The organism is Actinomycetospora sp. 2LY8.5 (assembly GCF_057180585.1).
In genome coordinates this window covers 340,861-504,108 of record NZ_JBXUHE010000001.1, presented here as the reverse complement: position 1 = coordinate 504,108, position 163,248 = coordinate 340,861, and the positions used below count along the sequence as shown (strand labels likewise).

Annotated in this window: 136 protein-coding genes, 1 tRNA gene and 4 pseudogenes (1 of these 141 only partly in view); 81 read left to right on the top strand and 60 right to left on the bottom strand. The window is 73.8% G+C overall.

The annotated features are described in order from the left end of the window. The coding region (locus AC2A1K_RS02290; RefSeq protein ID WP_483894670.1) for an IS110 family transposase at positions 1–221 on the bottom strand (221 nt) is incomplete at its 3' end. A gap of 628 nt (positions 222–849) precedes the next feature. On the opposite strand from AC2A1K_RS02290, the gene AC2A1K_RS02285 reads away from it, so the two are divergent. Continuing rightward, positions 850–1,902: a phenylacetaldoxime dehydratase family protein gene (locus tag AC2A1K_RS02285; protein ID WP_483894669.1), complete on the top strand. Its 1,053-nt coding sequence runs from the start codon at positions 850–852 to the stop codon at positions 1,900–1,902. Between the two features lie 22 nt (positions 1,903–1,924). Here the strand turns inward: AC2A1K_RS02285 and cynS are convergent, their stop codons facing one another. Next, the gene (gene cynS / locus AC2A1K_RS02280) at positions 1,925–2,377 is read right to left on the bottom strand and encodes a cyanase (protein ID WP_483894668.1); all 453 of its coding nucleotides are present in this window, start codon (positions 2,375–2,377) and stop codon (positions 1,925–1,927) included. An 11-nt stretch (positions 2,378–2,388) separates the two neighbouring features. Beyond that, entirely contained in the window at positions 2,389–3,546 is a 1,158-nt protein-coding gene (locus AC2A1K_RS02275) for an NAD-dependent formate dehydrogenase (protein WP_483894667.1), read from the bottom strand. 133 nt (positions 3,547–3,679) lie between these two features. Between AC2A1K_RS02275 and AC2A1K_RS02270 the strand changes: the two genes are divergently transcribed. Continuing rightward, a complete protein-coding gene (locus AC2A1K_RS02270; protein WP_483894666.1) occupies positions 3,680–4,567 on the top strand; it encodes a LysR family transcriptional regulator in 888 nt (295 codons plus the stop codon). Here AC2A1K_RS02270 and AC2A1K_RS02265 read toward each other — a convergent pair. Continuing rightward, positions 4,555–6,015, bottom strand: coding sequence for a benzaldehyde dehydrogenase (locus AC2A1K_RS02265; RefSeq protein ID WP_483894665.1), 1,461 nt, complete (start codon positions 6,013–6,015; stop codon positions 4,555–4,557). The genes AC2A1K_RS02270 and AC2A1K_RS02265 overlap by 13 nt on opposite strands. Positions 6,016–6,282: 267 nt before the next feature. Between AC2A1K_RS02265 and AC2A1K_RS02260 the strand changes: the two genes are divergently transcribed. Together AC2A1K_RS02260 and AC2A1K_RS02255 are read left to right on the top strand one after the other, a co-directional pair. After that, a complete protein-coding gene (locus AC2A1K_RS02260; RefSeq protein WP_483894664.1) occupies positions 6,283–7,773 on the top strand; it encodes an aldehyde dehydrogenase in 1,491 nt (496 codons plus the stop codon). Between the two features lie 17 nt (positions 7,774–7,790). Beyond that, positions 7,791–9,278, top strand: a complete 1,488-nt coding sequence (locus AC2A1K_RS02255; RefSeq protein WP_483894663.1) for an aldehyde dehydrogenase family protein — start codon at positions 7,791–7,793, stop codon at positions 9,276–9,278. Here the strand turns inward: AC2A1K_RS02255 and AC2A1K_RS02250 are convergent. The 3 genes from AC2A1K_RS02250 to AC2A1K_RS02240 form a co-directional block, all read right to left on the bottom strand. Further along, a complete protein-coding gene (locus AC2A1K_RS02250; RefSeq protein ID WP_483894662.1) occupies positions 9,262–10,290 on the bottom strand; it encodes a methyltransferase in 1,029 nt (342 codons plus the stop codon). The genes AC2A1K_RS02255 and AC2A1K_RS02250 overlap by 17 nt on opposite strands. Positions 10,291–10,352: 62 nt before the next feature. Beyond that, the gene (locus tag AC2A1K_RS02245; RefSeq protein ID WP_483894661.1) at positions 10,353–11,501 is read right to left on the bottom strand and encodes an LLM class flavin-dependent oxidoreductase; all 1,149 of its coding nucleotides are present in this window, start codon (positions 11,499–11,501) and stop codon (positions 10,353–10,355) included. 138 nt (positions 11,502–11,639) lie between these two features. Further along, entirely contained in the window at positions 11,640–12,641 is a 1,002-nt protein-coding gene (locus tag AC2A1K_RS02240; protein ID WP_483894660.1) for an AraC family transcriptional regulator, read from the bottom strand. A gap of 42 nt (positions 12,642–12,683) precedes the next feature. Between AC2A1K_RS02240 and AC2A1K_RS02235 the strand changes: the two genes are divergently transcribed. Beyond that, complete coding sequence (locus tag AC2A1K_RS02235; RefSeq protein ID WP_483894702.1) at positions 12,684–13,049, top strand: hypothetical protein; 366 nt, start codon at positions 12,684–12,686, stop codon at positions 13,047–13,049. After that, positions 13,007–13,345 (top strand): annotated as a pseudogene (locus tag AC2A1K_RS02230) (aldehyde dehydrogenase family protein); the annotation flags it as partial. The gene AC2A1K_RS02235 and the pseudogene AC2A1K_RS02230, both read left to right, overlap by 43 nt. A 104-nt stretch (positions 13,346–13,449) precedes the next feature. On the opposite strand, the gene AC2A1K_RS02225 reads toward AC2A1K_RS02230, so the two are convergent. The 8 genes and pseudogenes from AC2A1K_RS02225 to AC2A1K_RS02190 all read right to left on the bottom strand — a co-directional run bounded on the left by AC2A1K_RS02225 (position 13,450) and on the right by AC2A1K_RS02190 (position 19,008). After that, a complete protein-coding gene (locus tag AC2A1K_RS02225) occupies positions 13,450–14,142 on the bottom strand; it encodes an ankyrin repeat domain-containing protein (RefSeq protein WP_483894659.1) in 693 nt (230 codons plus the stop codon). 156 nt (positions 14,143–14,298) lie between these two features. Beyond that, a complete protein-coding gene (locus tag AC2A1K_RS02220; RefSeq protein ID WP_483894658.1) occupies positions 14,299–15,504 on the bottom strand; it encodes an MFS transporter in 1,206 nt (401 codons plus the stop codon). A 407-nt stretch (positions 15,505–15,911) separates the two neighbouring features. Further along, entirely contained in the window at positions 15,912–16,388 is a 477-nt protein-coding gene (locus AC2A1K_RS02215; protein ID WP_483894657.1) for a hypothetical protein, read from the bottom strand. Positions 16,389–16,517: 129 nt separating this feature from the next. Continuing rightward, entirely contained in the window at positions 16,518–16,802 is a 285-nt protein-coding gene (locus AC2A1K_RS02210) for a hypothetical protein (protein ID WP_483894656.1), read from the bottom strand. Positions 16,803–16,848: 46 nt separating this feature from the next. Continuing rightward, on the bottom strand, positions 16,849–17,241 hold the full coding sequence (locus AC2A1K_RS02205; RefSeq protein WP_483894655.1) for a MerR family transcriptional regulator: 393 nt from the start codon (positions 17,239–17,241) through the stop codon (positions 16,849–16,851). Positions 17,242–17,551: 310 nt separating this feature from the next. After that, positions 17,552–18,127 carry a zinc-binding dehydrogenase gene (locus tag AC2A1K_RS02200; RefSeq protein WP_483894701.1) on the bottom strand — a complete coding sequence of 192 codons (576 nt, stop codon included), beginning with the start codon at positions 18,125–18,127 and terminating at the stop codon, positions 17,552–17,554. 66 nt (positions 18,128–18,193) lie between these two features. Next, positions 18,194–18,466: pseudogene (locus tag AC2A1K_RS02195) on the bottom strand (alcohol dehydrogenase catalytic domain-containing protein); the annotation flags it as partial. Positions 18,467–18,612: 146 nt separating this feature from the next. Next, positions 18,613–19,008, bottom strand: coding sequence for a nuclear transport factor 2 family protein (locus AC2A1K_RS02190; protein WP_483894654.1), 396 nt, complete (start codon positions 19,006–19,008; stop codon positions 18,613–18,615). 87 nt (positions 19,009–19,095) lie between these two features. Here AC2A1K_RS02190 and AC2A1K_RS02185 point away from each other — a divergent pair, with 87 nt between their 5' ends. After that, positions 19,096–19,881, top strand: a complete 786-nt coding sequence (locus AC2A1K_RS02185) for a helix-turn-helix domain-containing protein (protein ID WP_483894653.1) — start codon at positions 19,096–19,098, stop codon at positions 19,879–19,881. Positions 19,882–19,965: 84 nt separating this feature from the next. On the opposite strand, the pseudogene AC2A1K_RS02180 reads toward AC2A1K_RS02185, so the two are convergent. The 5 genes and pseudogenes from AC2A1K_RS02180 to AC2A1K_RS02160 all read right to left on the bottom strand — a co-directional run. Further along, positions 19,966–20,420, bottom strand: a pseudogene (locus AC2A1K_RS02180) (transposase); the annotation flags it as partial. A gap of 592 nt (positions 20,421–21,012) precedes the next feature. Continuing rightward, the gene (locus AC2A1K_RS02175; protein WP_483894652.1) at positions 21,013–21,387 is read right to left on the bottom strand and encodes an EthD domain-containing protein; all 375 of its coding nucleotides are present in this window, start codon (positions 21,385–21,387) and stop codon (positions 21,013–21,015) included. A gap of 31 nt (positions 21,388–21,418) precedes the next feature. After that, positions 21,419–23,080: an FAD-dependent oxidoreductase gene (locus AC2A1K_RS02170; RefSeq protein ID WP_483894651.1), complete on the bottom strand. Its 1,662-nt coding sequence runs from the start codon at positions 23,078–23,080 to the stop codon at positions 21,419–21,421. 58 nt (positions 23,081–23,138) lie between these two features. Further along, positions 23,139–23,507: a nuclear transport factor 2 family protein gene (locus tag AC2A1K_RS02165; RefSeq protein ID WP_483894650.1), complete on the bottom strand. Its 369-nt coding sequence runs from the start codon at positions 23,505–23,507 to the stop codon at positions 23,139–23,141. A 204-nt stretch (positions 23,508–23,711) separates the two neighbouring features. Then, a complete protein-coding gene (locus tag AC2A1K_RS02160; RefSeq protein WP_483894649.1) occupies positions 23,712–25,475 on the bottom strand; it encodes an FAD-dependent monooxygenase in 1,764 nt (587 codons plus the stop codon). Between the two features lie 523 nt (positions 25,476–25,998). Between AC2A1K_RS02160 and AC2A1K_RS02155 the strand changes: the two genes are divergently transcribed. From AC2A1K_RS02155 to AC2A1K_RS02130, 6 genes are all read left to right on the top strand, one after another. Further along, positions 25,999–26,613: a VOC family protein gene (locus AC2A1K_RS02155; protein WP_483894648.1), complete on the top strand. Its 615-nt coding sequence runs from the start codon at positions 25,999–26,001 to the stop codon at positions 26,611–26,613. A gap of 3 nt (positions 26,614–26,616) precedes the next feature. Beyond that, the gene (locus AC2A1K_RS02150) at positions 26,617–28,668 is read left to right on the top strand and encodes an acetoacetate--CoA ligase (protein ID WP_483894647.1); all 2,052 of its coding nucleotides are present in this window, start codon (positions 26,617–26,619) and stop codon (positions 28,666–28,668) included. After that, the gene (locus AC2A1K_RS02145) at positions 28,665–29,534 is read left to right on the top strand and encodes an NmrA family NAD(P)-binding protein (protein WP_483894646.1); all 870 of its coding nucleotides are present in this window, start codon (positions 28,665–28,667) and stop codon (positions 29,532–29,534) included. Before AC2A1K_RS02150 ends, AC2A1K_RS02145 begins: the two co-directional genes overlap by 4 nt. 60 nt (positions 29,535–29,594) lie before the next feature. Further along, positions 29,595–30,440: a fumarylacetoacetate hydrolase family protein gene (locus AC2A1K_RS02140; RefSeq protein WP_483894645.1), complete on the top strand. Its 846-nt coding sequence runs from the start codon at positions 29,595–29,597 to the stop codon at positions 30,438–30,440. Between the two features lie 91 nt (positions 30,441–30,531). Further along, on the top strand, positions 30,532–31,212 hold the full coding sequence (locus tag AC2A1K_RS02135) for a GntR family transcriptional regulator (protein ID WP_483894644.1): 681 nt from the start codon (positions 30,532–30,534) through the stop codon (positions 31,210–31,212). Between the two features lie 440 nt (positions 31,213–31,652). Beyond that, entirely contained in the window at positions 31,653–32,042 is a 390-nt protein-coding gene (locus AC2A1K_RS02130; RefSeq protein WP_483894700.1) for a tyrosine-type recombinase/integrase, read from the top strand. A 5-nt stretch (positions 32,043–32,047) separates the two neighbouring features. Here AC2A1K_RS02130 and AC2A1K_RS02125 read toward each other — a convergent pair. After that, a tRNA-Arg gene (locus AC2A1K_RS02125) sits at positions 32,048–32,122 on the bottom strand. 51 nt (positions 32,123–32,173) lie between these two features. Here AC2A1K_RS02125 and AC2A1K_RS02120 point away from each other — a divergent pair. Further along, positions 32,174–32,386 (top strand): annotated as a pseudogene (locus AC2A1K_RS02120) (hypothetical protein); the annotation flags it as partial. Between the two features lie 71 nt (positions 32,387–32,457). After that, on the top strand, positions 32,458–32,739 hold the full coding sequence (locus AC2A1K_RS02115) for a hypothetical protein (protein WP_483894643.1): 282 nt from the start codon (positions 32,458–32,460) through the stop codon (positions 32,737–32,739). A 175-nt stretch (positions 32,740–32,914) separates the two neighbouring features. Here the strand turns inward: AC2A1K_RS02115 and AC2A1K_RS02110 are convergent, their stop codons facing one another. Further along, a complete protein-coding gene (locus AC2A1K_RS02110) occupies positions 32,915–33,673 on the bottom strand; it encodes a DUF305 domain-containing protein (protein ID WP_483894642.1) in 759 nt (252 codons plus the stop codon). A 26-nt stretch (positions 33,674–33,699) separates the two neighbouring features. Beyond that, a complete protein-coding gene (locus tag AC2A1K_RS02105; RefSeq protein ID WP_483894641.1) occupies positions 33,700–34,587 on the bottom strand; it encodes a DUF3105 domain-containing protein in 888 nt (295 codons plus the stop codon). Positions 34,588–34,728: 141 nt separating this feature from the next. On the opposite strand from AC2A1K_RS02105, the gene argS reads away from it, so the two are divergent. The 25 genes from argS (at position 34,729) to AC2A1K_RS01980 (ending at position 61,319) form a co-directional block, all read left to right on the top strand. Next, a complete protein-coding gene (gene argS / locus AC2A1K_RS02100; RefSeq protein WP_483894640.1) occupies positions 34,729–36,381 on the top strand; it encodes an arginine--tRNA ligase in 1,653 nt (550 codons plus the stop codon). 91 nt (positions 36,382–36,472) lie between these two features. Then, positions 36,473–37,918: a diaminopimelate decarboxylase gene (lysA, locus tag AC2A1K_RS02095; RefSeq protein WP_483894639.1), complete on the top strand. Its 1,446-nt coding sequence runs from the start codon at positions 36,473–36,475 to the stop codon at positions 37,916–37,918. A 2-nt stretch (positions 37,919–37,920) separates the two neighbouring features. Continuing rightward, the gene (locus AC2A1K_RS02090) at positions 37,921–39,384 is read left to right on the top strand and encodes a homoserine dehydrogenase (protein ID WP_483894638.1); all 1,464 of its coding nucleotides are present in this window, start codon (positions 37,921–37,923) and stop codon (positions 39,382–39,384) included. Continuing rightward, a complete protein-coding gene (gene thrC, locus AC2A1K_RS02085; protein ID WP_483894637.1) occupies positions 39,381–40,472 on the top strand; it encodes a threonine synthase in 1,092 nt (363 codons plus the stop codon). Before AC2A1K_RS02090 ends, thrC begins: the two co-directional genes overlap by 4 nt. Positions 40,473–40,486: 14 nt before the next feature. Continuing rightward, positions 40,487–41,410, top strand: coding sequence for a homoserine kinase (gene thrB / locus AC2A1K_RS02080; protein ID WP_483894636.1), 924 nt, complete (start codon positions 40,487–40,489; stop codon positions 41,408–41,410). Positions 41,411–41,834: 424 nt separating this feature from the next. Continuing rightward, entirely contained in the window at positions 41,835–43,991 is a 2,157-nt protein-coding gene (gene rho / locus AC2A1K_RS02075) for a transcription termination factor Rho (protein WP_483894699.1), read from the top strand. 98 nt (positions 43,992–44,089) lie between these two features. Continuing rightward, positions 44,090–45,217: a nitroreductase family protein gene (locus tag AC2A1K_RS02070; RefSeq protein ID WP_483894635.1), complete on the top strand. Its 1,128-nt coding sequence runs from the start codon at positions 44,090–44,092 to the stop codon at positions 45,215–45,217. After that, entirely contained in the window at positions 45,214–46,746 is a 1,533-nt protein-coding gene (locus AC2A1K_RS02065) for a phenylacetate--CoA ligase family protein (protein ID WP_483894634.1), read from the top strand. The genes AC2A1K_RS02070 and AC2A1K_RS02065 overlap by 4 nt, the downstream gene beginning before the upstream one ends. Before the next feature lie 241 nt (positions 46,747–46,987). Next, on the top strand, positions 46,988–47,209 hold the full coding sequence (rpmE, locus tag AC2A1K_RS02060) for a 50S ribosomal protein L31 (RefSeq protein WP_483894633.1): 222 nt from the start codon (positions 46,988–46,990) through the stop codon (positions 47,207–47,209). Positions 47,210–47,317: 108 nt separating this feature from the next. Continuing rightward, positions 47,318–48,424 carry a peptide chain release factor 1 gene (gene prfA / locus AC2A1K_RS02055; RefSeq protein ID WP_483894698.1) on the top strand — a complete coding sequence of 369 codons (1,107 nt, stop codon included), beginning with the start codon at positions 47,318–47,320 and terminating at the stop codon, positions 48,422–48,424. An 11-nt stretch (positions 48,425–48,435) separates the two neighbouring features. Then, on the top strand, positions 48,436–49,368 hold the full coding sequence (gene prmC, locus AC2A1K_RS02050) for a peptide chain release factor N(5)-glutamine methyltransferase (RefSeq protein WP_483894697.1): 933 nt from the start codon (positions 48,436–48,438) through the stop codon (positions 49,366–49,368). An 11-nt stretch (positions 49,369–49,379) separates the two neighbouring features. After that, entirely contained in the window at positions 49,380–50,024 is a 645-nt protein-coding gene (locus tag AC2A1K_RS02045; protein WP_483894632.1) for an L-threonylcarbamoyladenylate synthase, read from the top strand. A 103-nt stretch (positions 50,025–50,127) separates the two neighbouring features. Next, on the top strand, positions 50,128–51,414 hold the full coding sequence (locus AC2A1K_RS02040; RefSeq protein ID WP_483894631.1) for a serine hydroxymethyltransferase: 1,287 nt from the start codon (positions 50,128–50,130) through the stop codon (positions 51,412–51,414). Between the two features lie 209 nt (positions 51,415–51,623). Then, entirely contained in the window at positions 51,624–52,757 is a 1,134-nt protein-coding gene (locus AC2A1K_RS02035) for a glycosyltransferase family 4 protein (protein WP_483894696.1), read from the top strand. Between the two features lie 29 nt (positions 52,758–52,786). Then, on the top strand, positions 52,787–53,269 hold the full coding sequence (locus AC2A1K_RS02030; RefSeq protein WP_483894630.1) for a Cg1360 family ATP-synthase-associated protein: 483 nt from the start codon (positions 52,787–52,789) through the stop codon (positions 53,267–53,269). A gap of 88 nt (positions 53,270–53,357) precedes the next feature. Next, positions 53,358–53,657 carry an AtpZ/AtpI family protein gene (locus AC2A1K_RS02025; protein ID WP_483894629.1) on the top strand — a complete coding sequence of 100 codons (300 nt, stop codon included), beginning with the start codon at positions 53,358–53,360 and terminating at the stop codon, positions 53,655–53,657. Further along, a complete protein-coding gene (gene atpB / locus AC2A1K_RS02020; RefSeq protein WP_483894628.1) occupies positions 53,654–54,484 on the top strand; it encodes a F0F1 ATP synthase subunit A in 831 nt (276 codons plus the stop codon). Before AC2A1K_RS02025 ends, atpB begins: the two co-directional genes overlap by 4 nt. Positions 54,485–54,571: 87 nt before the next feature. Continuing rightward, positions 54,572–54,778 carry an ATP synthase F0 subunit C gene (gene atpE / locus AC2A1K_RS02015; protein ID WP_116706531.1) on the top strand — a complete coding sequence of 69 codons (207 nt, stop codon included), beginning with the start codon at positions 54,572–54,574 and terminating at the stop codon, positions 54,776–54,778. 41 nt (positions 54,779–54,819) lie between these two features. After that, positions 54,820–55,410: a F0F1 ATP synthase subunit B gene (gene atpF, locus AC2A1K_RS02010; protein ID WP_483894627.1), complete on the top strand. Its 591-nt coding sequence runs from the start codon at positions 54,820–54,822 to the stop codon at positions 55,408–55,410. 14 nt (positions 55,411–55,424) lie between these two features. Beyond that, positions 55,425–56,252, top strand: coding sequence for a F0F1 ATP synthase subunit delta (locus AC2A1K_RS02005; protein ID WP_483894695.1), 828 nt, complete (start codon positions 55,425–55,427; stop codon positions 56,250–56,252). Between the two features lie 59 nt (positions 56,253–56,311). Further along, positions 56,312–57,985, top strand: coding sequence for a F0F1 ATP synthase subunit alpha (atpA, locus tag AC2A1K_RS02000; protein WP_483894626.1), 1,674 nt, complete (start codon positions 56,312–56,314; stop codon positions 57,983–57,985). Positions 57,986–57,990: 5 nt separating this feature from the next. Beyond that, positions 57,991–58,989, top strand: coding sequence for a F0F1 ATP synthase subunit gamma (locus tag AC2A1K_RS01995; protein ID WP_483894625.1), 999 nt, complete (start codon positions 57,991–57,993; stop codon positions 58,987–58,989). 11 nt (positions 58,990–59,000) lie between these two features. Further along, complete coding sequence (atpD, locus tag AC2A1K_RS01990; protein ID WP_483894624.1) at positions 59,001–60,461, top strand: F0F1 ATP synthase subunit beta; 1,461 nt, start codon at positions 59,001–59,003, stop codon at positions 60,459–60,461. After that, the gene (locus tag AC2A1K_RS01985; RefSeq protein ID WP_483894623.1) at positions 60,461–60,856 is read left to right on the top strand and encodes a F0F1 ATP synthase subunit epsilon; all 396 of its coding nucleotides are present in this window, start codon (positions 60,461–60,463) and stop codon (positions 60,854–60,856) included. The genes atpD and AC2A1K_RS01985 overlap by 1 nt, the downstream gene beginning before the upstream one ends. A 31-nt stretch (positions 60,857–60,887) precedes the next feature. Further along, on the top strand, positions 60,888–61,319 hold the full coding sequence (locus AC2A1K_RS01980; protein WP_483894622.1) for a DUF2550 domain-containing protein: 432 nt from the start codon (positions 60,888–60,890) through the stop codon (positions 61,317–61,319). Positions 61,320–61,447: 128 nt separating this feature from the next. On the opposite strand, the gene AC2A1K_RS01975 is transcribed toward AC2A1K_RS01980, so the two are convergent. Beyond that, positions 61,448–62,203, bottom strand: coding sequence for a FadR/GntR family transcriptional regulator (locus tag AC2A1K_RS01975; protein WP_483894621.1), 756 nt, complete (start codon positions 62,201–62,203; stop codon positions 61,448–61,450). Positions 62,204–62,267: 64 nt separating this feature from the next. On the opposite strand from AC2A1K_RS01975, the gene AC2A1K_RS01970 reads away from it, so the two are divergent. The 7 genes from AC2A1K_RS01970 (at position 62,268) to rutA (ending at position 69,365) form a co-directional block, all read left to right on the top strand. Continuing rightward, positions 62,268–62,537, top strand: coding sequence for a hotdog family protein (locus AC2A1K_RS01970; RefSeq protein WP_483894620.1), 270 nt, complete (start codon positions 62,268–62,270; stop codon positions 62,535–62,537). Continuing rightward, a complete protein-coding gene (locus AC2A1K_RS01965; RefSeq protein WP_483894619.1) occupies positions 62,534–63,742 on the top strand; it encodes a CaiB/BaiF CoA transferase family protein in 1,209 nt (402 codons plus the stop codon). Before AC2A1K_RS01970 ends, AC2A1K_RS01965 begins: the two co-directional genes overlap by 4 nt. Beyond that, positions 63,742–64,905, top strand: a complete 1,164-nt coding sequence (locus AC2A1K_RS01960) for an acyl-CoA dehydrogenase family protein (RefSeq protein WP_483894618.1) — start codon at positions 63,742–63,744, stop codon at positions 64,903–64,905. The genes AC2A1K_RS01965 and AC2A1K_RS01960 overlap by 1 nt, the downstream gene beginning before the upstream one ends. Positions 64,906–64,960: 55 nt before the next feature. Then, a complete protein-coding gene (locus tag AC2A1K_RS01955; RefSeq protein WP_483894617.1) occupies positions 64,961–65,155 on the top strand; it encodes a hypothetical protein in 195 nt (64 codons plus the stop codon). Continuing rightward, positions 65,152–66,543 (top strand): amidase, encoded by a 1,392-nt coding sequence (locus tag AC2A1K_RS01950; RefSeq protein ID WP_483894616.1) that lies wholly within the window; start codon positions 65,152–65,154, stop codon positions 66,541–66,543. The genes AC2A1K_RS01955 and AC2A1K_RS01950 overlap by 4 nt, the downstream gene beginning before the upstream one ends. 87 nt (positions 66,544–66,630) lie before the next feature. Beyond that, entirely contained in the window at positions 66,631–68,031 is a 1,401-nt protein-coding gene (locus tag AC2A1K_RS01945; RefSeq protein WP_483894615.1) for an MmgE/PrpD family protein, read from the top strand. A 281-nt stretch (positions 68,032–68,312) separates the two neighbouring features. Next, positions 68,313–69,365: a pyrimidine utilization protein A gene (gene rutA / locus AC2A1K_RS01940; protein ID WP_483894614.1), complete on the top strand. Its 1,053-nt coding sequence runs from the start codon at positions 68,313–68,315 to the stop codon at positions 69,363–69,365. A 116-nt stretch (positions 69,366–69,481) separates the two neighbouring features. Here the strand turns inward: rutA and AC2A1K_RS01935 are convergent, their stop codons facing one another. Continuing rightward, the gene (locus AC2A1K_RS01935; protein WP_483894613.1) at positions 69,482–70,774 is read right to left on the bottom strand and encodes a D-arabinono-1,4-lactone oxidase; all 1,293 of its coding nucleotides are present in this window, start codon (positions 70,772–70,774) and stop codon (positions 69,482–69,484) included. A gap of 23 nt (positions 70,775–70,797) precedes the next feature. Between AC2A1K_RS01935 and AC2A1K_RS01930 the strand changes: the two genes are divergently transcribed. Further along, positions 70,798–71,970 carry an alanine racemase gene (locus tag AC2A1K_RS01930; protein ID WP_483894612.1) on the top strand — a complete coding sequence of 391 codons (1,173 nt, stop codon included), beginning with the start codon at positions 70,798–70,800 and terminating at the stop codon, positions 71,968–71,970. Here AC2A1K_RS01930 and AC2A1K_RS01925 read toward each other — a convergent pair. The 3 genes from AC2A1K_RS01925 to AC2A1K_RS01915 all read right to left on the bottom strand — a co-directional run bounded on the left by AC2A1K_RS01925 (position 71,955) and on the right by AC2A1K_RS01915 (position 73,948). Then, entirely contained in the window at positions 71,955–72,173 is a 219-nt protein-coding gene (locus tag AC2A1K_RS01925) for a hypothetical protein (RefSeq protein ID WP_483894611.1), read from the bottom strand. The genes AC2A1K_RS01930 and AC2A1K_RS01925 overlap by 16 nt on opposite strands. Positions 72,174–72,315: 142 nt before the next feature. Then, positions 72,316–72,897: a cob(I)yrinic acid a,c-diamide adenosyltransferase gene (locus AC2A1K_RS01920; protein ID WP_483894610.1), complete on the bottom strand. Its 582-nt coding sequence runs from the start codon at positions 72,895–72,897 to the stop codon at positions 72,316–72,318. A gap of 52 nt (positions 72,898–72,949) precedes the next feature. Further along, complete coding sequence (locus AC2A1K_RS01915) at positions 72,950–73,948, bottom strand: iron-siderophore ABC transporter substrate-binding protein (protein ID WP_483894609.1); 999 nt, start codon at positions 73,946–73,948, stop codon at positions 72,950–72,952. Positions 73,949–74,079: 131 nt separating this feature from the next. Between AC2A1K_RS01915 and AC2A1K_RS01910 the strand changes: the two genes are divergently transcribed. Genes AC2A1K_RS01910 through murA form a run of 4 tightly spaced genes read left to right on the top strand, consistent with a single transcriptional unit; the run spans position 74,080 to position 78,417 of the window. Next, positions 74,080–75,186, top strand: coding sequence for a FecCD family ABC transporter permease (locus AC2A1K_RS01910; RefSeq protein WP_483894608.1), 1,107 nt, complete (start codon positions 74,080–74,082; stop codon positions 75,184–75,186). Between the two features lie 35 nt (positions 75,187–75,221). After that, positions 75,222–76,259, top strand: a complete 1,038-nt coding sequence (locus AC2A1K_RS01905) for a FecCD family ABC transporter permease (RefSeq protein ID WP_483894607.1) — start codon at positions 75,222–75,224, stop codon at positions 76,257–76,259. 28 nt (positions 76,260–76,287) lie between these two features. Beyond that, complete coding sequence (locus tag AC2A1K_RS01900) at positions 76,288–77,136, top strand: ABC transporter ATP-binding protein (protein WP_483894606.1); 849 nt, start codon at positions 76,288–76,290, stop codon at positions 77,134–77,136. A 12-nt stretch (positions 77,137–77,148) separates the two neighbouring features. Then, positions 77,149–78,417, top strand: a complete 1,269-nt coding sequence (gene murA, locus AC2A1K_RS01895; protein WP_483894605.1) for a UDP-N-acetylglucosamine 1-carboxyvinyltransferase — start codon at positions 77,149–77,151, stop codon at positions 78,415–78,417. Positions 78,418–78,426: 9 nt separating this feature from the next. Here the strand turns inward: murA and AC2A1K_RS01890 are convergent, their stop codons facing one another. Next, the gene (locus AC2A1K_RS01890; protein WP_483894604.1) at positions 78,427–78,720 is read right to left on the bottom strand and encodes a hypothetical protein; all 294 of its coding nucleotides are present in this window, start codon (positions 78,718–78,720) and stop codon (positions 78,427–78,429) included. 168 nt (positions 78,721–78,888) lie between these two features. On the opposite strand from AC2A1K_RS01890, the gene AC2A1K_RS01885 reads away from it, so the two are divergent. Continuing rightward, positions 78,889–80,928, top strand: coding sequence for a protein meaA (locus AC2A1K_RS01885; RefSeq protein ID WP_483894603.1), 2,040 nt, complete (start codon positions 78,889–78,891; stop codon positions 80,926–80,928). Between the two features lie 23 nt (positions 80,929–80,951). Here the strand turns inward: AC2A1K_RS01885 and AC2A1K_RS01880 are convergent, their stop codons facing one another. Continuing rightward, on the bottom strand, positions 80,952–81,311 hold the full coding sequence (locus tag AC2A1K_RS01880; RefSeq protein ID WP_483894602.1) for a nuclear transport factor 2 family protein: 360 nt from the start codon (positions 81,309–81,311) through the stop codon (positions 80,952–80,954). A gap of 112 nt (positions 81,312–81,423) precedes the next feature. Here AC2A1K_RS01880 and AC2A1K_RS01875 point away from each other — a divergent pair, with 112 nt between their 5' ends. Beyond that, positions 81,424–81,576, top strand: a complete 153-nt coding sequence (locus AC2A1K_RS01875) for a hypothetical protein (RefSeq protein WP_483894601.1) — start codon at positions 81,424–81,426, stop codon at positions 81,574–81,576. Continuing rightward, positions 81,573–81,818, top strand: a complete 246-nt coding sequence (locus tag AC2A1K_RS01870) for a PaaI family thioesterase (protein WP_483894600.1) — start codon at positions 81,573–81,575, stop codon at positions 81,816–81,818. The genes AC2A1K_RS01875 and AC2A1K_RS01870 overlap by 4 nt, the downstream gene beginning before the upstream one ends. Here AC2A1K_RS01870 and AC2A1K_RS01865 read toward each other — a convergent pair. After that, positions 81,805–82,752, bottom strand: a complete 948-nt coding sequence (locus AC2A1K_RS01865; RefSeq protein WP_483894599.1) for a hypothetical protein — start codon at positions 82,750–82,752, stop codon at positions 81,805–81,807. The two genes, AC2A1K_RS01870 and AC2A1K_RS01865, sit on opposite strands and share 14 nt — an antisense overlap. 49 nt (positions 82,753–82,801) lie before the next feature. Beyond that, entirely contained in the window at positions 82,802–83,287 is a 486-nt protein-coding gene (locus AC2A1K_RS01860; RefSeq protein ID WP_483894694.1) for an NUDIX domain-containing protein, read from the bottom strand. A gap of 133 nt (positions 83,288–83,420) precedes the next feature. Here AC2A1K_RS01860 and nucS point away from each other — a divergent pair, with 133 nt between their 5' ends. From nucS to AC2A1K_RS01830, 6 genes are all read left to right on the top strand, one after another. Beyond that, positions 83,421–84,080, top strand: coding sequence for an endonuclease NucS (gene nucS, locus AC2A1K_RS01855; RefSeq protein WP_483894598.1), 660 nt, complete (start codon positions 83,421–83,423; stop codon positions 84,078–84,080). 1 nt (position 84,081) lies between these two features. After that, entirely contained in the window at positions 84,082–84,555 is a 474-nt protein-coding gene (locus tag AC2A1K_RS01850) for an HIT family protein (RefSeq protein WP_483894597.1), read from the top strand. Between the two features lie 127 nt (positions 84,556–84,682). Beyond that, on the top strand, positions 84,683–86,230 hold the full coding sequence (locus AC2A1K_RS01845) for an aldehyde dehydrogenase family protein (RefSeq protein ID WP_483894596.1): 1,548 nt from the start codon (positions 84,683–84,685) through the stop codon (positions 86,228–86,230). Positions 86,231–86,310: 80 nt separating this feature from the next. Then, positions 86,311–87,687 carry an FAD-binding oxidoreductase gene (locus AC2A1K_RS01840; RefSeq protein ID WP_483894595.1) on the top strand — a complete coding sequence of 459 codons (1,377 nt, stop codon included), beginning with the start codon at positions 86,311–86,313 and terminating at the stop codon, positions 87,685–87,687. A 214-nt stretch (positions 87,688–87,901) separates the two neighbouring features. After that, positions 87,902–89,686, top strand: a complete 1,785-nt coding sequence (locus AC2A1K_RS01835; protein ID WP_483894594.1) for a 3-hydroxyacyl-CoA dehydrogenase family protein — start codon at positions 87,902–87,904, stop codon at positions 89,684–89,686. 77 nt (positions 89,687–89,763) lie between these two features. After that, positions 89,764–89,979: a hypothetical protein gene (locus tag AC2A1K_RS01830; RefSeq protein WP_483894593.1), complete on the top strand. Its 216-nt coding sequence runs from the start codon at positions 89,764–89,766 to the stop codon at positions 89,977–89,979. 100 nt (positions 89,980–90,079) lie between these two features. Here the strand turns inward: AC2A1K_RS01830 and AC2A1K_RS01825 are convergent, their stop codons facing one another. The 9 genes from AC2A1K_RS01825 to mce form a co-directional block, all read right to left on the bottom strand. Further along, positions 90,080–91,726 (bottom strand): solute symporter family protein, encoded by a 1,647-nt coding sequence (locus AC2A1K_RS01825; RefSeq protein ID WP_483894592.1) that lies wholly within the window; start codon positions 91,724–91,726, stop codon positions 90,080–90,082. Then, positions 91,723–92,079, bottom strand: a complete 357-nt coding sequence (locus AC2A1K_RS01820) for a DUF485 domain-containing protein (RefSeq protein WP_483894591.1) — start codon at positions 92,077–92,079, stop codon at positions 91,723–91,725. Before AC2A1K_RS01820 ends, AC2A1K_RS01825 begins: the two co-directional genes overlap by 4 nt. A gap of 161 nt (positions 92,080–92,240) precedes the next feature. Further along, entirely contained in the window at positions 92,241–93,929 is a 1,689-nt protein-coding gene (locus tag AC2A1K_RS01815; RefSeq protein WP_483894590.1) for a sodium/solute symporter, read from the bottom strand. After that, a complete protein-coding gene (locus AC2A1K_RS01810) occupies positions 93,926–94,309 on the bottom strand; it encodes a hypothetical protein (RefSeq protein ID WP_483894589.1) in 384 nt (127 codons plus the stop codon). Before AC2A1K_RS01810 ends, AC2A1K_RS01815 begins: the two co-directional genes overlap by 4 nt. Further along, positions 94,306–95,181, bottom strand: coding sequence for a LytR/AlgR family response regulator transcription factor (locus tag AC2A1K_RS01805; RefSeq protein WP_483894588.1), 876 nt, complete (start codon positions 95,179–95,181; stop codon positions 94,306–94,308). Before AC2A1K_RS01805 ends, AC2A1K_RS01810 begins: the two co-directional genes overlap by 4 nt. 2 nt (positions 95,182–95,183) lie before the next feature. Further along, the gene (locus AC2A1K_RS01800) at positions 95,184–96,278 is read right to left on the bottom strand and encodes a sensor histidine kinase (protein ID WP_483894587.1); all 1,095 of its coding nucleotides are present in this window, start codon (positions 96,276–96,278) and stop codon (positions 95,184–95,186) included. 61 nt (positions 96,279–96,339) lie between these two features. Continuing rightward, entirely contained in the window at positions 96,340–97,443 is a 1,104-nt protein-coding gene (locus AC2A1K_RS01795; RefSeq protein WP_483894586.1) for a DivIVA domain-containing protein, read from the bottom strand. A gap of 88 nt (positions 97,444–97,531) precedes the next feature. Beyond that, positions 97,532–98,863, bottom strand: a complete 1,332-nt coding sequence (gene ccrA, locus AC2A1K_RS01790) for a crotonyl-CoA carboxylase/reductase (protein ID WP_483894585.1) — start codon at positions 98,861–98,863, stop codon at positions 97,532–97,534. Between the two features lie 85 nt (positions 98,864–98,948). Further along, the gene (mce, locus tag AC2A1K_RS01785) at positions 98,949–99,407 is read right to left on the bottom strand and encodes a methylmalonyl-CoA epimerase (protein WP_483894584.1); all 459 of its coding nucleotides are present in this window, start codon (positions 99,405–99,407) and stop codon (positions 98,949–98,951) included. Between the two features lie 109 nt (positions 99,408–99,516). Between mce and meaB the strand changes: the two genes are divergently transcribed. Then, positions 99,517–100,470, top strand: a complete 954-nt coding sequence (meaB, locus tag AC2A1K_RS01780; protein ID WP_483894583.1) for a methylmalonyl Co-A mutase-associated GTPase MeaB — start codon at positions 99,517–99,519, stop codon at positions 100,468–100,470. A gap of 53 nt (positions 100,471–100,523) precedes the next feature. Here the strand turns inward: meaB and AC2A1K_RS01775 are convergent, their stop codons facing one another. Both AC2A1K_RS01775 and AC2A1K_RS01770 read right to left on the bottom strand, forming a co-directional pair. Then, a complete protein-coding gene (locus AC2A1K_RS01775; RefSeq protein ID WP_483894582.1) occupies positions 100,524–101,429 on the bottom strand; it encodes a M56 family metallopeptidase in 906 nt (301 codons plus the stop codon). 100 nt (positions 101,430–101,529) lie between these two features. Continuing rightward, entirely contained in the window at positions 101,530–101,949 is a 420-nt protein-coding gene (locus tag AC2A1K_RS01770; protein ID WP_483894581.1) for a BlaI/MecI/CopY family transcriptional regulator, read from the bottom strand. A gap of 95 nt (positions 101,950–102,044) precedes the next feature. Between AC2A1K_RS01770 and AC2A1K_RS01765 the strand changes: the two genes are divergently transcribed. From AC2A1K_RS01765 to cydC, 3 genes are read left to right on the top strand one after another with little or no spacing between them, the layout of a single operon-like run. Further along, positions 102,045–103,508, top strand: coding sequence for a cytochrome ubiquinol oxidase subunit I (locus AC2A1K_RS01765; RefSeq protein ID WP_483894580.1), 1,464 nt, complete (start codon positions 102,045–102,047; stop codon positions 103,506–103,508). A gap of 12 nt (positions 103,509–103,520) precedes the next feature. Then, positions 103,521–104,483, top strand: a complete 963-nt coding sequence (gene cydB, locus AC2A1K_RS01760; RefSeq protein WP_483894579.1) for a cytochrome d ubiquinol oxidase subunit II — start codon at positions 103,521–103,523, stop codon at positions 104,481–104,483. Further along, positions 104,483–107,791, top strand: coding sequence for a thiol reductant ABC exporter subunit CydC (gene cydC, locus AC2A1K_RS01755; RefSeq protein ID WP_483894578.1), 3,309 nt, complete (start codon positions 104,483–104,485; stop codon positions 107,789–107,791). The genes cydB and cydC overlap by 1 nt, the downstream gene beginning before the upstream one ends. Here the strand turns inward: cydC and AC2A1K_RS01750 are convergent. Further along, positions 107,767–108,270, bottom strand: coding sequence for a MarR family winged helix-turn-helix transcriptional regulator (locus AC2A1K_RS01750; RefSeq protein WP_483894577.1), 504 nt, complete (start codon positions 108,268–108,270; stop codon positions 107,767–107,769). The genes cydC and AC2A1K_RS01750 overlap by 25 nt on opposite strands. 44 nt (positions 108,271–108,314) lie before the next feature. On the opposite strand from AC2A1K_RS01750, the gene AC2A1K_RS01745 reads away from it, so the two are divergent. Both AC2A1K_RS01745 and AC2A1K_RS01740 read left to right on the top strand, forming a co-directional pair. Then, positions 108,315–108,632 (top strand): thiamine-binding protein, encoded by a 318-nt coding sequence (locus AC2A1K_RS01745; protein WP_483894576.1) that lies wholly within the window; start codon positions 108,315–108,317, stop codon positions 108,630–108,632. Positions 108,633–108,721: 89 nt separating this feature from the next. Continuing rightward, positions 108,722–109,666 (top strand): tetratricopeptide repeat protein, encoded by a 945-nt coding sequence (locus AC2A1K_RS01740; protein WP_483894693.1) that lies wholly within the window; start codon positions 108,722–108,724, stop codon positions 109,664–109,666. 166 nt (positions 109,667–109,832) lie between these two features. Here AC2A1K_RS01740 and AC2A1K_RS01735 read toward each other — a convergent pair whose 3' ends face one another. The 6 genes from AC2A1K_RS01735 to AC2A1K_RS01710 form a co-directional block, all read right to left on the bottom strand. Continuing rightward, positions 109,833–111,239: a neutral zinc metallopeptidase gene (locus tag AC2A1K_RS01735; protein WP_483894692.1), complete on the bottom strand. Its 1,407-nt coding sequence runs from the start codon at positions 111,237–111,239 to the stop codon at positions 109,833–109,835. Between the two features lie 49 nt (positions 111,240–111,288). Continuing rightward, entirely contained in the window at positions 111,289–113,535 is a 2,247-nt protein-coding gene (gene glgB / locus AC2A1K_RS01730) for a 1,4-alpha-glucan branching protein GlgB (protein WP_483894575.1), read from the bottom strand. Between the two features lie 76 nt (positions 113,536–113,611). After that, positions 113,612–115,102: a maltokinase N-terminal cap-like domain-containing protein gene (locus AC2A1K_RS01725; protein ID WP_483894574.1), complete on the bottom strand. Its 1,491-nt coding sequence runs from the start codon at positions 115,100–115,102 to the stop codon at positions 113,612–113,614. Further along, complete coding sequence (gene treS, locus AC2A1K_RS01720) at positions 115,102–116,904, bottom strand: maltose alpha-D-glucosyltransferase (protein WP_483894573.1); 1,803 nt, start codon at positions 116,902–116,904, stop codon at positions 115,102–115,104. The genes AC2A1K_RS01725 and treS overlap by 1 nt, the downstream gene beginning before the upstream one ends. A 56-nt stretch (positions 116,905–116,960) precedes the next feature. Beyond that, positions 116,961–117,518, bottom strand: coding sequence for an FxsA family protein (locus AC2A1K_RS01715; protein ID WP_483894572.1), 558 nt, complete (start codon positions 117,516–117,518; stop codon positions 116,961–116,963). 133 nt (positions 117,519–117,651) lie between these two features. After that, positions 117,652–119,796 carry a maltotransferase domain-containing protein gene (locus tag AC2A1K_RS01710; RefSeq protein ID WP_483894691.1) on the bottom strand — a complete coding sequence of 715 codons (2,145 nt, stop codon included), beginning with the start codon at positions 119,794–119,796 and terminating at the stop codon, positions 117,652–117,654. 2,112 nt (positions 119,797–121,908) lie between these two features. Here AC2A1K_RS01710 and glgP point away from each other — a divergent pair. Further along, positions 121,909–124,506, top strand: a complete 2,598-nt coding sequence (gene glgP, locus AC2A1K_RS01705; protein ID WP_483894571.1) for an alpha-glucan family phosphorylase — start codon at positions 121,909–121,911, stop codon at positions 124,504–124,506. A gap of 60 nt (positions 124,507–124,566) precedes the next feature. On the opposite strand, the gene glgX is transcribed toward glgP, so the two are convergent. Beyond that, entirely contained in the window at positions 124,567–126,627 is a 2,061-nt protein-coding gene (gene glgX / locus AC2A1K_RS01700) for a glycogen debranching protein GlgX (RefSeq protein ID WP_483894570.1), read from the bottom strand. A 169-nt stretch (positions 126,628–126,796) separates the two neighbouring features. Between glgX and AC2A1K_RS01695 the strand changes: the two genes are divergently transcribed. Genes AC2A1K_RS01695 through AC2A1K_RS01680 form a run of 4 tightly spaced genes read left to right on the top strand, consistent with a single transcriptional unit; the run spans position 126,797 to position 130,563 of the window. Beyond that, on the top strand, positions 126,797–127,561 hold the full coding sequence (locus tag AC2A1K_RS01695) for an ABC transporter ATP-binding protein (RefSeq protein WP_483894690.1): 765 nt from the start codon (positions 126,797–126,799) through the stop codon (positions 127,559–127,561). Positions 127,562–127,615: 54 nt separating this feature from the next. Beyond that, the gene (locus AC2A1K_RS01690; protein ID WP_483894569.1) at positions 127,616–128,395 is read left to right on the top strand and encodes an enoyl-CoA hydratase/isomerase family protein; all 780 of its coding nucleotides are present in this window, start codon (positions 127,616–127,618) and stop codon (positions 128,393–128,395) included. Continuing rightward, the gene (locus AC2A1K_RS01685) at positions 128,395–129,363 is read left to right on the top strand and encodes a class I SAM-dependent methyltransferase (protein WP_483894568.1); all 969 of its coding nucleotides are present in this window, start codon (positions 128,395–128,397) and stop codon (positions 129,361–129,363) included. The genes AC2A1K_RS01690 and AC2A1K_RS01685 overlap by 1 nt, the downstream gene beginning before the upstream one ends. Before the next feature lie 3 nt (positions 129,364–129,366). Beyond that, positions 129,367–130,563 carry a THUMP-like domain-containing protein gene (locus AC2A1K_RS01680; protein ID WP_483894567.1) on the top strand — a complete coding sequence of 399 codons (1,197 nt, stop codon included), beginning with the start codon at positions 129,367–129,369 and terminating at the stop codon, positions 130,561–130,563. Here AC2A1K_RS01680 and AC2A1K_RS01675 read toward each other — a convergent pair. Continuing rightward, a complete protein-coding gene (locus tag AC2A1K_RS01675; RefSeq protein ID WP_483894566.1) occupies positions 130,554–131,486 on the bottom strand; it encodes a nucleoside hydrolase in 933 nt (310 codons plus the stop codon). The genes AC2A1K_RS01680 and AC2A1K_RS01675 overlap by 10 nt on opposite strands. Beyond that, positions 131,483–132,343: a PfkB family carbohydrate kinase gene (locus AC2A1K_RS01670; RefSeq protein ID WP_483894565.1), complete on the bottom strand. Its 861-nt coding sequence runs from the start codon at positions 132,341–132,343 to the stop codon at positions 131,483–131,485. Before AC2A1K_RS01670 ends, AC2A1K_RS01675 begins: the two co-directional genes overlap by 4 nt. 23 nt (positions 132,344–132,366) lie before the next feature. On the opposite strand from AC2A1K_RS01670, the gene AC2A1K_RS01665 reads away from it, so the two are divergent. Beyond that, a complete protein-coding gene (locus AC2A1K_RS01665) occupies positions 132,367–133,065 on the top strand; it encodes an acyltransferase (RefSeq protein ID WP_483894564.1) in 699 nt (232 codons plus the stop codon). A gap of 52 nt (positions 133,066–133,117) precedes the next feature. On the opposite strand, the gene AC2A1K_RS01660 is transcribed toward AC2A1K_RS01665, so the two are convergent. Both AC2A1K_RS01660 and AC2A1K_RS01655 read right to left on the bottom strand, forming a co-directional pair. After that, the gene (locus AC2A1K_RS01660; protein ID WP_483894563.1) at positions 133,118–134,383 is read right to left on the bottom strand and encodes a glycosyltransferase family 4 protein; all 1,266 of its coding nucleotides are present in this window, start codon (positions 134,381–134,383) and stop codon (positions 133,118–133,120) included. 72 nt (positions 134,384–134,455) lie between these two features. Continuing rightward, the gene (locus tag AC2A1K_RS01655; protein ID WP_483894562.1) at positions 134,456–136,024 is read right to left on the bottom strand and encodes a 1,4-alpha-glucan branching protein domain-containing protein; all 1,569 of its coding nucleotides are present in this window, start codon (positions 136,022–136,024) and stop codon (positions 134,456–134,458) included. Between the two features lie 70 nt (positions 136,025–136,094). Between AC2A1K_RS01655 and AC2A1K_RS01650 the strand changes: the two genes are divergently transcribed. After that, positions 136,095–136,439 carry a hypothetical protein gene (locus AC2A1K_RS01650; RefSeq protein ID WP_483894561.1) on the top strand — a complete coding sequence of 115 codons (345 nt, stop codon included), beginning with the start codon at positions 136,095–136,097 and terminating at the stop codon, positions 136,437–136,439. Here the strand turns inward: AC2A1K_RS01650 and AC2A1K_RS01645 are convergent. Further along, complete coding sequence (locus AC2A1K_RS01645; protein ID WP_483894689.1) at positions 136,417–137,202, bottom strand: class I SAM-dependent methyltransferase; 786 nt, start codon at positions 137,200–137,202, stop codon at positions 136,417–136,419. The genes AC2A1K_RS01650 and AC2A1K_RS01645 overlap by 23 nt on opposite strands. A 357-nt stretch (positions 137,203–137,559) precedes the next feature. Between AC2A1K_RS01645 and AC2A1K_RS01640 the strand changes: the two genes are divergently transcribed. The 6 genes from AC2A1K_RS01640 (at position 137,560) to AC2A1K_RS01615 (ending at position 156,666) form a co-directional block, all read left to right on the top strand. After that, positions 137,560–138,540, top strand: a complete 981-nt coding sequence (locus tag AC2A1K_RS01640; RefSeq protein WP_483894560.1) for a FecCD family ABC transporter permease — start codon at positions 137,560–137,562, stop codon at positions 138,538–138,540. Beyond that, positions 138,537–139,619 (top strand): FecCD family ABC transporter permease, encoded by a 1,083-nt coding sequence (locus tag AC2A1K_RS01635; RefSeq protein ID WP_483894559.1) that lies wholly within the window; start codon positions 138,537–138,539, stop codon positions 139,617–139,619. The genes AC2A1K_RS01640 and AC2A1K_RS01635 overlap by 4 nt, the downstream gene beginning before the upstream one ends. Beyond that, positions 139,616–140,470, top strand: coding sequence for an ABC transporter ATP-binding protein (locus tag AC2A1K_RS01630; protein ID WP_483894558.1), 855 nt, complete (start codon positions 139,616–139,618; stop codon positions 140,468–140,470). The genes AC2A1K_RS01635 and AC2A1K_RS01630 overlap by 4 nt, the downstream gene beginning before the upstream one ends. Before the next feature lie 92 nt (positions 140,471–140,562). Continuing rightward, on the top strand, positions 140,563–141,522 hold the full coding sequence (locus AC2A1K_RS01625; RefSeq protein ID WP_483894557.1) for an iron-siderophore ABC transporter substrate-binding protein: 960 nt from the start codon (positions 140,563–140,565) through the stop codon (positions 141,520–141,522). A 136-nt stretch (positions 141,523–141,658) separates the two neighbouring features. Further along, complete coding sequence (locus AC2A1K_RS01620) at positions 141,659–143,050, top strand: lysine N(6)-hydroxylase/L-ornithine N(5)-oxygenase family protein (protein ID WP_483894556.1); 1,392 nt, start codon at positions 141,659–141,661, stop codon at positions 143,048–143,050. Then, positions 143,047–156,666, top strand: a complete 13,620-nt coding sequence (locus AC2A1K_RS01615; RefSeq protein WP_483894555.1) for an amino acid adenylation domain-containing protein — start codon at positions 143,047–143,049, stop codon at positions 156,664–156,666. The genes AC2A1K_RS01620 and AC2A1K_RS01615 overlap by 4 nt, the downstream gene beginning before the upstream one ends. A gap of 853 nt (positions 156,667–157,519) precedes the next feature. On the opposite strand, the gene AC2A1K_RS01610 is transcribed toward AC2A1K_RS01615, so the two are convergent. From AC2A1K_RS01610 to AC2A1K_RS01595, 4 genes are all read right to left on the bottom strand, one after another. Next, positions 157,520–158,482 carry a hypothetical protein gene (locus AC2A1K_RS01610; protein WP_483894554.1) on the bottom strand — a complete coding sequence of 321 codons (963 nt, stop codon included), beginning with the start codon at positions 158,480–158,482 and terminating at the stop codon, positions 157,520–157,522. Further along, positions 158,407–158,898, bottom strand: a complete 492-nt coding sequence (locus tag AC2A1K_RS01605) for a DUF222 domain-containing protein (RefSeq protein WP_483894553.1) — start codon at positions 158,896–158,898, stop codon at positions 158,407–158,409. The genes AC2A1K_RS01610 and AC2A1K_RS01605 overlap by 76 nt, the downstream gene beginning before the upstream one ends. A 519-nt stretch (positions 158,899–159,417) precedes the next feature. Further along, the gene (locus AC2A1K_RS01600; protein WP_483894552.1) at positions 159,418–161,190 is read right to left on the bottom strand and encodes an ABC transporter ATP-binding protein; all 1,773 of its coding nucleotides are present in this window, start codon (positions 161,188–161,190) and stop codon (positions 159,418–159,420) included. After that, positions 161,190–162,869, bottom strand: coding sequence for an ABC transporter transmembrane domain-containing protein (locus AC2A1K_RS01595; protein WP_483894551.1), 1,680 nt, complete (start codon positions 162,867–162,869; stop codon positions 161,190–161,192). Before AC2A1K_RS01595 ends, AC2A1K_RS01600 begins: the two co-directional genes overlap by 1 nt. Positions 162,870–163,204: 335 nt before the next feature. On the opposite strand from AC2A1K_RS01595, the gene AC2A1K_RS01590 reads away from it, so the two are divergent. Further along, positions 163,205–163,248, top strand: partial view of a lysine N(6)-hydroxylase/L-ornithine N(5)-oxygenase family protein gene (locus tag AC2A1K_RS01590; RefSeq protein ID WP_483894550.1) — the beginning only. The gene runs 1,378 nt beyond the window's last position; the window shows 44 of its 1,422 coding nt (coding positions 1–44); the start codon lies at positions 163,205–163,207; the stop codon falls past the right edge of the window.

Genomic DNA, 163,248 nt, shown 5'->3' with positions numbered 1-163,248 from the left:
AACGCGCCGATCGAGGCGGGTTGGTCGACCACGACCAGCACCCGGCCGTGCTCGGCGAGACGACCGAACACCGCGCGCAGTGCGGCTTCGTCGTTGGGCAGCGCCTTGTCGTGCAGCCGCTTGCCGGCCGCGTCGAGCGCGCACGCGTGGTGCTCGGACTTGCCGACGTCCAGCCCGCAGAACACCGCGAACGGCGCCGGTTCGGATTCGGAGGTGCTCAACCGCGGCTCCTTGCTCGTCGCGGCAGGCCGACCTGGACACCCGCGCCGGCAGCCACGTTACGAGCAGACCACGCACGCGGGTCAGGTCTCTATCAGCGGTCGTTGGCGCCCTCCGACCACGGTGACAACACCCCCCAGATCATCAACGACAGGGGCACTCAGTCATGCCGTGGCCGGCGGCCTGCAAGCCCTCACCGGGCCTGATCAAGAAGGTAACGGGGACGCGCCATCGGCCCTGGTCACGGACAGGTTAGGGGCACGACGGTGTCCGGTGTGGACCTCGCGGCCACGGTGGCGAACCGCAGCTACGGCCGCGGCGGGGGCCGCCCGACGTGGACGCGGCCCCGACGTGCCCGCCCGGTCGCGCCCACGGTGTCGAGGTCCGTCCGGGTGACGTCCACCACGGGGTCGGGCGTCCGCGGTCCCGGGGCCGACGACCTCGACGACCTCGACGACCTCGACGACGACGTCGCGGGGAACCACCGCGCCGGGCGTGCTCGCGCACGGTCTCGGCGTCGTCGGTCTCGGCCTCCTGGCCTGCGACGACGCCAGGGACGGGCGTTCCGGCCGCGCGTCGGGAGAGAATGCCCGTCGTTCGGCCCGGCGCTACCCATCTCGGGGAGGACGCGTGGAATCCGCGATCGACACGCACCTGCAGTGCCCGCGCACGCTGTCGCGCCGCGTGCCCGACGACTACCGGCCGCCCTTCCCGATCTGGGTGGCGCGGGTCGGCGAGGACGTCACCGCGGTGGTGATGGGCTACTTCGGCGTACAGTACCGGGGCGAGGAGCACCGCACCGAGGCGTGGGCGACGCTGCGTGGGATCACCGAGCCGTTCGCCCTCGGCGACGGCCCGGGCGGCTGGGACCTCACTCATCACGTCGACGCCCAGGGCTACGACACCCTCGTCGCGGCGGGGTACTGGCGCGACGCCGCGACCTGCGACCGCTGGCTGGCGCGCCCCGAGGTGGCCGGCTGGTGGGATGCGCCCGAGCGCCTGTCGGCCGACGTCGGCGTCTTCCGCGAGATCCTCGCGCCGGGCGTCGACCGGTTCGAGACGCTCTACCCGTTCACCGAGGGGCTCCCCGGCGTCGGCGGCGTCCTGGACGACGTCAGCGGGCAGGTCACCGAGCACGCCTACTGGGGCGCGATGCGCGACCGCATCCCGCTCTCGCAGACCGACCGGATGGGCGCCGCGGGGGAGCTCCGGGCCGACGGTGACCCGGCCGCGGGCGGCCGCGTCGTCGTGCGCGGGCACGAGAACGTCGCGCTGATCCGATCCGGCCAGGACTGGACGGACACCCCCGCGGAGGAGCGCGAGCTCTACCTCTCCTCGATCGAGCCGGCGCTGCGCGAGGCCATGGACTTCCTGCGCGACCGCGGGCAGCGGCTCGGCTGCTACAGCAACCGCTACGTGCGCAACGTCGACGCCGACGGCCACCCGCTCGACACGACCTACGCCATCTCGTACTGGCGCTCGCTCGACCTGCTCGAGCGCTGGGCGGAATCGCACCCGAGCCACCTCAACGTCTTCGTGGCCTTCGTCAGCCGCGCCCGGCACGTCCCGTCGCTGCGCCTCTACCACGAGGTGGCGGTGATCGACGCGGGCTCGCAGTACTACGAGTACGTCCGCTGCCACCCCGCGACGGGCCTGCTGCGGGACGCGACGGTACCGGCCTGACTCGGGCGGGTCCCCGGAGCGCTCACCACACCTTGTAGGGCAGGAACTTGCCGTTGAAGGTCAGCTTCACGCGGTCGCCCTTCGGATCCTCGACGCGCTCGAAGTCGAGGGTGAAGTCGATGGCGCTCATGATGCCGTCGCCGAACTCCTCGCGGATGAGCTCGTGGAGGCTCGACCCGTAGACCTGCAACGCCTCCTGGAGACGGTAGGTGACGGGCTCGGTCGGGTCGAGCGCCGCGTCGCCGCGCACCGGCGGGAAGGTCAGCGCCTCGACGGTCTCCTCGTCGAGGTCGAGCAGCGCGCCGATCGTCCCGGCCTGCTCGGCGTCGAGGGGCTGCTGGCCGAGCAGGGCCGAGGTGGTCCACACCAGGGACCGGTCGAGGGCCTTCGCGAGCTCGGCCCAGCTCACCCCGTGCGCCTGCTTCGCGCGCACGATCTCGCGGCCGGCCTCGAGACGGTCGCCGGTGTCGCTCACGTCGTCCTCCCTCAGCTGGTGCTGTAGGAGTGGGCGCCGGTGCCGGCGAGCTTGCCGCCGTCGACGATCAGGTACTCGTCGCGGATCGCGGTGCCGCCGAGGAAGGACTCGAGGATCTCGCGGGTCCCGGCGGCGTAGCGGGCCTGGGCGGACAGCGTCGTGCCGGAGACGTGGGGCGTCATGCCGTGGTGGGGCATGGTCCGCCAGGGGTGGTCGGGGGGCGCGGGCTGCGGGTACCAGACGTCACCGGCGTAGCCGGCGAGCTGCCCGCTGTGCAGGGCCCGCACGACGGCGTCGCGGTCCACGATCAGCCCACGAGCGGTGTTGATCAGGTACGCGCCGCGACGCATGGTCCCGAGCAGCGCGTCGTCGAACAAGCCTCGCGTCTCCGGGTGCAGCGGCGCGTTGATCGTGACGACGTCGCAGTGCGGGACCATCGCGGCCGCCGACTCGTGGAAGGTCAGGTTCAGCTCGCGCTCGGTCTCCTCCGGCAGCCGGTGCCGGTCGGTGTAGTGCAGGCGCACGTCGAAGGGGGCGAGCCGGCGCAGCACGGCGAGCCCGATCCGTCCCGCCGCGACCGTGCCGACGTCCATGCCCTCGAGGTCGAAGGCACGCTCCACGCAGTCGGCGATGTTCCAGCCGCCGTCGGAGGCGATGCGGTTCGACGGCAGGTAGTTGCGCACCAGCGACAGGATCATCATGACCACGTGCTCGGCCACGGAGATCGAGTTGCAGTAGGTGACCTCGGCGACGGTGACGCCGTGGGCGATGGCGGCGTCGAGGTCGACGTGATCGGAGCCGATGCCCGCGGTCAGGGCGAGCTTGAGGTTCGGCGCCTTCGCGATGCGTTCCGCGGTCAGGTAGGCGGGCCAGAACGGCTGGGAGATGACGACGTCGGCGTCGGGGAGGTGGCGGTCGAACTCCGAGTCGTCGCCCTCCTTGTCCGAGGTGACCACGAGCTCGTGCCCGGCGGCCTCCAGGAACCGGCGCAGCCCGAGCTCGCCGGACACGCTCCCGAGCAGGGCACCCGGTGTGAAGTCGATCGCCGACGGGCTGGGCAGCGTCTGCCCGTCGGGATAGCGCTCGAGACGCGGAAGGCCGTCACGGACCAGCGGCGGAGGGTAGCCCCCGTCGGGGTCCGGGTAGAGCACGCAGAGCACCTTGGCCATGGGAACCTCCCGGCAGCAGCGGCGGATGGCACCTCACGCTGCCGAGGATGCGCGCCTACGACAAGAATCCGGACAATCACTCCGCGAATGCGGTCATTCACGCGATGGATGACCAGGCTCTAGGCTCCCGGGCGTGGCCGGGGACGTCCTCATGCGTCAGCTCGAGTATCTCGTCGCCCTCGCGCGTGAAGAGCACTTCGGCCGCGCCGCGGAGGCCTGCCACGCCAGCCAGCCGGCCCTGTCGACCGGTCTGCACCGTCTCGAGCGTGAGCTCGGGGTCACGCTCATCCACCACGGTCGCCGCTTCGGCGGGTTCACCGCCGAGGGCCGCCGCGTGCTCGGCTGGGCGCACCGCATCCTCGCCGAGCGCGACGGGCTGCACGACGACCTCGCGCAGATGCGCGGCGGCCTCGACGCGACCCTGCGCCTCGGCGCGATCCCCACCGCGATGCCAATGGTCTCGACGCTCACCGCCGACTTCTGCGTTCGCCACCCGCGGGCGCGGGTGCGCATCGAGGAGCTGTCGTCGACCGAGATCGTCCGACGGCTCGGCGACTACACCCTCGACGCCGGGCTGACCTACCTCGACCCGGAGGCGCCGGCGGGCACCCGGTCGCTCGAGCTCTACCGCGAGCGCTACCTGCTGCTCACCCCGGAGCACCTCGCACCCGCCGAGGACCGCGACGAGATCGGCTGGGTCGAGGCGGTCGACCGCCCGCTGTGCGCGCTGGTCCGGCTGATGCGCAACCGGCGCATCCTCGAGGCGGGGGCCCTCGCGGCCGGAGCGCGGCTCGCCCCGGCCGTCGAGGCGGATTCCGTCGCGGCGCTCTACGCCCACGCCGCCCGCGGCTGGTCCTGCATCGTGGCCCACACCTGGCTCGAGACCTTCGGCGTGCCGGCCGGGATGCGGGCGGTTCCGCTCCCGCCCGTCCCCGCGCCGCCGGTCGGCCTGCTCACCGCCGCCGACGAACCGCTGAGCATGGTCGCCGCGGCGCTGCTCGAAACGGCTCAGAAGGGATAGGCCGCGAGGCTGCTCTGGGCCGTGACCCACTGGGTCTCGGTGTACGCGTCGAGGTTCGCCTGGATGCCACCGGTGCGCGACCCGTTGCCGGAGGCACCGAGTCCGCCGAACGGGATGACGGCCTCGTCGGACACGGTCTGGTCGTTGATGTGCACCGCGCCCGAGGGGATGCGCTCGGAGAGCTCGAGCGCCCGCAGCCCGTCGGCGGCGAGGATGCCGAGAGAGAGGCCGTACTCGCTGTCGGCGGCGAGGGCGACGGCCTCGTCCTCGCTCGCGTACGGGATCACCGGCGCGACCGGGCCGAACACCTCCTCCGCCCACGCCGGGGCCTGCGGGGTGATCTGCGAGAGCACCGTCGGCCGGTAGAAGAGGTCCTCGTACGTGCCGCCCGCGACCAGGCGCCCGCCGGCCCCGGTCGTCGCGGTCACCAGCCGGTGGACGTGATCGCGCTGGTTCGCGTCGATGATCGGGCCCAGGGCGACCGCACCGGAGGCGGGGTCGCCGACCGGGAGCTTGTCCGCGTGCTGGGCGAGGGCGGCGACGTAGTCGTCGGCGATCCGCGCGTCGACGACGTGGCGGCCGGTCGTCATGCAGATCTGTCCCTGGTGCATGAACGAGCCGAACGCGCCGATCGACGCCGCGGCCTCGACGTCCACGTCACCCATGACGACGAGCGCGGAGTTGCCGCCGAGCTCGAGGTGTGCGCGGGTGAGGTGCTGGGCGGCGAGCGCGCCGACCGCCCGGCCCGCGCGGGTGGAGCCGGTGAACGCGACCACCCGGACCCGCGGGTCGGTGATGACGGCCTCGCCGACGTCGGCGCCGCCGGGCAGCATCGCGAGCAGCCCGGCCGGCAGCCCGGCCTCCTCCAGGACGCGCGCGAGGGCGACCCCGCCGCACACCGCGGTCCGCGGGTCCGGCTTGAGCACGACGGCGTTGCCCAGCGCGAGCGCGGGGGCGACGGCGCGGATCGAGAGGATCAGCGGGAAGTTGAACGGGGCGATCACGCCGACCACGCCGGCGGGCCGCCGGCGGGCGAGGCTCAGACGTGGCTGCTCGGAGCGCAGCACCTCGCCGACCGGGTGCGACGCGAGGCAGGCGGCCTCGAAGCACTCCTGAGCGGCGACGTGGGTTTCGAGCTGCGCCTTGGGCGGGATGCCGCCGGACTCGCGCACGATCCAGTCCTGGACCTCGGCGGCGTGCGATTCCCACAGGTCGCCGGCGCGCCGGAGCACGGCGGCGCGCTCGGAGTAGGGGCGTGCCGCCCAGTCCCGCTGCGCCTCGGCGGCGCGCGCGCAGGCGTCGGTGACGTCGGCGGATGTCGCGAGCCCCACCCGGCCGAGCTCGGCGCCCGTGGCCGGCTCGACCACCGTGCGCTCCCCGCCCGGGCCGCTCCTCCAGTCCCCGACGAGCAGCTTGCCGGCCCAGACCGCCTCGTCCATGAGCGCCATGTCGGTGTGCCCTCCTGCGTCGGTGTCGGGTGCGACCTCGATCCGACCAGCGGACGGCCACGCGGTGCTGCGCGGTTTCCGCAGGACGGGAGACATCGACGCAGCGGCGTCGCCATGCCGGCCCCGGCGACGCACTTGCGGAGTCAGCATGGACTGCTGCGCCGTAGATGCGGAAGACTGGACCGTGGCGGCGGCGTGGCCGGCCGAGGGTCGGCCCGGGCTGCCGCCGCGCAGCGACACAGCCCACCGGGAGGTAGAGGCAAGCGCATGAGCATCACCAGCGAGCGCAAGGCCCCGATCACGGGTCTCGACAAATTCTACATCGGCGGCCAGTGGGTCGACCCGTCGTCCACGAGCACGATCGACGTCATCGAGCCGGCGACGGAGGAGGTCTACTTCAGCGTCGCCGAGGCACAGGACGCCGACGTCGCCCGTGCCGTCGGGTCGGCCCGCGAGGCGTTCGACAACGGCCCGTGGCCGAAGCTGACGCACGCCCAGCGCGCCGAGTACCTGCGCGCGATCAGCGAGGCGGTGCGCGAGCGCACCGACGACGTCGTCCAGGTCTGGCCGCGGGAGTCCGGCATCCTCGCCGGGGTCGCCCAGGGGATGATGGGCGGCATCCCGGATGCGTACTCCTACTACGCGAACCTGGCGGAGACCTACCACTGGGAGACGCCGGAGACCCCCACCGCGGGCGGCAACTTCGGCATGATCGTCCGCGAGCCGGTCGGCGTCGTGGGCGCGATCATCCCGTGGAACGCGCCGATGACGCTCATCGCGTACAAGCTGGCACCGGCCCTGCTGGCCGGCTGCACGGTCGTGCTCAAGGCCTCGCCCGAGGCGCCGGGCGCGCCGTACATCATGGCCGAGATCGCCGAGAAGGTCGGGCTGCCCGCCGGCGTGCTCAACGTCCTCACGGCCGACCGCGAGGTCTCCGAGACCCTGGTGCGCGACCCGCGTGTCGACAAGATCGCCTTCACCGGCTCGACGGCGGCCGGCAAGAAGATCGGCGCCATCATGGCCGAGCGGGTCGGCCGCTACTCCCTCGAGCTCGGCGGCAAGTCCGCGGCGGTCATCCTCGACGACTACGACCTCGGTCAGGCCGCGGCCGCCATCTCCGGTGCCGAGTGCTTCCTGTCCGGCCAGGTCTGCTCGTCGCTGACCCGCGTGGTCGTCCCGCGTCGCCGGCACGACGAGATGCTCGAGTCGCTCGCCGGGACGTTCTCGCAGGTCAAGCTGGGCGACCCGTTCGACCCGAACGTGCAGATGGGTCCGCTGGCCATGCAGCGCCAGCGCGACCGCGTCGAGTCCTACATCCAGATCGGCCGCGACGAGGGCGCCACGCTCGCCACCGGCGGCGGCCGCCCGCAGGACCTCGACCGCGGCTGGTTCGTCGAGCCGACCGTCTTCGGCAACGTCGACAACTCCTGGCGCATCGCCCAGGAGGAGATCTTCGGTCCTGTCCTGTCGGTCATCCCGGCGCAGGACGAGGAGGACGCGGTCCGCATCGCCAACGACACCGTCTACGGGCTGAACGCCGCGGTGTTCACCAACGACGCGGACCGGGCCCGGGAGGTCGGCGGCCGCCTGCGCGCGGGCACCGTCGGACACAACAACTTCCGGACCGACTTCGGCATCGGCTTCGGGGGCTTCAAGCAGTCCGGCATCGGTCGCGAGGGTGGCGTCGAGGGTCTGCACCACTACCTCGAGAACAAGACGATGATCTTCGAGAGCAAGCCGAGCACCTTCCCGGGCTGAGGCTCACGGAGGTCCCTGTGCACGGGGAGGGCTGCGCGGTCGACGACGCGTTCTTCATCGACGGTCGCCGGGTGCGGCCCTCCTCGCCGCGCACGATCGACGTCGTCTCGCCGAGCACCGAGCAGCGGATCGGGCGCGTGCCCGAGGCCGCCGAGGACGACGTCGACGCGGCCGTCGGGGCGGCGTACCGGGCGCTGCGCGCGCCCGGCGGCTGGTCCCGGTGGCCCGTCGGCGAGCGGGCCGCGGCGCTGGAGCGGCTCGCCGACGCCCTCTCCGTTCGCGGCGAGGAGATCGCCCGTCGGGTCGCGGTGACGAGCGGGATGCCGATCACGACGGCGCGGCGGTACGAGGCTGCCGACCCGCCACTCATCCTGCGCAGCACGGCGGCGACGCTGCGCGCCGCGGTGTCCGAGGAGCTCAGGGAGGGTGCGCGCGGCGGGCGGGTGCGCGTGACCCGCTCGCCGGTCGGGGTCGTCGCCGTGGTGGCGCCGCCCGACTTCCCGCTGACAGCCGCGGTGTCGGCCCTCGGTCCCGCGCTCGCGGCGGGGTGTCCGGTGGTGCTGCGGCCCGATCCCACCACCTCCGCGGCGACCGAGCTGCTCGCGCAGGCCGTCGACGAGGCCGGCCTGCCCTCGGGGGTGGTCGACATCGTCCCGGGTGGGCGGGACACGGGCGCGTACCTGGTCGAGCACCCGGTCGTCGACCACGTGGTCTTCACCGGACCGACGGCCACCGGGCGTCGCGTCGCCGAGGTGTGCGGACGTCTCCTGCGCCCGGCGACGCTCACCCTCGGGGGGACCTCCGCCGCGATCGTTCTCGACGACGCCGACCTGACCGCGCACCTCGAGGCCCTCTACGCCGCGACACTGCTGCACAACGGGCAGGCCCGGTTCCTGAGCACCCGCATCCTCGCGCCGTCCGGTCGCTACGGCGAGATCGTGGACGTCCTCACGGACTGGGCACGCGGCCTGCCGGTCGGCGACCCGCGCGACCCCGCCACCCGCATCGGCCCGCTCGCCTCCGCGCGCCGGCGCGAACGCGTCGAGGCGTACCTCGCGAAAGGACGCCACGAGGGTGCCCGAACGATCACGGGCGGCGCCCGCCCGCGGGGGCGCGACCGGGGCTGGTACCTCGAGCCGACGGTCTTCGCGGACGTCGACAACGGCTCCACGATCGCCCGGGAGGAGATCCCGGGTCCGGTCCTGTCGGTGATCCGTTACGGCGACCTCGACGAGGCCGTGGCGCTCGCGAACGACTCCGACCACGGACTCGCCGGCACCGTGTGGACCGCCGATCCCGAGCGCGGGGCCGCGGTCGCGGCTCGGGTGGAGGCCGGGACGGTCGGCGTCAACGGCTACCGGATCGACCCCGCCGCGCCGTTCGGAGGGATTCGGGACTCGGGCCCGGGGAGGCTGCTCGGGCCGGAGGGAGTGGCCGGGTTCCGGACGCTGACCTCGACGTACCTGCCCTCGTCGCCCCGGCCGGGGGTCACCCGTGCTTCGTGAACACGAGCGCGGACCGGTCGGCGGCGCAGTCGCGGTGCTCGACGGCCGCGAAGCCGACCCGCCGGGCGACGTCGGCGAGCTCGTCGACCGACCAGCACTTCCCGGGCGTCGAGTGCACGAGCAGCGCCGAGTACTCGGCGACCGGGCGTGGCCCGGTGCGTCGCCCGTCGACGTGCGCGTCGACGTCGACGAGCCGCCCGCCCGGCACGAGCGCGTCGAACGACCGGCGCAGGAGCTCCTCGACGCGAGCGAGGTCCCAGTCGTGCAGGACCTGCGAGAGCAGGTGCACGTCGCAGCCGTGCGGCCAGGGCTCGGCGAACATGTCCGCGGTGACGACGTCGATCCGCTCGCCGGCGCCCCGCTCGGCGAGCAGCGTGCGCGCCGCCTCGTCGACCGGCGGGCGCTCCAGCACGGTCGCCCTCGCGGCGGGCCGGTCCTCGAGCAGCGCCATCGCGTAGATCCCGGAGCTGCCCCCCACGTCGAGCAGGCGGCGCACCGGCAGGTCGTGCAGGGCCCGGGCCACCGCGGGAGCGAGGAACGCGCCGCGCGCGTCCATGGCCGCGGTGAACCGCCGCGCGAACCCGGGATCGGTGAGGCGCCCGGACCAGTCCGCGCCGTCCCCGTTCGTCCCGGCGCTCGCCCACGCCGCCGGGCGGTCCGTGCGCAGGACCTCCCCGAACTCGGCGACGGCCGGACGCTCGGCCAGCGAGCCGAAGTACGCGCGGAGGTCGAACGACGTCTCGCCGGTGAGGTGCCACCGGGCGAAGTCCGAGACGCCGACGAGGTCGTCGGCGTCGACGAACCGGTCGACGAGCCCGTGCGCGGCGCAGAGCGTGAGCAGGACGTCGGCGGGTCGCTCCGCCCAGCCCATGGCCTCCCGCAGCTCGGCGGCCGGGACGGGTCCGTGGCGCGCGAGCCAGGCGAAGAGGTCGAACTCGCAGACCGCGGCGAGGATCAGGTCGGTGGCGTACGAGCCGTCGCGCAGACGGTAGAGCGCGGTGGGGTCGAGCACGACGACAGCATGACCGATCTCCGCATCTGCGGGAACACGGCCATGCTGCCGCCGTGTCTGCGTCAGTAGCGCAGACCAGCCTCGCGCATCAGCGGCATGACGGCTTCGCCGAAGTGGTCGATCTCCTCGTTGTAGTCGAGGAAGCCCATGATCATGCCCTCCATACCGGCGTCGGAGAGCCGCTGGAAGCCGTCGACGACCTGCTCCGGTGTCCCGACCAGCGGCTGGCCGGCCCAGCCGGCGATGAAGCGCTCCTGGAACTTCTCGATCTGCTCGCCGAACGACTGGCTCTCGACGCCGATGATGCTCATGAGGTGGCGGGCGCCGGGCCAGTCGCCCTTGTCGATGATCTCCTGGTGGACGCGCTTGGCCTCCGCCTCGGTGTCCCGACACACGACGAGCCCGTAGGTCATCGTGCTGATCTGGCGCCGGTACTCGTCGGTCGCCTTCTTCTTGATCGCCTGCGTGTAGTCGGGCATCTTCTCGAGATCCAGCGACGCGAAGTTGATGTCGACGTACTTCGCGGAGAAGTCCGTGCCCGCCGACGAGTTGCCGGCGTTGATGAGCACCGGGCGCGGGTTCTGCACCGGCTTGGGCTCGGACTCCAGCTCCTGGGCCTGGAAGTACTTCCCGTCGAACGCGAACTCGCCCTCGGCGGTCCAGAGCTTCTCGACGAACTCCAGCCACTCCCCGCCGTACTGGTAGCGCTCGTCGTGCTCGAGCTGGCTGGGGTTGAACATGTGCATCTCGGGGGTGAACCAGCCCATGACCAGGTTCATCCCGTACCGGCCGCCCGAGATGTGGTCGATCGTCGTGGCCATGTTCGCCGCGACGATCGGGTGCACGGTCGGGATGTGGGTGGTCGTGAAGATGGTGATCTGGTCGGTGCACTCGGCCAGCCCGGCGGCCCAGGTGAAGGTCTCGAAGTTGGTGCCGTTGAAGTTGACGTTGCCGCCGAACCCCTTCCAACGAGCGACGGGGACCATCGCCTCCATCCCGAGCCGGTCGGCCTTCTGCGCGATCGACTTCGTGTGGTCCCAGGTGATCTGGTAGGTGGTCGGGGCCTCGGTCATGCACAGGCCGCCGGAGCAGTTCGAGCCGAACAGGCCGAGCTTCATCTTCTGGTCGTTGAAGACGGACGGCCGGCCGTTCTCGCGCGGGTGCCGCAGCGGGATCTCCTGCTCGCGGCCGCGGGTGACCGTCTGGACCATGGGTGACCTCCGGCGTTCGTCGGGGGAGCGCTGCGTGCGCGGATGGGCACGCGCCGCGGTGATCGGCACCACGCTAGGCAGCCCTGCACGGGCCGGACATCCGCGAGACGCAGCGATGCGTCCGAAACGCGCAGGCGCTCAGCCCTGGCGGAGGGTCTGGGACGGCAGCCGGCCGTACTTGCGGCGGTACTGCTCGGAGAAGCGGCCCTGGTGCAGGAATCCCCAGGCCGCCGCACGCTCGGTCACCGAGGTGTCGGCGGGGTTGGCGGCCAGGAGATCGGCGTGGACGCGCGCCAGGCGGACGTCGCGGACGTACTCGCTGGGCGTCACGCCGACGTTGCGGGCGAACGTGATCTGCAGGGTGCGCGTCGACACCCCGAGGTGCCGCGCGAGCTGCGGGATCGTGAACGCCTCGTCGGCGTGGGCCTCGATGTGGTCGAGCGCCTGACGGACGACGGCCGGGCGGTCCTCGGCGCGGGGGGAGTGCAGCGCCTCGGTGTACTGGTGCGGCACGCCGTGCAGCAGAGCGGTCATCACGTAGGTCTCGAGCTGGGCCCGCGCGAGCGGCGCGTCCGCGATCCCGCCGGGCCTGTCGATCTCGCTCTGGAGGAAGCGCACCGCGGCCAGCAGCGCGGCTCCCGGTCCCGCGGTGAGGTCCATCGTGACCTCGAAGTCGAGCGGGTCGTGGACGGGACGGCCGAGCAGGCTCCCGAGGTGCTCCTCCAGCGGCGCCCGGTTGAACTTCATGGCGAACTGCGTCGCCTCCGGGGTCCACGTGACCGTCGAGTGCTCGGTCGGCAGCAGGACGGCGCCGCTGCGCCCGCCGGCGGTGATCGCGTGGTCGCGCCCGCCGCGGCGGGTGACCTGCGTGTTTCCGCTCAGGGTGAGGTTGACGTGGTAGCAGTGCTCCAGCGGGGGGAGGTCGAGGGACGCGTTCGCCCCGTAGACGAGATAGCCCAGCGTCATCCGCTCCGAGGAGACGCAGTTGAGCCGGGCGTCGAGCGGGCGCCCGCCGAGCGAGTCGAGCTCGTGGCGGACGTAGACCTCGGTGACCACGTGCTGGGCCTCGTCGACGTCCGCGGTGTTCATCACCGCGTGGCCGACGAGGGGTTCGTGCCCGCCCGTGCCGGTTGTGTCCACGCGTGACCCCTCGCGACCGTGCGACCGTGTCGCGAGCCACAGTTGCAGCCAACAGATCGGCGAGGCAAGTCGAGCGAGCACCCGCTCCGACGTGCGCGGACGTTCCACGCCGGGTCCTGCGCAGCCGACCTCGAGCAGTTCCGTCTGCTGATCGGCGGCAAGGCCGTCGACGCGATCTCCGGGAAGACGTGCGAGTCCCAGAACACCTACACCGGCCGGAACTGGGCGACGATCCCCGACGGCGAGTGGGGACAGATGACGGGCTTCGCCCGTGCGGGCTGTCTGCGCCGTCTCGGCGACCTGATCGGGCGGGACGCGGAGCGGCTGGCGCGCCTCGAGGTCAACGACTCCGGCAAGCTCTACCGGTCTACCGCGAGGAGGTCTCCGGGCCGGTGCTCTCCGCGGTGACGTTCACCGACGAGGACGAGGCGATCAAGCTCGCCAACGACACCCCGTACGGGCTGGCCGGTGCGATGTGGACGAAGGACGTGCACCGCGCGCACCGGGTGGCCGCGAGGATCCAGACCGGCACGGTGTGGATCAACGCCTACCGCGTGCTCGGTCCGAGCGTGCCCTTCGGCGGGTACGAGGCCTCCGGGCTGGGCCGCGAGAACGGCGTGTACGGCGTCGACGCGTACCTCGAGACCAAGGCCGTCTGGGTCGAACTCACCGGCGGCACCCGCGACCCGTTCACGCTGGGCTGAGCTCATCGCGTACTCGGTGGTCCGGGCTCCGAGCACGTGACGTTCCTCCGATCACCTGCGACCGTTCGGGACGGCGGAGCGTGAGTGGTCAGGGTTCGGAACGCTCAGAGCACGCGCGCGACGAGCTCGATCCCCTCCGCCGTGACGTGGTGTGTCCGCCCGGAACCGCCGAGGACGCGGCTCGCGCTGCGCACCTCGACCGTCGGCTCGCCCGCGTTCTCGGCCCAGCGGCACGCGAATCCGCCGTACATCCCGGGGACGCGGACCCACATCGTGGTGTCGGGGTACTCGAGCAGCGGGCCGAGCTGCGGGTACCGCAACGGCCGCGCGATCCGGCGCGTACGGACCTCGACGAGCGCGTGCAGAAAGGTCTCGACGTCGGCCACCGCCTCGTCGTCCATCGCCATCGCGGGCTCCGGGCGCAGCCGGTCGGCGAGCGAGACGTGACCGAGCCTGCGGGCCACCGCCTCGGGGGTCTCGCCGTCGGTGGTGCGCAGCGTGCGCCAGGCGCCGCGCGCGACGAGGTCGTCGACGACGTCGGGGTGTGCCCCCTGCAGCGCCGCATGGTGCAGCGGCGCCGTCCCGCTCCGGTCGCCCGCGCGCAGGGCGTTGGCGCTCAGCGCGGAGGGCAGGTCGTCGTCGGTGCGGTCCAGCAGCGTCGCGACGTGCGCCCAGTGGCCCGCCTCGACGGCGTCGGAGAGGGCGTCGCGGAGGGCGAGGACGGTGGGCTCGAGGTCGGAGCGCTCGAGGACGGCGTCCCAGAGGAGCTGCGTCGCGGCCGGGGCGGGTCGGACCATCGCCGTCCAGCTTCGCCGACGGAGATCGCCGTGTCAGTCCACCGAACGGACCGCCCCGCTACTCAGGAGCCCCGGACGCCCGGCGCTGCCCGTGGCGAACCAGGTGCCCTCACGCGCGCTGTCGGAGCGAGGCGGTACCGCGTGCGGACGTGCGGATCACGGCGCCGGAGCGGGCGTCGCCTTGATCGCGAGGGCGAGGATGCTCGTGATCAGGACCAGCACGACGGGAAGGACCAGGGCCGGCTGGGCGCCGTAGAGCTCGACGGTGGTCCCGGCGAGGTAGGTGCCCAGCGCGGTGCCGGCCAGGACGGCGGAGAACAGCCAGGTGAAGGCCTCGGTGACGGTGCCGGCAGGGGCGAGCTCGCCGACGAGGCCGAACTGGCACGTGCTGACCGGACCGATGGCGAGGCCGGCGGCGACGAGCAGGACGGCGAGAACGGCGACGCCGGACGCCGAGACCAGGGGCGCGTTGCCCACGGCGAGGACGAGCAACCAGCGGCGATACTGGCTGGGCATGGATGTGGTGGGGCTGCGGGCGCCGTAGAACAGGCCGCCGGCGATGCTGCCGACACCGATCGACGCCAGTAGCAGCCCGCTCCAGCCGGCCGCGCCGACGGACACCGCGTAGGAGGCGGCGGTGGCTTCCAGCGCGGCGAATGCTGCTGCGGCGACGACGGACGTGAGCAGGACCGCGATCAGGCCCGGTCGGGTCAGAGGCCCGAGCAGGTGCACGGGTTCACGGCGTCGCGGCATGGTGCGCACCGCGGGTGACATCGCGACCGCGACGTTGCCGGCGGCGGTGAACGCGGCGGCGGCGATCACCGCGACCGCCGGGCTCGAGGCGGTCGCCAGGACCGCGACGAGGGCCGGGCCGAGGATGTAGAAGATCAGTTGGAGCAGCAGGGAGTCGAGCGCGAACGCCGCCCGGGCGAGGTCGGGCGTGGTCACGAGCCGCTGCCAGACCGTGCGCGTGACCGGGCCGACCGGTGGGACCAGCAGCCCGGCCAGTCCGACGGTGATCAGCAGTGGTGCCGGGTCCTGACGTGCGGTGGGCGCGGCGAGGACGACCCCGACCAGCGCGCTCGGCTGGGCGAGCCCGGTGACGAGCAGGATCGTCGACGGCCCGAACCGATCGGCGAGACGGCCGCGGGCGGGGCTGGCGACCGCGCTGGCCAATGCGAAGCAGCCGACCGCCGCACCGGCCCGTCCGAAGGACTCGGTGCGGGCGTGGACGAGCAGCAGCAGCGCCAGGCTGCTCATGCCCAACGGGAGTCGGGCGAGCACCGAGGCCGCGCCCAGTGCCAGCACGCCCGGCACTCGGGCCAGTCGCCGGTAGCGCCTGAGGCCGTCGCGTCCGTTCATCGGGATCGGGTGGCGACACTACTGTCGCCGGCCTGCGCGGTGTGGCGTGCCGGTGCTCGGCGAGCGGTGGAGCGAACAGTGGACGCGCTGCTGCGGACGTGGGCGCCGCCCTCGGCGGGTAGCGACGCCGCTCGAGGACGGAAGGCCGTTGTCGCCGAGGCAGCGACGTTCGGTACCGACCTCGGGTCGTGACGGGTCGTCGACACCACCCCACGCCCGGGCGCTCCTCGGTCGGCGGTGGGCCCAGGACCGGAGCGGCGGCAACGACCCGGAATCAGGAAGGAGTGGAATGCGGCGTTCGGCCGCTCGTCGGTCGTTCCGCCTGTCGGCCCCGGGCCCACCCCGGAGTGATCATCGGACGTGGGAATCTGTTCAGGACAACGCGTACGTCGCGAGCAATCACCTCCTCACACCATGGACGGGACGGGGGCGTGGCGTGTGTGGGTCTGGTACCGCGGAGGTGACCGTGGCCCGGGCCCGGGTCGTCGGCGTGTCTCCCGCAGGAGCCCCGTCGCGGTCCGGACGTGGTGCCACCCCGCGGCGCAGGTGCCCGGGCACCGTGGGGGCGGTACCCGTCGGGTCCCGGTCATGGCCCGCGGCGGGGTGCTCGCGGGCCCGGGCTCCGGCTCGGACCACGGCGCCTCGGTGAGCACCATCGCCACGAACTCGGCGTCGAACACTGCTTGATCGATCGGCGGGTCACCCACCGGCGACGCCGGCTCCGCCGCCGGGGTACTGCCCCGACCGACCTGCTCGCCATGCGGGCTGCCGGACACGGGCTCCTGTCCCAGCAGCGGCGTGGCCGGGGTCGTGGTCGGCGCCTCCGGCTCGATGTCGGCCGGGTCCGTCCGGGCGGCGACGGGGTCGAGCACATCGACCGTCATGTGAACACCTCCTCCGGTGGGAACCGGTCTCAGCGTCCTCTCGGGGCTTCGATTACTTGTGATCGTAGATAGAGGTTTTCGGTGGAGTCAACCCCTACTTCTCTGCCGACCGATGCCCACTACGGATGCTCAGCTCGAGAAGGTGGTGAACACGAACCGCGGGGAATCGGAGTCGTCGGCGGCCAGCGCCAGGGTGTGGTCGTCGACCGCCTCAGCCAGCTCGCGATCGACCCGCACCACCACCCCGTTCGAGGCGGCGACCTGATCGCCGGGGCGGTGCGTGGCGTCGGCGGTGACCTCCACCGGCAGCGGCCGGCCGGAGCCGACCCCCCGCACCCGCACATTCGGGGCCCCACCCGTCGCGGCGCACAGCGCCTGGATCGCGCGGGCGGCGGGCGTGCTCACCGTGATCATTCGAGTACCTCCTACGAACGGTGTGTCGTGGGGCGCCCAGGTCGGGTCATGCTCCCGCGACGTCTCCGGTGGCAGAACGAGCACCCGCGCGGGCCTGGTCGCGCTCGTGGCGGGCGGTGTCGCGTTCGTGCCGGGCGATGTCACGTTCCTCGGTGGTCCGGGTGTGGCGGGCGCGTTCGTCGGCCAGGTCGGTGCGCAGGTCGAGAATCTCCGCGGCGCTGGCGAGCGTGTGGCCCTGCTCGCTCATCTCGCGCAGCGCGACGACCCGGTCGAGCTGGTTGCGCGAGTAGCGCCGGTGCCCGCCCGCCGACCGGGTCGGACTCAGCAGTCCGGCGGCATCCAGGCCGCGCAGGAACGCCGGGGCCACGTCGAGCAGCTCGGCGGCCTGGCCGATCCCGAAGGTCGGGTGGTCATGGTCGTCCAGACGCTCCAGTGCCATCGGTGGTGTCTCCTCACGCGTCCGGAACCCTCCTCTCGTCGAGCGCCGCACGGCGGCCGACGGGGCTACGGATACATGTAGGTATGGATGGAGAATTTGTCAACGCAAGGTCGGAGATTCGTGTCGCGAAGTTGCCGCGTGCGTCGACAACCGACGACGTCGCGCTGGTCAGCGGCTGGTGCCCCCGGCCGGCACCACAAGGATGGGAACGGTCACGACCAGATCGAATCCCCGGGCTAGCCCGCCCGGGACAAGCCCGGAGAACCGGGCCACGGCGGCTGCGGGCGCGCGGGTGGGAGCGACTCTGCGATCAGGGCTCGATGAGGAGGACGATCTTGCCATGGCCGTGACCGGTCTCCAGCTCACGGTGGGCCTGCGCGGCGTCATCGAGGCGGTGGCGGGTCCTGATCTCGACGGTGAGGTCGCCGCGCTCGTAGTGATCGATCATCTCGGTCAGGCCTTCGATGGTTCGAGTGCCGGTCCAGTCCTGGACGCCGAGGGCGGCGATCTGGTCAGAGAAGACCATGGTGACCACGCGTGCGGGATCGTGCACCAGCGTCATTCCAGCTCGGAGACCGTCGGGCTCGAACCCGAGGGCGGCGTCGAAGCCGCCGGGAGCGACGGCCCGCAGCCGATCGGTCAGCCCAGGTCCGTAGCTGACCGGGACGGCTCCGAGCTCGCGCAGGTAGTCGTGGTTCTGCGGGCTCGCGGTGCCGACGACCACGGCCGCACCTCGGAGTCTCGCGAGTTGCACGGCGATGGTTCCCAGGCCGCCCGCGGCGGAATTGATGAGGACGGTGTCTCCGGCGGCGACCCGCATCTGCCCCACCGCGTTCCGGGCGCCCTGGGCGTGCCCGGAGAAGCCTCCCGCGACCTCCCAGCTCATGTTCGAGGGCTTGCGGGCAACCTGATCCGCGGACACGACGACGTGTTCGGCATACCCGCCCAGGGTGCTGAATCCGAGCACCTCGTCACCGACCGCCAGGTCAGGCACGTCGGCCGCAACCGCCTCGATGGTCCCGGCGAACTCGTTGCCCGGCACGATGGGGAACGGGCCGGTCAGGTCGCGAGGGAACCGACCCGCCCGAACACGCGCATCGAAGTGCTGCACTCCGGCGACCCGAACACGCACGCGGACCTGGCCGGCACCCACGACCGGCACCGGCAGACTGCCGATGCGAAGGAGGTCGGCATCACCGAACTCGCGGATCGTCGCGGCTCTCATCGCCGACCTTCTTCCGTGTCGTTCGTGGGCGGAGCCACCGCCTCGGCATGACCTGCTGCGGCAACAGTGCGAAGTGCCCGCTGCAGCACCTGCAAGTCTTCCAAGGTCTCGACTTCGGGCGAGGGAGTGTCGCGGGATGGACAGCCTCACGGTGTCGTCCCTGTGTGCGCCGGCGCCCACCAGATCGTGTGGCCTGCCGCCTCGTCGACGGGTTCGATGACTTCCCAGCCCTCGGTGATCACGCCTTGCTCGAGTCGCCAGAGGTCGACGACGACGATCGCGGGGCCGCCGCTGGCGAGTTGGCGGCGCGAGTAGACCGCGACGTCACTGGCGTCGGCAAGGATGTGCAGAATCTCGATCTGCAGGTCGTGCAGTGGCACTTCTGCCACAGCGGTAAGCCATTCACCCTTCGTCGCGATGCTGCCGTCGGGACGGTGGTGGACGAAGTCCTCGTGGAGAACCCGTGCGAGCGCGTCGATGTCACGCGACGCGACGAGCCCGGTGAAGGCTTCGGCGACGATGGTCTTGTTGTCGGTAGCCATAGCACCTAGCCTGCTGCGCCGAGTTCCTGCTGTCGATGAAATCTGATTTCATGGCTTCGGAGCAAGCCGCACGTAGTATTCCGAGCCATGTCACCCGTCGGTACCCTCCTGCGCGAGTGGCGCTCCCGTCGGCATCTGAGCCAGCTGGACCTGGCGAACGCCGCTGAGGTGTCCGCTCGGCACGTCAGCTTGATCGAGACCGGGAGATCGAGCCCGAGCGCACGCATGATCCTGCGCCTTGCCGAGCAGCTGGACGTTCCGCTGCGCGCCCGCAATCAGCTCTTGCAGGCGGGCGGGTTCGCGGCACGCTTCCCCGAACGGCCTCTGGGCGACGATGAGCTGTCGGCGGCGCGCGGGGCCTTGGGACGGGTCTTGCGCGCGCACGAGCCGTACCCGGCCGTGGTGCTCGACAGTCGGTGGAACGTGGTGATGGCCAACCGAGTGGTCAATCCCTTCCTCGCCGATGTCTCCCCCGAACTACTCGGGCCTCCAACCAACCTGGTGCGGCTCGGTCTGGACTCGCGAGGCCTGGTGCCGCACATCGTCAACCTCGATGAGGTGCGCGCCGTCTTCCGTCACCGCATCGCCCGTCAGCTCGCGCTTACGCAAGACCGCGAACTCCGCGTCATCTACGACGAGTACCTGGCACCCGGACCGGACGAGCCCATCGTCCATTCCGAGTCCGACGTCGTGATTCCGATGATCCTCCACGTCGCGGGACAGACCCTGCGGCTCTTCTCCACGGTCACCACTTTCGGCACGCCGAGAGACATCACCTTGGCCGAGCTCGCCGTCGAGTCGTACTACCCCGAAGACACCGAAGCCGAGAGGTATTTCCAGAACCTGGAACTGAATGACGAGGGTACGCCGTGACAGCCGAGCCCGACGGACCTCCCGGTGCCGCGTGATCTGAGGAACGGTGACCGCCGGTGGCGCGGGCGACGAGTTCGTCGGCGGGCGGGTGAGGATCGAGAAGAAGACCTCGACCAGGTTGAACCACGAGCCCGAGGTCGGGGTGAAGTGCAGCGTGACCCCCGGATTGCGGGTCAGCCACGCCCGCACCGCGGGGTGTCTGTGGGTGGCGTCGTTGTCGACGACGCGGCCGGTGGCCACCTCGAGCGCGGCGAACAGCGTAGGGTGCCGTGGCGGACGTCGTCGTGGCGGGCCTTCTCGGGCCGCCGAGGCCGGATCGGCCGGATCGGTGCGGTCTGCTCCAGGGCCTGGACCCGGGACTTCTCGTCGACACAGAGGACCACGGCCTTGTCCGGTGGCTGCGGGTAGAGCCCGACCACGTCGCGGATTTCTGGCTTCGAGCTCGGGGTCGTGCTGAACGTGAACGTCTGGGCCCGCCAGGGCTGAAGGCCCCAGCGTTGCTTCGCGACGGTGACGTTGCTGATCCCGAGCTCAGCGCCGGGAGCCTTGCGGTCGCGAGGTCGTCAGGCGCGGATCAGGACCTTCCGCAGCGCGTCGGCAGCGATGTCGAGCAGGCGGGGGGCGGCCGCCTCCCGGGTCCGCAGGTGCAGTTGCTCCGGCGGGACGGCCGGAAGCCTTGGCCCGCCGTGCCGCTCGATGCAGCGGGTCGCGAACCTGGTCGATCAGACATCGCGGTGCTCCTGCTCGTGGTCCGGATCATGGGGGCCGACGCTTCCCGTTCGCACCGGAGCGGAGTCGGTGGACGAGTCGGGAGCCGAGCCTCCGGTGCCTCGTCGAGCCCGTTCGGTGACTGACCACCACGCCCTCGTCGCCCTCGACGAACGACGTGTTCGACAGATCCATGCCGCGAACCTGGTAGATCCCCTCGGCGACCTCGAAGAGCCCCCCGCCAGCCAGTCAGCAAGGTGTCGGGCGCGGTGGCCAGAACGTTGGTGGGGTGACAGGAGTCGCGCCGCACAGGCGGCGTGCTCGGCGGGGACGAGCCAGCGCGGCGCGCCTGTCGGCGAGTTCCCGGACTCGGGTGTCGCTCTCGGTGTCGGTCGGGCGTTGCACCATGAGCCGCACTACCGACTAGATGATGTGCCGCTGTTGCGTCCAGAACGCTCGCGACGTCGAGAAGTCGCAAAACTTGCCCTCATCCTCGATGAGTCGGCGGGCGGCCTCCTCGCCCTCCGGACCCGAAAAGCCCGCCTGAACGTCCTCAAGAGAATCCCACCATGCTTCGGCGACACCGTCCGGTGGCGTCTCGAAAGGGATACCGCGAGCTTCGCGGAAGTCGCGGTTGAGCTGCGTGTCAAGGGTGTAGCTCTGGATGTAACTCCGGATGCGGATCGTCGACTGCAGTTCCTTGACGAGAGCAGCGTGCTGGTTCTCCCAGTACTGCTGGAACTCCTCGGCCGACAGTTCGGACCGCCGACGGGCGACGAAGATGAGCTTGACGGGCATAGCGTTCACCTTTCGGATCGTGGACGCTTTTTCAATGAGACGTCGCCGACGCGACGGCGCCCCCGGTGACGTAACCGCCCGTCATGTACGGGCCCAGGGTCGCGCCGGCGCCCGGGTAGGCCTTGCCGAACGGGGACCCGACGCAGTTGCCCACCCCGTAGAGACCCTCGATGGGCGTTCCGTTCCTGTCGAGCACGCGCCCCTCGGGGTCGGTCCGCGGACCTCCGTTGGTGTCGATCGACGACGAGACCATCAAGGTCGCGTAGTACGGGCCCGAGTCGCTGATCGGGAAGAGCGTCGGGTTGCCGGTGTTCTCCGGTCGTGCAGGACCGTTGAAGAACTGCGGCATCGGCGACTCGCCGCGGTGGAAGTCGGTGTCGATGCCCTTCGACGCGATGTCGTTGAACCGCGCCAGGGTCGCGTCGAGGTTCTGCGCGAAGGCGGCGTCGAGGGCGTAGCCGCCCGTGACGTCCTCGAAGGCGCGCAGACGGTCGGCGATCTCGCCGATGAGTTCGTGGATGGTATTCGCCCGCATGACGTGGGGACGGTCCGGTCGGTTCATGACGAGCGGGTTGCCGAACTCGTAGTGATACCCGGGAATGAGGTCGCCGGTGAAGTGGTCCTCCGAACCCTGGTCCCAGATCGCGATCATGACGAGGTTGGGGAACTCGGCGCGTGCCGGGTCCCAGGTGTGGAATACCTGGGCGAGTTCGTGGTACATGGCCTTCTCGTCAGTGACGCGGTGCCCGTACTTGTTGACCCACACCATGCTGTCCCCGGCCATGCGCCAGGTGCCGGTCGTGGTGGGCGCGTCCTGCACCGCGATGTCGAGGACCATGGGTGCCATCAACGCGTAGTTCATGTTGATGAGCTCGGCCCCGACCTCCTGCGCGATCTCGACGAAGTCGCCGGTGTTGGCCTTTGCCGCGCAGCCCCCCATCAGCGGGCCCGAGAGGTAGTTGTCGCGCATCTCGACGTTGTGGGTGAAGCCCCCGCTGGCGAACACGACACCCTTGTCGGCCCGGATCCGGCGTTCGCCGTCCGGGGCGTCGACGACGACACCGGTGACGACGTCGTGCTCGAGGACGATCTGTCGCACCGCGTTGTTGACCCGGACGTCGACCCCGATCTCCTTCGCGACCCGGTCGAAGAGAGCGACGATGTCCTCTCCGCTGCCGATCGGGCCGTCGGGCTCGTCGAGCTTGTTCGGGAACATGCAGCGGCCCGTGGGTGCCTTGTTCTCGGGCAGCTGCGCGTAGTAGTCGGGGATGCCGACGCCGTGCTGGATGCGGATCGCGCCCCACTCGATCAGCTGCGCCAGGGCCGTGGCGCCGTTGTCGTAGAACGCGCTGAGCTTCTCGATCTGCCACGCCGTCAGACCGAAGTCGTCCCGCTCGGACGAGTACTTGTTGGGTCGCGCCAGCCGTGCGACGTACGCGAGGAAGTCGCGCTTCTCGTCGACCTGGCCCGCAGCCCGCATGAAGGGGTTGTCGGGGACCCAGATCCAGCCGCCGGCCTTGCGTGTGGTGCCGCCGACGTGGCTGGCCTTCTCCAGCGCGATCACCTCGGCGCCGCCCTTGCGGGCGGTGATCGCAGTGGAGTAACCGGCGACACCGGTGCCGACCACCACCACGTCGACGGCCTCGTCGAAGCCGACCGAGTGCTCCGGGTCGGTGCGAAGGATGCGGCTCACGGGTTCTCCTTTGGATGTGTCAAGGTGTGTGACGGGTGCGCGGGGCGGGTGGCGCGGCTCAGTCGGCGCCGGCGGGCACCGGCACGGCGCCCCGCAGGTGGCCGGACATGTCGCCGGTGCTGTCGGTGCGGATGCGCCGCACGTCGAAATGCAGCGCCGCGCCGTCGTGGGTGAAGGTGTCCTCGTAGGCACCCCGGAACATCACTGCAGGCGCCGCGTCGGGCAGGCTCTGGTAGACGATCACGTAGGAGTCCACGGAGGCGCTGCGGCGGTCGTCCGCCAGCTCGATCCGGATGTTGGTCACGACGTGGCGGGTGGCCGGGACGCCGTCGTAGGGAATGACGCTGTCGTGCAGGAACCGGGCGACGTCCTCGGTGCCCGACAGGGCGCTGTCGGGGTTGAGGTACCAGGTGCCCTTCGCGAACACTGCGCCGTGTCGTCGAGGCGACCGGTGTCGATACCGGTGCAGTAGGCGAACAGCAGTCGGGTGATCTCGTCCTCGGCGGCAAGGCGTTCTAGGTCGAAGCCGGACATCGATGTCCTCTCGGGTGGGGTGGTTAGTTCCGCGGCCGTGCGTCGCGCCGTGCCGCTGGGGCGGGGCCCTGCGTTGACGGCGCGACAGAGGCCGTCGCTAGCGGGCGAGGACTGCGCCGAGGGCGTCGCTGAGGGCTCCGGTGGCGTCGTTCACGGCGTCCCGGGCGCGGTAGGCGACGTGGTTGTCCGGCCGGACCAGGACCGCGCCGGCGTCGGAGGTCTCCCGCACCGCGGCCCAGGTCCCGTCCTCGTCGATGTAGCCGTCGGGGCCGCCGACGGTCACGGCGTGGACCGGCACGTCGAATTTCTCCGCGGCGACGGCGGCCGCGTCGTGCCAGGCGGCGCCCTCCGGTCCGGTGAGCAGGACGAAGCCGTTGAGCCCGGCCAGGTCGTGGGTGCTCAGCCGCCGCCCGTCACGCCGGAGCCAGGCGTGGGGCAGCCGGTGTCCGGGCCGGGTGGTGGGGTGGTACGTGCTGCCCATCGGGTCGTTCGGGGGTGGCGGGGTGCCATCGGCGACCAGCGCCCCGGACGCGTAGGCGAACCCGATCTCGAGGTCGTGGGCCTGGAACTCCGCGCGCTGCGTCCGGATCACCTCGCCGGCCCGGGCCCGGCGGGTCTCTCCCATCGGGGTCTCGGTGAAGAACGCCTCGAACGCCGCGCGGTTGGCCTCGGGGGGCTGGCCGGGCAGCAGCCCGATGCCGGCGTCGATAACCATGTGGTTCAGGAAGGTGAACATGGCCCAGTCGACGTTGCGCATGCCGATGGCCTGCCGCTCGGACTCGTAGCTGTCGAGCAGGCCGGCTCCGGCGCGACCGCCGACGACGTCGGCAAGCTTCCAGGCGAGGTTGTGCGCGTCCTGGATCGCCGTGTTGAGCCCAAGGCCGGTCGTCGGCGGGTGGCGGTGTGCCGCGTCGCCGGCGAGGAAGACCCGGCCGACCCGGTAGCGGTCGGCGAGGACCCCTTCGAGGATCCAGTGGCTGACCTTGAGCACCTCGACGTCGAGGTCGGGCAGCTTGAGCAGCGACCGCAGCCGCGGCCCCATGGCCTCCTCGTCGAACCGCTCCGGGTCATCCGGTCCGAAGGTGAAGTGCACGACCCACTCCTCGGAGTGGGCGCCCCAGGTCGGGCCCATCGGTACCATCGCGCCGCTGCCCCAGGAGCCCGCACCATCGGGGTTGAGGAACCACGTGATCAGACAGGACTCGTCGGCGTACTCCGACAGATCGGCGCGGAAGTGCACGCTGACCATGTCGAGCAGGCCGCTGGGCCCCTGCATGCTGACCCCCAGCTGGGCGCCGACGGTCTTGCCGCCGTCTGCGCCGATCACGTACTGCGCGCGCACCTCGTAGGTGGAGTCCGCGGCCCGGTCGCGGATGGTCGCGGTGACGCCGTCGGCGTCCTCCGCCAAGTCGAGCAGTTCGTGGCCGAAGCGCACGCGCCCGGTACCCCGCTCCTCCGCGTGGCGGCGCAGCAGCGGCTCCAGTCGGAGCTGCGGCAGGTTGCTCGAGGGGCTGGCGCTGTCTTTGGCGTAGAGATCGTAGAGACCGCCGCCGCCGAACCCGTCCATCTCGTAGAAGGTCCGACCGTCGAGATCGCCGTCGCCGCCCAACGACGTGCGCCAACGCACCTTCCCGAACTTCTCCAGCGGCGACCCGACCTCGTAGACCGATTCGGCGATCCCGTACTGACGGAAGATCTCCATCGTGCGCTGGTTCAGGTAGTGCGCCTTGGGCAGGTGCGACGTGGTGTCGTGGCGCTCCACCAGCAGGTGATCGACGCCCTGGCCGGACAGGAAGATCGACGAGGACAGGCCGCAGCCACCTCCGCCGACGATGAGCACTGGTACATGCAGGTCGGCCATTGCCTGATCTCCTTCGATCGCTGCGGTGAGGGGACCTTGTGGGCCGCGCCGCGGTGAGGCGCGCCGTCGGTGGTGGGCGCCACAGTAGGGGGTGATATGCGTTATAACAAGGTCCTCACCAAGGCGAGGTGGTTCCGCTTCCCGGGTGGAGCCTTGACGCCGGCGCTGAGTGGGTCGGCGGCAGACTGGCGACACCGGCGCTCTCGGGTTCGACGACACCTCGGAAGCGGTAGGTCGCGGCCAGGTCGTCGCTCCACCGGCTCACACCGTGTGTGGCTGCCACCGGCTTCCTCGGCGTCCGAGGGTTGTTATAACAGATAGCAGTAACGTAGTGTGCGGCACGCCACCTCGACTTGAAGATCCGGAAGGGGCCGAGCGCTCGGACGGTCCAACCCTGGTGGTTGACGGCGGGGATCGCAGAACGCCGAGCGGGCGCCGGGCACGGCGCTCAACGTCGAGCGAGAGAACAGACAACGCCCCTTTACCCGCCAGGGTCGGACAACACGATCGAGTAGGGAGCGCCATGACCAACCCGTTGCCGCGTAAGCCGCGTCCGGTCATTCCGCCGAAGCTGCACCACGCCACATTCCTCACCCTCAAGCTCGACGAGATGGTGGCCTGGTACGAGGTCGTCGCCGGGCTGACCCCGGTGCACTACAGCGACAGCGCGGCGTGGCTGACCAACGACGAGGCCAACCACCGCATCGCGCTCGTCGCCCACCCCGCCATCAAGCGGCCGGTCGACAAGCCGATCAGCGCGGGGTTGCACCACACCGCGTTCGAGTACCGCAGCTTCGACCAGTGGCTCGACAACTACCTGCGCCTCAAGGAGGCCGGGATCGTGCCGTTCATGAGCCTGGACCACGGTGTCACGATGTCGCTGTACTACGCCGACCCCGAGGGCAACGGCGTGGAGATCCAGGTCGACGCGTTCGGCGACTGGGAGGCCTCCAAGGAGTGGATGTGGGCCTCGCGGGAGTTCGCCGAGAACCCGATCGGCAGCTTCTTCGATCCCGACAAGCTTGTCGAGGCCCGCGAGCAGGGCGTCTCGGCCGAGGAGATCCACCAGAACGCTCACGCCGGCAAGTACCTGCCGGAGAACCCGCCCGAGGACATCCTGCTGCCCGAGGCGTACTGAGCGATGGACTCCCCGGGATCGTCATCGGCGACGGCGTCGGCCGGCGCGCTGCTGTGGACCCCTTCCGCGCAGCGCGCCGGGTCGAGCGCCATGGCGAGGTTTGCCACCGCGGCCGCGGACCTGGCCGGTGGCGACTTCGACGACTACGAGGCGCTGTGGGGATGGTCGGTCGACCACCCCGAGCAGTTCTGGCCGCTGCTGGCCCGGTTCTTCGAGGTGCGGGCCGGCGGCTCCTGGATCCCGATGCGCGACCGGGACGACTTCTCCGGGGCCGGCTGGTTCCCGCACGTCACGCTCAACTATGCCGAGCAGGCCCTCGCCCCGGTCGGCACCGTCTCCGGGGACGAGCCGCCGGCCCTGGTGGTGCTGCACGAGGGCGCCGACCCGGTGGAGGTGTCCCGCGCGGAGCTGCGCGGCCAGGTCGGCGCGCTGGCCGCGCGGCTGCGGACGTGGGGCGTGCGCCCCGGCGACCGCGTCGCGGCCTACTTGCCCAACGGCGCCGAGGCCGTCGTCGGGCTGCTGGCCAGCGCCGCGGTCGGGGCGATCTGGGCGTGCTGCGCGCCGGACTACGGCGTCGACGCCGTGGTCGACCGGCTCGCCCAGATCGAACCCGCCGTGCTCCTGGCGACCACCGGATACCGCTTCGCCGACGAGTGGGTCGAGCGCACCGAGCAGACCGGCACGATCGCGTCCCGGCTGCCCTCGCTCCGCCACCTCGTCCTGGCCGACGGACAGCACGGCGACGTTCCGGTTGTGACGGTCCCCTCCGCCGAGGTGCACGCCTGGCGGCACGTGGTGGCCGATCCGGTCGCGCCGGTGTTCGAGCCGGTCGCGTTCGACGCCCCGCTGTGGGTGCTCTACTCCTCGGGCACCACCGGGCTGCCCAAGGGGATCGTGCACTCCCACGGCGGGATCGTGCTCGAGCACCTCAAGTGGCTGGGCCTGCACGACGACGTCGGGCCCGGCGACCGGTTCTTCTGGTTCACCTCTACCGCGTGGATGGTGTGGAACGCCGCCGCCGGTGCCCTGCTCACCGGAGCGACGATGGTGACCTACGACGGCAGCCCCACCTGGCCGGACAAGGACGTCCTCTGGGACGCGGTCGCCCGCACCCGCGCCACGCACTTCGGCACCAGCGCCGGGTTCCTGACCGCCTGCCAGCGCGCCGGACTCGCGCCCGGCGCCCGGCACGACCTCGCCGCCCTGCGCTGCGTGATGTCGTCGGGCTCGCCGCTGCCGGTGCCCGCCTGGTCCTGGGTGTACGAAGACGTCAAGACCGACGTGTGGCTCGACGCCCCCAGCGGCGGCACCGACGTCTGCACCCCCTACGTCGGCGGCAACCCGCTGCGCCCGGTGCACGCCGGGCACATGCAGTCCCGGTTCCTGGGCACCCGCGTCGAGGCCTGGCGCGACGACGCCTCACCGGTCGTCGACGAGGTCGGCGAGCTCGTGGTCACCGCGCCGATGCCGACGATGCCGATCCGGCTGTGGAACGACCCCGACGGCTCCCGCTACGCCGAGACCTACTTCTCGACCTTCCCCGGCGTCTGGCGCCACGGCGACTGGCTGACCCTCACCGCGCAGGGCCGCGCCGTGGTCCACGGCCGCTCGGACGCCACCATCAACCGCCACGGCGTCCGCCTGGGCAGCGCCGACATCTACATTGCCGTGGAGACGATCCCCGAGATCGCCGACGCCCTGGTCATCGGCGCCGAGCTCGACGCCGGCCGGTACTGGATGCCGCTGTTCGTCACCCTCGCCCCGGGCGCGGTCCTCGACGACGAGCTGCGTGATCGCATCGCCGCGACCATCCGTCACCGCTGCTCACCCCGGCACGTCCCCGACGAGATCCTCGAGGTGCCGGCCATCCCGCACACCCTGACCGGCAAGCGCCTCGAGGTGCCGGTCAAGCGGCTGATCCAGGGCTTCGACCCGGGCAAGGCCGTCAACATCGGCGTGGTCGACTGCCCCGACGTCCTCGAGGTGTTCGTCGAGCTCGGGCGGCAACGCCGCGCGGCCGCCACACCCCGTCCGACCGCGGGGGTGGCCCGATGAGGATCCTCGTCCTGGGCGCCACGGGCCGGCTCGGTCCGCACGTGGTGCGCGCCCTGCTCGCCGACGGACAACAGGCCCGCGCGGTGTCCCGCGACCCCGAGCGGGCACGCACCGTGCTGCCCGCCGCCGCGGAGCTCGTCACCACCGACATCATCGACGCCGCCGGCACCACCCTCGACCGCGAGCTCGAGGCCGCCGACGCCGCACTGCTGCTGACCCCGCACGGCCCGGACATGGCCGCGGTGCAGAACGCGGTGATCGACCGCGCCGTCAAGGCCGGCACCCGCGTGGTGAAGGTGTCGGGCACCAGCGCCGGCATCGGCCCCACCGGCCCCGACGCCTGCCGTCAGCACCACGAGTCCGAGCAGTACCTCGCCGACTCCGGACTGCCGTGGTCGGTGATCCGCCCCAACGGCTTCATGCAGACCCTCATCGTCGCAATGGCCCGCACCGCCCGCGAGAAGGGCATCATCGCCAACCCGCTCGGCAGCGCCGGGATCAGCCTCGTCGACTGCGTCGACGTCGGGCGCGCCGCGGCCGCGGTGCTCACCGACCCGGCGACGGACGGCCGGCACTGGGTGCTGACCGGTCCGTCCGCCCCCACCTACGCCGAGATCGCGGCCACGATCCGCGCCGAGACCGGCGCCGAGCCGACCGTGGTGGAGGTGACCCCCGACCAGGCCGGGCAGGCCGCGCGCGCCGGGGGCGCGACCGACTGGGAGTCCCACCACCTCGCCGAGATGCTCGCGATGTTCCGCACCGGTGCCTCCGAGTACGTCACCGACGACGTCGCCCAGCTTACCGGCACCACCCCACGCTCGGTCGCCGACTTCGTCCGCGACCACCGCGACCTGTTCACCGGCTGAGCACGCCGACACCACGGCAGGCGTCGCCTTGAGGCGCCGTCTGCCCCGAAAGGACACCGTATGCGCATCCTCAACCTGGGCAGCCGCGCCGCCCTCGGCATCGAGGACAAGGCCGTGGACATCAAGACCGCCAGCAACGGCCAGTTCTCGGCCGACATCCAGGAGCTCTACCCACGGTGGGAGGAGTTCCGTACCTGGGCCGCCGGGTTCACCGGCGCTCCCGACCGCGAGGTCGTGCCCACCGCGCTCGGGGCGCCGGTGCCCCGCCCGCCGCAGGTCTTCGCCATCGGCGTCAACTACCGCGACCATGCCGCCGAGACCGGCATCGACCTGCCCGAGCGGCCCATGGTGTTCACCAAGTTCCCTGCCGCGGTCACCGGGCCCTACGACGACATCGTGCTGCCCTCGGAAAACGTCGACTTCGAGGTCGAACTCGTCGCCGTGATCGGGCGCCGCGCCCGCAACGTCCCCGAAGCCGAGGGCTGGTCCTACATCGCCGGCCTCACCGTCGGCCAGGACCTCTCCGAGCGCGCCGTGCAGCTCGCCGGGCCCGCCCCGCAGCAGTACAACATCGGAAAGTCCTTCGAAGGGTTTGCCCCGATCGGCCCGGTGCTCGTCACCCCCGACGAGCTCGACGACCCCGACGACCTCGAGGTCGCCTGCCGCCTCTCCGGTGAGCAGATGCAGCACAGCAGAACCAGCCAGTTCGTCTTCACGATTCCCCAGCTCGTGGCCTCGCTCTCCTGCGTGCTGCCCCTGCTGCCCGGTGACCTCATCTTCACCGGCACACCCGGCGGCGTGGGGTGGCTCCGCGAGCCTCGGCGCACCATCGCCGCCGGGGAGGAGCTGGTCACCTCCATCGGCGGCATCGGCGAGATGCGCAACCGCTTCGTGTCCCAGGACTGACCGCGCTGGAGCGCGGTGGCTGCTCATCGCCCGTCGGTGGCAGTATCCTGCGCTATAACTGATCAAGCCTCAGTGGAAGGACATCGAGTCCATGTCCGCGCATGACCCGATGGTCCGCCGCATCGAGGACACCTCCCTGGCCGAGCGGGTGACCGCCGAGCTACGACGAGCCGTCATCTCCGGGTCGCTGGCCCCCGGCCAGGAGTTCTCGCTCCGCGAGATCGCCGGCATGCTCGGGGTCAGCTTCATCCCCGTGCGCGAGGCCCTGCGCAGCCTCGAGAGCGAAGGCCTGATCACCACCCGCCGCGGACGCAGCGCGCAGGTCACACCCCTCGACGCCGACGACCTCGCCGCGGTCTACCGCCTGCGCCGCGTGGTCGAACCCGAGATCGCCGCGCGCTCCTGCGTCCTGCTTTCCGACAGCGAGCTCGACGCCCTCGCGGGAGAAGCCCACTCCTTCGGCGACGAGGATCTCGGGATCGACGAGGTCTACGAGGCCCACCACGAGTTCCACCTCCGCCTGCTCGCCCCCGCAGCGACGGAATGGGACAAGCGCATCCTCGGCACGCTCTGGCGCGCCGCCGAGCGCTACATCCGCATCGGATTCGGCAAGCTCGACCCCCAGCCTGCCGAGCACACCCGGCGAGAGCACGCCCACGAGGAACTGCTCGACGCGTTCCGAACCCGCGAGCCCGACACTGTCCGCGCCGCGGTCAACCGCCACCTCGAGCACAACGAAGCCCTCGCACAGAAGGCCCTCGACCTGCCCTGAGCAGATCGAGAAGGTACACAGCGACCGGGGCCGGGTCGGAGTGGGAGCGGTCTGTTCGAGCGTGCGTTGTCGTCACCGCTCCGATGCACTGGCAGACGTTAGGTCGACGGGTGGTGGCCGGTCGAGGCTCTCGCCGGTGGGCCAGAACTGCGGTGCTCCCGCCGCGCCCTCGCCCGAGGACCAGGTGACCGGTCGGAACAGTGGTGGCCCACCGCCCGGTCGTCACGCGGTCTCGGTCGCCAGGTCGTCGGTGCTGAGGTCGGCTCGTAGGCGCAGGTCGAGAAGATCTTGGTCGGTCGCCCCGATCTACCAGAGGTCCCGTTGCCTTCTCCTAACTCCGCGGCCTTGAGTCCGCAGGACCGCGAAGCGCCCTTGACCGGGGCCGGACGGCCGACACCCTCGCCGGTCGGGAGCAGGGCGGAAGGCGAGCGGGCGCACCCCTGTTCACCGACATCGGCCGCGAGGCGATCGCGGTTGCTCGGTTCGACTGGGCACCGGGCTCGGCGGGCATCACGCGGGACCGCTCCGGGCCGCTGTTCGTGGCGAAGTCGGGAGGCCGGCTGAACTACCACTCCTCGCGGCGCGCCGTGATCCGCGTCGCGGCGACGGGCGGCGCGGCTGACTGCACCGGGTGGCACGTCCTGCGGCGGACGGCCGGGACGCTCGCGCTGCGGGCGGGGTTGAACCTCAAGGACGTCCAGGCCCTGCTCGGGCACTCCACCCCGAGCCAGTCGCTGAGCGCGTACGTCGCGGCCCGCGACATGCTGGCTCTCGGGCCGCGGCTCAACGACGTGGCTACTGCGGCGCTCGATGGCCTTCGTCAGAGTTGATCTTGTGGTGCCCCCGGCAGGATTCGAACCTGCGCTCCCGCCTCCGGAGGGCGGTGCTCTATCCCCTGAGCTACGGGGGCGAACCGACGACGAGCCTAGCGCACGAGCGCTCGAGCACCGACGCTCGGGTGATGGCACACGCAGAGATCCACCACGGCCGCAGCATCGATGCCGCGGACCTCGTTGCCCTGTCCGGACGCACTGTCGGAGTGATCGGCTTCGGCAACCAGGGCGCGGCCCAGGCGGCGAACCTGCGCGACTCGGGGCACGCGCCGGTCGTCGGCAACCGGGACGACGCGTACGCCGAGCACGCGCGGGAGGAGGGCTTCGAGCTGCACCCGATCGTCGCGGCCGCCCGGGCCGCCGAGATCGTCCTGCTGCTGGTGCCCGACGAGGTGCAGCCGAGCCCGCCGAGGTGTTCGCGCACGTCGCCCGCGACGGTCTGTTCGGCCAGCTCGGGCTGCACTCGCGGACGTCCCAATACGGGCAGCTGCGGGCGCTGCGGGCGCTGGACCCCGACGGCGAGCTCGCGGCGCGCTTCGGCCGGGTGATGCACGACGACATCCTCTCCGGCGCCTTCGCGCAGGAGTGGAGCCGGACCGAGGCGGGGGAGAAGCTCGACGACCTGCGCCGGGAGGCGGCGGCGAGCCCGATCGCGGCGGCCGAGGCGGAGGTGCGGGCGCGCCTTTCCGCTTGATCGCGTTCTCGGTGACGATCGCTGTCAGAGGTGGGAGCGAACGTCACCGGGCCCGCGATCATGATCGCCGCGCCGACGCCCCGAGCCTTCGCGGCGTGTCGCGCGAGCGAGCGTGTGGCGATCCTGGCGTCGGACGCCAGCGATGCCGCATCGCTCGTACCGGTGATGCGGTCAGTCAGTTCATGCCGGGCATGTGCATGTCGTGCGCCGTGCCGGCGTGAGGGTCGGCCGGGGCGGGGAGCGGCGCCGCGCCCCGCTCGGCGAGCATCCGCGTCATCGTCGCCGACTCCGCGGTCTGGGACGCGACCATGCTCTCGGCGAGCGCTCGCACCGCCGGCACGGAGGCCTCGGACGCCGCGGCCTGCATCATCGACAGCCCGCCCTGGTGGTGGCGCAGCATGAGCTGCAGGAACGCCACGTCGAGGTCGCGGCCGGGCGCCGCGCGCATCCGCGCGAGGTCGTCCGGCGACGCCATGCCCGGCATCGTCGTGGTCGGCATGCCCATCCAGGCCATGTACCGCCCGGCGGGCGGGGTCAGCGGCTGGCCCCACAGGGTCAGCCAGCCCTCCATGCGCCCGACCTGCGAGGTCTGCGTCGACTCGATGTCGAACGCGATCTGGCGGACCTGCGGGTCGGCGGTGTTGTTCCGCGCCCACACCGCCATCTCGACCGCCTGGCCGTGGTGCACGGTCATGTCCTGCAGGAAGCCGACGTCGATCGACCCCTCGGCGGGGCCGTACGTCGTGGCCGTCGAGCGCCCGAGCGCGATGCCGCCGATGACGCCGACCAGCACGAGCAGCAGCGCGAGGCCGCCCGCCACGACGGCCTTCGCCCACGTCGGGCTCGCCGACCACCAGCCGCCCGAGCCGCCGTCGTCCCCGTCGCCGTCCCTGCCGTCGTCGTCGACGGGTGGCGGAGGATCGACGCGATCCACCTCGGTCTCCGTTCCGGCGGCCACGATCAGCCGCCGTTCCCGACCTGGGCCCCGCGCCCGTCCATCGTCACCGCGTCCGGCGGCGGGGGCGAGGCGTCGAAGGGCGGCGGGTTGTCCGGGTCGAAGGCGCCCGGCCCGAGCGCGTCACAGCTCGCCCCGACCTCGGGGTAGGTGTACTGGTTCTGGCGCAGCGACGAGATGAACTGGTCGATGCGCGGGTCGTTCGGGTCACCGAGCTTGAGCTCGTGGCCCCAGGACTGCAGCGCGATCGGTTGGTCGAGCCCCGGGTACGGGGACATCATCGTGTAGTCCTGGCCCTGCACCTTCGCCGCCAGCTGCTGCACCGCGGGCCCGGTGACCTGCTCCGGGTTGTAGGCGATCCACACCGCGCCGTGCTCCAGCGAGTGGACCATGTTCTCGGTGCGCACCGGGGTCGGGTAGACGACGCCGTTGCAGGCCGCCCAGTAGCCGTCGTGCGGGCCGCCGAACGGGGGCGAGCGGTCGTAGGCGACGCGCTGCTCCGGGTTGACGTGCTGACCGGACTCGTACTGCCCGGTGACGACACCGGGGATCGCGAGCGAGGGGTCGCGGTTGTCGTCGCTCGGGCGCCAGGCGCTGACCTCGCTCTCGCGGGTGAGCGCGAACCCGATGACGCCGACGGCGAGCACGACGATGACCGCGATCGCGCCGATGAGCAGCCACGGCACCTGGCGGCGCGTGGCCGCGGCGGGCCGCTTGCCGCGCGTGACCGGGTTCGGCCCGCGCTTCGCGTCGGCGCGCCGGCCGCCACCGCCGCTGCGCTGACCGCCGCCGGCCTTCCCGCGCGCCTGGCCGTTGCTCTTGCCCCGCGCGGGCCCGGAGGACGGCCGTCCGGAACTCGACCCGGTCTTGCGGCCGGACCCACCACTCGCCATGGGGGCGAGCTTACGGAGGTGCCGTCACGCCGCGGTGACCCCCCGTGATCGTCCCCCGCGGGCGGCCGCGGCGGGCCGAGGGCGGCGGCCGGGTGACTCCGCAGCGAGAACCCGCAGGCACCGGTCCCTAGACTCTCCGGAGTGACCCCCGCAGCCCTGGCCGACCTCCTGCGCACCGCCGCCGTGGACGTGCTCACCGAGCGCGGCCTCGACACGACGGCGCTGCCCGAGACGGTCACGGTGGAGCGCCCGCGCAACCCGGAGCACGGCGACTACGCCACCAACCTCGCGCTGCGCTCGGCGAAGAAGGCGGGCGTGCCCCCGGCCGACCTCGCGGGCTGGCTGGCCAAGGCCCTCGAGCAGCACGACGGCATCGCCGCGGCCGAGGTCGCCGGCCCGGGCTTCCTCAACCTGCGCCTGGCGGCGGACGCGCAGGGCGGGATCGTCGCCGACGTGCTCGCCGCCGGCAGCGGCTACGGCCACACCGATGCGCTCACCGGGCAGGCGATCAACCTCGAGTTCGTCTCCGCCAACCCCACGGGCCCGATCCACCTCGGCGGCACGCGCTGGGCCGCGGTCGGCGACGCGCTCGGTCGCGTGCTGGCGAGCCAGGGCGCCGCGGTCACCCGCGAGTACTACGTCAACGACGCCGGCGCGCAGATCGACCGGTTCGCCGAGTCGCTCATCGCCGCCGCCGAGGGCCGCCCGGTGCCCGAGAACGGCTACGGCGGGGCGTACGTCGCCGAGGTCGCGCAGAAGGTCGTCGACACCGAGCCGGGCGTGCTCGACCAGCCCGAGGACCAGAAGCTGGCGGCGTTCAAGCGGCTCGGCGTGCAGGTGATGCTCGACGAGATGCGGGCGAGCCTCGAGTCGTTCGGCACCCACTTCGACGTCTGGTCCTCCGAGCTCGCGCTGCACAGCTCCGGCGCCGTCGAGCAGGCCGTGCAGGACCTCAAGGACGACGACGCGCTCTACTTCGCCGACGGCGCCTGGTGGATGCGCTCGACCGTCCAGGGCGACGACAAGGACCGCGTCGTCATCAAGTCCGACGGCCGGCCGGCCTACATCGCGGGCGACATCGCCTACTACCGCGACAAGCGCGCCCGCGGCGCCGACCTCACGATCTACATGCTGGGCGCGGACCACCACGGCTACATCCACCGCCTCAAGGCCGTCGCGGCGGCGTTCGGCGACGACCCGGCGCGCGTCGAGGTGCTCATCGGGCAGCTCGTCAACCTCGTGCGCGACGGCGAGCCGGTGAAGATGTCCAAGCGCGCCGGCACGATCATCACGCTGGAGGACCTCGTCGACGCCGTCGGCGTGGACGCCGCGCGCTACACGCTGGCGCGCAGCTCGGTCGACCAGGTGCTCGAGATCGACCTCGATCTCATCTCCAGCCGCACCAACGAGAACCCCGTGTTCTACGTGCAGTACGCCCACGCGCGGCTGTCCTCGCTCGCCCGCAACGCCGCCGACCTGGGCGTCTCGGCCGCCGACCCGGACCTCGCCCTGCTGACCCACCCCCGCGAGGGCGACCTCATCCGCACGCTCGGGGAGTTCCCGCGTGTCCTGTCCTCGGCCGCGAGCCTGCGCGAGCCGCACCGGGTCGCGCGCTACCTCGAGGAGCTGGCGGGCACCTATCACCGTTTCTACGACTCCTGCCGTGTCCTGCCGCAGGGCGACGAGGAGCCCGCGGCCATCCACACCGCGCGCCTCGCGCTGTGCTCTGCGGCCCGTCAGGTGCTCGAGAACGGCCTGGGCCTGCTCGGTGTGAGCGCGCCCGAACGCATGTGACCCGCCCGTCCGAGAAGCAGAGCTAGGCCGAAGAAGATGCTGGTGAACCGCCGATGACCCCGCGAGACGACGCGGAGCGGAGCTCGAGCCGATGACGAGAGCCCATCCCGCCGGGCCCCGCCACGCCGACGTGATCCCGCAGCACGAGGACGGCGCCGGCCCGCCGGACGCCGCCGCGCTCGACGCGCTGCCCGCCGCCGTGTGGCCGCGCCACGCCGTGCGCGGGAGGCACGACGGCGCCCGCGACGGGGACGGCGTCGTGCGCCTCGCCGGCGTCGACGTCACCACGCTCGCGCGCGAGCACGGCACCCCGCTGTTCGTCGTCGACGAGGCCGACTTCCGGTCGCGGTGCGCCGAGCACGCCGCGGCGTACGGCGACGCGGGCCTCGTGCACTACGCCGCCAAGGCGTTCCTCACCGCGGAGATCGCCCGCTGGGTCGCCGAGGAGGGCCTGGGCCTCGACGTCTGCACCGAGGGCGAGCTGCTCACGGCGCTGCGCGGCGGCTTCCCGCCCGAGCGGATCACCGTGCACGGCAACAACAAGAGCCGCCACGAGCTCGCCGCCGCCCTCGACGCGGGCGTCGGGGCGATCGTCCTCGACTCCTACGTCGAGATCGCCCGGCTCGACGAGCTCGCCCGCGAGCGCGAGGTGCGCGCCGACGTGATGGTGCGCGTGACCGTCGGGGTCGAGGCGCACACCCACGAGTTCATCGCCACCGCCCACGAGGACCAGAAGTTCGGGTTCTCGCTGGCCGCGGGTGACGCCGCCGAGGCGGTGCGCCGGGTACTCAAGTCGCCGGGCCTGCACCTCGTCGGGCTGCACAGCCACATCGGCTCGCAGATCTTCGACGCCGACGGCTTCGAGCTCGCGGCGCGTCGGGTGATCGGGCTGCTCGCGGAGCTGCGCGACGAGCACGGGGAGGCGATCGCCGACGCCCTGGGCACCGTCGACCTCGGCGGCGGCATGGGCATCGCCTACACCGTCGCCGACCAGCCGCGCTCGCCCGCGTGGATGGCCGGCGAGCTGCGCGCGATCGTCGACCGGGAGTCGGCGCGGGCCGGGCTCGCGCCGCCGCGGATCGCCGTCGAACCGGGCCGCGCGATCGTCGGACCGGGCACGGTGACGCTCTACGAGGTCGGCACCGTGAAGGACGTCGAGCTGGGCGGGGGCGCGCGCCGGCGCTACGTCAGCGTCGACGGCGGGATGAGCGACAACATCCGCACCGCGCTCTACGACGCGCACTACGACTGCCGGCTCGTCTCGCGCTCGGCCGGCACCGCCCCGCCGGTGCGGTCGCGGGTCGTCGGCAAGCACTGCGAGTCCGGCGACGTCGTCGTCCGCGACTGCTGGCTGCCCGCCGACCTCGCGCCCGGCGACCTCGTCGCCGTCGCCGCGACGGGCGCGTACTGCTACGCGATGGCGAGCGCGTACAACAAGGTCCCGCGGCCTGCGGTCGTCGCCGTGGCGGACGGCACGTCGCGGACGGTGCTACGGCGCGAGACCCTCGACGACCTGGCGCGACTGGAGGTGGGGTGATCATGGCCGGGACACGGAGCTCCGCGGAGCTGGACCATCCGAGCAGCAACGGCGGGCGCACCGTCTCCGTGGCCCTGCTCGGCTGCGGCGTCGTCGGGTCGCAGGTGGTCCGGCTGCTCACCGAGCAGGCCGACGAGCTGGCCGCGCGGGTCGGGGCGCCGGTGCGTCTGGTCGGCGTCGCGGTCCGGCGCCCCCAGCGTCACCCCGACGTCCCCGCCGACCTGCTGACCACCGACGCCGCCGGGCTCGTGTCCCGCGACGACGTCGACGTGGTGGTGGAGCTGGTCGGCGGCATCGAGCCGGTGCGCGGGCTGCTGCTCACCGCGCTGAAGAGCGGCAAGTCGGTGGTGTCGGCGAACAAGGCGCTGCTCGCCGAGGACGGGGCGGCGCTCGCCGCGGCCGCCGACGAGTCGGGCGCCGACCTCTACTACGAGGCCTCGGTCGCCGGCGCGATCCCGCTGCTGCGCCCGATCCAGCAGTCGCTCGCCGGCGACCGGATCGTGCGCGTGGCCGGCATCGTCAACGGCACGACGAACTTCATCCTCTCGGCGATGGCGTCCTCGGGCGCCAACTACACCGAGGCCCTCGAGGAGGCCGGCCGGCTGGGCTACGCCGAGGCCGACCCCACCGCCGACGTCGACGGCTACGACGCCGCCTCCAAGGCCGCGATCCTCGCGAGCCTCGCCTTCCACACCCGCGTGACCGCCGACGACGTGCACCGCGAGGGCATCCGCGACGTCACCGCCGCCGACATCGCGGCCGCGAAGGCGCTGGGCTGCACGGTGAAGCTGCTGGCGATCTGCGAGCAGGTGGACGGCGGCCGGGGCGAGCGCAGCGACGGGGGATCTGCGGTCAGCGCCCGGGTGCACCCGGCCATGATCCCGCGGTCGCACCCGCTGGCGTCGGTCTCCGGTGCCTACAACGCGGTGTTCATCGAGGCCGCCGCGGCCGGGCAGCTGATGTTCTACGGGCAGGGCGCGGGCGGCCCGCAGACCGCGAGCGCCGTGCTCGGAGACCTCGTCGCCGCCGCCCGCAACCGCGTCATCGGCGGGCGGGGTCCCCGCGACACCGCGCACGCGGCCCTGCCGGTGCTGGCGATGGGGCAGACGCACACCCGCTACCACGTCGCGCTCGACGTGAACGACCGCGCGGGCGTGCTCGCCCAGGTCGCGGGCGTGTTCGCCGAGCACGGGGTGTCGATCGCGACCGTGCGCCAGGAGGGACGCGCGGCGGAGCGGAGCCGGAGGGTCGACGCGGGCCGGGGGGAGGCCGGACGTGACGGGGACGATGGCGCTCCCGGGCCCAAGGACGCCACACTGGTGATCGTGACCCACTCCGCTCCCGACGCCGCCCTCGCGGCCACGGTGGAGGCGCTCACCGGCCTCGACGCCGTCCGGGGTGTCGCCGGCGTGCTGCGGGTCGAGGGGCTCGGGCGCCCCGTGACCGAGTTGGGAGGCGCGTCATGACCGTCGTGCCCGCCCAGGCCCTCGGCGCGCGGGTCGAGTGGCCCGGCATCATCGAGGCCTACCGCGACCGGCTGCCCCGGGTGCAGCCCGGCTGGGAGGTCGTGACCCTGCGCGAGGGCGGCACGCCGCTCCTGCCCGCGCCGCACCTCTCGGAGCTCACGGGCTGCGAGGTCCACCTCAAGATCGAGGGCGCGAACCCGACGGGCTCGTTCAAGGACCGCGGCATGACCGTGGCGATGACCGAGGCCCTCGCCGGCGGCGCGCAGGCGGTGATCTGCGCGTCCACCGGCAACACCTCGGCCTCGGCGGCCGCGTACGCCACGCGCGCCGGCATGACCTGCGCCGTCCTCGTGCCCCAGGGCAAGATCGCGCTCGGCAAGCTTGCCCAGGCCACGGTGCACGGTGCCCGCATCCTGCAGCTCGAGGGCAACTTCGACGCCTGCCTCGAGCTCGCCCGGCGCGCGGCCGAGCAGTACCCGATCGCGCTGGTCAACTCGGTGAACCCGGCGCGCATCGAGGGGCAGAAGACGGCGTCGTTCGAGATCTGCGACCAACTCGGTCGCGCGCCCGACGTCCACGCGCTGCCGGTCGGCAACGCCGGCAACATCACCGCCTACTGGCGCGGCTACACCGAGTACGCCGGCGACGGCGTCGTGGCCGGCACGCCCCGCATGCTCGGGGTGCAGGCCGCGGGTGCCGCCCCGCTCGTGCGCGGCGCCCCCGTCGCCGAGCCCGAGACGCTGGCCACGGCCATCCGGATCGGCTCGCCCGCCTCGTGGGACGGCGCGATCGCCGCCCGCGACGAGTCCGCGGGCGAGATCACCGCGGTCGACGACGACGCCATCCTCGAGGCCTACCGCCTCCTCGCGTCCCGCGACGGCGTGTTCGTGGAGCCGGCCTCGGCGGCGTCGGTCGCCGGGCTGCTCGCGAAGGCCCGGGCCGGGCGTCTCGACACCGGCCAGCTCGTGGTGTGCACCGTGACCGGGCACGGGCTCAAGGATCCGGCGACCGCGCTCGCCGACGCCCCGGACCCCGTCGTGCTCCCGACGCACGTCGACGCCGTCGCCGACGCCCTGGGTCTGCGCTGAGCGCCGGGGCGGAGGTGGCAGGGGAGGTCGGCCAGCAGGGGGCTCCTGCCGCGGGCACCGTCGTGCGCGTCCGGGTGCCCGCCACGTCGGCGAACCTCGGGCCCGGCTTCGACACGCTCGGGCTGGCGCTGGGGATGTGGGACGAGGTCGAGCTCTCGGTCGGCGACGGCGACCGGTGCACCGTCGAGGTGGAGGGGGAGGGCGCCGCGCGCGTCCCCCGCGACGAGCGCCACCTCGTCCTGCGCGCCGCGCACGCGACGTTCGACCGGGTGGGGGCGCCGCGGGTGTCGCTGCGCCTGCGATGTCGCAACGTCATCCCGCACAGCCGGGGCCTGGGGTCCTCGGCCGCCGCCGCGGTGGCGGGAATCATCGCGGCCCGCGGCGTGTTGTCCCCGACGTATCCGCTGGACGACAGCGACGTGCTCGACCTCGCGGCCGGGTTCGACGGCCACGCCGACAACGTCGCCGCCTGCCTGTACGGCGGGCTCGTCGTCAGCTGGGGACACGAGGGGTCGTGGCACGCCGCGCATCTCATGCCACACCCGGCGCTGCGACCGGTGGTGATGATCGCCGAGCGGTCGAGCTCCACCGAGGCCACCCGCGGCCTGCTGCCCGACCGCGTCCCGCACGCGGACGCGGCCTTCACGGCGGCACGGTCGGCGCTGCTCGTGCACGCGCTGACCAGCGAGCCCGAGCTCCTGCTCGCGGCCACCGAGGACCGCCTGCACCAGCCCTACCGGCGGCCCGCCTACCCGGAGACGGCCGCCGTGATCGACGAGCTGCGCGCCGCCGGCGTCGCCGCGGTGGTCTCGGGGGCCGGGCCGACGGTGCTCGCGCTGACGCTCGACGGGCAGCTGCCGGAGGGACTCGACACCACCGGCTTCACGATGCGTCCGCTCGCGGTCGACACCGAGGGCGCGCGTGCCGAGGTCATCTGATCGGGATCTCCCGGCGCCGTCCGTGCGGCACGCGGGGGGTGGTTGTTGCCGCTCGCGGAGGCGGGGTCTACATTGAGGCCCACAGCGACCACGTGTGTGGCGCGTCGGTGCCTGGTCCCGCTCCGTTCGGGGCCAACCCTCTTCCCCTGCCGTCGGGTCGTCCCGGCGGACGGACACTCATGATCGCTGTACGAGAGTTCCGCGGGCCTTCCCACCCGAGACCGACGACCGTCGGTCCGCCGGGCCGGAGCGGACCCGCGAGCAGCCCCGTCGTATGCGGGGCGGACACGTCCGCTGGCTCGGGTGGTCCCCGGGCCGGTCAGGAAGGACCTGCGTGACCGAAACCGACGTCATCTCCACCGACGGCGCCGACGGCGCTGCGACTCCCGCGCCCGAACGGCGCCGGCGAGGAGGTGTCTCCGGAATGGTGCTCGCCGAGCTGCGCGAACTCGCGACCTCGCTCGGCGTCTCCGACACCACGGGGATGCGGCGCAACGACCTCATCGCCGAGATCAAGAGACGGCAGTCCGGCGGTGGTGACCAGCTCCCGCTCGCCGAGGACGCCCCTGCCGGCCCCAACGGCACGGCCGCTGCCACCTCCGAGATCCCCGCCGAGACCCCCGCCGAGGTGCCCACCGAGGACGCTGCTCCGGCACGCCGCCGCGGCGGCCGCCGTCGCGCCACCTCCGCGGCGGGCTCGCCGCCCGGGACGAGCGAGTCCCCGGCCGGCGACGCCACCGCGGACGTCGCGGCGCCGACCAACGACACGGCATCCGCCGAGGTGCCCGGTGCCGTCACCGCCGCGACCGACGCCGTGCCCGGTGCCGACGCCGCCGCGGCCACGGCCACCGCGACCGAGGCTCCGGCCGACACGGCGTCCGAGACCTCGGCCGACACCCCCTCCGAGGCGCCCACGTCGTCGCGCCGTGGCCGTCGTGGCGCCCGCCGCGACGCCGGTCCGGGCGTCGACGCCCCGGACGGTGCGGCCGCCGCGGAGGAGACCTCCGCGAGCGGATCGGCCACCGACAGCGCGCCCGCCACCGAGCGCACCGACATCACGCCCGACGGCGAGGGTGATCGCCACCCGGGTGGCGGCCAGGGCCAGGGCGGCCAGTCCCGCCGCCAGCGCGAGCGCGACCGCCAGCAGGGCGGCAAGCCCGACCAGAACGGTCAGGGCGGCCAGAACCAGGGCGGCCAGAACCAGGGCGGCCAGAACCAGGGCGGCCAGAACCAGGGTGGCGGCCGCAACCAGCAGGGTGGTGGCCAGAACCAGGGCGGCCAGCAGCAGACCAACCAGCGCGACGACTCCGACGACGACGACGAGGAGGGCGGTGGCCGCCGTCGCGGCCGGCGCTTCCGCGACCGTCGCCGCAACCGCAACGATCGCGGCGACCGCAACGAGCGGGGCCAGGGCGGCGGCGAGCCGGAGGTCCGCGACGACGACGTCCTCATCCCCGTCGCCGGCATCCTCGACGTGCTCGACAACTACGCGTTCGTCCGCACCTCGGGCTACGCGTCGGGGCCGAACGACGTCTACGTGTCGATGTCGCTGGTGCGCAAGCACGGTCTGCGCCGCGGTGACGCCGTCACCGGCCAGGTCCGCCAGCAGCGCGAGGGCGAGCAGAACCGGCAGAAGTTCAACCCGCTGGTGCGCATCGACTCGATCAACGGGCTGGACCCCGAGGCGGCGCGCAAGCGTCCGGAGTTCACCAAGCTCACCCCGCTCTACCCGAACGAGCGGCTGCGCCTCGAGACCGACTCGCACCTGCTGACCACGCGTGTCATCGACCTGGTCATGCCGGTCGGCAAGGGCCAGCGCGCGCTGATCGTCTCGCCGCCGAAGGCCGGCAAGACGATGGTGCTGCAGGCGATCGCCAACGCGATCACCACGAACAACCCCGAGGTCCACCTCATGGTCGTGCTCGTCGACGAGCGGCCGGAGGAGGTCACCGACATGCAGCGCTCGGTGAAGGGCGAGGTCATCGCCTCGACCTTCGACCGGCCGCCGTCGGACCACACCTCGCTGTCGGAGCTGGCCATCGAGCGGGCGAAGCGCCTGGTCGAGATGGGCCACGACGTGGTGGTCCTGCTCGACTCGATCACCCGCCTGGGTCGCGCGTACAACCTCGCGGCCCCGGCGTCCGGGCGCATCCTGTCCGGTGGTGTCGACTCGACGGCCCTCTACCCGCCGAAGCGCTTCCTCGGCGCCGCGCGGAACATCGAGGACGGCGGCTCGCTCACCATCTTCGCGACGGCCCTGGTCGAGACCGGGTCGACGATGGACACGGTGATCTTCGAGGAGTTCAAGGGCACCGGCAACGCCGAGCTCAAGCTCGACCGCAAGCTCGCCGACAAGCGGATCTTCCCCGCGATCGACCCCGACCCGTCGGGCACGCGCAAGGAGGAGCTGCTCCTGTCGCCGGACGAAATGGCGGTGACCCACCGCCTGCGGCGCGTGCTCGCCGCGCTCGACTCGCAGCAGGCCATCGAGCTCGTCCTCGATCGCCTGCGCAAGAGCCGGACGAACATCGAGTTCCTCATGCAGGTGGCTAAGACGACGCCCGGCAAGGACGACGACTAGCCCGTTCCGCCCCGTGGTTCGGAGCGAACGCCCTATCGGCGTGCTCAGCTGGACGTTCGCTGCTTCTGTGCGCCGCCACGGCGGGTTCGCTCCGGGACTTGAGTAGTCGTACGGCGGTCGTCGACGTCGCGGCGTACGAGGCTGACGGCATGACAGCCCACCCCGGCGCCGGCGCCCCCTCCCTCCCCGGCCCTTGGCCGGCGATCCTGGACGAGGCGCGCCGCTACCCCTCGCCCCACAACTCCCAGCCGATCGTGGTGCGTGTCCACGACGAGCGACACGCGGAGATCTTCTACGACCTCGACCGCGGCCTGCCCGCCGAGAACTTCGGCATCCCGTTCGCGCACGTGTGCGCCGGGGTGTACCTCGAGTCCCTCGCCACCGTCGCCGCCGCGCACGGCTGGGCGGTCCGCGAGTCCCTGCGGCTCGCCGAGATGGACTTCTCGTCGCCGCAGCGCCGCCACCTGCTCGGCACCGTCGAGCTCGAGCCCACCCCGGTCACCGACGCGGCGGTCGAGCAGATGGCGGCGTTCCGCCGGCGCCGGACTTCGCGCCGCCCCTACGACCGCCGTCCCGTGGACGCCCGGGTCACCGAGGAGGTCGCGGCCATCGCCGCCGCGGCCGGCCAGGAGTTCGGGCGCACCGGCGACCAGGCGCTCGTCGACGACCTGATCCGGATCAATCAGGAGACCCTGTTCGACGACCTGCGCGACGACGCCGTGCACGCCGAGATCCTCACCTGGATCCGCACGTCACGGCGCCAGGCCGCCGCCACCCGCGACGGCCTCTCCGCCGAGACCATGCTGATCCCCGGCCCGCTGCTGCGGATCGCCATGCGCCACCGGTGGCTGTGGGACCTGCCCGTGATCGGCGGCCTGTTCCGCCGGGTCTACCTCGCCACGATGCGCGGCGTGCGCGAGCTGGGCTGGCTCACCGGCCCCTTCGACGGCCCCGCCGACCACGTCGAGGCCGGGCGCGTCTTCTTGCGCATCTGGCTCGCCTTCACCCGCCACGGCGTGGACCTGCACCCCTTCGGCACGGTGATCACCAACCCCCGATCCCACACCGCGTTCGTCGAGCGCACCGGCATCGACGAGTCCGGCGGTCGGATGGCGTGGATGCTCTTCCGCTACGGGACCGGGAAGCCGCCACCACGGGCCTGGCGACGCCGGCTCGACGCGATGCTGGTCAACGGCAACACCGACACGCCGGCGGTGGCGTCGTGAGGATCCTGTGGTGGTTCCAGGAGCTCCTGGTCGACCTGCTCGGGCGGTCCCCGCGGACCCACGCCCTGCTCCTTGCGCCGGGCTTCGAGCGCCTGCGGTGGTGGCTTGGACGCCGCCGGGCGCAGCGCACGGCCGCCCGCACCGTCCGCCGCGTCCCCGCCTACCGGGCGTTCCTGGCCGAGCAGGGGGTGTCGGCGGCCGCGGCGTTCGCGGACCTCCCCGAGACGGACAAGCGGAGCTACATCGCCCGCTGGTCGATCCCCGAGCGCTGCGTGGGCGGGCGGCTCCCGCGGCGCGGGGTCGTCGTCGACGAGTCGTCGGGCTCGACGGGCACCCCCACCAGCTGGGTCCGCGGACCGGTCGAGCGCCGGGCGTCGCGGGAGGTGCTGCGCGTCGGCTTCCTGCGCCACGCGAGCCCGGAGCGGCCGGTGTTCGTCATCAACGCCTTCTCGCTCGGCGCCTGGGCGACGGGCATGAACGTCACCGCGGCGCTGACGCGGGTGTCGACCATCAAGTCCTGCGGGCCGGACCGCGACAAGATCATCAACACCATGCGGGAGTTCGGCACCGGCTACACCTACGTGATCACCAGCTACCCGCCGTTCCTCAAAGGCCTGCTCTCCGACGACCGGCTCGACTGGTCGGCCTACGACGTGGTCTGCGCCTTCGGGGGCGAGGGGATCAGCGAGGGGATGCGTGAGCACATCCTGCGCCGCGCGCGGAAGGTCGTCGGCGCCTACGGGGCGAGCGACCTCGAGATCAGCATCGCCGTCGAGACCGAGTTCACCATCGCGCTGCGCCGGGCGATCGCCGCCGACCCGGCCCTCGCCTCGGCCCTGACCAGGACCGACGAGTACGGCGTCCTGCCGAACATCTTCCAGTTCAACCCGTACGCCTACCTGATCGAGGAGAACGACACCGGCGAGCTGGTCGTGACCGTCACGCGTCCGCAGAACGTCGACCCCCGCATCCGCTACAACATCCACGACCGCGGGCACGTGCTGCGCATGCGCGACGTCCTGCCGGTCCTGCGCCGCTTCGGCCTCACCGAGGTGCTCGACGAGCGCACGCTCGACCTGCCGCTGCTGCTGCAGTACGGGCGCAGCGACCACTCGGTGGACTACAACGGCGCCGTCGTCCCGCCCGACGGGGTCCGCGACGCCGTGGCCGGTGATCCCGAGCTCCTCGCGGCCGTCGAGAACCACCGCGTGATCTCGTACGAGGACCACGCTGGCGACCGCCGCCTGCACCTCGCGCTGCAGCTCGCCGACGGGCACTCGTTGGTCGACCCCGAGCGAGCCGCCCACCGGCTGCTCGTCGCGATGCGCCGCGCCAACCGGGACTTCGACAACGCCATCCGGACCAGCTCGCCGGGCACCGAGCCGACGGTCGGTGTCTACCCCTTCCGCAGCGGCGTGTTCGCCGACGACGGCGGGCGTCTCAAGAACGAGTACGTCTGGATCCTCGACGCCGCGGGCGCCGAAGCGGCCGGCATCGACGAGCAGGTGGTCGCCCCCCGGGCGGCGTGACCGGACGGATTCCTGGACCCTCGGCGTGCTGTGGTGGATCCGAACGCGAGCGTGGCTCCCATCGGCGTGCTCACGAGGATGGCCGGGACGCCAGGTGCCGGGAACAACGGGGACTCCGAGGTGGTTGTGCAGCACAGCGGGCGGTCCTGCGAGAATGGCCCGCACACCAGGTTCCGGTTCACCCCATCCAGCGGCGCTGCCGCGGGGACCCGGCGACCACGACGCGAGAGGACCACGATCGGTGAAGAGCGGCATCCACCCCGATTACCACGAGACCCAGGTGCTGTGCGGCTGCGGCAACTCGTTCACCACCCGTAGCACCAAGCCGGGCGGCAACATCACCGTCGAGATCTGCTCCGCGTGCCACCCCTTCTACACGGGCAAGCAGCGGATCATGGACACCGGCGGTCGCGTGGCTCGCTTCGAGGCCCGCTACGGGAAGCGCACCGCCGGCAAGAAGTAGCTCCCGCGACGCCCGTCGCCCCTGCGCCAGCGCGCGGGGCGGCGGGCGTTCTGCGTGTCCGGGCAGGTCAGCCCCCGAAGGGAGGTCCCCACGGTGACCCAGGACAGCATGACGTCCTCGCCCGGCGTCACCGCGCTGCTCGAGGAGCACGCGGGCCTGGAGGCGCGCTTGGCCGACCCCGACGTGCACGCCGACGCCGCGCTCGCCCGCTCGCTGGGACGGCGCTACGCGGCGCTCTCGCCCGTCGTGGCCACGGTCGGCGAGCTCAGTTCCGCCGAGGCCGACCTCGCCGACGCCCACGAGCTCGCCCGCGAGGACCCGGCGTTCGCCGCCGAGGCCAGGGAGCTCGAGGCCCGGGTCGAGACGCTGCGCGCGCGCCTGTCCGAGCAGCTGGTCCCGCGCGACCCCGCCGACGCGAACGACGTGGTGGTCGAGGTCAAGTCGGGGGAGGGCGGCGAGGAGTCGGCGCTGTTCGCCGGCGACCTGCTGCGCATGTACTCCCGCTACGCCGAGCGTCGCGGCTGGAAGGTCGAGGTGCTCTCGGCGACGGAGTCCGACCTCGGCGGCTACAAGGACGTCACCGTCACCGTCACCGCGCCCGGCAGCACGCTGTCGGACGATCCGGCGGACGGCGTCTGGTCGTGGTTCAAGTACGAGGGCGGGGTGCACCGCGTGCAGCGGGTGCCCGTCACCGAGTCGCAGGGCCGCATCCACACCTCCGCGGCCGGGGTGCTCGTCTACCCCGAGGCGGAGGGCGCATCGGAGATCGAGATCGACGAGAAGGACCTGCGCATCGACGTCTTCCGGTCGTCGGGCAAGGGCGGGCAGGGCGTCAACACCACCGACTCCGCGGTCCGGATCACCCACCTGCCCACCGGGGTGGTCGTGTCCTGCCAGAACGAGCGCTCCCAGCTGCAGAACAAGGCGCGCGCCCTCGAGGTGCTGCGCAGCCGGCTGCAGGCGATGGCCGACGAGGCCGAGCAGGCGCAGGCGTCGGCGGACCGCCGCAGCCAGGTCCGCACGGTGGACCGCTCCGAGCGCGTGCGCACCTACAACTTCCCCGAGAACCGGATCTCCGACCACCGCATCGGGTACAAGTCCCACGACCTCGACCGGGTGCTCGACGGGGACCTCGACGGCGTGCTCGACGCCCTGCGCGCCGCCGACCGCTCCGAGCGGATGGCGCGCGCCGCGGACGAGGCGACGAACCGGTAGGTGAGCGCAGCCTGATCACGACCCTGCTCGCCCGGACCACGGCCCGGCTCGCCGACGCCGGCGTCGCGTCGCCCCGGGCCGACGCCGAGCAGCTGGTCGCGCACGTCCTGGGGATCCCGCGGGGCCGTCTCCTGCTCGCCGAGCCGCCCGCCGACGAGCCGACGCTCACGGTGCTCGACGCCCTGGTCGCGCGCCGGGTCGCGCGCGAGCCGCTGCAGCACCTGCTCGGCACGGCCGTGCTCGGTCCGGTCGAGGTGGCCGTCGGCCCCGGGGTGTTCGTGCCGCGACCCGAGACCGAGGTCCTCCTGGAGTGGGCGCTCGGGCGGCCCGGCGACACCGTCGTCGACCTCGGCACGGGCACCGGCGCCCTGGCTCTGGCGATCGCCCGCGAGCGTCCCGGGGCCGTCGTGCACGCCGTCGAGGCCGACCCCGGGGCGCTGGCCTGGACGCGGCGGAACCTGGAGGGTTCGACCGTCGTCCTGCACCAGGCCGACGTGACCGGGGCGGGCGTGCTCGCCGACCTCGACGGCATCGTCGACGTCGTCGTCTGCAACCCGCCCTACGTCCCCGAGGGGCTCGCCGTTCCGCCCGAGGTCGACGCCGACCCGCACGACGCGGTGTTCGCCGGCCCCGACGGGCTCGCGGTGATCCGGCCCGTGGCCGCGCTGGCCCACCGGCTGCTGCGGCCCGGGGGAGCGGTGGGGATCGAGCACGACGACTCGCACCCCGCCGCCGTCCGCGAGGTGCTGACCGACGCCGGATTCACCGAGGTCACGACGCTTCTCGATCTCACCGGACGCCCCCGCGTGGCGACCGCACTCCGTCCGGCGGCGCCGAGTGTGCGCGCATCATGGTCGACACGGCCCGTCGATCATGGTGCACGCACACTCGACGTTCCGGACGAGCCGCCGCCCGCCCCCGGCCTCCCCGGTCCGTCGTCCTAGGCTGGGGCGCCGTGGCCACGCTGTACGACTGCGAGGATCCGGCGACGCGACCCACGGGACTGGCCGCGGCGTCGGCCGCGGTGCGGGCGGGCCGGCTCGTCGTCACCCCCACCGACACCCTCTACGGCATCGTCGCGGACGCGTTCGACGCGCAGGCGGTGGCCGACCTGCTCGCCGCCAAGCACCGCGGGCCGGACATGCCGCTCGGGGTGCTCGTCGGCAGCTGGTCGACGATCGACGGGCTGGTCGGTGTCGTGCCGCCGGTGGCGCGCGACCTCGTCGAGGCGTTCTGGCCGGGCGGGCTCTCGATCGTCCTGCCCCACGCGCCGAGCCTGGCGTGGGATCTCGGGACGACGCGGGGCACGGTGATGCTGCGCATGCCCCTGCACCCGGTGGCCCTCGAGCTGCTGCGCGAGGTCGGCCCGATGGCCCAGAGCAGCGCGAACGTCTCCGGGCAGCCCCCGGCGACCACGGCCCAGGAGGCCCGCGACCAGCTCGGCGACTCCGTGGAGGTCTACCTCGACGGCGGGGTCTGCGCGTCCGGCGTCGGCTCGACGATCGTCGACCTGACCGGCGAGACCCCCCGCCTGCGCCGCGAGGGCGCCGTCAGCGCCGACGACGTCTCCCGCGTCGTCGGCGTCCCCGTCACCATGTGAGTACTTTCCGGGCCGATACGCCCGGAAAGTGCGCACAGGGCACTGTGACCCATGTACCACCGGGGCCGCGCGAAGCCGTGATGCGCCGGTAACGTGAGTCGACATGGCAGCCGACTCGCAGCACTTCTGGGGCCCGGACTACGACGCACTGAAGGCCGTCGATCCCGAGATCGCCCAGGTCGTCGACGACGAGCTCACCCGGCTGCGCGGAGGACTCCAGCTCATCGCGAGCGAGAACCTCACCAGCCCCGCCGTGCTCGCGGCGCTCGGCTCGACGCTGTCCAACAAGTACGCCGAGGGCTACCCGGGCCGGCGCTACTACGGCGGCTGCGAGGTCGTCGACCGCGCCGAGCTGATCGGCATCGACCGCGCCAAGGCCCTCTTCGGCGCCGAGCACGCCAACCTCCAGCCGCACTCGGGCGCGAACGCCAACCTCGCGGTGTACGCGGCGTTCTGCCGGCCCGGCGACAAGGTGCTGGCCATGAGCCTGCCGCACGGCGGGCACCTCACCCACGGCGCGAAGGTCAGCTTCTCGGGCAAGTGGTTCGAGCCCGTGCCCTACACGGTCCGCGAGGACGACGGGCTCATCGACTACGACCAGGTCCGCGACCTGGCCCTCGAGCACCGCCCGAAGATGATCGTCGCGGGGGCCACCGCCTACCCGCGCCTGATCGACTTCGAGAAGTTCCGCGCCATCGCCGACGAGGTCGGCGCGATCCTCTGGGTCGACGCCGCCCACTTCATCGGCCTCGTCGCGGGGAAGGCGATCCCCAGCCCGGTGCCCTACGCCGACGTCGTCACGTTCACGACGCACAAGGTCCTGCGCGGCCCTCGGGGCGGCATGCTCGTCTCGAAGGCCGAGCACGCGAAGGCCCTGGACAAGGCCGTCTTCCCGTTCCTGCAGGGCGGGCCGCTGATGCACGCGGTGGCCGCGAAGGCGACCGCGCTCGCCGAGGCCGCCACCGAGGACTACCAGCGCTACGCGCGCCAGGTCATCGCCAATGCGCAGGCGCTCTCCTCGGGTCTGGAGACCCAGGGGATGCGTGCGATCTCGGGCGGCACCGACACCCACCTCGCGCTGCTCGACCTCACCAAGCTCGGGGTCACGGGCAAGGAGGCCGAGGCCCGCAGCGGGCTGGCCGGCATCACGCTCAACAAGAACGCGATCCCGTACGACCCGCAGCCGCCGATGACGGCGTCGGGCATCCGCGTCGGCTCGCCCTCCATCACCACGCAGGGCATGACCGAGGCCGAGATGGGTGACGTCGCTCGCCTCATCGCCACCGCGGTCACCGCCGACGAGAGCACCGACGTCGGGCAGAAGACCCTCGCCGACGTGCGCGAGGAGGTCGGCACCCTGGTGTCGCGCTTCCCGGCGTACGCCCGCTAGGCGGGGGAACGGCAGGACAGCGCGAGCGAGGGGCACCGGAGGAGCACCGGAGGAGCACCGGAGGAGCGCTGCCGAGCCGTCTCCTCGTCGCCGGGAGGCGCGGGCCCGAGAACGACACGCATCCCTCTCGGCGTGCTCCCCGTCATGGGGTCCGCAACACCGCGGGGCTACCCTCGGTTGCCGTGGGCCCGTCAGCGGACTTCGCCCCGATGGGGCTACCGATCCGGGAGTACCTCCTGGTCGGGCTGTCCGCCGCGGTCGTCACCTACCTGCTGACCGGCCTGGTGCGCCGGGTCGCGCTGCGCATGGGCGCGATCGCGGTGCCCCGCGGGCGCGACGTGCACACCATCCCGATCCCGCGCCTCGGCGGCGTCGGCATCTACCTCGGCGTCGTCGGGGGCGTGTTCGTCGCCTCACAGCTGCCCGTGCTGCGACGGGCGTTCGACTACTCGAACGAGACCGTCGCCGTGCTCGTCGCCGGCGGCGTCATCGTGCTGGTCGGTGTGCTGGACGACCGCTTCGGCCTCGACGCCCTGACGAAGCTCGCCGGCCAGGCCACGGCCGCGGGCGTGCTGGTGCTCATGGGCGTGCAGTGGACCGCGGTGTACCTGCCGTGGGGCGGCACGGGCGGGAGCACCGGGTCGGTGCTCCTGCTCGGCCAGGACCAGGGCGTGCTCATCACGGTGTTCCTCTGCGTCCTGCTGATCAACGCGATGAACTTCGTCGACGGCCTCGACGGGCTCGCCGCCGGTATCGGCACGATCGCGGCCACGGCCACCTGCGCGTTCGCCCTCGGCCTGCTCGGCCAGCAGAACGGCGACGTCAACGCCTACCCGCCCGCGCTCATCGCCGCCGTCCTGGCCGGGGCGCTGGCGGGGTTCCTGCCGCACAACTTCCAGCCCGCGCGCCTGTTCATGGGCGACTCGGGCTCGATGTTCATCGGCCTGACGCTCGCGGCCGCCGTCACGACGGCCTCGGGACGCACCAACTACTCGACCACCGGCGCCACCGGGGCGCTCGCGCTGGTCACGCCCCTGATCGTGGTGGCTGCGGTGATCTTCGTGCCGCTGCTCGACCTGCTGCTCGCCGTGATCCGCCGGACCCGCGCGGGCACCAGCCCCTTCGCGCCGGACAAGATGCACCTGCACCACCGGCTGCTCGAGATCGGCCACTCCCAGCGCCGCGCCGTGCTCCTCATCTACCTGTGGGCGGGCGTGCTGTCGTTCGGAGCGGTGGCCCTCGCGCTCATCGACAACGCGTTCCTGGTGGTCTGGATGGTCACGGCGGGGGTGCTCGTGGCCGTCCTGGCCTCCGCCGTCCCGCGCCTGCGCTCCCGCACCTGACCCGGTGCTCCCCGAGAGGAAAGACCCCGATGACCAGCCCCGAGTCACCCGAACCCACCCCGCGGACCCCGTCCTCGCCGGGAGCGACGCCCCACGCCACCCCCGCCACCACGGCCCAGGTCCTCGAGGCCAGCCGGGCGATGCTGCGCGGCGGCCTGTGGCCCGCCGCGATCGTGGGCGTGCTCGCCGCGGTGGTCGCCGGCCTGCTCGCCGGGACCACCGGAGTCGTGGCGGCGATCGTCGGCGCGGTGATCGTCATCGCCGTCTGCTCGCTCGGTCCGCTCGTCATGCGCTGGACCGCCGCCGCCGACCCGATGGTCGTCATGGCGGCCGCGCTCGTGAGCATGATGGGCAAGCTCGGCCTGCTGCTCGTCGTCTTCCTGGTGCTGCAGGCGCTCGGCGTCGTCGACACTCGCATCGCCGCCCTCGCGCTCGGCCCGACGGCGATCGCCTTCATCGTCGGCGAGGTCATCGCCTTCGCCCGGCTACGGACCCCCACGATCGCGGTGTGATCTGCGTCGTAGAGGTCCCCCGACCAGCGGTAGAGCCTCCGACGGCCCGTAGTGGACTCCGACGAACCTGCTGATATGGTGCGCCTCGATGGCGCAGGACAGCCTCCGCGGAGATGCGGGTCGCACCCCTCCGCAGGGGTCCGACCACTCGCCGTCGGAGGCGTGGACGGTCCTCTCGCACCTGATCTCCGGGATCGTGCTCTTCGGAGGACTGGGGTGGGGACTGGACCTGCTGCTCTCGACGCGGTGGTTCCTTCTCGTCGGCCTGCTGGTCGGTGGGGCGGCGTCCTTCGCGTTGATCTATATCCGATACCTTTACGTCCCCACCGACCCCCCTCGACCCGGTGAACCCGCCGGCCCGGAGGACCGGAAGGAGCAGCACGGGTGATCTCGTCGTTGTTGACGCAGGTGCCGGCGCCGCCGGTCCCGCCCGACACCCCGGCCGAGGGCTTCAAGGCGCCCGGTGTCGAGGACTTCAACCTCCCCCCGATCTTCGAGGGGATCCCGGTCCTCGAATGGTTCGACAAGGTCTCGATCCAGTTCATCGTCGCCGCGGGCTTCGTGTGGCTGTTCTTCGCGCTCGCGACGAAGGACCCCAAGGTGGTTCCCGGGCGGCTGCAGTTCCTCGCGGAGAGGTTCCAGGGCATCGTCCGGGACCAGATCGCGCGCGACAACATCGGTCCCGAGTTCCGCAAGTACGTGCCCTACCTGGTGGCGCTCTTCGCGTTCATCGTGGTGAACAACGTCTTCGGGATCCTGCCGTTCGTGCAGTTCCCGTCGTTCTCCCACCCGGGCATGGCGTACGCGCTCGCCGCCATCACGTGGCTGATCTACAACTACGTCGGCATCAGGAAGCAGGGCTTCGGCGGCTACGTCCGGCTCATGACCTGGCCGCCCGGCGTGCCGGCCTGGGTCCGGGTCATCCTGACCCCGATCGAGTTCCTCTCGAACTTCATCCTGCGACCCGTCACGCTCTCGCTGCGGTTGTTCGGCAACATGCTCGCCGGCCACCTGCTGCTGCTGGTCTTCATCTTCGGCGGCGAGTACATGCTCACCGTCGCGGACGATCTCGTCCTCAACGTCCTGTCGCCGTTCGCGTTCCTCTTCGCGATCGTCATGACGTTCTTCGAGGCCTTCATCCAGGTGGTGCAGGCCTACATCTTCACCGTCCTCACGGCGTCGTACATCGGTGCGTCGCTGGCCGACGAGCACTAGAGCACCACCGACGATCACCGGGTCGCCGAAACCACCGGCGCCATCGGACTCCCCGATCCCAGAACGAACACCGGAAAGGAACCCCTCATGGTTCAGGGCAGCCTCAACATGGTCGGCTACGGCCTCTCCGCCGTCGGCCCCGGTATCGGCGTCGGCATCGTCTTCGCGGCGTTCATCAACGGTGTCGCCCGCCAGCCGGAGGCCCGCGGCCAGCTGCAGACCATCGCGTTCATCGGCTTCGCGCTCTCCGAGGCGCTCGCCATCATCGGTCTGGTGCTCGCGTTCGCCATCTGATTTCCCCCTGACCGGTCGCCGGAGGGGCGGGAGGTGAACACATGAGCGCCATCGAGGTGCTGGCCGCCGAGCAGCCGGCGGGTGAGCCGTACGCCGCGATCCCGCACGTCGCGGAGATCATCGTCGGCCTGATCGCCTTCTCGCTGCTCGTCTACGTGCTCGGGAAGTTCGTCTGGCCGAGCGTGGTGACGTCGCACGACGACACCAAGAAGCAGATCGAGAGCGGGATCGCCAAGGCCGAGGCCATGGAGGCCGACGCCAAGGCGGAGCTCGCGCGCAGCCGGGAGCGGCTGGCCGGCGTCGACGACGAGACCGCGCGGATCCGGGACGACGCCCGGGCCGACGCGGAGCGCATCGGGCAGGACATGGACGCGCGGGCCGCGGACGAGGCCGAGCGCATCCGCGCCCAGGGACGGCAGTCCCTCGAGGCGTCGCGGTCCCGTGCGATCGCGGAACTGCGCGCCCGGACCGGGCGCGAATCGGTCGAGCTGTCCCGGCGGATCGTGCAGTCGGCGCTGTCCGACGACGCGAGCCGGGGTGCCAGTGTCGACCGCTTCCTCGACGAGCTCGAGGCGATGGGCGGGTCGAACGGGACCAGCACGCCCACGAGCGGGAACGGAGCGCAGCGATGAGCGGCCCCCCCGGGATCCTCACGGACTTCCACGCCGCGAGCCGGGACGCGCTCGAGTCCACGCGCCGCCGCCTCGGTGAGGCGACGGAGCAGGCGTCGGCGGGCGACCTCGGCACGGTGGCCGACCAGCTCGACGCGGTCGCCGACCTGCTGCGCCGTGAGGCGGTGCTGCGGCGCACGCTGGCCGACTCGTCGCGCTCCGCGCAGGACCGCGAGGGCCTGGCGGACCGCCTGGTCGCCCAGCAGGTGACCTCGGCGACCACCGACGTCGTGCGCACCGCCGTGGCGTCGTCGTGGTCGCGGCCCGACGACCTGGTCGACGGCCTGCGCATCGTCGCCCGCGAGGCCCTGCTGGCCTCGGCCGAGAAGGACGGACGCCTCGACGCGGTCGAGGACGAGCTGTTCCGCCTCGGGCGCATCGTCGCCGCGCAGCCCGACCTCGAGCGCCTGCTCGGCGACCCGGCCGCGGACGCCGACGGCAAGCAGCAGGTGCTCGACCGGCTCCTCGCCGACAAGGTCGAGCCCACCACGCGCAAGCTCGCGGCCCAGCTCGTCGCCCACCCCGTGGGACGCGGAATCGCCCAGGGCCTCGAGCGCCTGGCCGAGCTCGCCGCCGAGCGCCGGGAGCGGTCGGTCGCGACCGTGCGCTCCCCGATCGCCCTGTCCGACCAGCAGCAACGACGACTGGCCGATGCCCTCACGCGCATCTACCGTCGGGACATCACCCTGCACCTCGAGGTCGACCCCGGACTGGTCGGTGGTCTCGTGATCCAGGTGGGGGACGAGGTCATCGACGGCAGCGTGGCCGGCCGGCTCGACGAGCTCGGCCGGAGACTGGGCTAGACAGCCGGCTCGCCCGAGCCCCAGCACGTGACCCCCAACGACTAGCGAGAGCGGAAGCCATGGCCGAGTTGACCATCACCTCCGACGAGGTCCGTAGCGCGATCGAGGACTACGTGTCCTCGTACTCCGCGGACTCGACCCGTCAGGAAGTCGGCATCGTCACCTCGACGGGTGACGGCATCGCGTACGTCGAGGGTCTGCCCTCGACGATGACGAACGAGCTCCTCGAGTTCCCCGGAGGCGTGCTGGGCCTGGCCCAGAACCTCGAGGAGCGCGAGATCGGCGTCGTCATCCTCGGTGAGTACGAGACCATCGAGGAGGGGCAGCAGGTCACGCGGACCGGTCGCGTGCTCTCGGTGCCGGTCGGCGACGGCTTCATGGGCCGGGTCGTCGACCCGCTCGGGCAGCCGCTCGACGGGCTCGGCGACATCGAGTCCGAGGGCGAGCGCGAGATGGAGCTGCAGGCGGCCTCGGTCGTGCAGCGCAAGGAGGTCAAGCAGCCGCTGCAGACCGGGATCAAGGCCATCGACGCCATGACCCCGATCGGGCGCGGCCAGCGCCAGCTGATCATCGGTGACCGCAAGACCGGCAAGACCGCGGTCTGCACGGACACGATCATCAACCAGCGTGAGGCCTGGGAGACCGGCGACCCGGAGCAGCAGGTCCGCTGCGTCTACGTCGCCGTCGGCCAGAAGGGCACCACGATCGCCGGCGTGCGCCAGGCGCTCGAGGACGCCGGCGCGATGGAGTACACGACCATCGTCGCGGCGCCCGCCTCCGACCCCGCGGGCTTCAAGTACATCGCCCCGTACGCCGGCTCCGCGATCGCGCAGCACTGGATGTACCAGGGCAAGCACACCCTGATCGTCTTCGACGACCTGTCGAAGCAGGCGGAGGCCTACCGCGCGATCTCGCTGCTGCTGCGCCGCCCGCCGGGCCGCGAGGCATACCCGGGTGACGTCTTCTACCTGCACTCGCGGTTGCTCGAGCGCTGCGCGAAGCTCTCCGACGACCTCGGCGCGGGCTCGTTGACGGGCCTGCCGATCGTCGAGACCAAGGGCGGCGACATCGCGGCCTACATCCCGACGAACGTCATCTCGATCACCGACGGCCAGTGCTTCCTCGAGGCCGACCTGTTCAACCAGGGCCAGCGGCCGGCGCTGAACGTCGGGAACTCGGTGTCGCGCGTCGGTGGTTCGGCGCAGGTCAAGGCCATGCGCTCGGTCGCCGGCCGTCTGCGCGTCGACCTGGCGCAGTACCGCGAGCTCGAGTCGTTCGCGGCCTTCGGCTCCGACCTCGACGCGACCAGCCAGGCGCAGCTCGACCGCGGCGCCCGCCTCATGGAGCTGCTCAAGCAGGGCCAGGGCGAGCCGTACCCGGTCGAGGAGGAGGTCGTGAGCATCTTCCTCGGCACCCGTGGTCACCTCGACTCGGTGCCCGTGGAGGACGTCGCCCGCTTCGAGACCGAGTTCCTCGAGCACGTCCGTCGCGACGGTGGCGTCCTGTCCTCGATCCGGGAGTCGGGACAGCTCTCGGACGAGGACGAGGAGCGCCTGACCAAGGCGGTCTCCGACTTCAAGGAGCAGTTCTCGACCGGCGAGGGCGAGGGCGTGACCGACGACGGCGGCAGCGGCGAGCTCTTCGGCGAGAACCAGTCCGGCACGGACTCCGACGAGGGCCCCTCGGAGTCCTCCGAGTCGTCCTCCGGCGCCGACAAGAGCTCGGAGAGCTAGCGCCGATGGCTGCATCCCTCCGCGTCCTGCGACGGCGCATCCGTTCGACCAAGAACATCGCCCAGATCACCAAGGCGATGGAGATGGTCGCGGCCTCGCGCATCGCGAAGGCGCAGGCACGCGTCCAGGCGGCGCGTCCGTACTCGGACGAGTTCACCCACGTCCTGACCACGGCCGCCAAGGCCGGGGCCAGCGACCACCCGCTGCTCGTGGCGCGCGAGGAGCCCGGCCGCGCGGGCGTCCTCGTCATCACCAGCGACCGCGGTCTGTGCGGCGGCTACAACGCCAACGTGCTGCGCGAGACCGAGCGGGTCCTGCGCGAGCTGTCGAACGACGGCAAGCAGACCTCGCTGTTCGTCGTCGGCGGCAAGGGCGTCGCGTACTTCCGCTTCCGCAACCGGGAGCTCTCCGGGCAGTGGACCGGGTTCTCCGAGGTGCCCGACTACCCGAACGCGGCGCAGGCCGCGGACACCCTGACGGCCACCTTCCTCGCCGGCGGCGACGAGACCGTCCAGCGCCCGTCCGACGAGAACGAGCAGTCGCAGGAGGGCGGGTCCGCCCGCTCGACCTCGTTCGTCCCGCCCCAGGACGCCGAGGGCCTGGCCGGGGTGGACGAGCTGCACGTGGTGTTCACCGCGTTCAACTCGGTCGCGAGCCAGACCGTCACCTCCCGGCAGATCGCGCCGCTGGAGCTGGAGGAGGAGTCCTCGGAGGGCGAGTCCCCGGGTTCCGAGGAGCGCGAGGCCGAGTACGAGTTCGAGCCGGAGCCCGAGGTCCTCTTCGACCGGCTGATGCCCAAGTACCTCCGCGCGCGCGTGTTCGCGGCGCTGCTCGACGCCGCGGCGTCCGAGTCGGCGGCCCGGCAGCGCGCCATGAAGGCCGCGACCGACAACGCCAACGACCTGGTCGACAACCTGACCCGTGAGGCGAACCAGGCGCGCCAGGCCCAGATCACGCAGGAGATCAGCGAGATCGTTGGCGGCGCCAACGCCCTCGCCGAGTAGGGGAGCTGACGATGACCCAGTCCACCGCCGCTAGCGACTCAGCCGCGGGCACCGAGCAGGGCTCGCCACGTGCCTCCGGCCGCATCACCCGCATCCTCGGGCCCGTCGTCGACGTGGAGTTCCCGCGCGGCGAGGTGCCCGACCTCTTCACCGCCCTCAACATCGACGTGACGCTCTCGGGCGTCACGAAGAAGCTGACGCTCGAGGTCGCCCAGCACCTCGGCGACGGCCAGGTGCGCACGATCTCCATGCAGCCCACCGACGGCGCCGTGCGTGGCCAGGACGTGACCAGCACCGGCGGCCCGATCTCGGTGCCGGTCGGCGACGTCGTCAAGGGCCACCTGTTCAACACCCTCGGCGACTGCCTCGACGAGCCGGGCTACGCCTCGGACGCCGAGCGCTGGGGCATCCACCGCGACCCGCCGCCGTTCGAGCAGCTCGAGGGCCGGACCTCGGTGCTCTGGACCGGCCTCAAGGTCGTCGACCTGCTCACCCCGTACGTCGAGGGCGGCAAGATCGGCCTGTTCGGCGGCGCCGGCGTGGGCAAGACCGTGCTCATCCAGGAGATGATCCAGCGCATCGCCCGCAACTTCGGCGGCACCTCGGTCTTCGCCGGCGTGGGCGAGCGCACCCGTGAGGGCAACGACCTCTGGGTGGAGCTCGGCGAGGCGGACGTCCTCAAGGACACCGCGCTGGTCTTCGGTCAGATGGACGAGCCGCCCGGCACCCGCATGCGCGTCGCGCTCTCCGCGCTGACCATGGCGGAGTACTTCCGCGACGTGCAGGAGCAGGACGTGCTCCTGTTCATCGACAACATCTTCCGGTTCACGCAGGCCGGCCAGGAGGTCTCGACGCTGCTGGGCCGCATGCCCTCGGCGGTGGGCTACCAGCCGACCCTGGCCGACGAGATGGGCGAGCTGCAGGAGCGGATCACCTCGACCCGCGGCCGCTCGATCACCTCGATGCAGGCGATCTACGTGCCCGCCGACGACTACACCGACCCGGCGCCGGCCACCACGTTCGCCCACCTCGACGCGACCACCGAGCTCTCCCGGTCGGTGTTCGCCAAGGGCATCTTCCCGGCCGTGGACCCGCTGACCTCGACCTCGACGATCCTCGACGCGCAGTACGTGGGGGAGGAGCACTACCGGGTCGCCCGCGAGGTCATCCGCATCCTGCAGCGCTACAACGACCTGCAGGACATCATCGCCATCCTCGGCATCGACGAGCTCTCCGAGGAGGACCGCCTCACCGTCGGCCGCGCGCGCCGCATCGAGCGCTTCCTCGGGCAGAACATGTACGCCGCCGAGCAGTTCACCGGCGAGCCGGGCTCGTTCGTCGACGTCAAGGACACCGTCGAGGCGTTCGACAAGATCTGCAAGGGCGAGTACGACAGCGCCCCCGAGCAGGCGTTCGCGATGAGCGGCGGTCTCGACGACGTCGAGGCGAACATCAAGAAGTACCAGTCCTGATGGCCGAGATGGAGGTCGCCATCGTCGGCGTCGAGAAGCGGCTGTGGTCGGGTCAGGCGAACTTCGTCTCGGCCCGCACGGTCGAGGGCGACATCGGTCTGCTGCCCGGGCACCAGCCGATGATCGCCGCGCTCGACGACGCCGGCGTGGTGCGCATCGACCCGACCGACGGCGACTCGTTCCACGCGGCCGTCTTCGGCGGGTTCCTCTCGGTCACCGCGGAGTCGGTGACGGTCCTGGCCGAGCTCGCCGAGCTGGCCTCCGAGATCGACGTCGCCGCGGCGCGCGACGAGCTGCAGCGCGCCGAGGGCGGCGACGACACGGACGACACGGCGGCGGCCGCGGCGCGGGCACGGGCCCGCCTGCGCGCCGCCGGCGAGAACCCGGGCCACTGAGGGAGCGCGGGCAGCACCGGTGGGAGTGACGATGATCGCCGAGCTGGCGGCCATCGTGGTGCTCGCGGTGCTGCTCGTCCTCCTGATCCTCCTCCTGCGCCGTATCCACCTGCTGCGCAAGGGCGGCGTCGACGTGGCCCTGCGCGAGAAGCGCGCCGCCGACGACCTCGGCGGCTGGCGCTCCGGACTCGGGCGCTACCGCGGCAACGAGTTCCGCTGGTACCGGATCAGCGGCCTGCGCTCCGGGCCCAACGTGGTCCTCGACCGCACCCGCCTCGAGATCGTCGACCGCCGCGACCCCGTGGCCGGCGAGATGCACCCCGCCGGCTCCACGGTCCTGTCGTGCCGCGAGGACGGGCGCGAGTGGGAGCTCGCGATCAACGCCGACGCGCTGACCGGCTTCTCGTCCTGGCTGGAGTCCACCCCGCCCGGTCGGTCGACGGGGTACCGGCAGGCGAGCTGAGCAGGCCCCGGCCGGCATGTCGCCGGTGCTCGGGAGCGCCTCGTGCGCGATCGGGAGCTGGTAGGTCGCCCGCTTCACGCCGCCGAGCCCCGAGAAGGTGCGGGGTCCCCCCTGCCGATCTTCGCCGGTCAGGCCCAGAACCCGTCGCGTTCGTAGAGTCCGCGCAGCTCCACGATGTGGTCGCGCATGGCCTCCTCGGCCTCGCCCGCGCGGCCCTCGGCGATGTGCTCGGCGATCTCGCGGTGGCACGCGTCGACCTCGTCCCACTCGCGCGCCTCGACGCCGGCGCGGCGCAGGCGCGTGCGCAGGACGTCGTTCACCGGCTGGCCCATGAGCGTGAGCATGAGGTTGCCGGTGGCCATGAGCAGCGTGGTGTGGAAGTCGAGGTGGCCGACGAAGCCGCTGGGGTCGCGGTCGTCGCGCGGGGCGGCCGCGGCGGTGCGGACGGCCTCGACGGTCTCGGCGTCGGCGCGCTGCGCGGCCAGCCGGGCCGCCGCGGGCTCGAGGAGCAGGCGCGCCTCGAGCAGGTCGCTGACGCGCAGCTGCGGCGTCATGACGAGCACGCCGAGGGCGCTGCCGACGTCCTCGACGACGCGCGCGGGGTCGGGCTCGCTGACGAACGTGCCGCCCTGGACGCCGCGGTGGGTCTCGACGAGGTGCTGGCTCGACAGCACGCGCAGCGCCTCGCGCGCGGTGCTCCGGCTGACCCCGAACACCCGGCCCAGCTCGCCCTCGTTCGGCAGCCGGGTGCCCGCGGGCAGGGCGCCGGCGAGGATCTGGGTGCGCAGCTCGTCGGCCACCTGGCGGTAGGCGGGGCGGACGCGCTGCACCCGCAGGTGGGCGACAGGCGCAGGCGTGCCGGGAGCGGGCGACTGCGGGGGCACGCCGGTGAGCGTAGACGGTCGACGATCCTTGTGGAGAAAACGTCCGACGTTTAGCGTCCCGCGCATGGCCGTGGTCGCGGGGTGGCAGGGGCGCTTCTTCGAGGACTTCGTGGTCGGTGACGTCTACCAGCACCCGCTGGTGCTCGAGACACGGGGCTCGACGAGCCGCCCGGACGCCGGGATCGTCCGCGTGCGCAGTCGCGAGCTCAACCAGGACGGCGTCGAGGTGCTGACGCTGAAGCGCGCCTTCTACGTCCACCGGCGCGCCGCCCCGCGCGCCGCGTCGCACTTCCCGCAGGCCGCCGTCCCGCTGGCGCTGGAGAACGAGCGATGAGGCCGCTGGAGGACATCCGGATCATCGCGCTCGAGCAGTACGGGGCGGGGCCGTTCGGCTCGATGCACCTCGCCGAGCTGGGCGCCGAGGTCGTCAAGATCGAGGACCCGACGTCCGGTGGCGACGTCGGGCGCCACGTCCCGCCGTACGCGCAGGACGGCGACTCGCTGTTCTTCGAGTCGTTCAACAAGAACAAGTCCTCGGTGCTGCTCGACATCCGCACCCCGGCCGGGCGCGAGGTGTTCCACGACCTCGTGCGCTCGGCCGACGCCGTCTACTCGAACCTGCGCGGCGACGTCCCCGCGAAGCTCGGCATCCGCTACTCCGACCTCGAGGACGTCAACCCGCGGATCGTCTGCTGCTCGCTGACCGGGTTCGGGATGACCGGTCCGCGCGCGAACGAGCCCGGCTACGACTACGTCCTGCAGGCGCTCGGCGGGTGGATGTCGCTGACGGGCGAGCCCGGGGGTGCGCCGCAGAAGGCGGGCCTGTCGCTGGTCGACTACAGCGGAGGGTTCGTCGCGGCGATCTCGCTGCTCGCGGGCATCCACGCCGCGCGGCGGGACGGCGTCGGCACCGACTGCGACCTGTCCCTCTACGACACCGCGGTGAGCCTCCTGACCTACCCGGCGACCTGGCACCTCACCGAGGGCTACCAGCCGGCGCGCACCCACCACTCCGCGCACCCCTCGCTCGTGCCGTTCCAGGCCTTCGAGGCCGCCGACGGGTGGCTGGTCGTGGGGTGCGCGAAGGAGAAGTTCTGGCAGCGGCTCACCGTCGTGCTCGAGAACCCCGACCTCGCCACCGACCCCCGCTTCGCGACGTTCCGCGACCGCGACCGGCACCGCGACGTCCTCGTCCCGCTGCTCGAGGAGCTGTTCCGCGGCCGCGACGTCGCCGCGTGGATCGCCGCGATGACCGCCGCGGGCATCCCGTGCGCACCGATCCACGACGTCGGCGAGGCCCTCACCGACGAGCACACCGCGGCCCGCGGCCTCATCGCCGAGACCGAGCACCCGCACTGGGGCACCGTGCGCTCGCTGCGCTCCCCGGTGCGCGTCGGCCCGCCCGGGGAGGACACCCAGCCGACCCGTGGCGGGCCCGCGATGGGTGAGCACACCGACGCCGTGCTGCGCGGGATCGGTTACGACGACGAGCGCCTGGCCGCCCTGCGGGCAGCGGGCGCTTTCGGGAAGGACGCCTGATGGACTTCACGCTGGGCGACGAGCAGCGGCTCTTCCGTGAGACGCTGCGGTCGTTCGTCGACCGCGAGATCGTGCCGGTCGCCCGCGACTGGGAGCACGAGGGCCGCTACCCGACCGAGATCGTGAAGGGTATGCGCGAGCTCGGCCTGTTCGGGCTCGCCGTGCCCGAGCAGTACGGCGGGCTCGCCGCCGACACCGTCTCGTTCGCGCTGACCTTCGAGGAGATCTCGCGGGGCTGGATGGGCATCGCCGGTATCCTCGGCAGCCACTCGGTGTCCAGCTGGATGATCGCCCGCCACGGCACCGAGGAACAGAAGCAGCGCTACCTGCCCGGGCTCGCGACCGGCGAGCGGCGCACCGCGATCGCGCTGACCGAGCCCGGCGCGGGCACCGACCTGCAGAGCATCACCACCACCGCCCGCCGCGACGGCGACGAGTACGTGGTGCGCGGCACCAAGATGTGGATCACGAACGCCCGTCACGCCGACCCGCTCCCGGTGCTCGTCAGGACCGACCCGCACGCGACCCCGGCCCACCGGGGGATGAGCATGCTGCTCGTCGACGCGGGATCGCCCGGCCTCGAGATCACCAAGGACATGGGCAAGCTCGGCTACAAGGGCACCGAGTCCTGCGAGGTGGTGCTCGACGACGTGCGTGTGCCGGCGCCGCAGCTGCTCGGCGGGGTCGAGGGGCGCGGGCTGCAGCAGGCACTGTCGGCGCTCGAGACCGGGCGGATCAACATCGCCGCGCGCTCGGTCGGGATCGCGCAGCGCGCCTACGAGGAGTCCCTGGCCTACGCCCGCGAGCGCAGCGCGTTCGGCCGGCCGATCGGCGACTTCCAGGCGATCCAGCTGCGCTTGTCCGGGATCGCGGTGCGGCTGCAGGCCGCGCGCCTGATGACCTACTGGGCGGCCTCGCGGATGGACGCGGGCGTGCGCATGGACACCGAGTCGGGCATGGCGAAGATCTTCGCGTCGGACGCGGCACTGGAGTGCGCCACCGACGCGATGCGCATCCACGGCGGCTACGGGTACTCGACCGAGTTCGAGATCGAACGCCTGTACCGCGACGCCCCGCTGATGTCGATCGGGGAGGGCACCAACGACATGCTCGGCACGGTCGTCGCGAGGTCGCTGCTGGCGGGGAAGGCCTCGATCGGATGAGCGGGGATCGGATGAGCGGGGATCGGATGAGCGGGATCGGATGAGTGGGGATCGGGTGAGCGTCCCTCCCGCGGAAGAGCTGGCCGAGCTCGCCGCCCGCCTCGGCTACACCGTCGACGACGAGGTCGTGGCGGCCCTGCGCGCGGCGGTGGTGGCGGCCGAGCCCGCGGTCGCCCGGCTGCGGGCGCGCCCGCTCCCGCCCGACGGTGCCGCGGATCCGGCGCACGGCGACCGGTGGGTCCGGCCGTGACGGTCAGCGACCTGCTCGAGGCCTACGCGGCCGGCGACACCGACCCCGTCGAGGCCGTCGACGACGCCCTGACCCGGCTGAAGGCCGCCCACGAGGCGCTGAACTGCACGATCCGCAGCCTCGACGACCGCGCCCGCGCCGCCGCCCGCGAGTCGGCGCGGCGGTGGGCCGACGGCACCGCGCGCCCGCTGGAGGGCGTGCCGTTCGGGGTCAAGGACGTCATCGACGTCGCCGGGGTGCCGACGACGCAGGGGTCGTGGAACCACGGTGACGCGCCCGCGACGGCGTCGGCGACCGTCGTGCGCCGCCTCGAGGGCGCGGGCGCGATCCCGATCAGCAAGGACGGCACCACCGAGTTCGCGGTCGGCGGCCCGCACCCGCCGCGGTTCGGCGCGGTGCGCAACCCGTGGGACCCCGAGCGGTGGGCGGGCGGGTCGTCGACGGGGTCGGCGGCGGCGGTCGCGGCGCGCGCGGTCCCGTTCGCGCTCGGCACCGACGTCGGCGGCTCGGTGCGCCTGCCGTCGGCGTGGTGTGGGCTCACCGGCCTCAAGCCCACGGCCGGGGCGATCCCGCGCACCGGGGTCTTCCCGCTCTCGTGGACCACGGAGACCGTCGGCCCGCTCGCCCGCAGCGCGCGCGACGTGGCCACGCTCCTCGGCGTGCTCCGCGGGCCCGACGGGGCTGATCCGCGCAGCGAGCCGCTGCCGCCGCTGGAGGTCCCGGCGACGAGCGACCTGAGAGGTCTCCGCATCGCCGTGCCCGGCGGCGCGTTCACCGATCTCTGCGACGCGGCCGTGCAAGCCGGTGTCGACGGGTTGGTGACCGAGCTCGTCGCCGCCGGCGCCGAGGTGGTGGCGGGGGAGGTGCCGTCGGCGGGCGACGCGCTGCCGATCGGCTACCAGATCGTGTTCACCGAGGCGGCGACGCTGCACCGCCCCGATCCCGGTGTCGACGCCGATCGCTGGGACACCTACGACCCCGTCGTCGTGCGGCGCATCAGCCAGGGCATCGTCACGCCCGCCGTGGACTACCTGCGGGCGCTGCAGTTCCGCGTCGAGCTGCAGCGCGAGCTGGACGCGGTGTTCGCCGGCGCCGACCTGATCGTCGTGCCGACCTGCCCCTCGACCGCGCCGCGCCTGCCCGACGGGACCGTCGTCGTGAACGGCGAGGAGTACCCGCTCTACGCCGCGCAGTCGCGCTCGACGATGCTCGGCAACCTCACCGGCGCCCCCGGCCTCGCCGTGCCGACGGGCCTCGCCCCCGACGGCTGCCCGGTCTCCGCGCAGCTCGTCGCCGCGCCCCACCGTGAGGCGCTCGCGCTGTGGGCGGCGCGGGTGTTCCAGGAGCGGACCGACCACCACCTTCGGTCGCCCCCTTCCGCGTCCTAAACGTCTGACGTATTGTTCTGTGAGGCCAGTCACGAGCGGCACGAGCCGGCGGAGCTGCCGCCGAGAGCGCAGCCGGAGGAGTTCTCGTTGTCCCTGGACAGCCCCACCCGCGCCGCCACCGGCCAGGCCGGACGGGTCGCGGGGTTCGCCGCCGAGCTCGACGCCGCCGACATCCCGGACGAGGTGCTCGAGCGGGCCCGGTACCTCGTGCTCGACGCGGTCGGGCTGGCGTTCGCGTCCACCGCGTACCGCTTCCCGGCCGTCGCGCGCGACGCGCTGGCGACGTTCGGCGACGGCCCGCACCCGGTGCTGGGGATGCCCGACCGGCTCTCGCCGCGCGACGCGGCCGTGCTGGGCGGCGTGCTCGTGCACGGCATGGACTTCGACGACACCCACATCCCGGCGGTCACCCACGTCTCCGCCGCCGCGCTGCCCGCGGCGATCTCGGCGGCCACGGTCGCCGGGGCGAGCACCCGCGACCTGCTCGCCGCCTACGTGCTGGGCGTCGAGGTGTCCGCGCGCGTCGGGCTGGGCGGCGCGGGCGGGTTCCACGACGTCGGCTACCACCCGACCGCGGTGGCCGGCGCGTTCGGTGCCGCGGTCGCCGCCGGCAAGCTCTCCGGGCTGGACGCGGACGGGATCGCGGCCGCGCAGGGCGTGGTCGGCTCGATGGCGGCGGGGCTGCTGGAGTTCCTCGAGGACGGCGCGTGGACCAAGCGCCTGCACCCCGGCTGGGCCGCGATGTCGGGCCTGACCGCGGCGGCGTTCGCGAAGGCGGGCTGGACCGGGCCGGCCGCGGTGTACGAGGGCCGCTTCGGCCTCTACCGCACCCATCTCGCCGGGCGCGAGACCCACCCGGAGGCGGTGTCCGACGGCCTCGGCACGCGGTGGGAGCTGATGCGCACGGCGGTCAAGCCCTACCCGATCTGCCACTTCAACCACGCGTTCGCCGACGCCGCGCTGCTGCTGCGCGAGGAGCACGGCGTCGCGGCCGCCGACGTCCGCGCGATCCGCTGCGCCATCCACCCGGTGCCCGGCGAGGTCGTGTGCCGGCCGGCGGAGAACAAGAGGGCGCCGCGCGACGAGTACGACGCCAAGTTCAGCCTGCCGTTCGTGGTGTCCGCCGCCCTCGCGCGCGGGCGCTTCACCCTCGCCGAGCTGGAGGACGACGCCCTCGGCGACCCCGAGATCCTCGCGCTGGCCCGCCGTGTCGAGGTCACCGACGACGACGAGGGCCTGTTCCCCGACGCCTACTCGGGGCGCGTCGAGATCGAGCTCGCCGACGGCCGTGTCGTCGCCCACCGCGAGCAGGTCAACCGTGGCCACGACCGGCGCCCGCTGACCAACGCGGAGATCGCCGAGAAGTTCGGCGCGACCATCGGGCGCGTGGCCGACGCCGCCACCGCCGAGCGGGTGCGGGACGCCGTGCTCTCGCTGGGCGACGACCGCCCCGCCGCCGAGTTCGCCGAGGCCTGTCGCGGTGTCTGACCGGATCCGCGCGGGGACGGCCCGCCTCTGGGCCAGGACCGTGTCATGCCCGGATCCGAGTCGTTCCGGGTCGGTTACGACGACCTCGCCCGCGATCGTTTCGTGGTGGGGTCTCCGGAGGACTGCACCGCCGCTCTCCTCCCGTGGCGCGACGGGCTCGGCGTCGACCACGTCGCGTTCCGCTCCGACCGGTCCGGCCTGCGGCCGAGGCGGCGCGGACGTCCCGGCGCTGCGCGCGCTCCCTCTCCCCGTCTCCTGACCCCGCAGGAAGGTGGTCCGAAGTGGATTTCGGCGTCTTCATCCCGATCGGCAACAACGGCTGGCTCATCTCCGAGAACTCCCCGCAGTACATGCCGACGTGGGACCTCAACCGCAACGTCGTGCAGGAGGCGGAGCGGCAGGGCTTCGCGTTCGCACTGTCGATGATCAAACTGCGTGGCTTCGGCGGGAAGACGGAGTTCTGGGACCACAACCTCGAGTCGTTCACGCTGATGGCGGGCCTCGCGGCGGTCACCGACCGCATCAAGCTCTACGCCTCGACCGCCGTGCTCACGCTGCCGCCGGCCCTCGTCGCGCGGATGGCGTCGACCATCGACCAGATCGCGCCCGGGCGCTTCGGGGTCAACATCGTGTCGGGCTGGGCGAAGAACGAGTACGAGCAGATGGGGCTGTGGCCCGGCGACGAGTACTTCGGCTACCGCTACGACTACTCCACGGAGTACGTGAAGGTCCTGCGCGACCTGTGGGAGACGGGGACGTGCGACCTCGACGGGACGTACTTCCAGATGGACGACTGCGTGCTCTCGCCGCGGCCGTCGGGCAAGGTCGACATCGTCTGCGCGGGCCAGTCGGAGCGCGGGATGCGGTTCTGCGCCGAGTACGGCGACTACAACTTCATCCTCTCCCCGGGCGTCAACGACCCCGAGGTCTACCGCCGGCCCACCGAGAGGCTCGCCTCGTTCGCCGAGGAGACCGGTCGTGACGTGAAGTCGCTGCCGCTGTTCATGGCGATCATGGCGGACACCGACGAGGAGGCCCAGGCGAAGTGGCGCTCCTACAACGAGGGGGCCGACGCCGGCGCGCTCGGGTACATGGCCGAGGAGGGCGGCCAGGACAAGACCGCCGACGGCTCGGGCACCGCGCGGACGATCAACCTCCCCGAGGGCGCGGTCAACTTCAACATGGCCACCCTGGTCGGGTCGTACGAGACGGTCGCGCGCCAGATCGACGAGGTGGCCAAGATGCCCGGCGTCCAGGGGATGATGTTCACCTTCGACGACTTCGAGAAGGGCGTGCACGACTTCGGCACGAAGGTGAAGCCGCTGCTCGGCTGAGACTCCGGAGACGGATCCCGCGCCCCTCGCGGGATCCGTCGCCGGTGCCGGGCCCAGGAGCGACCGGCACGTTGCGCACCACCACGCACGCGGGCCTGCGGACCGCACCGCCCGGCTCAGACCGGGCCGAGGACGTGGTCGAGGTGCTCGTTGGTGAACAGGCCGCCGGGGTCGACGTCGCGACGCACGCGGCGGACGTCCTCGAAGCGCGGGTAGCGCCGGGCGAGCGCGGCGGCGTCGAGGTCGTGCTCCTTGCCCCAGTGCGGGCGGCCGCCGGCCGCGGCAGCGATCTCGCCGAACGCCGCGAAGTACTCCGCACGGGGCGCACCGACGTACTGATGGACGGCGACGTAGGCGGTGTCGCGGCCGTGCGCGGTGGAGAGCCAGACGTCGTCGGCGGCGGCGACGCGCACCTCGACGGGGAAGAGCACCGGGTGCTCGAGGCGCGGGACCAGCGCCCGCAGGTCATCGAGCACGCCCGCGAGCCGGGCCCGCGGCAGCGCCCACTCCGACTCGACGAAGCGCACGCGGCGCGTCGTGGCGAACACGCGGTGGGAGCGGTCGCCGTACTCGCGCGCCGACAGCACGCCCGACGCCAGCCGCCCGAGGGGGACCGCCGCGCGCGGGAACGCCCGCCCGACCCGGCACAGGGTCCCGAATGCGGCGTTCTCGACGACGTCGTACTCGAGGAACCGCCGGAGCGGGTGCAGCGGGGCCGGCGCCCGGACGACGCGCTGGTTGCGCTTCACGAGGGCCTGCGCGCCGTAGGGGAACCAGTAGAACTCGACGTGGTCGGCCTCGTCGAACAGCGTGTCCAGCCCCGCGAGCACGTCGTCCAGCGCTTCCGGGCGCTCGGCGGCCCGCAAGGTGAAGGCGGGCACGCACTGCAGGGTCACGTGGGTGACGACGCCCAGCGCCCCGAGCCCGACCCGGGCCGCCTCGAAGAGGTCCTCGCCCGCAGCGCACGCCACGCGCGAGCCGTCGGCCAGCACGAGGTCGAGCGCGACGACTCCGGTGGCGAGGCCGCCGAGCCGGGCGCCGGTGCCGTGAGTGCCGGTGGAGACGGCCCCCGAGATCGTCTGGGCGTCGATGTCGCCGAGGTTCTCCAGCGCGAGGCCGTGCGCGTCGAGGGCGGCGTTGAGCGCGCGCAGGGTGGTGCCGGCGCGGACCCGCACACGGCCGGTCGCCGTGTCGAGCGACTCGATCCCGAACCATCCGCGCAGATCGATCGCGTGCCCGTCGGTGGCCGCGAGCGGGGTGAACGAGTGGCCGCTGCCGAGCGGGCGCAGGTGCGAGCCGCGGGCGGCGTGCACGGCCGCGACGACGTCGTCGACCGAGCGGGGGTGGTGCACGTGGGCCGGGGTGGCGGTGACCGTGCCCGACCAGTTCCGCCACGCCCCACGAGCCACGCGAGCACCGTAGCCTTCGCCTCGTGATCGACCGGTGGGAGCGCGCCACGGCCGACCGCGACCCGCCGTTCGCGATCGTCGACCTCGACGCCTTCGACGCCAACCTCGACGACCTGCTGGCGCGCGCGGCCGGGCTCCCGATCCGCCTCGCGACCAAGTCGCTGCGGTGCCGCGCGCTCGCCGAGCGGGCGGTCGCGCGGCCCGGTGTCACGGGGCTGATGTGCTACACGCTGGGGGAGGCGCTGTGGCACGTCGAGCACGGCACGAGCGACGACGTCCTCGTCGGCTACCCGACGGTCGACCGCGCGGCGCTGCGCGGCCTCGCCGCCGACGGGCGGGCCCGGCGGACGGTGACGCTGATGGTCGACGCGGTCGGGCACCTGGACCTCATCGACGACGTCCTCGGCGCCGGCCATGACGAGATCCGCGTCTGCCTCGACCTCGACGCGGCCTGGCGTCCGCTGCCGGGGCTGCACGTCGGTGCCCGCCGTTCGCCGGTGCGCACTCCGCGGCAGGCCGCGGCGCTGGCCGGCGCGATCGCCGGGCGGCCGGGCGTCCGCCTGGTCGGGCTCATGGCCTACGAGGGGCAGATCGCCGGGGTGCCGGACGCGACCGGCGCGCGGGTGCGCGACGCGGCCGTGCGGTGGATGCAGCGGCGCTCGGCCGACGAGCTGACGGCGCGGCGGGGTGCGGTGGTGCGCGCGGTGCGCGACGTCGCCGACCTGGCGTTCGTCAACGGCGGTGGCAGCGGCAGCGTGGAGACCACGCGCGCCGACCCGTCGGTCACCGAGATCGCGGCCGGCTCGGCGCTGGTCGGCTCGACGCTCTTCGACGGCTACACCCGGATGCACCCCCGTCCCGCGCTCGCGTACGCGTTGCCGGTGACGCGCCGGCCGGACGAGCACCACGTCACCCTGGCCGGCGGCGGCTGGGTGGCCTCGGGCCCTGCGGCGGCGTCCCGCCTGCCCACGCCGTTCGGTCCCGGCGACCTGGTCCTGACCGGCACCGAGGGCGCCGGCGAGGTGCAGACGCCGGTGGCGGGGCGGCGGCTCCCGGCGCTCGGCGACCGGGTGTGGATGCGCCACGCCAAGGCCGGCGAGCTCGCCGAGCACGTGACCGAGTACCTCGGGATCCGCGGCGACGAGGTCGTGCTGAGCGCGCCGACGTACCGCGGAGAGGGTCAGGCGTTCGGTTGAGGGCCGCTCACGCGGCGGACGACCAGCTCCGGGGTGTCGGCGGGGTCGTGGGCGGAGTGCTCGGGGAAGTCGAACACCGCGATCATCAGCTGTATCGGGTGGTCGGGCGCCTGGAACAGGACCCGCGTCGTGACCTGGTCGATCGTGAACTCGACGCCGCGGCTCGTGGTCGCCGGCGCACCACAGCGGCTGCTCCGGCGCAATCGTCAGGTGCAGGCCGTCGCCGTCGCCCGACCACGTCGCCGCGGCCTCGGCGCGCGAGCTCCACGCCGGGAGGTAGGCGGGCGTCCGGATCGCGGGGTCCAGCCCGCCCACGAACCGCTCGTCGAACACCTCGGGCGCCGCTCAGCGCTGTTCCTCGGGCCCGCCGGGCACCCACAGGACGTCGCCGCCGGGGTTGGCGACGCGGCCCAGGATGAACAGGAGGTCCGAGAGCCGGTTGAGGTAGTGCGCGGGCAGCTTGCTGGTGCGCTCCGGGTCGGCGGCCACGACGGCCCAGGTGCTGCGCTCGGCGCGGCGGGTGACGGTGCGCGCCACGTTGAGGTACGCGGCGGCGGGGGTGCCGCCGGGCAGGATGAACGAGTTGAGCTTGGGCAGGCTCTCGTTGAACTCGTCGCACCAGCCCTCGAGCCGCTCGATCTGACGCTCGGTGACGCGTAGCGGCGGGTACTCCGGACTCTCGACGACCGGCGTGGCCAGATCGGCGCCCACGTCGAACAGGTCGTTCTGGATCTGCCGCAGCGGCGCGACGATCGCCTCGGGCGGCGCGCCCACCGACAGCGCCACGCCGATCGCGGCGTTGGCCTCCTCGGAGTCGGCGTACGCCGAGAGCCGCGGGTCGGTCTTGGGCACGCGCGAGAAGTCCGAGAGACCGGTGGTCCCGTCGTCGCCGGTGCGCGTGTAGATCCGGGTCAGGTGAACGGCCACGGCGCCAGTCTAGGGACGCCGCGACCGTTCACCGTGGGTCCGGACCGCGGGTTCAGCGCGGCAGCGCCTGCGCGAACAGCGGCACGGTGCGGTCGAGCGCTGCCGCCGTGCCGGGCACCGTGCCCGAGGAGAACGCGTCGGTCGTGCCCTTGTCGTCGAGGATGACGAGATGCCCGGCCTGGGCCGCCGGCGTCTGCGAGAGAACCGGGTCGGTGCGGATCGGGTCGGCGCTGTCGGTGAGCGAGAACACGACGCTCAGGTCGGCCGAGAGGAGGCCGACCTGCTCGCCCGAGAGCTGGACGTAGAAGTCCCCGGTGGCCAGGCGGTCGATCTCGGGCTTGGACCGGAACCCGAGCTCGGTCATGAAGTCCATCCGCGCGTCGCCCGGCACGTAGGCGCCCCAGCCCCCGCTGTAGTACGCCCCGACTGCGACGCTGCGCCCGGCGAACTGCGGGTTCGCGGCCGCCGCGGCCCGGAAGCGCTCCTCGAGGCCGGCGATCTGGCGGGCGCCCTCGTCGGGCTTGCCCAGGGCCGCGGAGACCATCGTCATTTGCTGGCGCCACGTGGTGCCGTAGGTCGCGGTGAGCCCCGGCGGCGGGCCCACGGTCGGGGCGATGCGCGAGAGGGTGTCGTAGCGCTGCTGGTCGCCGGGCGACCGCGTGTCGAGGATGAGGTCGGGCCGCAGGGCGGCGACCGCCTCGTAGTCGAGCTGGCTCGTGCCCAGCAGCACCGGTGGCGTCGTGTACGGCGGCGACCACGGGCCGACGCCGGTACCGCCGAGGTCCATCCAGTCGGACGCGCCGACCGGCGCGACGCCGAGCACCAGTGCCGTCTCCGCGTCCCCCCACCCGAGCGCGACGACGCGCTGCGGCGGCTCCTCGATCGTCACCGGACCGAACTGGGTGTCGATCGTCGCGGGGTACTGGGTGCCGGCCGCCGAGCCGGGCGGGGCGCCGCCGTCGTCGCCGTTGCCGCCGCCGCAGGCGGCGAGGAGAAGGAGGGCGGCGGCGGACGCCGCCATGACGAGCCGCCTGATCGGGCCGGGGGACACGCGGACTCCTGACTGTCGGAGGACGGCTCGACAGCCAGCGGAGCTGCCGCGCCGGAGGCGAACAACGGCGCACAACGGACACCAGGGTGCCTGAGGCTAGGCAACCCTAATGGCTAGGCTGCACCGAGGGCATGCGCCGTGACACGGAGAGGGGTGAGCGCGACGTGGTGGTCGACGCGCCCGGGCCGGCGGCGCCCGCGCGACGGCCGGGGTCGTCCGGCGGCGTCCGGGGCGCCGCGACGCGCGGCCTCGGGCTGATCGCGCTGATCGCGATCGCCGTCCTGGTCCTGCTCGTCAGCATCGGCATCGGGTCGCGCGACATCGGGCTCGCCCAGTCGTGGGCGCTCCTGTGGGGCGGCGACCCCGGCAGCGACCTGGGCACCGAGGCGGCCATCGTGCGCGACCTGCGGGTGCCGCGGGGGTTCCTCGCGCTGGCCGTGGGCGCCGCGCTCGGGCTGTCCGGTGCCGTGATGCAGGGCCTGTCCCGCAACCCCCTCGCCGACCCGGGCCTGCTCGGTGTCAACGCCGGCGCGTCCGCCGCCGTCGTCGTGGCGATCGGCGTGTTCGGGATCGGCACGATCACGGGCTACGTGTGGTTCGCGCTCGTCGGCGCCGCGGCGACGATGGCCGTGGTGCACGTGCTCGGCGCCACCGGACGGGCGTCGGGCACCCCGGACCGCCTGGTCCTGGCCGGCGCCGCGATCACCGCGGTGCTCATCGCGCTGGTCAACGCGGCGCTGGTGCTCACGCCGCGGACCTTCGACGCCTTCCGGTTCTGGAACCTGGGCTCGCTGTCCGGACGGCGCCTGGACGTGCTGGTCGCGGTCGGGCCCTTCATCGCCGTCGGTGTGCTCGCCGCGTTCGCGATGGCCCGCGCGCTCGACACGCTCGCCCTCGGGGAGCGCGCCGGGCAGGCGCTGGGCCTCAACGTCGAGCGCACCCGGGTCGCGGCGGGCGCCGTCGTCACCGTGCTCGCCGGCGCCGCGACGGCCGCGGTCGGACCCATCGCCTTCCTCGGCCTCGCCGTCCCGCACGTCGTGCGGGGGGTCGTCGGCCCCGCGCACCGGTGGCTGCTGCCCTACACCGCCGTCCTGGGCGCGATCGTGCTGCTCGTCGCCGACGTGGTCGGCCGCGTCCTCGCCCCACCGGGGGAGATCCAGGTGGGCGTCACGACGGCCGTGCTCGGCGTCCCCGTCTTCGTGGCCCTGTGCCGCCGGCGCCGGCTGGTGGGCGTGTGAGCGCCGGGAGGGCGGGTGGCGCGACGCCGTCCCCGGTGACCGGGCGGCTCCTGCGCCTGGCCGGTGGGCGGGTCTCCCTGCGCGTCGGCCCCCGCTCGGTGCTCGTCGGCGCGGCCGCCGCCGCGGTGATCCTCGTCGGGGTGCTCGTGTCGATGACCACCGGGTCGTTCCCGCTGACGCTCGCGGAGGTCGGCGAGACGCTCGTCGGGCAGGGCAGCCGGGCCACCGAGTTCGTCGTGCTGGACCAGCGGCTGCCGCGGCTGGTGCTCGCCGTCGGCGTGGGCGCGGCGCTCGCGGTGAGCGGGGCGGTGCTGCAGAGCCTCTCGCGCAACGCGCTGGGCAGCCCCGACGTCATCGGGTTCACCACCGGTGCCTCCACCGGCGCGCTCGTCGCGATCGTCGTGTTCGGGGCGGGGATCGCCGGAACCTCGCTCGGTGCGCTGGTCGGCGGCATGATCACGGCGTTCTTCGTCGTGGCGCTCTCGGCCGGGCGCGGCACGCAGGGGCTGCGCATGGTGCTCATCGGGATCGGCATCGGGGCCGCGCTGCTCGCCGTGAACAGCTGGCTGATCACCACGGCCGCGCTGCAGACCGCCGTCGACGCGCAGGCCTGGCTGCTCGGCGACCTCGGCAACCGCGGCTGGCCCCAGATCCTCGCTCTCGCCGCCGTGGTGGTCGTGCTGCTCCCCGTGCTGTTCGGCATGGCCCGCCGGCTCGCGCTGCTCGAGCTCGGCGACCGCCCGGCCGGCGCGTTGGGCGTCGATGTCGGCCGCAGCCGGACGATCCTGCTGCTGTGCGCGGTGGCGCTGGCCGCGGCGTCGACGGCCGCCGCCGGGCCGATCCCGTTCCTCGCGCTCGCGGCGCCCCAGATCGCGCGTGCCCTGACGCGCGCGGCCACGCCGGTGCTCGTGCCGAGCGCGCTGGTGGGGGCGGCGCTGCTGGTGGTCAGCGACCTCGCCGTGACGCGCCTGTTCGCCCCCGTCCCGCTGCCGGTGGGGATCGCCACCGGCCTCATCGGCGGGCTCTACCTCGTCGCGCTGCTCGTGCGTCTGTGGCGGAGGAGCACGACATGAGCACCGTTCCCGATCCGGCAGGAGCCCCATGACCCGCCTGCTCGCCCGCGACGTGACGCTGGGCTACGAGGGCCGCACGGTGGCCCGGGACCTCTCGGTGGAGATCCCCGACGACTCCTTCACCGTGATCGTCGGGCCGAACGCGTGCGGCAAGTCGACGCTGCTCGCCGCGCTGGCGCGCGTGCTCGCACCCCAGGGCGGCGCGGTGATGCTCGACGGGGCGGAGATCGCGAGCTACCGGTCCAAGGAGGTGGCGCGCCGCCTCGGCCTGCTGCCCCAGACCGCGACAGCGCCCGGCGGGATCACCGTCGGCGACCTCGTCGCGCGGGGCCGCTACCCGCACCAGCAGCTGCTCAAGCAGTGGTCGGACGACGACGAGGTGGCCGTCGCCGAGGCGATGGCGCTGACGAACGTCTCCGACCTCGCCCCCCGGCTGGTCGACGAGCTCTCCGGCGGCCAGCGCCAGCGGGTGTGGCTCGCGATGGCGCTCGCCCAGGAGACGCCGATCCTGCTGCTCGACGAGCCGACGACCTACCTCGACATCTCCCACCAGGTCGACGTGCTCGAGCTCTGCGCACGCCTGCACGCCGAGCACGGCCGCACGCTGGTCGCGGTGCTGCACGACCTCAACCAGGCCGCCCGCTACGCCTCGCACCTCGTCGCGCTGCGCCAGGGCGGGATCGTGGCCGCCACCGGGCCGCCCGACGAGGTGCTCACCGAGGAGCTCGTCACCGACGTCTACGGCCTGGCCTGCCGCGTCCTGCCCGACCCCGAGACCGGCACGCCCATGGTCGTGCCGCGCCGTCCGGAGTGGATGGCGTCGGCCGGCGGGGCCGCGCGGGGTGCTGGCGACGGCCGCCCCGCGGCGGGCGGGTAGCGTTCCCGGCCGATGAACGAGCACTTCGTGGTGCGCGGCTCCGGGCCCCTCTCCGGGGCGGTCGACGTCGTCGGCGCCAAGAACAGCGTGCTCAAGCTGATGGCGGCCTCGCTGCTCGCCGAGGGCCGGACGGTCATCACCAACTGTCCGGAGATCCTCGACGTCCCGCTCATGGCCGACGTGCTGCGCAGCCTGGGGTGCGCGGTGGCCGTCGCGGGCGACACGGTGACCATCGACGTCCCCGCCGAGCTGACCCCCGAGGCGGACTACCGCTCGGTGTCGCGGCTGCGGGCCTCGGTGTGCGTGCTCGGGCCGCTGGTGGCGCGCTGCCGGCGCGCGGTGGTGCCGCTGCCCGGTGGTGACGCGATCGGCTCGCGGCCCCTCGACATGCACCAGGCGGGCCTGCGCCTGCTCGGCGCCTCCAGCGAGATCTCGCACGGCTGCGTCGTCGCGGGCGCCGAGACGCTGCGCGGCGCCCAGATCTGGCTCGACTTCCCCAGCGTCGGCGCCACCGAGAACATCCTCATGGCCGCGGTGTTCGCCGAGGGCACGACGGTCATCGACAACGCGGCGCGCGAGCCGGAGATCGTCGACCTCGTCACGATGCTCCAGCAGATGGGCGCCAAGATCGAGGGCGGCGGGACCTCGACGCTGACCGTCCACGCCGGCGGGCCGCTGACGCCGACGACGCATCGGGTCATCGGTGACCGCATCGTCGGCGCGACCTGGGGGTTCGCCGCCGCGATGGCGGGGGGTGACGTCACCGTCAACGGCGTCGACCCGCACCACCTCGACCTCGTGCTCGACCGCCTGGGGCAGGCGGGGGCGCAGGTCTCCGCGCTCGACGGGGGATTCCGGGTCGTGATGGACGGCCGTCCGCGCTCGGTCGACTGGGTCACGCTGCCCTACCCGGGCTTCGCGACCGACCTGCAGCCCATGGCGATCGCGCTGTCGGCGATCTCCGAGGGCACGTCGATGATCACCGAGAACGTCTTCGAGGGGCGCTTCCGGTTCGTCGAGGAGATGGTCCGGCTCGGGGCCGACGCGCGCACCGACGGGCACCACGCCGTCGTCCGGGGCGTACGGCGCCTGTCGTCGGCGCCGGTGTGGGCGTCGGACATCCGCGCGGGGGCCGGTCTCGTGCTGGCGGGGCTCTGCGCGGACGGGGAGACCGAGGTGTGGGACGTCGCCCACATCGACCGCGGCTACCCGCTGTTCGTGGAGAACCTCGCCGCCCTCGGCGGCGGCATCCACCGCATCGTCGCCCCACCCCAGCGCTGACCCTTGTGCTCACGTGGAGCGGAGGACCACCCGGGCGTCGTCGGCGTCGCTCGGGAAGGCGAGCAGGCGCCAGCCCTCCTCGCCGTGGGCCACCGTGACCCGCACCCGCTCCCGCGCGAGCTTGGTCACCAGCACGTCGGCGGCCTCGCGCGTCGGCACGACGGCGACGGTCTCGAGCAGGCCCAGGTCGCCGTTCTCGTCGGGCAGCGCGCCCTGGGGTCCGCGGCCGAAGGTCCAGCGCAGGATGCCGGCGAGCAGGATGACCAGCGCCACCACCAGGGCGATCTCGGTCACGGAACCCACCCGCCCAGTGTGACGGGTCCAGCTCAGCTCCGCTCCGTGTCCCCACCTGACCGATCCTGTGGGCCACGGCATCCCGCCCAGTCCGACTTCAGGGCCCCGCGGCGCAGACCCGTCGGTAACATCAGCGGGTCATCCGCCAGGTGACGAAGCGCAGCGGAGGTACCTGACGTGCCCTATCCCAGCGACGACGCCCGCGACCGGCCCTGGGTCATGCGGACCTACGCCGGCCACTCGTCGGCCCGCGCGTCGAACGAGCTCTACCGACGCAACCTGGAGAAGGGCCAGACCGGCCTCTCGGTGGCCTTCGACCTGCCCACGCAGACCGGCTACGACCCCGACCACGAGCTCGCGAAGGGCGAGGTCGGCAAGGTCGGCGTGCCGGTGTCGCACCTCGGCGACATGCGCGCCCTCTTCGAGGGCATCCCGCTGAACGACGCGAACACGTCGATGACGATCAACGCGACGGCGATGTACCTGCTGGCGCTCTACGTCACCGTCGCCGACGAGCACGGCGCCGACCGCGAGAAGCTCGCGGGCACGACGCAGAACGACATCGTCAAGGAGTACCTGTCGCGCGGGACGTACGCGTTCCCGCCGGCGCCGAGCGTGCGGCTGATCACCGACATGATCGCGTGGACGTACCTCAACGTGCCGAAGTGGAACCCGATCAACATCTGCAGCTACCACCTGCAGGAGGCCGGGGCGACGCCGACGCAGGAGGTCGCCTACACGCTGTCGACCGCGATCGCGGTGCTCGACGCGGTGCGCGACTCGGGCCAGGTGCCCGAGGAGAAGTTCGGCCAGGTCGTCGGGCGCATCTCGTTCTTCGTCAACGCCGGGCTGCACTTCATCTCCGAGATCGCGAAGCTCCGCGCGTTCTCGCAGCTCTGGGACGAGCTGTGCCGCGAGCGCTACGGCGTCGAGGACCCCAAGATGCGCCGCTTCCGCTACGGCGTGCAGGTCAACTCGCTCGGGCTCACCGAGGCGCAGCCGGAGAACAACGTCCAGCGCATCGTGCTCGAGATGCTCGCGGTGACGCTCTCGCGCGACGCCCGGGCCCGCGCGGTCCAGCTGCCGGCGTGGAACGAGGCGCTCGGCCTGCCGCGGCCCTGGGACCAGCAGTGGGCGCTGCGGATGCAGCAGGTGCTGGCCTACGAGACCGACCTGCTCGACCACGACGACATCTTCGCCGGGTCCCACGTCATGGAGTCCAGGACGGCGGCGATCGTCGAGGGCGCCCGTGCGGAGATGGCCAAGGTCGCCGAGATGGGCGGCGCGGTGCCCGCCGTCGACTCGGGCTACATGAAGTCGCAGCTCGTGTCGTCGCTCGCGGCACGCCGTCAGCGGATGGAGTCCGGCGAGGACGTCGTCGTCGGGGTCAACACGTTCACCTCCACCGAGCCCAGCCCGCTGCAGGCCGAGGGGGCCGAGGCGATCTTCACGGTGGAGAAGTCGGTCGAGGAGGAGGCCGCCCGCGCGGTCCAGGAGTGGCGCTCCTCGCGCGACCAGGAGGCCGCCGACGCCGCGATCACGCGGCTGCAGCAGGCCGCCCGCGGCGACGAGAACCTCATGGAGGCCACGCTCGAGTGCGCCCGCGCCGGCGTGACGACCGGCGAGTGGGCGGGGGCGCTGCGCGACGTCTTCGGCTCCTACCGCGCCCCGACGGGCGTCGCTGGTGCGTCAGGGGCGACCTCGGGCGCCGGCGAGGCCCCCGAGGAGCTCGCCCAGGTGCGGGCGCGCGTGCGCCAGACGGCCGAGGAGATGGGCACGGCGTCGCTGCGCATGCTCGTCGGCAAGCCCGGGCTCGACGGCCACTCCAACGGCGCCGAGCAGATCGCCGTGCGCGCCCGCGACGCCGGCTTCGAGGTCATCTACCAGGGCATCCGCCTCACGCCGGCCGAGATCGTCGCGGCCGCCGTGCAGGAGGGCGTGCACGTCGTCGGCCTGTCGGTGCTGTCGGGCTCGCACCTCGAGGTCGTCCCGGCCGTGCTCGACGGCCTGGCCCGCGCGGGCGCCGACGACATCCCGGTGGTCGTCGGCGGGATCATCCCGCCCGCCGACGCCGAGCAGCTCCAGCGTCTCGGCGTGCAGCGCGTCGTCACGCCGAAGACGTACTCGCTGACCGGGATCATGGGCGAGTTCGTCGAGGTCGTGCGCGAGGCGAACGGCCTCGACTCTCCGTCGCCGGCGCCCGTCGCGGGGGCCTGATCTAGCCCAGATCTAGCCCAGATCTACCCCGGGACCTTGTCGAGGAAGCCGTGGACGGTGCGCAGGCGCCCGTCCTCGGCGATCTCGGCGACGTCGAACCCGATGACGACGGGCTCGGCGTTCTCGGGCCCGAGGTGCCAGGTGAAGCGGACGACGTCGTGGTGGGCGTCGAGCACGTCGCCCCGCGAGAACGTCAGTCCCGCGAACTGCTCCTGCGCACCGGCGATCAGCGCGTCGACGCCGTCGTGGCCGGAGACGTCGGCGAGCGGGTCGACGTAGCGGGCGTCGGGCGTGAACGCGGCGGCGATCGCGTCCCGTCGCGCGGTGGGGTCGGTCGCGTTCCAGGCGGCGAGGTAGCGGCTGATGGCGCGGTCGGTGTCCATGGGGTCCTCCTTCGTCCGGTGACGTCGAGAACCGTGACCGAGGCGCGGTAGCCGGGTCGATGACCTCGCAGGTCATGGACGATCACCGCCGCCCGGCGGGACGCTGGCTCCCGTGACCGACCCGCAGACCCTCGTGGACTCGATGCCCTTCGCCGCGGGCCTCGGCGTCCGGCTCGAGACCGCCGGCCCCGACGAGACCGTCGCCTCCTGCCGTGGTCCGACGCGAACACCACGATCGGCGGGCTGCTGCACGGCGGCGCGATGATGACGCTCGCCGACACCGCAGGCGCCGTCGGCGCCTACCTCGGCCTGCCCGAGGGGACGCGGACCGCCACGACACAGTCGGGCACCCACCTGCTGCGGGCGGTGGCGGGCTCGACGGTGACGGCCACCTCGCGGCCGGTTCACCCCGGGCGCACCCAGATCGTCGTGCCGACCGATCTCACCGACGACCGGGGACGCCTGGTCGCGCGCACGACGCAGACGCAGGTCGTCATCTCTCCGTGATCCCGTCCTCCTCGTCGTCCTTGGCCGCGCCGCGGCGCTTGAGGAACGAGAAGCCGGGGATGCCGTCGATCGCGCGGCGGAGGTCCTTGGTGACGTCGAGCAGCTCGTGGAGGTCGGGTCCGACGCGGTCGAGGGTCGCGAGAATCGGCATGATGTCGGCGACCATGTGCTCGGTCAACTGCGGCATCTGGTCCACGAGCTTGATCGCCGCGTCGACCTCCTCCGGGCTGAGCTCGTCGACGAACCTCCCGGCCAGCGGTGCGCCGCGCTCGAGCATCGGGCGGTAGAGGGCGAGCAGCTCCTGGGCCGAGCGGCTCGTCTCGCCGGCGCCGTCGACGACCTCCTTCGCGCCCGACGCGATCTGGCGGGCGTCCCCGACGACGCCCTCGGCGCCGGTCGTGATGGAGCGGGCGGAGTCGACGACCTCGGAGGCGCCGCTCGTGATCGCCCGCGCCGACGTGACCACCTCGTCGGCGCCCGACGTGATGAGCCGCGCGGACCCGACGACCTCGTCCGCGCCGCTGGTGATGCCGCGGGCGGACTCGACGACCTCGCCCGCCCCGCTCGTGATCCCGCGTGCCGACGCCACGACCTCGTCGGCGCCCTCGGTGATCTTCCGCGCGGAGCCGACGACCTCCTCGGCGCCCGTGGTGATCGAGCGCGCGGAGCCGACGACCTCGTTCGCCCCGTCGGTGATGCGGCGGGCCTCGCCGAGCACGCCGTCGATCTCGCCGACGATCCCGTCGGCACGGTCGACCAGGCCGTCCACACGGTCCGCGAGCTGCCCGAGCACGCCGACCAGGCGCGTCACCTCGTCGAGCAGCGCGTCCACCCGCCCGGGCAGGCGGGCACCGACGTCGGCGACCTCACCGACCCAGCCCAGCACCTCGCCCGGTGTGGGCACCGACAGCGGACCGAGCCGCACCAACGCCATGTCCCCACTCTGCCCGCCGGAGCAGGCGGCTATCCCGAGCTGTCCCGCGCTATCCCGATCGCAGGTGCAGGAGGGTGTAGGCGGCGATGGTCTGGGCGTCGGTGATCTCGCCCGCGCGGATGCGCTCCTCGAGCTCGGCGCGGGTGACCCACGCGAAGCGCATGTCCGCCTCGGTGCTCTCGCGCTCGGGATGGCCCTCGGTGAGGTCAGTGGCGAGGAAGGCCCGGCCCCGCTGCGAGGACAGGCCCGGGGCGACGTCGAGCAGGCCGAGGTAGGTCCAGGTCGCGGCGGTGAGGCCGGTCTCCTCGCGCAGCTCGCGAGCGGCGAGGTCCTGTGCGGGCATCTCCGCGCGGTCGGGGGCGGTGCCCTGCGGGAACTCCCATCGGCGCAGCCCGAGGGGGTAGCGGTACTGCTCGACCATGGCCAGGCGGTCGCCGTCCTGCGCCACCACGAGCGCGTAGTCGGGCTTGTCGACCACGCCGTAGACGCCGTCGGACCCGTCGGGGCGGCGGAAGGTGTCCTCCCGCAGCGTCATCCACGGGTTGGCGTAGACCTCGCGGCTGCTGGTCGTCACCGGTTCCTCCACGCCCCGGGATGATCCTCGGCCGGCGCCTCCCTTCACCGACCGGTCGAGCTCCGCTGCGCTCCGTCTCCTACAGTCAGGCCCCGTGCGTCTCGTCATCGCTCGGTGCACGGTCGACTACGACGGCCGTCTGACCGCGCACCTGCCGAGTGCGCTGCGCCTGCTGCTGGTCAAGGCGGACGGGTCGGTCAGCGTCCACGCCGACGACCGCGCCTACAAGCCGCTGAACTGGATGAGCCCGCCGTGCTGGCTCACCGAGGAACCGGGTGTCTGGACGGTCCGCAACAAGGCCGACGAGACGCTGACGATCACCCTCGAGGAGATCCAGCACGACTCGTCCCACGAGCTGGGCGTCGACCCGGGCCTGGTCAAGGACGGCGTCGAGGCCCACCTCCAGCAGCTGCTCGCCCAGCACGTGACGACGCTGGGGGAGGGCTGGACGCTCGTGCGGCGCGAGTACCCGACAGCGATCGGGCCGGTCGACCTGCTCTGCCGTGACGACGCCGGGCGGTCCGTCGCGGTCGAGATCAAGCGGCGCGGGGAGATCGACGGCGTCGAGCAGCTGACCCGGTACCTCGAGCTGCTCAACCGCGACCCGTTGCTGACGCCGGTGGCCGGGGTGTTCGCGGCGCAGCAGATCAAGCCGCAGGCCCGCACGCTCGCGACCGACCGCGGGATCCGCTGCGTCACGCTCGACTACGACGCCCTGCGCGGCGCGGACGTCGACGAGTTCCGCCTGTTCTGAGGTGGCGGCTCCGAGGTGGCGCCGCCGCCGTGTCCGCGGTGAGGGGCTCTCCGCCGAGATCGACGGCGAGTGCGTCTTCTGCCGGATCGTCGACGGCCGCGCCGAGGCGAGCGTCGTCGCGGAGACCGAGCGGTGCGTCGCCTTCCTGGACCTGCAGCCGGTGACCCCGGGCCACGTGCTCGTCGTCCCGCGGGCCCACGCGGCGTCGCTGGCGGAGGTCGACGACGCGGACGGTGCCGCGGTCTGGTCGCTGGCGCGGCGGGTGGCGGCCGGCCTGCGTGCCTCGGGGCTCGCCGACGGTGTGAACCTGCTGCTCGCGGACGGCGCGGTCGCGTGGCAGACGGTGTGGCACGTGCACCTGCACGTCATCGCCCGCCGGCGCGACGACGGCCTGCGTCTGCACGCCGACTGGACCCGCCCGGACCGTCCGGCCCTCGACGCGACCGCGGACCGCATTCGCGCCGCCGTGCCGTGATCGCTGTTCCTTGATCCATGGACGAATGATCCACGGAAGAATACGGACACCCAGTGTCTGCGACGCCACGTCGCTGACACGTAAGAGACAGTCGCGTCTGACCGCTACTGGTGCGTAGGTTGGCCGCATGACGAGCACCCGCGACGCGGGGACGGTGCCCGCGGCCACTGCGCAGAACACCTTCGACTCCCTCGACCCCCGCTCCGGCGAGGTGATCGCGTCCTACCCCCGGCACACCGCCGAGCAGGTCGAGGCGACGGTCGCGCGGGCGCGGCGGGCGGCGCGGTGGTGGAGCGACCTGGGGTTCGACGGGCGGGCGCGCAAGCTCGCGGCGTGGCGTCAGCTGATCGACGGGCGGCGCGACGAGCTCGCCGCCGTCGTCAGCCGCGAGACCGGCAAGCCGCTGGACGACGCGCGCATCGAGGGCATCCTCGCCCTCGACCACCTGCACTGGGCCGCGAAGCACGCCGCGAGGGTGCTCGGACCGCGCAACGCCGCCGCGGGCCTGCTGATGATCAACCACAGGGCGAGCGTGGAGTACCCGCCGCTGGGGGTGGTCGGGGTGCTCGGGCCCTGGAACTACCCGGTGTTCACGCCGATGGGCTCGATCGTCTACGCGCTCGCCGCCGGCAACACGGTCGTCTTCAAGCCCAGCGAGCTCACCCCGGGCGTCGGGCAGTGGCTCGTCGACAGCTTCGCCGAGGCGGTCGGTGGCGGGACGCGCGGCGGAGCGGAGCCGGCCCAGGTGAATGCCGACGCGATCTTCCAGCTCGTCACCGGCGAGGGCGAGACCGGCGCCGCGCTGTGCCGCGCGGGGGTCGACAAGGTCGCGTTCACGGGGTCGACGGCCACCGCCAAGAAGGTCATGGCCACGTGCGCGGAGACGCTGACGCCGGTGCTCGTCGAGTGCGGCGGCAAGGACGCCCTGCTCGTCGACGCCGACGCGGACCTCGACGACGCCGCCGCGGCCGTGGTCTGGGGCGCGATGTCGAACGCCGGCCAGACCTGCGTCGGCGTCGAGCGCGTCTACGTCGTCGACGAGGTCGCCGAGGATCTGCTCGACCGTGTCGCGCGCCGCGCGGCCACCGTCACCCCGGGTGGGGCGCCGGATGCGCAGTACGGGCCGATCACCATGCCCCGCCAGCTCGGGATCATCTCCGGGCAGATCGACGACGCGCTCACCCGGGGCGGTCGTGCCGTCGTCGGCGGCCGTGAGTCGGTGCGGGCGCCCTACGTCGAGCCGGTCGTGCTCGCCGACGTCCCCGAGGACTCCACCGCGGTCACCGACGAGACGTTCGGCCCGACGGTCGTGGTCAACCGCGTGCGCGACATCGACGAAGCCGTCGAGCGCGCCAACGCGTCGCGCTACGGGCTCGGCGCCTCGGTGTTCGCGAGGAAGCGCGGTCATGACGTCGCGCGCCGCCTGCGCGCCGGCATGGTGTCGGTCAACGGCGTCATCGCGTTCGCCGGCATCCCGTCGCTGCCCTTCGGCGGTGTCGGCGACTCCGGGTTCGGGCGCATCCACGGCGTCGACGGCCTGCGGGAGTTCACCCGGCCACTGGCGATCTCCGAGCGCCGTTTCCGCAGCATCAACGTCATGACGTTCGACCGGCCGGCCTGGGTCGTGACGGTGCTCGCCCGGCTGGTCAGCGTGCTGTACGGGCGCCGGAACTGACAGAGCGCCGACGGGCCGCACCCACCCGATCACGGAACTCGACCTACCGCCGTGACCCGGTGATTGCCAGGCTCGTCGGTGTGGCGGAGGATCTCGTCGACCGGGTCGCGGGCCCGGTCCTGCGTCCCGGTGAGGACGGCTACGACGCCGAGGTCGCCGGCTTCGACCTGTCGGTGCTCGCGCACCCCGCGGTCGTCGTCGGCGCCACGGGCGCGGCCGATGTCCTCGCCGCGGTCCGGCACGCCACGACGCGGGGCCTCGCGGTGGGGGTGCAGGCCACCGGGCACGGCCCCACGGTCCCGGCCGGTGACGACGCCCTGCTGATCACCACCCGGCGCATGGACGGGGTCCGCGTCGACCCCGCCGGGCGCACGGCGTGGATCGCGGCCGGCGCGACCTGGGAGAACGTGCTGCCCGAGGTGGCGCCGCACGGCCTCGCGCCGCTCCTGGGCTCCGCGCCCGGTGTCGGGGCGGTCTCGTACACCCTCGGCGGCGGGCTCGGCGAGCTCGGGCGGCGCTGGGGCTTCGCCGCCGACCACGTGCGCCGCCTCGAGGTGGTGACCGCCGACGGCGTCGCGCGGGCGGTGACCGCCGACGAGCACCCCGACCTGTTCTGGGCGATGCGCGGTGGCGGGGGCAACCTCGGCGTCGTCACCGGCATGGAGATCGACCTCGTCCCGCTGCGCGAGGTGTACGGCGGCGGGCTCTTCTTCCCCGGCGAGGACGCCGAGCCCGTGCTCACGGCCCTGCTCGCGGCGGGCCGCGACGCGCCCGACGAGGTGACGCTCTCCGCGGCGCTGATGACCTTCCCCGACCTGCCCGCGGTCCCGGAGGCGATCCGCGGGCGCTGGTGCTGCCACGTGCGGGTCTGCTCGTCGGGAGCGCCGGGTGGGTGCGAGGAGGTGATCGCCCCGCTGCGCGCGGCCGCGACCCCGCTGCTCGACGCGGTGCGCACCCTGCTGGTCACCGACATCGGCACGATCCACAACGACCCCGTGGCGCCGCTCGCGACCAACAGCCGCTCGCTGGCCCTGCACTGCGTCGACACGGACACCGTCACGACGATCCTGCGCCACGCCGGGCCCGCGACCGCCTTCCTCGTCGAGGTGCGCCTGATGGGCGGAGCCCTCGCCCGCCCGCCGTCGGTGCCGAACGCGGTCGGACACCGCGGCGCCGCGGCCACCGTCTACACCACCGCCCACCCGCGCCCGACGGGTCCGAGTGCGGCCGACACCGCCGCCGAGCAGGCCCTCCTCGACGACCTCGGGCCCTGGAGCGCCGGCGGCGCGCTGGTCAACTTCCTCGCCGGCGCCCATGTCACCGCGACCGACGTGCGCGCCGCGTACGAGACCGCGACGTGGACCCGACTCACCGCGGTCAAGACGACCTGGGACCGGTTCAACGTCTTCCGCATCAACCACAACGTCCCGCCGCGCACCCTCGAGGAGAGCCCGTGACCCTCGGCCTCGCCGCCGGGTCCTGGGTCGCAGCGGGCGCGTTCGCCCTCGCGGTCGTCGGGGCCCTGCTCCTGACCCGTCGGTCGCCCCGACCTACCGGAACGGTCAAGTTACCGGCTGGTACGAACCCGTCCGTCGGACCCGGGTGAAGCCTCCGTGCGCATGGCAGGATGCGCCCGACAGGGTCAGTGGTCGTCGGCAGGAAGGTTTCCACGTGGCGCGCGAATTCGCCCGGGTCGGAGTGGTCGGTCTCGGCACGATGGGAGCCGGCATCGTCGAGGTGTTCGCCCGGGGCGGCATCGAGGTCGTCGCGGTGGAGGTCGACGAGGCGTCGGCCGACAGGGGCCGCGAGACCCTCGAGGCGTCGACCCAGCGGGCCGTCGACCGCTCGAAGCTGGCCGCCGACGACCGCGAGGTGTTGCTGGGGCGGGTGCGGATCAGCACCAACCTCGACGACCTCGGCGACGTCGACCTCGTCGTGGAGGCCGTGCCCGAGCGCCTCGAGCTCAAGGCCGAGGTCTTCGCGGCGCTGAGCAAGATCTGCGGCCCGGAGACGATCTTCGCCTCGAACACCTCGTCGCTGTCGATCACCGAGCTCTCGGTGCGCACCGAGCGGCCGCAGCAGGTCGTCGGCATGCACTTCTTCAACCCGGCGCCGGTCCAGGCCCTGGTCGAGGTCGTGCGCACGGTCGTCACCGACCCCGAGGTGCTCTCCGACATCACCGGCCTGGCGGTGAAGCTCGGCAAGAGCCCGGTGGTGTGCGGAGACCGCGCCGGCTTCATCGCCAACAACCTGCTCTTCACCTACCTCAACCAGGCCGTCGGGATGTTCGAGTCCCACTACGCCGGGCGTGAGGACCTCGACGCGGCCATGCGTTTCGGCTGCGGCTACCCGATGGGCCCGCTGGCCCTCATGGACCTCATCGGCCTCGACACGGCCTACGAGATCCTCGACACGATGTACCGCCAGTCGCGCAACCAGCGACACGCGCCGGCCCCGATCCTCAAGCAGATGATCACCGCCGGGCTGCTCGGCCGGAAGTCCGGGCGCGGCTTCTACACCTACGCCGCCCCCGGGTCGCCCGAGGTCGTCGCGGACTCGCTGACCCCGCCACCGCCCGGTCAGGAGGGCGGCGACCAGCGTCCGGTCTCCACCGTCGGGATCGTCGGGACCGGCACGATGGCCACGGGCATCGCCGAGGTGTTCGCGAAGGCCGGGTACGACGTGGTCGTCCGGGCGCGCACGGAGGCCAAGGGCGAGGGCGTCGTCGCCGGCATCCGCAAGTCGCTGGAGAAGGCCGTCGTCAAGGGCAAGCTCACCGAGAGCGCCCGCGACGAGACCCTCGCCCGCGTTCGCCCGACCACGTCGTTCGACGACCTCGCCGGCTGCGACCTCGTCGTCGAGGCCGTCGCCGAGGACCTCGAGGTCAAACAGGCCGTGTTCGGCGCGCTGGACGACGTGGTCAAGAAGGGCGCCATCCTCGCGACGACGACCTCCTCGCTGCCGGTGGTCGAGTGCGCGGCGGCCACGCAGCGCCCCGACGACGTGATCGGGATGCACTTCTTCAACCCCGCGTCGGTGATGAAGCTCGTGGAGATCGTCAGCCCGATCACGACCGCCCCGGACGTGACGTCGACGGTGCGGGCCGTGACGGCGAAGATCGGCAAGCACCCGGTGCTCTGCGGGGACCGCGCGGGCTTCATCGTCAACGCCCTGCTCTTCCCGTACCTCAACGACGCGACCGCGATGCTCGAGGCGAACTACGCCACCGCCGACGACATCGACTCGGCCATGAAGAACGGCTGCGGTCTGCCGATGGGGCCGTTCGCGCTGCTCGACGTCGTCGGGCTGGACGTGTCGCTGGCGATCGAGCGGTCGCTGTACCAGGAGTTCCGGGTCCCGGGCTTCGCGCCGGCGCCGCTGCTCGAGCACCTGGTCACGGCCGGGCGTCTCGGTCGCAAGACCGGCCAGGGGTTCCGGGACTACTCGAAGAAGTAGGGGTGCCCCGCAGGCCTCGGCGCCCCACGCCCTCCTCCCGCCCCGCGGCAGAGCCCCCTCCGCTGCGGGGCGGGTGGGTGCGTGACGAGGGCGGCTGGCGGGTGCGCTCCGTCAGCGGGAGCGCGGCGAGAAAGACCTACGTCTGCCCGGGCTGCCACCAGGACATCCCGCCGGGCACGCCGCACGTGGTGGCGTGGCGGCCGGGGGACGACGCCGGGCGCAGCCGGGACACCGACGGCGGATCGCACGAGCGGCGGCACTGGCACTCGGGCTGCTGGCGGCAGGGTCGGTGACGGGGCGGTCCGGGGTGACGGCCGGTCCAGGCCGGTGTGCGGCTCCTCCGCCCCGCCACGAGCCCCTGCCCGGGCCCACACCCCGGGGTGGGCCCGGGGCTCAGTGCGCCTCGGGCTTGGCGATGCCGGCCCCGGTCAGCGACCGGACCTCCATCTCCGCGTACTTGCTCCCGTCGTGGCGCCTCTGCCCGATGTAGGTGCCCAGCGCGCCGAGCAGGAACGACGCCGGGATCGACACCAGGCCGGGGTTCGACAGGGGGAAGAGCATGAAGTCCGCGTCCGGGAAGATCGACGGGGTGGCCGCCTCCTCGCCGCGGCCCGAGACCACCGGGGAGAAGACGATCAGGATCAGGGTGACCGCGAGGCCTCCGTAGATCGAGAAGAGTCCTCCTGTCGTGTTGAACCGCTTCCAGAACAGCGAGTAGAGGATCGTCGGGAGGTTCGCCGACGCCGCCACCGCGAACGCCAGGGCCACGAGGAACGCGACGTTCTGCTGGCGGGCCAGGATGCCGCCGACGATCGCGACGACGCCGATGACGATCGCGGTGCGCCGCGCGACGCGGACCTGGGTGGCCTCGGTGTCCTCGACGTCGCCCCGCTTGATCACGTTGATGTAGACGTCGTGCGCGAACGACGCGGACGCGGTGATCGTCAGGCCGGCGACGACCGCGAGGATCGTCGCGAACGCGACCGCCGCGATGATGCCCAGCAGCAGCGAGCCGCCGAGCTCGAAGGCCAGCAGCGGGGCCGCCGAGTTGACCCCACCCGGCGCGCCGCGGATCGTCTCGGGCCCGACCAGAGCCCCGGCGGCATAGCCGATGACCAGCGTGAACAGGTAGAACAGGCCGATCAGCCAGATCGCGACCTCGACCGATCGCCGTGCCTCCTTGGCCGTCGGCACGGTGTAGAACCGCATCAGCACGTGCGGTAGGCCCGCGGTGCCGAGCACCAGGGCGACGCCGAGCGAGATGAAGTCGATCTTCGACGTCGTGCTTGCTCCGTACTGCAGGCCGGGGCCGAGCAGCCCGGCGCCGTCCTCGGGGTTCGCGGCGACGGCGGCGTCGAGCAGTGCGGAGAAGTTGAATCCGAAGAGCGCGAGTGCCCAGATGGTCATCACCAGGGTGCCGGCGATGAGCAGCACCGCCTTGATCATCTGGACCCACGTGGTGCCGCGCATCCCGCCGATGAGCACGTAGGTGATCATCACGACGCCGACGACGGCGATCACCGCGCTCTGGGCGAACGCGCCCGAGACGCCGAGCAGCAGCGACACCAGCGCGCCGGCCCCCGCCATCTGTGCGAGCAGGTAGAAGAACGAGACCGCCAGCGTCGAGGTCGCCGCCGCGGCCCGGACGGGACGCTGGCGCATGCGGAACGCCAGGACGTCGCCCATCGTGAAACGGCCGGTGTTGCGCAGCAGCTCGGCCACCAGCAGCAGCGCGACCAGCCAGGCGACGAGGAAGCCGATGGAGTACAGGAAGCCGTCGTAGCCGTAGATCGCGATGGCGCCGGCGATCCCGAGGAACGACGCCGCCGAGAGGTAGTCGCCGGCGATCGCGAAGCCGTTCTGGGTCCCGGAGAAGCCGCCCCCGGCCGTGTAGAAGTCCGCGGCCGTCTTCTTCGCGTGCCGGTTGTTGACGTAGAAGACGATCGCGAGCGTCCCCACGACGAACACGAGGAAGATGGAGATGTTCAGGGCAGGGCTCGCGGCGGCCCCGCCGCCTGCCTGCGCGAGCACGGCACTCACCGGGGGCCTCCCTCGATCTCAGCGCGGATCTTCGACGACAGCGGGTCGAGGACCCGGTCGGCGAAGCGGATGTACGCGACGGTGATCGCGAACGTCGAGACGAACTGCAGCAGGCCGAGGATCAGGCCGATGTTGATCGAGCCGAGGACCGGCGTGGCCATGAACTCCGGGGCGAAGCTGGCCAGCAGCACGTAGAGCAGGTACCAGGCCAGGAACCCGGCCGTGACCGGGAAGACGAACCCGCGGAGCCGCGTGCGCAGCTGCTGGAACTCGGGACTGCTCTGGGCGGCCGCCCAGTCGGGCGTGCCCGGCGGGGCTCCCTCGGGCTGCTCGTCGGGCTCGGTCGTACTCACGTCTGCCTCCTTGCACCACCCGGCACGTCCTCGGACCGCAGTCAGGAAAGGGCCTCACGCTCGTGTGCGGAAGCCCACACACGAGCCTGGCCGGGCCCGTGCTGCGAGCGGCCGACGACCGGACGACCGAGCGCCGCGGAGAACGTCCGGCGGTCTTGACCTCAGGAGTCCGATGTGGTGGCGCGCTCGCGGTCGGTCAGGTGCAGCCGGAGCATGGCCGCCTCCGCCCCGGCGGGGACGTGGTCACGCCGGGACACCACGACCATCACGGCGAACGCACACGAGACCGACCACAGGGCCGGTTGGGTGAGCAGGGTGCCCGCCGTCCCGCCGAGGCCGAGCATCGCGCCGAGCGTCATCGCCCCGACCGCCGCGACCAGCCCGGTCACCATCCCGGCGTACGCGCCGCGCGCGGTCAGCCCCCGCCACCACAGCCCGAGCACCAGCAGCGGGCAGAACGTCGACGCCGCGACGGTGAAGGCCGAGCTGACCGCGGCACCGACGTCGATGCGCACCATGAGCAGCGCCGCCGGGACGACGGCCGCCGACGCGGCCAGGGCGGTGAGGCGAAGCCGGCGCAGCCCCGACGGCATGAGGTCGTGGGCGAGCGCACCGGACAGCGCGAGCAGCAGCCCGAGCGAGGTGGCGAGGAACGCCGCGAACGCCCCGGCGGTGAGCATCGCGGTCAGCGCCGCGGCGGTGCCACCGCCGGTGACACGGCCCGGCAGCGTGACGATGGCGGTGTCGGTGCCCTGGGACAGGTACAGCTCCGGGGTCAGCACGGTGCCGAGCAGTCCGTAGACGACCGGGAAGAGGTAGAACGCGCCGAGCATGGCCACGGTGATCGCGGCGGTGCGCCGGGCGCCGCGCCCGTCGGGGCTCGTGTGGAAACGCACGATGATGTGCGGCAGCCCCATCGTCCCCAGCGCCGTCGCGGCCAGGACCGACAGGGTCGCCAGCAGCGGCGCGGTGTCGGCGGTGCCGAGCAGCGGCAGCGCCCACTCCTCGCCGCCGGGCACCGGCTGCGCGGACCGGTCACCGCCCAGCTCCGGCACCGCCGCGCCGCCGGGGAATCGCCAGATCTGGCCTGCGCTCGCGTGGTGCGGGCCGGGCTCCAGGGCGGTCGGCACGCCGTCGATCCCCACGACGACCGGCTCGGTGAGCACGAGGTCGGTGTCGAGACGGAAATCGACCGGGGTGTCCGCGGCGAAGTGGCTGAACTCCGGGGGCGCCGCGACCTCCTCGCGCAGCTGGGGGCCGGCGAGCAGCAGCAGCCAGACGGCGGGCACCGCGAACAGCAGCAGCTTCAGCGCGAACTGGAACGCCTGCACGTAGGTCGCCGCCCGCATCCCGCCCAGCGCCAGCGTCAGCCCCACCGCGAGCCCCGACACGACGACACCCACCCAGTAGTCCACCCCGGAGACCAGGGTGAGCAGCTGCCCGGCCGCGACGATCTGCGGCACCAGGTAGAGCGCCGCGATCACCACCACGACCACCGCGGCGAACCGGCGCAGCGACCGCGACCCCAGCCGGGCCTCGGCGAACCCCGGCACGGTCAGCGCGCCGGAACGACGCATCGGCGCCGCGACCAGCACCAGCATCAGCAGGTAGCCGGCGGTGAACCCGACCGGGTACCAGAGCGCGCCGGTCCCCTCCTTGATCATGAGCCCGGCGACGCCCAGGAACGACGCCGCGGAGAGGTACTCGCCGGAGACCGCCGCGGCGTTGAGCATCGGCGAGGTCTGGCGGGAGGCGACGAGGAAGTCCGAGGTCGTGCGCAACGCGGCGACACCGCCGGCCCCGATCAGGACCGTGACCACCAGGAGCGCGACGACCGCAGCGACGGTCATGGTTCCTCGGCGGGGTCGGGCGGGCCGGTTCCCGGGGATCGTTCGACTCCCTCGGCGCGACGCAGGTGCCACCACGCGATGACGCCGAGCAGCGGGTAGGGCAGCCAGGCGACCGCGATCCATCCGAGCGGCAGACCGGTTCCCCGCCACCGCGCGACGTCGGGCGCGAGCCACAGCATCAGCGGCAGGCCGACGAGCAGCACCGCCGACCAGGCGAGGGTGATCCCGGCACGACGAAGCTGCGCCCGCCGCAGCTCGCGCGCCCGGTCCGCCACGTCCGACCCGAGGGCGACCGGCGCGGGCACGGGGCGCGGGACGCCGCGCGGAACGCCGCTCTCGGTGGGCGCGGTCACCGCGACGCGCCGCGACCGGGCGCTCACGCCCGGCCCCTGTCCCGACTCTCCAGGGCGTCCGACGTGGCGGCGGCCAACAGCCGGTCGCGGAGCTCGCGCGCGTGCCGGCGGCTGACCGGCACGTCCCCGGCATCGGTGTGGGCGAGCAGCCCGCCGCCGGCGTCGCTGCGCAGCTCGCGGACCGAGGGCAGGTGGACCAGGAAGCTGCGGTGCACGCGGAGGAAACGGTGGCCGTCCCAGTGCACCTCGAGGCGGGACAGGGGGATCCGCACCAGGGGCGAGCCGCCGGGAACGTGCAACCGCACGTAGTCGCCGTGCGCTTCGACGAACCGGACGTCCTCGCGGTGGACGTAGCGGGTGCGCCCGGCGATCTCGACGGGCAGCACGGCGAGCTCGTCCATGCGCGGCGTCGTGCGTTCTGCTCCCGTCCGGGACGACGGCGAGTTCGGGTCGCCCGGGGCGCTCGGGCCGGCGCCGGCGGCGGACCGGCCGGCCCGGGCGCGGTGGACGCGGGTGAGAGCGTCCGCGAGGCGGTCCGGGCCGACCGGCTTGAGCAGGTAGTCGACGGCCCCGAGGCCGTAGGCGGCGACGGCGTGTTCGTCGAACGCGGTGACGAACACGATCTCCGGGGGCACGGCCATCGCGGCGAGGACGCCACCCAGCTCGAGCCCGTCGATCCCGGGCATGGCGATGTCGAGGAACACGGCGTCGAAACCGCCGGTGGAGATGGCGCGCAGCGCCTCGACGGCGTCGCCGGCGCGGGTCACGTCGCCGACGCCGGGTGCGTCGGCGAGCAGCGCGCCGATCTCGTCGAGAGCCGGGGCGACGTCGTCGACGGCCAGCACCCGCAACGGGAGACGTGGCGGAGCGGAGCTCGACGACCCGGACGGCGCATCCATCGTCAGACCACGACCCCGGGCCGGAATCGCGGTATCCGCAGCACGACCCGCGCGCCCGCGCCGAGCGCGGTCTCGATCACCAGGCCGTGCCCGGGGCCGTACACGGCGCGCAGCCGGCGGTCCACGTTCACCAGCGCCACGCCGGCACTCTCGGCGGTGCCGGCCAGGACCGCGCGGGCGTGCTCGGGACTCATGCCGGGCCCGTCGTCCTCGACCACGATCACGCAGACGTCCCCCTCGGCCTCGCCGCTGACCTGGACGAGACCGCCGTCGGGGGAGCACTCCACGCCGTGCTGCACCGCGTTCTCCACCAGCGGCTGCAGCGCCAGGACGGGGACCGGCACCGCGAGGACCTCCGGCGCGACCCGCACCTGCACCCGCAGCCGCGCACCGAGGACGGCGCGGGCCAGGGTCAGGTAGGCCTCCACCGAGCGGAACTCACCGGCCAGGGGCACGTAGTCGCCGCGGGCGGCGAGCGAGTGCCGGATGAAGTCGGCGAAGGTCTCCAGCAGGTCGCGGGCGCGCGCCGGATCGGAGCGGACGAAGGAGGCGATCGTGCTGAGCGCGTTGTAGACGAAGTGCGGCGAGATCTGGGCGCGCAGGTCCCGCAGCCGGGCGGCGTCGGCCTCGGCGGCGTCGTCGGCGAGCCGGGCGCGTTCCAGGGCGTCGGCGACGAAGGCGGCCGTCCGGCGAGCGACGGCGAGCGGGACCCCGCCGCCCAGGACGAGCACCGGCTGCTGATCGGAGGGGCCGGCCTCGCCCAGCGGCTGCGCGCAGCGGCCGTCCTCGGTGAGCCGCCGGCCCCGGGCGCGCCCCGCGAGCGCGACGCCCTCGGTGCGGCCCGGCCCCCACCAGGTCACGTCCTGGCCGGGCCGGACGAGACCGGCCGCGTCGGCGCCACACAGACCGGCGAGGCGACGCAGCGCGTCGACGCCGGCGGGGGAACCGGCGGGTTCGCCCAGCCCGGCGACGACCGCCATCCCGGTCTCCAGCGCCTCGGTGGGGTCGGGAACCGCCGTGTCGCGCGGCCGGCGGGTGCCCAGCAGAGGGAGCCGGGACGTGCGCCCTCCGTCTCCGCGGTCGCGTCCGGCCCACACCCGGCCAGGATAGAACCCCGTGCGGGCCACACCCGCCGATCGAGCCCGGGACGGAGGGCGCTCAGCGCGAGGGTGCCGCGCTGCGCTGCTCGGGCGCGGTGGCCCCGCCGAGGTCGCCGGCGTCCGTACCCGCGTCGTGGCCGTTGCCGGCGGCCGGCGGGTCGGGCAGCACGGGGCGGCCGTCACCCGGCTTCTCGTCGGGGAACGAGTCGACGGTGGGCAGTGTCCCGAGCGCCTGGCGCAGCGAGGACAGCTGCTGGCCGACCCGGTCGCGCAGGCGCCTCATGTCCGCGACCTCGGCGTCGGCCTCGCGCAGCCAGCGCCGGGCCTCCTCGGAGGCCTCCTGGATGTACTTGTCGGCCCGCTCCTTCGACGCCTTCTCGTCGGCCTCGAGCTGGCGCATCGCCTCGCGGCGCCGCGCCGCCATCGCGACCGCGAAGTCGTTCTCGACCTGCTCGCGGGACGCGCGGCCCTCGGCGTCGAGGCGGTCGCGCTCCTGCTCGGCCTCCTGGCGCAGGCGGGCGGCCTCGGCACGGGCGTCGTCCATGACGCTGCGGTGCTCGTCCTCCATCGCGTGGCGCCGGCGTTCGTTGTCGGCGAGGCCGTCGTCGTAGCGGTGACGGGCCTGCTCGGCGTCGGCCTCGGCGCGCTCGCGGATCTCCCGGGCCTGACCGCGGGCCTCCTCGAGCGTGCTGCGCGCCTGCTCGTCGGCCTCCTCGACGGAGCGCCGCGCCCGCTGCTCGGCCTCGGCGGCCGTCCTGCGAGCGTGCTCGTCGGCGCCGTTCATGGTGCGCCGCGCGTACTCGTCGGCCTCCTCGCGGACACGTCGGGCCGCGTCGGTGGCCTCGTCGCGCATCGACCGCGTCTCGTCCTGCGCGAGGCGCAGCATCCGCTGCAGGCGCTCGGACAGGCCCTCCATGGTGTCCGGCGGGGCCGAGAGCCGGTCGACCTGCGCGCGCAGGTCCTCGACGTGCGCGCGGTGGTGGTCGAGCGCCCGGGCGAGCTCGGTCGCCTGGGCCACGGCGGCGTCGCGGTCGGCGGTGAGGATCCGCAGGTCCGCCTCGACGCGGTCGAGGTGCTCCTCGACCTGCCCGCGGTCGTACCCGCGGCGCACGACGTCGAAGCCGGTCCCCAGCGGCAACAGCTCGTGCTCGTCGGACGGCATGCCGGTCACGGTACCGGCGTGACGGAGGGCGCTCCACGGACGGGTGAGTGTGTCGCCCTCACCCGTCCGTGGATCGTAGCGCCGTTGATCAGACGCCCCGGAAGCGGTTGATGCCCTCGAGGTGCTGGGCGCGCTTCTCGGTGTTCGTGACGCCCAGACCCTCCTCCGGGGCGAGGCCGAGCACACCGACCTTGCCCTGGTGGCTGTTGTGGTGCACGTCGTTGGCGGCCTCGCCGGTCTGGTCCAGCGGGTAGACGCGCGACACGGTCGGGTGGATCGCGCCCTGGGCCACCAGGCGGTTCGCCAGGTAGGCCTCCTTGTAGTTGGCGAAGTGCGACCCGATGATCCGCTTGAGGTTCATCCAGAGGTAGCGGTTGTCGTACTGGTGCATGAAGCCCGAGGTCGAGGCACAGGTGACGATCGTGCCGCCGCGCTTGGCGACGTAGACCGAGGCGCCGAACGTCTCGCGGCCCGGGTGCTCGAAGACGATGTCCGGGTCGTCGCCGCCGGTGAGCTCACGGATCTTCTGGCCGAACCGCTTCCACTCGCGCGGGTCCTGGGTCTCGGGGTCGGACCAGAACTTGTAGCCCTCCTGCGAGCGATCGATGATCAGCTCGGCGCCCATCTTCCGGCAGATCTCGGCCTTCTCGGGGTTCGAGACCACGCAGACCGGGGTCGCGCCGCCGTTGAGCGCGAACTGGGTGGCGTACGAGCCCAGGCCGCCCGAGGCGCCCCAGATGAGCACGACGTCGCCCTGGGTCATGTTGGCGCCGTTCGCGCTGACCAGCTGGCGGTAGGCGGTGGAGTTGACCAGCCCGGGGGAGGCGGCCTCCTCCCAGGTCAGGTGGTCGGGCTTGGGCATGAGCTGGTTGGTCTTGACCAGCGCCAGCTCGGCGAGCCCGCCGAAATTGGTCTCGAAGCCCCAGATGCGCTGCTCGGGGTCCATCATCGTGTCGTCGTGGCCGTCGGGGGCCTCGAGCTCGACCGAGAGGCAGTGCGCGACGACCTTGTCGCCGGGCTTCCAGGTGTGCACGCCCTCGCCGGTCTTGAGCACGACGCCGGCGAGGTCGGAGCCGACCACGTGGTAGGGCAGGTCGTGGCGCTTGGCGAGCGGCGAGGTCCTGCCGTAGCGCTTGAGGAAGCTGAACGTCGACACCGGCTCGAAGATCGAGGTCCACACCGTGTTGTAGTTGATGGCGCTCGCCATCACGGCCACCAGGGCCTCGCCGGGCGCCACCTCCGGGGTGGGCACGTCGTCGAGGTGCAGCGACTTGCGCGGGTCCTTCTCGTTCGAGGCCATCCCCTCGAACATGTCGGCCTCGTCGGCGTGGACGGTGATGCCCCGGTACGACTCGGGGATCTTCAGGCCGGCCACGGCGGCGGTGTCGTCGGCGAGGATGGCGTCGCGGATGTCCTGCACGTTCTAGCCTCCGGATGTGGTGCGGTGGCGCGAGGCTACCGACCGGTAACGGTCCTGGGGACCGGGGTGTGAGGTGGTCGGCGTCCTAGTGGCCGGCGGGACCGTCAGCGGGCTCGACGAGCTCGACGAGGACGCCACCGGCGTCCTTCGGGTGCACGAAGTTCACGCGCGAGCCCGCGGTGCCCCGGCGCGGGGCGTCGTAGAGCAGGCGCAGCCCCTTGCCGCGCAGGACCTCGGCGCTGCGCTCGACGTCCGTGACGCGGTAGGCCACCTGCTGCAGCCCGGGGCCGTTGCGGTCGATGAACCTGGCGATCGTCGAGGTCTCGTCGACGGGGGCGAGGAGTTGCACCGCCGGTCCGCGCTCGTCGCCCGGGGCGTGCAGCATCGCCTCTCGGACCCCCTGCTCCTCGTTGACCTCCTGGTGGGTGGCCACGAGTCCCAGGTTCTCGGCGTACCAGGCGATCGCGGCGTCGAGGTCGGGTACGGCGATCCCCACGTGGTCGATGGTGGTGATCCCGCTCGCGGCCAGGTCGTCGGAAGCCATGGCCGGCAGGGTAACCATCTGAATCGAAGTATCCGCTGCGTGACGCGGGGCACGCTTGGGTTACCAAGCAACCGACGGCGGGGCCGTGCGATGGGTAGCCTGCCGCGCCGTGGACCTGGAGCGGCTGGTCGCCGACGCCCGTGACGGGACGCCCCGCGCGGTGTCGCGGCTCATCTCCCTGGTCGAGGACGGGAGCCCGCACCTCCGCGAGCTCGCGGCCGCGCTGGCGCCCCACACGGGCCACGCGCGGGTGGTGGGACTGACCGGATCGCCCGGGGTCGGCAAGTCGACGACCACGTCCGCGCTGGTCAGCGCCCTGCGCGCCGACGGCCGGCGCGTCGGCGTCCTCGCGGTCGACCCGAGCTCGCCGTTCTCGGGCGGGGCGCTGCTCGGCGACCGCGTCCGGATGAGCGAGCACGCCACCGATCCGGGCGTGTTCATCCGATCGATGGCCACGCGCGGCCACCTCGGCGGGCTCGCGGCCGCCACGCCCCAGGCGCTGCGGGTCCTGGACGCGGCCGGCTGCGACGTGATCCTGATCGAGACCGTGGGCGTGGGCCAGTCGGAGGTCGAGGTCGTCGCCCTGGCCGACACCACGGTCGTGCTTCTGGCGCCCGGGATGGGTGACGGTGTCCAGGCGGCCAAGGCGGGGATCCTCGAGGTCGCCGACGTGTTCGTGGTCAACAAGGCCGACCGTGACGGGGCCGACGCCACCGTGCGCGAGCTGCAGCACATGGTGTCGCTGAACCGGCGCGAGATGTCGGGCCCGTCGTGGCGCCCGCCGGTGGTCCGGACCGTGGCGTCGGCGGGGGAGGGGATCGACGACCTCGTCGGCGCCCTCGACGCCCATCGCGCGTGGCTGGCCGACCACGACCGCCTCGGCGAGGGCGCCCGGCGCCGGGCGCGCGCCGAGATCGAGGCCATCGCGCTGGCCCACCTGCGGACGCGGATCCGGGAACTGTCCGGGACCTCGGCGCTGAACGAGCTCGCCGAGCGCGTCGTCGCGGGTGACCTGGACCCCTACGCCGCCGCCGACGACGTCGTGTCCTCGGTGCGGAGCTGAGGGACTTTCGGCTACGTCGCGGCCGTGGAGGTCATCCTCGGTGCGGGCCCGCGTCAGCGCAGGACGCCGGCGGCCGGGAGGGCCACCGCGAGCCAGGGGATGACGACGGCGACGGTGGGGACGACGACGACCGCGAGCGCCGCGAGGTAAGTGCCGGTGGCCAGGGTGCGGCTGCCGCACGGGTGCGCGCGGACGCGTTCCAGCCGGGCGCCGACCTCGGTGTCGCCGGTGGCGCCGAAGGCCTCGAGCGCGCCGGCCATCGCCGCGTCGGAGCAGCGCGCCCGGGCGGCGTCGTCGGCGAGCATCTCCAGGAGCATCCCGACCGCGTCGCGGGCCTGGCGGCTGCGCGCGAGCACCGGGAAGGCCTGGTGGAGGGCGACGAAGCCCTCGCGGACGAGGTCGTGGCGGGCGTCGAGGTGCGCCTGCTCGTGGGCGAGGACGGCGCGCAGCTCGTCCGGGTCGAGCGTGTCGAGGGCGGCCTCGGTGACGACGACCCGCGGCGCCCGTCCCGGCAGGCAGTAGGCGAACGGGACGGCGCCGTCGAGCACCCGCAGCACCGACTTCGCCCCGGCACCGCCGCCGATCAGCGCGCTGCGCTCGGCGCGGTCGAGCAGGTCGACCATGTCCCGGTGCCGTGCGCGGCGCCGGCGGGTGCGCACCGCGAGCAGCACCAGCACGCCGAGCAGTCGCAGGACGATGAGCCCGGCGAGGATCGCGGCGATCGCCACCGCGACGACCATCGGTGTGCCCTGGCGCTGCTCGGGGCCGAGGGCGCGCAGGAGTTCCTCGGGCGCGGCGAGGGCGCTGCCGACGGCGGCGAGCACGGCGGCCAGCGCGATCGCCTGCCAGAGCACGATGGCGGCGCGGGGCACGCGCTGGGGCCACCGGGCGCGGGCGAGCATCGAGGGGACGGGGCCCGCCAGCACGAGGGCCAGCGCGGCCAGCCACACCGACGCCATGGGATCAGTCTGGGCCCGGCGGACACGAAGCGCAGCGGAGCTGGACCATCAGCTCGGACACGAAGCGCAGCGGAGCTGGACCATCAGATTCGGCGCGAGCTCACGACTCGGGGGCGCCTTCCTGACCGTCGATGCGCGGGTGCGGGACCTCCGGGACGACCGGCGCCGCCGCCGGCGGCCCGGTCTGGAGCGCCGCGCGCAGGGCAGCCGCCTCCTCGGGGCCGACCTTGTCGACGAACGCCACCAGCGCGGCCGTGCGGTCCTCACCGACGTCGCCGAGCGCGTCGAGCATGATCGAGGCCGCCAGCTGCTCGCGGGTGGAGGCCGCCGAGTAGCGGTAGGCCTTCCCGTCCCGCTCCTGGCTGACCACGCCCTTCTTGGCCAGACGACCGAGGACGGTCATCACCGTGGTGTACGCCAGCTCGCGCTCGAGCCGGTCGTGCACCTCGCGGACGGTCAGGGGCGCCGGAGCGGCCCACAGCTGCGCCATCACCGCGCGCTCGAGCTCACCCAGGGCCACGCCCCTCATCCTAGCGACCTCCCCCCTTGCCAACGCAAGCCGTCGTACTACGCTCGGTCGTAAGTACGACACTGCGTCGTAGGTGGGAGGTCGTCGTGACCGCACTGGAGCTGTCCCGACTGCAGTTCGCGGTCGTGACCGTGTACCACTACCTGTTCGTCCCGCTGTCGATCTCGCTCGCGACGCTGACGGCGCTGCTGCAGACGCTCGCGTACCGCAGCACGAAGCGGAGCGGAGCTGCTGCGCGGGAGACCGACCGCAGCACGACGGACCCCCGCTGGCAGGGGTTGACGCTGGTCGCGGGCAAGTTGCTCATGATCACATTCGCGGTCGGGATCGTCACCGGGCTCGTCCAGGAGTTCCAGTTTGGGCTGTCCTGGTCGGCGTTCGCGCGCTTCTACGGCGACGTTTTCGGTCCGACGCTCGCCATCGAGGGGATGCTCGCCTTCTTCCTCGAGGCGACGTTCCTGGGGCTGTGGTGGTTCGGCGCCGACCGCCTGCGCCCCGCGCTGCACCTCGCGACGATCTGGATCGTGGCGATCGGCACGTTGATCTCGGCGTACGTGATCCTCGCGGCCAACGCGTTCATGCAGAACCCGGTCGCCTACACGCTCGACCCCGAGACCGGCCGGGCCCGCTTGGGCAGCTTCGCCGACCTGCTGACCAACGAGGTCGTCCTCGCTGCCTTCCCGCACACGATCGCCGGCGCGTTCGCCGGCGGCGGGGCGCTGCTGCTCGCGATCGGGGCGTACCGGGCGCGGCGCGGTGACCCGGACGGCCGGTGGCGGCTCCTCACCCGCGTCGGGGCGTGGACGACGTTCGCGGCCGGCGCGGCGGTCGCGCTCACCGGCGACCTGCTCGGCAAGGTCATGACCGAGGTCCAGCCGATGAAGATGGCCGCGGCCGAGGCGCTGTACGCGACGCAGGCCGGGGCGCCGTTCTCGCTGTTCGCCGTCGGTGCGCCCGGCGCGAAGGAGCCCTTCTTCTCGCTCGACGTGCCGTGGCTGCTGTCGTTCCTCGCGACCGGCGACCCCACCGCGACCGTCCAGGGCATCGACGACCTGCAGGCGCAGTACACCGCCCAGTTCGGCCCGGGCGACTACGTCCCGGTCGTCCCGGTGGCCTACTGGAGCTTCCGCTTCATGATCGGCTTCGGGGTGCTCGCGACGATCGTCGCGGCCTGGGTGCTGTGGCGGACGCGGCGGGACCGGTCGCTGGACGGGGCGCACGGGCTGTCCGGGTGGGTGGACCGGTGGCTGCTGCGGCTGCTGTGGACCGTGCCGGTGATGCCGGCGCTCGCCGCGACGGCGGGCTGGCTGTTCACCGAGACCGCCCGTCAGCCGTGGCTGGTGTTCGGCCTCTTCCGCACGGCCGACGGGGTGTCGCCGGGACTGACGCCGAGCGAGCTGGCGGTTTCGCTGGCCGGGTTCGCGCTGGTCTACGGCGTGCTCGCGGTGGTGTGGGTCCGGCTCGTGCTGCGCGTGGCCCGTACCGCCGGGGAGGACCCGGCGCCGGTCCCCGTCCCGGACGCCGACCGTCCCCTCGTTCCGTCGTACTGAGGAGCCGCCGCCATGGATCTGCCGACGCTCTGGTTCGCGCTCGCCATCACCTGCTGGGTGCTGTTCTTCGTGCTGGAGGGGTTCGACTTCGGCGTCGGCGTGCTCGCCTCCGTGCTGGGCCGTGACGACCACGAGCGGGGCGCCGGCGTCACGACGATCGGCCCGGTGTGGGACGGCAACGAGGTGTGGCTCGTGGCCGCGGTCGGGGTGACCTTCGCGGCGTTCCCCGACTGGTACGCGGCCCTGATGAGCGGGCTCTACCTGCCGTTCGTGCTGATCCTGCTCGCACTGGCGGCCCGCGGGGTGGCGCTGGAGTTCCGGGGCAAGGGCGGCACCGAGGCCTTCCGGCGGCGGTGTGACGGGGTGCTCGCGTCCTCGTCGCTGCTGGTCGCGGCGCTGTGGGGGGCGGTGCTCGGCGTGCTGGCCACGGGGCTCGCGCTCGGCGCCGACGGAGAGGTCGCCGGCGGGGGACCGGACCGCTCGCTGGCGCCGCTGGTGTCCGCGCCGGCGCTCCTCGGGGCCGCGCTCGGTGTCGGGGCGGCGCTGGTGCAGGGCGCCACGTTCCTGGGGTTGCGCACGACCGGGCCGCTGCGGTCCCGGGCACGCGCGGCGGCCCTGGTGACGCTCGTACCGGTGGCGGTGATCGTCGCTCTCGTGGCACCGGTCGCGCTGGTGGCGGTGGCCGTGGTGGCGGTGGCGGTGGTGCTGCGCCGCGAGGCGCTGGCGTTCGCGGCGGCGTCGGTCGCGGTGGCGGTCGGCGTCGTCGGGGTGCTCGCGGCGCACCTGCCGGTGGTGCTGCCGAGCACGCTGGACCCGGCGTTCTCCCTGACCGTGACCGGGGCCGCGGCGAGCCCCGGGGCACTGGAGCTGATCACGATCGCGGCGGTGGTCGTGCTGCCCGGGGTCGTCGCGTACCAGGCGTTCTCGTACTGGGTGTTCCGGCGGCGGGTGGCGAGCGAACGAGTGGCGTCCTGATGGACCGCCGGCTGCTGATCCTCGCGCGCGGGGCCTGGGCGGGCGTCGCCGGCCTGGTGGCGGTCGGGGCGCTCCAGGCCTTCTCGACGGTCGCGGCGGCCCTGGCGGCGGCGAGCGTCGTGACCGCGCTGGTGACGGGGCCGGGCCTCGTGCCGTTCCCGGCGGTCGCCGTCCTGGCGGGCGTGGTGATCGTCCGGGCGGCGCTGGCGTGGCTCGAGCCCGTGCTGGCCGCGCGGACGGGCGAGCGCGTCGTCGAGCGCGAGCGTGAGCGGCTGCTCGACCGCCTCTCCCGCGACGACGCCCCCGCCGTCGTGCCGCTGGCCTCGCACGGGGTCGACGCGCTGCGCGGCTGGTTCACCGCGACGCTGCCCGCGCTCGTGCTGGCGGTGGTGCTCCCGCCCGCCGTGCTGGTGGTGCTGGCACTCGCGGACCCGACGTCCGCGCTGGTCGTGGCGGTGACGCTGCCGCTGGTGCCGGTGTTCGCGGTGCTGCTCGGGTGGGCGGCGCGGGCGCGCGCCCGGCGGGAGTGGGCGGCGGGGGAGCGGCTCGCCGGGCATTTCCTCGACACCGTCACGGGCCTGGCCACGCTGCGGCTGTTCGGGCGCGGTCAGCGGGCGGTGTCCTCCGTCGGGGAGCTCGGCGAACGGCACCGGGACGCGTCGACGCGCGTGCTGCGCGTGGCCTTCCTGTCGTCGGCGGCCCTGGAGCTGCTGGGGACGCTGTCGGTCGGCCTCGTCGCGGTCGGGGCCGGGGTGCGGCTGGTCGAGGGAGCGATGGCGCTGTACCCCGCGCTGGTCGCGATCCTGCTCGCCGGCGAGGCGCACCGCCCGCTGCGCGAGGCCGGGGCGCGATTCCACGACAACGCCCGCGCGACGGCGGTGCTGGACGGGCGGGATGCACTGGTCACCTCGGCCGTGCCGGTCGCCCTGGAACGGTCGGTGGCGGCAGGGTCGGCGCGGGTCCGGGTGCGCGACCTCGCCGTGACGCACCCCCGGCGATCGGTCGCGACGCCGGCGCTGCCGTTGCTGGACGCCTCGGGTGGCGAGCTGGTCGTCGTCGCCGGGCCCTCCGGGGCGGGCAAGACGACGCTGCTGCGCGCGCTGGCCGGGACGCTGGACGACGCGTGCTCCGCGACCGGCTCCGTCGATGTGCGCGGGCGGCTCGTCGTGCTCGGCCAGCACCCGCAGCTCCCGCACGCCGCGACCGTGGGCGAGGCGCTGGGCGCCGGGTCGCCGGACCTTCTGACGCGGCTGGGGCTGGACCTGGACCTCTCCCTGCCCCTCGCCGAGGCCGGCCGCTCGCTGTCGTCGGGCCAGCGCCGTCGTGTCGCGCTCGCCGCGGTGCTCGGCGACGCCGACACCGACCCCGCGCGCACCGTCGTCCTGCTCGACGAGCCCACCGCGCACCTCGACACCGACACCGAGCAGGCCGTCGTCGCCGAGCTCCGGGCGCGGGCGGGGCGCGGGGCACTCGTCCTGGCCGTCGCCCACCGCCCGGCCCTGCGCGACGGCGCCGACCGGGTCGTGGAGCTGGGCGCGCCTGATGCAGCGAACGTGCCTGATGCAGCGAACGTGGCGTTCGCGGCTTCTATGCGCACGAACGCCGCGTTCGTGCCCGCGGCGTCGGAGTCCGGGCCGGCGAGTGCCGGCGCGAACGGGGACTTTGCGCGCTTAGAGGCAGCGAACAGCGCGTTCGTTGCGAAGCGCGCCGAGCACGGGCTCGGCGCGGCCGTGGTGCTCGGGACCGGGGCGGCGGTGGCGGGCGTCGCGCTGACGGCGTCGGCGGCCTGGCTGATCGCGCGCGCCGCCGCCCAGCCACCGATCCTCACCCTCTCGATCGCCGTGGTCGCGGTGCGCGGGTTCGCGATCCTGCGGCCGGTGCTGCGCTACCTCGAGCGGGTCACCGCGCACGCCGACGGGCTGGCGCGCATGGCGCGATGGCGCCGGCAGGTGGTCGCGGCACTCGCCGATCGTGTGCCCGGGGCGCTCGCCGGGCGCCGGGGTCACCTCCTCGCCCGGGTGACCGACGACGTCGACGTCCGCCTCGACGGCCTCGTCCGCGGGGTGCTGCCGCTCGCCGTCGCGGCCCTCGCGCTGCCGGTGCTGCTCGGCGTCGCCGCGCTCGCGAGCCGGCCGCTGGCCGCCGCGCTGGTGCCCGGGCTCGTCATCGCCGTGATCGGCGCGCCCCTGGCCGCCGCCCTCGCCGCCCGGCGCGCCGCCCCGGCGGTGGAGCGGGGCGTCGACGACCTGCGCGCCGCCGTCGTCGAGACCCACGCCGCCCGCGACGAGCTCGCCGCCCGGGATCCCGACGCGCTCCGGGCACGCCCCCGGGCGACGGCGGCCGTGCTCGCCCGGGCCCGGCGCCGCGAGGCCGCGGGCGGGGCCGTCGCGATCGCGCTGGCGCAGCTGGGGCTCGGCGCGGCGTCGGTCGCCGCGGCGCTGGCGGCGCCGGCGAGCACGTCACCCGAGCTCGCCGCCGTCGCCGTCCTCGCGCCGCTCGCGCTCGGCGAGACCGTGCTCGCCCTGCCGGCGGCGGCTGCCGCGGTGGTCCGCGGCCGGCGGGCGCGCGACCGTCTCGTCGCGCTGGAGTCGCCGGCGCCTCCGGCCCGCGAGCCCGAGCAGGCGCGGACGCCGAGCGGGCACGATCTGCACCTCCACCACGTCACCGCCGGCTGGGGTACCGAGCCGGCCCTGCGCGGTCTCGACCTCGACCTGCCCGCCGGCCACCGCCTCGCGATCACCGGGGTCTCGGGTTCGGGCAAGTCGACGCTCGCCGCCGTGCTGTTGCGGCTGCTCGACCCCCGCCAGGGCACCGTGACCCTCGGCGGCGTCGATGCCGTGACGGTCCCCGGCGACGTGTGGCGCCGCTCCGTCGCGCTCGTCGGCGAGCACGACCACGTCTTCGCGACGACCCTGCGCGAGAACCTGCGCTTCGCGGCACCGGACGCCACCGACGCCGACCTCCTCGCCGTCCTCGCGCGGGTCCGGCTGGGCGACTGGTTCGCCGGCCTGCCCGACGGCCTCGACACCTGGCTCGGCACCGGGTCGGTCTCCGGGGGCGAGCGGCGCCGGCTCGCCGCCGCCCGCGCGCTGCTGGTCGACCCCGCCGTGCTCGTGCTCGACGAGCCCACCGAGGGCCTCGACCCCGCGACGGCGCAGGTGCTGATCGCCGACCTCGTCGGCGCCGCCCAGGAGAGGTCCGTCGTCCTCCTCGCCCACCGCGGCGAGGGTCTCGACCTGGTCGACGAGGTCCGCCACCTCGCCGGCGGGGTGCTGCAGCGCGCTCAGGCGAAGTCGCCGGCGGCGTGACGCACGCGGGCCAGGAGGTCGGTCAGCGCCTGGGTCTGCTCGTCGTCGAGGCCCACGAGCCCGAAGTCGATCGCCGTCACCGACGCCGTCGCCGCCGCGCACCGCTCCCGGCCGGCCTCGGTGATCTCCACCAGCGTCGTGCGGCCGTCGGTCGGGTGCGGGCGCCGGACCACGAGGTCGGAGGCCTGCAGCCGGTCGACGATGTTGGTGATCGACGTCGGGTGCAGCTGCAGCCGCTCGCCCATGATCCGCATGGGCAGCGACCCGGCCCGCGCGAACCGCAGCAGCACCAGCGCCTCGTACCGCGCGAACGTCAGCCCGTGCGGGCGCAGCGCCCCGTCCACGGCCTGCTGGAGGATCTGCTGGACGCGCATGATGCTCGTGACGGCGGCCATCGCCCGCGGCTCGCCGATCCGCTCGTTCCACAACGACGCGGCCCGTGCGATCGGGTCGAACGGCAGCGGCGTGGAGGCGGTCATGACACGGGCGAATCTAACAAAGCCCGCGTGGCAGGCTGGTGCTCGTGATCGTGGCGTTCAGCGTGTCCCCGTCCGGCGTCGGCGTCGACGGAGCCCCGGCCGACGACGGGTCGGTGTCCGAGGCGGTCGCGGCGGCGGTCCGCGTCGTGCGCGAGTCCGGCCTGCCGCACGAGACCTCCTCGATGTTCACCTCGATCGAGGGCGAGTGGGACGAGGTCATGGACGTCGTGCGCCGCGCCACCGAGGCGGCCGGACGCTACGGCTCGCGGGTCTCGCTCGTGCTCAAGGCCGACATCCGCCCCGGGCACACGGGCCAGATGCAGGCCAAGGTCGCGCGCGTCGAGGAGCGCTTGCAGCGCTGAGTCGCGCGCATCATGCAAGTGGCAGACTTGGGGGCGTGGCACGTCCCGATTCCCGCCAGGCGGCGCAGGCCGCTGCACTCTCCTCCGCGATGGCCGGAGCCGTCGACCTGTCCGGCCTGAAGGCCCGGGCCGAGGCCCGTCCCCAGGCGTCGCAGGGCGGCGCGCCGAGTCCGGCCGGCCCGCCGGTCGACGGCGCCGCCCCGGCCGGTGCGCCGGCCACCGTCGTCGACGTCACCGAGGCGACGTTCCAGTCCGAGGTCATCGACCGCTCGATGACCGTCCCGGTGGTCGTCGACCTCTGGGCCGAGTGGTGCCAGCCGTGCAAGCAGCTGTCGCCCGTGCTCGAGAAGCTCGCCGCTGAGGGCGGGGGCGCGTGGGTGCTCGCGAAGATCGACGTCGACGCGAACCCGCGCATCTCACAGGCCTTCGGTGTGCAGTCGATCCCGATGGTGGTCGTGGTCGCCGGTGGGCAGCCCGTCACCTCCTTCCAGGGCGCCCAGCCCGAGCCGCAGTTGCGGGAGTGGATCAGCCAACTGCTCGACGCGCTGCGCGAGCAGATGCCCGGGATCGCCGAGGCGGAGGCGCGCGGCAGTGAGGGCTCGGCCGAGCCCGTCGAGGAGCCCGAGGACCCGCGGATGGTCGCGGCCGAGGAGGCCCTCGAGCAGGGGCACTACGCCGACGCGGCCGCCGCCTACGAGGCGATCCTCGCCGCCGAGCCGAACCACGCCGAGGCCCAGGCCGCGCTGGCGCAGGTGAAGTTCCTGGAGCGCGCGGAGTCCGCCGATCCCTCCGCCATCGCCCGCGCCGACGCGGCGCCCGACGACGTCGACGCGCAGATCGCGGCCGCCGACGCCCAGATCGCCGCGCAGGACGTCACCGGGGCCTTCGACCGGCTCGTGCAGACCGTGGCCCGCACCGGCGGCGACGAGCGCGACCGCGCGCGGACCCACCTCGTCGAGCTGTTCGAGCTCTTCGGCACCGAGGACGAGCGCGTCACCACGGCCCGCCGGGCCCTGGCCCGCGCGCTGTACTGAGCCCCCGTCGGCCGGCGCGAACGGGGACTTCGCGCGCCTAGAAGCAGCGAACGCCACGTTCGCGGCGACGGGAGTGGGCGGCCAACGCCTCCCACCCGGTGATCAACGGGGACTTCGCGCGCATAGAGGCAGCGAACAGCGCGTTCGCTGCGAAAGCCCCTGCCGCTCAGACGCCGCGGAGGCAGGCGTCGGTGCCGCCCGTGACGCCGGCGCGGAAGACGCGGATCCGTTCGTAGCCGGTGCCGGCGGCGGCGACGCCGTCGGTGCCGCGGGAGGCGTCGTCCTCGCGTAGGAGCAGCGTCACCGACTCGTCGAGGTCGCCGGGGGACAGGGCGAAGCCGCTCACGCCGGTGCCGACCGCCGCGCTGTAGGCGCCGGCGAGGCAGAGCGCGGCGCGCCCGCCCTCGGCGCCGGTGGTCGGGCGGCCCAGGGCGGCGAGCGCCGCGGTGCCGAAGCGGGACGCGAGCAGCGTGCCGGTGGCGTAGTCGCCGATGCGGGCGTGATCGGCGGCGAGGGTGCCGCCGGTGTCGATGTGCACCGCCGACGGCGTGCCGTCCCCGGGCGCGCACCAGGCGACCCGGCCCTGCACCGGGCCGTCGGCGTCCGGACACAGTGCCTGGCCGCGCTCGGTGCCCGGCGTCGTCCACTGCCCGCCGCGCTGCCGGACCTCGCCGCCGAACCAGCGGTCGAGGTCGGGGACCATCGCCTCGATCAGCGGCGCCAGCCCCAGGTTGCCCCCGGAGCTCTCGTCGGCCTGCGACCGGAACGCCTGCTGGGTGAACACGCGGTCGCGCCCGATCGCCGCGCACACGGCCGGTGTGCCGTCGAAGCCGTCCTGGAACGAGGAGACGCGGTCGAACGCGTTGCCGTGCGCCTGGGCGTTGCGCGGCGAGGTGCCCACCGGGTCGCGGAACCCGATCAGCGCGCCCATCGCGCCGTCGATGCCCGCCGAGCTCGTACGCAGGTCGGGCAGCCCGCCGTCGCGCACCTGGCGTAGGAACACGCCCGCGTAGCAGTCGGCCTGGGCCTCGAGCAGGATCGTCGGGGCTCCCCGCAGCGCGCCGGTGCGGTCGAGGCGGCCCTGGATCGCGTGCCCGAACTCGTGGGAGAGCACGACGACGACCGCGGAGTCGCCGAAGTCGCGGCGCAGCTGCGGCAGGAGCTCGCCGCGGTCCCAGGCGATGATGTCCGCGCTCGGGCAGTAGAACGCCGTGCCCTGCACCTCCTGGGGGTTCTGCAGGCAGGGCACGGTGACGTTCCCGCCCTCCCCGCCCGCGCGGTTGCGCGGGTCGAGCGAGAAGTAGCCGGCGAGCGGGCGGAACGCCTCGCCGCCGGCGAGCCGCGGGAGCTCACGGGCCCAGTAGCCCTCGAGGTCGCGCAGGGTGGCGGCGGCGAGACGGTCCTCCTCGCCGCCGTCGGTGCCGCCGATGAACGAGGGGTCGACGCCCGCGCTGACCTCCGGGCCGGCGATCGCGCGTCCGTCGACCGGGAACGCGCATGCCGACGTGACCAGCACGGCCAGCACCGCACACGTCACGACCAGCGCCCGCACCGATCCCCGCACGCGCGCCATCATGCCCGGGCTGCGTGTGCCGTGAGTGGGGTTCCGGACAAGTGGCCGTTCACCCCGGAGCGAGCCAGAGGACACCGTTCGCGGGCAGGGTCACCTCGGCCGAGGCGGGGCGCCCGTGCCAGCTCGTGGACGACGCGATGACGGCGCCGTAGTTGCCGACGCCGCGTCCACCGTAGACCTCGGCGTCGGTGTTGATGACCTCGCGCCAGCGCCCCGTCCGCGGCAGGCCCACCCGGTAGTTCGGGTGGTCGGACCCGGAGAAGTTCACGACGCACGCGACCGGGTTGCCGTCACGGTCGTGGCGCAGGAACGACAGGACGTTGCCCGACGCGTCGTTGGCGTCGATCCACGAGAAGCCGGCCGGGTCGTTGTCGAGCTCGTACATCGGGCGCAGCGACCGGTAGGCGGCGTTGAGGTCGCCGACCAGCCGGCGCAGGCCGCCGTGGCGCGGGTCGTCGAGCAGCTCCCAGTCCAGCGAGCGCTCCTCGGACCACTCGCGCACCTGGCCGAACTCGCCGCCCATGAACACGAGCTGCTTGCCCGGGTGCGCCCACATGAAGCCGAACAGCGCCCGCACCCCGGCAGCCTTGCGCTCGTCGTCACCCGGCTGGCGCGTCCACAGCGAACCCTTGCCGTGCACGACCTCGTCGTGGGACAGCGGCAGCACGTAGTTCTCGCTGTAGGCGTACGTCATCGAGAACGTCATCTGGTTGTGGTGGAAGCTGCGGTGCACCGGGTCGCGCCCGATGTAGTCGAGCGTGTCGTGCATCCAGCCCATGTTCCACTTGAACCCGAAGCCGAGGCCGCCGAGGTGGGTGGGCCGGGTGACCCCGGGCCAGGCCGTCGACTCCTCGGCGACCGTCACGACGCTCGGGTGGCTCTTGTAGACGGTGGCGTTGACCTCCTGGAGGAACGACACCGCCTCGAGGTTCTCGCGGCCGCCGTAGCGGTTGGGCGTCCAGCCGCCGTCGGGCCGCGAGTAGTCGAGGTAGAGCATCGAGGCCACGGCGTCGACGCGCAGGCCGTCGATGTGGAACTCGTCGAGCCAGTACAGCGCGTTGGCGACGAGGAAGTTGCGGACCTGCGAGCGCCCGAAGTCGAACACGAGCGTGCCCCAGTCGAGCTGCTCCCCGCGGCGCGGGTCGCCGTGCTCGTAGCAGGGCGTGCCGTCGAAGCGGGCCAGCGCCCACTCGTCCTTGGGGAAGTGCGCCGGCACCCAGTCGACGATCACTCCGATGCCCGCGCGGTGCAACCGGTCGACGAAGTAACGGAAGTCGTCGGGGGAGCCGAACCGCGAGGTCGGGGCGTAGTACGAGCTGACCTGGTAGCCCCACGAGCCGCCGAACGGGTGCTCGGCCACCGGCAGCAGCTCGACGTGGGTGAAGCCGGTGTCGGTGAGGTAGTCGGCGAGCTCGTCGGCGAGCTCGCGGTAGCCCAGCGCCCCACCATCCGGCCGCTGGCGCCACGACCCGAGGTGCAGCTCGTAGACGCTCATCGGCTCGGCGTGCGGGGTCGACGCGGCCCGCTGCGTCATCCACTCCTGGTCGGACCACTCGTGGGTCGACGTGGTGACCACGGACGCCGGCGTCGGTGGGAGGTCGGCCGCGAACGCCATCGGGTCGGCCTTGTCGAGCCAGTGCCCGTCCGGGGAGAGGATGCGGAACCCGTAGCGGGCGCCGTCGCCGATCCCCGGGACGAACAGCTCCCAGACACCGGAGCCGAGCGCGCGCATCGGGGTGGTCGTGCCGTCCCAGCCGTCCCAGTCACCGCACACGCGCACGCCGCGGGCATGGGGCGCCCACACCGCGAACGAGGTGCCCTCGACGGGACCGGCGGGGGTGGGCCAGCGGCGGAAGTGGGCGCCGAGGGCGTCCCAGAGCCGCTCGTGGCGACCCTCGCCGATGAGGTGCAGGTCGACGGGACCCAGCACCGGCGAGAAGCGGTACGGGTCGTCGTCGATCGACTCGACGGTCTCGCCGGTGGCCTCGTCGGTGCGCCGCGTCGCGAGGCGGTAGCGCGGCAGCGGGCCGGGGACGCCGGCGGCGAAGACGCCCGCCGCGTGGACCGCGGCCAGCGGGTAGCGCCCGGCGGTCGGGCCCTCGTCGACGACGACGTCGACCGCCTCGGCGCCCGGCCGCAGCGCGCGCACGATGACCGTGCCCGGCGACTCGGGGTCGCGGTGCGGGCCGAGCACGCCGTGCGGGTCGCGGTGCGAGCCTTCCATCAGCAGATGGACGTCGAGGTCCGACGGCGTCGGCGACGCGGGTCCGCGGACTCGGCTACCGGGAACGGACATGCTCACCACTCCTGCTACGAGACGGGCCGTTCGGTACTGGTACCCACGTTCACCACGGTGATCGCGGGCGGATTGCTCAGCGCTCGCCGCGTCCCGCGGGCGTGAGCAGGCGCCGCATCGAGCGCAGCGGGATCGACACCCACCCCGGCCGGTTACGCGTCTCGTAGAGCACCTCGTAGACGGCCTTGTCCAGCTCGTAGGCCCGCAGCAACTCGGGGGCGTCCCGGGGGTCGGTGCCGGTGGCCTCGGCGTAACCGTCGCAGAACGCCGACCGGTTGCGGTCGGCCCACTCCTGCGCCCGGCGCTCGAGCTGCGGGTCCGGGTCGTCCGCGGACTGCTCCCACTCGGAGAGCTGGTGGAACGCGGCGTAGTCGAACGAGCGCAGCATCGCGGCGACGTCGCGCAGGGGGGAGTCGGGGCGCACGCGGTCGGCCAGGGGCTTCGACGGCTCGCCCTCGAAGTCGATGACGAGCCAGCCGGTGGGTGTGCGCAGCTCCTGGCCCAGGTGCAGGTCGCCGTGGATGCGCTGCACGGTCGACGGCTCGGCCGTGGTGACCCCGCGCAGGACGTCGGCGATCGCGTCGCGCTGCTCGGCGACGCCCGGGACCGCCGCGGCGGCGCGCTCGAGGCGCTCGAGCATCCAGGCCTCGATCTCGGCGGCCCCGCGCGCGTCGAGCGGGTGGGTGCCGAGCGCGGCGGCGAGCTCGAGGTGCACCGCCGCGACCGTCTTGCCGATGCGGTGGGCCTCGCCGGCGAAGTCGCCGCCGACCTCGTCGGGGCGCAGGTCGGCCTCGGCGAGCAGGTCGCGCACGCTCGCCTGGGCCATCGACCAGCCGTCGGCGGAGTTCGCCGCGTAACCCTGCAGCATGGCGACGGTCATCGGCTCGGCTCGACCTGAATCTCCCGGCAGCTCGCCCTCGATCGCGCCGAGCAGCGGGGCGACCTCTCGGCTTCCCTGCCGACGCAGCGCCCGGTGCAGCTCGAGGTCCGGGTTGAGGCCCGCGGTGGCCCGGCGGAAGAGCTTCATGATCGCGCGCTCGCCGTAGATCACCGAGCTGTTCGACTGCTCGCCGATCAGCGGCCGCCCGGGCCCCACGACCGGTGTCTCGGTGTCGGGCTCGGCGACGAACCGCAGCGACCCGCGCGCGGCGTCCTCCGTGATCAGCGACAGGAACAGCCGGCTGATCCGCCCGTCGGCGAGGCCGTCGTAGACGACGTCGGTGCCGCTGGGCCCGGCGCGCCGTCCGATGACCGCGTACTCGACGTCCGCGGGCGGGCTCGGCTGCACGCCCAGCACGAGCTGGTAGCGCTCCTCGGAGCGGCCGCCCACCCTGTCCGCGGCACCGTCGGCGAACGACACCCCGATGACCGCGTGCTCCACCGTCGGCGTCTCGCCGGGCGCGGACACCACGTCGTGGCTCACCGTGCGCAGGCCCGCGATCTCGCGCCCCTTGGCCGGGAACCACCGCTGTTGTGGCAGCCAGGCGACCAGGGCGTCGTGCAGGTCGGCGAGCGGGTCACCGGTGCGGTCGGTGGTTCCCTCGTCGGGCGAGCTCGTGGCGGGCATCAGCGCTCCTCGGCCTCGTGGATGGCGAACCAGTAGAAGCCGTGTCCTGGCAGGGTCAACAGGTACGGCAGTTCCCCGATCGCCGGGAACGGCACACCCCCCGTGAGCTCCGTGGGCACCCGGTTCTTCCAGGCGATGAGGTCGAGCTCCACCGGTTGGGGGAAGCGCGACATGTTGTTCACGCAGAGCACGAGGTCGCGGTGGCCGTGGGCGTCGACGTGCTCGCGCACGTAGGCGAGCACGCTGGGGTTCGAGCCCCCGAGCTCGTGGAAGGACCCGAGACCGAACGCGGGGTGCTGCTTGCGGATGTCGATCATCCGCCGGTTCCAGTGCAGCAGGCTGGCCGTCGAGTTCGACTGCGCCTCGACGTTCACCGCCTGGTAGCCGTAGACCGGGTCCATGATGATCGGCAGGTTGAGCCGGCCCGGGTCGCAGGTGGAGAAGCCGGCGTTGCGGTCGGGTGTCCACTGCATCGGGCTGCGCACGCCGTCGCGGTCGCCGAGCCAGATGTTGTCGCCCATCCCGATCTCGTCGCCGTAGTACAGGACGGGGCTGCCGGGCAGGGAGAGCAGCAGCGCGGTGAACAGCTCGAGCTGGTTGCGGTCGTTCTCCAGCAGCGGGGCCAGTCGTCGGCGGATGCCGATGTTGGCCTTCATGCGCGGGTCCTTGGCGTACTCCGCGTACATGTAGTCGCGCTCGTCGTCGGTGACCATCTCGAGCGTCAGCTCGTCGTGGTTGCGCAGGAAGATGCCCCACTGCGCGTTCTCCGGGATCGCCGGCGTCTGCGCGAGGATCTCCGAGATGGGGAAGCGGGACTCGCGCCGCACCGCCATGAAGATGCGGGGCATCAGCGGGAAGTGGAACGCCATGTGGCACTCGTCGCCGCCGACCTCGGCGTCGCCGAAGTACTCGACGACGTCCGCGGGCCACTGGTTCGCCTCGGCGAGCAGCACGCGCCCCGGGTACTCGTCGTCGACGACCTTGCGGCAGCGCTTGAGGAACGCGTGGGTCTCGGGGAGGTTCTCGCCGTTCGTGCCGTCGCGCTCGTAGAGGTAGGGCACCGCGTCGAGGCGGAACCCGTCGATGCCGAGGTCGAGCCAGAAGCGCAGCGCGTCGATCATCGCCTCGCACACGGCCGGGTTGTCGAAGTTGAGGTCCGGCTGGTGGGAGAAGAAGCGGTGCCAGTAGAACTGGCCACGCACCGAGTCGTAGGTCCAGTTGGACGACTCGGTGTCGACGAAGATGACGCGCGCGTCGGCGTAGCGGGTGTCGTCGTCGGACCACACGTAGAAGTCGCCGTACGGCCCGTCCGGGTCGCGGCGGGACTCCTGGAACCAGTGGTGCTGGTCCGAGGTGTGGTTCATGACCAGATCGGTGATCACACGGATGCCACGGGCGTGCGCCTGGTCGAGGAGCTCGACGAAGTCCGCGACCGTGCCGAACTCGGGCAGCACCTTGCGGTAGTCGCGGATGTCGTAGCCGCCGTCGCGCAGCGGGGAGTCGTAGAACGGGGGCAGCCAGATGCAGTCGACGCCGAGCCACGCGAGGTAGTCGAGCTTGTCGGTGAGCCCGGAGAGGTCGCCGAAGCCGTCGCGGTTGGAGTCCGCGAACGCCCGGACGAGCACCTCGTAGAAGACGGCGCGCTTGTACCAGCCGTCGTCGACCGGGAGCGTCCGCGCATGTCGGAAGTCGTCGGCGCTGGGCTCCTCGACGGCCGAGACGCCGTGGTCCTCGGTGACGTCGCGGACATGGTCCTCATCGCTCGGCGCGGCCGGCACGCTCGCGCTGACTCCCTCGTTCATCAGGCGTCACGCTAGTGGTCGGGGGTGCTGGGCCGGTGCCCCGGGCAAGCATCTCCTCAGGTGGTGTCGCGCCGGTCGTCCCGGCTGTCCGGGCCGCCTCCACCGGGCTCCACGACCTCGCCCTCGATGACCGTGCCGCGGAACGATCCGGTGTCCAGGCGCCCCGGTCGGGCCGCGGCGCGCCGACCGAACGGGTCGGCGCCCCAGGGCCCGGGCCCGCCCGCACCGACGACGGTGACCGACGGGCCGACCCGCGCGCTGCCGGCGCGCACGGCCCGTGCGGCGGCGCGGCGGGCCAGCGCCCCGCGCACGGCCGGGACCAGCAGGACGAGAGCCGCGAGCGTGGACAGCAGGCCCGGCACGACCAGCAGGACGCCGGCCAGCGCCACGTACATGCCGTCGGCGACCTCGGCCTCGGCGGGACGCCCGGAGCGGGCCGCGCGGCCCAGCTCGACCAGCGAGCGCCGGCCCTCGCGCCGCAGCGCCCAGGCGCCGACGACCGCGGAGAGGACCAGCACCCCGAGCAGGCCCCAGAACCCGATGGCCTGGCCGACCAGCACCAGGACGGTGATCTCGACGGCCAGACAGACCGCCAGGGCGAGAAGGATGCGCACGGTGACCTCCCAGGGCTCTCGACCGGTCCAACGCCCGGAGGCGGCCAATCGTGCCCGATGCGCCCGGTTCTCAGGGGGCGCACAGGAACGATCCCGCGCCGACCCCAACCGGCCGACCCCAACCGGCCGACCCCTACCGGCGCAGCACCGAGATGATGTGGCAGACGTCGCGCCATGGCTCGATGCGCACGAAGTTGGTCTCGCCCCACTCGAAGGTCTGGCCGCTGACCTCGTCGAACGCGCCGAACCGGTCCTGCCACTCGAGGCCCAGCGCGGGCATGTCGAGGTGGACGTTGCCCTCCTCGGCGCCGTAGGGGTTGAGCGTGACGACGCAGAGCACCGTGTCGGCGGTGAGCGGGTCGGTCTTCGAGTAGGCGAGCAGCGCGGAGTTGTCGGTCTCGTGGAACCGCAGCGTCCGGAGCTGGCGCAGGGCCGGGTGGTCCTTGCGCAGCTGGTTGAGCCGCGTGATCCACGGTTCGAGGCTGCGGCCCTCGGCCAGCGCGCCTGCGAAGTCGCGGGGACGCAGCTGGTACTTCTCCGAGTCGAGGTACTCCTCGCTGCCGGGACGCACGGGCTGGTGCTCGAAGAGCTCGTAGCCCGCGTACACACCCCAGCTCGGGGCGAGTGTGGCCGCCAGCGCCGCCCGGAGGGCGAACATGCCCGGGCCGCCGACCTGCAGCGACTCGTGGAGGATGTCCGGGGTGTTGACGAAGCAGTTCGGTCGGCACTCGTCGAGCCGGTCGCGGTGCATCTCGAAGAACTCGCGCAGCTCGTCGCGCCCGGTGCGCCAGGTGAAGTAGGTGTACGACTGGCTGAACCCGGCCTTCGCGAGCCCGAACAGCCGCGCGGGGCGGGTGAACGCCTCGGCGAGGAACACGACGCCCGGATCGCGGCGGTGCACCTCGGCGATCAACCAGTTCCAGAAGTTCGGCGGCTTCGTGTGCGGGTTGTCGACCCGGAACACGCGCACCCCGTGGTCCATCCAGTACAGGACGACACGCAGGACCTCGGCGTAGATGCCCTCGGGGTCGGTGTCGAAGTTGACCGGGTAGATGTCCTGGTAGCGCTTCGGCGGGTTCTCGGCGTACGCGATGGTCCCGTCGGGCCGGATCGTGAACCACTCCGGGTGCTCGGTGGCCCACGGGTGGTCCGGTGCGCACTGCAGCGCGAGGTCGAGCGCCACCTCGAGGCCCAGCTCGTGGGCGTGCCCGACGAACGCGTCGAAGTCCTCGATGGTGCCCAGGTTCGGGTCGATCGCGTCGTGCCCGCCGGCGGCCGAGCCGATCGCCCACGGCGAGCCGACGTCGTCGGGGCCCGGGGTGAGCGTGTTGTTCGGGCCCTTGCGGTTGACCGTGCCGACGGGGTGGATCGGCGGCAGGTAGGCGATGTCGAAGCCCATCGCGGCGGCGCGGTCGAGCTCGCGGGTTGCGGTGGCGAACGTCCCGTGCACCGGGCGTCCCTCGTCGTCCCAGCCGCCGGTCGAGCGGGGGAAGAACTCGTACCAGGCCCCGGCCAGGGCGAGCGGGCGCTCGACCTGGATGTGGTGGGTCTCGCCCCGGGTGACCAGCTCGCGGACGGGGTGCTCGGTCATCGTGCGGTGCACCGGTGCCGACAGTGCGAGACGGAGACGCTCGGGCAGCTCGGTGCCGGTGTCGCGGAGCTGCTCGGCGGCCCGGGTGAGCGTGCGGGCGAGCTCGAGCGCGGGCGGCATGGCGATGCCGCCGGTGCGCTCACCGGCCCCCGTCGAACCGCTTCGGCGGGAGAGATCGACCGGGTCGTCGTCGGACAGGCGCGGGGTGTCGCGCAGCCGCTGCTGGATGCCCTCGGCGCCGCGTTCGAGCAGCCGCGCCCCGGACTCGAGGTCGTTGGCGAGCTCCGCGGCGCCCTGGCCCGCGCGGGTCTTGACGTCGACGGCGTGCCGCCACGTCGCCCACGGGTCGCTCCAGGCGTCGACCCGGAAGCTCCACAGCCCCTCGGCGTCGGGCACGACCTGGCCGGCGAACCGGTCGGTCAGGGGGCCGGTCGGCGTCATGCGTGTGGTGCGCGGCGCCTCGTCCCCGCAAGGGATCGCCGCGTCCGGGTCCTGGCCGTGGCTCGCCGCGGAGCAGCGCTGCCACACGACCGTGGCCGCGACGGCGTCGTGGCCCTCGCGCCACACCGTCGCCGCCACCGGGACGACCTCGCCCACCACCGCCTTCGACGGGAACCGGCCGCCGGAGACCTCCGGGGTCACCTCGTCGATCCCGATCCGGCCCTGCGGGAGGGCGTGTCGGTCCACGGCATCGGCGGGGATACCGGGCGCGGTCGGCTGGGGTCCGGGGGGTGTGACGGTGGTCAGCGGGGCCGGCTCGGGTTCCGGTTCGGGCTCGGGTTCCGCCGTCGTGACCGGCGCGACGGCGCCCGGCGACACCTCGGCGGGGTCGGTCGAGGGGGCGCCCGCCGGTTCCTCGGACGGGACGTCCGCGCTGTCCGCGTCGGCCGCGGTGACGTCACCGGGTGCGTCGCCGACGGCGGTCACGGTCGTCGTGGCGTCCGAGTCGGGGACCTCGTCGCGAGGTGCGTCCGGCGCGAGGCTGTGCACGGGCGCGTCCGGGTCGACGGACACCGGGCCCACGCCGAGCGGGTCGTCGTCGACGCCGCCGGTGCTCGGGCTGTCGCCGGTGCTCGGGCTATCGCCGGTGCTCGGACTGTCGCCGGTCGAGGTGTCGGTGCTCGGGGTGCTGTCCGGGGTGCCGAACGACCCGAACGACCCGTGTCCCGGCGACACGGGTCGGGAGCCGGCGTCGGCGGCGTCGGCGGCGGAGGCGGAGGCGGGCGAAGCCGCCGTGGAGGTGGAGGGCGCCGGGGGAGGCGGGGGCGTCGAGAACGACGACGGCCGCGCGGGCGGTGGCGCCCACGGGGCGCTCGGCCGTGGGGGCGCGACGCTCCCGTCGGAGCCGTCGGAGCCGTCGGAGCCGGTCCCGCCGGCGGAGCGGTCACCGAAGTCGCTGCCGGAGTCGCTGCCGGAGTCGTCGCCCGACCGGCCGACGAGGCCCGCGGCGCCCGCCGCGCCGAGCCCGGCCGCACCGAGCCCGGCCGCGCCCGCGGCGGCGGTCCACCGGCCGAGTCCACGGTCGGTGTCGTCGGTCTGGTTGTCGTCGGTCTGGTTGTCGTCGGTCTGGTTGTCGTTCGCGACGGTCTCGGTGCCGCCGGACGGCGTCGGTGGGATCGCGGTGGTGACGGGGTCCTCGCCGTCATCACCGCCCTGATCACCGGTCTCGCGCGCGGCGTGGCGGGAGCCGGTCGGCGGGCTCTCGGGCGCGTCGTCCGGGGACGCCTCGCCACGGGCCGCGCCCTCGGGGAAGGGGGCGTAGGGCGTCCGCGGCGTGAACCACGAGGGGTCGGAGGCGGGCGGGACGTCCAGGTCCTCGGGACGGGGCTCCGGCGCCGAGGACGCCGAGGACGCCGAGGACGCCGAGGACGCCGAGGACGCCGGGTCGAGGGACGACGACGAGACCGACGGCGCCGGGGTCTCGGACGGCGCGTCCGGGCTGGTCGCGCGCCCGGAGAGGTGGTCGGGTCCGCGGTCCGGCGTCGAGCTCATGTCCGGTCCGCTACCCGCAACGGGCGGACTCGATGCGAACGGGCGGCGGGAGGTCGGCGAGGGGGAGGGCGAGGGCCGACCGGTGGCGATGCCCCAGGGCGGGGTGGCCGGGCGGCGCCACGGCGGGAGGCTCGGCGCGGGCTGTCCGCTCCGGCCGGCCCTGCTGTTCAGGTCGGGCCCGTCGGAGCCGACGGCGCGGAACCCGCCCGAGGGGGTGTCGCTCGGCCGTGGGGCGGGGCCGGGCGACGGGTGGTGGGCGGGGCCGGGCGACGGGTGGTGGGCGGGGCCGGGCGAGGAGTCCGGGCCGTCGGCGATCGGCCCGGACGACGGGAGGGGGCCGGACGCCGGTCCCGGGGAACTGTCGCGTCCGGGCGCGCCGAACGGCCCGGTCGTCGGCCCGTGGGGGCGCGCGTCGGGGGGTGGCGGCGGACCGACCTCGACGTCGTCGGCCGACCCCCAGCCCTGGCGCCGCTGTCGCCACGACCCGGAGGACGGGCCGGTGACGATCTCGCCGCGGGGGACCTCGCGGTGCGGGTCGAGGCGGCCGTCGTACCCGCCGTAGCTCTCCTCGAACGGCGGCGCGCTGGCGCCGTCGGAGCCGACCGCGGGCTGCCAGCCGGTGGCGTCCCGCGGCTCGGTCGGCTGCTCGCGGGGCGCCTCCGCCTCCTCCGTGGTCTGCTTCGACCGTCGTCCGGACCGCCACCATCTCCCCAGCGCGCTCACGCGACGCAGCGTAGTCGGGGGATCGATCCAGTCCAGGTGGGCGCCGCACGGCGCGTCGGGGGTCGCGCCGTAGGCTCCCGCCGCGTGAAGGCACTGCGTCGCTTCTCCGTCCGCGCCCAGCTCCCGGCCGCCCTCGCCCCGCTCCAGGAGCTGGCCACGAACCTGCGCTGGACGTGGCACGGGCCCACGCAGGATCTCTTCGCGACGGTCGACGAGGCGGCCTGGCGCGCCACCGGCGGCGACCCCGTCCGGCTGCTCGGCGAGGTCCGACCGCAGCGCCTGGCCGAGCTCGCCGACGACGCCACGTTCGTGGGTCGCGTGCAGGAGCGCGCCGCGGACCTCCGGAACTACCTGAGCGAGCCCCGGTGGTACCAGACGCGGGCCGCGGACGGCTTCCCGTCGGCGATCGGCTACTTCTCGATGGAGTTCGGTGTCAGCGAGGTGCTGCCGAACTACTCGGGCGGCCTCGGCATCCTCGCGGGTGACCACCTCAAGGCCGCCAGCGATCTCGGGGTGCCGCTGATCGCCGTCGGCCTGCTCTACCGCTCCGGGTACTTCCGCCAGTCGCTGTCGCTCGACGGCTGGCAGCAGGAGCACTACCCGGCGCTCGATCCCCAGGGCCTGCCGCTGCACCTGCTCACCGGGGCGAGCGGAGCGACCGGGGAGGGGCCCGACGCGTCGGGCACCCCGCTGCTCGTCGGCGTCGCGATGCCCGGGGGGCGCACGCTGCGCGCCCGGGTGTGGGTGGCGTCGGTCGGGCGGGTGCCGCTGCTGCTCCTCGACGCCGACATCGAGGACAACGACCCCGACCTGCGCCAGGTCACCGACCGCCTCTACGGCGGGGACGCCGAGCACCGCATCCGCCAGGAGATCCTCATCGGGATCGGCGGGGTGCGCGCGGTCCGGGCGTTCTGCGGGGTCACCGGGGACCCGGCGCCTGAGGTGTTCCACACCAACGAGGGCCACGCCGGCTTCCTCGGCCTCGAGCGGATCCGCGAGCTCGTCGACGGGGCGAGCGGAGCGACGGGAGAGGGGCCCGACGCGGGCCTGGACTTCGACCAGGCCCTCGCGACGGTGCGCGCCGGCACCGTCTTCACCACCCACACCCCGGTGCCCGCCGGCATCGACCGATTCCCGGTCGGGCTCGTCGAGCACTACTTCACCGCCGACATGCTCCCGGGCATCGAGCCCGCCCGGGTGCTCCCGCTCGGCCGCGAGCCGGCGGGCGACATGTTCAACATGGCCCACATGGGCCTGCGGCTGGCGCAGCGCTCGAACGGCGTCTCGCAGCTGCACGGCGAGGTCTCGCGCGGGATGTTCCAGAGCCTGTGGGGCGGGTTCGACGCCCCGGAGGTGCCGATCGGCTCGGTGACCAACGGCGTCCACGGCCCCACGTGGACCGCTCGCGAGATCGCCGGCCTCACCGCGGGCGCCCAGGCCGCGGGCAGCCCGGAGCTGTTCGGGGTGTCCGACGCGCTGCTCTGGGAGATGCGCGGCACGCTGCGCCGGCGGCTGGTCGAGGAGGTGCGCCGCCGGGTGCGCGCGTCGTGGCTGCAGCGCGGTGCCTCGGAGCCCGAGCTGGCCTGGACCGAGCGCGTCTTCGACCCCGACGTGCTCACGATCGGCTTCGCCCGCCGTGTGCCGACCTACAAGCGCCTCACGCTGATGCTGCGCGACCAGGAGCGGCTGCGGTCGATCCTGCTGGACCCCGACCGGCCCGTGCAGCTGGTGATCGCCGGCAAGTCGCACCCCGCGGACGAGGCCGGCAAGGGCCTCATCCAGCAGATGGTGCGCTTCGCCGACGACCCCGCGATCCGCCACCGCATCACGTTCCTGCCCGACTACGACATGTCGATGGCCCGCTACCTCTACTGGGGCTGCGACGTCTGGCTGAACAACCCGCTGCGCCCGCTCGAGGCGTGCGGGACCTCCGGGATGAAGTCGGCGCTCAACGGCGGGCTCAACCTGTCGGTGCGCGACGGCTGGTGGGACGAGCTCTACGACGGCCGCAACGGCTGGGCGATCCCGACCGCCGACGGCGTCGACGACCCGGACCGCCGGGACGACATCGAGGCCAACGCCCTCTACGAGCTGCTCGGCACCACGGTCGCCCCGCTGTTCTACGACCGCGGCGCCGACGGCGTGCCCGACCGCTGGACCTCGCTCGTGCGGCACACGCTCGCGACGCTGTCGCCGAAGGTGCAGGCCACGCGGATGGTCACCGACTACGTCGAGCAGTGGTACGCGCCCGCGGCTCGGTCGGCGGCGCGGGTGCTGGCGGACGGCTTCGCCGGGGCGAAGGAGCTGGCGACCTACCGGGCGCGCCTCGACGCCGCCTGGTCGTCGGTGGCCGTCGCGGAGGTCGACGCCTCCGGCGGCGCGGACACCCCGGTGCTCGGCGCGCCGATGACGGTGCGGGCCGAGGTCGTGCTCGGCGGCCTGAGCCCCGAGGAGGTGCTCGTCCAGGCGGTCGTCGGCCGCGCGGACGACGCCGACGAGCTCTCGGAGTCCGTGGTGCAGGAGATGACCTCGATCGGCCCGGGTCACGACGGCTCCCACCGCTTCGAGGCGGTCGTCGCCCTGCCGCATGCCGGCGTCCTCGGCTACACCGTGCGCGTGCTGCCGCGCCACGACCTGCTCGCGGCGCCCGCCGAGCTCGGCCGGATCGTCCTGCCGGCCTGAGCGTCGAGATCCGGGTCCCTGGAGCGGACGTTCCGCTCAGCGGAGCGCACGCTCCACGGATCAGGATCTTGCGCGGAGCACGAGGGCCGTCTGCGCCGGGACCGTGAGCGTCTCCCCGGCGGGCCGGGGGTCGGTGCTCGGCGGGGCGCCGGTGGGCGTGCCGGGGTCGAGCACCGGGGTCCACGCGTCGTCGCCGAACGCGCCGGGGAGCAGCACGTCGACGGGTGCGCCGCCGGAGTGCAGGACGAGCAGTAGGGCGCGCGTCCCGACCGGGCCGCCGTCGATCCGGACCACCAGGGTGTGGCCGTGGTCGTGGAAGTCGGGCGCGGTGAGCTCGTGACCGTCGGGGTGCAGCCAGGCGATGTCCGGGGCGGCGCCGTCGGGATCGGTGTCCTCGCGGCCGTAGAAGAAGTCGGTGCGCCGCAGCGCCGGGGTGGCCCGGCGCAGGGCGAGGGCGCGGGCGACGAAGTCGACGAGGTCCGGGTGCTCCCCCGGAGCGGGCCAGGACCGCCACGACGTCTCGTCGTCGAGCGAGTAGACGTTGTTGTTGCCGTGCTGCGTGTGGCCGAGCTCGTCGCCGCCGAGCAGCATCGGGGTGCCCGCCGCGAGGAGCAGCGTGGTGAGCAGGTTGCGGGCCTGGCGGGCGCGCAGGGCGAGGATCGCCGGGTCGGAGGTGGGTCCCTCGACGCCGTGGTTGGACGAGCGGTTGTCGTCGGTGCCGTCGCGGCCCTGCTCGCCGTTGGCCTCGTTGTGCTTGCGCTCGTAGGACACGAGGTCGGCGAGGGTGAAGCCGTCGTGCGCGGTGACGAAGTTGACCGAGGCGGCCGGGGTGCGCGCGGGCCAGTAGAGGTCCGACGAGCCCGCGATCCGCGTGACGATCTCCGAGAGCGGGCCGTGGCCGCGCCAGAAGTCGCGCACGCCGTCGCGGAAGCGCCCGTTCCACTCCGCCCACGGGGCCGGGAAGCCGCCCACCTGGTAGCCCTCGCCGGTGGCGTCCCAGGGCTCGGCGATCAGCTTGACCTGCGCGAGCACCGGGTCGTCCACGATCTCGCCGAGCAGCGGCGTCCTCGGGTCGAAGGCCCCGCCGCGGGGGCGCCCGAGGGTCGAGGCGAGGTCGAAGCGGAAGCCGTCGACACCCATCGTCGTCACCCAGTGCCGCAGCGAGTCCAGCACGAGCCCGCGCACCAGCGGCGAGCCGGCGTCGAGGGTGTTCCCGCAGCCGGTGATGTCGACGTCGCGGCCGCGGGCGTCGAGCGCGTACCAGCCGGCGGCGTCGAGGCCCCGCCACGACAGCGACGGCCCGTCGGCGCCGCCCTCGCAGGTGTGGTTGAACACGACGTCGAGCACGACCTCGAGCCCCGCGACGTGCAGGGTCGCGACCATCGCGCGGAACTCCTCGACCTCGCGGCCCGGCGTCGACGCGTAGCCGGGGTGCGGGGCGAGGTAGGCGAGCGTCGAGTAGCCCCAGTGGTTGCGCCGGCCGCGGGCGAGCAGCGAGGGCTCGGAGGTGTGGGCGAACACCGGCAGCAGCTCCACGGTGGTCACCCCCAGGGCGACGAGGTGGTCGACGACGGCGGGGTGGGCGACGCCCGCGTAGGTGCCGCGGAGGTCCTCGGGCACCGCGGGGTGGAGCTTCGTGAGGTCGCGCACATGGGTCTCGTAGATCACCGTGTCCGCCCAGGGGACGTTCGGGCGGGGGGCCGGCGCGGGGCCGAGGTCGGCGGTGACGATCCCGTGCGGCACGCAGCCCGCCGAGTCGCGGTGGTCGCGACGGGCCGAGAACGGGTCGGTGCCGGCGAACGGGCGCGCGGCGTCGAGGTCGGTGACCGTGCCCTCGACGCGGCGCGTCCACGGGTCGACCAGCAGCTTCGCGGGGTTCGTGCGCAGGCCGCGGCCCGGGTCCCACGGCCCGTGCACGCGCAGGCCGTAGGCGTCGCCGGCGCGCACGCCGTCGGCGTGACCGGTCCACGCGTCGCCCGAGCGGCGCAGCTCGATGCGGCGCTCGCCGCCCTCGCCCGGCAGGCAGAGCTCGACCGCCTCGGCGCTGGGCGCGGCCGGGACGGTGACGTGCAGCACGTCGCCCTCGAGACGGGCGCCGGGCCGGGGAGCGGTGATGGCCATCGGAGCGAGATCGTGCCCGATCGGCGGGTGGGCCGTCGCCCGTCGGCGAGTGTGATCCGTCAGGATGGCGGCCGTGGTGCAGTGGGACGTGGAGCGCAGCGGATCCGGACCAGTGACGCCCGAGACCAGCACGACCGAGCCCGTGACCGACCCGGACACGGTCGTGCGCATGGACGGGGTGGGCGTCCGCCGCGGCGGCTCCGACCTGCTCGCCGACCTGGACTGGACCGTCGAGCTCGACGAGCGCTGGGTGATCCTCGGGCCGAACGGCGCGGGCAAGACCACCCTGCTGCGGCTGGCCGCCGCCGAGATGCACCCGACCACCGGCACCGTCGACCTGCTGGGCGAGCGGCTCGGGCGCGTCGACGTCTTCGAGCTGCGCCCCCGCATCGGGCTCGCGTCGGCGAGCCTGGCCGGGCGGGTGCCGCCCGACGAGACCGCGTTCGACGTGGTGCGCAGCGCGGGCTACGGCGTGCTCGGCACCTGGCGCGAGCGCTACGACGAGCAGGACGACCGCCGCGCGTCCGGCCTCATGGAGGTGATGGGCGTCGTCGACCTGGCCGGCCGGCGCTACGGGACGCTCTCGACCGGCGAGCGCCAGCGCGTGCTGCTGTCGCGGGCGCTGATGACCGACCCCGAGATGCTGCTGCTCGACGAGCCGGCCGCAGGGCTGGACCTCGGCGCCCGCGAGGACCTCGTCGAGCTGCTCTCCGAGCTGGCCGGCGACCCGGAGGGCCCGGCGATCGTCATGGTCACCCACCACGTCGAGGAGATCCCGCCGAACTGCAGCCACGCGATGCTGCTGCGCGACGGCCGCGTGGTGGCCCAAGGCCTGCTCGACGACGTGATGACCTCGGAGAACCTGTCGGCGACCTTCGGTCAGCCGCTCGAGCTGCACAGCCGCCGCCGTCGCTTCACCGCGTTCCGGCGATAGGGTCGCGGCCGGTGTGGAACCAGCCGGCATCCCGGATCAACAGGAGGCTTCTCGGTGACGGAGTTCGTGCGGCTCGAGGTGGACGGCGGCGTGGGCACCATCCGCCTGGACCGGCCCCCGATGAACGCGATCAACCGCCAGGTCCAGGACGAGCTGGTCGAGGTCTCCGAGGAGGCCACCAGCCGCACCGACGTGCGCGCGGTCGTCGTCTACGGCGGCGAGAAGACGCTCGCGGCCGGCGCGGACGTCAAGGAGATGGCCGACATGACCTACTCCGAGATGGCCGAGCGGACCCACCAGCTGTCGAGGGGCTTCGGCGCGGTCTCGGAGATCCCCAAGCCGACGGTGGCCGCGATCACCGGCTACGCCCTGGGCGGTGGCTTCGAGGTGGCGCTGTCGTGCGACCGGCGCATCGCCGGGGACAACGCGACGGTCGGCCAGCCGGAGATTCTGCTCGGGATCATCCCCGGCGGCGGCGGGACCCAGCGGCTCACGCGCCTCGTCGGGCCGTCCACGGCCAAGGACATCATCTTCACCGGCCGTTTCGTGAAGGCCCCGGAGGCTCTGGAGCTGGGGCTGGTCGACGAGGTCGTCGCGCCGGACGAGGTCTACACCCGTGCCCGCGCCTGGGCCGAGCAGTTCGGAGGAGGCCCGGCGCGCGCGCTCGCCGCGGCGAAGAACGCGATCGACCGCGGTGCCGAGATCGACCTGCGCGACGGCTTGGCGCTGGAGTCCGAGCTGTTCGCGGCGCTGTTCGGCACCGAGGACCAGACGATCGGCATGCGCTCGTTCGTCGAGAACGGGCCGGGCAAGGCCCAGTTCCTGGGGCGTTGATGGCGCCGCCGCGGTCCGTCTCCCAAGCCGAGGTCGACGCCGCTCGCGAGGACCCCAAGCTCGCGAACGTCCTCTACCACGACTGGGAGTCGGGCTCCTACCACGAGAAGTGGTCGATCTCGTTCGACGAGCGCTGCACGACGTTCGCGGTGGACCGGTTCCGCGCCGTTGTTCCTCGTGGGCCGGCCGCGGGGTCCGACGGGCCGTTCGACCACGCCCTCGAGGTGGGCTGCGGCACCGGGTTCTTCCTGCTCAACCTCATGCAGGGCGGGATCGCGCGGCGCGGCACGGTCACCGACCTCTCGCCGGGCATGGTCGAGGTGGCGACGCGCAACGCGGCGGCGCTGGGTCTGGACGTCGACGGCCGGGTGGCGGACGCCGAGACGATCCCGGTGCCCGACGCCTCGGTCGACCTGGTGGTCGGGCACGCCGTGCTGCACCACATCCCGGACCTCGACACGGCGCTCCGGGAGATCCTGCGCGTGCTGCGGCCCGGCGGGCGGTTCGTCTTCGCGGGCGAGCCCACGCGGCTCGGTGACCTCTACGCGCGCAAGCTCGGGCAGGCGACGTGGTGGGCGACGACCCGGTTCGCGCCGTCGTCGTGGCTGCGCCCGCAGGTCGAGCTCGACGAGTCGTCGCGGGCGGCAGCCCTGGAGTCGGTGGTCGACCAGCACGTCTTCGACCCCGACCGCCTCGAGCGCTACGCCCACGCCGCGGGCGCGGTGGACGTCCGCGTCGTCACCGAGGAGCTCGCGGCGGCGGTCTTCGGCTGGCCGGTGCGGACCTTCGAGGCCGCGGTGTCCCCCGAGAAGCTGGGCATGGGCTGGGCGATGTTCGCCTACCGGGCCTGGCAGCGGCTGTCGTGGGTGGACGTGCACGTGCTCTCGCGCGTGGTGCCGCGCTCACTGTTCTACAACGCGCTGGTGACGGGGGTTCGGCCGGCGGATCCGGTGTCGCTCTCGAGCTGATCCGTGGGCTACGGCTTCACCCTCGACGACGTCGCGTACCTGGCCTCCGCGGCGGGGCGCGAGGCCGTCGAGGGGGCATCGGCCTTCCTCGGTGAGGATCGTCTGCGGGCGGTGACCGTCCTGCGCGAGCGGCTCGGCGAGCGGGCCGCGCCGGTGCTGGAGACCGCGCTGCTGCAGGACCGCGCCCGCGGGCGGGTGCCCGACGGCTGGCTGCTCACCGCCGACGCCGCCGAGCAGGCCACGGCCGCGCCCGTGGCCCGCCACCGGGCCCGTCGCCTCGCCGGGCGCGACGTGCACGACGTGACGTGCTCGGTGGGGGCGGAGCTCTTCGCGTTGCACGGGGTGGCCGGGCGGGTGCTCGGTTCCGACCTCGACCCGGTGCGCCTGGCCATGGCCCGCGTGAACGTCCCCGGCGTGCCGCTGGTGCGCGCCGACGCCCTGGCGCCGCCGTCGCGGGGCACGGTGATCGTCGCCGACCCCGCCCGCCGCACCGCCGCCGGCCGCCGCACCTGGCGCCCCGCGGACTTCGCGCCGCCGCTCGATGAGCTGGCCGAGGTGTGTCAGCGGCGTGGCGTCGCAGACGTTGAGTGTCCGTATCGCCACGCGCTCGAACTGGTCGTCTCGACGGCCCCGGGTCTCGATCCCGCGCTCGTCCCCTGGGCCGCCGAGGTCGAGCTCGTGAGCCTGGACGGCCGCGTGCGGGAGGCCGCGCTCTGGTCCGAGGGCCTCGCGACGACCCGCCGCCGCGCCACCGTGCTCTCCACCCGCGGGCGCGGCTTCGAGGTCACCGACGCCGAGGACGACACGTGCCCGGTCGCCCCGGCCGGCGAGTGGATCGTCGACCCCGACGGCGCGGTCGTCCGAGCCGGCCTGGTGCGCCGGTACGGCGCGCGCCACGGGCTCTGGCGCCTCGACGAGCACCTCGCCTACCTGTCCGGCGACGCCCCGCCGCCGGGCGTGCGCGCGTTCCGCGTGCTCGAGCACGGCCGCTACACCGAGAAGGCGCTGCGCACCACGCTCCGGAAGCGCGACGTCGGCCGCGTCGAGATCCTCGTGCGCGGGCTCGACGTCGATCCCGACGCCCTGCGGCCGAGGCTCAAGCTGTCGGGCTCGCAGGAGGCGACGGTCGTCCTCGCCCGCCTCGCGAGCGGACCGGAGGCCTATGTGTGCGAGGCCGTGCAGGGGTTGGATCAGCCCTGAAGCCGGCGCGCCAGCTCCGCGCGCACGCCGTCGACGTCGGTGCCGTCGGGGACGGCGACGTCGACGGTCCGGCCGCCGGGCACGTGCCCGCGGCGGTCGGCGAGAACGATGCCCCGCGCCGGGCCGAGCGAGCAGTCCACCTCGATCTCGAGCGGCACCGTGGCCAGCGTCCCGGGCGCGATCGCCTCGAGCAGCGCGACGGCGTCGTGGATCGGCACCCGGTCCACGCCGAGCCGCTCGCCGCGGGTGTAGACGGCGCGGGTCGCGGTGAGCGCGCCACCCACGGGCCCGGAGGCGGCGAGCTCGCTGAGCCACGCCCGGTCGACCGTCACGACGTGCGTGAGGTCGAGCGGGACCAGCGTCGTCGGCACCCGCTCCTCGACGAGCACCCGGCGCGCGGCCTCGGGGTCGGACCAGACGTTGAACTCCGCCGCCGCGCTGACGTTGCCGCCGATGCCGACCGAACCGCCCATGACGACGAGCCGGCCGATGCGCTCGGCCAGGTCCGGGCGGGTCGCGAGCAGGAGCGCGACGTCGGTGAGCGGGCCGATCGCGGCGAGGACGAGGGGCTCGGCCGCGGCCTCGAGGACGGAGGCGATCACGTCCAGGGCCCGTCCCACCGGCTCCGGGCCGAGCGGACCGAAGCGCTCGGCGACCCCGCCGAGCCCGTCGTCGCCGTGGACGTCGGCCGCGCGCCGCGTCGTCGGGTGGATCAGCGGCCGCTCCGCGCCGACGCCGAGGGGGACGTCGTCGCGCCCGAGCATCCCGAGCAGCCGGCGGGCGTTGGTCGTCGTGGTCGGCACATCGACGTTGCCGAAGACGGCGGTGACGGCACGCAGGTCGACCTCGGGGGCGCGGGCGGCGAGGGTGATCGCGTAGGCGTCGTCGACACCCGGGTCGGTGTCGAGGATCAGTGGCGTCACGGGACGTCGACCTCCTGGAGCGTCGGGAGCGAGGGCTGGGCGCCGGGGCGGGTCGCGGCCAGGGCGCCGGCGCGACAGGCGCGGCGCAGGGCGTTCTCGTCGTCGACGTCGGTGGCGAGGGCGAGGGCCAGGGCCGCGGTGAAGGCGTCGCCGGCCGCGGTGCCGTCGACGGCGTCGACCGGGGGCGGCTCGACGGAGGCGACGACGTGCCCGCGCCGGCGCAGCTCGGCGCCGGCGGCGCCGTGGGTGATCGCGACGGCCCTGAGGTCGTCGAGATCGGCGTGTGCGGCCAGGGCCCCGAACTCGGCGGCGTTGACGCAGACGAGGTCGACGCCCGCGAGCACGTCGCCGGCGACGGGCCGGGACGGGGCGGCGTTGAGCACGGTGAAGCCGGGCGTGGCCATCGCCGTCGCGACCGCCTCGTCGGGCACCTCGAGCACGGTGAGCACGACGTCGGCGCCGAGGTCCTCCGGGTCGACGGTGAGCGTGGCGTTGGCGCCGGCGTCGATGACGATGGTGGTCTCGCCGTCGTCGTCGACCTGGATCATGGCGGTGCCGGTGGGCGCGTCCTGAGCTCGCCGGACGTGACGGAGGTCGACCCCGCCGGCGCGCAGGAGGATCAGGGCCTCGCCCGCGAGCGGGTCGTCGCCGACGGCGGCGTGCAGGCGGACCCGGGCGCCGAGGCGGGCGGCCGCGAGCGCCTGGTTGGCGCCTTTGCCGCCGGGCACGCGCGTGACGCCGTGCGCGGTCAGCGTCTCCCCGGCGGCCGGGAGGCGCTCGACCCGGGCGACCAGGTCGAGGTTGACGCTGCCGACGACGGCCACGACCGGTGGGACCCTGGGGCCATCGTGGGGCATCGGGCGATCGTAGGGTCGTCACCGTGAGGTCGGATCCGCGCCAGCCGCGACTGTTCACCTGGGCCTCGCTGCGCTGGATCGTGCGCCACCGGGCGTGGACGCCGTACTACCTGGTGCGCTACGCGCGGATGCTCAGGGTCCGCGTGCGCCAGCCGCACATCGTGCTGCGCGGGCTGGTGTTCCTGGGCAAGGGCGTGCAGCTCGAGGCGCGGGAGGGCTTCGGGCGCCTGGAGATCGGCCGGTTCGTGCACATCGGTGACCACACCCGGCTGCGCTGCCACGAGGGATCGCTGCGCATCGGGGACAAGTCGGTGTTCGGCAACGAGAACACGGTCAACTGCTACCTCGACATCGAGTTCGGCGAGGCGACGCTGCTGTCGGACTGGATCTACGTGTGCGACTTCGACCACCGCTACGTCGACGTCCACACCCCGATCAAGGACCAGGGCATCGTCAAGACGCCGGTGCGCGTCGGGCCGGAGACGTGGATCGGGACGAAGGTGACGGTCCTGCGCGGGGCGCGGGTGGGACGCGGGTGCGTGCTCGGGGCCCACGCGGTGGTGCGAGGCGACATCCCGGACTACGCGGTGGCCGTGGGCGCGCCGGCGCGTGTCGTCCGCGACCGGAGGGCCGACTACGAGGCGGCCGCGGCGGAGCGCGAGGCGCTCGCCGACATCGCGCGGAAGACGGCGCTGGCGTCGAACCGGGCGGCGGAGTCCTGAGACGTGCGTGATCTCGTGAGCCGGAGCAGAGAAGATCACGCACGTCCTGCCGTCAGGTGAGGCCGAAGACGTTCCCCGTCGGGATCTTGGGGCGACCGAGGGGACGGGGTGCGCCGGGACGGGTGATCGCGTAGATCTCGGCGGTCCGGTCGGCGATCGCGGGCCAGGCGAAGTCGGTGTCGAGGCGCGCGCGGGCGGCGTCGGCGCGGGTACGCGCACCGACGGGGTCGTCGAGGCAGCGGATCACGGCTCGCGCGAGACCGGGGACGTCGCCGGGGTCGAAGGACAGACCGGTGACGCCGTCGACGACCACCTCGCCCAGCCCGCCCGCCCGCGACGCGACGAGTGGCGCGCCGGCGGCCGCGGCCTCGAGGGCGGTGATCCCGAACGGCTCGTAGCGGCTGGGGAGGACCGCGGCGTCGGTGCCGGCGAGCAGGCCGCGCAGGGTGGCGTCGTCGACGTGCCCGAGCAGCCTCACCGACCGTCGCACCCGCACGGCCCGGGCCCGCTCGGCGAGCCAGTCGGAGCACGACCCGGTGCCCGCGATGTCCAGCGTCGTGCCCGGGTGCGCGCGGCGGATCGCGGGCAGGGCGGCGACGAGGTCGTGGACGCCCTTCTCCCACTCGAGGCGGCCGAGGTAGAGGAGGGTGGGCGGGCTGTTCCGGCGGGCCCGGGTCGGTGGCCAGCCGGCGGGGTCGATGCCGTTGTGGACGACGGTGACGTCGTCGGGGTCGAGGTCGAACAGGCTCGCGACCTCACGGCGCATCGCCTGCGAGCAGGTGATCACGGCGTCGGCGCGGCGGGCGAGCCACCACTCCACGGAGTGCACCTGTTGGTTCAGCGTCTGCGAGAGCCAGCCGCCGTGGCGCCCGGCCTCGGTGGCGTGGATCGTCGCGACGAGCGGTGCGCCGGTCAGGTCGGCGACGGTGATCGCGGCGTGGGCGACGAGCCAGTCGTGCGCGTGGACGACGTCGGGGCTCCAGCCGCGCAGCAGCGTGCCGGCGGCGCGGAGCATCGCGTGGCCGAGGCCGAGGGTCCAGGCGACGAGGTCGCGGACGAACTCCAGGTGCGGCGGGTCCTCGGCGACACGCAGGACGCGGAGGTGGCCGCGCCGTGCAGCGGAGCCGGCCGAGAGGCTGCCGTCGTGGCGCTCGAGCGTCGTGGGGTGGGTCTGGGCGTCGGTGCCGGTGGGCTGGCGGGCGACGACGACGACGTCGTGGCCGGCGTCGGCGAGCGCCGTCGCCAGGGCGTGCACGTGCCGTCCGAGCCCGCCGACGACCACGGGCGGGTACTCCCAGGAGAGCATGAGCACGCGCACGCCGTCGCCCTCCCGCCGATCGAGTGCGTGGCGTTACGGACACTCAACGTCTGCGACGCCACGTCGCTGACATCAGGCGCGCGACCCTACTCCCGAGTAGGCAGGGGCCGGGCGGTGACGGTCACCGCTCGGGTGGCGGCGGAGAGCGCGGGCGTCGAGGGCACCGAACACGTCGTCCTGGGCGGCGAAGGTCGCGGCGCGGGCGGCGGCCTCGGCGTGCCGGCCCGCGGGCAGGAGATCCGTCAGCTCGCGGACGCGGTCGCGGTGCTCGGCGGCGCGGCGCCGGGCGTAGTGCGCCGCGGAGTCCTTGGTGACCATGAACGCCCAGTCGCTCGACAGCGCCAGCGCGGCCTGGGTCGCGACGGCGTCGAGGGTGGCGTCGCGGCCGGCGCTCGGCGCGGCCCCGTCGACGGCGGCGAGCAGGCGTGCGGCGACGTCGGCGTGGTCGGCGACCATGTCGCGGACCACCGGGTCTCCGGCCCCGTCCCACACCCGCCAGTCCTTGCCCGACCCCCACGACGACGCCGGCAGCACCACCGGCTCCCCGACGTGCCCGGCCTCGACGGCGCCGCTCAGTGTCGTCACCCGCACCCCGGCCTCGGGCAGCGCGGTCAGCACCGCCTCGAGCCACGCCGGGCCCTCGTGCCACCAGTGGCCGAACAGCTCGGTGTCGAAGGCGCTGACGACCAGCCCGGGCCTGCCGCGTCGTTCTCGAAGCTCCTCGAGGCGCCGCCGGACGACCGCGACGAAGTCGGCCGCGTCCCGCGCGAGCGCGGCGGCCGCGCGGTTGGGGTCGTAGGGCTTCTTGCCCGCGCTCGCCACCCGACGTCCCGTGACCCGCGCGGGCTTGAGGCCCGTGGCGTGGTCGTAGGTGTGGAAGTCGCGGTAGTCGGCGGCGCCGGGGTAGCCCGCGCGCGGAGACCACACGCGGTAGGTCACCTCGAGGTCGCGCGCGAACGCGACGACGTCGGTGCCGTCGACGGGGTGGGCGGCGGCGGTGTCGCCCCGCAGCGCCGGACCGTCGACCAGGAACCGCTCGACACCGGCCGCGGCGTAGTCCTGCTCCAGGCCCGGGGTGTAGCCGCACTCGGGCGCCCAGATCCCCGCCGGACGCCGCCCGAGCCGCAGCGCTCCGTCGCGCAGGCCGGCATCGAGGAGGAACCGCCGCACGCGGCCCGGCAGCAGTGGCGCGAACGGGTGGGTCGCGGGCCCGCCGAGGAGCTCGACGGCCCCGTCCTCGGCGAGACGGCGCAGGACCGGCGAGCCGCCGTGGCGCCAGGCGCGCTCGAAGAGCTCGAGGGCGTGTCCCGCCGCCCGGTGCTCGCGGACGGCGAGCGCCGGGTCGGTGACGTGGGCTTCGTGGGCGCGCAGCTGCCAGTCGGCGAGCCAGGTGTGCATCGCGCGCAGGGCGGCGGGGTGGTCGAGCTGAGCGGCGAGGACCGGGGTCACGCCGAGCGTCAGCAGGTCGCGGTGCCCGCGGGCGGCGAGGCGTTCGAGCGTCTCGACGACGGGGAGGTACGAGTGCGCCCAGGCCTGGTAGAGCCAGTCCTCGCCCACCGGCCAGGCCCCGTGGCGCAGCAGCCACGGCAGGTGCGAGTGCAGGACGAGGCAGAACGTGCCCACCGGATCCCTGCTCAGCACGCTCCTCTCGTCGGGGCCCGGCGTCGGAGTCTGTCACGGGCGTGTCCCCCGAACGGTGACGAGGCATCACATGGCCCGCCCCGTGTCGTTGACGCGGGCGAACCACTCCTCGACGCCGAGAGGGATCACCATGCGCAAGCGCATCCTCGCCGGAGCACTCGCCACCGCCTCCGCGGGCGGCGCCCTCCTCGGGCTGGCCGGCACGGCCAGCGCGTCGCCGGTCCCCGGGGTCCCGGTGACGACCGCCGACCAGTGCACCTCGGGCGGCGGTGAGCTCACCGCCGGCGGCACGCACTGCTCCGGGGGCGGCGACACCGGCGACGTGGTGGTCGGCGAGGCCGCGGCGGGCGTGATGCGCCAGGCGCTGCCCGAGGCGGTGGCCGACCCCGTGCTCAAGGCCACCGGACGGCGCTGACCACCAGGTCCAGCGAGGCCTCGACGTCGTCGACGTCGTCGGCGCGCAGCTCGAAGTCGTCGGCGGTCACGGCCGTGACGTCGGTCGTCAGCGCGTCGGGCCAGGGCTCGCCGGAGAGCGCCAGGGCGATCTGGGCGTCGATCACCGACCCGCCGTGACGGGCGTCGATCGTTCGGAGCGCCGGCCCGTGGTGGAGCCCCTGCAGCGACTCGACGTGCAGGCCGGCGTCGGTGACGAGATCGGCGAGCTCCGCCCCGGTCAGCTCGCGGGTGTGGAACGGGTTGAGGGGCCGGTCGTCCGGCCCGGCGCCGGGGGAGAAGGTCAGGCGGTTGGGCGTCGCGCAGTGCAGACGCCCGCCCGGGCGGAGGACGCGTGCGCATTCGGCGAGGAAGCCGGGCTGGTCCCACAGGTGCTCGATCACCTGCAGCGTCACGACGGCGTCGACGGAACCGTCGGTGAGGGGGAGGGCCTGGAGGTCGGCGCGGGCGACGCCCAGCTCCGGGTAGCGCGAGCCGACGTGGGCGGCGACGGCCGGGTCCAGTTCGAGAGCCAGCACCCGACGGGCCGTCGTCGCCAGCAGCGCGGCCCCGTACCCCTCGCCCACCCCCGCGTCCACCACGACCGCGTCGGTGCAGGCCGGCGCCAGCGCCAGGTAGACGGCCTCGTGGCGTCGGAACCAGTAGTTCTCGAGGTCCAGCCCGGGCACCGTGCGCTCGCCCGTCAAGGGCAGCGTGAGCCGCTGAACTGCGTCGCTGCTGGGCAGGGGATCGACCTCCCGGGAGAACGGCCACCGCACAGCGCTCCTGGCCACGCGTGGCGGCGAAACGTCGCCACCGCTTCGGACGCAGCGCCACGGTACGTCGATGCGAGGACCCGCTCGTGACCCCCTCCCTCGTGGACCCCTCGGCTCGACGCGGGTCGCCCAGCCGCGCGCGCCCGTCCCGGCGGCCAGGACGTCGCCGGCCATGTGTGCCCGCAGCGAGGTCGGGGAAACACGGTCAGCGGCTGTTAGGTTCGCCTATCCACACAGGCAGTCGGCGGAAGGGCACGGACGGTGGCAACGACGACCGTGGGTCGACCCCTGCTGTCCCGACCTCCCGTGCGGCGACGCAGCCGTCCCGTGCTGGCGCTGACCCTGGGGCTCACCGCGCTCGCGGTGGTCGTGGTCCTCAGCGTCGCGGTGGGCGCGGCACCCACCACGCCGGACGAGGTGTGGCACGCGCTGTTCTCGCCCACCGGGTCGCCCACCGACATCGTCGTCCGTGAGCTGCGCCTGCCCCGCACGCTGCTCGGGGCCGTGGTCGGCGCCGCGCTCGGGGTGGCCGGGGTGCTCATGCAGGGCCACACCCGCAACCCGCTCGCCGACCCCGGCCTGCTCGGCATCAGCGGCGGCGCGGCGTTCTGCGTGGTGCTCTCGACGACCGTGCTCGGCGTCTCCGACGTCTACGGCTACATCTGGTTCGCGTTCGCCGGGGCCGCGCTCGCCGCGCTGCTCGTGTTCACGCTCGGCGCCGCCAGCCGGGGCGGCCCGACGCCGGTGACCCTGGCGCTCGCGGGTCTCGCGGTCTCCGAGCTGCTGCTGGCGATCACGTCGGCGATGGTGCTCGGCGACGGCCCGTCGCTGGACGCCTACCGCTTCTGGGCCGCGGGCGCGCTCGACGACCGGGGTGCCGCCCTCACCGTCCAGGTCCTCCCGTTCATGATCGTCGGCCTGGTGCTCGCCGCGTCGAACACCCGCGCGCTCGACGTCCTCGCGCTCGGCGAGGACAGCGCCCGCGGCCTCGGCCAGAACATCACGCGGGCCCGGGTCGTCGGCCTCACCGGCGTCACCCTGCTCACCGGGGCGGCGGTGTCGGTCAGTGGGCCGATCGGGTTCGTCGGCCTCGTCGCGCCGCATGTCGTGCGCTCGCTCGTCGGGCCCTCGCACGGCCGGCTGATCCCGCTCGCCGCGCTCGTCGGTGCCGTGCTCGTGCTCGCCGCCGACGTCGTCGGGCGCGTCGTCGTCCGGCCCGCCGAGCTCGCGGTCGGCATCGTGCTCGGGATCGTCGGGGCGCCGTTCTTCATCGCCATGGTCCGCCGGCGCCGGATGGTGCGCCTGTGACCACCACGGAGAACCCCCAGGAGGTCGCCGGCCGCCGCCCCGTGCGGCTGGGCCCGGTGTCGGCGGTCTGGCGCCCGCGCACGGCGGTGGTCGTGGTCGCCGCTCTCGTCCTGCTCGTGCTCCTGGGCGCGGTCAGCATCGGGCGCGGCGAGTACCCGATCGCCGTCGGCGACGTGCTGCGCGTTCTGTTCGGGGGCGGCAGCCGCGGCGAGACGTTCGTCGTCAACCAGCTCCGGCTCCCGCGCGTGCTCTGCGGCGCGCTGGTCGGCGCGGCGCTCGGTGTCGCGGGCGCGCTCACCCAGGGCGTCGCCCGCAACCCGCTGGTCAGCCCGGACGTCCTCGGCGTGACCGACGGGGCCGGCGTCGCCGCGCTCCTCGTGATCGTGCTCGCCGGCTCCGGCGGCACCGTGGTGGGCCTCCTGGCCGTCGTCGGGCTGCCCGTCGCCGCGCTGATCGGCGGGCTGCTCGCGGCCACGCTCGTCGTCCTGCTCGCCTACCGCCAGGGCCTCGACGCGTTCCGCTTCATCCTCGTCGGCCTGGCCATGAGCGTCGCGCTGGTCTCGGTGACCTCCTGGCTGCTCGTCATCGCGAACGTCCAGCAGGCGGGGCTCGCGCTCATCTGGCTACGAGGTTCGCTCAACGCCCGCGGCTGGGAGCACGTGATCCCGATCGCGATCGTGCTCGCCCTCGTGCTGCCGATCGCGATCGCGCTGGCCTTCCGGCTCGACGCGCTCGACCTCGGCGACGACGCCGCCCGCGGGCTGGGGGTGCGCGCCGACCGCTCGCGGGTGATGCTCCTCGGGCTCGCGGTGGTCCTCGCCGCCTCCGCAACGGCGGCCGCCGGACCGATCCGCTTCGTCGCGCTCGTCGTCCCCCAGGTGGCGGTCCGCCTGACCGGTGGCTCGCGACCACCCCTGCTCGCCTCCGCGTGCGCCGGTGCCCTGCTCGTCGTCGCCGGCGATCTCGTCGCCCGCACGGTGCTCGGCGGCGAGGTGCCGGTCGGCGTCGTCACCGTCGTCCTGGGCGCGCCCTACCTGCTCTACCTGCTCGTCCGCCGCACGAGGAAGGACTCCGCGTGAGCGCCGAGACCGAGGACCTGGCCACCGGCCCGCAGGTCGACACGCCCGTCCGTCTCCACGCCGAGGGCGTCCGTGTCGGCTACGGCGACAAGATCGTCGTCGGCGGCCCGGACGGTCTCGACCTCGACGTCGTCGACGGCACCGTCACGGCCGTCATCGGCCCGAACGGGTGCGGCAAGTCGACGCTGCTGCGCACGATGGCGCGCCTGCTCGCGCCGAAGCACGGCCACGTGATGCTCGACGGCCGCCGTCTCGACGCGGTCCCGTCCCGCGAGGTCGCGACCGTGCTGGGTGTCCTGCCCCAGGACCCGACGGCTCCCGAGGGCATCACGGTCGCCGACCTCGTCGCGCGCGGCCGGCACCCCCACCAGCGCTGGTTCCGGCAGTGGTCGGCCGAGGACGAGGAGGCCGTCGCCGAGGCCCTCGCGTGGACCGGCATGGTCGACTTCGCCGAGCGCACCACCGACACGCTCTCGGGCGGGCAGCGCCAGCGCGTCTGGATCTCGATGGTGCTCGCGCAGGGCACCGACGTGCTGCTGCTCGACGAGCCGACGACGTTCCTCGATCTCGCCCACCAGGTCGACGTGCTCGAGCTGGTCGAGCGCCTGAACCAGGAGCGCGGGCGCACCGTGGTCATGGTGCTGCACGACCTCAACCTCGCCGCCCGCTACGCCCAGCGGCTGGTGGCCATGCACGACGGCGAGATCGCCGCCGCCGGCGCACCGCACGAGGTGCTCACCGAGCAGACCCTGCGCGACGTCTTCGGGCTCGACGCCCGCGTCGTGCCCGACCCGGTCGCGGGCACGCCGATGGTCGTTCCCATCGGCCGCCACCGGCACACGCCACCGTGACGGAAGAAACGTCGGGTTGACCCTTTTCCGCTCTTAGGCAAGCCTGCCCTGAACATCACGGTCAGATCACCGACGATCCACGGAGAGCAACGATGTCCCTCCGCGTGCCCGCACGCTTCGCCGCCGCCCTGGCCGCGGTCCTCGCCCTGCTGCTCGCGGGGTGCGGATCGGGCGGGGACGAGCCCGCGCAGGGCGCCGCAGCGCCCGGCTTCCCGGTCACCGTCCCGCACGCGTTCGGCCAGACCACGATCCCGGACCGTCCCGCGCGCGTCGTGACGGTCGGCTACAACGACGCCGACTTCGCGCTCGCCCTGGGCACCGTGCCGGTCGGCGTGCGCGACTTCATCGGCGCCTTCGACGAGACCACCCGCCCGTGGGCGCAGCAGCAGCTGGGCGGTCAGCAGCCCCAGCAGGTCGGCGGCAACGAGATCGACATCGAGAAGGTCGCCTCGCTGCAGCCCGACCTGATCCTCGGGGTCTACTCCTACATGGACCGCGCGACCTACGACCGCCTCTCGCAGATCGCGCCCACCGTGGCCGACCCGACCGAGGGCGTCGCCGCGCCGTGGCAGGAGCAGACCCGCATCACCGCCCGCGCCCTCGGCGTGCCCGAGCGCGGCGAGCAGGTCGTCGGTGACGTCGAGCGCCGGTTCGCCGACGCCCGCACCGCCAACCCGCAGTTCGCCGGCAAGGACATCGGCGTCGCGCTGGTCGCGTCCGGGGAGTTCAACATCCTCGGCCGGGACGACGCGCGCTCGCAGCTGTTCAGCGGGCTGGGCCTCGGGGTCGACCCGACCACCCAGACGCTGTCCAGCGAGCAGCTCGGTCAGCTGAACAAGCAGGGCATCGCGGTGCTCGGCGTGCCGCCGCAGGACGCGCTGTCCAACCCGGTGTTCGCCAACCTGCCGGCGGTGCGCGAAAACCGCGTCGCCTACGTCGGTGACGAGGCGTCGCCGGTGGCCGGTGCGCTGGGCTTCTCGAGCCCGCTGAGCCTGCCGTACGCGCTCGACCAGGTCACGCCGGAGCTGGCGCGGGTGTACGGCACCCCGTAGTCGGCTCCACCTCAGCGTGACCACAGCGTGACCACGCGGTCACGCTGTGGTGTGGCGTGGCTGACACGGTCGTCGCTGGGAAATCCCCTGTTTGGTTAGTCTTACCTAAGATCGAGTACGGACCTCGAGGAGAGCGATGACGCGCGAGTCGAGCCACCCCACCCCCGGGACCGCCGGGGGTGGTCCGGACACCCCTGGCACGCTGGATGTGCTGGGTGTGGGTTTCGGTCCGTCGAATCTGGCGTTGGCGTTGGCGGTGCAGGAGCACAACGAGCGGTCGCCGGAGTCGGCGCGGGTGTCGGCGTCGTTCGTGGAGCAGCAGGCGGCGTTCGGGTGGCATCGGGGGATGTTGCTCGAGGGCGCGACGATGCAGGTGTCGTTCTTGAAGGATCTCGTGACGATGCGGGATCCGACGAGTCCGCGGTCGTTCTTGAACTATCTGCAGGGTCAGGGGCGGTTGGCGGACTTCATCAACACGAAGACGATGTTTCCGTCGCGGGTGGAGTTCCACGATTATCTGGAGTGGTGCGCGGCGGACGTGCGGCATCTGGTGAGTTACGGGACGCGGGCGGTCGCGGTGCATCCGGTGGTGGGTCCGGGTGGTTCGGTTGATGAGCTCGAGGTGGTGTTGCGGGATGCGGCTGGTGCGGGCGTTCGGGCGGTGCGCACGCGGAATCTGATTCTGGCCACGGGGCTGGTGCCGTGGTTGCCGCCGGGTGTGGAGCGCGGTGAGCGCATCTGGCACAACAGCGAGCTGCTCCACCGGCTCAAGGCCGCCGACACCGAGGAGTCGGGTCCCCGGCGCTTCCTGGTCGTGGGTGCGGGCCAGAGCGCGGCCGAGACCACCGAGCACCTGCACCGCCGCTACCCGGACTCCGAGGTCCGCTCGGTGTTCTCGCGGTACGGCTACAGCCCCGCCGACGACACCTCGTTCGCCAACCGCATCTTCGACCCGGATGCCGTGGACCATTTCTACGAGGCGCCGGGCGAGGTCAAGCAGATGCTCATGGACTACCACGCGAACACGAACTACTCGGTGGTCGACCCGGAGCTGATCAACACCCTCTACGCCCGGGCGTACCAGGAGAAGGTCGCCGGGACGCAGCGCCTCCACGTGCACGGCGCGAGCCGGGTGGCGGCCATGCGCGACGCCGGCGCCGACATCGAGATCGACCTCGAGTTCCTGCCGACCGGCGAGCGGGAGACGGTGCGCACCGACGTCGTCGTCTACGCGACCGGCTACCGCCCGATCGACCCGACCTCGTTGCTCGGCGACGTCGGGGGATGGTGCCGGCGCACGGGCGACGGCGAGCTGCTGGTCGAGCGCGACTACCGCATCACCACCGCGGCGCCCCTGCGCGCCGGGGTCTACCTGCAGGGACCCACCGAGCACACCCACGGCATCAGCTCCACGCTGCTGTCGACCACGGCGGTGCGCGCCGGGGAGATCCTCGACTCGGTCGAGGCACGCCGGCCCGCGGGACTCGCTGCCGTGCAGCGCGTCTCGGCGGAGCCGGTGGGTTCGTGAGCACGCTCGACACCGTCCGCACCGCGACGCTCGGCGTGGGTCGGACGTGGCCGGACCGGTTCGCCGAGCAGGTCGCCGCCCGGGGCGACGCGATCGCGGTCGAGCTCGGCGACGCGTCGCTGACCTACACCGCGCTGGCCGACCGCGCCGCCCGGCTCGCTGCCGTGCTGCGTGAGCTCGGCGCCGGGCCGGAGCGGCTGGTCGGGCTCGCACTGCCGCGGTCGATCGACCAGGTCGTGGCGCAGGTCGCCGTGCTCTGCGCGGGTGCGGCGTACCTGCCCGTCGACCCCGACCAGCCCGAGGAGCGCATCCGCCTCGTCCTCGCCGACGCCGCGCCCACCGTGCTGCTCACGACCGGCGAGCTGCGCGACGGCCTCCCCGCGGAGTGGGCCGAGCGCGCACTCCTCCTCGAGGCCCTGGATCTCGACGGGGCGCAGCCCGCGCGGCTCGACCCCGGGATCCCGGTCACCAGCCTGGCCTACGTCATCTACACCTCGGGATCGACCGGGCGCCCCAAGGGCGTGCTCGTCACCCACGCCGGGGTCGACAAGCTCGTCGCCACCCAGACCGAACGCCTCGGGATCGGCGCCGACGACCGCATCCTCGGCTTCGCCTCACCCAGCTTCGACGTGGCGTTCTGGGAGCTGTGCCAGTCGCTGCTCTCCGGCGGGCGGCTGGTGATCGTGCCGCGCGAGCTGCGCGCACCCGTGCCCGAGCTCGCCGAGTACGCGCACGCCCACGGCGCGACGGTGCTGCTCCTGCCGCCCGTGCTGCTCGCGGCGCTGCCCGAGGGCGTCACGCTTCCCCCCGGCGTGCTGCTGGCCGGCACCGAGCGCGTGCCCCCCGAGCTGGTGGCCCGCTGGGGCCGCGACCACCGGATGTTCAACGCCTACGGCCCGACCGAGGCGACCGTCAACGCGACCCTCGGCGAGAGCCGGCCCGAGGCGCTCGACGGGACCTCGGTCCCGATCGGCGTGCCCGACCCGCTGACCACCGCACGCGTGCTCGACGAGGGCCTCGCCCCGGTGGCCGACGGGGTGCCCGGCGAGCTCTACCTCGGTGGCCCCGGCCTCGCCCGCGGCTACCTGGGGCGTCCCGGACTGTCCGCGGAGCGCTTCGTGGCCGACCCGTTCGGCGCGCCCGGCGACCGGCTCTACCGCACCGGCGACCTCGTCGTGCGCCGGGGTGGCGTCGACGGCGTGCTCGACTTCCTCGGCCGCACCGACGACCAGGTGCAGATCCGCGGCTTCCGGGTGGAGCCCGGCGAGGTCGAGTCGGAGATGCGCAACCACCCCGCGGTGGCGCAGGCGGCGGCCGTCGTCCGCGACGACCTGCCCGCCGGGCGCGGGCTGGTCGGCTACGTGGTGCCGAGCTCCGGTGAGGCCGGCGACGAGCGCGTCGACGAGTGGAAGGAGCTCCACGAGGTCCTCTACTCGGCGGCCGACGAGGACGCCGCCCTCTTCGACGACGGTTTCGCCGGGTGGAACTCGACCTACGACGGCTCCGACATCCCGCGCGAGCACATGCGCGTGTGGCGCGACGCCGTCGTCGACCGTATCCGCGCGCTGCCGGCCGGCCGGCGCGTGCTCGAGGTCGGCGTGGGCAGCGGGCTGCTGCTCACCGAGGTGGCGCCGGAGGTCGAGCACTACGTCGGCATCGACCTCTCCGCCGAGGGGATCGCCGCCCTGGCCCGCCGGGTCGGCGAGGACGCCGTGCTGCGCGAGCGCGTGGTGCTCGAGACCCGCCCGGCGCACGAGGTCGCCGGGGTCGCGGGCGCCCCGTTCGACGCGATCGTCGTCAACTCGGTGGCCCAGTACTTCCCGGACGCCGGGTACCTGCGCGCGGTGCTGCGCGACGCGGCCGGGCTGCTGGCGCCCGGCGGATCGGTGCTCGTCGGCGACGTCCGGCACGCGGGCCTGCTGCGCACCCTGCGCGCCGGGGTGGAGACGGCGCGGGACCCCGCCGCCGATCCTGCGGCGCTGCGGCGCGCGGTCGACGCCTCGGTCGCGTGGGAGCCCGAGCTGCTCGTGCACCCGGACTTCTTCCGCGAGGTCGCCGACGAGCTCGGGCTCGCGGCGGACGTGGAGCTCGAGCGCACCCCGTTCCACGACGAGCTCTCCCGCTACCGCTATCACGCGGTCCTCGGCCCCGATGTGAGCACTTTCCGGGCCTATGGCCCCGGAAAGTGCTCACATCGAAGCCTGACCTGGACCGGGTCGATCGACGAGGTGCGGGAGGCCCTGGCGACGTCGGACGCGGTGCGCCTGGTCGGCGTGCCGAACGCGCGACTGACCCCCGACCTCGAGGCGCTGGCGCGCATCGACGAGACCGCGCCGCCCGCCGGGCCGCCCGCCGACCCCGAGGACCTGATCGCGCTGGCACCCGGGTGCGCCCGGGCCACCTGGGATCCCGAGGACCCGACTCGCTTCGAGGTCCTCTACGGCGACGGCGGCCCGGTGTACCGCGGCGGCGGGCCCACGGGCACGACGAGGCCGGCGCCGTTCCGCGACGTCACCGCCGTCACCTCCGCGGTGCGGGAGCACCTGCGCGACCGGCTGCCCGAGCACCTCGTACCCGCGGCGGTCGTCGCGGTCCCGGAGCTCCCGACGCTGCCCAGCGGCAAGCTCGACCGCAGCGCGCTCCCGGCGCCCGACCTCGCCGCCGAGGTCGAGGGCACCGCGCCGCGCACGCCGCGCGAGGAGCTGCTCGCGGCGCTGTTCGCCGAGCTGCTCGGCATCCCGGGTATCGGCGTGCACGACGACTTCTTCGCCGTCGGCGGCGACAGCGTGCTGTCGGTCTCGCTCGTCGTGCGGGCGCGCGCCGCGGGGCTGGAGATCACGCCGCGGCAGATCTTCACGCACCGGACGGTGGCCGCGCTGGCTCCCGAAGCGGTCGCCCGCGAGGACGCGGCCGAGGACGCCGCCGAGGACGCCGCGATGTCGGTCGAGCTCGACGACACCGCTCGCGCGGCGCTCGGGGACGACCACGACGAGGTCTGGCCGGTCTCGGCGCTGCAGGAGGGCTTCTTCGTCCACGCGGCGCTCTCGGACGTCTACACCGTCCAGGAGGTCGTGCGCCTGCGCGGCCCCGTCGACGCCGGCGCCTGGCGGGCGGCGGTGCAGCGGCTCGTCGCGCGCCACCCCCAGCTGCGCGCGGGCTTCGCGCAGCGCGCCGACGGCCGGGTGGTCCAGGCGATCGCGACCTCGGTCGAGGTGCCCTGGCGCGAGGTCGACCTGCGCGATCTCGACACGCCCGGCACCCAGAGCGCGCTGGACGACGTCGTCGTCGCCGAGCGCGCCGAGCGCTTCGACCTCGCCGCGCCCCCGTTGATCCGCGCCGCACTGGTGCACACCGGCCCGGATCCGCGGCAGTCAGGGGAGGACCCCGAGAGGGGAGCCGGACCCGTCGAAGACGAGAACGCCGCGCTCGTGCTGACCTTCGAGCACATCGTGCTCGACGGCTGGTCGGTCGCGGTGGTGGTACGGGAGCTGCTGGAGCAGACGGGAGACACGCACCGCGACGTCGACGCGAGCACCCACCGCGCCCGCTACGCGCGTCTCCCGGACCAGTCCGCCGACCTCGCCGCCTGGCGCGAGGCCCTCGCCGGCCTCGACGGGCCCACCCGCCTGCTCGAGGCGCTCGCCCCCGACGCCGCGGTCGGCGGCCCCGAGCCCGAACGCGCGCCTCGGCACCACCAGCGTCACCTCGGCGTCGACGAGGAGACCACCAGCCGGCTGGTCGCCGCGGCCCGGCGCCGTGGCCTGACCCTCGGCACCGTGCTGCACGGCGCCTGGGCGCTGACGGTCGGGCGCCTCACCGGCCGCCGCGACGTCCTCGTCGGCAGCACCGTCTCGGGACGCGACGGCGTGCTGCCCGGCATCGAGGACGCGGTCGGGCTGTTCATCAACACGGTCCCGGTCCGCCTGCGCTGGGCGCCGGCGGAGACGGCCGCCGACGCCCTCGACGCCCTGCAGACCCACCGCACCGAGCTGCTCGACCACGACGGCGTCGCGCTCGCGGCGCTGCAGCGCGAGCTCGGCCACGGGGAGCTGTTCGACTCGCTCGTGGTGGTCGAGAACTACCCGCAGGCCGCAGGACGCGACGCGGAGCGGGGCCGGACCGTTGAGTCCGGCGACCGCCCGGTCACCGTCGAGGCCGTCGACGTCGTCGACGCCGTGCACTACCCGGTCGCGCTCATCGCGGCCGTCGGCCCGCGCCTCGACCTCACCGTGAAGCACGACCCCACGCGCGTGGACGCCGCGGCGGCCGAGCTCGTCGTCGCGCAGCTGCGCCGCACCCTCGAGTGCCTCGCCACCGACCTCGAGACGCCGGTCGCGTCGATCCCGCTGCGCGACGCGCCGCCGCACCACCCCGACACCGCGCACGCCGTCGAGCCCACGACGCTGACCGACCGGATCGCCGCCCAGGCCGCGGCGACGCCGGACGCGGTCGCGGTGGTCGGCGAGGACGCCACGCTGACGTACGCCGAGCTGGCCGGGCGCGCCGCCGGGCTGGCCGCGCAGCTCACCGGAACGGGTCCCGTCGTCGGCCCCGTCGGCGTCGCCGTCCCGCGGTCGGCGGATCTCGTCGTCGCGCTCGCCGGCGTGCTGCACGCGGGGCGGGCCTACGTGCCGCTCGACCTCGACCTGCCCCGCGAGCGGCTCGCGGCGGTGATCGCGGACGCCGGCGTCGACGTCGTCGTGACCACCGGCGCGACCGCGCTCCCCGACGGACCGCGACGGATCCACGTCGAGGACACCGGCACCGCCGACACGCCACCGGTCCCGGTCGACCCCGACGCCGCCGCCTACGTGATCTTCACGTCGGGCTCGACCGGGCGCCCGAAGGGCGTGGTCGTGAGCCACCGCGCGATCGTCAACCGGCTGGCATGGACCCAGGACACCTACGGGCTCACCCCGGACGACCGCGTGCTGCAGAAGACGCCGGTCGGCTTCGACGTCAGCGTCTGGGAGTTCTTCTGGCCGCTCGTCACCGGGGCGGCGATCGTCGTCGCGCGCCCGGGCGGGCACCGCGACCCGGCCTACCTCGCGAAGCTCGTCGCCGAGGGCGGCGTGACGACGATGCACTTCGTCCCGTCGATGCTCGAGGCGTTCCTCGCCGCGGACGAGGTCACCGAGGACGCGTCGTGGTCCACGACGCTGCGCCGTGTCCTCGCGAGCGGCGAGGCCCTGCCCGCCGGTGCCGCGGCCCGCTGGAGGGCGCTCACCGGGGTCCCGCTGCACAATCTCTACGGGCCGACCGAGGCGGCCGTCGACGTCACGTACCACCCGGTGAGCGAGGCCGACACGCTCCGGGTGCCGATCGGTGCGCCGGTGTGGAACACCACGCTGCACGTCCTCGACGGGTGCCTCGCCCCGGTGCCCGACGGGGTGCCCGGCGAGCTCTACCTCGCCGGCGTCCAGCTCGCCCGCGGCTACACCGGGCGGCCGGGCCTCACGGCCGAGCGCTTCGTCGCCGACCCCTTCGGTGCTCCCGGCGACCGGCTCTACCGCACCGGCGACCTCGTGCGCCGACGGCCCGACGGCGAGCTCGAGTACCTCGGGCGCACCGACGAACAGATCAAGATTCGGGGCCAGCGCATCGAGCCGGGCGAGGTCGAGGCCGCGCTCGCCGCGCAGGCCGGCGTCGTCCGGGCCGCCGTGACGGTGCGGCGCGACGGGCCCTCGCCCGCGCTGGTCGGCTACGTGGTGGGGGACGTCGACACGGACGCCGTGCGCGCGAACCTCGCCGCAGAGCTGCCCGAGGCCATGGTGCCCGTCGCGGTCGTGGCCCTCGACGCGCTGCCCGTGACCGCCAGCGGCAAGCTCGACCGCAAGGCCCTTCCGGCCCCCGAGCTCGCCGCGGGCCCGGCCCGCGAGCCCGCGACGGAGGCCGAGCGGGTCCTCTGCGCGATCTTCGCCGAGGTCCTGGGCCGCGAGACGTGCGGTCCCGACGACGACTGGTTCGCCCTGGGCGGCGACTCGATCTCCGCGATCGGCGTGGCGAGCCGGGCACGCCGCGCCGGCTTGGCCGTCGGGCCCGCCGAGGTGTTCGCCGGTCGCAGCCCCGCGGGTGTCGCGGCGCGGGTGCCCGACACCGCCGCCGACGCCGACCGCGTCGAGGACCTGCCCGCTCCCGTGGCGCCGGACGCGATCACGACGGACGTCGACGTCGCCGAGGTCTGGCCCCTCTCGCCGCTGCAGGAGGGCCTGTTCTTCCACGCCGGGCTCGACGGCGGCTCGGACGGCAGTGGGGACGTCTACCGCATCCAGGAGACCGTCGACCTCGACCACCGCCTCGACGAGGAGCGCCTGCGCGGCGCGGTGGCGACGCTGCTCGCCCGCCACGACGCCCTGCGCGCCGGCTTCACCAGCGAGGGGCTCGAGGAGCCGGTGCAGTTCGTCGCCGCGGCGCTCGAGCCGCCGGTGCGCGTGGTCGACGCGCCCGACGCGGACGCGGTGGCCGCCGCGACCGCCGACGACCGCGCCGCCGGCTTCGACCTCGCGTCGCCGCCGCTGTTCCGCGTCGTGCTGGTCCGCGGCCCGGAGACCGACCGCGTTCTGATCTCCCGGCACCTGCTGCTGTGGGACGGCTGGTCGGCGTGGACGGTGCTCGCGCAGCTGCTCGGCGCCTACGCCGGGGACGAGCTCGAGCCCGCCGGCACCTACCGCGACCACCTCGCCTGGCTCGCCGCCCAGGACACCGACGCCGCGATGGAGGCCTGGCGCACCGCGCTCGCCGGGCTCGAGGAGCCCACGCTCGTGGGCCCGGACACGCCGGAACCGCTGCGCGAACGGGACGTCGAGCTCGACGCCGACGTCACCGCGCGCCTGCGGGAGCTGACCCGCGAGCGCGGGATCACCGCGCACACCGTGCTGTCGACGGTGTGGGGGCTCGTGCTCGCCGCGGCCACCGGGCGCACCGACGTCGTGCTCGGCACCACGGTCGCCGGGCGCCCGGACGCCGTGCCCCACGTGGAGACGACCGTCGGCCTGTTCCTCACCACGGTGCCGACCCGCCTCGTGCTCGACGGCGCGGAGCCGGCCGGCGCGCTGCTGGCGCGGGTGCAGCAGGAGCGTCTCGGGCTGCTCGCGCACGAATGGGTCGGGCTCGGCGCGATCCAGCGCGCCGCCGGGCAGCGGACGCTGTTCGACACGTTGTTCGTCTACCGCCCCGAGGGCGGCGAGGAGCGCATCGCCGACCTCTCGGAACGTCACGGCGTCACGGCCCTGCGCAACGACGACGCCACGCACTACCCGCTGACGTTCATCGTCACCCCGGGCGAGCGGATGCGGCTCACGCTGGCCCACACGCTCCCCGACGACGACGCGCAGGCGTGGCTCGACCGCTTCAGGACCCTGCTCGACCAGGTCCTCGCCGGTCCCGACACCGCGGTCTCCGCGCTCGACCCGCTGCTGCCCGCGGAGCGCGAGGCCGTCGTGAGCGGTCGCGACGGGGCGCCGGTCGACCTCGGGAACGTGACCGTCGCCGACATGCTCGCCGAGCGCGCGGCGCTGGTGCCCGACGACCTGGCGCTCGTGTCCGGGGAGGTCGCGCTGACCTACCGCGAGCTCGACGCCGCGATCGACCGCACCGCGCGCCTGCTGCGCACGCGCGGGGCCGGGCCCGAGACGGTCGTCGCGCTCGCCGTCCCGCGGTCCGTCGAGACGGTCGTCGCGCTGTTCGCGGTGCTCCGGACTGGCGCGGCCTACCTGCCGCTCGAGCTCGACCACCCCGCCGAGCGGCTGCAGGAGACCCTCGCCGACGCCGAGCCGGTCGCGCTCGTGACGGTCGCGCGGGTGGCCGAGAAGTTCACCGGCGTGGGCGGGCCGGGGATGTCCAGGGTCGTGCTCGACGACCCGGCGGTCGCCGCCGAGCGCGACGCGCTGCCGGCCGGGCCCCTCGACGACGCCGAGCTGGGCGACTTCGCGCGCGACCGGGCCGACCGCCTCGACCGCCCCGCCTATCTGATCTACACGTCGGGCTCGACCGGCAGGCCGAAGGGCGTCGTCACCCCGTTCCGCGGGCTGACGAACATGCAGATCAACCACCGCACCGAGATCTTCGACCCGGTGGTGGCGGCGGCCGGGGGCCGCCGGTTGCGGATCGCGCACACCGTCTCGTTCGCCTTCGACATGTCGTGGGAGGAGCTGCTCTGGCTCGTCGAGGGCCACGAGGTGCACGTCCTCGACGAGGAGCTGCGCCGCGACGCGACCCGGCTCGTAGCGCACGCCGCCCGGCACGCCGTCGACGTCGTCAACGTGACCCCGACCTACGCCGAAGCGCTGATCGAGGAGGGGCTGCTCGCCGAGCGCGGCATGCCGCTGGTGCTGCTCGGCGGCGAGGCCGTGTCGGACACGGTGTGGTCGACGCTCCGGGACACCGACGGGACGCTGGGCTACAACCTCTACGGGCCGACCGAGTACACGATCAACACGCTCGGCGGTGGCACCGCGGACAGCGCCACGCCGACGGTCGGGCGCCCGATCACCAACACCCGCGCGCACGTGCTCGACGGGTGGCTGCGCCCGGTGCCCGACGGCGTCCCGGGCGAGCTCTACATCGCCGGCACCGGCCTGGCCCGCGGCTACTGGCGCCGCGCCGGGCTCACCGCCGAGCGCTTCGTCGCCGACCCCACCGACCCGGCCGGCGGGCGCATGTACCGCACGGGCGACCTCGTGCGGCGGCGCCCGGGCAGCGGTGGCGTTCTCGACTTCCTGGGCCGCACCGACGACCAGGTCAAGATCCGCGGGCACCGCGTGGAGCCGGGCGAGGTCGCCGCGGCGCTCACCGCGCACGACGCGGTGGCGCGCGCGGCGGTCGTCGCCGACCGCTCGGGGCCGGGCGGATCGGCGCGGTTGATCGGGTACGTGGTGCCGGCGGGTGCACCGGACCTGGCGGCTGTCCGGGACGACCTGCGGTCCCGGCTGCCCGACCACCTCGTCCCGGCCGCGCTCGTCGAGGTCGACACGCTGCCGCTGACCGTCAACGGCAAGCTCGACACCGGCGCGCTCCCGACGCCCGACCTGTCCCCGGCCGGCGGCGGGCGCCCGCCCGCGACGGAGGCCGAGGAGACCCTGTGCGGGATCTTCGCGGCGGTGCTCGACGTCCCGCGCGTCGGTCCCGAGGACGACTTCTTCGACCTCGGCGGGCACTCGCTGATCGCCACGCGCCTGCTCTCGCGCGTGCGCACCGCGCTCGGCGCCGACGTCGCCCTGCGCGACCTGTTCGACGCGCCGACCCCGGCCGCGCTCGCCGGGCGGGCGGGCTCCCGCGCGCCGGTCGAGCCCCGGCCCGAGCTCGCGCCGCGGGAGCGACCGGGGGCGCTGCCGCTGTCGGCCGCCCAGCAGCGGCTGTGGATGCTGGCGCAGCTCGACGAGGCGGGCTCCGCGAACAGCGCCTACCACTACCCGATCGTGCTGCGGGTACGTCCCGACGGTGAGCACCTCGATCTGGACGCGCTGGCCGCCGCGATCGACGATGTCGTCGCCCGCCACGAGCCGCTGCGCACGCTGATCGACGGTGCGACCCAGCGGGTGCTCGCCGAGGCGCGGGTGCCGCTGACGCGGGCGTCGGCGCAGACCGAGGACGAGGCCGCGGAGATCGTCGCGGCCGAGATCGCGCGCCCGTTCGATCTGACCCGGCGGCCCCCGCTGCGGGCGACCGTGATCGAGCGGGGCGGTGATCTCGAGGGTGGGGAGCACCTGCTCGTCCTCGTCCTGCACCACATCGCGACCGACGAGTGGTCCGACGGGCCGCTGTTCGCCGACCTCGCCGCGGCCTACACGGCCCGGCGCGACGGGCACGCGCCGGACTTCACCCCGCTGCCGGTGACCTACGGCGACTACGCGCTCTGGCAGGCGGAGCTGCTCGGGGACGGGTCGCCCGAGGCCGCGCGCCAGCTCGCGTTCTGGGCCGACGCGCTCGCCGGCGCGCCCGACGAGCTGGAGCTGCCCACCGACCGTCCGCGTCCGGCGACGCCCAGCTTCACCGGCGGCACGGTCGCGCTGCCGCTCGCCCCCGACGTCGCCGACGGGCTGCGGGGCCTCGCCCGCGACCGCGGCGCCAGCACGTTCATGGTGCTGCAGGCCGCCGTGGCGGTGCTGCTCGCACGCCTCGGTGCCGGCGACGACGTCCCGCTCGGCGCGCCGGTCGCCGGGCGGACCGACCCGCGCCTCGACGATCTCGTCGGCTTCTTCGTCAACACCGTCGTGCTGCGCACCGACCTGTCCGGCGCGCCGTCGTTCGGCGAGGTCGTGGACCGGGTCCGCGCGGTCGACCTCGCCGCGTTCGCGCACGCCGACGTGCCGTTCGAGACGGTGGTCGAGCACCTCGACCCGCCGCGCGTGCTCGCCCGCACTCCGCTGTTCGGTGTGATGGTCGGGCACCACGTCCGCTCGGGGGCGCCGTTGTCGCTGCCGGGGCTCGCGGTCACCGAGGACGACGTCACCGGCACCACGGCGAAGTTCGACCTGGTGTTCTCGTTCGTGGAGGGCTCCGACGACGGGACGTTGACCCTCCATCTCGAGTACGCCGCCGACCTCTACGACCGGGCGTCGGCCGAGCGGTTGGCGGAGCGGTTCGCGCAGGTCGCGGGCGCGGTCGTCGCCACTCCCGACGCTCCGGTCGCCGAGGTCGACGTCCTCACCGACGACGAGCGAGCCGTGCTCAGGGCCGTCGAGGGCCGGCCGGACGCCCGCGCGGTGCACGAGGAGACGCTGATCGGGTCGTTCGAGCGGCACGCCGACGCGACCCCGCACGCGGTGGCCGTCGCCGACGCCGAGCGCGAGGTGACCTACGCCGAGCTGGACGCGCTCGCGGAGGGCGTCGCCGACCGGCTCGACGGCGTCGGGCCCGAGGACGTCGTGGCGGTCGCGGTGCCGCGGTCGGTGACGATGGTGGCCGCCGTGCTCGGGGTGCTGAAGCGCGGCGGCGCGTGGCTGCCGCTGGACCTCGCGCACCCGGCGGAGCGCCTCGCACACATGCTCGCCGACTCCGGGGCGGCGCGGGTCGTCGTCACGCCGGAGACGGCTCGCCGGGTGCCGGACGGGCCGGCGCCGGTGGTGCTGGAGTCGCCGACCCCGGCGCCGCGGCGCGCACGGCCGCGTCCGGACAGCCTCGACGCCGCCGCCTACGTGCTCTACACGTCGGGCTCGACGGGCCGGCCCAAGGGCGTGGTCGTGCCGCACGAGGGGATCGGCAGCCTCGCCGCGACCGCCGTCGACCGCATCGGTGTCAGCGCGGACTCGCGTGTCCTGCAGTTCGCGTCGGTCGGGTTCGACGTCGCCGCGTTCGAGCTGACGATGGCGCTGGCCGTCGGCGGGCGCCTGGAGATCCTGCCCGAAGAGGCCCGGGTCGCCGGGCCGCCGCTGACCGACTTCCTCCACGAGCGGCGGATCACCCACGCCGTGCTGCCGCCGTCGCTGGCGGCCGCGCTGCCCGAGGACTGCGTCATCCCCGACGGCACGACGGTGCTGGTGGGCACCGAGACCGTGCCGCCCGACCTCGTCGCGCGGTGGGCCGACCGGCTGCACATGATCGTCGCCTACGGCCTGACCGAGGCGACCGTGAACTCCACGCTGTGGCCCACGCGCACCGACTGGGCGGGACCGCTGCCGATCGGCGAGCCCGACCCCAACACGGTGGTGCGCGTGCTCGGGCCGCGCCTCGAGCCGCTGGCGCCCGGCGTCGTCGGCGACCTCTGGGTCGGCGGGCGCGGGCTCGCGCGCGGCTACGTCGGGCGTCCGGACCTCACCGCCGAGCGGTTCGTGGCCGACCCCTACGGGGCTCCCGGTGCGCGGATCTACCGCACGGGCGACCGTGCGCGGTGGCGTCCGGACCCGGAGGCCTCGGCAGGCTGGGTGCTCGACTTCCTCGGCCGGGACGACGACCAGGTCAAGATCCGGGGCGTGCGGATCGAGCCCGGCGAGGTCGCCGCGGCGCTGTCCGAGCACCCCGGGGTGCAGCAGGCCGTCGCGGTGGCCGACCGGGACGGGGACCTCGCGCGCCTGGTGGGCTACGTGAGCCCGGTCGACGGTGCTGTGGACGTCGAGGACGTGCGTGCGGCAGCGGCCGCGCGGTTGCCCGAGCACATGGTCCCCTCGCTCGTCGTGGCGCTGGACGGGCCGATGCCGCTGACGCCGAACGGCAAGGTCGACCGCCGGGCGCTGCCGGCGCCGGACTGGTCGGCGCTGGTGTCGTCGGCCGCGCCGAGCACGCCCGAGGAGGAACGACTCGCGGCGATCGTCGCCGAGGTGCTGCGGCTCGACCGGGTCGGGGTCGACGACGACTTCTTCGCCCTCGGCGGGCACTCGATGGCCGCGATGCGCCTGGTCTCCGGGGTGCGCGAGGCGCTGGGCGTCGAGCTGGTGGTGCGCGACGTCTTCGAGGCGCCGACCGTCGCCGCACTGGCCACCCGACTCGCCGCCGCGCCGCGCGCCCGACCCCGCCCGACGCCGAGCGGTCCGCCGGGGGACGAGGAGCCGCTCGGCCCCGGGCAGCGCCGCCTGCTCGCCGACGGCACGCGCCGGCGCCCGGACCACGCCCTGGTGCTGGAGGGGCCGTTCGACCGGGACGCGCTCGCGGCGGCGGTCGACGACGTCGTCGCGCGCCACGAGCCGCTGCGGACGACGGTGGGGTCGTCGCGCCGCGTCCTCGCCGCCGGACCGGAGCTGACCGACCGGACCGGCGCGCTCGAGGACCTCGCCCGCGAGCCCTTCGACCTCGCCGCCGAGCCGGCGTTCCGGGCGCACCTGGTCGACGGTCGCCTGCTGCTGGTGCTCGGCTACACCGCCGTGGACGAGTGGTCGGTGGTGCCGCTGCTGCGCGACCTGTCGTCGGCGTACGCGGCCCGGCGTGCGGGCTCGGAGCCCGCGTGGACGCCGCTGCCGGTGTCGTACACCGACTATGCGCGCTGGGCGCGGGCGCTGCCGGCGCGGCCGGCGGCGGAGCGCGCGGACCTCGACGGGCTGCCGACGACGCTGTTCTCCTCCTCGGGCGTGCGCGGTGAGGCGTCCGTGATCGCCGTGGAGCTGGGCGCCGAACGCCGGCTCGCGCTCGACCGGCTCGCGCGGCGCACCCGTACGAGCCTGCTCATGGTGCTACAGGCCGCGCTCGCGTCGGCGCTGACCGCCGAGGGCGCGGGCGAGGACCTGCCGCTGGTGACCATGAACGCGGGCCGGGTCGACGCCGCCCTCGACGACCTCGTGGGCTCGGTCGCCGACCTCATCGTCGTGCGCACCGACACCTCGGGGGGCCCGTCGCCCGACGAGCTGCTCGACCGGGTGCGACGCGCCGACCTCGCGGCGTTCGCCCACGACACGGCGTTCGCCGACGTCGCCGCGCACACCGGGCTCACCCGGCCACCGGTGGCACTCGTGCACCACGAGGACGCGGCGCTCGCGGGGGAGCAGGCGGTGCTCGGGGCGCTCGACGCCGTGCGCACCGGGGCGTCGTTCGCGGACCTTACCCTCGCGTTCTACGAGACCGCGCCGGGCCGGCCGATGGCGATCGAGATGATCCACGACCCCGCGGCCGTGGACGACGCCACCGCGCGCCGCATCCTCGACCGGGTGCTGACCTTCGGGACCGAACCGCCCGATCCGTCGGCCGGATGACGGACGACCGCGGCGACCCGCCGGTGGATGCCGGTCTCGGTGTCGAGCTCGAGCTTGTCGACGATGGCGTGATGTGCTTCTCGGTCGCGCTGAGCGAGAGGTGGAGCTCCGCGGCGATCGACCCGTTCGCGTGCCCCTCGGCCGATGGTGGGCGCGGCGGCAAGGGCGGTCGATCTGGCGACGGTGCCGCCGGGCCAGCGGTGGTTCGGCCCGGTGTACCTCCGGAAACCGATCGGAGGCCACGGCGGTGTCCCGCACCAGCCCCTTCTCAGAAGGGTGGTGGGTCGTCGGGGTCGTGCGTGAGCGGCGTCGGGGGCGGTGGCGTGGTGGTGTGCCGTCGAATGTGGTGGCGAAGTGGCGTCGCCAGTCGTCGAGGTGCTCGGTGTCCTGGTCCGGCCGGCCGTCGTCGGGGAGCGGTCTCGGGCGGTCGGCGGGGTGCGGTGCCGGGAGCGGTCGCAGGATGCGTGGGGGTCGGGTGGTGTGGGTGATGCCGGCGCGGGTGCGGATCACGAACCAGCCGGGCCGGGGTTGGCGCACGGTCCAGGGGGCGAGGTGTTTGGCGCGGTGGTCGTGGCTGCACCAGGCGCCGAGGTTGCCGGTCAGCGTGGGCCCACCGTGGGCGTGGTCGCGGGTGTGGTCGATCTGGGCGCGGTGGGCGGGGCGGCGGCACCACGGGACGATGCAGTGCCGGTCGCGGACCCGGGTCCAGCGGCCGGCTTCGACTCGCGGGCGGCGGCGTAGCCGGGCGCGGGGGCCGGTGTCGGCGTCGGGCGGTAGCCCGAGGCGGCCGGTGTGTTGGAGGTCGGCGAGCCGGGCCTGGAGTTCGCGCAGCAGCGGGCCCCAGGCGGGGTGATCACCAGGATTCAGGGCGGCCAGGAGTGTCGTCGGAACCTGGAGTTCGACGATCGCCCCGGTCCGGGTCGCCCCCGTTCTGCGCCCCCGCACCCGAGCGTGGTGGCGGGGGCCGGCTGGTCGGCCCGGTCGGGCGCGGGCGAGCAGGACGTGCTGGAGGTGCCCGTCGTCGTCGACGAGCAGCACCCGCCATCCGCCGACAGACGCGGGCGGCGATCAACTCGCGGGCGACCGCAGCGGTGACCGCCCCGAAGCCGGGCACGGTGCCGGGGCGCTGGTCGAGCCCGAGCGCGGTGGTGAGTCGGAGTCGGACCTCGACGGTGCCGTGGCGGACCCGCCCGTCCCGCGGCTCCGGCTCAACGACCGGCTCACGCTCGTCCGCCGGGCAGGGCCGGCCGGGGAGGCCGGGGAGGTCCAGAACGCCCTGTCCGGACGACCGCGGCGGCACGACGAGGTCGAGGTCGTGGCGTTCACCGGCCGGTCCGCCGTCGTCGGGGCCACCGTCATCAGGTCCGCCGCTCGGATCACCGTCGTCGGGGTCGGTAGGGGTGTCGGTGGCGTGGTCCTCGGCGACCAGCAGGGCGACGAGCTCGGGGTCGGTCATGCCGGCGGTGGACCCGTTGAGCAGTCGCATCCCGACCTGCAGCCGTAGCTGGTTGATCGGGGTCAGCACCCCCGCCGCGCGCAGCTGGGCTGCGAGGGCCTCGACCCGCGACATCGACGCGATCCCCTCCGGGCACGGCGCGTCGACGAACGACAACGTCGCCGTTCCCGACGGGTTCGCCGCCAGCTGCACCCGCCCGCGGGCCTCCGCGCGGCGGCGGCGCCGGTCGGCCCAGTCCGGGTCGAGCGCCAGTGCGACCTCGCCGACCCGCTCGCGCAGCGCCATCACCGGCATCTTCCCGGCCTCCTCGAGCACCTCGGCCACCGCGGCCCGGGCGTGGTCGTCGGCCAGGTCGGCCACGCACTCGGAGATTCCCGCACCTTGGTCTCGTCCAACGCACCGCGCCACAGGGCCGCTCCCAGCGCTGGCAACCGGCCGAACAGGTCGTCGGCCAGCGCCAGGCGACGGGACACGGCGGTGCGCGAGCACCCCAGCACTCCGGCGACCTCGTCGCCGGAGAACTCGTCGGAGCCCGGCAACCGCCGCGGGCGCCCCTCGGCGTCCTCGACCGCCGTCCCCAGCTCCCGCAGCCCGGCCAGCAGCTGGGCCTCGGCGCGGTTGTGCACCGCGAACCGCGCCCGCACGTAGGCGGCGAGGTCCTCCCCGCTCAGCGAGGTCGGGTCGACCGTGTCGAGCAGCCCGTGAAGGTCGGCGTCGGGGGCACGATCCGCCAGCCGGGCCGCCAGCCCAGGCCGTTGATCCTGCTCGACGCTCATGGGACGAACGCTAGAGCCGACCCCCGACATCCAGGTTCGGTGACAACCCCGGCGAGGTCGGGGCGAGGTTCGCGGCGCGGGTGTCTGCGGCTGCCTCCGACTGGATCTCAGTCCTGTGCATTGATCGTCGAGATGCCCGTGCCACGGCCGTGCCGAGTGCGCCTTGGTGGGAACGCGGAGCCGCAGGGACTCCCGCTCAGATGTCCGGGCACGGCGCTCGCCGTGGTCGCGGGCCCCCGGTGGGCCTGGCTACTGACGACAACAACGACGAGGTGAGCGTCCCGCGCACGACGGTTGGGCATCGACGTGGCCGGTCGGGAAGCACATCGCGCGGCACTGGCCGACGAGGCCGGCACCGTGCTGCGGAGCAACCACAACGCCGCTCGAGGAACCCCAGCTCAGGCCTCCCCGGCACATCACGGAACGGTAACGATCCTTGAGCGAGCCGCCGGCCGAGCGCGTGGCGTGACGGACACTCAACGTCTGCGGCGCCACGCCGCTGACACCGCGAGCGAGTCCCTAGAGCGTGCTCCGGCCCGTGCCGGCCGCCCAGAGCTCCGCGTACCGCCCGCCGGCGGTGAGCAGCTCCTCGTGCGTGCCGTACTCGACGAGCACGCCCGCGTCGAGCACCGCGATCCGGTCGGATGCCGCGGCCTGAGAGAGCCGGTGTGCGACGACCAGCGCGGTGCGCCCGCGCAGCGATCGGTCGGCGGCGGCCTCGAGCACGCGCGCCCCGGCGCTGCCGGCCTCCGCGGTGGCCTCGTCGAGCACCGCGACGGCGGGGTCGGCGAGGACCAGCCGGGCGAGGGCCAGCTGCTGGGCCTGCGCGGCCGTCGGGGTGTGCCCGCCCGTGCCCACGACCGTGTGGAGCCCGTCCGGGAGCGCGGCCACCCAGTCGCGGGCGTCGACGACGTCGAGCGCCGCCCACAGCTGCTCGTCGGACGCCTCGGGGGCGGCCAGGCGCAGGTCCTCGGCGAGCGGGCCGGCGAAGACGTGCACCTCCTGGCTCACCATGGCGACCTCGTCGGTCACCACGGAACCCGCGCTCGGCCGATGCACCCCCGCGACGATCGTCGCCAGCGTGGTCTTGCCCGCGCCGCTCGCCCCGACCAGCGCCAGACGCGTGCCGGGCGGGATGTCGAGGTCGACGTCGGAGAGCACCTCGTGGCCCTCGTCGTAGGCGTGCGAGACACCTCGGACGCGCACGGCGCCGCGGTCGTCCGGCGACCGACCCGACGAGGACGGCGAGGACGGCGGCTCCGACAGCGACGACACCCCCACCACGCGGGCCAGGCTCGCGCCCGCCGACTGCACGGTGTCGAGGAGGAACAGCACCTCGTTGATCGGGGTGAACAGGTTGATGAAGTACAGGGCGGCCGCGCTCGCGACGCCGACCGTCGCGGCGCCCGCGTCGACCAGCGCGAACCCGGTCGCGAGCACCGCGGCGACCCCCAGGAACTCGGCGAGGTTGAGCCGCCCGAAGAACCCGGTCTGCAGGCGCACGACCCGCAGCGCGAGGTCGACGACCTCCTGGGCGCGCGAGCGGACCCTCTCGGTGTGGTCGTCGTGCAGGTCGAGCGCGCGCACGGTGGCGATCCCGCCCGCCGTGTCGAGCAGCTGCTGCTGCTGGGCACCGCCGACCTCGCGCTGCTCGAGGTAGAGCGGGCTCGAGCGCCGGACGTACCAGCGCGCGGTGAGCACCTGGACCGGCACGGCCACCAGCGCGGCGAGCAGGAAGCGCCAGTCGAGCACGGCGAGGCCGCCGAGACTCAGCACGATCACCAGGGCGCCACGGGTCATGTCGGGCACGGCCTCGCGCACCGCGTCGCCGACGAGGGCGAGATCGGAGGTGACGCGCGAGGTCAGGTCGCCCGCCCCGGCCTGCTCGAGGCGGGAGAGCGGCAGGCCCAGGGCCCGCGCGACGAACGTCTCGCGCAGGTCGGCGAGCACCTCCTCGCCGGCGCGGGCGATCGCGGCCATGCCGACGACGGCGAGCAGGCCCTGCGCGAGCGCCGCGCCGACCAGTCCGAGCACCGGACCGGTCACCGCGTCGGCCCCGCGGCGCGCCACCACCACGTCGACGATCTGCCCGAGCAGCGGCGGGACGAGCACACCGGCGACCGCACTGGCCACGAGCGCGACGAGCCCGACGGCGAGCACACCGCGGCGTTCCCGCAGCAGCCGCCCGACCGCCAGCCGGATCGCGCGGGCGCCGGCGACGGGGAGGATCGCGCGAGCCGACGGTCCGGCTCCCCTCTCGGCGTGCGCCCCCGAATGCTGCGCGTCCGCCATCAGGTCACCGCCCCCCGGTAGGCCGCCGACGAGTCCAGCAACGCAGCGTGCGTCCCGCTCGCCGCCACCCGCCCGTCGACCAGCAGCACCACCCGGTCCGCCACCCCGAGCAGCGCCGGGCTCGTCGCGAGCAGCAGCGTCGTGCGCCCGTCACGCAACGCCGCGAGCCCGTCGGCGATGCGGACCTCGGTGACGCCGTCGATGGCCGTCGTGGGGTCGTGCAGGACGAGCACCGGGGCGTCGGCGGCGAGCGCCCGGGCCAGCGCGACCCGCTGGCGCTGGCCGCCGGACAGAGAACGTCCCTGCTCGGTGAGCACGGTGTCGGCGCCGTCGGGCAGCACGTCGGCGACCTGGTCGGCCTGCGCCGCGGCCATCGCCGGCACGACGTGGCCGTTGCGGGCGGCCGACGCGACGTTCTCGTGCAGCGTGCCGGAGAAGAGCTCGTGGCCGTGCGCGGCGACGAGGACCGCGGTGCGGGCGACCCGGGGCGGGTGCGCGGCCAGCGGGTGCCCCTCGACGGTGATCGTGCCGCGGTCCGGGTCCACCTCGCGGCCCAGACAGGCCACGAGCGCCGCGGCGTCGGCGGGGTCGGCGGCGACGACCCCGACCGTCTCGCCGGCCGCGACCTCGAGGTCGAGCCCGCGCAGCGAGCCGTGGTGCAGGTCGTGCAGCGCGAGGGCGGGCCGGTCGGGGACCGCCGGGGCACCGGGGTCGCCCTCTCCCACCGCCGGCCCGGTGGACAGGATCGCGGCGATGCGCGCGGCCGACGCCCGGCCCTGGGCGATCCGTCCGTTGACCCACCCCAGCATCTCCAGCGGGGTGATGAGGAACTGGGCGAGCCCGACCGCGGCGACGAGCCCGCCGACGCTGATCTGCCCGTCGGCGGCGAGGCGGCCACCGACGAGGGCGACCAGGGCGAGGAAGAGCCCGTTCGCCGCCAGCACGGCGCCCTGGTAGCCGGCCTGGACGCGGGTGGCCCCGAGCGTCGCGCCGAGCGCGTCGCGGCTGGCGCGCCGGTAGCGCGCGACCGCGGCGGGCACCGCGCCGAGGCCCTTGAGCACGCGCACGCCCTCGACGAGGTCGGCCGCGACACCCGAGGCCCGCGCGGCTCGCTCCTGCTCGGGCCCGCTGCGCCTCTGCAGCGGGACGCCGAGGACGTGCACGAGCAGGAGCAGGGGCGGCGTGCCGAGCAGGATCAGCAGCCCGAGCGGCACCGAGGTCCGTAGCAGGGCGACGGCCGCGACCAGCATCGCGGCCAGCGCGGCGGCGCCGAGGGGCACCGCGAAGTTCACGACCCCGACCCGCTTGGCGTCGGCGACGGCGATGTTCGCGAGCTCCCCGGGCAGGCGGCCGGTCTCGGCGCCCCCACGCGGGTCGAGGAGGCGGTCGGCGACGAGCAGGCGCAGGCGCTGGTCGGCGCGGACGTCGCCGAGCCAGGCGCGCCGCGCGCCCCAGCGATAGCAGAAGGACAGGACGAGGAAGTCGAGGCCGAGCACGGCGAGCCAGCCGACGAGGGCCGTCGGGTCGCCCGTCGCGATCGCCCGGTCGACGACGACGCCGACGAGCACCGGCACCAGAGCCTCGCAGCCCTGGTGACCCATGAACAGCACCGCCGCCGACGCCACGGGGGCCTTCTGGTCACGGATGGAGCCGCGCAGCACGGCGCCACCCGAGATCACCGCAGCGCCACGGCGTCGACGCCCCTGTCCCGCACACAGGACAGGCTCACCTGGCTCCCGTCGATGGTCAACCTCCCGCGCGCGTCGTCCTGACGAGATCACGGCCACGCCGCGGTCCGTGCGCACCGTCGCCGCCCGGGTGGGCGACACGGTGCGAAGCGCACGGCCCGTACCCCCGCCGTACCCCCGCCGTGCTTCCTGAGGGCTACGCCAGCCCGTGACCGAACGATCACCGAATGTGGCCGTTATGACAGTCGCGTCGCCCGATACGGGCAAGTTAGGTTAGGGTCGCCTAACGATCTTGCATCCCACGGGCGACGCGGGCGAGGAGTGCGATGAATCGGGAGCCGGGGCGCGCGGGGCCCGACGGCACGGGCAC

What these genes read in the sequence shown, in the direction of transcription:
- AC2A1K_RS01805 (WP_483894588.1), bottom strand. Translation starts at nt 95,181, where the DNA reads ATGGATGCGCCGTCCGGGTCGTCGAGCTCCGCTCCGCCACGTCTCCCG.
- AC2A1K_RS01740 (WP_483894693.1), top strand. Translation starts at nt 108,722, where the DNA reads ATGGCCGGAGCCGTCGACCTGTCCGGCCTGAAGGCCCGGGCCGAGGCC.
- AC2A1K_RS02220 (WP_483894658.1), bottom strand. Translation starts at nt 15,504, where the DNA reads ATGAACGGACGCGACGGCCTCAGGCGCTACCGGCGACTGGCCCGAGTG.
- thrC (WP_483894637.1), top strand. Translation starts at nt 39,381, where the DNA reads ATGACCGTCGTGCCCGCCCAGGCCCTCGGCGCGCGGGTCGAGTGGCCC.
- AC2A1K_RS02160 (WP_483894649.1), bottom strand. Translation starts at nt 25,475, where the DNA reads ATGGCCGACCTGCATGTACCAGTGCTCATCGTCGGCGGAGGTGGCTGC.
- AC2A1K_RS01845 (WP_483894596.1), top strand. Translation starts at nt 84,683, where the DNA reads ATGACGAGCACCCGCGACGCGGGGACGGTGCCCGCGGCCACTGCGCAG.
- AC2A1K_RS02175 (WP_483894652.1), bottom strand. Translation starts at nt 21,387, where the DNA reads ATGCCCGTCAAGCTCATCTTCGTCGCCCGTCGGCGGTCCGAACTGTCG.
- AC2A1K_RS02030 (WP_483894630.1), top strand. Translation starts at nt 52,787, where the DNA reads ATGACCAGCCCCGAGTCACCCGAACCCACCCCGCGGACCCCGTCCTCG.
- AC2A1K_RS01600 (WP_483894552.1), bottom strand. Translation starts at nt 161,190, where the DNA reads ATGGCGGACGCGCAGCATTCGGGGGCGCACGCCGAGAGGGGAGCCGGA.
- AC2A1K_RS01970 (WP_483894620.1), top strand. Translation starts at nt 62,268, where the DNA reads ATGGCCGTGGTCGCGGGGTGGCAGGGGCGCTTCTTCGAGGACTTCGTG.
- atpE (WP_116706531.1), top strand. Translation starts at nt 54,572, where the DNA reads ATGGTTCAGGGCAGCCTCAACATGGTCGGCTACGGCCTCTCCGCCGTC.
- AC2A1K_RS01750 (WP_483894577.1), bottom strand. Translation starts at nt 108,270, where the DNA reads ATGACCGCCTCCACGCCGCTGCCGTTCGACCCGATCGCACGGGCCGCG.
- AC2A1K_RS01870 (WP_483894600.1), top strand. Translation starts at nt 81,573, where the DNA reads ATGATGACGCTCGCCGACACCGCAGGCGCCGTCGGCGCCTACCTCGGC.
- AC2A1K_RS01685 (WP_483894568.1), top strand. Translation starts at nt 128,395, where the DNA reads ATGGCGCCGCCGCGGTCCGTCTCCCAAGCCGAGGTCGACGCCGCTCGC.
- rho (WP_483894699.1), top strand. Translation starts at nt 41,835, where the DNA reads ATGGTGCTCGCCGAGCTGCGCGAACTCGCGACCTCGCTCGGCGTCTCC.
- AC2A1K_RS01605 (WP_483894553.1), bottom strand. Translation starts at nt 158,898, where the DNA reads ATGAGCGTCGAGCAGGATCAACGGCCTGGGCTGGCGGCCCGGCTGGCG.
- AC2A1K_RS01775 (WP_483894582.1), bottom strand. Translation starts at nt 101,429, where the DNA reads ATGGCGTCGGTGTGGCTGGCCGCGCTGGCCCTCGTGCTGGCGGGCCCC.
- AC2A1K_RS02090 (WP_483894638.1), top strand. Translation starts at nt 37,921, where the DNA reads ATGGCCGGGACACGGAGCTCCGCGGAGCTGGACCATCCGAGCAGCAAC.
- AC2A1K_RS02245 (WP_483894661.1), bottom strand. Translation starts at nt 11,501, where the DNA reads ATGGTCCAGACGGTCACCCGCGGCCGCGAGCAGGAGATCCCGCTGCGG.
- AC2A1K_RS01670 (WP_483894565.1), bottom strand. Translation starts at nt 132,343, where the DNA reads ATGCCCCACGATGGCCCCAGGGTCCCACCGGTCGTGGCCGTCGTCGGC.
- AC2A1K_RS01795 (WP_483894586.1), bottom strand. Translation starts at nt 97,443, where the DNA reads ATGCCGTCCGACGAGCACGAGCTGTTGCCGCTGGGGACCGGCTTCGAC.
- AC2A1K_RS01985 (WP_483894623.1), top strand. Translation starts at nt 60,461, where the DNA reads ATGGCCGAGATGGAGGTCGCCATCGTCGGCGTCGAGAAGCGGCTGTGG.
- AC2A1K_RS01900 (WP_483894606.1), top strand. Translation starts at nt 76,288, where the DNA reads ATGACCCGCCTGCTCGCCCGCGACGTGACGCTGGGCTACGAGGGCCGC.
- AC2A1K_RS02185 (WP_483894653.1), top strand. Translation starts at nt 19,096, where the DNA reads ATGTCACCCGTCGGTACCCTCCTGCGCGAGTGGCGCTCCCGTCGGCAT.
- AC2A1K_RS02150 (WP_483894647.1), top strand. Translation starts at nt 26,617, where the DNA reads ATGGACTCCCCGGGATCGTCATCGGCGACGGCGTCGGCCGGCGCGCTG.
- AC2A1K_RS02155 (WP_483894648.1), top strand. Translation starts at nt 25,999, where the DNA reads ATGACCAACCCGTTGCCGCGTAAGCCGCGTCCGGTCATTCCGCCGAAG.
- AC2A1K_RS01865 (WP_483894599.1), bottom strand. Translation starts at nt 82,752, where the DNA reads ATGGCGTTGGTGCGGCTCGGTCCGCTGTCGGTGCCCACACCGGGCGAG.
- AC2A1K_RS01650 (WP_483894561.1), top strand. Translation starts at nt 136,095, where the DNA reads ATGGCCCGCCCCGTGTCGTTGACGCGGGCGAACCACTCCTCGACGCCG.
- AC2A1K_RS02275 (WP_483894667.1), bottom strand. Translation starts at nt 3,546, where the DNA reads ATGGCCAAGGTGCTCTGCGTGCTCTACCCGGACCCCGACGGGGGCTAC.
- AC2A1K_RS01695 (WP_483894690.1), top strand. Translation starts at nt 126,797, where the DNA reads ATGGACGGGGTGGGCGTCCGCCGCGGCGGCTCCGACCTGCTCGCCGAC.
- lysA (WP_483894639.1), top strand. Translation starts at nt 36,473, where the DNA reads ATGACGAGAGCCCATCCCGCCGGGCCCCGCCACGCCGACGTGATCCCG.
- glgB (WP_483894575.1), bottom strand. Translation starts at nt 113,535, where the DNA reads ATGTCCGTTCCCGGTAGCCGAGTCCGCGGACCCGCGTCGCCGACGCCG.
- glgX (WP_483894570.1), bottom strand. Translation starts at nt 126,627, where the DNA reads ATGGCCATCACCGCTCCCCGGCCCGGCGCCCGTCTCGAGGGCGACGTG.
- AC2A1K_RS01965 (WP_483894619.1), top strand. Translation starts at nt 62,534, where the DNA reads ATGAGGCCGCTGGAGGACATCCGGATCATCGCGCTCGAGCAGTACGGG.
- AC2A1K_RS01980 (WP_483894622.1), top strand. Translation starts at nt 60,888, where the DNA reads ATGATCGCCGAGCTGGCGGCCATCGTGGTGCTCGCGGTGCTGCTCGTC.
- atpA (WP_483894626.1), top strand. Translation starts at nt 56,312, where the DNA reads ATGGCCGAGTTGACCATCACCTCCGACGAGGTCCGTAGCGCGATCGAG.
- AC2A1K_RS02040 (WP_483894631.1), top strand. Translation starts at nt 50,128, where the DNA reads ATGGCAGCCGACTCGCAGCACTTCTGGGGCCCGGACTACGACGCACTG.
- AC2A1K_RS02260 (WP_483894664.1), top strand. Translation starts at nt 6,283, where the DNA reads ATGAGCATCACCAGCGAGCGCAAGGCCCCGATCACGGGTCTCGACAAA.
- AC2A1K_RS02145 (WP_483894646.1), top strand. Translation starts at nt 28,665, where the DNA reads ATGAGGATCCTCGTCCTGGGCGCCACGGGCCGGCTCGGTCCGCACGTG.
- AC2A1K_RS01995 (WP_483894625.1), top strand. Translation starts at nt 57,991, where the DNA reads ATGGCTGCATCCCTCCGCGTCCTGCGACGGCGCATCCGTTCGACCAAG.
- AC2A1K_RS01910 (WP_483894608.1), top strand. Translation starts at nt 74,080, where the DNA reads ATGCGCCGTGACACGGAGAGGGGTGAGCGCGACGTGGTGGTCGACGCG.
- AC2A1K_RS02265 (WP_483894665.1), bottom strand. Translation starts at nt 6,015, where the DNA reads ATGGCGCTCATGGACGAGGCGGTCTGGGCCGGCAAGCTGCTCGTCGGG.
- murA (WP_483894605.1), top strand. Translation starts at nt 77,149, where the DNA reads ATGAACGAGCACTTCGTGGTGCGCGGCTCCGGGCCCCTCTCCGGGGCG.
- cydC (WP_483894578.1), top strand. Translation starts at nt 104,483, where the DNA reads ATGGACCGCCGGCTGCTGATCCTCGCGCGCGGGGCCTGGGCGGGCGTC.
- prfA (WP_483894698.1), top strand. Translation starts at nt 47,318, where the DNA reads ATGACGTCCTCGCCCGGCGTCACCGCGCTGCTCGAGGAGCACGCGGGC.
- AC2A1K_RS01620 (WP_483894556.1), top strand. Translation starts at nt 141,659, where the DNA reads ATGACGCGCGAGTCGAGCCACCCCACCCCCGGGACCGCCGGGGGTGGT.
- AC2A1K_RS02025 (WP_483894629.1), top strand. Translation starts at nt 53,358, where the DNA reads ATGGCGCAGGACAGCCTCCGCGGAGATGCGGGTCGCACCCCTCCGCAG.
- AC2A1K_RS01815 (WP_483894590.1), bottom strand. Translation starts at nt 93,929, where the DNA reads ATGACCGTCGCTGCGGTCGTCGCGCTCCTGGTGGTCACGGTCCTGATC.
- AC2A1K_RS02135 (WP_483894644.1), top strand. Translation starts at nt 30,532, where the DNA reads ATGTCCGCGCATGACCCGATGGTCCGCCGCATCGAGGACACCTCCCTG.
- AC2A1K_RS02190 (WP_483894654.1), bottom strand. Translation starts at nt 19,008, where the DNA reads ATGGCTACCGACAACAAGACCATCGTCGCCGAAGCCTTCACCGGGCTC.
- AC2A1K_RS02210 (WP_483894656.1), bottom strand. Translation starts at nt 16,802, where the DNA reads ATGATCACGGTGAGCACGCCCGCCGCCCGCGCGATCCAGGCGCTGTGC.
- AC2A1K_RS01960 (WP_483894618.1), top strand. Translation starts at nt 63,742, where the DNA reads ATGGACTTCACGCTGGGCGACGAGCAGCGGCTCTTCCGTGAGACGCTG.
- AC2A1K_RS01880 (WP_483894602.1), bottom strand. Translation starts at nt 81,311, where the DNA reads ATGGACACCGACCGCGCCATCAGCCGCTACCTCGCCGCCTGGAACGCG.
- AC2A1K_RS02200 (WP_483894701.1), bottom strand. Translation starts at nt 18,127, where the DNA reads ATGAGCTGGGAGGTCGCGGGAGGCTTCTCCGGGCACGCCCAGGGCGCC.
- AC2A1K_RS02105 (WP_483894641.1), bottom strand. Translation starts at nt 34,587, where the DNA reads ATGGCGAGTGGTGGGTCCGGCCGCAAGACCGGGTCGAGTTCCGGACGG.
- AC2A1K_RS02140 (WP_483894645.1), top strand. Translation starts at nt 29,595, where the DNA reads ATGCGCATCCTCAACCTGGGCAGCCGCGCCGCCCTCGGCATCGAGGAC.
- AC2A1K_RS01625 (WP_483894557.1), top strand. Translation starts at nt 140,563, where the DNA reads ATGTCCCTCCGCGTGCCCGCACGCTTCGCCGCCGCCCTGGCCGCGGTC.
- AC2A1K_RS02035 (WP_483894696.1), top strand. Translation starts at nt 51,624, where the DNA reads ATGGGGCTACCGATCCGGGAGTACCTCCTGGTCGGGCTGTCCGCCGCG.
- AC2A1K_RS01725 (WP_483894574.1), bottom strand. Translation starts at nt 115,102, where the DNA reads ATGCCCGCCACGAGCTCGCCCGACGAGGGAACCACCGACCGCACCGGT.
- cydB (WP_483894579.1), top strand. Translation starts at nt 103,521, where the DNA reads ATGGATCTGCCGACGCTCTGGTTCGCGCTCGCCATCACCTGCTGGGTG.
- atpD (WP_483894624.1), top strand. Translation starts at nt 59,001, where the DNA reads ATGACCCAGTCCACCGCCGCTAGCGACTCAGCCGCGGGCACCGAGCAG.
- mce (WP_483894584.1), bottom strand. Translation starts at nt 99,407, where the DNA reads ATGGCTTCCGACGACCTGGCCGCGAGCGGGATCACCACCATCGACCAC.
- AC2A1K_RS02205 (WP_483894655.1), bottom strand. Translation starts at nt 17,241, where the DNA reads ATGGCACTGGAGCGTCTGGACGACCATGACCACCCGACCTTCGGGATC.
- AC2A1K_RS01735 (WP_483894692.1), bottom strand. Translation starts at nt 111,239, where the DNA reads ATGGCGCGCGTGCGGGGATCGGTGCGGGCGCTGGTCGTGACGTGTGCG.
- atpF (WP_483894627.1), top strand. Translation starts at nt 54,820, where the DNA reads ATGAGCGCCATCGAGGTGCTGGCCGCCGAGCAGCCGGCGGGTGAGCCG.
- AC2A1K_RS01860 (WP_483894694.1), bottom strand. Translation starts at nt 83,287, where the DNA reads ATGACGCTGCGGGAGGACACCTTCCGCCGCCCCGACGGGTCCGACGGC.
- treS (WP_483894573.1), bottom strand. Translation starts at nt 116,904, where the DNA reads ATGAACGAGGGAGTCAGCGCGAGCGTGCCGGCCGCGCCGAGCGATGAG.
- AC2A1K_RS02225 (WP_483894659.1), bottom strand. Translation starts at nt 14,142, where the DNA reads ATGGTCCGACCCGCCCCGGCCGCGACGCAGCTCCTCTGGGACGCCGTC.
- AC2A1K_RS02215 (WP_483894657.1), bottom strand. Translation starts at nt 16,388, where the DNA reads ATGACGGTCGATGTGCTCGACCCCGTCGCCGCCCGGACGGACCCGGCC.